Source organism: Pseudomonas sp. TE50-2 (assembly GCF_040813665.1).
Classification (GTDB): domain Bacteria; phylum Pseudomonadota; class Gammaproteobacteria; order Pseudomonadales; family Pseudomonadaceae; genus Aquipseudomonas; species Aquipseudomonas soli.
Window position 1 is genome coordinate 2,667,218 of sequence record NZ_JBFNXN010000001.1, and the last position, 172,783, is coordinate 2,840,000.

Annotated in this window: 131 protein-coding genes, 2 tRNA genes, 3 rRNA genes and 1 pseudogene (2 of these 137 cut by a window edge); 65 read left to right on the plus strand and 72 right to left on the minus strand. The window is 64.3% G+C overall.

Going from position 1 to position 172,783, the window contains the following annotated elements; all coding sequences use genetic code 11:
- From AAHK21_RS12200 to AAHK21_RS12215, 4 genes are all read right to left on the minus strand, one after another.
- A protein-coding gene (locus AAHK21_RS12200) for a TonB-dependent siderophore receptor (RefSeq protein WP_367857361.1) crosses the window boundary here: on the minus strand, nt 1–545 show its beginning. Its footprint begins 1,843 nt before the window's first position; the window shows 545 of its 2,388 coding nt (coding positions 1–545); its start codon is at nt 543–545; its stop codon lies beyond the left edge, outside the window.
- A 123-nt stretch (nt 546–668) separates the two neighbouring features.
- Nucleotides 669–1,652, minus strand: coding sequence for a FecR domain-containing protein (locus tag AAHK21_RS12205; RefSeq protein WP_367857362.1), 984 nt, complete (start codon nt 1,650–1,652; stop codon nt 669–671).
- Nucleotides 1,649–2,182, minus strand: a complete 534-nt coding sequence (locus AAHK21_RS12210; protein ID WP_367857363.1) for an RNA polymerase sigma factor — start codon at nt 2,180–2,182, stop codon at nt 1,649–1,651. Before AAHK21_RS12210 ends, AAHK21_RS12205 begins: the two co-directional genes overlap by 4 nt.
- 99 nt (nt 2,183–2,281) lie before the next feature.
- On the minus strand, nt 2,282–2,797 hold the full coding sequence (locus tag AAHK21_RS12215) for a dihydrofolate reductase (protein WP_367857364.1): 516 nt from the start codon (nt 2,795–2,797) through the stop codon (nt 2,282–2,284).
- A gap of 54 nt (nt 2,798–2,851) precedes the next feature.
- Between AAHK21_RS12215 and AAHK21_RS12220 the strand changes: the two genes are divergently transcribed.
- Complete coding sequence (locus AAHK21_RS12220) at nt 2,852–4,243, plus strand: DUF2868 domain-containing protein (protein ID WP_367857365.1); 1,392 nt, start codon at nt 2,852–2,854, stop codon at nt 4,241–4,243.
- The gene (locus AAHK21_RS12225) at nt 4,236–5,600 is read left to right on the plus strand and encodes a GTPase/DUF3482 domain-containing protein (protein ID WP_367857366.1); all 1,365 of its coding nucleotides are present in this window, start codon (nt 4,236–4,238) and stop codon (nt 5,598–5,600) included. The genes AAHK21_RS12220 and AAHK21_RS12225 overlap by 8 nt, the downstream gene beginning before the upstream one ends.
- Before the next feature lie 60 nt (nt 5,601–5,660).
- On the opposite strand, the gene AAHK21_RS12230 is transcribed toward AAHK21_RS12225, so the two are convergent.
- From AAHK21_RS12230 to tagH, 14 genes are all read right to left on the minus strand, one after another.
- Complete coding sequence (locus tag AAHK21_RS12230; protein WP_367857367.1) at nt 5,661–6,077, minus strand: hypothetical protein; 417 nt, start codon at nt 6,075–6,077, stop codon at nt 5,661–5,663.
- Nucleotides 6,077–6,979, minus strand: a complete 903-nt coding sequence (locus AAHK21_RS12235) for an NAD synthetase (protein WP_046857471.1) — start codon at nt 6,977–6,979, stop codon at nt 6,077–6,079. The genes AAHK21_RS12230 and AAHK21_RS12235 overlap by 1 nt, the downstream gene beginning before the upstream one ends.
- A gap of 95 nt (nt 6,980–7,074) precedes the next feature.
- Complete coding sequence (gene tagQ, locus AAHK21_RS12240) at nt 7,075–8,001, minus strand: type VI secretion system-associated lipoprotein TagQ (RefSeq protein ID WP_367857368.1); 927 nt, start codon at nt 7,999–8,001, stop codon at nt 7,075–7,077.
- Nucleotides 8,002–8,079: 78 nt separating this feature from the next.
- The gene (locus AAHK21_RS12245; RefSeq protein WP_367857369.1) at nt 8,080–9,846 is read right to left on the minus strand and encodes a formylglycine-generating enzyme family protein; all 1,767 of its coding nucleotides are present in this window, start codon (nt 9,844–9,846) and stop codon (nt 8,080–8,082) included.
- Nucleotides 9,839–11,041, minus strand: coding sequence for an FtsX-like permease family protein (locus tag AAHK21_RS12250; RefSeq protein WP_367857370.1), 1,203 nt, complete (start codon nt 11,039–11,041; stop codon nt 9,839–9,841). Before AAHK21_RS12250 ends, AAHK21_RS12245 begins: the two co-directional genes overlap by 8 nt.
- On the minus strand, nt 11,041–11,745 hold the full coding sequence (locus AAHK21_RS12255; protein ID WP_367857371.1) for an ABC transporter ATP-binding protein: 705 nt from the start codon (nt 11,743–11,745) through the stop codon (nt 11,041–11,043). The genes AAHK21_RS12250 and AAHK21_RS12255 overlap by 1 nt, the downstream gene beginning before the upstream one ends.
- Nucleotides 11,745–14,747, minus strand: a complete 3,003-nt coding sequence (locus AAHK21_RS12260; protein WP_367857372.1) for a serine/threonine-protein kinase — start codon at nt 14,745–14,747, stop codon at nt 11,745–11,747. Before AAHK21_RS12260 ends, AAHK21_RS12255 begins: the two co-directional genes overlap by 1 nt.
- Nucleotides 14,748–14,754: 7 nt before the next feature.
- On the minus strand, nt 14,755–15,465 hold the full coding sequence (locus tag AAHK21_RS12265; RefSeq protein ID WP_269147906.1) for a PP2C family serine/threonine-protein phosphatase: 711 nt from the start codon (nt 15,463–15,465) through the stop codon (nt 14,755–14,757).
- 5 nt (nt 15,466–15,470) lie between these two features.
- Nucleotides 15,471–16,127 carry a type VI secretion system-associated protein TagF gene (gene tagF, locus AAHK21_RS12270; protein WP_367857373.1) on the minus strand — a complete coding sequence of 219 codons (657 nt, stop codon included), beginning with the start codon at nt 16,125–16,127 and terminating at the stop codon, nt 15,471–15,473.
- Entirely contained in the window at nt 16,124–19,630 is a 3,507-nt protein-coding gene (tssM, locus tag AAHK21_RS12275) for a type VI secretion system membrane subunit TssM (protein ID WP_367857374.1), read from the minus strand. The genes tagF and tssM overlap by 4 nt, the downstream gene beginning before the upstream one ends.
- On the minus strand, nt 19,627–20,943 hold the full coding sequence (locus AAHK21_RS12280) for a DotU family type VI secretion system protein (protein WP_367857375.1): 1,317 nt from the start codon (nt 20,941–20,943) through the stop codon (nt 19,627–19,629). The genes tssM and AAHK21_RS12280 overlap by 4 nt, the downstream gene beginning before the upstream one ends.
- A gap of 6 nt (nt 20,944–20,949) precedes the next feature.
- Nucleotides 20,950–22,284, minus strand: a complete 1,335-nt coding sequence (gene tssK, locus AAHK21_RS12285; protein WP_367857376.1) for a type VI secretion system baseplate subunit TssK — start codon at nt 22,282–22,284, stop codon at nt 20,950–20,952.
- 15 nt (nt 22,285–22,299) lie between these two features.
- Entirely contained in the window at nt 22,300–22,794 is a 495-nt protein-coding gene (gene tssJ / locus AAHK21_RS12290) for a type VI secretion system lipoprotein TssJ (RefSeq protein WP_094011582.1), read from the minus strand.
- A 49-nt stretch (nt 22,795–22,843) separates the two neighbouring features.
- Nucleotides 22,844–24,208, minus strand: coding sequence for a type VI secretion system-associated FHA domain protein TagH (gene tagH, locus AAHK21_RS12295; protein ID WP_367857377.1), 1,365 nt, complete (start codon nt 24,206–24,208; stop codon nt 22,844–22,846).
- Nucleotides 24,209–24,604: 396 nt separating this feature from the next.
- Between tagH and tssA the strand changes: the two genes are divergently transcribed.
- The 17 genes from tssA to AAHK21_RS12380 all read left to right on the plus strand — a co-directional run bounded on the left by tssA (nt 24,605) and on the right by AAHK21_RS12380 (nt 47,031).
- Nucleotides 24,605–25,642, plus strand: a complete 1,038-nt coding sequence (gene tssA, locus AAHK21_RS12300; RefSeq protein ID WP_217867564.1) for a type VI secretion system protein TssA — start codon at nt 24,605–24,607, stop codon at nt 25,640–25,642.
- A 72-nt stretch (nt 25,643–25,714) separates the two neighbouring features.
- Nucleotides 25,715–26,230 (plus strand): type VI secretion system contractile sheath small subunit, encoded by a 516-nt coding sequence (tssB, locus tag AAHK21_RS12305; protein WP_023632506.1) that lies wholly within the window; start codon nt 25,715–25,717, stop codon nt 26,228–26,230.
- An 11-nt stretch (nt 26,231–26,241) separates the two neighbouring features.
- Entirely contained in the window at nt 26,242–27,735 is a 1,494-nt protein-coding gene (gene tssC / locus AAHK21_RS12310; RefSeq protein WP_046857484.1) for a type VI secretion system contractile sheath large subunit, read from the plus strand.
- Nucleotides 27,736–27,825: 90 nt separating this feature from the next.
- Nucleotides 27,826–28,314: a type VI secretion system tube protein Hcp gene (locus tag AAHK21_RS12315; RefSeq protein ID WP_023632508.1), complete on the plus strand. Its 489-nt coding sequence runs from the start codon at nt 27,826–27,828 to the stop codon at nt 28,312–28,314.
- Nucleotides 28,315–28,389: 75 nt separating this feature from the next.
- Nucleotides 28,390–28,824, plus strand: coding sequence for a type VI secretion system amidase effector protein Tae4 (locus tag AAHK21_RS12320; protein ID WP_367857378.1), 435 nt, complete (start codon nt 28,390–28,392; stop codon nt 28,822–28,824).
- Nucleotides 28,821–29,231: a hypothetical protein gene (locus tag AAHK21_RS12325; protein WP_038707177.1), complete on the plus strand. Its 411-nt coding sequence runs from the start codon at nt 28,821–28,823 to the stop codon at nt 29,229–29,231. The genes AAHK21_RS12320 and AAHK21_RS12325 overlap by 4 nt, the downstream gene beginning before the upstream one ends.
- A complete protein-coding gene (gene tssE / locus AAHK21_RS12330; RefSeq protein WP_038707176.1) occupies nt 29,225–29,740 on the plus strand; it encodes a type VI secretion system baseplate subunit TssE in 516 nt (171 codons plus the stop codon). The genes AAHK21_RS12325 and tssE overlap by 7 nt, the downstream gene beginning before the upstream one ends.
- A complete protein-coding gene (tssF, locus tag AAHK21_RS12335; protein WP_367857379.1) occupies nt 29,737–31,599 on the plus strand; it encodes a type VI secretion system baseplate subunit TssF in 1,863 nt (620 codons plus the stop codon). The genes tssE and tssF overlap by 4 nt, the downstream gene beginning before the upstream one ends.
- A complete protein-coding gene (gene tssG, locus AAHK21_RS12340; protein WP_367858984.1) occupies nt 31,563–32,612 on the plus strand; it encodes a type VI secretion system baseplate subunit TssG in 1,050 nt (349 codons plus the stop codon). Before tssF ends, tssG begins: the two co-directional genes overlap by 37 nt.
- On the plus strand, nt 32,605–35,280 hold the full coding sequence (gene tssH, locus AAHK21_RS12345; protein WP_367857380.1) for a type VI secretion system ATPase TssH: 2,676 nt from the start codon (nt 32,605–32,607) through the stop codon (nt 35,278–35,280). The genes tssG and tssH overlap by 8 nt, the downstream gene beginning before the upstream one ends.
- A gap of 11 nt (nt 35,281–35,291) precedes the next feature.
- Entirely contained in the window at nt 35,292–37,229 is a 1,938-nt protein-coding gene (locus AAHK21_RS12350) for a type VI secretion system Vgr family protein (protein WP_367857381.1), read from the plus strand.
- Between the two features lie 12 nt (nt 37,230–37,241).
- Nucleotides 37,242–37,676, plus strand: coding sequence for a DcrB-related protein (locus tag AAHK21_RS12355; RefSeq protein ID WP_367857382.1), 435 nt, complete (start codon nt 37,242–37,244; stop codon nt 37,674–37,676).
- Nucleotides 37,677–37,685: 9 nt separating this feature from the next.
- Nucleotides 37,686–42,059, plus strand: coding sequence for an RHS repeat-associated core domain-containing protein (locus tag AAHK21_RS12360; RefSeq protein ID WP_367857383.1), 4,374 nt, complete (start codon nt 37,686–37,688; stop codon nt 42,057–42,059).
- Nucleotides 42,059–43,201 carry an ankyrin repeat domain-containing protein gene (locus AAHK21_RS12365; RefSeq protein WP_367857384.1) on the plus strand — a complete coding sequence of 381 codons (1,143 nt, stop codon included), beginning with the start codon at nt 42,059–42,061 and terminating at the stop codon, nt 43,199–43,201. The genes AAHK21_RS12360 and AAHK21_RS12365 overlap by 1 nt, the downstream gene beginning before the upstream one ends.
- A gap of 475 nt (nt 43,202–43,676) precedes the next feature.
- Nucleotides 43,677–44,456 (plus strand): hypothetical protein, encoded by a 780-nt coding sequence (locus AAHK21_RS12370; protein WP_367857385.1) that lies wholly within the window; start codon nt 43,677–43,679, stop codon nt 44,454–44,456.
- A gap of 87 nt (nt 44,457–44,543) precedes the next feature.
- On the plus strand, nt 44,544–45,209 hold the full coding sequence (locus tag AAHK21_RS12375; RefSeq protein WP_367857386.1) for a hypothetical protein: 666 nt from the start codon (nt 44,544–44,546) through the stop codon (nt 45,207–45,209).
- A 154-nt stretch (nt 45,210–45,363) separates the two neighbouring features.
- Nucleotides 45,364–47,031: an FMN-binding glutamate synthase family protein gene (locus tag AAHK21_RS12380; RefSeq protein WP_367857387.1), complete on the plus strand. Its 1,668-nt coding sequence runs from the start codon at nt 45,364–45,366 to the stop codon at nt 47,029–47,031.
- 30 nt (nt 47,032–47,061) lie between these two features.
- Here the strand turns inward: AAHK21_RS12380 and AAHK21_RS12385 are convergent, their stop codons facing one another.
- Entirely contained in the window at nt 47,062–48,381 is a 1,320-nt protein-coding gene (locus AAHK21_RS12385) for an OprD family porin (RefSeq protein WP_367857388.1), read from the minus strand.
- 597 nt (nt 48,382–48,978) lie between these two features.
- On the opposite strand from AAHK21_RS12385, the gene AAHK21_RS12390 reads away from it, so the two are divergent.
- Entirely contained in the window at nt 48,979–51,069 is a 2,091-nt protein-coding gene (locus AAHK21_RS12390; RefSeq protein ID WP_367857389.1) for a TonB-dependent receptor, read from the plus strand.
- A gap of 95 nt (nt 51,070–51,164) precedes the next feature.
- Here AAHK21_RS12390 and AAHK21_RS12395 read toward each other — a convergent pair whose 3' ends face one another.
- From AAHK21_RS12395 to AAHK21_RS12405, 3 genes are all read right to left on the minus strand, one after another.
- Nucleotides 51,165–51,362 carry a hypothetical protein gene (locus AAHK21_RS12395; protein WP_082120494.1) on the minus strand — a complete coding sequence of 66 codons (198 nt, stop codon included), beginning with the start codon at nt 51,360–51,362 and terminating at the stop codon, nt 51,165–51,167.
- Nucleotides 51,363–51,545: 183 nt separating this feature from the next.
- The gene (gene aguA / locus AAHK21_RS12400; protein WP_023630147.1) at nt 51,546–52,652 is read right to left on the minus strand and encodes an agmatine deiminase; all 1,107 of its coding nucleotides are present in this window, start codon (nt 52,650–52,652) and stop codon (nt 51,546–51,548) included.
- Between the two features lie 200 nt (nt 52,653–52,852).
- Nucleotides 52,853–55,753: an aminotransferase gene (locus tag AAHK21_RS12405; RefSeq protein WP_367857390.1), complete on the minus strand. Its 2,901-nt coding sequence runs from the start codon at nt 55,751–55,753 to the stop codon at nt 52,853–52,855.
- 169 nt (nt 55,754–55,922) lie between these two features.
- On the opposite strand from AAHK21_RS12405, the gene rfbB reads away from it, so the two are divergent.
- The 7 genes from rfbB to AAHK21_RS12440 are packed head-to-tail and all read left to right on the plus strand — an operon-like array spanning nt 55,923 to nt 62,982.
- Nucleotides 55,923–57,005, plus strand: a complete 1,083-nt coding sequence (gene rfbB, locus AAHK21_RS12410) for a dTDP-glucose 4,6-dehydratase (RefSeq protein WP_367857391.1) — start codon at nt 55,923–55,925, stop codon at nt 57,003–57,005.
- Nucleotides 57,002–57,877 carry a glucose-1-phosphate thymidylyltransferase RfbA gene (gene rfbA / locus AAHK21_RS12415; RefSeq protein WP_367857392.1) on the plus strand — a complete coding sequence of 292 codons (876 nt, stop codon included), beginning with the start codon at nt 57,002–57,004 and terminating at the stop codon, nt 57,875–57,877. The genes rfbB and rfbA overlap by 4 nt, the downstream gene beginning before the upstream one ends.
- A complete protein-coding gene (gene rfbC / locus AAHK21_RS12420) occupies nt 57,874–58,422 on the plus strand; it encodes a dTDP-4-dehydrorhamnose 3,5-epimerase (protein WP_367857393.1) in 549 nt (182 codons plus the stop codon). The genes rfbA and rfbC overlap by 4 nt, the downstream gene beginning before the upstream one ends.
- Nucleotides 58,419–59,279 (plus strand): dTDP-4-dehydrorhamnose reductase, encoded by an 861-nt coding sequence (rfbD, locus tag AAHK21_RS12425; RefSeq protein ID WP_367857394.1) that lies wholly within the window; start codon nt 58,419–58,421, stop codon nt 59,277–59,279. The genes rfbC and rfbD overlap by 4 nt, the downstream gene beginning before the upstream one ends.
- Nucleotides 59,280–59,318: 39 nt before the next feature.
- Complete coding sequence (locus AAHK21_RS12430) at nt 59,319–61,133, plus strand: ATP-binding protein (protein ID WP_367857395.1); 1,815 nt, start codon at nt 59,319–59,321, stop codon at nt 61,131–61,133.
- On the plus strand, nt 61,130–62,530 hold the full coding sequence (locus AAHK21_RS12435) for a sigma-54-dependent transcriptional regulator (RefSeq protein WP_367857396.1): 1,401 nt from the start codon (nt 61,130–61,132) through the stop codon (nt 62,528–62,530). The genes AAHK21_RS12430 and AAHK21_RS12435 overlap by 4 nt, the downstream gene beginning before the upstream one ends.
- A complete protein-coding gene (locus AAHK21_RS12440) occupies nt 62,527–62,982 on the plus strand; it encodes a YiiD C-terminal domain-containing protein (protein WP_367857397.1) in 456 nt (151 codons plus the stop codon). The genes AAHK21_RS12435 and AAHK21_RS12440 overlap by 4 nt, the downstream gene beginning before the upstream one ends.
- Before the next feature lie 29 nt (nt 62,983–63,011).
- Here the strand turns inward: AAHK21_RS12440 and cysQ are convergent, their stop codons facing one another.
- Complete coding sequence (gene cysQ / locus AAHK21_RS12445; RefSeq protein WP_367857398.1) at nt 63,012–63,845, minus strand: 3'(2'),5'-bisphosphate nucleotidase CysQ; 834 nt, start codon at nt 63,843–63,845, stop codon at nt 63,012–63,014.
- Entirely contained in the window at nt 63,842–64,408 is a 567-nt protein-coding gene (gene nudE, locus AAHK21_RS12450; protein WP_023630347.1) for an ADP compounds hydrolase NudE, read from the minus strand. Before nudE ends, cysQ begins: the two co-directional genes overlap by 4 nt.
- Nucleotides 64,409–64,472: 64 nt before the next feature.
- On the opposite strand from nudE, the gene yrfG reads away from it, so the two are divergent.
- On the plus strand, nt 64,473–65,135 hold the full coding sequence (yrfG, locus tag AAHK21_RS12455; protein WP_367857399.1) for a GMP/IMP nucleotidase: 663 nt from the start codon (nt 64,473–64,475) through the stop codon (nt 65,133–65,135).
- Between the two features lie 108 nt (nt 65,136–65,243).
- Here the strand turns inward: yrfG and lysM are convergent, their stop codons facing one another.
- A complete protein-coding gene (gene lysM / locus AAHK21_RS12460; protein ID WP_277502477.1) occupies nt 65,244–65,684 on the minus strand; it encodes a peptidoglycan-binding protein LysM in 441 nt (146 codons plus the stop codon).
- A 174-nt stretch (nt 65,685–65,858) separates the two neighbouring features.
- Between lysM and fdhD the strand changes: the two genes are divergently transcribed.
- From fdhD to AAHK21_RS12485, 5 genes are all read left to right on the plus strand, one after another.
- A complete protein-coding gene (gene fdhD / locus AAHK21_RS12465) occupies nt 65,859–66,686 on the plus strand; it encodes a formate dehydrogenase accessory sulfurtransferase FdhD (RefSeq protein ID WP_367857400.1) in 828 nt (275 codons plus the stop codon).
- Nucleotides 66,687–66,694: 8 nt separating this feature from the next.
- Nucleotides 66,695–69,040, plus strand: a complete 2,346-nt coding sequence (locus AAHK21_RS12470) for an FdhF/YdeP family oxidoreductase (protein WP_367857401.1) — start codon at nt 66,695–66,697, stop codon at nt 69,038–69,040.
- A gap of 223 nt (nt 69,041–69,263) precedes the next feature.
- Entirely contained in the window at nt 69,264–69,746 is a 483-nt protein-coding gene (locus AAHK21_RS12475) for a glycine zipper domain-containing protein (protein ID WP_046857505.1), read from the plus strand.
- A 209-nt stretch (nt 69,747–69,955) separates the two neighbouring features.
- Complete coding sequence (locus AAHK21_RS12480) at nt 69,956–70,765, plus strand: protein-glutamate O-methyltransferase CheR (RefSeq protein ID WP_367857402.1); 810 nt, start codon at nt 69,956–69,958, stop codon at nt 70,763–70,765.
- A 118-nt stretch (nt 70,766–70,883) separates the two neighbouring features.
- Nucleotides 70,884–71,540, plus strand: a complete 657-nt coding sequence (locus tag AAHK21_RS12485) for a response regulator transcription factor (RefSeq protein WP_046857507.1) — start codon at nt 70,884–70,886, stop codon at nt 71,538–71,540.
- Here AAHK21_RS12485 and AAHK21_RS12490 read toward each other — a convergent pair.
- On the minus strand, nt 71,530–71,964 hold the full coding sequence (locus tag AAHK21_RS12490) for an acyl-CoA thioesterase (RefSeq protein WP_367857403.1): 435 nt from the start codon (nt 71,962–71,964) through the stop codon (nt 71,530–71,532). The two genes, AAHK21_RS12485 and AAHK21_RS12490, sit on opposite strands and share 11 nt — an antisense overlap.
- A gap of 126 nt (nt 71,965–72,090) precedes the next feature.
- Between AAHK21_RS12490 and AAHK21_RS12495 the strand changes: the two genes are divergently transcribed.
- Complete coding sequence (locus AAHK21_RS12495) at nt 72,091–72,534, plus strand: hypothetical protein (protein WP_367857404.1); 444 nt, start codon at nt 72,091–72,093, stop codon at nt 72,532–72,534.
- Nucleotides 72,534–72,806 carry a type II toxin-antitoxin system RelE/ParE family toxin gene (locus AAHK21_RS12500; RefSeq protein WP_367857405.1) on the plus strand — a complete coding sequence of 91 codons (273 nt, stop codon included), beginning with the start codon at nt 72,534–72,536 and terminating at the stop codon, nt 72,804–72,806. The genes AAHK21_RS12495 and AAHK21_RS12500 overlap by 1 nt, the downstream gene beginning before the upstream one ends.
- 58 nt (nt 72,807–72,864) lie before the next feature.
- On the opposite strand, the gene AAHK21_RS12505 is transcribed toward AAHK21_RS12500, so the two are convergent.
- Both AAHK21_RS12505 and hslO read right to left on the minus strand, forming a co-directional pair.
- Entirely contained in the window at nt 72,865–74,406 is a 1,542-nt protein-coding gene (locus AAHK21_RS12505; protein WP_367857406.1) for a phosphoenolpyruvate carboxykinase, read from the minus strand.
- Nucleotides 74,407–74,585: 179 nt separating this feature from the next.
- Entirely contained in the window at nt 74,586–75,488 is a 903-nt protein-coding gene (gene hslO / locus AAHK21_RS12510; protein WP_367857407.1) for an Hsp33 family molecular chaperone HslO, read from the minus strand.
- A 108-nt stretch (nt 75,489–75,596) separates the two neighbouring features.
- Here hslO and AAHK21_RS12515 point away from each other — a divergent pair, with 108 nt between their 5' ends.
- A complete protein-coding gene (locus AAHK21_RS12515) occupies nt 75,597–76,397 on the plus strand; it encodes a phosphatase PAP2 family protein (protein WP_367857408.1) in 801 nt (266 codons plus the stop codon).
- A 29-nt stretch (nt 76,398–76,426) separates the two neighbouring features.
- On the opposite strand, the gene AAHK21_RS12520 is transcribed toward AAHK21_RS12515, so the two are convergent.
- Nucleotides 76,427–76,828, minus strand: a complete 402-nt coding sequence (locus tag AAHK21_RS12520; RefSeq protein ID WP_367857409.1) for an RNA-binding S4 domain-containing protein — start codon at nt 76,826–76,828, stop codon at nt 76,427–76,429.
- Nucleotides 76,829–76,937: 109 nt separating this feature from the next.
- On the opposite strand from AAHK21_RS12520, the gene AAHK21_RS12525 reads away from it, so the two are divergent.
- Together AAHK21_RS12525 and rimK are read left to right on the plus strand one after the other, a co-directional pair.
- A complete protein-coding gene (locus AAHK21_RS12525; protein ID WP_038707162.1) occupies nt 76,938–77,420 on the plus strand; it encodes an ATP-dependent zinc protease in 483 nt (160 codons plus the stop codon).
- A complete protein-coding gene (rimK, locus tag AAHK21_RS12530) occupies nt 77,417–78,322 on the plus strand; it encodes a 30S ribosomal protein S6--L-glutamate ligase (protein ID WP_046857513.1) in 906 nt (301 codons plus the stop codon). The genes AAHK21_RS12525 and rimK overlap by 4 nt, the downstream gene beginning before the upstream one ends.
- A gap of 60 nt (nt 78,323–78,382) precedes the next feature.
- Here rimK and AAHK21_RS12535 read toward each other — a convergent pair whose 3' ends face one another.
- A complete protein-coding gene (locus AAHK21_RS12535) occupies nt 78,383–79,696 on the minus strand; it encodes an ATP-binding protein (RefSeq protein WP_038707161.1) in 1,314 nt (437 codons plus the stop codon).
- A gap of 94 nt (nt 79,697–79,790) precedes the next feature.
- Complete coding sequence (ompR, locus tag AAHK21_RS12540; RefSeq protein WP_046857514.1) at nt 79,791–80,531, minus strand: two-component system response regulator OmpR; 741 nt, start codon at nt 80,529–80,531, stop codon at nt 79,791–79,793.
- Nucleotides 80,532–80,760: 229 nt separating this feature from the next.
- On the opposite strand from ompR, the gene AAHK21_RS12545 reads away from it, so the two are divergent.
- The 4 genes from AAHK21_RS12545 to AAHK21_RS12560 all read left to right on the plus strand — a co-directional run bounded on the left by AAHK21_RS12545 (nt 80,761) and on the right by AAHK21_RS12560 (nt 85,936).
- Nucleotides 80,761–83,085 carry a Tex family protein gene (locus AAHK21_RS12545; RefSeq protein WP_367857410.1) on the plus strand — a complete coding sequence of 775 codons (2,325 nt, stop codon included), beginning with the start codon at nt 80,761–80,763 and terminating at the stop codon, nt 83,083–83,085.
- Nucleotides 83,085–83,468: a PaaI family thioesterase gene (locus AAHK21_RS12550; protein ID WP_367857411.1), complete on the plus strand. Its 384-nt coding sequence runs from the start codon at nt 83,085–83,087 to the stop codon at nt 83,466–83,468. The genes AAHK21_RS12545 and AAHK21_RS12550 overlap by 1 nt, the downstream gene beginning before the upstream one ends.
- Before the next feature lie 249 nt (nt 83,469–83,717).
- Nucleotides 83,718–85,310 (plus strand): glutamate--cysteine ligase, encoded by a 1,593-nt coding sequence (gshA, locus tag AAHK21_RS12555; protein WP_367857412.1) that lies wholly within the window; start codon nt 83,718–83,720, stop codon nt 85,308–85,310.
- On the plus strand, nt 85,310–85,936 hold the full coding sequence (locus tag AAHK21_RS12560; protein WP_198753727.1) for a TetR/AcrR family transcriptional regulator: 627 nt from the start codon (nt 85,310–85,312) through the stop codon (nt 85,934–85,936). The genes gshA and AAHK21_RS12560 overlap by 1 nt, the downstream gene beginning before the upstream one ends.
- Nucleotides 85,937–86,058: 122 nt before the next feature.
- On the opposite strand, the gene AAHK21_RS12565 is transcribed toward AAHK21_RS12560, so the two are convergent.
- From AAHK21_RS12565 to AAHK21_RS12600, 8 genes are all read right to left on the minus strand, one after another.
- Entirely contained in the window at nt 86,059–86,274 is a 216-nt protein-coding gene (locus AAHK21_RS12565; RefSeq protein ID WP_008095172.1) for a molybdopterin-binding protein, read from the minus strand.
- Between the two features lie 30 nt (nt 86,275–86,304).
- Entirely contained in the window at nt 86,305–87,117 is an 813-nt protein-coding gene (gene ssuB, locus AAHK21_RS12570; protein WP_038707158.1) for an aliphatic sulfonates ABC transporter ATP-binding protein, read from the minus strand.
- Nucleotides 87,117–87,914, minus strand: coding sequence for an aliphatic sulfonate ABC transporter permease SsuC (ssuC, locus tag AAHK21_RS12575; RefSeq protein WP_046857519.1), 798 nt, complete (start codon nt 87,912–87,914; stop codon nt 87,117–87,119). The genes ssuB and ssuC overlap by 1 nt, the downstream gene beginning before the upstream one ends.
- Nucleotides 87,915–87,925: 11 nt before the next feature.
- Nucleotides 87,926–89,074 (minus strand): FMNH2-dependent alkanesulfonate monooxygenase, encoded by a 1,149-nt coding sequence (ssuD, locus tag AAHK21_RS12580; protein WP_038707156.1) that lies wholly within the window; start codon nt 89,072–89,074, stop codon nt 87,926–87,928.
- 60 nt (nt 89,075–89,134) lie between these two features.
- Complete coding sequence (locus tag AAHK21_RS12585) at nt 89,135–90,100, minus strand: sulfonate ABC transporter substrate-binding protein (RefSeq protein ID WP_367857413.1); 966 nt, start codon at nt 90,098–90,100, stop codon at nt 89,135–89,137.
- Between the two features lie 95 nt (nt 90,101–90,195).
- Nucleotides 90,196–90,789 (minus strand): NADPH-dependent FMN reductase, encoded by a 594-nt coding sequence (ssuE, locus tag AAHK21_RS12590; RefSeq protein WP_046857521.1) that lies wholly within the window; start codon nt 90,787–90,789, stop codon nt 90,196–90,198.
- A gap of 219 nt (nt 90,790–91,008) precedes the next feature.
- Nucleotides 91,009–91,647: a peroxiredoxin gene (locus AAHK21_RS12595; protein WP_046857522.1), complete on the minus strand. Its 639-nt coding sequence runs from the start codon at nt 91,645–91,647 to the stop codon at nt 91,009–91,011.
- 164 nt (nt 91,648–91,811) lie between these two features.
- On the minus strand, nt 91,812–93,164 hold the full coding sequence (locus AAHK21_RS12600) for an OprD family porin (RefSeq protein ID WP_367857414.1): 1,353 nt from the start codon (nt 93,162–93,164) through the stop codon (nt 91,812–91,814).
- Between the two features lie 501 nt (nt 93,165–93,665).
- Between AAHK21_RS12600 and tauA the strand changes: the two genes are divergently transcribed.
- From tauA to tauD, 4 genes are read left to right on the plus strand one after another with little or no spacing between them, the layout of a single operon-like run.
- Nucleotides 93,666–94,637 carry a taurine ABC transporter substrate-binding protein gene (gene tauA / locus AAHK21_RS12605; RefSeq protein ID WP_046857524.1) on the plus strand — a complete coding sequence of 324 codons (972 nt, stop codon included), beginning with the start codon at nt 93,666–93,668 and terminating at the stop codon, nt 94,635–94,637.
- 13 nt (nt 94,638–94,650) lie between these two features.
- On the plus strand, nt 94,651–95,430 hold the full coding sequence (tauB, locus tag AAHK21_RS12610) for a taurine ABC transporter ATP-binding subunit (RefSeq protein ID WP_046857525.1): 780 nt from the start codon (nt 94,651–94,653) through the stop codon (nt 95,428–95,430).
- The gene (gene tauC, locus AAHK21_RS12615) at nt 95,427–96,266 is read left to right on the plus strand and encodes a taurine ABC transporter permease TauC (protein ID WP_367857415.1); all 840 of its coding nucleotides are present in this window, start codon (nt 95,427–95,429) and stop codon (nt 96,264–96,266) included. Before tauB ends, tauC begins: the two co-directional genes overlap by 4 nt.
- A 48-nt stretch (nt 96,267–96,314) precedes the next feature.
- Nucleotides 96,315–97,148, plus strand: coding sequence for a taurine dioxygenase (gene tauD, locus AAHK21_RS12620; RefSeq protein WP_367857416.1), 834 nt, complete (start codon nt 96,315–96,317; stop codon nt 97,146–97,148).
- Between the two features lie 109 nt (nt 97,149–97,257).
- Here the strand turns inward: tauD and betT are convergent, their stop codons facing one another.
- Nucleotides 97,258–99,219, minus strand: a complete 1,962-nt coding sequence (gene betT, locus AAHK21_RS12625; RefSeq protein ID WP_367858985.1) for a choline transporter BetT — start codon at nt 99,217–99,219, stop codon at nt 97,258–97,260.
- Between the two features lie 256 nt (nt 99,220–99,475).
- Entirely contained in the window at nt 99,476–100,414 is a 939-nt protein-coding gene (epsC, locus tag AAHK21_RS12630) for a serine O-acetyltransferase EpsC (protein ID WP_046857529.1), read from the minus strand.
- Nucleotides 100,415–100,661: 247 nt separating this feature from the next.
- Here epsC and tcyJ point away from each other — a divergent pair, with 247 nt between their 5' ends.
- Genes tcyJ through tcyN form a run of 3 tightly spaced genes read left to right on the plus strand, consistent with a single transcriptional unit; the run spans nt 100,662 to nt 102,896 of the window.
- Nucleotides 100,662–101,468, plus strand: a complete 807-nt coding sequence (gene tcyJ / locus AAHK21_RS12635) for a cystine ABC transporter substrate-binding protein (RefSeq protein WP_023630289.1) — start codon at nt 100,662–100,664, stop codon at nt 101,466–101,468.
- A complete protein-coding gene (gene tcyL, locus AAHK21_RS12640) occupies nt 101,465–102,133 on the plus strand; it encodes a cystine ABC transporter permease (protein WP_046857530.1) in 669 nt (222 codons plus the stop codon). Before tcyJ ends, tcyL begins: the two co-directional genes overlap by 4 nt.
- A gap of 1 nt (nt 102,134) precedes the next feature.
- Nucleotides 102,135–102,896 carry an L-cystine ABC transporter ATP-binding protein TcyN gene (gene tcyN, locus AAHK21_RS12645; RefSeq protein ID WP_046857531.1) on the plus strand — a complete coding sequence of 254 codons (762 nt, stop codon included), beginning with the start codon at nt 102,135–102,137 and terminating at the stop codon, nt 102,894–102,896.
- A gap of 16 nt (nt 102,897–102,912) precedes the next feature.
- Here the strand turns inward: tcyN and AAHK21_RS12650 are convergent, their stop codons facing one another.
- The 5 genes from AAHK21_RS12650 to trxA form a co-directional block, all read right to left on the minus strand.
- Nucleotides 102,913–103,563 carry a gamma-glutamylcyclotransferase gene (locus AAHK21_RS12650; protein ID WP_102683473.1) on the minus strand — a complete coding sequence of 217 codons (651 nt, stop codon included), beginning with the start codon at nt 103,561–103,563 and terminating at the stop codon, nt 102,913–102,915.
- A 336-nt stretch (nt 103,564–103,899) separates the two neighbouring features.
- Nucleotides 103,900–104,868: a CDP-6-deoxy-delta-3,4-glucoseen reductase gene (locus tag AAHK21_RS12655; RefSeq protein ID WP_367857417.1), complete on the minus strand. Its 969-nt coding sequence runs from the start codon at nt 104,866–104,868 to the stop codon at nt 103,900–103,902.
- On the minus strand, nt 104,868–106,334 hold the full coding sequence (ubiD, locus tag AAHK21_RS12660) for a 4-hydroxy-3-polyprenylbenzoate decarboxylase (RefSeq protein ID WP_367857418.1): 1,467 nt from the start codon (nt 106,332–106,334) through the stop codon (nt 104,868–104,870). The genes AAHK21_RS12655 and ubiD overlap by 1 nt, the downstream gene beginning before the upstream one ends.
- Nucleotides 106,335–106,534: 200 nt before the next feature.
- Nucleotides 106,535–107,794, minus strand: a complete 1,260-nt coding sequence (gene rho, locus AAHK21_RS12665; RefSeq protein WP_011536308.1) for a transcription termination factor Rho — start codon at nt 107,792–107,794, stop codon at nt 106,535–106,537.
- Between the two features lie 310 nt (nt 107,795–108,104).
- The gene (gene trxA, locus AAHK21_RS12670) at nt 108,105–108,434 is read right to left on the minus strand and encodes a thioredoxin TrxA (RefSeq protein WP_046857535.1); all 330 of its coding nucleotides are present in this window, start codon (nt 108,432–108,434) and stop codon (nt 108,105–108,107) included.
- A 244-nt stretch (nt 108,435–108,678) separates the two neighbouring features.
- Here trxA and ppx point away from each other — a divergent pair, with 244 nt between their 5' ends.
- Nucleotides 108,679–110,181: an exopolyphosphatase gene (gene ppx, locus AAHK21_RS12675; protein WP_367857419.1), complete on the plus strand. Its 1,503-nt coding sequence runs from the start codon at nt 108,679–108,681 to the stop codon at nt 110,179–110,181.
- Here the strand turns inward: ppx and ppk1 are convergent.
- Together ppk1 and hemB are read right to left on the minus strand one after the other, a co-directional pair.
- Entirely contained in the window at nt 110,168–112,408 is a 2,241-nt protein-coding gene (ppk1, locus tag AAHK21_RS12680) for a polyphosphate kinase 1 (protein WP_367857420.1), read from the minus strand. The two genes, ppx and ppk1, sit on opposite strands and share 14 nt — an antisense overlap.
- Nucleotides 112,409–112,427: 19 nt before the next feature.
- On the minus strand, nt 112,428–113,438 hold the full coding sequence (hemB, locus tag AAHK21_RS12685) for a porphobilinogen synthase (protein ID WP_367857421.1): 1,011 nt from the start codon (nt 113,436–113,438) through the stop codon (nt 112,428–112,430).
- A gap of 208 nt (nt 113,439–113,646) precedes the next feature.
- Between hemB and AAHK21_RS12690 the strand changes: the two genes are divergently transcribed.
- Nucleotides 113,647–114,291, plus strand: coding sequence for a DedA family protein (locus tag AAHK21_RS12690; protein ID WP_081941314.1), 645 nt, complete (start codon nt 113,647–113,649; stop codon nt 114,289–114,291).
- A 501-nt stretch (nt 114,292–114,792) separates the two neighbouring features.
- On the opposite strand, the pseudogene AAHK21_RS12695 reads toward AAHK21_RS12690, so the two are convergent.
- Nucleotides 114,793–115,419 (minus strand): annotated as a pseudogene (locus tag AAHK21_RS12695) (sterol desaturase family protein); the annotation flags it as partial.
- A gap of 113 nt (nt 115,420–115,532) precedes the next feature.
- Here AAHK21_RS12695 and elbB point away from each other — a divergent pair.
- A complete protein-coding gene (gene elbB, locus AAHK21_RS12700) occupies nt 115,533–116,201 on the plus strand; it encodes an isoprenoid biosynthesis glyoxalase ElbB (protein WP_110700134.1) in 669 nt (222 codons plus the stop codon).
- 89 nt (nt 116,202–116,290) lie between these two features.
- Here the strand turns inward: elbB and AAHK21_RS12705 are convergent, their stop codons facing one another.
- Together AAHK21_RS12705 and AAHK21_RS12710 are read right to left on the minus strand one after the other, a co-directional pair.
- Entirely contained in the window at nt 116,291–116,743 is a 453-nt protein-coding gene (locus tag AAHK21_RS12705) for a YaiI/YqxD family protein (protein WP_023630873.1), read from the minus strand.
- 91 nt (nt 116,744–116,834) lie between these two features.
- Nucleotides 116,835–118,778: an FTR1 family protein gene (locus AAHK21_RS12710; protein WP_367857422.1), complete on the minus strand. Its 1,944-nt coding sequence runs from the start codon at nt 118,776–118,778 to the stop codon at nt 116,835–116,837.
- A 289-nt stretch (nt 118,779–119,067) separates the two neighbouring features.
- Between AAHK21_RS12710 and AAHK21_RS12715 the strand changes: the two genes are divergently transcribed.
- From AAHK21_RS12715 to AAHK21_RS12730, 4 genes are read left to right on the plus strand one after another with little or no spacing between them, the layout of a single operon-like run.
- On the plus strand, nt 119,068–120,459 hold the full coding sequence (locus tag AAHK21_RS12715; protein WP_367857423.1) for a COG3014 family protein: 1,392 nt from the start codon (nt 119,068–119,070) through the stop codon (nt 120,457–120,459).
- Between the two features lie 14 nt (nt 120,460–120,473).
- Complete coding sequence (locus tag AAHK21_RS12720; protein WP_367857424.1) at nt 120,474–120,842, plus strand: YcfL family protein; 369 nt, start codon at nt 120,474–120,476, stop codon at nt 120,840–120,842.
- Between the two features lie 21 nt (nt 120,843–120,863).
- Complete coding sequence (lpoB, locus tag AAHK21_RS12725; protein WP_023632455.1) at nt 120,864–121,451, plus strand: penicillin-binding protein activator LpoB; 588 nt, start codon at nt 120,864–120,866, stop codon at nt 121,449–121,451.
- A 3-nt stretch (nt 121,452–121,454) separates the two neighbouring features.
- Nucleotides 121,455–122,198: a hypothetical protein gene (locus AAHK21_RS12730; RefSeq protein WP_046857545.1), complete on the plus strand. Its 744-nt coding sequence runs from the start codon at nt 121,455–121,457 to the stop codon at nt 122,196–122,198.
- A gap of 331 nt (nt 122,199–122,529) precedes the next feature.
- Here the strand turns inward: AAHK21_RS12730 and AAHK21_RS12735 are convergent, their stop codons facing one another.
- From AAHK21_RS12735 to AAHK21_RS12765, 7 genes are all read right to left on the minus strand, one after another.
- Nucleotides 122,530–122,985 (minus strand): transposase, encoded by a 456-nt coding sequence (locus AAHK21_RS12735; RefSeq protein ID WP_367857425.1) that lies wholly within the window; start codon nt 122,983–122,985, stop codon nt 122,530–122,532.
- Nucleotides 122,986–123,181: 196 nt separating this feature from the next.
- Nucleotides 123,182–124,600 carry an efflux transporter outer membrane subunit gene (locus AAHK21_RS12740; protein WP_367857426.1) on the minus strand — a complete coding sequence of 473 codons (1,419 nt, stop codon included), beginning with the start codon at nt 124,598–124,600 and terminating at the stop codon, nt 123,182–123,184.
- Nucleotides 124,597–125,472: an efflux RND transporter periplasmic adaptor subunit gene (locus tag AAHK21_RS12745; protein WP_367857427.1), complete on the minus strand. Its 876-nt coding sequence runs from the start codon at nt 125,470–125,472 to the stop codon at nt 124,597–124,599. The genes AAHK21_RS12740 and AAHK21_RS12745 overlap by 4 nt, the downstream gene beginning before the upstream one ends.
- Nucleotides 125,469–125,681, minus strand: coding sequence for a DUF1656 domain-containing protein (locus tag AAHK21_RS12750; protein ID WP_011531590.1), 213 nt, complete (start codon nt 125,679–125,681; stop codon nt 125,469–125,471). Before AAHK21_RS12750 ends, AAHK21_RS12745 begins: the two co-directional genes overlap by 4 nt.
- Nucleotides 125,678–127,765, minus strand: coding sequence for an FUSC family protein (locus AAHK21_RS12755; RefSeq protein ID WP_367857428.1), 2,088 nt, complete (start codon nt 127,763–127,765; stop codon nt 125,678–125,680). Before AAHK21_RS12755 ends, AAHK21_RS12750 begins: the two co-directional genes overlap by 4 nt.
- Nucleotides 127,762–128,199, minus strand: a complete 438-nt coding sequence (locus tag AAHK21_RS12760) for a MarR family winged helix-turn-helix transcriptional regulator (RefSeq protein ID WP_023630816.1) — start codon at nt 128,197–128,199, stop codon at nt 127,762–127,764. Before AAHK21_RS12760 ends, AAHK21_RS12755 begins: the two co-directional genes overlap by 4 nt.
- Before the next feature lie 127 nt (nt 128,200–128,326).
- Nucleotides 128,327–129,139, minus strand: coding sequence for a tetratricopeptide repeat protein (locus AAHK21_RS12765; RefSeq protein WP_367857429.1), 813 nt, complete (start codon nt 129,137–129,139; stop codon nt 128,327–128,329).
- Between the two features lie 206 nt (nt 129,140–129,345).
- Here AAHK21_RS12765 and AAHK21_RS12770 point away from each other — a divergent pair, with 206 nt between their 5' ends.
- Complete coding sequence (locus AAHK21_RS12770; protein ID WP_367857430.1) at nt 129,346–129,903, plus strand: WYL domain-containing protein; 558 nt, start codon at nt 129,346–129,348, stop codon at nt 129,901–129,903.
- A 30-nt stretch (nt 129,904–129,933) separates the two neighbouring features.
- On the opposite strand, the gene AAHK21_RS12775 is transcribed toward AAHK21_RS12770, so the two are convergent.
- The 7 genes from AAHK21_RS12775 to AAHK21_RS12805 all read right to left on the minus strand — a co-directional run bounded on the left by AAHK21_RS12775 (nt 129,934) and on the right by AAHK21_RS12805 (nt 138,766).
- Nucleotides 129,934–130,797, minus strand: coding sequence for an ABC transporter permease (locus tag AAHK21_RS12775; RefSeq protein ID WP_367857431.1), 864 nt, complete (start codon nt 130,795–130,797; stop codon nt 129,934–129,936).
- Nucleotides 130,798–130,810: 13 nt separating this feature from the next.
- A complete protein-coding gene (locus tag AAHK21_RS12780; protein ID WP_367857432.1) occupies nt 130,811–131,674 on the minus strand; it encodes an ABC transporter ATP-binding protein in 864 nt (287 codons plus the stop codon).
- Between the two features lie 6 nt (nt 131,675–131,680).
- The gene (locus tag AAHK21_RS12785) at nt 131,681–132,700 is read right to left on the minus strand and encodes an ABC transporter substrate-binding protein (RefSeq protein WP_367857433.1); all 1,020 of its coding nucleotides are present in this window, start codon (nt 132,698–132,700) and stop codon (nt 131,681–131,683) included.
- An 18-nt stretch (nt 132,701–132,718) separates the two neighbouring features.
- Nucleotides 132,719–133,618 carry a TauD/TfdA dioxygenase family protein gene (locus AAHK21_RS12790; protein ID WP_367857434.1) on the minus strand — a complete coding sequence of 300 codons (900 nt, stop codon included), beginning with the start codon at nt 133,616–133,618 and terminating at the stop codon, nt 132,719–132,721.
- 243 nt (nt 133,619–133,861) lie between these two features.
- On the minus strand, nt 133,862–135,238 hold the full coding sequence (locus tag AAHK21_RS12795; protein WP_367857435.1) for an HlyD family type I secretion periplasmic adaptor subunit: 1,377 nt from the start codon (nt 135,236–135,238) through the stop codon (nt 133,862–133,864).
- Nucleotides 135,228–137,384 carry a type I secretion system permease/ATPase gene (locus AAHK21_RS12800; RefSeq protein ID WP_046857557.1) on the minus strand — a complete coding sequence of 719 codons (2,157 nt, stop codon included), beginning with the start codon at nt 137,382–137,384 and terminating at the stop codon, nt 135,228–135,230. The genes AAHK21_RS12795 and AAHK21_RS12800 overlap by 11 nt, the downstream gene beginning before the upstream one ends.
- Nucleotides 137,385–137,428: 44 nt before the next feature.
- Complete coding sequence (locus AAHK21_RS12805; RefSeq protein ID WP_038707140.1) at nt 137,429–138,766, minus strand: TolC family outer membrane protein; 1,338 nt, start codon at nt 138,764–138,766, stop codon at nt 137,429–137,431.
- A 348-nt stretch (nt 138,767–139,114) separates the two neighbouring features.
- Between AAHK21_RS12805 and AAHK21_RS12810 the strand changes: the two genes are divergently transcribed.
- Entirely contained in the window at nt 139,115–157,627 is an 18,513-nt protein-coding gene (locus AAHK21_RS12810) for an immunoglobulin-like domain-containing protein (protein WP_367857436.1), read from the plus strand.
- A gap of 160 nt (nt 157,628–157,787) precedes the next feature.
- A complete protein-coding gene (locus AAHK21_RS12815) occupies nt 157,788–158,129 on the plus strand; it encodes a hypothetical protein (protein ID WP_046857559.1) in 342 nt (113 codons plus the stop codon).
- A gap of 54 nt (nt 158,130–158,183) precedes the next feature.
- Here AAHK21_RS12815 and lapD read toward each other — a convergent pair whose 3' ends face one another.
- Both lapD and lapG read right to left on the minus strand, forming a co-directional pair.
- A complete protein-coding gene (gene lapD, locus AAHK21_RS12820; RefSeq protein ID WP_046857560.1) occupies nt 158,184–160,130 on the minus strand; it encodes a cyclic di-GMP receptor LapD in 1,947 nt (648 codons plus the stop codon).
- 10 nt (nt 160,131–160,140) lie between these two features.
- Nucleotides 160,141–160,842, minus strand: a complete 702-nt coding sequence (gene lapG, locus AAHK21_RS12825; protein ID WP_367857437.1) for a cysteine protease LapG — start codon at nt 160,840–160,842, stop codon at nt 160,141–160,143.
- A gap of 270 nt (nt 160,843–161,112) precedes the next feature.
- On the opposite strand from lapG, the gene AAHK21_RS12830 reads away from it, so the two are divergent.
- From AAHK21_RS12830 to AAHK21_RS12855, 6 genes are all read left to right on the plus strand, one after another.
- Nucleotides 161,113–161,805, plus strand: a complete 693-nt coding sequence (locus AAHK21_RS12830) for a GntR family transcriptional regulator (RefSeq protein ID WP_046857561.1) — start codon at nt 161,113–161,115, stop codon at nt 161,803–161,805.
- A gap of 78 nt (nt 161,806–161,883) precedes the next feature.
- Nucleotides 161,884–162,444, plus strand: a complete 561-nt coding sequence (locus AAHK21_RS12835) for a hypothetical protein (protein ID WP_367857438.1) — start codon at nt 161,884–161,886, stop codon at nt 162,442–162,444.
- Nucleotides 162,445–163,041: 597 nt separating this feature from the next.
- Complete coding sequence (locus tag AAHK21_RS12840) at nt 163,042–163,818, plus strand: DUF3050 domain-containing protein (protein ID WP_367857439.1); 777 nt, start codon at nt 163,042–163,044, stop codon at nt 163,816–163,818.
- Entirely contained in the window at nt 163,815–164,744 is a 930-nt protein-coding gene (locus AAHK21_RS12845; RefSeq protein WP_367857440.1) for a diiron oxygenase, read from the plus strand. The genes AAHK21_RS12840 and AAHK21_RS12845 overlap by 4 nt, the downstream gene beginning before the upstream one ends.
- Before the next feature lie 10 nt (nt 164,745–164,754).
- Entirely contained in the window at nt 164,755–168,186 is a 3,432-nt protein-coding gene (locus tag AAHK21_RS12850) for an amino acid adenylation domain-containing protein (protein WP_367857441.1), read from the plus strand.
- 32 nt (nt 168,187–168,218) lie between these two features.
- Nucleotides 168,219–168,686: an SRPBCC family protein gene (locus AAHK21_RS12855; protein WP_367857442.1), complete on the plus strand. Its 468-nt coding sequence runs from the start codon at nt 168,219–168,221 to the stop codon at nt 168,684–168,686.
- Nucleotides 168,687–169,024: 338 nt separating this feature from the next.
- Here the strand turns inward: AAHK21_RS12855 and rrf (AAHK21_RS12860) are convergent.
- The 5 genes from rrf (AAHK21_RS12860) to AAHK21_RS12880 all read right to left on the minus strand — a co-directional run.
- A 5S ribosomal RNA gene (gene rrf / locus AAHK21_RS12860) occupies nt 169,025–169,140 on the minus strand.
- Nucleotides 169,141–169,250: 110 nt separating this feature from the next.
- Nucleotides 169,251–169,366 (minus strand): 5S ribosomal RNA (rrf, locus tag AAHK21_RS12865).
- A 137-nt stretch (nt 169,367–169,503) separates the two neighbouring features.
- Nucleotides 169,504–172,397 (minus strand): 23S ribosomal RNA (locus AAHK21_RS12870).
- Between the two features lie 242 nt (nt 172,398–172,639).
- Nucleotides 172,640–172,715: transfer RNA gene (locus AAHK21_RS12875), tRNA-Ala, on the minus strand.
- Between the two features lie 6 nt (nt 172,716–172,721).
- Nucleotides 172,722–172,783 (minus strand) — tRNA-Ile (locus tag AAHK21_RS12880) (it continues 15 nt past the right edge of the window).

The following is a 172,783-nucleotide window of genomic DNA, read 5'->3' on the forward strand; positions in this document are numbered from 1 at the left end:
TGCCGCATGGCGTCCTGCAGGCTGTTCATGTTCTGGTCGTCCAGGCGCTGGCGGGTCATTACCGACACCGACTGCGGGATGTCCTTGAGCTTCTGCTCACCCTTGCCAAGGGTCAGCGATCCAGTGGTGTAGGAGCCGGTGCCTTCGGTGGTGGTGCCCAACTGGCTGCTATCGATCTTCACCGCGCCCAGTTGCATCGCGTCGTCGTTCCCGGCGCGCTGGCGCTCCAGGGTGACGCTGTCGTTGTCGATGTAGGCGGCATTCAGGCCAGTGCCCTGGAGCAGGCGGGCCAGTGCCTGCTCCTGTGGATAACTGCCACTCAGGCCCGGCGAGCGCAGGCCCTGGGTGAACTCACCGGGTACCAGCACCTGGATCCGGGTAACCGCACTGAAGGCCGCCAGGGCCGAGTCCAGCGACTGCGCCGGGATGTCGAAACGGTAGACCTGCGCCTGCGTGGCGGCCAGGGCCTGCCCGGGCCCGATCAACGCGGCGCTGCCAAGCGCGATGGCCAGGCCGAGCACGGCCCGAGTGGCGGTGGTTTTCATCAATGGGGCTCCCCGAAAGCGTCAAAGTGATCGACTGGCGCGGCACTGTCTGAGAGTGCTTATTATTTGCGCCTACGAGATCAAGGACGTCGGTGCGACGGGAATCCCCGAAAATATTTTCAATCAGCCTTCGCGCAGGATGCGCAGGTACGGTGTGTACTGGTCGGCACGCACGCCCAGGGTATGGGTCAAGGCCTTGAGCACGGCCTCCGGCTTGTCGATGTCGAATACGCCGGAGACCTTGCGCTGGCGCAGGCCGTCGCCCAGCACCAGGGTCTGCCCGGGCCAGTAGCGATTGAGTTCAGTCACCACCTCACCCAGCGGCTGCTGGCTGAATACCAGTTGCCGCTCGCGCCAGGCGAAGGCGCGGGCGGGCTCGAAGCCATGCACGGCACCCGGCCCGCCTGCCGCGTACTCCACGGCTTGCCCGGGTTCGAGGAACAACCCCTGGCCGGCGCCGGCGCGAACTTCGACCTTGCCCTGGGCCAGTTGCACACGGGTCTGTCCGCCCGTCTCGGCCACGCTGAAACGTGTACCGACTACCCGCACCCAGCCCTCACCGGCACGCACCACGAAAGGCCGAGCCACATCGCGGGTTACCTCGAACCAGGCCTCGCCACGCAACAGCCGGACACGCCGCTCGGTGGTCCCCAGTTCGACCTGCACGGCGCTGTCGGTGTTGAGCTGAATGCGCGAGCCATCCTCCAACTGCAGGCTACGCGTCTCACCCGTGGCGGTGGCGTAATCGGCGCGCCAGCGGTCGAGCCAGGGCGTCTGGACGAGCAGCACACCCAACAGCACCGCCGCCGCGGCAGCACTTGCCACCTTGGGCCAGATCCGGCGTCGGGGGGAGTGCCAAGCCGCCTGCTGGTCTTCCCGCAGGCGCCTGGCCGGGCCCTGCAAAGCCCCCAACAGGTCGAGCACTTCCTCCCAGGCCCTGGCATGCGCCGGCCCCTGCGCGCGCCATACGGCGAACGCCTGGCGTTCGTCCAGGGTGACGTCCTCGGCATGCAGACGGTAATACCAGGCTGTGGCTTCGGCGAACAGGCGCTCGCTGTCGGGCAGGTCGCTCATGGGATCGGTCGCACTCTCGGGATGACGGCTCATGGACGTTGCCCTCTCGCGTCACCGGCCAGCCGCGCCTGGATGAAGGCGCGGCAGTCGAGCAAAGCCCGACGCAGCTGGTACTCGACACTGCGGGGCGTGACATTCATGCGCTCGCCGATCTCGCGGTAGGTGCAGCCGTCGACATGATAGAGCAGGAAGATGTGCCGGGTCGCCTCAGGCAGGGCCTGGATCGCCGTCTGCATCAGCGCCTGCTCCTGCTGCGCGGCCAACTGGTCCTCGGCGCCGGGGGCATCGCTGGCCAGTTCGTCACTGGGCTCGCCGCCATCCAGGCGCTCGCGGCGAATGGCCTGGCGCTGGTGATCGCGCACCAGGTTGCTGGCAATCGTGAAGAGGAAGGCTGGCAGGTTGTCGATCTGTTTGTCGGCAGGCAGCCGCGCCAGGCGCAGGAAGGACTCCTGGGTCAGGTCGGCGGCCACTTGGCTATTGCCGGTGCGCCGTGCGACGAACGCCTCCAGGGCCTTCTTGTGCTCGGTGAACAACCGGGCGATCTGCTTGTTCCACGAAGACACGGCACATCCTGGCTCTGGGTCTCAAGAGGAGCGAACGCTAGCAGAAGATGATATTTGTTCGCAATTGCAGTTATCGCGTATCAGCGGCCCCGAACACACTCAGGCCTTGTCCCAGACTTCGAAGTGATAGACCGGTTTGTCCGCTTCGGACTGCGCCTCGCTCGAGGTCAACTGCCACTGCCCGTGGTCGAACTCCGGGAACCAGGCATCGCCCTGCGGCGACAATTCCACCCGGGTCAGGTACATCCGGCTCACCAGCCCTTTTTCCAGCGCCTGCCCATACAGCTGCGCACCGCCGATCAGCATCAATTCCCCGACGCCCTGCTCGCGCGCCCACTGCTCGGCGCGCACCAGCGCCGCCTCTAGCGAGGCGAACACCTCGGCGCCGGCCAGTTGCAGCCCAGGTTGCCGGCTGACGACGATATTCAGCCGTCCCGGCAATGGCCGGCCCAGCGAATCCCAGGTCTTGCGCCCCATGATGATCGGCTTGCCCAGGGTGGTGGCCTTGAAGTACTTGAAGTCCCCCGGCAGGTGCCAGGGCATGGAGTTGTCGATGCCGATCACACGGTTCTCGGCGAGCGCCGCGATCAGGCTGAGGGGGAGTGATGTATTCATGCCGGCGAGGATAGCACCGGGCACGTGGGTTATGCTTGCGGCCAGACCTGTGCAATGGAAGAGCTTGTGACTGCACCCACTCCACTCGACAAGCGCTGGCTCACCGAAGCGGTACGCCTGCGCGAGGAACACGCCGGCCCTCTGGAAGACCAGGAAGCCAACCGCCGCGCCCGCCAGCAGGGCGGCGACCTGGCCACGCGCATCGAGGCCCGCGCCCTGTGGCTGGCCGAGCGCGACGGCATGGACACGGCGCTGCGCCACTGGAAACAGGGCGCACGGCTGGCCCTGCTGAGCTTGATGGTCCTGGCTCTGTTCAGTGGCGCCGGCCTGGGGCTGGCGGCCCTGGGCGACGGCCAGCGGCCGGTGAACGTGTTCTGGGCCCTGGGCAGCCTGCTCGGGCTGAATCTCATGCTGCTGCTTGGCTGGGCCGTGGGTTTCTTCTTCGCCAGTGAGCAAGGCGCGGCGCTGGGCCGCCTGTGGCTGTGGCTAAGCGAGCGTTTTGCCCGTGACGCCAAGGCCGCACAACTGGCCCCCGCGTTGCTGGTGCTGCTGCAGCGCCAGCGCCTGAACCGCTGGCTGCTCGGCCTGTTGGTGCATGGCCTGTGGTCACTGGCGATGCTCGCGGCGCTGGGCATGCTCCTGGCCCTGTTGGCGACGCGACGCTACGGCTTCGTCTGGGAAACCACGCTGCTTGCCGCCGAACCTTTCATCACGCTGACCCAGGCCCTTGGCGCCCTGCCCTCACTGATCGGCTTCGCCGTGCCCGACGAAGCGATGATTCGCGCCAGCGGCGACACCCTGCCGGCACTCGATCTGGCGCGCCAGGCCTGGGCCAGCTGGCTGCTCGGCGTGGTGCTGGTCTATGGCCTGCTGCCCCGCCTGCTGCTGGCCGCGCTGTGCCTGTGGCGCTGGCGCCAGGGCCGCGAGCGCCTGGCGCTGGATCTCAACCTGCCCGGCTACGCGCAGTTGCGCGAAGCCCTGATGCCACGCAGCGAACGCCTCGGCGTGCAGGACCCAGCCCCCGACACCCTGCCCCGCTTCGAGGCCGGCCAGCTGGAGCGCGACAGCGGCGGTGCCCTGCTGGTCGGCCTGGAGCTGGACGACCAGCGCCCCTGGCCACCCGCACTGCCCCGTTCGGTCACCCATGCGGGCGTGCTCGACAGCCGCGAGTCGCGCAACAAGCTGCTTGAGCAACTCAGCCGTTTCCCCCCGGCGCGTCTGGCCGTCGCTTGCGACCCACGCCGCTCGCCCGACCGTGGCAGCCTGGCCTTGCTCGCTGAGCTGGCGCGCAACGCCGGCGCCACGCGTATCTGGCTGCTGCAGGCGCAACCCGGCCAGGCCCTGGACGCGGCACGCCTGGGCGACTGGCACGAGGCTCTCGACCGCCTGGGCCTGCCCCATGCCGACACCTCGCCCCTGACCTGGCTGGAGCATGGCCATGACTGAGCCGCTGAAACTGGCCGTGGTCGGCCACACCAACGTCGGCAAGACCTCGCTGCTGCGCACCCTCACCCGCGACGTCGGCTTCGGCGAGGTCTCGCACCGCCCCAGCACCACCCGCCATGTCGAAGGCGCCCGCCTGTCGGTGGACGGCGAGCCGTTGCTGGAGCTGTACGACACCCCTGGCCTGGAGGACGCCATCGCCCTGCTCGACTACCTGGAGCGCCTCGAACGCCCGGGCGAGCGCCTGGACGGTCCCGCTCGCCTTGAACGTTTCCTCCAGGGCAGCGAGGCGCGCCAGCGCTTCGAGCAGGAAGCCAAGGTGCTACGCCAGCTGCTGGCAAGCCATGCCGGCCTGTATGTGATCGACGCCCGTGAACCGGTGCTGGCCAAGTACCGCGACGAGCTGGAGGTGCTGGCCAGCTGCGGCAAGCCGCTGTTGCCGGTACTCAACTTCGTTGCCAGCAGCCAGCACCGCGAGCCCGAATGGCGCGAGGCCCTGGCGCGCCTGGGCCTGCATGCGCTGGTGCGTTTCGACAGCGTGGCCCCGCCCGAGGATGGCGAGCGCCGCCTCTACGAAAGCCTGGCCCTGCTGCTGGAAGAGGCCCGTCCTGCCCTGCAACGGCTGATCGATGACCAGCAGGCTCAGCGTGAAGCCCGCCGCCACAGCGGCAAGCGTTTGGTCGCCGAATTGCTGCTCGACTGCGCCGCCTGCCGACGCAGCGTAGAGGCCGAGCCCGCCGCCGAGGCGCAGGCCATCGAAACCCTGCGCCAGGCGGTGCGCCAGCGCGAACAACGCTGTGTCGAGGCGCTGCTCAAGCTGTATGCGTTCCGCCGCGAGGACGCCAATGCCGGCGACTTGCCGCTGCTCGATGGGCGCTGGGGCGACGACCTGTTCAATCCGGAGACCCTGAAGCTGCTCGGTGTGCGCCTGGGCAGCGGCGTGGCGGCGGGCGCGGCGGCAGGTGCCGGCGTCGACCTGCTGGTTGGCGGCCTGACCCTGGGCGCCGCCGCGCTCGCCGGGGCCATTGCCGGCGGCGCGCTGCAGACTGCGCGCAACTATGGCTCGCGCCTGATGGGCAAGCTCAAGGGCCAGCGCGAGCTGACGGTGGATGACGCCGTGCTGCGCCTGCTGGCGCTGCGTCAGCAACAGTTGATACTGGCCCTGGAAGCACGCGGGCACGCGGCGCAGGACAGCATCCGCCTGGCGGCGCCGGAGGACAAAGGCTGGCGCGAAGGCAAGCTGCCCGAGGCCTTGCGCAAGGCGCGGGCGCATCCGCAGTGGTCGACGCTCAATCCCGGGGCACGGGTCAGCCAGGCCGAGCGGCAGGAGCAACTGGAAGCCCTGGTGGCGGAACTGTAGCTCCGTGCGCGGCGATGAATACTCCCAAGTAACGCTTCAGAGGGCTTGAGCGTCATTACGCTAACGCCGCACCTTGCGCAGCTCCACCAACCGCCGGCGCATTTCCCGATGCCGCTGGCTGTTGAATACCAGCAGCGCGAGCAATGGCAGCGCCAGCAAAATTGCCAGCAACACAGCATTCACTCCACTACCGAGCAGGCTCAACGCCATCAGCAAGGCCACAGTCGGTACAGAGAGCACAACCCATACTGCCCATGTGAAGCCCCGGACCATCGCGAAATGCCCGGAACACAGCAGCAAGACCAGCACTGCGCTGGACATCATGGTGAACAGGGGGTTATCCGGGTGATTGCGCCAGTGACTGTCGATCCACAGAGTGGCTGACAACGCCGCCGACAGGAGGCAAATGAAGAACCCCAGCAAGAACGTCGGGAAGTAACGGCGCATGAAAGTCTGGAATTGCGCAGGCTTCATCATCACTCGATCTCTTCATATAGCCCTACGGCGATGCTCTGCACCGTGGCACTCCCGGCCAAACCGAAGGTGGCGCCGAGCGAGTCGCGCATCAGGGTCTGCGTGGCGTGGCTGATCTCGGTCGGGGTGTAGCGCTTGGTCATGGTCCCTGCCGCCTGCTGCAACTTGATCTGCCTGGCCGTCAGGCTCGGGTGCTTGATCGACAGCAGCTCGTCGGTCAGCGCCTTGCGCTGCTGGCGGCTGAGGCTCTTGGACAACTCCAGCCAGCTGCGACCCGTGGCGGCCTTGTGTACTTGCAGGTACTTCAAGGTGCTCAGGCCCGACGCGCCGACACCCAGCAACGAGACGCCATCGAGCACCATCGAGGCGGCCTGGTACCACTGGTTCTCATCGAGGGCATCGTTGGCCGCTGGGTTGGTCACTTCACGCACCGTGCGCATTACCCCGATGCCGCACTGGATGCTGCTGGCGGTGGCGGCGGCGCCACCGACATAGGTCAGTACCAGGCTGGTACCGCCTGAAAAGGGCGCGGCAATGGTGCCACTGAACACCACGAACCAGCCGATCACAGCGCCCGCGCAGGAAAGGGTCGTGTTGACCGCCTCCTTGACCACCCGCGACTCGCGCGGATTGTGCTGCAACTGCTGGGTGTACTGGTCAGGTGTCTGGTACTTCTTGATCTCGCGCAGGATCACGCGCTTGGGACGGATGCTGCAGATCGGCTGAAACTCACGCAGGGTGACAATGTTGTATTCGGCGTCGATGTACACCACACCGGCACCGACGATACGCGGGTCGGCGTCGATGGCGGCGAACATCTGCGGCAGGTTGATCCGCGCCTGGATACGCTGACGGGCAAGAAACTGGGAGTTGTTGGCCAGGGAATTGACCAGAAGATCTGTCACGAATAGGTTTCCTTGCACAAAGCCTGGCCAAGTCGCATGACCTGCAGGCGAGGGCTTGCCCCGCGCCTACAGGTCATGCGAGCAGCCTCAACGGATCACACGTTCGGGCACGGCACCGGCGCCCAGTCACCCATGTCCGGGTTGCGGCACATGGCGTTGACCTGGTCGGTACCCGCCTTGGCCACCTGCTGGGCTTCGGCTTTCTTGCCGTTGGCGTTCTGCAGGGTCTTCTCGGTGGCCACCGCTTCCTGTGGCACCTTGGTGTTGGTCTTGGCCGGCTGGACCTTCTTCACATCCTTCTTCTTGCCGGTGGTCGCCACCTTCGGCGGCTCGGCCACGGCGACCACTTCGGTGCGCTGCACGCCCACCTGCTTGAGGTCCTGCTCGTAGGCCTGGGTGTAGTTGTTGAGGTTCTCACCCAGACGCCCGTTCACGGTGGTCAGCAGGTTGTTCGACTCCTGCAGGCCGGCGACGATCTCGGCCAGGCGCTTGCGGCCCTCGGTATCGTTGATGCGGCCAGCCTTGCGGTTCTGGATCAAGCTGGCGAACTCGCGCTGGTAGCAGCTCTGCGACGACTTGGCATAGGCCGTGGTGCGGTCCATGTCGGCCGCGCTCTTGTCGATGTCGGTGGCGTACGAGGCGATGCGCTGCTTGTCGTCGCTGATCTGCTTCTGGCGCTCGGTGTAGTAACCGGCGGCGCCACCGACCAGGGCGCCACCGGCGGCACCGATGGCGGCATTGCGGCCTCGGTTTTCCTTGTCGACCAGGGCGCCAGTGAGGGCGCCGCCGACCGCGCCGAGCAGCGCGCCGGTGGCGACCGAGCGGGTCATGTCACCGTCGGTGGAGCGCAGGTGCTGCACCGGCTCGTAGCAGTTGGGGTAGTACTCGACCTTGGTCGTGGCGCCAACCTTGGACGCCGGCGAGCTGGCGCAACCGCTCAACAGCACGGTGCTGAAACCGGCTGCCAGCAGCAGTGCGGTACGGGCCTGGGATGCGGTGATCAGGGGTTTGCGGGTGAACATGGTCTGGTTTCTCTTCTTGGGTTTCTGGGTGACCGGGGGCTTCGTGCCACCCGGGAGTCCTTTCTGTCGAAGCTGTCCTTAGGGTCGCGGGGCGGCCGATGCCAGCAGCTCCTTGAGGATCGTCGCCGGATCGGCCCGCCGGTTCTGGCGGTACTCCCCGACGTGGCGGACGAACAGGGTGGCGCGGGTGACCAGGCTGTTGCCCAGCACCGGCTTGCGATTGAGCTCTTCCTTGACCCGCTGGAACTGCGCCTGGATCACCGCGTCGGTGTAGCGCGTGCCGCTGGCCAGGTTGTCGATGTAGATCGCCACGGCGCCGTCGAGGGCCGCGCGGCCATTGGCGATGGCGGCGCCGTACATGCGCGCGCTGGTCTGGTCGCCGGAGGCCTCGGCCTTGGCCTGGGTGTTCTGCAGGTTGGTCAGGCGAATGTTGTAGTTATTGACGGTCTCGGCCACCAGGGCGGCGGACTGGATCAGATTGCCGGCCGCTTCCTCGCGCTGGCGGGCGATCAGCGACACGTTGCGCTTGAGCTCTTCGTTGACCAGCCCCAGCTCGGCCTGCTGGCGCGGGTCGGTGGCGGCGGCGATGATGCTGTCCAGGCGCTTGGTCGGGTCCTGGGCGGCGTCGATGTCGTCGGTCAGGCCGGCCAGGCGACCTTCCTTCTGCCACTGCTCGAACAGCTCCTGGTAGCGCGAGCGCGGGGCCGACAAGGCGCCGATGGCCACGCGGAAGCCAGTGGTCTCGTTGCGCTGCTCGGTGCCGTCGACGCCGAACAGCGGGTACTCGCGGCGCATGCCGGTGAACAAGGTGCCCTCGCCTTCGAGGTAGTTGCCGCCCTTGACCACGAAGCCGCCGTAGGCGCCCTGCAGGCGCCCGGCGTTGACCAGCTGGAACGACTCCTGAACCATCTCGGCGGCGTTGCCGATCACATCGAACAAGCCCAGCGGGTTGGGCTGTCTGGTGCCGATCGGCATCAGCCGCGCCGCCTGCCCGGTACCACCGGCGACCTGGTTGAACACTGCGAAGTCGCCCAGCGGCCCTTCGCTGTCGGCGCCTTCGACCTTGCGCGGGAACAACCGCCCTTCCAGCTCCTGGCGGCTGACCGCCGAACCGCCACGGGCGGCGAACTCCCATTCCACCTCGGTGGGCAGGCGCACGAAGCCCACGCCACCATCCTCGGCCTTGCTGCCTCGGCCGCTGACCGGCAGCAGGTCGCGGTGGTGCTTCATCAGCCAGGCGCTGTAGACGGCGGCGAAGCGTTCGGCCTCGAAGCGCGACAGTTTTACCTTGGGCAGGCGCCCCGCCGCATCGTTGTTCGCCTCGCAGGCCGGTGCCGCGTCGCCGCCGGCCAGCGACGGCGCCTGGGCCATCACCTGGGCGTACTGGCGGGCGGTCACTTCGTACTTGCCGATGAAGTACATCATCGGCGTGAGCGGGCTGCCTTTCTCGACCTTCGGCAGGCTTGGCGCAACCGCCTTCTGCCACTGTGGCGCCAGGTCCTGCAGGCTGAACTGGCCATTGATGAAGTCGCGTCGGTAACCAGAGATGAACGACTGCTTGTAGCCGGCCTCGCCTTCGCTGAACGGGTAGCCGAGGTTGACCTCGCGGTCGTCGAGGCTGCCCTGGGCCAGCACATAGACACTGCGCAGCACCAGCTCACCGCCACAAGGCAGCGGCAGGCTGACATCGCCCGGCAACGGCTTGGGGTTGTCGAGCTTGCTTTCAGTCCCCGGCTGCGCCTGGGCAACTGGCTTGGCCTTGTCGTCGCCATCGGCCGGGGAACAGGCGCCCAGGCTCAAAGCGGTCAGGAGCAGGGCGGCAGCCCCGAGGCGGCGATCAGACATCACGTATTCCTTGGCAAGCCTCGATGCGCGCCACCCGCCAGCCGCCCAGGGCGGCGGCGGCGGTGCTGGCCAGCAGCACGGCACACAATGCAACGAGGTAGTGCATGGGCAGCAGGTGGCTGGCGAACTCGCCGGGCACCTGCATGAAAAGTCGGTTCAGGCCATGTTCGGCCAGCAGGTACAACAGCCCCGCCACGGCGGCGGCCAGCAGCCCGCTGTAGAGCGCCTGGAGCACCACGAACAACAGCAGCGCAGCAGTGCCGAAGCCCAGCAGACGCAGCACTGCCAGCTCGCGCTGCTTGCGCTCGACCGCCGCCACTGCGCCTGCGGCGATGGCCGCTACGGCGCCGGCCACGGCCAGGCTGGCGATGATCCAGAACACCAGGTCGAGATTGCGGCTGAGCGATTGCACCTGGGCGATCTGCGCGGCCTGTGTGGAAACCAGCAGCTTGCGTTCGGCGAAGAACTGGCGCAGTGGCTCGACATCGTTCAGTTCGCGGGCATACAGGCGGAAGGCCGGGTACACCCGCGCTGACGCGCTGCCTTGCTCCTCCCCCTGCCAGCCCAGCGCAGCCACGGCGCGGCCATCGCGGTAATCCTCGACGGCTTCGAGCAGTTGCAGCGAGGCAAACAGGCCATCACGCTCGAACGCTGCCAGGGGCAGCACGCTGCTGACCTGCAGACGCGTGCGTCGCCATTGCAGCTGCCCGGCCTGCTGCCGGCTGAAGCTGGCCTGCAGTTCGTCCCCGGCCCTGGCACCGAGTTTTTCCGCAGCGGTAAAGCTCAGCACCACCTGTTGCAGGCCATCCGGGGGAGCGACCTGTGCCAGCAAGGGGTCGCCCTCGGCAGTGGGCAGCATCTCCACTGTCAGGCCACGTCCATGGGCTGGCAGCAACAGCTCGGCGGTGGCAGCGATCTGCCGGGTGCGCGGGATGGCAAAGGCCACTCGCGGGTGCTGGGTCAGTTCCTCGATGAACTCGGCGCGAAAGCGCCCACCGCCCAGCGGAATGATCTCGCGCACACCCGGGTCGCGCTGCAGGCGCTCGGTCAGGCTGCCGACCAGGCCGAACTTCAGCCCGAACAGCACCAGCAGCGGCGCGATCACCGCCACCAGCGCCAGCACGGCGCACGCCGACAACCGCGCATCGTTGCGGTAGTCCTGCCAGGCCAGCCCGGCGATCAGCAGCGGGCGCATCAGGCGGCCCTCTCCAGGCTCGCCGTGACGCCGCCGTCGGCGTCACGCCGGCAGGCCATGCGCAGCACCGTCAGCCCGGCCTGGCGGGCCAGGGCTTCGTCATGGGTGGCGACCACGCAGGTCACCTGGCGCGCCTCGGCCTCGCGCAACAGCAATTGCATCACCCTATCGGCGTTCACCGGGTCCAGGGACGCCGTGGGTTCATCGGCCAGCAACAATGCCGGGCCATGGGCCAGGGCACGGGCACAGCTGACCCGCTGGCGCTGGCCGAGGGACAGGGTCGCAGGCTTCTTGCCCAGCTGGTCGTGCACATCCAGCGCTTCGGCCAGACGCTCGACGCTGCCGTCATCGCCGAGCCCCAGCAACTGGCGTGGCAGGCGGATATTGCCGCGCACATCGAGAAAACCCAGCAACCCACCAGCCTGCAGCACATAGCCCAGGTGACGGCTGCGCCAGCTGGCCAGGCGGTCGAGCTGCCGGGCACGCCACAGCCCGGCGACATCCTCGCCGCCCAGGGCGAAGCCCTGCGCCGCATCCGGCGCCAGCACCAGCGCCAGCAGGTCGAGCAAGGTGCTCTTGCCGCAGCCGCTGGGCCCGACCAGCGCCACCCGCTCGCCCGCCGCCAGGTGCAAGCGGTCGATCTCCAGGCTGTAACGCTGGGCACCCTGCCCGCGTGTCTTGCGCACCCCGTCCAGGCGGATCATCACGGCAACGTCGACAGCGGGACACGGTACAGGGCGTCGCCCGGCTCGGCCTTGCCGAAGCGCACCCAGTTGGCCATGTCGTTGTGGAAGGTTTCGTACAGGCGGATCTTCGAGTCCAGTTCGTCGATGAAGTCTTCCTGCTCGGCCACCGACAGCGACAGCCATAGGTCCTGGGTCATGCTCAGGGACTTGCTGCGGTACGGCAGGCCGTCGAGGTATTCGCCGAGCACGCCGCCCTGGGCCAGGTTGGCGCCCTTGCGCAACGCGCCGGGGTCGCGGCTCATGTAGGCACTGGCGCTGGCGATTTCGTTGAAGAAGTCGCCCGGCGAGCTGCGGGTCTTGCGCGCGGCATCGACGATCAGCTTGAGCGACTGCTGCAGGTCGTTGAGCTGCAGCTTGGTCAGCATCACGCACACCTGCAGGGTCGGCAGCGTCGGGTTGGTCAGGTCGCGGTCGGCGGTCCAGGCGCTGACCAGTTGCGGCGCCTGGCTGGCGCCGTGGCGACCCAGGAAGTCCATGTGCATGGCGTAGCCGATGGCCTGCGACTTGGCCGCCAGGCTCGAGGCCGAGGTCAGCAGCGGTACGGGTTGCGGTTGCTGGTTGCGCACCTGGTGCACCAGCTCGGCGAAGGTCGAGCCGATCTCGCGCACGCGGTCGCCGAAAGCACCGACTTCACCGCCCGGCACGCTGACGTAGAGGTCGCCGATCTGCGGGTTGCTGTCGGCGGTAAGCACGCGGTACTGGGTCTCGGCCGCGCCGTGGTTCTTGACCCCGGCGGGGGTGCGCAGGTGCAGGGCGTAGATCTTGATCTGCTTGCTCAGCGCGGCCTGACGCACTTCGGCTTCGTTCATCTGGGTGCTGCTGAACGGGTCGTTCTTGCGCAGTGCGCCGGCATCGCTGACCAGCAGGATCAGGCGCCCGCCGTAGCCGGACCAGTCCATGCCCTCGACCGCCTGCATCACGCCGGCGAAGGCGTCCTCGTTGAACGAGTGGCTGGAAACACTGGTGGCCTTGACCTGCGAGGCGGCCTTGAGGAAACGCGCCGGATCGCGGCCCTGCTCCAGGCTGACCAGGGTCTTGCTCAGGTATTCCAGGCCCGGGGTGCGCTTGACGCTATTGCGAAAGCCGACCAAGCCAAAGCTGACGCTGTCCAGCTCGCCACGGGCCGCCAGTTGCTGCTGCAGCTCGCTGACCACCTGGCGTACCCGATCGATGTACGGCTGCATGGACACCGAGGTGTCCACCACCAGGACGATGCCGGTACGGAAGCTGTTGTCGCCGACCGCCGCGACGCCGGCCGCCTTGGGCGCGCTGTCGCGGGCGCTGGCACCGGGGTCGATGGAGGCGATGTTGAGCAGTTGCACCGGCTGGCCGCCAGCGTCAAAGCTTTCGCGGTAGTCGAAGATCGGCATCAGGTAGAACTGGTTCTGCGGCACGGCGCTGGCCGCCGGTTCCAGGGCCATGACCTGGGGCACCTGGTCGGGGTTGTTCTGCGCCTTGAGCAGGCTGTCGCGAGCCAGCGGGGTGTCGTCGAGCAGATGCTGCACATCGTCCACCTGGCGCATGAACATCACCGGCGAGCGGCCCGAGCGTTCGGTGAACTTGAGCACCAGGCTCTGTTTCCAGTCGCTGGTCTGCGCCGCCGGCAGCCAACCCTCGCGCTGGCCGTCGCTGGCGGCGCCGACCTGGACCCAGGCCTGGCCGCCGACGTCCTTGCGCTGGTAGACATAGAGCACGGAGAAAGCCGGCAGTGTCTCGCCCGAGGCATCGCCGGGCTGGGCCACCAACTGGGCGTCGGGCTTGGTCAGCACACGCTGGAACAGGGTCTTCTTGCCGGGCATCAGCAGTGGACGACCGTCGTCCGAGGCGGCCACCGGCGTGACTTTGGGTTCGCTGGGGACCACGCTGTCGGCGGGCGCCTGCACCACCGGCGTTTCAGGCGCGGGCGCGTCATTGCCGCCGAGCAACCAGAAGAACGCGCCGCCCAGACCCAGCGCCGCCGCTATCGCCACCGCCAGCACGGCCTTGGCCGGCTTGTTCGAGGCGGGCTTCACAGCAGGCGCGGGCTTGGGTTCGGACCGCCGGGCAGGCTCGCTCACGGGAGCGGCAACGGCCTGCGGAATATCAATGGACACCGGCTGCGGGATGGCCGGTGGCGGGATCGGCAGCGGGCGAACCAATGTGCTGTCGTTGTCCTCGGCCGGCGCCTGGACCGTCAAGCGGTCCAGTGCGGCCAGCAACGCCGCCGCGTCGGCGAAGCGCTCGTTGGGATCCTTGGCCAGCAGACCGCGCAGGATGTCCTGGTAGCGGCCATGTTCGATGGGCAGCTCCGGCAGCGGCTCGGTCAGGTGCGCCAGCGCCGTGGACAACGCATCGGTACCGTTGTACGGCAGCTTGCCGACGAGGATTTCGTACAGCACCACACCCAGTGCATACAGGTCGGCGCGCCCGTCGATGTCCATGCCGCGCGCCTGCTCCGGGCTCATGTAGCTCGGCGTGCCGACGGCGAAGCCGGCCTGGGTGAACTGGGTGCGGTCATCCAGCGACTTGGCGATGCCGAAGTCCGACAGCACCGCAGTGCCGTCGGCGCGGAACAGGATGTTGGCGGGCTTGACGTCGCGGTGCACCAGGCCCTGGGCGTGGGCATAACCCAGCGCCTGGGCGATCTGGCGCACGTAGACGAGGCCCTGCTCGGGCGTCAGCCCTGCGGCGATCCGCTCCTTCAGCGTGCCGCTGGGCAGGTACTCCATGGCCATGTAGTACAGCTCGCCGACATTGCCGATGTCATGGATGGTGGCGATGTTCGGGTGCGCCAGCCGCGCCAGGGTGCGGCCCTCGCGCAGGAAGCGCTCGCAGAAGGTCGGGTCGGCGGCCAGGCTCGCCGCCATGATCTTCAGCGCCACCTTGCGCTCCAGGGAACGCTGGGTGGCGAGGTACACGCTGGCCATGGCGCCCTGGCCAAGCTCGCTGTCGATGTCGAATCCGGGAATCTGCATGTCCATGATGTCTTCAGCTGGCCTTAACGACGACGGCGGTGATGTTGTCGGGGGCGCCGCGGGTCAGCCCCAGGTGTACGAGGCTGCGCACCACCTCATAAGGATCGGCGTGGCCGAGCACCTCGGCGATCTCGTGGTCTTCGGCGGTCTTGTTCAGGCCGTCGCTGCACAGCAGGTAGGTGTCGCCGGGCTGCACCTGCAAGGCGACGGCCTGCAGCTCGAGGTGGTCCTCGACGCCGATGGCGCGGGTGACGATGTTGCCGCGAGGATGCACACGGGCTTCGGCTTCGTTGAGCAGGCCGCTGTCCTGCAGCTCCTGGACGTAGCTGTGGTCGTGGCTCAGGCGCTCGATACGGCCGTCGCGCAGGCGGTACAGGCGGCTGTCGCCGGCCCACAGGCCGATGGCCTGGTCGCCTCGGGCGGCCAGCACCACCACGGTACTGCCCATCATCGCCACGCCACGGCGCGCGGTTTCCTCGCGCACGATGCCGTTGACCCAGGCGAGGCCGTCGCGCACTTCGCCGGCAAAGTCGTCCAGGGAATCGAGCCTCGGCAGGCTGCGCAAGCTATCGACCGCCAGGCTGCTGACATAATCGCCCGCCGCATGGCCGCCCATGCCGTCGGCCACCGCCCACAGGCCTGCCCAGGTCAACTCCAGGCAGGCGTCCTCGTTGATCTTGCGCACCATGCCGACATGGCTGTAGCTGGCCGCTGTGTACTGCATGCCGGTCATCCGATCCGCGCCTCGCTACCCAATAGAAAACCGGCGAAATCCTCGCTGCGCGGCAAGCCCGCGCAGCGCATCAGCCCCGGGGCGATCCGTTCGGAACCCCTGCCCCACCAAAGGCTCATGCCTTCACAGGCGCATTCGGCCAAGGCCAGTGCGCGCCCCTGCGGCGTGGTCGCATCCAACCGCTGCAGCCCGCCCACCGTCGCACGCGGCTCTTGCACAAGCGGCCTCGCGCCGCGAAAAGGCTGCAAGGCAGCCTCGAAATCCTCGAAGGCGGCTCCCGGCTCAAGCGTCGCCAGCAAGGTCTCCTCGACCGCCTCGAACCATTCCTCGGCCCCGGCCACCACAGGCGCCAGCGGCTCCCCCGGCTCCAGCACCTGGGCCACGGTCAGCGGGAAGTACCGCCCCACCCGGTCGATGCTCGGCATCAGCACCCCGACCACCGCCTCGGGCCCGCAAAGCCCCGGCGCCAGGGCAAAACGCCACAAGGGGCTGACCAGATAGGCCTCGAGCCAGCGCTCGCCCAGGGCCTGCTGGCTCGCCTGGATCCCCGCCGCCAGCCACTGGTCCCAGGGCTGGATGAAACCGTGCGGCAGGCCGCGGCTGACAAAGTCGCCGCGGCAGGCCAGCTTTCCGTAGAAACCCACGTCGTTCACAGATGCTCCGGCAGGCTGAAACCGCTGAGCACTCGGCTGCGGAACGGGTTGAAGGCGCTGCTGGCACGCAGCTCGTAGGACACGCTGGCTCCGTCGACGCGCAGGCGCAGGTTGAAGCGTTCCGGCGAGCCACCGGCCACCAGGTCGGACTGGTCAAGCAGGCGGAACCAGGCCCACGGCCCTTCCACGGTCAGCCCCGAACGACCGCTGGCCGAGGGCGGCGAGATCGACAGGCGCACCACGCCGATACTGTTCGGGTTCGGCCACTGCAACGCCACCGGCCGGCTCGGGCCGTGGTCGTAGCTCACCTGCTGGCCGTCGAGGTCGAGCAGGAACTGGGTGATGGTCGCGTCCATCGCCACCGGCTTGAGCTCGAAGCGCACCCCCGGCTGCACGCCGTTGCTGTTGCGGAAGAACGCGTCACGGATGCTCGCCGCGCGCTGGAAGGTGTACAGCACGTTGCTGTTGATCCCCAGCTTCTGCGCCGCGCCCGGCTGCCAGCTCCAGGGGGTGCTGGAGGTGTTGACGTAGGGTTGCAGGTACTTGCGGAAATAGTTGTCCATCACCCCGCCGACGCCGAAGAACAGGCCGAAGTCCTCCAGGGTCGCATCCCGCGAGCTGCCGGCCACCAACGGATAGCGACCGCTGAGGGACTGGCGATAGACGTTCACCACCTCGCTGGTCCAGGCGGCGTTGAGCTGGTTGCGCACTCCGCCCATGACCAGGTTGTGGGTCGAGCCAAGCACCGAGCTCACCAGGTTCTGCACTACCTTCGGCTGACGCGCGGCCCCCAGGGCAACACGCTGCGCGGCGGCCTGGGCCTGGTTCTTGGCCTCGCCCAGCAGCGCGTCGCCGCTGGCGCCGACCATGGCGCTGACCTGAACGTACAGGGCATTGAGGTCGGTAAGCAGGCCGTCGATAGCCGCAGGCTGGCCTTCGCCGGTTTCCACCAGCGCGGCCAGTTCAGCGAAGTGCGCGGTGACCGGGTCCACCTCGCGGGCGGCCGGGTTGTCGCTGGGCAGGGGCGCATCGCCGAGCAGGCCGCCCAGGCGTTGGCGCAACTGATCGACGCCGGCCTGTTCAGCCTTGGCCTGGACCTTGTCGAGGGTGGTCGGCTGCGCCAGGTTGGTCTCCTTGGCGACCGCCTGCAGCAGCTTCTTCATCGGCGAGGTCGGCCCGGACAACACCCGCAGCACATCGGCGGCCTGGCCGACGCTGGTGATCGGCACGAAGTCCAGGTCGGCCAGCAAGGCATCCCAATGGCGGATGTAGTCCTGGTAGTACAGTTGCAGCACATCGTCGGCCAGGCGCTTGGCATCGGCCGACTCGCTGGCCTCGCGACCCAGCACCCAGCGCTCCTCGGCCAGGGTCTCGCTGTGGGCCAGGCTGGCGGCGAGGAAGGCCTTGCGGTAGCCCTCGACGGTGAAGATGCCCGGCAGCGGCTCGCTCAGCGGCTTGCCGTCCTTGAAGCGGAACACCAGCGCGGCGTCACGCCCGGCGGCATCGCTGACGCGGAAGTCGCTGACCCCGGCGGGCAGTTTCTGGCGCTTGACCCGGTCGTAGACCCGTTGGGCCACCGGCAGTTGCTGCAGTTGGCGACGGGTGTCGTCGATCAGGCGCTGGTCCAGGCGGGCGTTCGGCGGACGCTTGTCGAACAGTGCAGCCAGGTGCTGCTCCAGGGCCTGGCGCAGGTCCGGGGCCAGGTCGCGCGGCAGGCTGCGTTCCCAGTCCAGGGTGACCCAGGCCTTGATGAACTCGGCGTCGTAGTGTTCGCCGTCGGCCAGCATCAGGTAGGCCTTGAGCCCCTCGTAGAGGTAGTCGGACGGCCCCCCTGCGTACAACTGCTCCTCGATGCGAGTGACCAGGCGCGGGGCGAAGATGGCGATCAGCAGCTTGCGATAGACGCTGTCCGACTCGCCTTCGAGCATGTCGCCCTGATACAGCCCCAGGCCCTCGGCCCAGCCGGGCGGATCCTCGGCCAGGCGGCGCACGCCATTGAGCAGCGGCAGCACTTCGACCACGTTGCGCTGCGCCGGGCTCAGTTCCTGCACGCTCTTGCCCAGTGGTTTGAGGCGGCTGTCGACCTCGGCGATGTATTGCTGGTTGGCACGGTAGCTCAGGGTCCACAGGGTACCGACTACCAGCACCAGGGCCACGCTCAGGGCCAGGGCGCCACGGGCGATCCACTTGCGCCGCTGCTCGACCTTCGGATTGCTGCCGACCAGGCCGCGCTCGGCGAAGGCCACGGCGCTGAACAGCTTCTCGATGAAGTAGCTACGCCCGGTGCCGTTCTGTCGCGCCAGGTGGGCACGGTCCAGGCCCATGCTCTGGGCCATGCTGCCGATCAGGCGGTCGATGGGACTGCCTTCCTGGGTACCGCTGGTGAAATACACGCCGCGCAGCAGCGCACGCTCTTCGAAGGCGTTGGGCTTGAAGATGCCGTCGAGGAAGGTTTTCAGGTTGCCGCGCAAGGCGGCGAACTGCTGGACGAAACCGTAGACCAGATCGCGCCGCGCCGGATCGCGCTCCTGCTGCAGGCGCTCGACCAGGCGTTGGTTCAGACGCTGCTCCAGCAAGGCGAATTCATTGCCGAACTGCGCCAGCGGCCCGTCGCCCTGCTGGCCATCGTCGAGCGGGAAGGTCACGCCCCACACCTGGGCGCGCTCTTCCTTGCTCAGGGTGTCGAAGAACTCCATGAACCCCGGCACCAGGTCGAGCTTGGTCAGCATCAGGTAGATCGGGAAGCGCACGCCCAGCTGGCTGTACAGCTCCTGGATGCGGGTACGGATCGCCGCCGCGTGGGCGGCGCGCTCGGCGTCGCTGCCCAGCAGCAGGTCGGACAGGCTGATGGCGATGAACGCGCCGTCGATGGGGCGGCGTGAGCGTTGGCTCTTGAGCAGCTCGAGGAAGCCCAGCCAGGCCGCCTTGTCCACCTGGGCATGGCTGTCCTGAGTGGTGTAGCGGCCGGCGGTGTCCAGCAGCACGGCCTGGTCGGTGAACCACCAGTCGCAGTTGCGCGTACCGCCAACACCACGGATGGCGCCCTCGCCCAGCTGCGCCGCCAGCGGGAAGTGCAGGCCGGAATTGACCAGCGCGGTGGTCTTGCCCGAGCCGGGCGGGCCGATGATCACGTACCACGGCAGTTCATACAGGTTGCGTCGCTCGTCGCCGCCCAGGCGTGCCTTCTTCAGCAGCACCAGGGCTTCGTCCATGCGCTGGCGCAGGGTCGCCAGCTCTTCGGCGGTGGCCACGCTGGCGGGGTCCGGCGCGCTCTCCGCGGCCAGGCTCTGCATGACCTTGGCCGCCTGACGGCGGGCCTGGACGATGCGCCACACGCGGTAGGCGATCCACACCGTGAACAACAGGCCGATCAGTACCAGGCGCGGAGCGGCCGGCACCAGCATGTCCAGCAACGGGCCGAGGAACCAGATGATCAAGCTCAGGGCCAGCAGGCCCAGCAGCGGAATCACCCAGCGAATGACAAAACTGAAAAACGCCTTCACTCGACGCCCTCCGCCAGAACGGTGATTTCAACCCGGCGATTCTTCGCCCGGCCTTGCGCGCTGTCGTTCGACGCCAGCGGTTCGGTGTCGCTCAGGCCCTGCGCGGTAAAGCGCTCGGGCTGGCCGGTGCGGGCGGCGAGGAGGTTTTTCACCTCTTCGGCGCGGGCCTGGGACAACGCCCAGTTGGACGGGAAGCGCAGCGTGGCGATGCGCTGGTTGTCGCTGTGGCCGGTGACTTTCACGTTGCCTTTCACTTTCGCCACGGCTTCGGCGATGCGCAGCATCAACGGCTCGAAGTCGCCCTTGATGCTGGCGCTGGCCGAGGCGAACAGTTCGTCGCCACGGATGGTCACCACCGAACGGTCCACCGCGTCCTGCACGGCGACCCGGCCGGCCTTGATGTCTTCGGCAAGGAAACCAGCCAGGCGCGGACGCTCCACCGGCTTGGGCTGCACCACCGGACGATCCATGGCCTGCACCGGGATCTCGCCCAGGGCATGAATGCCGCGGAACACCGGCTCCGCGTCGGCCGCCAGCTTCAGGCGCAGGCCGAACAGCACCAGCAGCAGCAACGCCAGGGCCACCGCCAGGCCGACCCAGGGCGGCACGAACTGCGCCAAGCGATCGCGGGCCACGGTGACACCGCGCCAGTGCGGCGACAGCTCGCGCTCGAACTCGCCACGGGCGCTGCGGATGGTCGCGGCGGTGCGCTCGCGCAGGGCCTCGAGCTGGGCGCGGCCACCGTTCATCACCCGGTAGCGGCCTTCGAAGCCCAGGCTGGTGCACAGGTACAGCAACTCCAGCAGGTGCAGGCGTTCACGCGGACTCTGCAGGCAATGCTCCATCAGCTGGAACACCTTCTCGCCGCCCCAGGCCTCGTTGTGCACGGTGATCAGCAGGCTCTGCTTGCCCCAGTCGCTGGCGCTGCCCCAGGGCGTGCTCAGCACCGCCTCGTCGAGCGCGGTGCACAAGGCATAGCGCGCCAGCAGCACCTCGTTGCGCGGCACCCCGGCGGCCTCGGCACGCTCTTCGAACTGACGCAGGTAGGCCAGCAGTTGCGCACGCAGGCTGGCCGGGGCCGGATGGGCGATGGTGTTGCGCAGGCGCGTGAGCAGCGCCAGCAATGGACCGGCCGCCTGCTCCAGCGGGTTCAGGCCCGCCGCCTGCCCCGGCGCCAGCGGTTCGGCCGGCACGTTCAGGGGTGGCGGCGGCGCAGCTTGCGCAGGCCCCGGCGTGGCCGGTTGCGGGCCACGGCCACCGGGGCGCGGCATGAACTGGGTGCGGTCGTTGGCGAGCGGATCGTCCGATTGCATCGCGGCTTATCCTCGAATGGCCCAGAAGGCCAGGTTCAGACCGGGGAACTCGCCGGCGACGTAGAAGGCAAAACCACCGGAATGCTGCAGCTGCTTCCAGTGTTCGCTGCCCCGGTCGAGCTCGAAGTAGGTGGAACCGGCATGGAACGGAATCTGCCGTGGCGCCACCGGCAGCGGCAGCAGGCCGATGCCCGGCAGTTGCAGGTTGACCAGGTCGCGGATGTGCTCCACCGCGCCGATCTTGCTCTGCTGGCCAAAGCGGCTGCGCAGGGTCTCGCTGGGCACGTCGGCGCGCACCACCAGCACGAAGCTGGCGCTGTCGAGCAGGCTGCGGTCGGCGAGCATGCCGACATGGATACCGTAGGCCTTCTCGACCAGCGGGATGGCCACGGCCTTGCTGTCGATCAGCATCGACAGCGCCTCGCGCAGCGCGGCCATTAACGGGGCGAAGGTCGCCGCCAGGTCGTCGTGCTGGTACACCGGGTAGCTTTCCGGACGGCGGCCATCGCGGGTGAAGGTGGCGAACTCGCCGGCCAGGGCCACCAGCTCGCTGTACAGCCGCTCGGGGTGCAGCGGCGTCAGCTGGTTGAGGTGCTCGACCAGCGGCTGGGCGCGGTTGACCAGTTGCAGCAGCATGAAGTCGGCGATCTCCGAGGCGCCGCCATTGGCCGAGGCGACCACGCGCCCGGCCAGGGCTTCGCCGCGCTGGTGCAGCAGACCCAGCAGCTCGCCACGAAAGCCCGAGAGCTGGTTGCTGGCGGCCACGTCGAGCAGCGGCGGGATGTAGCTGTCATCCAGCACCAGTGCGCGGTCGGCACGCTTCTCGCGGATACGCACCACGCCCAACGCGGCATAGTCGCTCAGGCCATCCTCGGCGCGCAGAAGGCGCAGGGCACGGCTGCCCAGGGCAAGCGGCGCGCGGTTTTCGAACGGGGCATTGTCGTCGCGCACTTCGCTGACACGGCTGACGTAACGCGCACCGTCAGGCACCTCGCCGTCGTCCACGGTATCGCGGGCGCCGGCACGCTTGAGCGGCAGGCCGAGGTAGATCACACCGTTGCGCAGGTCGTCGGGAATCTCCAGCGGCGCGGGCGGCAGGTCGTCACGGGGAATATCGAACGGCGTGCCATCCGGCAGCAGGCCACGGGCGCTGAGGATCGCCAGCTTGCCCTGGGCCAGCAGGCCCTGATCGATCAGCAGTTCGGAAAAGCCCCAGGCGGCGGCGCTGAGCGGCCGGCTGCGGGCATCGACGAAGTTTTCCAGGTAGCGGTCGTGCTGCTGGAAGTGCTGGGTGGTGATGAACATCCCTTCCGACCAGACCACGCGATTGTTCCAGGACATGCTTTCTCCGATTGCCTAGCGGGCAGGCTCAGGTTGTGGGGTGGCCACGGCGCTGCGCACGGCGCGCACATCGAGGCTGATCTGATAGTCACGGGGCGGTACCGGCAGCACGCTGCGCCACTGGGCGCGGTCGACCTCGCGGTAACCGACCACCAGGCCGACCTGGCGCGTGGCCGGGTCGAGCGGGCGCTCCAGGCGCAGCTGCTCGCCGGGCTGGAGCAGGACTTCGTCCTGGTCGATCAGGTCGGCGGCCAGGGTGGCCTGGGCGCGTTCGGCCAGGGCGAAGTAGTCGGCACGGGCGAACGCAGCGCTGTTCTTCAGCTCGTAGATGCGCACCCGTACCGGCGCGGGCATGCCACTGGCACCGGGGTTGAGCCCGGCGGCGGCACTGAAGTACAGGGTGACGCCCGTCGCGGGCGCCGCCTCGGGGGCAGGCTCGCTTGGCGTGTCCTTGCTGCAGGCACTGAGCAGCACCATGGCCAGGGCTGCGATCAGTCTTGTTGCACTCATCCTCGTCCTCATGACGTCTTGTGTTCTTCCTGTATCCCGGGCGTTGGCCTCAGGAACGTTGAATGCGTTGGCTGTGGGCCTCGTAGGCGCGGCTGAACTCGCGGCCGAACAGGTCCTGGAAGTCGTCTTCGGCCTCGCGGGAAATCTGCTTGTAGAGCTCGGTGAACTGCTGCCAGCAGTGGGCCTGGCGTGAACCGCCGAACAGCTTGGCCAGCCCGGCGGCGGGTGCCAGGCGCTCTTCCAGGTGGGCGGGCTCGAAGCGTTTGAGCAGGTGCTTGAGCGCCGCCTCGATGCCCGCCATCACCGCCAGCTGGTGGGCCCGCAGGTCGTCGAAGCTGTCGCGTACCGCCTGGTCGGGAGCCATGAACGCCTGGTTGCCCTCGCGTAGCAGCAACAACAGTGCTTCGTCGGCATTGGGGGCGAACTTCAGCGGGTTGTTCTGTACCGGGGCGATGGTGGTCTGCTGCATGCGGAACTCGCCTTTCAGGCTGCTGCGCGCGCGCAACACATCGATCAGGCCTTCGACCATGAGCCGGTAGCTGCGGCCAATGGCCTCCATCTGCGCGGCGGCATCGACGGCGTCGATGCGCAGGTGCTCGATGCCTGCGCCACGCAGGAAAGCCTGGAGCAGCGCATCGCTGTCAGCAGGCGCGGCAGCCGTCACGACGGGCTGCGGCCGAACAACAGGCTCGCTCGGGGTCAGTGGCTCCGGCAGCGGCGGTGGCGGTGCTGGCGCCAGTACAGGGGCGGGCTGGATAACAGGCGCCGGGGTTTCATCGAACAGGTTCCAGTCATCCGGGATCACGCCCGGCGCGCCGGGCGTGGCTGCCGGTAACGGCGCGGGCGGCGCCACCGGCGTGGGCGGTCGAAAATCATGCTGCTGCGCGGGGACATGATCCGGCTGGCTGACAGGCGGTACGCTGGAGGGGCCGAGAAAATCGAACAAATCCGGCAGGGTGTCGTGGCTCGACGCCCCCTGCAGGAAGGCGGCGGGCGCACCGGCGATGGGCGCACTGGGGGCGGCCCCCTGGCTGGCCATCAAGGCCTCGAAACTGTGAGCCTCGGGCTGCCCGGCAAACGGGATCGACAAGCCGGAATCGATACGTGCCTGGATCTCGTAATCGCCAATTCGAATAACTTCGCCGTCCATCAACGGCTCACTGTTACCGCGACGAAGGCGAATACCGGCATGCACCAATTCCACGCCATTGGTGCTGTTATCGGTCAAATAGTAGCGACCATCCTTGAACTGGATCACACAATGTTTCGAAGAAACAAGGCGTTCCGGATCGGGAAGTACCCAATCATTATCCGCGGCCCGACCGACGCTGATGGCACCGTTTTCCAGCAACTTCTCCGGGCACTGCCCCGGGGTGATCTTGTGATAACTGGTAATGGTCAGGCAAAGTGCCATCATGCCTCCTTGCATATATATGAAACACTCATCTATCCATTTGAGTGGATAAACGAGCCCGACCTCGCATTTCGACCAAGCCCTTTGAAATCAAGGGCCCGATGCCAAAATACGCTTCCCGGAAGGTCGTATTAAACCCTATCGGCAAGGCACTTTGATGGCACCTGACCAATGGACGCCAAGGGTTGCCAACTGGTTCACAGTCACCTTGCGCGGCGCGTAGCTTACCTTGACAGCAATTTGGAAATAAACCATAAATGCGCAACTTAAGAGTGCCAAAGTGATATCACAGTGATATCAACTTCGCATTCTTTGACAAGTTTGTGCGCCAATTCACATTTGTAACTTGGCGCATACGAAGCCCTCGCCAAGGGCCGATATGGAGATCGATTTCTGGTGAACTCACCGCAGCTGCTCGCCGCTGTTTCCGCAGACTTCCCGTGCGGCGACGACCTCGAATACGACGCCGATTTCCTGCAACTGGAACGCGATGCCCAGGGCCGCCCCGAGCGCGTGATGGGCGATGCCGTGCAAGCAGCCGAACCGCCGCAGTGGCGTGCCATCGAACAGTCCTGCACCGACCTGCTGCAACGCAGCAAGGACCTGCGCATCACCCACTTCCTGGTCCAGGCCAACCTGGCCCTGCACGGCCTGCCGGGCCTGGCCGCCAGCCTCGAGCTGATCCGCGACCTGCTCGGCGAATACTGGCTGCACCTGCACCCGCAGCTGGACGCCGCCGACGACAACGACCCTACCGTACGCATCAACGCCCTGGCCGGCCTTACCTGCGACACCAACATCGGCCTGCTGCGCGACGCCGTGCTGGTGCGCTCCCGGGCGTTCGGCCCGGTGACCCTGCGCGCCGCCCTGCATGCAGCCGGTGTGCAGCACTTCGCCAGCGAGCAGCTGAGCGCCGAGGAACTGGCCGCCGCCCTGCGCGATGCCGACCCCGAGCAGCTCGAACAGTGCCGCCAGGCGCTGCAACTGGCCCGTGACGCCCTTGACGTCATCGAGAGCCGGGTCAATGACCAGGTCGGCTCGTCCAGCGGCGTCGATCTGTCCGCCTTGCGCCAGCCGCTGCGTCAGGTCCAGCAGGTGCTGGCCGACTACAGCCCGGAAGGCGCAGCGCCGCCTTCGAGCAGCAGCGAAGAGCAACCCGCCAGCAGCAGCCATGACGACCGGCAACCCGTTGCCAGCGCCGCCGCACCCCGCCCGACGGCGCGGCCCGGCGAAGTGAACAGCCGCGACGACGTGCTGCAGAGCCTCGAACGCCTGCTCCAGTACTACGCCCGCCACGAGCCCTCGAGCCCGTTGCCGGTACTGCTGCGCCGGGCGAAGAACCTGGTCAACGCCGATTTCGCGACCATCGTCCGCGACCTGATCCCCGAGGGTCTGTCGCAATTCGAGAACCTGCGCGGCCCCGAAGGCGACTGACGCCTCGACACCGCATCAACACCGACGCCCGCAACAAGCAACGCCGCCGTACCGGCGACCAGGAGGAACAACGTGGCGAAAGACAGCTCCCAGAAGTTCATCGCGCGCAACCGTGCGCCGCGGGTGCAGATCGAATATGACGTCGAGCTGTACGGCGCCGAGAAGAAGGTCCAGCTGCCCTTTGTCATGGGCGTGCTCTCGGACCTTGCCGGCAAGCCCGCCGAGCCACTGCCGGCGGTGGCCGACCGCAAGTTCCTGGAGATCGACGTCGACAATTTCGACTCGCGCCTCAAGGCCATGAAGCCCCGCGTGGCGTTCAACGTGCCCAACGAGCTGACCGGTGAAGGCAACCTGAGCCTGGACATCACCTTCGAGAGCATGGACGACTTCAGCCCCGCCGCCGTGGCACGCAAGGTCGACGCGCTGAACCAGCTGCTCGAGGCCCGTACCCAGCTGGCCAACCTGCTGACCTACATGGACGGCAAGACCGGTGCCGAGGACATCATCCTCAAGGCCATCAAGGACCCGGCCCTGCTGCAGGCCCTGGCCAGCGCGCCGAAACCCGCCGACACCGAGCCGAAGGCCTGAGGAGACCGACCATGAACGATCCGTTGCGCGACAGCCAGGCCCCGCAGGCGGCCACCCAGGACCCGAGCGAGTTCGCCAGCCTGCTGCTGCAGGAGTTCAAGCCCAAGACCGAGCGGGCCAAGGAAGCCGTCGAGAGCGCCGTGCGCACCCTCGCCGAGCAGGCCCTGGCGCAGACCAGCCTGGTGTCCAACGATGCCATCGGCTCGATCGAGCAGATCATCGCCGCCATCGACGCCAAGCTCACCGCCCAGGTCAACCAGATCATCCACCACGATGACTTCCAGAAACTGGAAAGCGCCTGGCGTGGCCTGCACTACCTGGTCAACAACACCGAGAGCGACGAGCAGCTGAAGATCCGTGTGCTCAATATCTCGAAGAACGACCTGCACAAGACCCTGAAGAAGTTCAAGGGCACCGCCTGGGACCAGAGCCCGGTGTTCAAGAAGCTCTACGAAGAGGAATACGGCCAGTTCGGCGGCGAGCCTTACGGCTGCCTGGTGGGCGACTACTACTTCGACCAGTCGCCGCCCGACGTCGAGCTGCTCGGCGAAGTGTCCAAGGTCTGCGCCTCGATGCACGCGCCGTTCATCTCCGCCGCCTCGCCGACGGTGATGGGCATGGGCTCGTGGCAGGAGCTGAGCAACCCGCGCGACCTGACCAAGATCTTCACCACCCCGGAATACGCCGGCTGGCGCTCGCTGCGCGAATCGGAAGACTCGCGCTACATCGGCCTGACCATGCCGCGCTTCCTGGCGCGCCTGCCCTACGGCGCCAAGACCGACCCGGTGGAGGCCTTCGCCTTCGAGGAAGACACCGACGGCGCCGACAGCAGCAAGTACACCTGGGCCAACGCCGCCTACGCCATGGCGGTAAACATCAACCGCTCGTTCAAGCACTACGGCTGGTGCTCGCGCATCCGTGGCGTGGAGTCGGGCGGCGAAGTCGAAGGTCTGCCGGCGCACACCTTCCCCACCGACGACGGTGGCGTGGACATGAAGTGCCCGACCGAGATCGCCATTTCCGACCGCCGCGAGGCGGAACTGGCCAAGAACGGCTTCATGCCGCTGCTGCACAAGAAGAACACCGACTTCGCCGCCTTCATCGGCGCGCAGTCGCTGCAGAAGCCGGCCGAGTACGACGACCCGGACGCCACCGCCAACGCCAACCTGGCCGCGCGCCTGCCGTACCTGTTCGCCACCTGCCGCTTCGCCCATTACCTGAAGTGCATCGTTCGCGACAAGATCGGCTCGTTCAAGGAAAAGGACGAGATGCAGCGCTGGCTGCAGGACTGGATCCTCAACTACGTCGACGGCGACCCGGCGCACTCCACCGAGACCACCAAGGCCCAGCACCCGCTGGCGGCCGCCGAAGTGGTGGTCGAGGAAGTCGAAGGCAACCCGGGTTACTACAACTCGCGCTTCTACCTGCGTCCGCACTACCAGCTCGAAGGGCTGACCGTGTCGTTGCGCCTGGTGTCGAAGCTGCCTTCGGCCAAAGGGGCCTGATCATCGCGGGGCCAGCCCGCTCCCACGGTGGGGGCTGGCTCCGCGATCAGCCACTACTACCGCTAACCGACGCGAAATCCCGAGGACATCATGGCTGTAGATATTTTCATCAAGATCGGCGACATCAAGGGCGAGTCCCACGACAAGGCCCACAAGGACGAAATCGACGTGCTCAACTGGAGCTGGGGCATGTCCCAGTCCGGCAACATGCACCTGGGCAGCGGCGGCGGTTCGGGCAAGGTCAACATCCAGGACCTGTCGATCACCAAGTACATCGACAAGTCCAGCCCCAACCTGATGGCCCACTGCTCCAGCGGCAAGCACATCGACAAGGTCAAGCTGACCGTGCGCAAGGCTGGCGGTGAAAGCCAGGTCGAGTACCTGATCATCAACCTCGAAGAGGTGATCATCAGCTCGCTGAGCACCGGCGGTTCGGGCAGCGACGACCGCCTGACCGAGAACGTGACCCTGAACTTCGCCAAGGTCACCGTCGACTACCAGCCGCAGAAAGCCGACGGCACCAAGGAAGGCGGCCCGATCAAGTACGGCTGGAACATCCGCTCGAACGTCAAGATCTGATCGACCGCGCCCGTGTCGCGCCTGGGCGCGGCGCGGGCGCACCTCCCCACGCGTCACCCGCTCACGGTGAACATCATGGCCAAGCCTTCTTTCATCAACCTGTGGAATGCCTACCCCAGCGTGTCATCGCCCTGCGACGGCGGGTGGGACAACCAGTGCGCCATCCGCATGAGCATCGCGCTCAATGGCGAGATGAGCCTCAAGGTCAACAAATCGACCTATACCGAACACAAGTGCGCCCATGGCCATGCCCGTGGCGCCGAATCCCTGGCCAACTGGCTGGAAACGCGACTGTTCTACCCGCTGAAGATTGCCGGCACCGCCAAGGCCCGCGACGCGCTCAAGGCCAAGACCGGGATCATCTTCTACAAGGACTGCTTCGCCCGCACCGGGCAAAGCCAGGAGAACCGCACGGGCGATCATATCGACCTGTGGAACCGCGGCCTGACCAAAGGCTTCTCCGACCACAACTACCAGTCGAAGCAAGTCTGGTTCTGGGAGCTCACATGACCCGCGCTGCCCTGGCCGGCGCCCTGCTGCTGGCCCTGAGCGCCTGCGCCGACGCCGAACTGCTGAACCAGGCCAACCTGGGTGGGCAGACCGTGACGCTGAGCGAGAATGCCGGCCAGTGTGTGCTCGATCGCGGCGAACAGCGCCTGGCGCTGGACATGCAATGGCCCTGCGGCCTGAGCCCGGACCGCGCCGGCAAGGCCCGGGTCGAGCAGTTCAATGGCACGCCAATCGTGCTGGTGACCCATGTGCAGCCACACCCGACGCTCAAGGGCGAATGCCTGAAGACCTCGCGCGCCGTGCGCCTGACCCAGGCCGGCCTGGAAGCCTCAACCCCGGCGCCGAGCGCCTCGTGCGACACCGGCTTCGAAGACCAGAAAATGTTCACAGGGATGTTCCAGTGGTAGCCGAAATCGCCACCCGCGACCGCCTGCAGCCTTCGCTGCTGGATCGCCTGACCGACGATGACCCGGGCAACCCACAGGAAGCCCCCGACAAGCGCGTGCTCAGCCTGCAGCAGCTCAAGGCCTCGGTACTGCGCGACCTGGCCTGGCTGCTCAACACCACGTCGCTGCTCGACACCGGCGCCACGCTGAACTCCCCGGCCGGCGCCTCGGTGATCAACTACGGGTTGCCGGCATTGGCCGGCAACAGCGCGTCGAACATCGACCTCAACGCGCTCGAACGCATCATCCACCAGGCCATCGCCACCTACGAGCCGCGCATCCTCGCCCATACCCTGAAGGTACGGGCACAGGCCGCGCCCGGCGAGATGAACGCCAACGCCCTGAGCTTCGAGATCGAAGGCGACCTGTGGGCCCAGCCGGCGGCCCTGCCGCTGCTGCTGCAGACCGACGTCGACCTGGAATCCGGGCACGTGCGTGTGGCCCCCGCCGACCGCCGGAGGCGCGCATGAACCCGCGCCTGCTCGAGCTGTACAACCAGGAACTGCAGCACATCCGCGAGGGTGCCGCCGAGTTCGCCAAGGAATACCCGAAGATCGCCGGGCGGTTGACCCTGTCCGGGATCGAGTGCGCCGACCCTTACGTCGAGCGCCTGCTCGAAGGTTTCGCCTACCTCACCGCGCGGGTGCAACTCAAGCTCGACGCCGAGTACCCGACCTTCACCCACAACCTGCTGGAAATCGCCTACCCGCACTACCTGGCGCCGACGCCGTCGATGACCGTGGTGCAACTGCAGACCGATCCCGACGAAGGCTCGCTGGCCGCCGGATTCCAGCTACCCCGTGACAGCGTCCTGCGCGCCAATCTTGGGCGCAATTCGCAGACGCCCTGCGAATTTCGCAGCACCCAGGACGTCACCCTGTGGCCGTTGCAGGTGGCCCGGGCCGAGTACTTCGGCAACCCTGGGGCTGTGCTCGGGCGCCTGGCCGCCAGCGAACCGAAAGCCCGCGCCGGACTGCGCCTGACCCTGCGCAGCGGCGCCGAGATTCCGTTCTCCAGCCTGCCGCTGACGCACTTGCCGCTGTACCTCAACGGTGCCGACGAAACCCCGTTCCGCCTGTACGAACAACTGCTGGGCAGCGCCTGCGCGGTGTTCGTGCGCCAGCCGGGCGCCGACTGGATCGAACGCATCCCGGTCGAGGACGCCTTGCTGCCCTGTGGCTTCGATGACCGCGAAGCAGCGTTGCCGGTGGTGCCGCAGGCCTTCCAGGGCTATCGCCTGTTGCAGGAGTATTTCGCCCTGCCCCAGCGCTACCTGTTCGTCGACTTCGCCGGGCTGGAGCGCGCGGTCAAGCGCTGCGACGGTCAGGAACTGGAGCTGCTGGTGCTGTTCGACCGCATCGACGCCGCGCTGGAAAGCAGCGTGGGCCCCGCCCAGTTCGTGCCGTTCTGCACCCCGGCGATCAACCTGTTCCCGCGCCGGGTGGATCGCATCCACCTGACCGACCGGGTCCACGAGCACCATGTGATCGCCGACCGTACCCGGCCAACCGATTTCGAGATCCACTCACTGCAGCGGGTCACCGGCCACGGTACCGGGCCGGACCAGGAATTCCTGCCGTTCTACGCGGTGCGCGACCCGTCGCGCTATGGCCGTGACCAGGCGTACTACCTGGTGCGCCGCGAACCGCGGGTGCTCTCCAGCGAGCAGCGGCGCAACGGTACGCGCTCCAGCTACATGGGCAGCGAGACCTTCGTCAGCCTGGTCGATGGCAACCAGGCGCCGTACCGCCATGACCTGCGCCAGCTGGGCATCAGCGCGCTGTGCAGCAACCGCGACCTGCCGCTGTTCATGAATGTCGGCGACGGGCGCAGCGACTTCAGCCTGGCCGACAGCGCACCGGTATCCGCCGTGCGCTGCCTGGCCGGCCCCAGCCGACCGAAGGCCAGCCACGCCCACGACAACCGGGCCTGGCGCCTGATCAGCCAGTTGTCGCTGAACTACCTGTCGCTGGCCGAGCAAGGCCAGGGCGCCGCCGCCCTGCGCGAGCTGCTGCGCCTGTACGGCGACCAGCAGGACAGCGCCCTGCAGCTGCAGATCGACGGCCTGCGCGAAGTCAGCTGCAAACCCTGCACGCGGCGCCTGCCGATGCCCGGGCCGATCGTCTTCGGCCGTGGCCTGGAGATCACCCTGACGTTCGACGAGAACGCCTTCCGCGGCACCGGCGTGTTCCTGCTGGGCGCGGTGTTCGAGCGCTTCCTGACCCGCTATGTGTCGATCAACAGCTTCACCGAAACCGTGCTGCGCACCAGCGAACGAGGCGAGATCATGCGCTGGAAAGCCAAGCCCGGGCGCAGGCCAAACCTGTGAACACGCTACAGGCCATGCAGGCCGAGCCCTGGGAATACGACTTCTTCCAGGCGCTGCGTCGCCTCGAGGCGGAGAACCCCGAGCTGCCCCGCTTCGGCCACTCGCTGCGTCTGGCCGACGAACCGGTGCGCCTGGGCCAGCGCCTGGACTGCGGCTTCGCCCCGGCGACGCTGGCCTCGGTCACGGCCAACGACGACCAGCCAGCGCGCCTGGAGCAGTTCTTCTTCGGCCTCGGCGGCCCCAACGGCCCGCTGCCGCTGCACCTGACCGAGTACATGCGCGAGCGCCAGCGCAACCACGCCGACCCGACCAGCAAGCGCTTCCTCGATGTCTTCCACCATCGCCTGCTGAGCCTGTTCTATCGCGCCTGGGCCGAGGCCCGACCGACCGTCAGCCATGACCGCCCGGGCGACGATTACTGGGCCGCGCGCCTGGCCGCCCTCAGCGGCCGCGGTCAACCGGAGCTGCAAGGCCAGGGGCCGCTGGCCGATACCGCCAAGCTGCACTGGTCCGGCCACCTGGCCGCGCAGACCCGCTACCCGGATGGCCTGTGCAGCATCCTGGCCAGCTACTTCGGCGTGCCGGTAAAGCTCGAGGAATACGTCGGCCAGTGGCTGGAGCTGCCTGAGCGCAGCCAGCTCGGCGTGCGCGCCAACCGCCTGGGTGTCGACCTGTGCCTGGGCCGCTACGTCTGGGACCGCCAGCACAAGTTCCGCCTGTGCCTGGGCCCGCTGACCCTCGACCAGTACCACGCCCTGCTCCCCGGCGGGCAGGCGTTCGTCGAGCTGGCCGCGTGGGTCGCCGAGTACCTGGGCCAGGAACTGGACTGGGACCTCAACCTCATCCTCGCGCAGGGCCAGGTGCCCGCGCTGCAACTCAATGCCGGCCAACGCCTGGGGTTCGATACCTGGCTCGGCCGGCCGTCGCACGATGCCAACGACCTGAAGCTTGCCCGGTACTACGCCGAGCGGCCGGTCAACGCCCCGCCAACAAGGAGTCAGGACCATGGGTGAAATCAGCCGCGCCGCGCTGTTCGGCAAACTCAACAGTGTCGCCTACAAGGCCATCGAGGCCGCCACGGTGTTCTGCAAGCTGCGGGGCAATCCCTATGTCGAATTGGCGCACTGGCTGCACCAGCTGCTGCAGCTGCAGGACAGCGACCTGCACCGCATCATCCGCCAGTTCAACGTCGAGCCGGCGCGCCTGGCCCGCGACCTGACCGACGCCCTGGACCGCCTGCCGCGGGGTTCGACGTCGATCACCGACCTGTCCTCCCAGGTCGAGGAAGCCGTCGAGCGCGGCTGGGTGTACGGCAGCCTGATGTTCGGCGAAAGCCAGGTGCGCACCGGCTACCTGCTGGTCGGCATCCTCAAGACCCCGAGCCTGCGCAACGCCCTGCTGGGGCTGTCCAGCGAGTTCGCCAAGCTGAAGGTCGAGGCCCTGAGCGAGCGCTTCGACGAGTACGTCGGCGACTCGCCGGAAAACAACCTGGCTGCCAGCGACGGCTTCAGCGCCGCCGCCCCGGGCGAAGCCAGCGGCGCAGTGGCGCCGGCGGCGATGGGCAAGCAGGAGGCGCTCAAGCGCTTCACCGTCGACCTCACCGAGCAGGCGCGCAGCGGCAAGCTCGATCCCATCGTCGGCCGTGACGAGGAGATCCGCCAACTGGTGGACATCCTCATGCGCCGCCGCCAGAACAACCCGATCCTCACCGGCGAGGCCGGCGTCGGTAAGACCGCCGTGGTCGAAGGCTTCGCCCTGCGCATCGTCGCCGGCGACGTGCCGCCGGCCTTGAAAGACGTCGAACTGCGCAGCCTGGACGTCGGCCTGCTGCAGGCCGGCGCCAGCATGAAGGGCGAGTTCGAGCAGCGCCTGCGCCAGGTCATCGAAGACGTGCAGGCCTCGCCCAAGCCGATCATCCTGTTCATCGACGAAGCCCACACCCTGGTCGGCGCCGGTGGCGCGGCCGGCACGGGCGATGCCGCCAACCTGCTCAAGCCGGCCCTTGCCCGTGGCAGCCTGCGCACCGTGGCGGCGACTACCTGGGCCGAGTACAAGAAGCATATCGAGAAGGACCCGGCGCTGACCCGGCGCTTCCAGGTAGTCCAGGTGGACGAGCCGAGCGAGGCCAAGGCGCTGCTGATGATGCGCGGCGTGGCCTCGACCATGGAGAAGCACCACCAGGTGCAGATCCTCGACGAAGCGCTGGAAGCCGCCGTGAAGCTGTCGCACCGCTACATTCCGGCACGCCAGCTGCCCGACAAGTCGGTGAGCCTGCTCGACACCGCCTGCGCCCGCGTGGCCATCAGCCTGCACGCGGTGCCGGCCGAGGTGGACGACAGCCGTCGGCGCATCGAGGCGCTGGAAGTCGAGCTGCAGATCATCGCCCGCGAAGCCGCCATCGGTGTGAACACCGGGCAACGTCAGGCCCAGGCCGACAGCCTGCTGGCCGAGGAGCGCGAGCGCCTGGCCGCCCTGGAAAGCCGTTGGGCCGAGGAGAAAGCCCTGGTCGACGAGCTGCTGGCCACCCGCGCGCAACTGCGCGAGCAGGTCGGCGTGGTCGATCAGGAAGTGGACGTGCAGGGCAGCCATGAACTGCGCGAAAAACTCGTCGACCTGCAGCAGCGCCTGAGCCAGCTGCAAGGCGAGAGCCCGCTGATCCTGCCAACCGTGGACTACCAGGCGGTGGCCTCGGTGGTCGCCGACTGGACCGGTATCCCGGTGGGGCGCATGGCGCGCAACGAGATCGAGACCGTGCTCAACCTCGACTCGCACCTGGCCAAGCGCATCATCGGCCAGGATCACGCGCTGAAGATGATCGCCAAGCGCATCCAGACCTCCCGCGCAGGCCTGGACAACCCGAACAAGCCGATCGGCGTATTCATGCTCGCCGGCACCTCCGGCGTGGGCAAGACCGAGACCGCCCTGGCCCTGGCCGAGGCCATGTACGGCGGTGAACAGAACCTGATCACCATCAACATGAGCGAATTCCAGGAAGCCCATACCGTCTCGACCCTCAAGGGCGCTCCACCCGGCTACGTCGGCTACGGCGAAGGCGGCGTGCTGACCGAGGCCGTGCGCCGCCGCCCGTACAGCGTGGTGTTGCTGGACGAGGTGGAAAAAGCCCACCCCGACGTGCACGAGATTTTCTTCCAGGTGTTCGACAAGGGCGTGATGGAAGACGGCGAAGGCCGCCAGATCGACTTCCGCAATACCCTGATCCTGCTCACCACCAACGCCGGCACCGAGCTGATCGCCAACACCTGCAAGGACCCGCAGGCCCTGCCCGACCCCGAGGCCGTGGCCACCTCGCTGCGCAAGCCGCTGCTGGAGATCTTCCCGCCGGCGCTGCTCGGCCGCCTGGTGACCATTCCCTATTACCCGCTCAGCGACACCATGCTCAAGGCCATTACCCGCCTCCAGCTGGAGCGCATTCGCAAGCGTGTGGAAGGTACCCACAAGGTTGGCTTCGCCTACGACGACGAGGTGGTCGAGCTGATTGTCTCGCGCTGCACCGAGACCGAAAGCGGTGGCCGCATGATCGACGCCATCCTCACCAACGGCCTGCTGCCGGACATGAGCCGCGAGTTCCTCACCCGCCTGCTCGAAGGCAAGCCGCTGGCCAGCGTCAGCATCAGCCGTCGCGACAACGACTTGCACTATGACTTCGGCGCCGCCGACTGACAGGACCGACCATGCTGTTCAAGCAGTTCACGCGCCTGGCGCAGATCAACAGCCCCCTGGGGCCGGACAAGCTGATCCTTGCCGAGATGGGCGGCAGCGAGGAGCTTGGCCGCCTGTTCGACTATGAGCTGCAGCTGACCAGCGACGACCCGGCCATCGACCTTAACCAGCTGCTGGGCAAACCGATGAGCCTGAGCGTGCAGCAGAGCGTCGGCACATCGCGGCACTTCCACGGCATCGTCGCCCGCTGCAGCCAGTCGGTGGACCAGGGCCAGTTCGCCAGCTACCGCGTCACCCTGCGCCCGTGGCTGTGGTTGCTGACGCGCACCAGCGACTGCCGGATCTTCCAGCACCTGAGCGCGCCGCAGATCATCAAGCAGGTGTTCCGCGACCTGGGCTTCTCGGATTTCGAGGACCTGCTCAGCCGCAACTACCGCGAGCGCGAGTACTGCGTGCAGTACCGCGAGACCAGCTTCGACTTCGTCAGCCGCCTGATGGAAGAAGAAGGCATCTACTACTTCTTCCGCCACGAGCAGGAGCGCCACGTGCTGGTGCTCGCCGACGCCTATGGCGCACACCAGAAGGCGCCGGGCTACGAGACCGTGCCCTACTACCCGCCGGACGGCCAGCACCGCGAGCGCGACCATATCAACGACTGGCACCTGGCCCAGGAAGTCCAGCCGGGCTCGCTGGAGCTCAACGACTACGACTTCCAGCGCCCCAGCGCGCGCATCGACGTGCGTTCGGCGATGCCCCGGCCGCACCAGGCCGGCGACTACCCGCTGTACGACTACCCCGGTGCCTACGAACAGACCCAGGATGGCGAGCACTACGCCCGCACCCGCCTGGAATCGCTGCAAAGCCTGCACGAACGCGTCGAGCTGCGCGGCAACGCCCGGGGCCTGGGCAGCGGCCATCTGTTCAGCCTGAGCAACTTCAGCCGCCAGGACCAGAACCGCGAGTACCTGATCGTCGCCGCCCGCTACTACGTGCACCAGGAACGCCTGGAAAGCGGTGGCGGCAGCGGCGCGGCGCAGTTCGAGAGCAACCTGAGCTGCATCGATGCGCAGCAGAGCTACCGCCCGGTGAGCAGTTCGCTGCGCCCGATCGTCAAGGGGCCGCAGACCGCCGTGGTGGTCGGCCCGGCTGGCGAGGAGATCTGGACCGACCAATACGGCCGGGTGAAGGTGCACTTCCACTGGGACCGCCACGACCAGTCCAACGAGAACAGCTCGTGCTGGATCCGCGTGTCCCAGGCCACGGCCGGCAAGAACTGGGGTTCGATCCAGGTGCCGCGCATCGGCCAGGAGGTGATCGTCAGCTTCCTCGAAGGCGACCCCGACCGGCCGATCATCACCGGGCGGGTGTACAACGCCGAACAGACCGTGCCCTACGACCTGCCCGGCGGCGCCACCCAAAGCGGCATGAAGAGCCGTTCGAGCAAGGGCGGCAGCCCGGCCAACTTCAATGAAATCCGCATGGAAGACAAGAAGGGCGCCGAGCAGCTGTACATGCATGCCGAACGCAACATGGACACCGTGGTCGAGCAGAGCGAGACGCTGTCGGTGGGCATCAACCGCACCCAGACCGTCGGCATGCTCGAGACCATCACCATCGGCCAGGACCGCATCCGCGCCGTGCGCCGCGACGACATGCTGCTGGTCGGTGCGAGCAAGACCGACAGTGTCAGCACCAGCTACCTGATCGAAGTCGGCGAGAACCTGCGCCTGGTCTGCGGCAAGAGCGTGATCGAGCTCAACGCCAGCGGGCAGATCAACATCAGCTGCGAGCAGTTCAGCTTCCACGCCAACGCCGACGCCGAGATCAACACCGGCGGCACCCTTGACCTGAACGTGGGCAGCGGTGCGCAGACCGACCCGAACAACCAGGGCGTGAAAACGGCCATCGACGGCGCGGTGAAGGCCCTCTTCCCCGGCGCCGGCAAGTAACGAGACCGAACCATGAGCTACCGCGTCAACGAATTCCGCTTCGCCCTGCCCGATGCGCAGGTACGCGACACCAGCATCAACATCCTGCGCTTCGAAGCCCTGGGCACCTCGCTGATCGTCAGCCGCAGCCTGCTCGAAGAGGGCGAGACCCTGCAGAGCAACTTCGACGGCCAGTTGCAGCGCCTGCAGCAACAGGTCAAGGACCTGCAGTTCCAGCCGGCCCGCGCCACCCAGGTGGGCGCGGCGCAGCCGATCGAGGCGATCGAGCTGAGCAGCCAGTTCAGCAAGGGCCAGGAAAAGGTCTACCAGTACCAGCTGGCGCTGGTGCTGCCGGGCACGCGCAAGATGTTCGCCCTGAGCTACGTCAAACCCACCCCCCTGGGCGAGACCGAGGCGAAGCACTGGGCGGCGCTCAAGCAGTCCCTCGACTTCGACAACCTGGGCTGACACCGCACCATGTCCGACGCACTCTGGGCCGCCCGCGAAGGCGATGCGCTGCTGCACACCTCGGTGATGGCCGACATCATCGGCGGCGTGCTGGAAGTGGCCGCCAACGTCGCCATCGGCGCCCTGGCCACCGCCGCGGTGGCTGCGGCATTGGGCATTACCGTGGTCACCGGCGGCCTGGGCTGCTTCGTGCTGGGCGCGGTGGTGGGCTTGGTGGTCGGCGTGGTCATGGCCAAGACCGGCGCCGACACCGGGCTCAGTCGATTATGCGAGGGCATCGGCAACGCCCTGTTCCCGCCGACCGTGCAAGCCACCATCGTCAGTGGCTCGCCCAACACCAAGACCAACGGCAAGCGCGCCGCGCGCGCGGCCGGCGTGGTGACCGCTCCCTCCGCCCCGGCCAGTGGCGGGGGCGGTGGCGCGCAGGCCGAGGAGCAGGAAGAGACCTTCCTCGACATGGCCAAGGGCTTCTTCTCGCAGATGTGGCGGCCGACCGTCGCCAGCCCAGCGGCCAACACCCAGGAAGCCCCTGACGACAAGGTGCTGTGCACCAAGCACCCGCCGATGCCGCCGCAGTACCTGGCCGAGGGCTCGAGCAAGGTATTGATCAACGGCCACCCAGCCTGTCGCAGTGGCGATCGCAGCACCTGCGAGGCGGTGATCGTCGATGGCGGACTGGTGTCGAACAACGTGCGCATCGGCGGCGGGCCGATCGTGGTGCGCGAGATCCGCAGCGGCAAGACGCCGGGGATCGGCCTGGCGATCACGGCGTTGATGATGTTGCGGGGGCGGGGGGGAAAGTTTTATAGCAAGTTTGGGTGCATGTTGATTGGGGGCGTCACCAACTTGGTGACCAGCCAAGTCACCAGTGCCCTCACTTCGGCCATCGCCGGCTCACCCAACCCGGTGCACGCGCCCACTGGCGCGAAGATCCTCAATGGTGAGGCCGAGTTGGATTTCGAGCTGCCGGCACTGATCCCACTGGACTGGCAGCGCTACTACAACAGCCATGGCGAGCGTGAAGCAGGACTGCTCGGCAGCGGCTGGAGCGTACCTTACGAGGTCCATATCGACGTCATACCCCATCCCGATGGCGGTGAAAGCCTGGTCTTCAACGATGAGCAGGCCCGAGCAATCGACATGGGGCATCTCCCGCTGGGTGATGCGCTATATAGCACCGGCGAAGGCCTGAGCGTGCGCCGAGCACTCAACGGTGAGGTACTGATCGAAGATCGTGATGGCCGCTATCGTCTATTTGAGCAGGTGCCCGGCAACCCAGCCAGATTGCGCTTGAGCCAGATCGGCGACCGCAATGACAATCGTGTCTACCTGGACTATGACGACCGCGGGCGCCTGCGCGGCCTGCGGGATACCTTCGGCCTGGTCGAGGTGGAACTGCACTACAGCCCGCAATGGCCTCAACGTGTCAGCCATGTGCAACGCCGCTTCGCCGATACCAGCACCGAACAACTGGTCAGTTACAACTACGACGACAGAGGAAACCTCACCGAGGTGCGAGACGCCCAGGGCCAGGTGAAACGACGCTTCGCCTATGACCTGGGCCAGAGAATGATCGAGCACCAACTGCCAACCGGCCTGCGCTGCCATTACGAGTGGGTGCTGACCGAAGATGGCTGGCGTGTGGCTCGGCACTGGACCGACGAAGGTGACGAGTACCTCTTTGAGTACGATGTGGCCGCCGGTGTGACCCGTATCACCGATGGGCTTCAACGCCAGAGCATCCGCATTTGGAACAACCAATACCAGGTTACCGCCTACACTGATGCCCTTGGCCGGACCTGGCGCTTCGACTGGAACGACGAGCGCCAACTGCTGGCCGCCAGCGACCCGGACGGTGGGCTGTGGGCGTTCGACTACGACACGTCTGGCAACCTCGCACAGACTATCGACCCTCTTGGTCGCAGTGAGTCGACACATTGGATGGAGCACTGGGCACTACCCCGCGCCTGGACCGACGCCGCCGGCAACTGCTGGCAATACGGCTACGATCAGCGTGGTAATTGTGTCCGGGAAACTGATCCGCTAGGCCTGGTAACCCGTTATCGCCATGACGGACACGGCCGCACGGTCGAAATCGTCGACGCCATGGGTAAAGCCAGACAACTGCAATGGAACGACCTGGGCCTGATCAGTGCATTTACCGATTGCTCCGGCTACACCACGCGCCTCGTCTATGACCGCCATGGCTACCTGGCCACGGTGGTCGACGCACAAGGGGAACGCACCGACTATCGCCATGATGCACAGGGACGACTGCTGGAGGTCCGCACGCCAGATGGTCGCAGCGAGCACTACCGGTACGATACCGCCAGCCTGCTGGTGCGACGTGAGGACCCCAGCGGCCATGGCTATGAGTTTCACTACGACGTTTGCGGCCGCCTGCAACGGCAGGTTGATCCCCTGGGGAGGACCGTCGCGTACCGCTACGACACTTATGGTCGTCTGCTCAGACTGGCCAACGAGAACGGCGAAAGCTATCGATTTACCTGGGACTCCGCCGACCGGTTGGTTGAGCAGCGTGATCTAGATGGCAGCGCGCGACGCTACCACTACGACCGCCTCGACTGTCTGCAGCGCCTTGATTACATGCCTGCGCCCCATGGCTTGGGAATGGCACTGGTACCCGGCACGCCGATGGCGCCGATCAGCCACGTCTTCGAGCGCGATGCCGGTGGTCGCCTCCTGGCCAAGGTGACCGACGACGGACGTACCGAGCACCAATACGATGCACTCGACCAACTGCTCATGGTCCGCTTCACCGACAACCAGGGCGATAGCCAACAGCTTGGCTTTGCCTACGATGCCCTGGGTCGACTGATCGAGGAGCACGGTACATCGGGTGTTTTACGCCATCAGTACGATGAACTGGGCAATCGCATCCGCACCCAGTTACCGGACGGCCGCGAGCTGAACCAGCTTTACTACGGCAGTGGCTATCTGCATCAGGTGAATCTCGATGGCAAGGTGATCTGCGACTTCGAGCGTGACCGCCTGCACCGCGAAGTCCTGCGCACCCAGGGCAACCTCGATACCCACAGCGAGTACGACCGATCCGGCCGCTTGCGTTCGCGTCGGAGTCGACCGCGGGGAATGCCCAGGCAGCTGCCAGCCCCCCTGCAGCAGCACTTCGAATACGACCCGACGGACAACCTCACGACTCGCTTACGGCAGAGCCCTGGCGAGCAGCACGCACAGCATCTGCGCCACGATGCCAGTGAACGCATCATCGCCAGCCAGCCAGCCGGTATGCAGCCGGGTGAAACCTTCGCCTATGATGCGGCAGCCAACCTGCTCGATGGCCCACAGGGTGGCTGGGTCCGCCACAATCGCGTGCTGACTTACCAGGACAAGCGTTACCGCTATGACGCTTTTGGCCGGCTCATCGAGAAGCGTAGCGCGCGGCGCGGTGTGCAGCGCTTGCGTTACGATGCCGAGCACCGTCTGATCGAAGTGCGCTCCCAGCACAGCGGACGCGAGCGCGTGGTGCGCATGCAGTACGACCCCCTTGGCAGACGCATCGCCAAGAGCGAATACGATGATACGGGGCAGTGCCTCGGCCTCACCCGGTTCGACTGGGACGGCTACCGCTTGCTCGAAGAGCGTCGCCATGGGCAACGCTGCCTCTACCTGTATGAAGACGACAGCCATGAGCCCCTGGCCCGCGTCGACGGCCTGGGCGAGCACCAGCAGATACATCACTACCACAACGACCTCAATGGCCTGGCGGAGCAACTGAGTGATGAAGCTGGCAACATCGTTTGGCAGGCCCGCTATCAGGTCTGGGGTAATACCGTGCAGGAACTGCGCGAGCCGGCACTCGTCGAGCAACAGAACCTGAGGTTCCAGGGCCAGTACCTTGATAGGGAAACCGGCCTGCACTACAACTTGTTCCGCTTCTACGATCCGGATGTGGGTCGGTTTACCCAGCCGGATCCGATCGGCCTGGCGGGCGGGCTGAACTTGTACCAATACGCCCCGACACCCGCCACCTGGATCGACCCACTAGGGCTGGAAGTCTGCCGGTTGAGTAGCGCAGACAAGAAGAAGATGGGGCGCGCGCCCAAAAACATGAAAAACCCGCACCGGCACCACATCGTTCGGGAAAACGCGCCACGCAACTGGAAACAGCAGAACCGTGACTACATCCTCAATGCGCAGGCGATCATGGCCAAGCACAAAATCGACCTGAACACCGATCTACGCAATTTCACCTGGGCGCGCAATGGCGGCAAAACCCACACTGTCGCGTCGGCCCAGAAAGTCTTCGAGCGTCTGCAGAAAGCCGATGCCAAAGGATTGAAAGCGGTGGAGCGCGAATTAAAACGCATGGGACTGGCCTTCAAACGGGGAACTTTCATCTGATGATCGACTGGCAACAACTCTACGAAAAGCATGAGACCAAGCTCGACCGCCTCTATGACGATGTAGAAGAGGGCAAGCTGGAGCGGCTACGTGCGTTCGCACAGAAATACCCTGAGCTGCTGGTGCTGCCCCGCTATGGCGAGGCCGACGAGGAAGGGCTGCTGCATATGGCCGCCCGGGCCGGACAGACTGCGAACTGTGGCCTGCTCCTGGAGCTGGGCCTGGCGCCTAACCAGCCGTATGTAGACGAGGGCCATGCCAGTGCACTCGAACTGGCAGCCAGTGAAGGGCACCTTGAAACCTGCGTTTGCCTGCTCGATGCCGGTGCCTGGGTCGATGGCCTACCACTCAGCGTCTGCCCACCGCTATACGCAGCGGCCCAATCGGGCCACAACGAGGTCGTCGCACTGCTGCTGAGACGAGGCGCACAGGTCAATCGCCTGCACCGACGCGCCAATGACAGCGCACTGGACGCTGCGCGTGAATGGGGGCATCAGCGCACGGTTGATCTGCTGCTCGAACACGGCGCACGCAGCATCAACGATGTCGAGGGCGCCGATGCCGAAGGCGCCGGACAGGCCATTGTCACCTTCGTGCACAATACTGCTGGGTGGGTCCTGCCCACCGAGTTCTGCCCCCCCAGTGAAGACCCTCGCAGCACGCTGCATGTCAGCCTGATCGATAGCAAGACTGACTACAAGCTGTTGTTCACCAGCGGCCTGTACCAGGTTGCCCCGATGACCGAGTTGTTCCTCTGCCTGCCAGGTGACTGGGCACTGCCCCAGGCCGGATTGCCGGTGCCAGACGCCTGGTGTTTTCCAGTACGAATGCTGGCACGCCTCGCCGCCATAACCTTCGAGCACGGCCCGGTGGTCGAGGGCGCGCTGTTCCAGCGTGACGATCCACAATTTACCGACCTGCACTGGCCTTGCGCGGTGGATGCGCTTTTGGCGGTGGACAAGCCCTGGAACAAGCACGGTGATGGTGAGCGGATTCCCGAAAGTGAGAAGGTCACCCTGATGACCCTGGCACCGGTGAAATTCACCGGCAAAGGTGCTCCGACCGCCAAAGCCCTGGCCGCGCTCATCGAGCGTAAACGCAAGGCGAGCTGGAAGGTCCTGGCGCTGGAGACGCCGACTTGAAGCAGCACTGCTCGCCCACGCTGGCAGCAAGAGCCAGCAGTGGGCACGTAACGTCGCGTGTCTGGAAGTGACCTGATGGAAACCATCGCATTCAATGTCGACATCCACTGGCGAGACGAAGCCGAGGGCGGGAAAGCCCGACTGCCTCTCGACCAGACCTACTATGTCACTACCAGCCCACTGAGCGGACCGGACGGGACACCGGTGACCTGGAGCCTGGTACTTCAGGTCACTTACAACCGCACAGTTAAAGGACATCGAGTAGGCGCAGGCAGTGTCCGGTTCCTTTTACCAAACGCGCCCAAAGATCTACTCCATCCCAGCAGAAGGCTCGAGGTCTTTGAAGGGCGACGCCCTGTTGGATGGCTGGAGATACAAGCGTGCCATGAACAAGGCCATCGCACTGACAGTAATGGCTCTCCAGCAAGCGCCATCGACAAAGACCAAGGCAAGTAGCTGCGGAGGATGAACATGTATGAGCACTGCCGAACTACGCAAGGCCCTGAAGGCCCAGAACCCTCTGGAACCACCCAGCGAGAGATTACTTGCAACAGGCCTGGCGACCGGGCGCTGCCATCAAGGACACGATCAGGTTCTTGACTGTTTGTTCACCGAGCAAGCCAAGGCACGTAAGAGCGAGATCGTTGGCAACTTTCTTGTAGGTGTCGAACGTAATGAAGCGAGTCTGCGCGCGGCAATGTCGGCCTTTGCGTGCGCTACACACCTGCCCAAACATCCCTTCACGGTGCACGATCAACTGACTTGCCAGGTTTGCAGCGCGTTCGAGCAGATCGATGTCAACTTCATGCAACTCAACCGGGTTCGTTTTTTCGTCGGAGCCGTATTAGGTGGCGATATCCTGCACATCGCGTTCATGCTGCAAGAGCACAACGCTGCGGCGAAGCTGCGACCGGAAAATTTCGACTTGATGGTCTCTGTCATTGATCTTATTCGTAATGTTCCGGCCCCGACCAAGCCCAAGGAATTGCTCAAGCTACTGCGCAAACTACCCGGCATCAAGATGAGCGAAGAAGAAGGCCGGGGTTTCCTCGACCTGCTTGGACACTGCGGGATACTGCAGACCCCGGAGCACCCTGGCCTGCTGTACCGCTACACCAACCTCGGCCTGGCGCCACGCAGCGCGCGATCGTCGGACTGGAGCTACCCGATGGACTTCTGGCGCGGTGAGCATGGCCTCAACCAGGACGCCCTGCACTATTGGTTCAGCGACTATCCCGAGTTGCTCAAGGCGTAGGCCATTGGCAGGCAGATCACAGCAACAGCCACGACCATTGCGGCACTGCACAATCAGACTCGCCAAAAGCAAAGGATGCTATCGACCATGACCTCGCAAAAAGTCGTGCTTTCCGGCCAGGATCACGGTCTGGGCCAGATCGGCGGCGGTGCCCGCCTCAAGGATGCTTCGCTGTGGCCAAGAAGCCCGGACACCGGTGAGCCGATGACCCCGTTGCTGACATTGAGCGAACGCTTCCTGCCCGTCACCTTCATTCCACCCGGCATGGCAATCACGGTGTTCATCACCACGCGTCAGCATGACGGTGCCTTCAGTCGATCCACCCAGCGCCATTACACCGTCAACCAGCAGAGTGAGCTCGACGAAAAACGTGCCAATGGTTTTGCCCGGGTCATCCTGCATGAGCTGGCCGCCCAGTCGATCGCGCCGCCAACCGCAGCCCTCCTGCTGGAACGTGCCTACATCCAGTTCGAACCGTTCAGCGATGAAGAGGAAGAGCAGGAACTGGAGGACGAGGACAGCGGCATCGACCTGAGCAAGCCCGTCGGGCGGCCTTGCTGGCTACAGGATCCGATCTACGAACCCCAGCGCTTCCTGTTCCTGATGCAACTGCTCGACAGTGATGTGGCCGCCGCCAGCCCGCAGCACGTGGGATTGTTCTCGGACGGTATCGGCTACCTGTATGTCGACAGGCAGGCACGGCGCGGCAAGCAAGGCGATGAAGCCGGCTTCTTCTTCATCCAGTTCACCTGATTGAAGACCGGCGCCTTGGCTCCGGTCAAACCTGACCGTGTGTACTCCTCCAAGGCAATTCCGCGTCGAGTAACAGTCTTTTACCGAAACCCCAGGTTTTCCCCCTGCAGCCTTTGCCTATCCTAGGCCGGGTCATCCCGCCTGCGATGGACTTATGAAAGACTCGCTCCCCAGCCGCTATGCCTGCCTGTTCCTGTGCCTGGTCTTCACGATCGCCAGCGTCCCGTTCCTGCTTGCGCACACCTGGCTCTGGCCCTTCACCGTCATCAGCGCCCTGCTCAGCCTGATCGGCCTCAACGACCTGCGCCAACGCCACCACGCCGTGCGCCGCAACTATCCGATCCTGGGCAACATCCGCTACCTGATCGAGACCATCCGCCCGGAGATCCGCCAGTACCTGATCGAGGGCGACGACGACAAGCTGCCGTTCTCCCGCGCCCAGCGTTCACTGGTCTACGCCCGGGCCAAGAACGAAAGCGCCGAGAAAGCCTTCGGCACCCTGAACGATGCCTACAAGCCGGGCTTCGAGTTCATCAGCCATTCGATGCTGCCGGTGCCGATGGCCGACCCGGCCTCGTTCCGCATCCGCATCGGCGGCCCGCAGTGCCGCCAGCCGTACTCGGCGTCGATCTTCAATATCTCGGCCATGAGCTTCGGCGCCCTCAGCGCCAACGCCATCGCCGCGCTGAACAAGGGCGCGCGCCTGGGCCGCTTCGCCCATGACACCGGCGAAGGCAGCATCAGCCCCTACCACCGCGAACACGGCGGCGACCTGATCTGGGAAATCGGCAGCGGTTATTTCGGCTGCCGTACCGAGGACGGCAACTTCGACCCCGAACGCTTCGCCGAGCAGGCCCGTTCGGCCCAGGTGAAGATGATCGAGATCAAGCTCAGCCAGGGCGCCAAGCCGGGCCATGGCGGGATTTTGCCGGGGCACAAGGTCAGCGCCGAGATCGCCGCCACCCGGGGCGTGCGCGAAGGCGAGGACTGCATCTCGCCGGCCGCCCACAGTGCCTTCAGCACACCGCGGGAGCTGCTGCAGTTCGTCGCCCGTCTGCGCGAGCTATCCGGCGGCAAGCCGGTAGGCTTCAAGTTCTGCCTGGGCCATCCGTGGGAGTTCATGGGCATCGCCAAGGCCATGCTGGCCACCGGCATCACCCCGGACTTCATCGTCGTCGACGGCAAGGAAGGCGGCACCGGCGCGGCGCCCCGGGAGTTCTCCGACAACATGGGCGTGCCGCTGCGCGAGGGCCTGATGTTCGTGCACAACACCCTGGTGGGGCTGAACCTGCGCGAGCGCATCCGCATCGGCGCGGCGGGCAAGCTGGTCAGCGCCTTCGACATAGCCTGCGTGCTGGCCATCGGCGCGGACTGGGTAAACTCGGCACGGGGCTTCATGTTCGCCATCGGCTGCATCCAGTCGCAAAGCTGCCACACCAACAAGTGCCCGACCGGAGTGGCGACCCAGGATGCGTTGCGCCAGCGCGCGCTGGTGGTGCCGGAGAAGGCCGAGCGGGTCGCCAGCTTCCACCGCAATACCTTGCATGCCCTGGCCGAGATGCTTGCCGCCGCCGGTCTGGACCATCCTTCTGAACTCAAGCCCAAGCACCTGGCGCGGCGTATCAGCGCCAGCGAGATCGGCCTGTTCTCGCAGCTGCACACCTTCCTCAAGCCGGGCGAGCTGCTCAGCGGTGCGATCGACAGCGAGTTCTATGCACGGATGTGGCGGATGGCGCGCAGTGACAGCTTTGCGCCGGAGACGGGGGAGATCGACCTGGCGGCGTCGGTTAACGTGCGCCGGAAAGAAACAGCCCCGGCATAGGCCGGGGCTGTGGGTGACGCAGGATCAGGATCAGAAGATGCTGATCGGGTACTCGACGAATACGCGGACTTCGTTGCCGTCGTCGTTGTACTCGCTCTGTCGGGTAGCAGTGTTGGTGCGCACGAACGAGCTACGCAGTTTGACGGACAGGTCCTTGGCCGGGCCTTCCTGAACCACGTAACGGATCTGGTTGAAGATCTCGCGCTCTTTACCTTCACCGTAGCCATCCGGTTTGCCGGCGGTACGGGTATTGATGTTGTCACCCACTACATAGGCAAACTTGTAGGTCAGGCCCGGCACGCCGAAGGCGCCGAAGTCCAGGCCGTAGCCCAGCTGCCAGGAACGCTCGTCTTCTGCGTTGAAGTCGGACCAGTAGGAGTTGGCCAGGTAGATGGTCGAGCCACCGTCACCCACGCCACCTTCGTTCTGGTACCAGCCGTAGTTGTAGCCGGTGCTGCCGGTGCTGCGCTGGTGCGCCAGGGTGAACGAGTGCGGGCCGTAGGCGTAGGTGGCGGCCAGGCTCCAGATGGTGTTGGAGTCGCCGTTGAGCTTGGCGGCACGCACGTACTTGTTGTCGATGTCCGACTTGTAGCCGTTGAAGTCCAGGGTCAGGGACTGGTCGCTGGCAATCGGGAAGACGTAGTTCAAGCCCAGGTAGTGCTTCTTCATCACGTCTTCGTTGTCGGCGGTGTACAGCGACGCGGTGAAGTTGTCGGTGAACTTGTAGCTGCCGCCGAGCACGTTGATCGACTTCAGGCCGCCACCATCACGACGCTCGGCGCTCTTGCGCGCTTCCTGGGTGAAGCGGCCGGCGTTGATTTCCAGGCCCTTGATCTCCTTGGAGGTGATCATGGTGCCGGTGAAGCTTTCTGGCAGCAGGCGACCGTCGTCGTACTGCAGAACTGGCAAGGCCGGCATCTGGTCACCGTACTTGAGCACAGTGTTGGAGACACGGAACTTCACCGCTGCGCCACCACGGGCCAGGTTGTGCGAAGCGTTGGTTTTTTCGTCAGGACGGGAGGGGTCCGAGCGCTTGAAGAAGTCAACACCGCCACCCTGGTTGCGGCCTTTGCCACCATCCAGGCGCAAGGCGTACAGGCCAAACGCGTCGACACCTACACCCACGGTGCCTTGGGTGAAGCCGGAAGAGAAGTTGGCGATGACGCCCTGGCCCCACTGGGACTGGTCATTGGTGCCGTGCTTCTTGTCACGGTTGATGAAGGCGTTGCGCAGAAGGACATTGGCGTGGCTGTCCTCGATGAAGCCCTTGCTCTCGGCCTGGTCATTGGCCTGTGCCTGGGTCGCGGCGATCATCGCCAGGGCGACCAGGCTGATCCTGGTTTTCAACATGTTATTTTCCTTATTTCGTATTCAAAAACGCTCTGCATCAGAACGCCAGGAACCAACGCCCCTTCGTAGGTTCGACGCTATGCGGATCCAAGCCGAAGGCCCGCCAATGGTCTGCAACGGGCCTTGCAGCCGCATGGCCAGAGAATGGCCAGCAGGCGTAGAGCCCGAATCCTAGCCCTGCCTGCTTATACATGTCAAAAAAACGTGAAATGCAGGTTGATATAACCAAAAACAAGGTCAGCGCTGGTGCATTTCCATGCATATCTGCCGTGGGTCAGCGCAAATTTGTCTCTTTTGTGGAAAGCGGTCGAAATCCATAAAACCGTCATACGGCCATGCTTCCGAAAGCCTGTTTGAAGTGCCCTGCTCTTCCCACTGCCCTGTCACGCAGAGAGCAATGTTGCAAGCACCGCCGCTTCTACAAGCCATTTCGAAGCGCATCCCCGTGAATGCCCGGATAACTTCAAATCAATCCAAACGAATAGCAACATTTTGAAACATATGTAAAGACAACCCTTTACAAATGTCGATGCAACAGTAAATAGCAAGCATTACCATTCGCGCCCAATTTCTCACTCCCTCCCTTGGACGCCTTCGATGCCTGCCCCCTGCCGCCTTTCACCCTTGACCCTGGGCCTGTCGCTGCTGTTCAGCGCCGGCCTGGCCAGCGCCGCCACCACGACCCTGCCGGAAACCTCGGTGACCGCCGACAGCACCCGCGAAGAGGACAACCCACGAGTCAAGGACGTGACCACCGCGACCCGCACCTCGACCCCGGCGCGCTACGTGCCACAGGCCATCGATTCGGTGAAGACCCGCAACGTGCTGGACTACGGCAGCAGCAACCTGGGCAAGGCACTGGAAGGCATCCCCAACGTCAGCAGCGGCGCCGACACCCGCTTCGACAGCCTGCGTATCCGCGGCTTCGACGCCAGCAACGACTTCTACCTGGACGGAGTCCGCGACGACAGCCAGTACACCCGTGATCTGCACAACATCGAGCGGGTCGAGGTGCTCAAGGGCCCGGCGGCAGTGCTTTATGGCCGTGGCAGCCAGGGCGGCATCGTCAACCGGGTGAGCAAGGCGCCGGAGCACGGCCGCCGCTCGACCATCGAGGCACAAGGTGGCAGCCAGGACCTGCGTAGCCTGTACGCCGACCTCAGCGCCGACCCCAGCGACACCCTCAGCCTGCGCCTGAACCTGGGCAACGAGGACAAGAACAGCTTCCGCGACGGCATCGATGGCAACCACCGCCAACTGTTCGCCCCATCCATGAGCTGGCAGATCACCCCCGAGCTGAACTGGCTGGTGCAGTACGAGTACAGCCGCTACGACCGCACGCCCGACCGTGGCATCCCCGGCAACCCGCTCACCGGGCGACCGGCCGATGTCAGCCGCAAGACCACCTATGGCGACACCCAGCGCGACTACATCAACGACCGCGCCGAGTCGCTGCGCTCACGCCTGAACTACGAGCTGAATGACCAGTGGCAACTGCGCCACACCTTCAGCCTGTTCACCCTGGAGAGCGACTTCGACAACACCTACCTGACCGCCTACCGCCCCGCTACCGGACTGGTGGACCGCCAGCGCTGGCAGCAGGACCTGAGCACCCGCAATCTCTACAACACCGTCGAACTCGAAGGTCATGTAGAAACCTTCGGTCTGGAGCACACGCTGCTGGTGGGTCTGGAAATGGGCGAACAGCGTCGCAACTCGCTGCTGAGCCAAGGCGTAGGCGTGCCCTCGGTACCACTGCAAGGGGCCACGGTCAGCCAGCAGCACAACGGCACGATGCGGGTGTCCAGCAACAACCACACCGACGTCGAGAGCCGAGGGATCTACCTGCAGGACCAGATCCGCCTCAACGACCAGTGGCAGCTGCTGGCCGGCGTGCGCTTCGACCAGTTCGAGGTGGACACCACCAACAAACTGCGCAACATCTCGGAAAAGCAGAAGGACAACAGTTTCAGTCCGCGTATCGGCGTGGTGTACACCCCCTGGCAGGACCACTCCTTCTATGCCTCCTGGAGCAAGACCTACTCTCCGGTCGGTGGCGGCCTGATCGGCATCACCCCCGGCGCGGCCGGCAACGCCAACCAGACCGACCCGGAACAGACCCGGCAGAAGGAGATCGGGGTCAAAAGCGAATGGTTCGACGAACGCCTGAGCACCACCCTGGCGATCTACGAACTGGAACTGTACAACCGCCGTACCCGCGACCCGATCAACCCGGAACTGATCCAGCTCAGCGGCCTGCAGCGTTCACGCGGCATCGAGCTGACCGCCACCGGCAACGTGGTGGGCAACTGGTACGTGCGCGGCGGCATCGGCCTGCAGGACGCGACCATCGTCAAGGACAACAACGGCCAGCAAGGCAACCGCATCAACGACGTGGCCAAGCGTAACGCCAGCCTGTTCGTGACCTGGAAGCCGGAGCTGGGCTGGTACGCCGAAACCGGCCTGACCCTGGTCGGCGATCGCTATGCCGACAACCAGAACACCGTGATCCTGCCGGGCTACGGCCGTTGGGACGCGCTGGCGGGCTATCGCACCCACGACTGGGATGTACGCGCGGCGTTGAGCAACATCACCGACAAGACCTACTACAGCTCGGCCACCAGCGCGGCGCAGATCCAGGTGGGCGATCCGCGCAGCCTGGTGGTTACCGGGACCTACAGCTTCTGAGTTGTGACAGGCGCAAGCGTCAAGGACGGGTCGCCCAAACGAAAACGCCACCGCAATTGCGGTGGCGTTTTTTTCTGCGGCGGGATCCTTCCCGGTCAATGCCAGACAGCCAGCAGAGCTTCGAGCTCTTCCTCGCTGATCAGGCCTTGGGGGTATCGCCCATCCAGCAGGCGTCGTGGGTCGGTCGTCCTGACCCGATCGTCTCCATGACGTTTCAACCACTGAGCCAGGATTCTGAGCGATTGGTGACTGGCCGCCGTTGAGGGCAAAGCCGACTCACTTGCTGCGTTCATTTCCTCACGTACTCCCTGGGCCGAGTGAGCGGCTAAGTTACTTCAGGCACGTTACAGAACGGCGTAGGCCGATTCCCCTGAAGTACGAGGAAAAATCAATACAATTGCTGTGCCATTTCAAGTGTCCGACTATCGCCAACAAAAAAAGCCCGTCTTGCGACGGGCTTTTCCCTCAGTGGCCGATCAGCGTTTGACCGGTGCCGGCTGCTGCTGGGTCAGACAGTGAATGTTGCCACCGCCAAGCAGCAGTTCACGCCCCGGGATCATCACCACTTCGTGGTCCGGGAAGACCTTGGCCAGGATCGCTCTGGCTTGCGCATCAGCCGGGTCGTCGAAGCTCGGGGCGATGATGCCGCCGTTGACGATCAGGAAGTTCACATAGGAACCGGCCAGGCGTACCGAAGGGTCGCGCTCCTGGCTGCCCGCCACGTGATCGACGCCGTCACATTCTGCCTGGGTGGCGTACAGCGGCCCCGGGATCGGCATCTTGTGCACCACGAACTCGCGCCCTTTGGCGTCGCGGGTGTTTTTCAGCACCTCGTAGGCGGCGTGGCAGCGCGCATAGTTGGGGTCATTGGAATCATCGGTCCAGGCCAGTAACACTTCGCCTGGGCTGACGTAACAGCAGAAGTTGTCGACGTGGCCATCGGTCTCGTCGTTGTACAGGCCGTCCGGCAGCCAGACGATAGTCTCGACCGCCAGGTGCTCGCGCAGGATCTCCTCGATCTGTTCGCGGTCCAGGTGCGGGTTGCGGTTGCGGTTGAGCAGGCATTCTTCGGTGGTGATCAGGGTGCCTTCGCCATCGACGTGGATCGAACCGCCTTCGAGCACGAAGCCTTCGGTGTGGTAACGCTGCACACGCTCCATCTCCATGACCTTGGCGGCCAGCTCCTCGTCACGGTTCCAGGGCGCGTACAGGCCGCCGTCGAAACCGCCCCAGGCGTTGAAGCCCCAGTCCACGCCGCGTACCTCGCCGTGGTCGTTGATGACGAAGGTCGGGCCGGTGTCGCGCACCCAGGCGTCGTCATTGCTGATCTCGACCACGCGGATGTTGGGCAGGTCGAGCTGGCGACGGGCGTTCTCGTACTGGCCGGCGGACACCGCCACGGTGACCGGCTCGAAGCGGGCGATGGCCTTGGCCAGGGTCACGTGCGCGGCCTGCGCCGGCTTGCCGCCCAAGCGCCAGTTGTCCGGGCGCTCCGGCCAGACCATCCATACCTGGGTCTGCGGGGCCCACTCGGCGGGCATGTGGAAACCGTCGGCGCGGGGGGTCGAGTTGAGGGTCTTCATGGGTAACCTCTGCGAAGGCCCGGGGCCAGTGGCGCCAGGTCAGTGATCGAAAAAGATGCCCGCCAGTATAGGCAGCGTAATGATCAGCCGATATTACAACCGATAAATATCGACTTTAAATAGATAATCACAAAATATTTAGGCATAAAAAAGCCTGGCGAACCGATAACAATCGACTTGCCAGGCCTGCATGCCTTGAATCAGAGCCCTTCGCCGAGGACCCGCTCCACGCTGTCGACGAAGTAGTCCACGCTGACCCGCGTGGTGCACATCGGTGGCTTGATCTTGAGGATGTTCAGGTAGTCGCCGGTCGGTTGCATGAAGATCCCCAGGTCACGCAGGCGATCGCACAGGAGCATGGTCTCCTCGGTCGCCGGTTCCAGCGTCTGGCGATCGCGCACCAGCTCCAGCCCCAGGTAGAACCCGGAACCATGGGCGGCGCCAGCAAGTGGATATTTATCGACCAATGCCTGCAGGCGAGCCTTGAAGTAACGGCCCACGTCTCGGGCGTTGTCCCACAACCCTTCATCACGCATTACGTCCAGCACCGCCATGCCGATGCGGCAACTGACCGGGCTGCCACCGGCCGACGAGAAGAAGTAGCCCTCGGCCTCCAGCGCCTCGGCGATCTCGCGCCGGGTGATCACCGCACCCAGCGGCTGGCCGTTGCCCATGCCCTTGGCCATGGTGATGATGTCCGGCACCACGCCCTGCTCTTCGAAGCCCCAGAAGTACTCGCCCAGGCGCCCGTAGCCGACCTGCACCTCGTCGGCGATGCACACCCCACCGCGCTGGCGTACCTTGGCGTAGGCCTCGCGCAGGTAGCCTGGCGGCAACGAGATGCCCCCGGCGTTTCCATAAACCGGTTCGCAGATCATCCCGGCCAGCTGGCGACCACGGGCGTCGAGGTCGGCCAGCTTGGCATCGACATCGCGTAGGTAGTCGGCGGCGCTGTCGGCGCCCCGGTAGCGCCCGCGGAAGGTATTCGGCGCCTCCAGCGGATGCACCCAGTCCGGCCGGGTCTCCAGGGCTTGGGGGTTGTCGGCGATGGAGGTGGAGATCGCGTCAGTGGCCACCGACCAGCCGTGGTAGGCCTCCAGCACGCTGAGCAGATCGCGCCCGCCGCTGTAGGCCCAGGCCAGACGGATCGCCAGGTCATTGGCCTCGGTGCCGCTGTTGACCAGGAAGACCCGGTCGAAGCCTTCCGGGGCCACTTCCAGCAGGCGTTCGGAGAATTCGGCGATGGCTGCGTAGTGAAAGCGCGAATTGGTGTTGACCAACGACCACTGGCGCGCCGACTCGGCGGCCATGCGCGGATGACCATGGCCAAGCACCGCGACGTTGTTGAGCATGTCCAGGTACGAGCGGCCCTGCATGTCGATCAGGTAGTTGCGCCAACCGCGCTCGATGTGCGGAGGCTGGGCGTAGTAATGCTTCTGCGAGCGCGCGAAGCTGGCATCGCGACGGGCCAGCAGGGCTTGCGCGTCAGCCAGCGGCTCGGCATCGCAGTCGAAGCCGAGCAGGGTGCGCGGTGACGGGCACAGGGCCAGCCAGGCGGCAGCGTGGGAGGGCGTGGCAAAGAAGGGTGGACGGATATCGGTATCCACGCACAGTTGCACGCGGAGGAAACCACAGGTCGTGCCGATGACCTGGCCCTTGAGCAGCGCCTGGCCATCGGTCGGCGCCTCTTCCAGGCCTTCGAGCCACAGGTTCCAGTGCGCGGTGCGCAGGCAGCCATGGCCATCGCCGATGCATTGCCATACCCCAGCATCGGGCGCCTGCAACGCGGTGCCGGGCGACAGGTTCAGCTCCACGCCCAGGGCGCAGGTAGCCGGTTCTTCAGGCCGGTCGATGTGGGTTTGCGACAGGCGGTACTGCCCATGCAGGCTGCACGCCGGCCCCGGCTGGGCAGCAAGCAGGCGCTGGTCAAAACCGGGTTGCTCCCAGTTGCCCGCCTCGCAGTAGGGGCTGAGCACGCCCAGGTCGACCCGGGTCACAGCCTCGCTGTTCAACGCCGGCAGCAACACGGCGCAATCGCCAAGATCGATACTGGCTGGCTTGCGCCCAGCCGCCAGGAGGATCGCGGCCTCCATCAACGCCGCGGGCACGGCGCAGGCGGTATCGAAGATCTCCCATTCGTGGGCGATGTTGTCGCGGGTGTACTGGTTGTCCGGATCGATGGCCAGTTGCTGTTCGCTGCTGAGCACCAGCACAGCCGCGCGGTTCAGCACCAGCGGCCAGAGGGCGCGCAACTCCGCGTCCCGCAGGGGATTCACGGCATGATAGGCGCTGACCGCCGGCAGGATCCGCAGCGGGTCACCCTCGGCGTGATGCAGCAAGGCCGCGCAGGTCACCGACAGATCGGCGATGCGCCAGGTACGCACCAGGTCACCAAAGTCGATAACGCCTTGCACCTGCCACTGCCGCTCGGCGTCGCGGGCCCAGACCACGTTGTCGTCGGTGATGTCCAGGTGCACGGCCTGGGTCGGTAGCAGGTCAATTAACGGTTGCAGACGTGCGGATGCCGCCTGGGCGACCTGCTCCACCTGCGCCCGGCGCTGGGCATCCTGCAACACGGGCGACAAATGCTGGATCAGTACCTGGGCATGGCGTGGATCCCACTGCAAGGTGCGCTCGAGGCCTGGATGGTCGAAGTCGGCCAGCGCCTTATCGACACGGGCGCAAAGCGTGCCGAGCTCAGCCATCACCCGCGCTGGCAGATGGCCCAGGCGGGTCAGTGGCTGCCCGTCGATGTAATCGAGCAGGCGGGCCCGAAGCGGCTGGCCATCGACCTCGAGGTCCAGCAATAGCTCGCCGGTACTGGCTGTGCGCACTACCGGCACTGGTACGTCTTGCCCATGCAGGAATGCCAGCGCCGCATGCTGGGCCTGCAGTTCGACTTGCGCATAGCTGCCATGGCAGACCTTGAGCACGAAGCGGCCCTGGTTGCTGTCCACGCGAAAGTTGAGGTCCTGCTGGCTGCCCAGCACCTGCAACGTGCCCTGCAAGTCGTAGTGCGACCTCAGCAGGGCATGGGCCTGGGCCTCGCCAAGTGAGGGACTGGGCTGGCTCGAACGCTGGATCAGGGTGCTCAGGGGCATGAACGGGGAACCTCGTTTTTTTGTCGCTTATATCGCCACCACCGAGGGTGATAAGCAAGTGGCAGCCTTGCACAGACGACAGGCCGTCGTGCATTCACGACTTGCCACGAGCGGCCCCAGCCAACAAGCTAGGCATCTGGCAATACACTTTCCGCACAGGCACCCGCACATGCGCATTCTCGTCACCGGCGGCGCCGGCTTCATCGGCTCGGCCCTGGTCCGCTATCTGATCGAACACACCGATCATGAAGTGCTCAATCTCGACAAGTTGACCTACGCGGGCAACCTGCAGTCGCTGCAGCGGATTGCCGACCACCCCCGCTATGAGTTTGTCCAGGCCGATATCGCCGAACAGGTCAGTGTCAGCGCCATGCTTGCCAGGTTCCAGCCACACGCCATCATGCACCTGGCCGCGGAGTCGCACGTCGACCGCTCCATCGATGGCCCGGCGGACTTCATCCAGACCAACATCGTCGGCACCTACAGCCTGCTGGAGGCCGCTCGCGGATACTGGAGCACGCTGGACGAAAGCGCCCGCGAAGCGTTCCGTTTCCACCATGTTTCCACCGACGAAGTGTTCGGAGACCTGCAAGGCACCAACGACCTGTTCGATGAAAACACGCCGTACGCGCCCAGCTCCCCCTACTCGGCCAGCAAGGCGGCAGCTGATCACCTGGTCCGCGCCTGGCACCGTACCTACGGGCTGCCGACAGTGATCAGCAACTGTTCCAACAACTACGGTCCGTACCACTTCCCCGAAAAGCTGATCCCGTTGACCATCCTCAACGCCCTGGCCGGCAAGCCGCTTGCGGTGTACGGCGATGGCCAGCAAGTCCGCGACTGGCTGTACGTCGAGGATCACGTCCGAGCCCTGCTCCGGATCGTAACCGCTGGAGAGGTCGGCCAGACCTACACCATCGGCGGCCACAACGAGCAGAAGAACATCGACGTGGTGCAGGCCGTGTGTTCGCTGCTCGAAGAGCTGGCCCCTGCGCATCCCGCCGGGGTGACCCGCTACGCCGACCTGATCACCCACGTCAAGGACCGCCCGGGGCATGACCTGCGCTACGCTATCGATGCCGGCCGAATCGAGCGTGAGCTCGGTTGGGTACCGCAGGAAACTTTCGCCTCGGGCCTGCGCAAGACTGTGCAATGGTACCTGGACAATCTCGAGTGGTGCCGCCAGGTCCAGGACGGCAGCTATCAAGGCGAGCGCCTGGGCAATTCGGACTTCAAGGACCTGATCGCATGACCAAAGGCATCGTCCTGGCCGGCGGCACGGGCACCCGCCTGCACCCCATCACCCTCGGCGTCTCCAAGCAACTGCTGCCGATCTACGACAAACCGATGATCTACTACCCGATCTCGGTGCTGATGCTCGCCGGAATCCGCGACATCCTGCTGATCTCCACGCCACAGGATCTGCCGCAGTACCGCCAGTTGTTCGGTGACGGCAGCCCGTTCGGCATTCACATAAGCTATGCTGAACAACCGTCCCCCGACGGGCTGGCACAGGCATTCCTGATCGGCGAATCGTTCATCGGTGACGATGCCGTGTGCCTGATCCTTGGCGACAACATCTTCCACGGCCAGGGCTTCAGCGAACAGCTGCAACGTGCGGTGCGGCAGCCCTCGGGCGCCACTGTGTTCGGCTACTGGGTCAAGGACCCGGAGCGCTTCGGCGTGATCGAGTTCGACGCCGATGGCCGGGCGTTGTCGATCGAGGAAAAACCCAGGCAGCCCAAGTCCAGCTATGCCGTGACCGGCCTGTACTTCTACGACAACGATGTGGTGAACATCGCCAAGAGTATCCGCCCGTCAGCACGCGGGGAACTGGAGATCACCGACATCAACAACGCCTACCTGGCACGCGGCGACCTGCGCGTAGAACGCTTCGGCCGTGGCTTCGCCTGGCTCGACACCGGCACCCACGACAGCCTGCTGGAAGCCTCGCAGTACGTGCAGACCCTCGAGCATCGCCAGGGGCTGAAGGTGGCCTGCCTGGAAGAGATCGCCTTCCAGAACGGTTGGATCAGCCGTGAGCAACTGCTGGCCAAGGCCTGCGAACTGCAAAAGACCGGCTACGGCCAATACCTGAGCCAGCTGGCCGAAGAACAGCCATGAATGTCATCGCCAGCGCACTCCCCGGCGTCCTGATCATCGAGCCCAAGGTGTTCGGTGACAGCCGCGGGTTCTTCTACGAAAGCTACAACGCCCGCGACTTCGCCCTGCGCACCGGCATCGACACGCCCTTCGTCCAGGACAACCACTCTCGCTCCCGACACGGCGTGCTGCGTGGGCTGCACTACCAGTTGCAGAATGCCCAGGGCAAGCTGGTCCGCGTGCTGCAAGGCGATATCCTCGACGTGGCGGTGGACATCCGTCGCAGCTCGCCAACCCTGGGTCAGTGGGTGGCGGTGCGGCTTTCCGCCGACAACCATCGCCAGCTGTGGCTGCCACCGGGTTTCGCCCATGGTTTCCGGGTGTTGAGCGAGTCGGCCGAAGTGCTCTACAAGACCACCGACTACTACAACCCCGACGCCGAGCACGGCATCCGCTGGGACGACCCGCAGTTGGCCATCGACTGGCAGCTGGACGGCCTGCCACCGTTGCTGTCGGCCAAGGACCAGGCCGCCACCTCATTTGCTGATGCACAGCTGTTCCCATGAAGATCCTCGTCTGCGGCCGCCACGGCCAGGTTGCACTGGCACTCCAGGAAGCATTGCGCGGCCTGGGCGATGTGCAGCGGCTCGGTCATGACGGGTTCGACATGGCCCGACCAGGGCAACTGCGCGCCGTGCTGCGCCAGATGGCGCCCGACCTGATCATCAACGCCGCCGCCTACACGGCAGTCGACCAGGCCGAAAGCGAAACGCAGCTGGCCCACGCCATCAACGCCGAAGCGCCCCGGGTACTGGCCGAAGAAGCCGCACGGCTCGGCGCACCGCTGATCCACTACTCCACCGACTATGTCTTCGACGGCAGCAAGCCAGCTCCCTACAACGAGGATGACGCCCCCAATCCACTGGGCGTCTATGGCCGAAGCAAGCTGGCGGGCGAACAGGCCATCATCGCTGTCGCCGGAGAACATCTGATCCTGCGCACCAGCTGGGTCTATTCGCTGCATGGGCGCAATTTCCTGCTGACCATGCAGCGCCTGCTTCAGGAACGCGCTCAACTGAAAGTGGTGGACGACCAGATCGGCGCCCCGACCTGGGCAGCCACAATTGCAGCCAGTACGCGCGCACTGATCGAGCGCTGGCAGAACGGCCAGGCCGGCGCCTGGGGCACCTACCACCTGACCGCCCAGGGTGAAACCTCCTGGTTCGGCTTCGCCCAGGCCATCGGCGAACAGCTCGAGGCCCGTGGCCTGCCCTGCGCCGAATTGCTGCCGATCCCTTCCAGCGAGTACCCGACACCGGCAAAGCGACCGCTCAACTCACGCCTGGACTGTTCGCGTCTGGCCCGCGAATGGCAGGTCAGCCAGCCGCACTGGCACGATGCACTCATCGACTGCCTCAAGTAGCGCATAATTGCGCCAGATCCTACTGGCGCCCTTATCGCAATGATCCCAAGACCCACGCCTCCCCGCCGCCCCCGCTGGCGCAGCCTGGCCCTGCTGGCGCTGTGCCTGGCCCCGCTGCTGTGGCCGCTGCACCACCTGGCCGAGCGCTACTACCAGGATGAGCTGGCCTCGCAGAATCGCCAGACCCTCGACCTCTACGTCGCCAACCTGCTGGGCACCCTGCACCGCTACGAAACCCTGCCGCAGATCCTCGGCGACCTGCCGGCGCTGCGCGGCGTACTGGCCGACCCGTTTCGCCTCGAGGCGGTGACCAACGCCAACCGGTTGCTCAAGGGCATCACCCAGCAGACCGGTGCCGAGGTGATGTACCTGATGGATGTCAGCGGCAACACCCTGGCCGCGTCCAACTGGGACAAGCAGGACAGCTTCGTCGGCCGCAACTTCTCGTTCCGCCCGTACTTCATCGAGGCGATGGAGGGGCGGCTGGGACGGTTCTTCGGCCAGGGCACCACTTCGGCCAAGCGCGGCTACTTCTTCGCCGCCGCCGTGCACGACCGCGACAAGGTGATCGGCGTGCTGGTGGTCAAGGTCGACCTCGACCACACCGAAACCCTGTGGGGCCGTACGCCGGAACAACTGCTGCTGACCGACCAGAACGGCGTGGTGGTGCTCACCTCGCGCCCGGACTGGCGGTTCCGCGCCACCCGCGAATTGACCGCGGCCGAGCGCCAGGCCATCGTCGCCATCCAGCCCTACCCGACCCAGGCCCCGCAGCCGTTGAGCCTCAACCGCGACGCCTGGCTGGTCCAGACCCGCGACATCAAGGAAACCGGCTGGCAAGTGAACATCCTCGCCCCGCGCCTGCTGGTCGATCGCTCGGTGCAGACGGTCATGGCCATCGGCGGTGGCGCGCTGCTGGTGACCATGCTCCTGGCCGGCCTGGTGATGCAGCGCCGCCGCCACTACATCGACCGCATCGACTTCGAGGCCCTTGCCCGGCAAGAGCTGGAAAAGCGCGTGATCGAACGCACCGCCGACCTGGAAGGCCTCAATACCCGGCTCAAGAGCGCGGTGCTGGAGCGCGAAAGCGCCCAGCAGGAGCTGGTGCGCGCCCAGGACGAACTGGTCCAGGCCGGTAAGCTCTCTGTGCTGGGCACCATGTCGGCGAGCATCAGCCATGAACTCAATCAGCCGCTGGCGGCGATTCGCAGTTATGCCGAGAACGCCGAGATTCTCCTCGACCATCAGCGCACCGAGGACGTGCGCGGCAATCTCAAGCTGATTGGCGAACTGACCGGACGCATGGCCTCGATCATCGCCCACCTGCGCGCCTTCGCCCGTCGCGACCAGCACGCCCCGGAGAGCGTTGCCCTGCAACCGGCCCTGGATGATGCCCTGGCGCTGCTGGCCAAGCGTCGCCGGGCAATGGCCGTCGAGCTGGTGCGCGACCTGCCCGAGGCCACGCTGTGGGTACAGGCCGGCGAGACCCGCCTGCGCCAGGTGCTGGGCAACCTGCTGGCCAACGCCCTCGATGCCCTGACCGAAAAAGCCAACCCGCGCAGGCTGTGGCTGAGTGCCGAGCACCAGGACGGCTGCGTCTACCTGTACATCCGCGACAATGGCCCAGGCTTCAGCCGCCAGGCCCTGGAGCACGCCAAGGAGCCGTTCTTCACCACCAAGACGCGCACCCAGGGCCTCGGCTTGGGGCTGGCTATCTGCGAAAGCCTGATGCACGCGCTCGGCGGCGAGTTGCTGCTGGGCAACCACCCGGAAGGCGGCGCCCTGCTGACCCTGAAACTGCGCGTGGCCAAGCCCGGCGCCAATCTGCAATCTTCGGAGGACACCTCGGCATGAGTACCGAGACACCGATCGACAGCCACGCCCAGGTGCTCCTGGTCGACGACGACCCGCATCTGCGCCAGGCCCTGAGCCAGACCCTGGACCTGGCCGGGCTCAAGGTGGTGGCCCTGGCCGACGCCCAGGGCCTGGCCGAACGCCTGGAGGAGGACTGGCCGGGCGTGGTGGTCAGCGATATCCGCATGCCCGGCATCGATGGCCTGCAACTGCTGGAGCAACTGCACGCCCGCGACAGCGAACTACCGGTGCTGCTGATCACCGGCCACGGCGATGTGCCGCTGGCAGTGCAGGCAATGCGCGCCGGGGCCTACGATTTCCTCGAAAAGCCTTTCGCCAGTGATTCCCTGCTCGACAGCGTGCGCCGCGCCCTGGCCCTGCGCCGCCTGGTGCTGGACAACCGTAGCCTGCGCCTGGCCCTGAGCGACCGCCAGCACCTGGCCACGCGCCTGGTCGGCCAGTCGCCCGGCATGCAACGCCTGCGCGAACAGATCGGCGCCCTGGCCGGCACCCGCGCCGACGTGCTGATTCTTGGTGAGACCGGCGCCGGCAAGGAGGTGGTGGCGCGAGCCCTGCACGACCTGTCGAGCCGCCGCGACGGCCCGTTCGTGGCGATCAATGCCGGCGCCCTGGCCGAGTCAGTGGTCGAGAGCGAGTTGTTCGGCCATGAGCCGGGCGCTTTTACCGGCGCGCAGAAGCGCCGCATCGGCAAGTTCGAGTTCGCCAATGGCGGCACGCTGTTCCTCGACGAAATCGAGAGCATGAGCCTGGATGTGCAGGTCAAGCTGCTGCGCCTGCTGCAGGAGCGGGTGGTCGAGCGCCTGGGCGGTAACCAGCTGATCCCGCTGGATATCCGTATCATCGCCGCCACCAAGGAAGACCTGCGCCAGGCCGCCGACCAAGGGCGTTTCCGTGCCGACCTGTACTACCGGCTGAATGTCGCGCCGCTGCGTATCCCCGCGCTGCGCGAGCGCGGCGACGACATCCTGGTGCTGTTCCAGCACTTCGCCGATGCCGCCAGCGAACGCCATGGCCTGCCGCCCCACAACCTGCAACCGGCGCAGCGGGCCCTGCTGCTGCGCCATGACTGGCCGGGCAATGTCCGCGAGCTGCAGAATGCCGCCGAACGCTTTGCCCTTGGCCTGGAGCTGGCCCTTGATGGCCAGGCGCCTGCGGCGGCCAACGATATCCATGTTGCGGTGTCGACCGGCAACCTCAGCGAGCAGGTCGAGCAGTTCGAGCGCTCGCTGATCGCCGCCGAACTGATGCAGCCGCACAGCTCCATGCGCAGCCTCGCCGAGGCCCTGGGTATCCCACGCAAGACCCTGCACGACAAGCTGCGCAAGCACAGCCTGAGCTTTGGCGGGCACGACGACCAGGAGGACAACCGTCAATGAGCAACGACAGCCAGTACCTGCAGTCCGTACTGCACAGCGATATTCCGCTGACCCGCGAGATGGGCATGGAAGTCATCGATTGGCAGGCGCACACCTTGCGCCTGAGGCTGCCATTGGCGCCCAACGTCAACCACAAGAGCACCATGTTCGGCGGCAGCCTGTACTGCGGCGCGGTGCTGGTGGGCTGGGGCTGGCTGCACCTGCGCCTGCGCGAGCTGGGGATCGATGACGGGCATATCGTCATCCAGGAGGGGCAGATCAGCTACCCGCTGCCAGTCACCGGGGCTGCCGTGGCACGTTGCCCGGCGCCGGACGAGAAGACCTGGGAGCGATTCCTGACGATGTACCAGCGTCGTGGGCGGGCACGACTGACGCTGGAGACGGTGGTGAGCAACGAGGGTAGTGACGAGCCTGCGGTGACGTTCAGCGGGCAGTACGTGCTGCATCGCTGAAAGCTGGGGGCGCTTCGCGCCCCGACAATTCAAGCCTCGATCGCACGCGCCAGCTCGACGAACGCCTGTCGCCATTCGGCAGCGCGGGGCAATGCCAGGAAGAACGGATTGAGCAGCGACTCACGCGGTGGGTAGCGGAACGGCAACCCGTCCAGCCCGATCACCTCGCCCCCGGCACCTTCCAGTACGCCCTGTGCAGCCGCAGTATCCCACTGCGAGGTCGGTGCCAGCCGTGGATAACAGTCGGCACTGCCTTCGGCGAGCAGGCAGAACTTCAAGGAGCTGCCGATGTTGGCCAGTTCCAGCTCCCCCACTGCACGCCCAAGCCCCGCCAGCAGCGCTTCCTGCTCCGGGCTCGAATGCCGACGGCTGGCGACGACGGTAAACCGCTCCTGTGCCGGTGGGGCATTACGCACCTGGATCGGTTGAGCCTCTTCGTCACGCTCGGTCTTCCAGGCACCGAACTCGCGCCCACCGAAGTAACAGCGGCCATTAGTCGGCATCGCCACCACACCGAACACCGCCTCGCCGTTTTCGATCAGCGCGATGTTGACGGTGAACTCCTCGCTACCGGCGATGAACTCCTTGGTGCCATCCAAAGGATCGACCAGCCACCAACGCTGCCAGCCTGCGCGGGTTGCCAGCGGGATGTCGCAGTCCTCTTCGGAGAGCACCGGAATCTGCGGCGCCAACGCCTGCAAGCCATCGACGATAACCCGATGGGCCGCCAGGTCGGCAGCGGTCACAGGTGAATCGTCAGCCTTGTTGCTTACCGCCACGTCAGCGCGCCAGAACGGCAGGATCGCCTCGCCAGCCAACAGGGCGAGCTTGACCACGTCCTGCATCAGTTGCCGATCATTCATACGCTGAGCACCCCACGCTGGATCAGCAGGTCACGGGCCAGGTACAGCGCCGCCAGTGCCCGGCCTTCGCTGAACTGCGGGTGCATGGCCAGGGCCGAGAGCTCGCGCAGGTTGACCTTGTCGACCCGCATCGGCTCGGGCTCGTCGCCCTCCAGACGCTCTTCGTACAGGTCGGTGGCCAGGACCACCTGGATCTTCTGGCTCATATACCCGGGCGACAGAGACAGCTCGGTCAGGTGCTCCAGCTGACGCGCACCAAAACCGGCCTCTTCCTTGAGCTCCCGGTCGGCGGCGGCGAGCACGTCCTCGCCCGGCTCGATCAGGCCTTTGGGCAACGACAGCTCATACTCGTCGGTACCGCCGCAGTATTCCTCGACCAGCACCGCATGCTCGGCATCGAGCATGGCCACGATCATCACTGCGCCATAGCCGTTGCCACGGCCGACCAGTCGCTCATAGGTGCGCTCGGTGCCGTTGGAGAAGCGCAACTGCACGGCTTCGACGCGGAACAGGCGGCTGCTGGCGACGATCTCGCGGCTGAGGACGGTGGGTTTCTGGCGCATGGGGCGGCTCCTTGGCGTGAACGGGTTACTATACCGTGGCTTGCCGACTGATCGAGAATTTCCCATGCCCGTTCTTCCCTGGTCCGCCATCGATACCGTCCTGCTGGATATGGACGGTACCCTGCTCGATCTCCATTACGACAACCGCTTCTGGCTGGATCACCTGCCCCAGCGCTACGCCGAGCTGCATGGCGTGAGCCGAGCCATGGCCGAGCTCGAGCTGCGCCCGCTGTTCGAACAGCATGCCGGCACGCTCAACTGGTACTGCCTGGACTTCTGGAGCCGTGAACTGCGCCTGCCGATCCGCGAGCTCAAGCTGGAGATCGCCGACCTGATCGCCTTGAAGCCGGATGCCGATACCTTTCTCGCCGCCATTCGCAAGGCCGGCAAGCGGGTGGTGATGATCACCAACGCCCACCGCGATTCGCTGTCGTTGAAGCTGGAGCGGGTGGAACTGGCGCCGTACTTCGAGCGGCTGATCAGCTCGCACGACTATGGCTATCCGAAGGAGAGCCCGCAGTTCTGGGATGCGTTGCAGGCGGACATCGGCTTCGAGCCGGCGCGCAGCCTGTTCATAGATGACACCCTGGCGATTCTGCGCAGTGCCCGGCAATTTGGCGTGGGGCACCTGCTGGCTGTGCGCCAGCCGGATAGTCGGGCCGAGCCACGCGATACCCAGGAGTTCGCGGCAGTAGAGGATTACCGGGTACTGCTGGAAGGGTTGTAACTGCGCATTCGCCCCGTAGGAGCGGCTTCAGCCGCGATCACCCGCGACGCGGGTGCCAGGCACCGCGATGCCCGCATCGCGGCTAAAGCCGCTCCTACAAGCGCCCCCTCAGTCAGGAATACGCAGCACCTGCCCCGGATAGATCTTGTTGGGGTCCGTCAGCATCGGCTTGTTCGCCTCGAAGATCTTGTTGTACTTGTTGGCATCGCCGTAGACCCGTTTGGAGATGGCACTCAAGGTGTCACCCTTCTCGACCTCGACGAACCGGGCCGCTTTAGCAATTGGCCCGGTAACGGTGATCTGGTCATCCACCGAGGCCACGCCAGCGATGTTGCCAGCCGCCAGGATGATCTTCTCCTTCTCTTCCTGGCTGGCAACCTCGCCCTCAAGGATGATCTTATCCACCTCTACAGTGGCTTTGATGGAGGGATTGTCCAAACCAAACTTGCTCACATATTCTTTGAGTTGCGTCTGGGCTTCGGCATTACCCGGCGTCAGCAGGTCGATCAACTTCTCGCCGGCTTCCTTCACGAAACTGAACAGGCTCATGTGGCGCTCCTTTGATGTGAATCCATGGAAGCAGGAGTCTAGGCCAGGATCGGCCAACCCGCCCCGGTGCGACCAATCGACGCGCTCTATCATGGGATAGACGCTAGCGATTAGACGCCATCTGCACAGGGGCCTAGGCTTGTGGGGTCAAACTGCCAGCCGGTATTCGAGCCGATGAACAGCAAGCCACCGGTCTGCGCGGCGTCAACGCCTCTCGCCCTGCCCGCCGCCAGCAACACCTACGACTATGTCCAGCTCTCCGATGCCGCCCGCGACAATACCCCGCTGGCCGAGGAAGTGGCGTTGGCGATCGTCTACAACGGCCTGAACCAGGCGGTGATGCTGGTCAGCCCGACCGACCTGGAAGACTTCGCCGTCGGTTTCAGCGTCGGCAGCGGCATCGTTGCCGGCACCGAGGAAATCTACGACGTGAAGCTCTCCGGCAGCGGTTCGGCGCTCTACGCCGACCTGGAAATCTCCAGCCGCGCCTTCTGGAACCTGAAGAACCAGCGCCGCCAACTGGCCGGCACCAGTGGTTGCGGCCTGTGCGGCGTCGAGGCATTGGAGCAGGCGCTGCCCGAGCTGAACGTGCTGCCTGGCGCGCTGCTGCCGCCTGCCCACTGGCTGAAGGACCTGCGCCAGCGCATCGACGCCTTCCAGCCACTGGGCCAGCACTGCGGCGCGGTGCACGCGGCACTGTTCATGGACCGCGACGGCCAGCTGCTGCTAGGTCGCGAGGACATTGGCCGGCACAACGCCCTGGACAAGCTGATCGGCGCCCTGCTGCGCCAGCGTATCGAGACCCAAGGGGGGCTGGCCATCGTCACCAGCCGCTGCAGCCTGGAACTGATCCAGAAAGTCCTGCGCGCCGGCATCCAGACCCTGGTGAGCCTTTCCGCGCCCACCGGCCTGGCCCTGCAATGGGCCCGCAAGCACAACCTCAACCTCATTCATCTGCCCAAACACAGCGCACCGCGGGTGTTCAGCCCAGCGGCGGAGTAGCAACAGCCGTGACCTCCTACGAAAAACTGCCAGACAACGCCCCCGCCTCCACCCCTCGCTACAAACCTTATCCCGGCCCCGCCGGAGGCTGGGGTGCGCTGCGCAGCGTGGCCAAGGCCTGGGTGGGCAGCGACAACGCCCTGAAGAACATCCGCGCCCTGCTCAAGACCAACCAGAACGGCGGCTTCGACTGCCCCGGCTGCGCCTGGGGCGACTCGCCCGAAAGCGGCATGGTCAAGTTCTGCGAGAACGGCGCCAAGGCGGTCAACTGGGAAGCCACCAAGCGCCGGGTGGACGCCGCGTTCTTCGCCCGCTACAGCGTGAGCGCGCTGCTGGGGCAGAGCGACTACTGGCTCGAGTATCAGGGCCGACTGACCGAGCCGATGGTCTATGACCCGATCACCGACCGCTACCGGCCAATCGACTGGGACGCCGCCTTCGCCCTGATCGCCCGGCACCTGAACAACCTGGCAAGCCCCGACCAGGCCGAATTTTATACCTCCGGCCGGGCCAGCAACGAGGCGGCTTATCTCTATCAGCTGTTCGTGCGCGCCTACGGCACCAACAATTTCCCCGACTGCTCGAACATGTGCCACGAAGCCAGCGGCGTGGCCTTGGGCCAGAGCGTCGGCGTGGGCAAGGGCACGGTCACCTACGACGACTTCGAGCACGCCGACACGATCTTCGTCTGGGGCCAGAACCCCGGCACCAACCACCCACGCATGCTCGACCCGCTGCGTGACGCGGTGAAACGCGGCGCCCAGGTGGTGTGCGTCAACCCGCTCAAGGAGCGTGGCCTGGAGCGCTTCCAGCACCCGCAGAATCCGTTGGAGATGTTGACCAACAGCGACCGCCCGACCAACACCGCATTCTTCCGCCCGGCGCTGGGCGGCGACATGGCGCTGCTGCGCGGCATGGCCAAGTTCCTGCTGCAATGGGAGCGTGAGGCCCAGGCCAGCGGCGCGCCAGCGATCTTCGATCATGCCTTCATCGCCGAACACGGCCATGGCGTGGACGACTACCTGGCGGTGGTCGACGCCACCCCATGGGAACAGATCCAGGCCCAGTCCGGGCTGACCCTGGCCGATATCGAGCTGTCGGCACGCATGTACTGCAAAGGCAAACGCGTGATCATGTGCTGGGCCATGGGCATCACCCAGCACCGCCATTCGGTGCCGACCATCCAGGAAATCGTCAACCTGATGCTGCTGCGCGGCAACCTCGGGGTACCGGGCGCCGGCCTGTGCCCGGTGCGTGGCCACAGCAATGTGCAGGGCGACCGCACCATGGGCATCAACGAACGCCCACCGGTGTTCCTGCTCGATGCCATCGAAAAACGCTTCGGCTTCCCGGTGCCACGCCACAACGGTCACAACACCGTCGAGGCCATCCACGCCATGCTGGAAGGCCGGGCCAAGGTGTTCATCGGTTTGGGCGGCAACTTCGCCCAGGCCACGCCGGACACCGAGCGCACTGCCCAGGCGCTGCGCAACTGCGAGTTGACCGTGCATATCAGCACCAAGCTCAACCGCAGTCACCTGATTCACGGCAAACAGGCGTTGATCCTGCCGTGCCTGGGCCGCACCGATATCGACCTGCAGGGCGAAGGCCCGCAGGCTGTGACGGTGGAGGATTCCTTCAGCATGGTCCACGCCTCCAACGGCCAGCTCAAGCCACTGTCCAGGCAGATGCGCTCGGAGCCCGCCGTGGTTGCCGGCATCGCCGCCGCCACCCTGGGCAAGCAGCCAGTGGACTGGCACTGGCTGGTGGCCGACTACGACCGCATCCGCGACCTGATCGCCGACACCATCCCGGGCTTCGCCGACTTCAACGAGCGTCTGCGCCTGCCCGGCGGCTTCTACCTCGGCAACAGCGCCGGTAGCCGCCAGTGGAAGACCGCCAGCGGCCGCGCCAACTTCAAGGCCAATCTCCTGCCGGACAGCCTGCTCGATGAGCGCGTGCGCGCCAGCGGCCAGCTCCCGGACCTGATCATGCAGTCGATGCGCTCGCACGATCAGTACAACACCACCATCTATGGCATGGACGACCGCTACCGCGGTGTGCGCGGCCAGCGCGACGTATTGTTCGCCAACGAGGCCGACATCGTCCGCCTGGGCTTCCAGCCGGGGCAGAAGGTCGACATCGTATCGCTGTGGGGCGATGAGCATGTGCGCCGAGTGCATGGCTTCACCCTGCTGGCGTTCGACATCCCCGCCGGCCAGGCGGCGGCCTACTACCCAGAGGTGAATCCGCTGGTGCCGCTGGAAAGCATCGGTGACGGCAGCCACACGCCGACGTCGAAGTTCATCGCCATCAAGCTGGAGCGCGCGCGGGACGACGGGCGCATCATCTGATTCGCGCCCGGCACAGCTGAACGCCGCCCACAAAAAAGCCCTGTTCCGCAACGGTTCAGGGCTTTGTCATAAGTACCTCAGACAAGCAAAAATCGAGAAAGTTTCATACATAATTCAATAACTTAGAGAATTGTGTACAACTCGTGCTACTCGTCGGATTTCAATTGCCAGCCGCTTCGCCGAGCCTCAAATTCCGCTTCGTCATCCCTCTGAGGCTCTCTTGATGAAGAAGTACTCCTCGATTCTGTTGTTGTCTTTCGGTCTGCTCAGCGGCGTTGCCATGGCAGGCGGCACCACCGAGGCCGGTATTGGCGGCGCGTTGGGTGGGGTACTGGGCTCCGTGGTGGGCAACTCCATCGGTGGCAGCACCGGCGGCGCCATCGGTGCCGGTCTGGGCGGCGCGGCCGGCGGTGCCCTGGGTGCCGACAAGCGCCAGCGCGGCGAAGCGGCCATCGGTGGCGCACTGGGCGCGGCCGGCGGCAACGTGGTTGGTCGCTCGGTGGGCGGTACCACCGGTAGCTACATCGGTGCGGCGGCCGGCGGTGGCGCTGGTGGCGCACTGGGTAACTACATGGGCAACAAGGCCGACGAAGACGAGCGTCATGAGTCGCGCCGCTACCGTCGTGACTACGATGATCGCCGTCATTACGACCGCGGCCATCACTACGGCCACCGCAAGCACAAGCGCCACTGGCGCCATGACTGATCGCCAGGCTTACGCCTGACGCCTAAGGCCCTGCCCTCATCGGCAGGGCCTTTTCGTTTGCAGGCACGCCAAGGGATTAAGGGCCACCCCGATATGGAGGCCACTAGCCACTAGCTATCATCGCTGTTTCGACCACGTACAGGACGCAGGGAATGCGCGCGACCTTCACCGATCTCATCTGTCTGCCCCGGGCCAGGAGAGGCTGAAGGATGCCCAGCCGCCGCCCGCCACTGCTCAGCGAAGCCGGCTTTGCTTCGATACGCCAGCGCGTGATGCAGGCTACCGGCCTGCAACTGGCCGATGATCGCCGGGCCGTGGTCGCGGCACGTCTGCACAAGCGCCTGAAGGCTCTGGGCCTGACTGACTACGAGCATTACCTCGGCTTGCTCGAAAGCCCGAAGGGCACCGACGAGCACGAGCATCTGCTGCGCCTGCTGGTCGCCCGCGACAGTTACTTCTTTCGTGAACATCGCCATTTCGAATGCCTGGCCGGCTGGCTGGCCGACCTCGACCACCCCGCACGCCTGTGGAGCGCAGCCTGTGCCACCGGCGAAGAGGCCTGGAGCCTGGCCATGGTCGCCGCCGAAAAAGCCCGTCACCCAGGTTGGCAGGTACTGGCCAGCGACTTCGACCCGCAGCTGCTGGAAAACGCAGGTGCTGGCATCTATGACATCGCCCAGGCTCGCTACTTCCCCGAGGGCTGGCTGGCCCGCCACTGCCTGTGCGGTGTCGGCGAAATGGCCGGGCGACTACGCATCGCGCCCGCTCTGCGCGAACAGGTACGCTTCGAGGCCATCAACCTGATCCGGCCCCTGCCTGCCCACCTCGGCAGCTTCGACGTCATCTTGCTGCGCAACCTGCTGTCGAGCCTGGCGCCACGCTACAAGAGCGAGGTGCTCCAGCAGTTGCTGGCGCACCTGCGCCCCGGTGGCCTGCTGATCATCGGCCATAGCGAAAGCGTCCACGCGCTGGGCCTGCCCCTGCGCCCGCTACTGCCGTCGGTGTTCGAACGCCTATGATAAGAGGCACTGCCGCGCCAATCGGCAGACAAGGACTGATCGCGCAGTTGCGCGGCAGTGCGCTTTCGGATCGAGCAGGCCTGCCGCCCCCCTTCCCTTGCGAAACAGGCCCTAATCCATGCCTTGCCGAATCCTGCTTGCCGATCATTCGCCCCTCTTCCGCGCCGGCTTGCGTGCCTTGCTGGAGCAGAAGAAAGATTTCGTCGTGGTGGGCGACACCGGTGATGCCATGAGTGCCGTGAGCCTGGCCGAAAAGCTCAAGCCGGACATCGTGGTGCTCGACATGAGCGGTGAACTTGACAGCCAGCAGGCCCTGCAGGAACTGTTCATCCGCGCCCCCGCCAGCCGGGTACTGATGTTCTCGCCGCGCTCGGAGCTCGAACATGTGATGAGCTGCCTGCAGCTCGGCGCCCATGGTTTCCTGCTCAAGAACGCCACGGTAACCGAGCTGGAGCAGGCCCTGCAGACCCTGCGCGGCGGTGGCCAGTACCTGTCTTCGGCGGTGCTGCCGATGGTCATCGGCCAGGCCCTCAAGCACAGCCGCAAGCGCGTTGCCAATCAGGTCCAGCCGCCGCCCCTGACCACCCGCCAGCTGGAAATCCTGCGCCTGATCGCCCGGGGCGAGACCACCCGCTCCATCGCCGACGGCCTGGGGTTGAGCATCAAGACCGTCGAGGCGCACCGCTCGCAGATCATGCACCGTCTGCAGATCCACGACGTGCCAGGCCTGGTGCTGTTCGCCGTGCGCGAAGGGATCATTCGCCTCAACGATTGAGCGACAACCCGGCGAGGATCAGTTGCAGCGTTTCCGGCAGTGCCGCCGGGCGGCCCGAGGCACGCTCGATGAACACCTGCACCACGCTGCCCGCCGCACAGGCGTCGGTCTCGCCCGGGCGGAACAGCGCCAGGCGGAACTCAACGGTGCTGCCCGCCAGACGGGTCACCCCCAGGCCCACCTCAAGCACGTCGGGAAACCCAGGCAAGGCGAAGAAGTCTGCCGCCGAACTCACGACGAAACCGGCCAGCTCACCGTCGCGCAGGTCCAGCTCGGCTTGTTCGACCAGGAAGGCCTGGATCGCGGTTTCGAAGCAGGCATGCACGGTTGAGCCGGCGAGGTGGCCGTTGTGGTCGTTGTCCTGGGGACGGGTGAGGATGGGGTGGAAATGGGAGAAGGCGGAGCGTTGGGGGGATTCTGTCATGAGAACAACCTTATTTCCTTTGCATATCAGCGAAGCTTCCCACATAGGCTGGGGAACGCCTATAGTCGCAATCAACAATAGATTGCATAAGATAGTACGCGTCCCATGAAACCGAGACATACCCCCGTGCCGACTCTGCAACTGGATCATGCCAACCTCAGCCGCCTGGCTGAAAGCCGTCGAATCAACGCCACCCACATCGTTGGGCAACCCGGAGGCTGGGCTGTTCAGGTGGATGTCGACGATCAGGAGCATGTACTCACCGCACAGCGTAGCGGCAACGTGCGGCTGTTCAAGAAGCTAGAGACGCTGGTCAGCTACCTGCATGACCTGGGTATCGACCATTTCGAAGTCGATAGCTCGATATGGGATGCGCGACAGGCCGCCACCTATCAGCGGCCGGATCGCGCCCAGGCACTCAAAAGGGCCCATCAGGCGGCGGCCTACGACGCCTGGTTCAGTGAACAGGTCGAAGCAAGCCGTCGCGATTCATCACCCGCGCTGAATGACGAAGAGGTCGAGAAGTTCTTTGCCGCCCGCCGAGCCGAGCTGAGAGCCAAAAACCGCTGATGCGCCTTGTCTGGTCGGCAATGGCTCGCAATGACCGTCTGCGCATCATGACTCTCGTTGCACAAGACAATCCGGCAGCGGCCGAGGCACTGGATGAAGCCTTCAGGGAAAAGGCCAGACGCGCCGCTCGCAATCCACGCCTGTACAAGCCCGGCAGATGCGTTGATACACACGAAATTGTGGTAACGCCCAATTACGTGATGATCTACCAGGTACAGGATGACGAAGTCGACATCCTCCGAATCCTGCATGCACGGCAACAGTGGCCATGATTTCAACCACGAAAAAGCCGCCCCGAGGGGCGGCTTCCTTATCCGAACCGGCAGCAGCTTACAGCTGCGGACCAGCGGCCTTGATGGCGTCGGAAACGTCGAACTTCTTGAAGTTCTCGGTGAACAGCGTGGCCAGGCCCTTGGCAGCTTCGTCGTAGGCAGCCTTGTCAGCCCAGGTGTTGCGCGGGTTGAGCAGCTCGGTCTCGACGCCCGGAACGACCTTCGGCACGTCCAGGTTGATGATGTCCAGGTGCTCGGTTTCTGCACCGACCAGCGCGCCGCTCTGGATGGCAGCGATCACGCCACGGGTGGTGGGGATGCTGAAACGCTTGCCAACGCCGTAGCCACCACCGGTCCAGCCAGTGTTGACCAGGTAGACCTTGGAGCCGAACGCCTTGATGCGCTTGATCAGCAGCTCGGCGTAGACGCCGGCTGGGCGCGGGAAGAACGGTGCGCCGAAGCAGGTGGAGAAGGTCGACTTGATGCCGCTGCCCGAACCCATTTCGGTGGAACCGACCAGCGCGGTGTAGCCGGACAGGAAGTGGTAGGCCGCCTGCTCGTTGTTCAGGATCGACACTGGCGGCAGCACGCCGGTCAGGTCACAGGTCAGGAAGATGACCGCGTTCGGCTCGCCGCCCAGGTTCTTCTCGGAGACCTTGGCTACGTGGGTCAGCGGGTAGGCTGCACGGCTGTTCTGGGTCAGGCTCACGTCGGCGTAGTCGGCGTGCTTGGCATCGTCGATGACGACGTTTTCCAGCACTGCGCCGTGCTTGATGGCTTTCCAGATGACCGGCTCGTTCTTCTCGGACAGGTCGATGCACTTGGCATAGCAACCGCCTTCGATGTTGAAGACAACGCCTTCGCCCCAACCGTGCTCGTCGTCACCGATCAGGTAACGGCTTTCGTCGGCCGACAGGGTGGTCTTGCCGGTGCCGGACAGGCCGAAGAACAGGGTGACGTCACCCGCTTCGCCGATGTTGGCGGCGCAGTGCATCGGCAGCACGTCGGCGGCCGGCAGCAGGAAGTTCTGCACCGAGAACATGGCTTTCTTCATTTCACCGGCGTAACGCATGCCGGCGATCAGCACTTTCTTCTGGGCGAAGTTGATGATCACGCAGCCGTCGGAGTTGGTGCCGTCACGCTCTGGCACGCACTCGAAGTTGGCGACGTTGAGCACCTGCCACTCATCGCGGCCAGCCGGGTTGTACTGGGCCGGGTTGATGAACAGGCAACGGCCGAACAGGTTCTGCCAGGCAGTCTGGGTGGTCATCTTGACCGGCAGGTAGTGCTCGGCGGCAGCGCCTACGTGAACGTAGGAAACGAAGTGATCCTGGGCGTTGTTGAACGCCTCGACGCGGTCCCACAGGGCATCGAACTTGTCGGCCGGGAACTTGCGGTTGATCGGGCCCCAGCCAATCTGGTCCTGGGTGGAAGGTTCTTCGACGATGAAACGGTCAGCCGGCGAACGGCCGGTGCGGTGACCGGTTTCCACCACCAGCGCGCCGGTATCGGCCAGCACGCCTTCACCGCGGGACAGCGCTTCTTTTACCAGCTCATCGACGCTCAGGTCGGTGTACACGGTGTTGTTGGCTTGCGTCATGAGATACCCCATCCGGCCCGAGGCCGAGTGCTCCAAACGTTTTGTAGTTGTCTCGAAAAAACTACTACAGCGAAAAAAGTGGCCGGATTATGCCAGAAAAGCCCAAAAAAAGTAGGCCCCTCCTGTCAGAACTGCGCTTTTGCGCAATTCGACAGGAGTATTTCCTGTAGTGAACCGTTTCAGTGCTGAGTTTCTGATGGCGCCTCGGTGCCACCGCCAGCAAACAATTGCGCAACATCGCTCGCGTCGAACACATAACGCTCGTTGCAGAACTGGCAATCGATCTCGACCTGGCCGCCACATTCGGCCACCAGCGCATTGGCATCCTGCTCGCCGAGGCTGACCAGGGCGTTGCCGGAGCGCTCGCGCGAGCAGCTGCAGCGGAAGCGTAGCGGCTGGATATCGAACAGGCGAACCGCGTCTTCGTGGTACAGGCGGTGCAGCACGGTTTCGTTGTCCAGGCCGAGCAGTTCCTCGATCTTCACGGTGTTGGCCAGAGCCTTGACGTGGGCCCAGCTTTCCTCGCGCTCCTCGCTGTCCTTGTGGATCTCGGCCGGCAGCTGCTGCACCAGCAGGCCACGGGCGCGGGCGCCATCGGCGGCCAGGGAAATGCAGGTGTTCACCTGCTGCGACATGACGAAGTAGTTGGTGAAGCACTCCGACAGGTCCTTGCCGTCCAGTTCGACGGTGCCCTGGTAACGCTGGCCGTTGACCGGAATGATGGTCAGCACCAAGTGACCGCCCGGCATCAGGTCGGCAAGGCTGGCATCCGCCTGGATCTGCTCGGCCTCGTAGCGCGCCAGGCCACGGATGTCGTGCTCGCTGGTGTACTCGATGGCCAGCAGCGGAACCGGGCCCTGGGACTGCGCCTGGAGCACCAGCAACCCGTCGAACTTCAGGGTGCCGACCAGCAGCGCGGCGGCGGCCATCAGTTCACCGAGCAGATGCTTTACCGGCTGCGGGTAGTCGTGCTTGGCCAGCACCTCGGCGTAGCTGCGTTCCAGCGCGACCATCTCGCCGCGCACGTCGCGGTCGTCGAACAGGAAGCGTTGGGTGAAATCGGTATCTGGCAAGTCGCTCATGGTTGTCTGGCTTTCTAAAAATGATTACAAAATAATTACAGGAGACCGAAAGGTCCATCGCAGAGCGCTTACGAGGCGCTCACTTCCTGCTGGATATCGAGGTATTTTATGGACAATCGACCACTGTTCCAAGCAAGGTGGTCCTGGGGACCTTTGGCAGCCTGCACCCTGCTGCCCATCGCACTACTGTGTTTCTGGTTGTGGCCCGTTGGCCAGATCCTTTGCCTGACATTCGACGAGTGGCTGTTCCATAGCCTGAATGCGCCGCTGGCCGACAACACCACCTGGCGCTACATCTGGACCGTCGGCAGCCTGCGCCCGTTCGACGTTATCGTCGGCCTGATCCTTCTGGCAGTGCTTATCCGTGGTGACTGGGTGTTCAAGGCAGCCCAGGTCCGCCAGGCCTTTTTCGGCTTTCTGGTCACGCTACTCCTCTTAGTGGTGATTCGCGCGCTGTTTTCCAAGTGGGTGGATGCAGCCGGGTGGCAACACAAGAGCCCGTCGATGATGTTCGACGACGTGGTGCACCTCAGTGACTACTACCCGAACCTGGAGGCGGCCTGGGAACTCAAGGACCGCTCGAGCAAGAGTTTCCCCGGGGATCACGCCTCGGTGTTGCTGGTCTGGGCACTGTTCATGAGCCTGTTCAGCCGCCGCCCCCTGCAATACCTGCTGGTGTGGGGGCTGGCCCTGCTGTTCATGCTGCCGCGCCTGGTCGCCGGTGCCCACTGGGGGCAGGATGACTACATCGGTGGTTTGCTGATGGCGATGCTGGCGTTGGGCTGGAGCTGCTACACGCCGCTGGCGGCCAAAGGCAGCGCAGCGTTGCTGCGCTGGACTGCACCGCTGTTCGACCTGCTGGGCAGGTTGCCATTGATCGGGCGGATGAGTGTGATTCGCGCCGCCTGATCGCTCACGGGGCCGCTACGCGGCCCTCGTCACTCGAAACTGCCGTGCAACTGGTGAATCTGCCGCCGCTGCTTCTTGGTCGGCCGCCCGTCGGTGGTCACGCCCATCGTCCCCGCCTTGCGCATTTCAGCGGCCTGCTCGCGGCGCTTCACACTCTCGGCGGTTTCCTCGTACAACGTCTGTGCTTCGGGCGCGCCACGGCGCACCACCGACAACGCCCTGACCACCACGGTGCGCTCGTCGAACCCGGTGCGCAGCACGAACTCATCGCCCACCCGTGGCTCCTTGCCCGGCTTGCAGCGCTCGCCCCGGCAGTGCACCTTGCCGCTTTCAATGGCCGCCTTGGCCAATGCGCGGGTCTTGTAGAAGCGCGCTGCCCACAGCCACTTGTCCAGGCGTACCTTGTCGTCGTCTTCAGGCTTTTGTGCCATGGTTTTTCCTCGAATTCTGTCTTTCACGGAACTGTACTACCGTGACTGACAGATGCAAAAAGTCCGTGCCGTCATTACAGTTCACCTCCTTATCCGCAGGGCACGCTTAGTGAAGACATTTGACCACCTGACTGTGATCGGCCTGCGCGAGTGGGTCGCCCTGCCCGGCCTCGGCGTCGCCGGCCTGCGCGCCAAGATCGACACCGGCGCCAGCACCTCCAGCCTGCACGCCACGGAGGTCGAGCCGTTCGAACGCGATGGCCAGCAATGGGTACGCTTTACCGCCCACCTGGGCTCGGTGGTGCAACTGCGCCACCGGCGCTGCGAAGCGCCCATGGTGACCATGAAGACGATCAAGAGCTCCAACGGCCATGCCCAGACCCGCTATGTGATCCGCACGCCCCTGGCGCTCGGTGACCGGGTCTGGGAGGTCGAATTCACCCTGGCCTGCCGCAAGAGCATGCGCTATCGGCTGCTGCTCGGCTCGAAGGCGCTCATCCATGGCCAACTGGTGGTCAACCCCGGCCTCAAGTACGTTCAGGACAAACCGGCCTTCGCGGCCACCCTTTCCCCTGTCACAGGTGCTGCATGAAGATCGCTGTGCTGTCGCGCAATCCGCGTCTGTATTCCACCCGCCGCCTGGTCGAGGCCGGTACCCAGCGGGGCCACGAAGTGGTGGTGATCGACACGCTTCGGGCCTACATGAACATTGCCAGCCACAAGCCGCAGATCCACTACCGCGGCAAACCCCTGGAAGGCTTCGACGCGGTCATACCGCGCATCGGCGCCTCGGTCACCTTCTATGGCTGCGCGGTGCTGCGCCAGTTCGAGATGATGGGCGTCTACCCGCTCAACGAATCGGTGGCCATCGCCCGCTCGCGGGACAAGCTGCGCTCGCTGCAACTGCTGTCGCGGCGCGGTATCGGCCTGCCGGTCACCGGCTTCGCCCACTCGCCGGACGACATCCCCGACCTGATCCAGATGGTCAACGGCGCGCCACTGGTGATCAAGGTACTGGAAGGTACCCAGGGCATCGGCGTGGTGCTGTGCGAGACCACCAAGGCCGCCGAGTCGGTGATCGAGGCGTTCATGGGCCTGAAGCAGAACATCATGGTCCAGGAGTACATCAAGGAGGCCGGTGGCGCCGATATCCGCTGCTTCGTGGTCGGCGACAAGGTGATCGCCTCGATGAAGCGCCAGGCCAAGCCGGGCGAGTTCCGCTCCAACCTGCATCGCGGAGGCGTGGCCAGCCTGATCAAGATCACCCCCGAAGAGCGCATGACCGCGATTCGCGCGGCCAAGGTGATGGGACTGAGCGTGGCGGGTGTGGATATCCTGCGCTCGAACCATGGGCCACTGGTGATGGAGGTGAACTCGTCGCCGGGCCTGGAGGGGATCGAGGTGACTACCGGCAAGGACGTCGCCGGGATGATCATCGAGCACCTGGAAAAGAACAGCGGGCCCAATCAGACCCGGACCAAGGGCAAGGGTTAAACACATCGCGGGGCAAGTCGCAGCGGCGGTGCGCCGGTGCGACTTGCCCCGCGATTGATTTCACACAGCGTTACGCGGCAGCAACAACCCCAACGGCAACCGCACCCGCGCCTCGATCCCGCCACCGGAGCGGTTGCGCAATTCGACATTGCCGCCATGCTGCGCGGCGATACGCTTGACGATCGCCAGCCCCAGCCCGGTGCCCTTGCCGCCCCGCGCCCGGTCGCCACGGATGAACGGGTTGAAGATGGTCTCCAGCTCCGACTCGTCGATCCCCGCCCCGCGATCCAGCACGCTGAGCACCACATAAGGCGCGCTCTGGTCACCCGACACATAGGCCGCCACCTCGACCCCCTTGCCAGCGTGATGCAGGGCGTTGCCGATCAGATTACCGAGCATGCGCTTGAGCGAGACCCGACGCAGCGGGAACGGCGGAATCGGCTCGAGACACAGGCGCACCTGCTCCTCATGCTGGTTGTAAGGGGCCACCACTTCGTAGATCAGATCGTTCAGGTCGACCTCTTCCACCGGCTCGTCACGCCCGTCACGAATGAACGCCAGGAACTGGTCGAGGATCGCGTCCATGTCCTCGATATCGCGGACCATGTCCTCACTGAGGTCGCTTTCGTTGCCCATCAGCGACAACGACAGACGCAGCCGGGTCAGCGGCGTGCGCAAGTCGTGGGAAACGCCCGCCAGCATCAGCTCGCGTTCGCGCCCGGCCTGCTCGACATCTTCGGCCATCTGGTTGAACGCCCGGTACACTTCGGTCATTTCGCTGGGGGTATCGCTGATCGGCAAGCGCACACTGCGCCCCTGACCCAACTGGCGGGCAGCGAACACCAGGCGCTTGAGCGGCTGGTTGAGCTGGCGCACGAAGATCCAGGCCGACGCCGTGGACAGCAAGCCGATGGCCAGGAACCAGCCAAGCACGTTCCAGATCTTCTGCCCGCGCAGTGGGTGCGGATACAGCGGCACCTTGAGCCAGCCCGGGCCCAGGCTCGGGGCGTTCACCCATAACGCGGGCGGCGCGTGGATACGCAACCGCACTTCGGTGTCCTCGCCCAGCTCGGCCTGCATCTGGCGCTGGTAGATCTCGCTGTAGGGCCAGTGTTGCTCGCCCTCCGGCACGCCGGCGCCGGTCACACGGATCAAGCCGGCGGCCTCGGCAATCTGGTCGCGGTTCTCTTCATCCGCTGCCCAATAGGCACGCAGCGTCAGGGCCACGCCGTGGCTGTACTGGCGGTCGACCAGCACGTCCTCGTTCATCAGCAGGTACACGAGCGTCAGTGCCTTGGAGAACAGCACGACGATCAGCACCAGCCAGAGGGTGCGAGCGAAGAAGCTTTGCGGGAACCAGAGAGGCGTTTTCATCGATCTACTACTTTGCTGAAAAGGCCGGTCGCCGTAGACGAAAACAGGGCGACCCGCATGGGTCGCCCTGCTGCACCCTGACGAGCCGGCAGGCTCATTTGCCGGCGTTTCCGTCCGGCACGAAGACGTAGCCCACACCCCATACGGTCTGGATGTAACGCGGCTTGGAAGGATCGGGCTCAATCATCCGGCGCAGGCGCGAGATCTGCACGTCGATGGAGCGCTCAAGGGCATCCCACTCACGGCCACGGGCCAGGTTCATCAGCTTGTCGCGGGTCAGCGGCTCGCGAGCGTGCATCACCAGGGCCTTGAGCACGGCGAATTCGCCGGTGGTGAGCATGTGCGTTTCTTCACCGCGCTTGAGCTCGCGGGTGGCCAGCGACAGTTCGTAGTCGCCGAAGGTGACGGTCTCTTCCTCGCTGCCCGGCGCGCCTGGCACTGCCGGGGCCTGGCGGCGCAGCACGGCCTTGACCCGGGCCACCAGCTCGTCTGGGTTGAACGGCTTGGCCAGGTAATCGTCGGCGCCAAGCTCCAGCCCCTTGATACGGCTGAGCTCATCGCCCTTGGCGGTGAGCATGATGATCGGGATCTGGTTGTTCGAGGCGCGCAGGCGCTTGCACGCCGACAGGCCGTCCTCGCCCGGCAGCATCAGGTCGAGCACCACCAGATTGAACACTTCACGGGCCAGCAGGCGATCCATCTGTTCGACGTTGGGCACGGTGCGCACACGGAAGCCCTTGCTGGTGAAGAAACGGTCCAGCAGGCTGCTCAGGCCCGGGTCGTCGTCGACGATGAGAATCTTGTCGCCTTCTACGGCGTTTGCGGTGCTGGTCATGAATTACTCCTCTGATATCGCCGCGCATTATGGCGTAGCCATTGCCGCGCGTGCCGTGTGCATTGTTAGCAGATTTTTCCCGCCGTGCCACTGCCGCCCCATCGACGACTGGCGCCGCGCCATCACCGCAAGCTCGGCCCGATGGGTATAATGCGCGGCTTTCACCCAGTGTCGCCGGGGCTGAACGCCCACCCGCGGCCTTGCATTCACTATTTGTCAGGTGGTTTTCATGGACAGCATCAACAGCCGTATCGCCGAGGAACTGGGCGTGCGCCCACAGCAGGTCGAAGCGGCCGTGGGCCTGTTGGACGAAGGATCGACCGTGCCCTTCATCGCCCGTTACCGCAAGGAAGTGACCGGCAGCCTGGATGACACCCAACTGCGCCACCTGGAAGAGCGCCTGCGCTACCTGCGCGAGCTCGACGAGCGCCGCGCCAGCATCCTGGCCAGCATCGAGGAGCAGGGCAAGCTGACTCCGGAGCTGGCCCGCGAGATCAAGCTGGCCGATACCAAGACCCGCCTCGAAGACCTCTACCTGCCGTACAAGCAGAAGCGCCGCACCAAGGGCCAGATCGCCCTGGAAGCCGGCCTGGGCGAGCTGGCCGACGGCCTGTTCGACGACCCGCAACTGAACCCGGAAGCCGAAGCCGCGCGCTTCGTCGACGCGGACAAGGGCGTGGCCGACGTCAAGGCTGCCCTGGAAGGCGCCAAGTACATCCTCATGGAGCGCTTCGCCGAAGACGCCGGCCTGCTGGACAAGCTGCGCAACTTCCTCAAGCAGGAAGCAGTACTCACTGCCCGCGTAGTCGCCGGCAAGGAAGACGAAGGCGCCAAGTTCCGCGATTACTTCGCCCACGACGAACTGCTGCGCAACGCGCCGTCGCACCGTGCCCTGGCGATCTTCCGCGGGCGCAACGAAGGCGTGCTGAGCGCCTCGCTGAAGGTCGGCGAAGAACTGCCGGGCACCCTGCACCCGTGCGAGGTGATGATCGGCAACCATGTCGGCATCGAGAACCGCAACCGCCCCGCCGACAAGTGGCTGGGCGAGGTGGTGCGCTGGACCTGGAAGGTCAAGCTCTACACCCACCTGGAAACCGACCTGTTCGGCGAGCTGCGCGACAACGCCGAAGGCGAGGCGATCAACGTCTTCGCCCACAACCTGCACGACTTGCTGCTGGCCGCCCCGGCCGGCCCGCGCGCCACCCTGGGCTTCGACCCGGGCCTGCGTACCGGCTGCAAGATCGCCGTGGTCGATGCCACCGGCAAGCTGCTGGACTACACCACGGTCTACCCGCACGCGCCGAAGAATGACTGGGACCGCACCATTTCCGTGATGGCCGCGCTGTGCGCCAAACACTCGGTGGAGCTGATCGCCATCGGCAACGGTACTGCCAGCCGCGAGAGCGACAAGCTGGTGGCGGAGCTGGTGAAGAAGTACCCGGCACTGAAGATCACCAAGATCATGGTTTCCGAGGCTGGCGCTTCGGTGTACTCGGCCTCTGAACTGGCCGCCCGCGAGTTCCCCGACCTGGACGTGTCGATCCGCGGCGCGGTGTCCATTGCCCGCCGTCTGCAGGACCCGCTCGCCGAGCTGGTGAAGATCGACCCGAAATCCATCGGCGTCGGCCAGTACCAGCACGACGTGTCGCAGGTGAAACTGGCCCGTGGCCTGGACGCCGTGGTCGAGGACTGCGTGAACGCCGTGGGCGTGGACGTCAACACCGCCTCGGTGGCGCTGCTGACACGCATTTCCGGCCTCAATGCCACCCTGGCGCAGAACATCGTCGCCCACCGCGACGCCAACGGCCCGTTCGCCACCCGCGCCGCGCTGAAAAAGGTCAGCCGCCTGGGCGAGAAAACCTTCGAGCAGGCCGCCGGCTTCCTGCGCGTGATGAACGGCGACAACCCGCTGGACGCCTCGGCGGTGCACCCGGAAGCCTACCCACTGGTGCAGCGCATCGCCGCCGACACCGACCGTGACATCCGCTCGCTGATCGGCGACAGCGGCTTCCTCAAGCGCCTGGACCCGAAGAAATTCACCGACGAGTCCTTCGGCCTGCCGACCGTCACCGACATCCTCCAGGAACTCGACAAGCCAGGTCGCGACCCGCGTCCGGAGTTCAAGACCGCCACCTTCCAGGACGGCGTCGAGGACCTCAAGGACCTGGAACCCGGCATGATCCTCGAAGGCGTGGTGACCAACGTCACCAACTTCGGTGCTTTCGTCGACATCGGCGTGCACCAGGATGGTCTGGTGCACATCTCGGCGCTGTCGGAGAAGTTCGTCAAGGACCCGCGTGAAGCGGTCAAGGCCGGCGACGTGGTCAAGGTCAAGGTCATGGAAGTGGACATCCCGCGCAAGCGCGTCGGCCTGTCCATGCGCATGAGCGACACCCCGGGCGAGAAGGTCGAGGGCAACCGCGGCGGCAACCGCGGCAATGGCGGCAACCGCCAGCAGCAGGCGCCGCGCCAGCGCGAGGCCACCGCCGCCGCGCCGGCCAACAACGCCATGGCAGCGCTGTTCGCCAACGCCAAGCAACTGAAGAAGAAGTGATGGAAGTACCGAAGGAGTACGTCGAAAGCGCCTTCAGCCAGCTCCTCGGCTGCCGCCTGCAACGCCTGGAAACGGGTGTTGCAGAAGTGGCCCTGGCGCTCGAGCCGCACCTGCGCAACCGTGGCCAGAAGCTGCACGGCGGGGCGATCTTCAGCCTGGTCGATATCAGCATGGGCCTGGCCTGCTCGGCCAGCCATGGTTTCGACCAGCAGAGCGTGACCATCGAGTGCAAGATCAACTACATGCGCCCCGTCAGCGAGGGCGAGGTCGTATGCACCGCCCGGGTGCTGCATGCGGGACGGCGGACCCTCGTGGTCGACGCCGACGTGCTCCAGGACGACAAGCTGGTGGCCAAGGCGCAGGGAACCTTCGCGGTTCTCTAGCTGATGTAGCTAAATCTGCGGTATTTTCGAGCTACTCGGGGCCGCTTCGCGCGCCATCGCCGGCAAGCCGGCTCCCACAGGGGTATGCATGCTCTGTGGGAGCCGGCTTGCCGGCGATGGGGCGCGAAGCGGCCCTGAAATCGACGCTAAGCCTAGCCGGAACCGCATAAACCAGGCGACAACGCCAGTTCCTTTCCCAACTACCCTTGTAGACCGTCATCTCTACCCCCATATTGGGGCGACTGACGCGTGAAGGAATCCATCTTGAGCGACCTCCTCAACCGCCGCCTGAGCCTGCTCGGCGACAATATCGACCTGCTCAAGCAGTGCCTGCACGGCATTGAGCGCGAATGCCTGCGCGTGACCAAAGAAGGTCGCCTGGCCCAGACCCCACACCCCGAAGCACTGGGTTCGGCGCTGACCAACGAGCAGATCACCACCGACTATTCCGAGTCGCTGCTGGAGTTCATCACCCCAGCCCTGGCGGACCCTGCCAAGGTGCTCGAAAGCCTCGAACAGACCCACCGCTTCGTCTACAGCAAACTGGGCGACGAACTGCTGTGGAGCCCGTCGATGCCCTGCGCGTTGCCGGCCGAAGAGGACATCCCGATCGCCGAGTACGGCAGCTCGAACATCGGCAAGCTCAAGCACGTGTACCGCAAGGGCCTGGCCCTACGTTACGGCCGCACCATGCAGTGCATCGCCGGCATCCATTACAACTTCTCGCTGCCCGAGGCGCTGTGGCCGCTGTTGCGCGATGCCGAAGGCGGCGAGCAGGACGACCGCGACTACCAGTCCTCGGCCTATATCGCGCTGATCCGCAACTTCCGCCGCTACAGCTGGCTGCTGATGTACCTGTTCGGCGCGTCCCCGGCCCTGGACAAGGGCTTCCTGCGCGGCCGCCCGCACCAGCTCGAAGAACTCGACGCCGAAACACTGTACCTGCCCTACGCCACCAGCCTGCGCATGAGCGACCTGGGCTACCAGAGCAACGCCCAGGCGGGCCTGACGCCCTGCTACAACAACCTGGCCAGCTACACCGACAGCCTGCGCAAGGCCGTCGGCACGCCCTACCCGCCCTATGTCGAGGTCGGCACGCACGTCGATGGCGAGTGGGTGCAGTTGAACACCAACATCCTGCAGATCGAGAACGAGTACTACTCGAACATCCGCCCCAAGCGCGTCACCTACACCGGCGAGCGGCCGATCCAGGCCCTGACCTCGCGCGGCGTGCAGTACGTGGAAGTGCGCTGCCTGGACATCAACCCGTTCCTGCCAGTGGGCATCGACCTGACCGAGGCGCGTTTCCTCGACGCCTTCCTGCTGTTCTGCGCCCTCGAAGAGAGCCCGCAACTGGACAACGGCGAGTGCGGCCAGTGCACCGACAACTTCCTCACCGTGGTCAAGGAAGGTCGGCGCCCGGGCCTGGAGCTGCGCCGTGACGGCCAACCGGTCGCATTGAAGGAGTGGGCAAGCGAACTGATCGAGCGGATCGGCCAGCTGGCCGGGCTGCTCGACCGTGCCCAGGGTGGCAATGACCACGCCAAGGCCCTGGAAGCACAGCAGGCCAAGGTCGAAGACCCCGAGCTGACGCCATCGGCCCAGGTGCTGGCGCGCATGACCGAACATGACGAGACCTTCGTCCAGTTCTCCCTGCGCCAAAGCCGCCTGCACGCCGAGAGCTTCCGCGAGCAGCCACTGAGCAGCGCGCAGCAACAGGCCTTCGAAACCCTGGCTCGCGAGTCGATCGCCAAGCAGTCCGAGCTGGAACAGGAAGAGGTCGGTGACTTCGACCTGTTCGTCGGTGCCTACCAGGCCAGCATCCTGGCAATCAGCAACTGATGAACCGCACCGCCACCCCGCGCAAGCCACGCGCCAGCAGCCAGGCCAGGATCGAAGCGATCCTCGCCGCGGCGCGCGAGCTGCTGGCAGGGCAAGGGGTGGCGGGGTTGTCGATCTACAGCGTGGCGGAACGGGCGCAGATTCCGCCATCGTCGGTGTATCACTTCTTCGCCAGCGTGCCGGCCTTGCTGGAGGCGCTGACCGCCGACGTGCACCGGGCATTTCGCGAAGCCTTGAGCGCACCGATCGACAGCGCGGCGTTCAGCACCTGGCATGGCCTGTCGCGGCTGATCGAGCAGCGCATGCTCGACATCTACAACGAAGACGCCGCGGCGCGGCAGCTGATCCTCGCCCAGCATGGTTTGAGCGAAGTGGTCCAGGCTGATCGCCAGCATGATCTGGAATTGGGCGAGTTGATGCACCAACTGTTCGACCGGCATTTTCAGTTGCCAGCGATGCCGAGGGATGTGCACGTGTTCGCCCTGGCGATGGAACTGAGCGACCGGGTGTATGCCCGCTCGATGCAGCTGCATGAGGCGATCACGCCACGCATGGCGGAGGAAGGGATGCGCGTGTTCGAGGCGTATCTCGGGCTGTATCTGCCGCCTTATCTGGCCAAACGCTGACCCTGAGCCCTGCAAATATCCTGTAGGAGCGGCTTTAGCCGCGATGCCGCCAACGCGATGTCTGGCACCCGCTCCGCAGGTGATCGCGGCTAAAGTCGCCCCTAAAGGTACCGTGCAAGACTTCAGAGCTTGGCGATGGACACCTCGGTCGATTTCACGAAGGCGATCACCTCGCTGCCCACCTGCAACTCGAGCTCCTTCACGGAACGGGTGGTAATCACCGAGGTAACGATGCCAGAGGCGGTCTGCACGTCGATTTCAGACAGTACCGGGCCTTCGAGGATTTCCTTCACGGTGCCTTTGAACTGGTTGCGAACGTTGATGGCTTTGATGGTCATGGCGTCATTCCTTTTTGCGGTTTCGGGGATTCAATGAGCCCAACGCAACTGCGTGGGCAACGGGGCGACAGGTTCCGGATCGGGCGGCGTTCCCGGGACGGAGAGAACACGGTTGAGCACTTCGCTTTCCAGCGCCGCCAGGCGGTGCGAACCCCGCACTCGAGGTCGCGGCAGGTCGATGACCAGGTCCAGGCCGACGGCGCCGTCTTCGATCAGGATCACCCGGTCGGCCACGGCGACGGCTTCGCTGACGTCGTGGGTGACCAGCAGCACGGTAAAACCGTGCTGGCGCCACAGGCGCTCGATCAGTTGCTGCATCTCGATACGGGTCAGGGCGTCCAGCGCGCCCAAGGGCTCATCCAGCAGCAGCAGGCGCGGCTGATGAATGAGCGCCCGGGCAAGGGCCACCCGCTGTTTCTGGCCACCGGACAAGGCCGCCGGCCACTCATTGGCGCGATCGACCAGGCCGACCGCCTCCAGGGCTTCCAGGGCGCGTGGCCGCCAGTTGCCGGACAACCCCAGGCCGACGTTGTCGATCACCTTCTTCCAGGGCAGCAGGCGCGCGTCCTGGAACATCAGCCGGGTATCCTCGCGGGCCTCGGCAAGCGCTGCGGCGCCCGCCAGCAATTGGCCGCCGCTGGGCTGGTCGAGCCCGGCCAGCAGGCGCAACAAGGTGCTTTTACCGCAACCACTGCGACCAACGATGGCGACGAACTGGCCAGCCGGAATGTGCAGATCGATCCCGCGCAGTACTTCGCGCTGGCCGAACGTACGACGCAGGTCCCGGGCCGCCAGGGGGATGCCACGCAGCAGGCGTGGCGGTTGTGCCTTGAGCACCGTCATCACGCGCCCTCCTTCTTCGCCACCTGGTAGGCCGGGTGCCAACGCAACCACACACGCTCCAGGCCACGGGCGGCCAGGTCGGCCAGCTTGCCGAGCACCGCGTACAGGACGATCGCCAGCACCACCACGTCGGTCTGCAGGAACTCGCGGGCGTTCATTGCCAAATAACCGATGCCGGCATTGGCCGAGATGGTCTCGGCGACGATCAGCGTCAGCCACATGAAACCCAGGGCGAAGCGCACGCCGACCAGGATCGAGGGCAGCGCACCCGGCAGGATCACCTGGCGGAACAGCGCGAAGCCCGACAGCCCGTAGCTGCGCGCCATCTCCACCAGCGCCGGATCGACGTTGCGGATCCCGTGATAGGTGTTCAGGTAGATGGGGAACAGCGTCCCCAGGGCTACCAGGAAAATCTTTGCCGACTCGTCGATGCCGAACCACAGGATCACCAGCGGGATCAGCGCCAGGTGCGGCACGTTGCGGATCATCTGCACCGAACTGTCGAGCAGGCGCTCGCCCCAGTTCGACAGGCCGGTGATGAAGCCGAGCAACAGGCCGAGACTGCCGCCGATCACGAAGCCCAGGCCGGCACGCCAGCCGCTGATGGCCAGGTGGGTCCAGATCTGGCCACTGCGCACCAGCTCGACGCCGGCACTGACCACCGCGCTCGGCGCCGGCAGGATGCGGGTCGACAGCCAGCCTGCGCTGACCGCCAACTGCCATACCGCCAGCAGCAGGATCGGCAGGGCCCAGGGCGCCAGGCGCTTGGACCAGGTGGTGGTGGATGCACGACTCATGGCCCCGGCCCTCAGCTCTGCGACACGGATTTGGGCAGGATGTCGTTGGCGACCATTTCACCGAACGGGCTCACGTAGCCGCCGGTTTTCGGCTGCTCCGGGCGCTGCACGTCCAGATGCGGGAACAGCAGCTCGGCGACGCGGTACGACTCTTCGAGGTGTGGATAGCCCGAGAAGATGAAGGTATCGATGCCAAGATCGGCGTATTCCTTGACCCGCGCCGCGACGGTCGGGCCATCGCCCACCAACGCGGTGCCGGCGCCACCACGCACCAGGCCGACGCCGGCCCACAGGTTCGGTGCCACTTCGAGCTTGTCGCGCTTGCCACCGTGCAGCGCGGCCATGCGCTGCTGACCGACCGAGTCGAAGCGCGCCAGCGACGCCTGGGCGCGGGCGATGGTGTCGTCGTCCAGGTGCGAGATCAGCCTGTCGGCGGCAGCCCAGGCCTCCTCGTTGGTTTCCCGCACAATCACGTGCAAGCGAATGCCGAAGCGCACCTCACGGCCCTGGGCGGCCGCTTTCTCACGTACCGCAGCAATCTTCTCGGCCACCGCGGCCGGCGGCTCGCCCCAGGTCAGGTACAGCTCGACCTGTTCGGCGGCCAGGTCCTGGGCAGCGTCGGACGACCCACCGAAGTACAGCGGCGGGCGCGGCTGCTGGATCGGCGGGTAGAGCAGCTTGGCGCCTTTGACCTGGATGTGCTTGCCGTCGTAGTCGACCGTTTCGCCTTCGAGCACCTTGCGCCAGATACGGGTGAACTCCACCGACGCCTCATAGCGTTCCTGGTGGTTCAGGTGCAGGCCATCACCGGCCAGTTCGTCCGGATCGCCACCGGTCACCAGGTTGAACAATGCACGGCCGTTGGACAGACGATCCAGGGTCGCGGCCTGACGGGCGGCGACGGTCGGCGAGATGATCCCCGGGCGCAGGGCCACCAGGAACTTCAGGCGCTCGGTCACCGGAATCAGCGACGCCGCCACCAGCCAGGAGTCCTCGCAGGAACGTCCAGTGGGGATCAGCACGCCGCCGAAGCCCAGGCGGTCGGCGGCCTGGGCGATCTGGCTCAGGTAGCCGTGATCGACGGCGCGGGCGCCTTCGCTGGTGCCCAGGTACTTGCCGTCACCATGGGTAGGGAGGAACCAGAAAATGTTAAGGCTCATTGGAGTTGTCTCCTCAAGGGTGGCTCATGCCGGGGCGACGCCCCGGCGCAGGCGAAACGTTCAAGGCGCACTGGCGACCTTGGCCGGGGGTGTCCAGATCACGTCCTTGATGCTCAAGGGCTTGGGAATCAGCTTCAGGGCCTGGAAGGTGTCGGCAATCTTCTGCTGCGCGGCGATCACTGCCGGGGTCAGCGGCGCGGCTCCGTAGCCTTGGCGCTTGACCGAAGTCAGGGTGATGTCGGCGGGCAGGCCAAGCAGCGGCGCAACCTGGTCGGTGACCTGCTGCGGATTGGCCTGGGACCATTCGCCCACGGCGCGCACTTCTTCAACCAGGGTGTTGATCACCGCCGGGTGCTGGGTCGCATAGCTGCGGGTGGCGAGGTAGAACTGGTGATTGTCGACCAGATCCTTGCCGTCACGCAGGGTGCGTGCCTGCAGCTGTTGCTCGGCGGCGGCCTGGTACGGGTCCCAGATCACCCAGGCATCGACACTGCCGCGCTCGAAGGCGGCACGGGCATCGGCCGGGGGCAGGTAGACGGGCTGGATATCGGTGTACTTGAGACCGGCGTCTTCCAGGGCACGCACCAGCAGGTAATGCACGTTGGAACCCTTGTTGAGGGCGACTTTCTTGCCCTTGAGCTCCTTCACCGACTGGATCGTCGACCCCTTCGGCACCAGGATCGCCTCGCTGTGCGGAGCTGGTGGCTCATAGGCGACGTAGAGCAGATCGGCGCCCGCGGCCTGGGCAAATACCGGCGGCGTTTCGCCGGTCACGCCAAAGTCAATGGAGCCGACGTTGAGACCTTCGAGCAGCTGTGGACCGCCGGGGAACTCGGTCCATTGCACGTCGATGCCCTGTTCCTTCAGGCGCTTTTCCAGCGAGCCCTTGGCCTTGAGCAGCACCAGGGTGCCGTATTTCTGGTAACCGATACGCAGGCTCTCGGCCTGGGCTTGGCTGATGGCGCCGAAGGACACAGCCGCCGCGAACAGGGCGACCAGACCACGACGCAAGAAGACTGTGCGCATGGCGCTCTCCTGTGCGAGTTGGGTTCGGGTAGCACCTGCTTGCCTCGTTGGCGGGCGAGTAAGGTGGGGACAGCGATGGAGCGGTCAAGCCTGGTTCAGATACTCCAGCGGGCACTGATCAGGCGTTCGTTGAGCACGCCGGGGGCGACAGGTTGGGGCCGGCGCGCCATGGCGCTGTGGAATGTTTCCAGCGAATCCTGCAGACGCTGCTCCAGGGCAGCGGCCAGTTGCGCGGGTCGGGTGCCCTCACCGTAGGCAATCTGGCTGTCGTCGGCGAAGATCCCTTGCAGGGTCTCCTGCGCCTTGAGGGCCGACAGCACGGGTTTGAGCGCGTAGTCCACGGCCAACATGTGGGCGATGCTGCCACCGGTTGCGATCGGCAACACCACCTTGTGTTCCAGGGCCCGCTCGGGCAGCAGGTCGAGCAAGGTCTTCAAGGCCCCGGCGAAGGACGCCTTGTACACCGGGGTGGCCACCACCAGGCCGTCGGCCTGGGCTACAAGTTCGTTGAAGTGGCGCACCTGCGGGCTGTCGAAACGGGCATGCAGCAGATCTTCGGCGGGAAACTCACGCACCTGGAAGGTCACCACTTCGACGCCACGCTCTTGCAGCCAGTCGCGCGAGCGTTCTAGCAGCACGCCGGAGCGTGAACGAAGACTGGGGCTACCACCGACAGAGACAACCAGCATTGAAAGCGCTTCCTTCGATTCGATTGCAGGGCCGCGAGGGGTTGTCCCCGCTGGATGTAACGACATTAACAGCTCGTCACATATACCTATAAATCATATTTTTTCATTTGTTTATTCCATTTATGAATTTCTGATTTGTTGTAGCCACGCAATAAAAAAGGGCCGTCGAAACGGCCCGAAGATCCCTGCTTGGCTAAGAGCAATGCAACGAGGAATGCTTCAACGATTGGGTTGCGGGGTCAGCCGCAGATAGGGTTTCACCGCCCGATACCCTTTCGGGAAACGACGTTTGATTTCATCTTCGTCCTTGAGCGAAGGCACGATCACTACCTCATCGCCGTCCTGCCAGTTGCCCGGCGTGGCGACCTTGTAGTTGTCGGTCAGCTGCAGCGAGTCGATCACCCGCAGGATCTCGTTGAAGTTGCGCCCGGTACTGGCCGGATAGGTAATGGTCAGGCGCACCTTCTTGTTCGGGTCGATGACGAACAGCGAACGCACGGTCAGGGTGTCGCTGGCATTGGGGTGGATCAGGTCGTACAGGTCGGAGACCTTGCGATCGGCATCGGCGATGATCGGAAAGTTGACCACGGTGTTCTGGGTCTCGTTGATGTCGTCGATCCACTTGTGGTGCGAGTCCACCGGGTCCACCGACAGGGCGATGGCCTTGACCCCGCGCTTGGCGAAATCATCCTTGAGCTTGGCGGTCAGGCCCAGCTCGGTGGTGCACACCGGGGTGAAGTCGGCCGGGTGGGAGAACAGCACGCCCCAGCTGTCGCCCAGCCATTCGTGGAAACGGATCTTGCCGGCGCTGGAATCCTGTTCGAAATCGGGGGCGATATCGCCGAGTTTGAGGCTCATGGAAGCGGCTCCTGTGCTGTGTCTGGCCTTGTGGGTTCAATGTGCCTGCTTCCGAATAAAAATAAAAAGAATAAATATCGATTTATTTATAACCAGATTGCATACGGATTCGCAGACACAAAAAAGCCTCGCGCTAGGCGAGGCTTTCTTTGTACAGCTACGACTTACATGAAGGCGTAAGTGTAGTTGACGATGAAGCGAGTCTGGTCCTGGTCGGCTGCGGAGCCCGAACCGGTACCACGGTAGACACCCTGGCGCAGGCTGAAGCCCAGGCCCTTGAGGGTGCCTTCCTGCAGAACGTAGTCGACGCGAGCGTCACGTTCCCACTCGCTGAAGGTACCGTGGCCATTGGTGGCACGGCCATCTTCACCACGCAGGTAAGCAACCGATGCTTTCAGGCCCGGCACGCCCAGACGTGCGAAGTCGTAGGAGTACTGACCGAAGGTGGTGTTTTCACCGGCCTTGGCGAACTGGTTGATCATGCTGTCGGTGAACAGATAGAAGCTCGCGCCGCCATTACCTTCCAACGGAGAGGTGGAGCCGTCCTTGCGCACGTTGCCCTGGTTCAGCCAAACAAAGCCGCCATCATCGCTGATCTGCTGATGCCCCAGCATCAGCGCGTGGCCACCCAAGGTGTAGGTGAACATGGCCGACCAAGTCTTGTTGTCGACTTCGCCGGTGTGCTTGGCGTAGCCGCCGTTGTTGCCGAAGTTGTAGCCGTTACCGCTGCCGTTCTTGCCGTCGCTGCTGCTGTCAAAGTAGCGCAGATCGGTTTTGAACGACTGATCGTCGGCGATCTTGAAGACGTGAGTAGCGCCCAGGAAGTGCTGTTTGTAGAAGTCTTCCAGGTTCGAGTAGTAGTACTGCAGGGTCAGGTCTGGAGTGAGTTTGTAGTCCAGGCCACCGAAGCGGAACTTGTTGCTGTCGCGGTACGCACCCTGCACGGAGAGCCCGGTGCGATTGCTCGAGGCACGGCCCATCGCATGGGTCAGTTGACCGGCATTGATGGTCAGGTTGTCGATTTCCTTGGAGGTGACGGTGGCACCCTCGAAGGTTTGCGGCAGCAGACGACCATCGTTGGAAACGAGGATTGGCAGGTTCGGAGCGAGAGCACTACCGAAATGGGCTTCAGTCTTCGAGAAACGAGCCTTGGCGTTGGCACCGAAGCGGGCCCACTGGGCCACGGAGGAGCCGTTGCTGTCGCTCGGCATGAAGGTGCTGCCATCCTGGTGGTAGCCCTTGCCACCATCCAGGTGGATGCCCCACAGAGCCTGGGCATCGACACCAAAGCCAACGGTGCCTTCGGTGAAGCCGGAGATGTAGTCAAGCTTGAAACCTTGACCGGACTCACGCACGTCAGGACGTGGCTTGCTACCAGGCGCTTCACGGTTATCGTTGTTGAAGTACATGGTGCGCGAGCTCAGGGACAGCTTGCTGTCCTCGATGAAACCTGCAGCGCCTGCTTGTTGGGCGAGAACCCCCAGTGCCACGGCCAGGGCCAGGCTGGACTTGTACATGTTTTGCTCCTCTACGTTCTAATTTTTGTGCGTCTCAAGCGGCGGAATCTGCTGCCCCACTCACCCGGATTGGCGATTTAGCCCTAAAGCGTGACCGCCAAGTCAATCGCTAACGATCGATTCGCGACTTTGGTCTAATCCGTCGATCTGCGCTACAGGATAATGACAATCCTATAAATCCAAAATGACCGTTTTATGAATCTGTAAGATTTTTACGGAATAACATCGGAACCATTCCTACAAATCGTTGTATCGACGCCGTCAATCATACCTTTAGGTTATGTGCAAACGTTTGCAGGGGTGGCGACCGACGGCCTCCCGTCGGAACCGATCAAGCCTAGCTGGCTTGGCAGATTCCGCCACCGGTACCGCCGCCCCACACGGGCGGGGGTCAGAGCGATTGGCTTTTAAGCTAATTCTAAAAAGTTATTTATTTCATATTTCTTAGATCATCTAGTCTTCTCGCCATCTACCCCCGAATGCCTGACGAGAGGTTCAACCATGATCCCGCATGCTCCGCTGCGCCTGTTCGCCGCCCTGACCCTCGCCAGTGCCAGCTGGCTGGCCCAGGCCGCCGACCTGACCGTTGCCTACCAGACCACCGTCGACCCGGCCAAGGTGGCCCAGGTCGATGGCACCTATGAAAAGGACAGCAAGGCCAGCATCGACTGGCGCAAGTTCGACAACGGCGCCGATGTGATCACCGCCGTCGCTTCGGGCGACGTGCAGATCGGCTACCTCGGCTCCAGCCCGCTGGCCGCCGCCGCCACCCGCAAATTGCCTGTGGAAACCTTTCTGATCGCCACCCAGATCGGCGCCGGTGAAGCCCTGGTCGCCCGCGACAGCATCAAGACCCCGCAGGATCTGGTCGGCAAGAAGGTCGCCGTGCCGTTCGTTTCCACCGGCCACTACAGCCTGTTGGCCGCATTGAAGAGCTGGAACATCGACCCGTCGAAAGTGCAGATCCTCAACCTCGCGCCACCGGCGATCATCGCCGCCTGGAAACGCGGCGACATCGACGCCACCTACGTCTGGGACCCGGCCCTGGGCGTGGCCAAGGAAAACGGCAAGGTACTGATCACCTCCGGCGAGCTGGCCGAGAAAGGCGCGCCGACCTTCGACGCCTGGATCGTGCGCAAGGACTTCGCCGCCAAGCACCCGGAGATCGTCAAGTCGTTCGCCAAGGTCACCCTCGACGCCTATGCCGATTACCGCAAGGACCCGCAAGCCTGGCTGGCCAACAAGGACAACGTCGCCAAGCTGGTCAAGCTGTCTGGCGCCAAACCCGCCGATATTCCGGTGCTGCTGCAGGGCAACGTCTACCCACTGGCCGCCGACCAGGCCAGCGCACTCGGCGCACCGACCACCCAGGCGCTGACCGACACCGCCACCTTCCTCAAGCAACAGGGCAAGGTCGATGCCGTGCTGCCGGACTACGCGCCCTACGTCAGCGCCCAGTACCTGCCCAACTGATCCGGAGCCCGTCATGGCCTTGCTCGAGCTGGAGCGCATCAGCGCACAGTACCCCGGCGCCACCACCCCGGTGCTGGCAGACATCAACCTGAGCCTGGGTCCGCGCCAGCTGCTGGTGGCCCTCGGGCCTTCCGGCAGCGGCAAGACCTCGCTGCTCAACCTGATCGCCGGCTTCGTCGCCCCCAGCGGCGGGCGCATCACCCTCGATGGCGCACCGGTGCAAGGCCCAGGCGCCGAGCGCGGCGTGGTGTTCCAGGACGACGCCCTGCTGCCCTGGCAGGATGTGCTCGGCAACGTCGCCTTTGGCCTGGAACTGGCCGGCGTGCCGCGTGCGCAGCGTGAAGCCAAGGCGCGCGAGATGCTGGCGCTGGTAGACCTGGCCGGCTTCGGCGAGCGGCGTGTGTGGCAATTGTCCGGCGGGCAGAAGCAGCGCGTGGGCCTTGCCCGGGCGCTGGCCGCCGATCCGCGAGTGCTGTTGATGGACGAACCGTTCGGCGCCCTCGATGCCTTTACCCGTGAACAGATGCAGGAGCTGTTGCTGCAGGTCTGGCAGCGCACCGCCAAGCCAGTGTTCCTGATCACCCACGACATCGAGGAAGCGGTATTCCTCGCCACCGAGCTGGTGCTCCTGGCGCCCAATCCGGGACGGGTGGTCGAGCGCCTGCAACTGGACTTCGGTCAGCGCTACGCCGCTGGCGAGTCGGCCCGGGCGATCAAGTCCGATCCACGCTTCATCGAGACCCGCGAGCACGTGCTGGCGCGGGTGTTCTCGCAACGTCAGGAGTCCGCATGAGCAGTATCGAATTGCCAGCCGCCGCCAAGCAGGCAGCCCGGACGCCACCTGTCGTGAAAACCCGCAAGCCCTTGCCGACCCGCTGGATCAGCGCCCTCACCCTGGCCTCGCTGCTGTTGGTGTGGTGGCTGGTTACCGCCGCCGGCTGGATCGAGCCGCTGTTCCTGCCCTCGCCCGCGGATATCCTGGCCAAGGGCTGGACGCTGCTCACCCAGGGCTACATGGACGCCAGCCTGTGGCAGCACCTGGGCGCGAGCCTGGGGCGCATCGGCCTGGCGCTGCTGGCCGCCACCCTGACCGCCATCCCGGTGGGCATCGCCATCGGCTACAACCGCGTGGCCCGCGGCATCCTCGATCCGCTGATCGAGTTCTACCGACCGATTCCGCCGCTGGCCTACCTGCCGCTGATCGTCATCTGGTGCGGCATAGGCGAGCTGTCGAAAGTGCTTTTGATCTACCTGGCGATCTTCGCCCCGATTGCCATCGCTACCGCTACCGGCGTGCGCACCGTCGACCCCGCCAAGCTGCGTGCCGCGCAGTCGCTGGGCGCCAGCAAAATCCAGCTGATCCGCCATGTGATCCTGCCCAGTGCACTGCCCGACATCCTCACCGGCATCCGCATCGGCCTCGGCGTGGGCTGGTCGACGCTGGTGGCCGCCGAGCTGATCGCCGCCACCAGTGGCCTGGGCTTCATGGTGCAGTCGGCAGCGCAGTTCCTGGTCACCGATGTGGTGGTCCTGGGGATCCTGCTGATCGCCCTGATCGCCTTCGCCCTGGAGATGGGCCTGCGCGCCCTGCAGCGCAAGCTGGTGCCCTGGCACGGCCAGAGCCATTGACCACCGAATGACCACGCCGGCAACCCGGCACCTGCAACGAGAAACCACATGAGCCTGACCGTTACCCCCTTGAGCCCGGCACTGGGCGCGCAGATCAGCGGCGTGGACATCAGCCGCGACATCACTGCCGAACAGCGTGATGCCATCGAGCAGGCGCTGCTCGAACACCAGGTGCTGTTCTTCCGCGACCAACCGATCACCCCCGAGCAGCAGGCGCGCTTCGCCGCCCGCTTCGGCGACCTGCATATCCACCCGATCTATCCCAATGTGCCGGAGACACCGCAGGTACTGATCCTCGACACCGCAGTCACCGATGTGCGCGACAACGCCATGTGGCACACCGACGTGACCTTCCTGCCCACCCCGGCGCTGGGCGCGGTGCTCAGCGCCAAGCAGTTGCCGGCCTATGGCGGCGACACTCTGTGGGCCAGCGGCATCGCCGCGTTCGAGGCGCTGTCGGCGCCGCTGCGCACGATGCTCGACGGCCTGACCGCCACCCATGATTTCACCAAGTCGTTCCCGCTGGAGCGTTTCGGCACCACGCCCGAGGACCTGGCACGCTGGGAAGCCACCCGGCGCAACAACCCGCCGCTGTCGCACCCGGTGGTACGTACCCACCCGGTCAGCGGGCGCAAGGCATTGTTCGTCAATGAAGGTTTCACCACGCGGATCAACGAATTGAATGAGCAGGAGAGCGAGGCGCTGCTCAAGCTGCTGTTCGCCCATGCGACGCGGCCGGAGTTCAGCATTCGCTGGCGTTGGCAGGAAAATGACGTGGCGTTCTGGGACAACCGCGTGACGCAGCACTTTGCGGTGGATGATTACCGGCCCAGCCGGCGGGTAATGCATCGGGCGACCATCCTGGGGGATGCGCCGTTCTGAAAGATCGGGGGGAGGCCTTTGGCTTCCTTTCGCTGGCGAGCCAGCTCCCACAGGTTTTGCAACAACCCTGTGGGAGCCAGCGAAAGGGCCGCATAGCGTCCCCAGCGATCTACCTGACCAGGTGCAGGTACTGCATGTGCCGCTCGTACTGGTCGAGGATGTCGTTGATGATCTGTTCCTTGCTGTAGCCCACCAGGTCGTAGTTCTGGCTGCCCTCGGACAGGTGCACCTCCGCACGGTAGTAGCGGCGGTTCTTCAAGTCCTGGGTGCCCAGCCCGCCCAGGGCGAACGATGGCGTGAAGTAACCGCGCATCTGCACCTGGTAGATGAACGGCTGTTCCTCGCCATGACCGATCTTCAGGCTGACGTTGTCGTGGCTCGGGTCGTCCTGGGTGATCAGCACCAGGCCCTTCTGCTCGAACACCTCGCGCACTTCGGCAATGGCCGGGCGCACCACGTCGTCCATGAAGCGATACACCTCGTCCCGAGACGGGAAGTGCACCGCCTGGCTCAGACGCTGGCGCCAGCCGCCGCGCCCGCGCCGGGATTGGGCGAAGGGCGCCAGCGAATGCATCTGCGCGATCTGCCGCTGGCTTTCCAGATAGAAGGCCTTGTGCAGCCCCCACATCATGCACAGCAGGATCAGCGAGAACGGCAGCGAGGTCAGCACCACCGCCGACTTCAGCGAGTCGATGCTGCCGGCGAACAGCAGGCTGCTGGTAATCAGCGCAGTCATTGCGCCCCAGAAGATCCGCAGCCAGTTCGGGCCGTCCTCGTCGGCGCCGCCGCCCTTGGCCGACAGCGTCGACAGCACCACGGTGCCGGAGTCGGCCGAGGTGACGAAGAACACAAAGCTGATGAACACCGTCACGGCGATCACCGTCTTGCTCCACGGGTAGGTTTCCAGCAGCAGGTACAGGCTCATCGACGGGTTGTCGAGGGCTGACTGGCCGAGCGCGGTCATGCCGTGGTTGATCACCTGGTCGAGGGCGCTGTTGCCGAAGATCGACATCCACGCCAGGGTGAAGCCCAGCGGGATCAGCAGCACGCCGAAGACGAACTCGCGAATGGTCCGGCCCCGCGAGATACGGGCGATGAACAACCCCACGAACGGCGCCCAGGCAATCCACCAGGCCCAGTAGAACACCGTCCAACCGCCCAGCCAGTCGCGCTGCTCGCCGTAGGCGTACACATCGAAGCTCTTACGCGGCAGGGCGCCAAGGTAGTCACCGAGGTTCTGGATCAGGGTGTTGAACAGGTGCTGGGTGGGCCCGGCGAACAGCACGAACAGCAGCAACGCGCAGGCCAGGAACAGGTTGATGTCGCTCATCACCCGCACGCCCTTCTCCACCCCGGCGACCGCCACGGCCACGGCCGCGCCCATCATCAGGGTGATGAGGATCACCTGCACCCATTGGCTGTGGCTGATGCCGAACAGGTAGTCCAGGCCTGCGTTCAGGTGCAGCACGCCAAAGCCCATGTCGGCGCCCAGGCCGAAGACCGTGGCGATGATGCCGAAGCCATCCACCGCGTAGCCGATCGGCCCGTTGATGCGCTTGCCGATCAGCGGGTACAGCGCTGAACGCAGGGCCAGCGGCAGGTTGTGCCGATAAGCGAAGTAAGCCAGCGCCATGCCGACGAAGGCGAACACACCCCAGCCGTGCAGGCCCCAGTGCAGGAACAGGATCTGCATCGCCTGGCGCCCGGCCTCGGCCGTGCCCGCCTCGCCTTGGGGCGGCTGGAGCATGTGGGTCAGCGGTTCGGAGACGCAGAAGAAGAACAGCGTGATGCTGATGCCGGCGGCGAACAGCATGCCGGCCCAGGACAGGTAGCTGAACTCGGGTTCGTCATGGTCGGCGCCGAGCTTGATCTTGCCGTAGCCCGACAAGGCAGTGACCACCACGAACACCAGGTACAGGGTCATGGCCAGCATGTAGTACCAGCCGACCGTGTTGGCCGCCCAGTACTGCGCGGCCAGCAACCACTCGCCGGCAGCCTGGGGCTGGGCGATGACGATCAGGCCGAAAATGAGGATGAAGCTTGCCGCGAAATAGAACACGGGGGGGTTCATGCGGATCTTGCCGTTGGCAAGGTCGGGGGTCGGTGCACTCATCGAACGGGCACCTCGGCACGGGACGTGAGGTTCGGATTGAACGGGTTCAGCAAAGGCGATTCCTCCTTTTGAACACCGGCAATGGACCAGCGTTTTTCGTTGAACAAGCGTTCAAGTTAAACATGGATTGGATTTCAATGCGACCCGATGCCGCTCCAGGGCGTGATCGAGGTGGGGGCGGGAAGTCCCGCCGCCACGCCTCATAAGCCTTGAGCTAGAGGGCTTTCTTGCCCTCGCAATCGAGCTGCAGGTTCGCCTGGGTAATGTTGCTGTCAGCCGGCACGCTGCGGGTCAGCCAGACGTTGCCGCCAATGGTCGAACCCTTGCCGATGGTGATCCGCCCGAGGATGGTCGCGCCAGCGTAGATCACCACGTCGTCCTCGACGATCGGGTGCCGCGCCAGGCCCTTGTGCAAGGTGCCGGACTCGTCGCTGGGGAAGCGCTTGGCGCCCAGGGTCACCGCCTGGTAGATGCGCACCCGCTCGCCGATGATCGCGGTCTCGCCGATCACCACGCCGGTGCCATGGTCGATGAAGAAGCTCGGGCCGATCTGCGCACCGGGGTGGATGTCGATGCCGGTGGCCGAGTGCGCCAGCTCCGAACTGATCCGCGCCAGCAGCGGCAGGCCGGCTCGATAGAGGTGGTGGGCCAGCCGGTGGTGGATGATCGCCAGGATGCCCGGGTAGCACAGCAGCACCTCGTCGACGCTGCGCGCCGCCGGGTCGCCGTGGAAGGCGGCGAGTACGTCGGTGTCCAGCAGCACGCGCAGCGCCGGCAGGGCCGCCGCAAAATCCTGGATCAGGCGCAGGGCGTGGGTATCGACATCGACCACATCGGTCTTGCCATGGCGCGCCGCGTAGCGCAGTTCCAGACGGGCCTGGGCCAGCAGCGCGGTGAGGGCGGCGTCGAGGGTGTGGCCCACATAAAAGTCCTCGCTTTCCTCGCGCAGGTCCACCGGCCCAAGGCGCATGGGGAACAGCGCGCCGCACAACTGCTCGAGGATCTGCCGCAGCGCCTCGCGCGACGGCAGTTCGCGCCCGCCCTGCTCGCCGCTGCTGCGGCCATTGCTGCTGCGCCACTGCTCGCGGGCGTTGCGCAGGCCACTGACGATACCCTGCAACTGCCAGTGCCCGGTTGATGGTTGTTCGCTCACGGTGTTTCTCCTGCCAGGCGGCTTTCTCGATATGCGTACGCTCCTCACAAGGAGGTGTAAAACACGATACGTCAAATCTGCCTCTTGGAAAAAACAACGCTTTATTCCATCCTGAGCTAAGTCGGGTATAAGCCGCTGCAATTTGCAGTTTGGGAATAACAACCTGATTTTTTATTATTTCCCGGCCTATGAAGCCCACCTCTATAGTCGCCACCTCACTACTTCCACAACAAGCGCGGGGCATGCCATGACCAAATTCGCCAAACCCCTTCTCAACGCCAGCCTGGCGCTCCTGCTCGGCGCCGGCCTGCTCGGCCAGGCCTTTGCCGGCGAGCAGTTGAAGACCATCCAGGAAAAGGGCGTGATCAACGTCGGCCTGGAGGGCACTTACCCACCGTTCAGCTTCCAGGACGAAAACGGCAAGCTGACCGGCTTCGAGGTCGAGCTGTCCGAGTTGCTGGCCAAGGAGCTGGGGGTCAAGGCCAAGGTCCAGCCGACCAAGTGGGACGGCATCCTCGCCGCACTGGAATCCAAGCGTCTCGACGTGGTGATCAACCAGGTGACCATCTCCGAGGAACGCAAGAAGAAGTACGATTTCTCCGAGCCCTACACCGTTTCCGGCATTCAGGCCCTGGTACTCAAGGGCAGTGACAACGAGAAAAACATCAAGACTGCTGCCGATCTCGGTGGCAAGAAGGTCGGTGTCGGCCTGGGCACCAACTATGAGCAATGGGTGAAGCAGGATGTGCCGACAGCCGATGTGCGCACTTACGAAGATGACCCGACCAAGTTCGCCGACCTGCGCAACGGTCGTATCGACGCCATCCTGATCGATCGCCTGGCTGCACTCGAGTACGTCCAGAAAACCGCCAAGGACAAGAAACCGACCGCACTCGCTGGCGAGAAATTCTCCAAGCTGGAATCGGGCGTGGCCTTGCGCAAAGGCGAACCTGAACTGCTCGATGCGCTGAACAAGGCCATCGACAAGCTCAAGGCCGACGGCTCGCTGGCCAAGCTGTCCGAGAAATACTTCGGTGCCGATGTCACCAAATGATCGCTGAAAGCCTGCAACTCGTTGTCGATTCCGCGCCCTTCCTGTTGAAGGGCGCGGGTTATACCGTGCTGCTCAGCGTCGGCGGCATGTTCTTTGGCCTGGTGCTGGGCTTTGCCCTGGCGCTGATGCGGCTGTCGAAGATCCTGCCGCTGGACTGGCTGGCGCGCATCTATGTGTCGTTCTTCCGCGGCACGCCGCTGCTGGTGCAGCTGTTCGTGATCTACTTCGGCCTGCCGCAGATCGGCATCGAGCTCGATCCGATCCCGGCCTCGCTGATTGGTCTGTCACTGAACATGGCGGCGTATATCTGCGAGATTCTCCGCGCGGCAATCTCCTCGATCGACCGTGGCCAGTGGGAAGCAGCCGCCAGCATCGGCATGACCCGCACCCAGGCCATGCGCCGGGCGATCCTGCCGCAAGCCCTGCGCACTGCCCTGCCACCGCTGGGCAACAGCTTCATCTCGCTGGTCAAGGACACCGCCCTGGCGGCGACCATCCAGGTGCCCGAGCTGTTCCGCCAGGCGCAGCTGATCACCGCACGGACCTTCGAGGTCTTCACCATGTACCTGGCTGTCGCGGTGGTCTACTGGATCCTCTGCAGCATCCTGGCGCACTTCCAGAACCGCATGGAAGCGCGGGTCAACCAGCACGACCAGGAGCATTGAGATGATCGTAGTAGAAGGCCTGACCAAGCAGTTCAAGGGCCAGACCGTGCTCAACGGCATCGACCTGAGCGTGCAACCCGGCGAAGTGGTGGCCATCATCGGTCCCAGCGGCTCGGGCAAAACCACCTTCCTGCGCTGCCTGAACCTGCTGGAAACCCCAGATGCCGGGCGCATCCAGATCGGCGATATCAGCATCGATGCCAATCGCCCGCTGGGCGGCCAGCAGAGTGCGATCCGCCGCCTGCGCCAACAGGCCGGGTTCGTGTTCCAGAACTTCAACCTGTTCCCTCACCGCACCGCTCTGGAGAACGTCATCGAAGGGCCGGTGATCGTCAAGAAGACGCCCCGCGACAAGGCCATCGAGCTGGCCAGGCGCCTGTTGGCCAAGGTTGGCCTGGCAGGCAAGGAAGACGCCTACCCCAGGCGCCTGTCCGGCGGCCAGCAACAACGGGTGGCCATCGCCCGCGCCCTGGCCATGGAGCCGGAAGTGATCCTGTTCGACGAGCCCACTTCGGCGCTCGACCCCGAACTGGTCGGCGAAGTGCTGGAAACCATCCGCGGCCTGGCCGAGGAGAAGCGCACCATGATCATCGTCACCCACGAGATGAGCTTCGCCCGCGATGTCGCCAACCGGGTGATCTTCTTCGACAAGGGCGTGATCGTCGAGCAGGGCGAGGCCAAGGCGCTGTTCGCCAACCCGAAGGAAGAGCGCACGCGTCAGTTCCTGCGCAAGTTCCTCGGCACCGCCGCCGGCCAGGAGTGAACCCGATGCGCGGGGCTCACACCTCGCGCAGGTTGTGGCAACGCCTGAAGCGCGCTTCCAGGTTGCGATCGGGCATCTGGTGGCTGCGCAGGGCGTTGAGGGTCTGCTCTACGTAATCGCGCGTGGTGCCGTAGCGCCCCTTGGCGCTGGCGAGGATCTGGCTGAGCAGCGTGTCCGGCAGGTTGCCTGCGTAGCACGGCAGGTGCCGCTCGAGCACGAAGCCCAGCGCCTGCACCTTGCTGCCATCGTCCAGGCGGCAGCTCAACCAATGCGGACGATAGGCCGGGAACGGCATCTCACGCTGCCACAGGGCCATCAGCGAGTCGTGCAGGTTGGTTTCGTCCAGACGGAAGGCGAAGCCGCTGCAGGAGCCGCCACGGTCCAGGCCGAACACCAGACCCGGGCACTCCGGGGTGCCACGGTGCTCGTGGGACCACAGGTAGAGGCCGCGGTGATAACCATGCACCCGCGCCCGCTGGCGCTCGACCGAGTTGCATTCGGGGCGCCAGATCAGCGAACCATAGGCAAACAGCCAGACCGGGCCGCCTTCGTGCTGGGACATGGTTTCCTGCATCGAACGCTGCAGTTGTTCACGGGTCAACTGCTGCCCGAAGTCGAGTGACGGCGGATAGGCTATTTGCCAGGATGAACTTTCAAGCGTCGACATGAGCTGCCGCCATTAATTCCTGAGAACTACCAAAGTGCAGGTAATGCCGTGCCTGTTCGGAGGCTATCGCGGGGCAAGCCCGCTTCCACCAAGGCCTACCAGGATCGCGTGAGAACGGGCTTGCCCGGCGATTTACCTGGCACCTAACGTAAGGCAGAACGCACTTTGCACTCAACCCCGAAAACAGGATTTCATTAAAGCATCCGCTGAACGGGAACTAATAGTCCGAGTATAGCGAAACTTATTACCCGCACCGGTAACAATCTCCGCCATATAATTAACAGGAAAACACTTGGTTATTAAACCCGGCACGCCCTTGCGGCATGCCGGGTTACTTCACCCGCGTGGCGCATAGGCAAACACGTCAGCCCGCATGCGGTGGGCATCCATGCCGGCCTCGACCAATGCATCGAGGGTGGCGTAGACCATGTTCGGCGAGCCACTGGCATAGACATGCACCTGGTTGAGGTCGCCGATGTCCTCGCATACCGCTTCGTGGAGCAGGCCACAGCGCCCCTCCCAACCGCACAGATCGCTGACCACCTTGTGCAGGAACAGGTTCGGCAGGCGCTCCCATTCGGCCCAGTGTTCGATCTGGTAGAAGTCTTCAGGCCGGCGTACACCCCAGTACAAGTGCACCGGGTGCTTGAAGCCCTGCGCCCGGCAGTGCTCGATCAGGCTGTGCATCTGCCCCATGCCGGTACCGGCAGCGATCAATACCAGCGGGCCGTCGGGCAATTCCGCCAGGTGAGCATCACCAAATGGCAGTTCGATGCGGGCCAGACCATTGCGCTGCAACTGCTCGATCAACTGCACGGCACTGCTTTCGCGGGCCAGCACGTGTAGCTCCAGCTCTCGCCCACCGTGGGGCGCCGAAGCGAGCGAAAAAGCTGCCTTGTCCATGCCCTCGCGCTCGATCATCAGGTATTGCCCGGCGTGGTAGCGGGGCGGCTTGCCGGCCGGCGCGCGCAGGCGCACGCGCCAGACATCGCCACCGATCTCGACGCACTCGCTCACGGTACAGGCCAGCTTGCGCAGCGGCAGCTCGCCCAGGGCCAGCACACCATCCCACAACAACACACAGTCCTCCAGCGGCTCGGCGATGCAGGTGAACAGCTCACCGTGATCGCGCACCTGGCCTTCCTGGCGAACACTGCCTTCCACCAGCAGCGCGGCACACACATGGCAGTTGCCGTTGCGGCAGCTGTTCGGGCAGTCATAGCCCAGTCGCCGTGCCGCATCCAGAATCCTTTCACCCGGTTCGACCGCCAGTACCGCCCCGGAAGGCTGCAAGGTTACCTGCATCAATCTATTCCCAACTGGTCCCACAACTCATCGATACGGCGGGTGACGGCCTCGTCCTTGACGATGACCCGGCCCCATTCGCGTGTAGTCTCGCCCGGCCATTTGTGCGTGGCGTCCAGGCCCATCTTCGACCCCAGCCCCGATACCGGCGACGCGAAGTCGAGGTAGTCGATGGGGGTATTGTCGATCATCACCGTATCACGCTTGGGGTCCATGCGCGTGGTGATGGCCCAGATCACATCGTTCCAGTCGCGGGCGTTGATATCGTCGTCGGTGACGATAACGAACTTGGTGTACATGAACTGTCGCAGGAACGACCACACACCCAGCATGACGCGCTTGGCATGGCCCGGGTACTGCTTCTTCATGGTCACCACCGCCATGCGGTACGAGCAGCCTTCCGGCGGCAGGTAGAAGTCGGTGATCTCGGGGAACTGCTTCTGCAGGATCGGCACGAACACTTCGTTCAGCGCCACGCCGAGAATCGCCGGCTCATCCGGCGGCCTGCCGGTGTAGGTGCTGTGGTAGATCGGCTTTTGCCGATGGGTGATGCGCTCGACGGTGAACACCGGGAAGCTGTCCACTTCGTTGTAGTAGCCGGTGTGGTCGCCGTACGGGCCTTCCGGGGCCATCTCGCCGGGGTGGATCACGCCTTCGAGGATGATCTCGGCGGTGGCCGGTACCTGCAGGTCGTTGCCACGGCACTTGACCAGTTCGGTGCGGTTGCCACGCAACAGGCCAGCGAAGGCGTACTCGGAAAGCGTGTCCGGGACCGGGGTCACGGCACCGAGGATGGTCGCCGGGTCAGCGCCCAACGCCACGGCTACCGGGAACGGCTGGCCAGGATGCTTCTCGCACCATTCGCGGTAGTCCAGCGCCCCGCCGCGGTGGCTCAGCCAGCGCATGATCACCTTGTTGCGGCCAATCACCTGCTGGCGATAGATGCCCAGGTTCTGGCGGTCCTTGTTCGGCCCGCGGGTCACGGTCAGGCCCCAGGTGATCAGCGGCGCAACATCGCCAGGCCAGCAGTGCTGGATAGGCAGCTGGCCGAGGTCAACGTCATCGCCTTCGACCACGATTTCCTGGCATACCGCGTCCTTGACCACCTTCGGCGCTATGGACACGACCTTCTTGAAGATCGGCAGCTTCGACCAGGCGTCCTTCAGGCCCTTCGGCGGCTCCGGCTCCTTGAGAAACGCCAGCAGCTTGCCGATTTCGCGCAGTTCTTCGGTCGACTCGGCGCCCATGCCCATGGCCACGCGCTCGGGGGTGCCGAACAGGTTGCCCAGCACCGGCATGTCGAACCCAGTGGGCTTTTCGAAGAGCAAGGCCGGGCCCTTGGCGCGCAGCGTGCGGTCGCAGACTTCGGTCATTTCCAGAACTGGGGAGATGGGAACCTGGATGCGCTTGAGTTCACCGCGCTGTTCCAGGCCACGAATGAAGTCGCGCAGATCGCGATACTGCATGCAAGGGCCTCGTGTTGGGCGTATCGGTCGGGGTGCAGAGTGTAGCGCCGTTGGCGGGGTAAAGGCCAAGAATGACTTGGGGCCGCTTCGCGCCCCATCGCCGGCAAGCCGGCTCCCACAAGGTCAGTGTGAGCCCTGTGGGAGCCGGCTTGCCGGCGATGGGCTGCAAAGCAGCCCCAATCAGTTCCAGTCTGAAACGCTTACTTGCGCTTCATCGACAGGAAGAACTCATCATTGGTCTTGGTCTGCTTGAGCTTGTCGACCAGGAACTCGATGGCGGCGATTTCGTCCATCGGGTGCAGCAGCTTGCGCAGGATCCACATGCGCTGCAGTTCGTCGTCGGCGGTCAGCAGCTCTTCACGACGGGTACCGGACTTGTTGATGTTGATGGCCGGGAACACACGCTTCTCGGCGATGCGGCGGTCCAGGGGCAGCTCCATGTTGCCGGTACCCTTGAACTCTTCGTAGATCACTTCGTCCATCTTCGAGCCAGTCTCGACCAGCGCGGTGGCGATGATGGTCAGCGAACCGCCTTCCTCGATGTTACGGGCGGCACCGAAGAAGCGCTTCGGCTTCTCCAGGGCGTGGGCATCGACACCACCGGTCAGCACCTTGCCGGAGCTCGGGATCACGGTGTTGTAGGCACGCGCCAGACGGGTGATGGAGTCGAGCAGGATGACCACGTCTTTCTTGTGCTCGACCAGGCGCTTGGCCTTCTCGATGACCATTTCGGCAACCTGCACGTGGCGGGTCGGCGGCTCGTCGAAGGTCGAGGCGACCACTTCGCCGCGCACGGTGCGCTGCATCTCGGTCACTTCTTCCGGGCGCTCGTCGATCAGCAGGACGATCAGGTGGCACTCGGGGTTGTTGCGGGTAATGTTGGCCGCGATGTTCTGCAGCATGATGGTCTTACCGGCTTTCGGCGGTGCGACGATCAGGCCACGCTGGCCTTTGCCGATCGGGGCGCACAGGTCGATGACGCGACCGGTGAGGTCTTCGGTGGAGCCGTTACCGGCTTCCATCTTCAGGCGCTTGTTCGGGAACAGCGGCGTCAGGTTTTCGAACAGGATCTTGTTCTTCGCGTTTTCCGGACGGTCGAAGTTGATGGTATCGACCTTCAGCAGCGCGAAGTAACGCTCGCCTTCCTTCGGTGGGCGGATCTTGCCGACGATGGTGTCGCCGGTGCGCAGGTTGAAGCGACGGATCTGGCTGGGCGAAACGTAGATGTCGTCAGGGCCGGCCAGGTAAGAGGCATCCGCCGAACGCAGGAAACCGAAACCATCCTGGAGAATCTCCAGCACGCCGTCACCCGAGATCTCTTCGCCGCTTTTCGCATGCTTTTTCAGCAGGGCGAAAATCACGTCCTGTTTGCGCGAACGGGCCATGTTTTCGATGCCCATCTGTTCGGCCATTTCCAAAAGATCGGTAATCGGCTTTTGCTTGAGTTCTGTCAGGTTCATAAGGGGAGTGACGTAATCATGTAAGGAAGGGAAAAATTAAGCAGTTGGCTTAATGAGGCCGCGCCGCTAGATGGCGACAGGATCGCGTACTGATTCGAATTAGGGATGCTTCGGCGACGGCGTGCAGAGGGCACTGGAGAAGCAGTGCGAGGCCGAATGTAACACTTGCTTTTTTCGACGTCTAGTGGTTTTGGCCAGTGTTTTACGGGGCTATCCGACTGGATGGCCGCAAGGCCGGGGCTCGCGAGCCATCGGGGAAACTACCTACAACAGATAAAGAAAAGCCCCGCATTTGCGGGGCTTCTTCACATCACAGGCTGGCGTCGAGGAACGCTTTGAGCTGCGACTTGGACAACGCGCCGACCTTGGTGGCCTCGACGTTGCCGTTCTTGAACAGCATCAGCGTCGGGATGCCACGCACGCCGTGCTTGGCCGGGGTTTCCTGGTTTTCGTCGATGTTCAGCTTGGCGATGGTCACCTTGCCTTGATATTCCGAAGCGATGTCGTCCAGTACCGGCGCGATCATCTTGCATGGGCCGCACCATTCAGCCCAGTAGTCGACCAGCACCGCGCCTTCAGCCTTGAGTACGTCGGCTTCGAAGCTGGCGTCGGTGACATGTTTGATAAGATCGCTGCTCATGGATATCTCCAGGTCGTAAGCACAAAAAAACGTTGCCCATCATAGCCGCACCCAGGCGCGACAGGAAGCCACAGACGATTGAGTGTAACTATAGTTGTGCAAGACGCCACGAATCGAAACTGTCATATCACGGTCATAACATTGCTATGACATTGCCATGCATCAAGCCTTGCAGTGCCGCTCGTTGGCGTAGGACCACGATCGTGGCACGATTGCCGGGTTAACGACCGAGAACCTCCAGACCATGCCGCATACCACCGCGAAGAACCTGTCTCTGATCGCCGCCATCGACCTGGGCTCCAACAGCTTCCACATGGTCGTCGCCAAGGCCCATCACACGGAAATCCGCATCCTCGAAAGGCTTGGAGAAAAGGTTCAGCTCGCCGCCGGCATCGACGATGAGCGCAGGCTCAGCGAAGAAGCCATGCAACGCGGCCTGGAATGCCTCAAGCGCTTCGCCCAGCTGATCAACGGCATGCCCCAGGGCGCGGTGCGCATCGTCGGCACCAACGCCTTGCGCGAAGCACGCAACCGCAACGAATTCATCCTGCGCGCCGAGGCCATCCTCGGCCACCCGGTCGAGGTCATTTCCGGCCGTGAAGAGGCGCGCCTGATCTACCTGGGCGTGTCCCACACCCTGGCCGACACCCCGGGCAAGCGCCTGGTCGCCGACATCGGCGGCGGCAGCACCGAGTTCATCATCGGCCAGCGCTTCGAGCCGCTGCTGCGCGAAAGCCTGCAAATGGGCTGCGTCAGCTTCACCCAGCGTTATTTCCGCGACGGCAAGATCACCCCGGCGCGCTACGCACAGGCCTACACCGCCGCGCGCCTGGAGCTGATGAGCATCGAGAACGCCCTGCACCGCCTGACCTGGGACGAGGCCATCGGCTCGTCCGGGACCATCCGCGCCATCGGCGCCGCCATCAAGTCCGGCGGACTGGGCAATGGCGAGGTCAACGCCGAGGGCTTGGCCTGGGTCAAGCGCAAGCTGTTCAAGCTGGGCGAGACCGACAAGATCGACTTCGAAGGGGTCAAGCCCGATCGCCGAACTATTTTCCCGGCGGGCCTGGCCATCCTCGAGGCGATCTTCGATGCGCTGGAGCTGCAGCGCATGGAACACTGCGACGGTGCCCTGCGCGAAGGCGTGTTGTTCGACCTGCTGGGCCGCCACCATCACGAAGATGTGCGCGAGCGCACCCTGAACTCGCTGATGGAGCGTTACCACGTCGACCAGGGCCAGGCCGCACGGGTCGAGCGCAAGGCGCTGCACGCCTTCGACCAAGTGGCCAAGACATGGGAGCTCGAGGACGGCAACTGGCGCGATCTTCTGGGTTGGGCGGCGAAAGTGCACGAAGTTGGCCTGGATATCGCCCATTACCACTACCACAAGCACGGCGCCTACCTGATCGAGCACTCCGACCTGTCCGGCTTCTCCCGCGAGGACCAGCAGATGATGGCCCTGCTGGTGCGCGGCCATCGCCGCAACATTCCCAAGGACAAGTTCGCCGAGTTCGGCGACGAAGGCATCAAGCTGATCCGCCTGTGCGTGCTGTTGCGCTTCGCTATCCTCTTCCACCATATCCGTGGCAACCAGCAGATGCCGAAAGTGGTACTGCAGGCCGGCGACGACAGCCTCGAAGTGGTCTTCCCTGGAAACTGGCTGGAAGAAAACCAGCTGACCCAGGCCGACTTCGCCAACGAGGCGGAGTGGCTGGCCCGGGTCGGCTTCGTCCTCAGCGTACGTTGAGGACCGGGTTGCTCAGGCGCTCCAGCAGGGTCGCCTGGGCACTGCGCGGGTTCTGGTTGCCGGTCGGGGTGCTGCGCACGTAGCGCCCGTCCGGTTGCAGGGTCCAGGCCTGGGTGTTGTCGGTCAGGTATCCCTCCAACTCCTTCTTGACCCGCAGCAACAGCTTCTTGCCTTCCACCGGGAAGCAGGTCTCGACACGCTTGTCGAGGTTACGCTCCATCCAGTCGGCACTGGACAGGTAGATCTGCTCCTCGCCGCCATTGAGGAAGTAGAACACCCGGGTGTGCTCGAGGAAGCGGCCGATGATCGAGCGCACATGGATGTTGTGCGAAACGCCCGGGATGCCCGGCCGCAGACAGCACATGCCACGCACCACCAGGTCGATGCGCACGCCCGACTGGCTGGCCTTGTACAGCGCCTTGATGATCTTGGCGTCGGTCAGCGAGTTGAACTTGGCGATGATGTGCGCAGGCTTGCCCTCCAGGGCGAACTGGGTCTCCCGGGCGATCATGTCGAGCATGCCCTTTTTCAGGGTGAAGGGCGCGTGCAGCAGCTTCTTCATGCGCAGGGTCTTGCCCATGCCGATCAGCTGGCTGAACAGTTTGCCGACGTCCTCGGTGAGGGCGTCGTCGGAGGTCAGCAAGCTGTAGTCGGTGTACAGGCGGGCGTTACCGGCGTGGTAGTTGCCGGTGCCCAGGTGCGCGTAACGGACGATTTCACCCTGCTCGCGGCGCAGGATCAGCATCATCTTGGCGTGGGTCTTGAAGCCCACCACCCCGTAGATCACCACCGCGCCGGCGGCCTGCAGTCGGCTGGCCATCTGCAGGTTGGACTCTTCGTCGAAGCGTGCGCGCAATTCGATCACCGCGGTGACCTCCTTGCCGTTACGCGCCGCGTCCACCAGGGCGTCGACGATCTCCGAGTTGGCACCCGAGCGATAGAGCGTCTGGCGCACGGCAAGCACGTGCGGGTCCTTGGCGGCCTGCCGCAGCAGGTCGATCACCGGGGTGAACGATTCGAATGGGTGCATCAGCAGGATGTCCTGCTTGCCGATCACGCTGAAGATGTTGTCGGCGTTCACCAGCAGCTTGGGGATTGCCGGGGTGAACGGCGTGTACTGCAGCTCCGGGTGGCTATCGAGCCCGGTGATGCTGAACAGACGGGTCAGGTTGACCGGGCCGTTGACCTGGTACAGCTCGCTCTCGCTCAGGCTGAACTGCTTGAGCAGATAGTCGGAGAGGTGTTTCGGGCAGGTATCGGCTACCTCGAGGCGCACGGCATCGCCGTAGCGACGCGAGAACAACTCGCCGCGCAGGGCACGGGCCAGGTCGTCGACCTCTTCCGAGTCCAGCGCCAGGTCGGCGTTACGAGTCAGGCGGAACTGATAGCAGCCCTTGACCTTCATGCCCTGGAACAGGTCATCGGCATGGGCATGGATCATCGACGACAGGAACACATAGTTGTCGCCAGGCCCGCCGACGTCTTCCGGCACCCGGATTACCCGCGGCAGCAGGCGCGGCGCCGGGATGATCGCCAGGCCCGAATCGCGGCCGAAGGCGTCGACACCCTCGAGCTCGACGATGAAGTTCAGGCTCTTGTTCACCAGCAACGGGAACGGGTGGGTCGGGTCGAGGCCGATCGGGGTGATGATTGGCGCGATCTCGTCGCGGAAGAAGCGCCGTACCCAGGTCTTGAGCTTGGGCGTCCAGTAACGGCGACGGATGAAGCGAATGGCATGTTTTTCCAGCTCTGGCAGCAGCACGTCGTTGAGGATCGCGTACTGCCGATCCACTTCGAGGTGCACCAGTTCGCTGATCCGCGCCAGCGCCTGGTGCGGCTGCAGGCCGTCGGCGCCGGCCTGTTCGCGGGCGAAGTTGATCTGCTTCTTCAGGCCCGCCACACGGATTTCGAAGAACTCGTCCAGGTTGCTGGAGAAGATCAACAGGAACTTCAGGCGCTCGAGCAGCGGGTACGACTCGTCCAGCGCCTGCTCCAGCACGCGGATATTGAACTGCAGCTGCGAAAGCTCGCGATGAATGTACAGGCTGCTGTCGTCCAGGCTCGGCACGGCGATCGCCGGGGCCGGCACAGGCGCTGGGGCCGGGGCGGCTTCAGCGACAGGTTCCGGCTGCGCTACCTCTGGCAGGTCGGGCGGGGTCTGCACCATCTCTTCGGGCACGGCCTGGGCATCCTTGATCGCGACAGGGTTGAGCACTTCGTTATTCATCTGACGTTCCTGGAGAGCGTTACTGCCCTCTCATCATTTGAGCGGCACGCACGGCGAAATAGGTCAGGATGCCATCGGCGCCTGCCCGTTTGAATGCGGTGAGGGATTCGAGGATCACGGCTTCGCTGAGCCAGCCGTTCTGGATCGCGGCCATGTGCATGGCGTACTCGCCGCTGACCTGATAGACGAAGGTCGGCACCTTGAACTCGGTTTTCACCCGGTGAACGATGTCCAGGTACGGCATGCCCGGCTTGACCATGACCATGTCGGCGCCTTCGGCAAGGTCGGTGGCCACTTCGTGCAGGGCTTCGTCGCTGTTGGCCGGGTCCATCTGGTAGGAGGCCTTGTTGGCCTTGCCGAGGTTCAGCGCCGAGCCGACCGCATCACGGAACGGGCCGTAGTAGGCACTGGCGTACTTGGCCGAGTAGGCCATGATGCGCACGTTGACGTGGCCGGCCACTTCCAGGGCTTCACGGATCGCGCCGAGACGGCCGTCCATCATGTCCGATGGCGCGACCACCTGGGCGCCAGCCTCGGCATGGGACAGCGCCTGGCGCACCAGGGCGTCGACGGTGATGTCGTTCTGCACATAGCCTTCCTCGTCGAGGATGCCGTCCTGACCGTGGGTGGTGAACGGGTCAAGGGCCACGTCGGTGATCACCCCCAGTTCCGGGAAGCGGGCACGCAGGGCGCGGGTGGCGCGCTGGGCGATGCCATCCGGGTTCCAGGCTTCGGCGCCGTCGAGGGATTTCTTTTCGGTCGGGGTCACCGGGAACAGCGCCAGCGCCGGAATGCCCAGCTCTACCCAACTCTGCGCGGCTTCCAGCAGCAGGTCGATCGACAGACGCTCGACGCCCGGCATGGACGGCACTTCTTCGCGGCGGCCCTCGCCGTCCAGTACGAATACCGGAAGAATCAGGTCATCGACAGTCAGGGTGTTTTCGCGAACCAGGCGACGGGAGAATTCGTCCCGACGGTTGCGACGCAGACGGGTGGCAGGAAACAGACGATTGGCGGGGGTAAAGCTCACGGCAGACTCCTGAGCCCGCGCAGGCGGGCGAGCGCGACAGTTATAAGCGGCCATTATGACGCCTGTGTGACACCCGAGGGCAACCCTGCGACTTGTGGCCGCAGTCATTGTCCTTGTAGGAATTGTTCACGTCGAGACACATTTGGACACTTTCCCGATCGCGCCCGAAGGGGTAGGCTGCGCGTTCATTTCGCCAGCACGCCAGAAAATGCTTCAACAATTCCTGAACGATTTCGGCTACTTTGCCCTTTTTCTCGGCACGTTCTTCGAAGGCGAGACCATCCTCGTGCTCGCAGGGTTTCTTGCGTTTCGCGAATACATGGATATCAAGCTGGTGGTCCTGGTGGCCTTCTGTGGCAGTTATGCCGGTGACCAGTTGTGGTATTTCATGGGTCGCCGACACGGGCGCAAGATCCTCGCCCGCAAGCCTCGCTGGCAAGCCATGGGCGACCGTGCGCTGGAGCATATCCGCCGCCATCCGGACATCTGGGTGCTGAGCTTCCGCTTCGTCTACGGCCTGCGCACGGTGATGCCGGTGGCCATCGGCCTGTCCGGCTACCCGCCACGCCGCTACCTGCTGCTCAACGGCATCGGCGCCGCAGTCTGGGCCCTGGCCCTGGGCCTGGCCGCCTATCACTTCGGCGCTATCCTCGAAGGCATGCTGGGCAGCATCAAGAAGTACGAGCTATGGGTGCTCGGCGGCCTGCTGGTGCTGGGCCTCGCGCTCTGGCTGCGCCGGCGCTTTCGCAACAGCCGCGCCGAGCGTCGCGCGGCGGCAGAGGGCCAGGCCGCCGAGGCTGAGCAGGCTGTAACCCAGGAGCAGCAGCCAGAACAGGGGCGTGACCAGCACTAAGCCCAGCGCGCCGGCCAGGTACAGCGCTGGCGCATTCGACAGCAGGCGCGCCAGCTCCAGGCGCGCTGCCCAGGGTCGGTCCTCGAGCGCCACGCCCAGCACGAACAGCCCGAACGCCATAACCGTCCAGCCCAATGCCAGGGCCGTGGGCGTCACCTGTTCCGCCACGTCCATCAGATAACTGCCCAACGCCACGTAGACCGCGAACTGCGCCGTGACGTACAGCTGCTGTGCGCCGCCCAGCGGGATCGCGAACTTGCGAAACGCGGCGAGGTCCTGCTTGGCCTGTGGATAAGCGGCGGTCACGTCCGCCGGCCGCCAGCCAGTGGGCATGAACCAGATACGCAGCTTGTCCCACCAACGGGCCGTTCGCCGGGCGTCGTCCCACAGCTGGGCGTAGAACTGCACGTTCGCCCACAGCGGGTTCCAGCTCGCCAAAGGCGTGGTCACGCCGAAGATCACCGGCTCGCGCTCGTCCTCTTCCTGGAAGGTGCCGAACAGCCGGTCCCAGATTATGAACACGCCGCCGTAGTTGCGATCCAAGTACAGAGGATTCTGCGCATGGTGGACGCGATGGTTGGACGGCGTGATGAAAATCCACTCGAGCCAGCCCAGCTTGGGCACATGGCGAGTGTGCACCCAGAACTGGTAGAGCAGGTTCAGCGAGGCCACGGTGATGAACACCAGGGGCGGCACGCCCAGCAACGCCAGCGGCAGGTAGAAGATCCAGGAAAACAGAAAACCGCTGCTGGTCTGGCGCAAGGCGGTGGTGAGGTTGTACTCCTCGCTCTGGTGATGCACCGAGTGCGCGGCCCACAACACGTTGCGCTCGTGGCCCAGGCGGTGCAGCCAGTAATAGCAGAGGTCGTAGAGCACGAAGGCGACCATCCACACCCACCAGGCATCCGCCGGCAGCCGCAGCCAGGCCAAGTGCTCCCAGGCCACGGCATAGGTGACCAGCCCCACCCCTTTGGTCAGCAGCCCGGTGCTGGTGGACAGCGCACCGGTGCTCAGACTGTTGATCGAGTCGGCAAGCTGGTAGTTGCGGCGCCCGCGCACGCGGTCGGCGATAAGCTCCACCGCGATCAGCACGAAGAAGAACGGCACGGCCAGCAGAATCAGGTCCATGAACGGCCACCTCCAAGGTTGTCCACGAAGATTAGGCCTGCACTGGGGCAAATCCCATGGCTACATCTGCCAAACTAGAGGACATTTAGCGCCTCGACACTGGAGTATTGAGCATGACAAAAAAAGTTGCGGTGATTCTGTCCGGTTGCGGCGTGTACGACGGCGCCGAAATCCATGAGAGCGTGATCACCCTGCTGCGCCTGGACCAGCGCGGCGCCCAGGTGCAGTGCTTCGCGCCGAACATCGCGCAGATGCATGTGATCGACCACCTGACCGGGGAAGAGATGCCCGAATCGCGCAATGTGCTGGTGGAGTCGGCGCGCATCGCCCGTGGCGAGGTGAAGGACATTCGCGAAGCCAAGGTCGAGGACTTCGACGCCCTGATCGTGCCGGGAGGCTTCGGCGCGGCGAAGAATCTGTCGAACTTTGCCGTCGAAGGCGCCAACTGCACCGTGCAACCAGACGTGCTGGCGCTGGCCGAGGCGTTTGCCGATGCCTGCAAGCCGGTCGGGCTGATCTGCATCTCGCCGGCCCTGGCGGCGAAGATCTATGGGCCGGGCGTGGTCTGCACCATCGGCACTGACGCCGGTACCAGCGCGGCGGTGGTGAAGATGGGCGGCACCCATGAAGAGTGCGATGTGCATGACATCGTCGAAGATACCCAGCGCAAGCTGGTGACTACCCCGGCGTACATGCTGGCTAAGTCGATCAGCGAGGCGGCGGGTGGCATCTACAAGTTGGTGGATCGGGTGCTGGAGCTGACCCACGAGGGTGACAAGTAAGGCCTCGAAGGCCTGCTACGCAGGCCATCGCCGGCAAGCCGGCTCCCACAGGATCACCTACACATGCGGGAACCGGCAGCCCCACGTACTTAACGCTTGGAAAGCCGTCCCAGAATCCGGTCCAGGGCATTGGCGAACGCCTGCTTCTCGCGTTCGCCATAAGGTGCCTGCCCGCCGCCCACCTGCCCCTGCTCGCGCAGTTCGGTGAACAGGTTGCGCACCGCCAGGCGCTCGCCCATGTTGCGCTCGTCGAACTCGCGGCCGCGCGGGTCCAGCGCGGCCACGCCTTTCTTGATCAGGCGGTCGGCCAGCGGCACGTCGCTGCAGATCACCAGCTCGCCGGGCTCGGCGTTGTCCACCAGGTAGTCGTCGGCCGCGTCCATGCCGCTGGGCACCACGATAAGCCGCACGCAGGCGAAGGCCGGCTTGATCTGCGGCTGGCCGGCCACCATCACCACCTCCAGCTTGCGCTTGAGGGCGAACTTGACGATCAGGTCCTTGGCCGCCTTGGGGCAGGCGTCGGCATCGATCCATACACGCATGAGATTAATCCTGTGCTCCGGGCGGACATTATGCCAGCCCCAGCCTCATCGCGGGGCGGGCCAGTGGCCCCCCCCTTCCCCCTGCACAGACTCAGCTCGCCGCCGCCCGGTGCTTCTCGGCCAAGCGGCTGCGCCCATAGAGGAACACGATAGCCAGCAACGCTACCGCCTGCGCGCTCAGTGAGTAGAGATCGGCGTGGATCCCCAGCCAGTCGAACTCGAAGAACGCCACCGGCCGCGTACCCAGCACGCCGGCCTCCTGCAGCGCCTTGACGCCGTGCCCGGCGAACACCACCGACAACGCACAGAGCAAAGCCGCGTTGATGCTGAAGAACAGCGACAGCGGCAGCTTGGCCGAGCCGCGCAGGATCACCCAGGCCAGGCCCACCAGCAGCACCAGCGCCGTGGCACCGCCTGCAAGAACCGCCTGGTGGCCAGCCGGCCCGGCCTGCAGCCACAGGGTCTCGTAGAACAGGATCACCTCGAACAGCTCGCGGTACACCGAGAAGAACGCCAGCACGGCAAAGCCGAAGCGCCCGCCGCCACCGACCAGGCTGCTCTTGATGTAGTCCTGCCAGGCGGCGGCGTGGCGGCGGTCGTGCATCCACACGCCGAGCCACAGCACCATCACCGCGGCGAACAAGGCCGTGCAGCCTTCGAGCAGCTCACGCTGCGCGCCACCGACGTCGATCACGTAGGCCGCCAGGGCCCAGGTGGCGAAGCCGGCGACCAAGGCCAAGGCCCAGCCAACGTTGACGCTGCGCACAGCCGACTGCTGGCCGGTGTTGCGCAGGAAAGCGAGGATCGCCGCCAGCACCAGGATCGCCTCCAGGCCCTCGCGCAGCAGGATCAGCAGGCCGGAGATGTAGCTCAACGACCAGCTCAGGCCATCGCTGCCCAGCAGCTTCGAGGCCTGTTCGAGCTTGACCTTGGCTTCGGCCAGGCGCTGTTCGGCTTGGGCCACCGGCAGGCCGTCCTGCAGCGACTGACGGTAGGCCATCAGCGACTTCTCGGTGTCCTTGCGGGCCTGGGTGTCAATGTTGTCGAGCGAGCTTTCCACCAGCTCGAAGCCTTCCAGGTAAGCCGCCACCGACAAGTCGTAGGCCTGGTCGTGGTCGCCGGCGCGGTAAGCCGCCAGGCTCTTGTCCAGGGTGCTGGAGGTGTACTCGAGCAACTGCGCCGGGCCACGCTTGACCTGCGGCGGTTGCGCCCGCTGGGCGCGGAACGCGGCCACAGCGTTTGCGCCTTCACTGGCGGCAACCTCGGCCGGGGTCTGCCGGGCCAGGTCGGCGAGGTTCCAGGTCTTGTCGCTCTTTGCCGCCTGCGGATCGGCGGTGAAGCTGGCGATATAGGCCGCCACGTCCCAGCGCTGGCGCTCGTCGAGCTGGTCGGCGAACGAGGGCATCTCGGTGCCCTCGATGCCCAGTCCGAGGGTGTTGTACAGGTCGAACAGGCTGAGCTGGTCGAGGCGCGCGGCATCGCGCAGGTTGGCTGGCGCAGGCTCCAGGCCGACACCGGCCGGGCCATCGCCCAGCCCGGTATCACCGTGGCAGATCGAGCAATTCTGGGCATACAGCGATGCGCCGCGGGCCGGGTCCGGGGTGATCACCGGTGCTTGGCTGACCTCGTAGGCCACGGCCAGGCGTGCACCCAGCTGGCGGGCCTGGCGAGCAACGCCGGCGCCATCCTGTCGCTGGTCGATGGCCTGGCGCAGGCTCTGGACACCCTGCTCCAGCGCGCCGCGCTCGGCATGCTCGGGCAGCCCCTTGACCAACTCGGCCAGCACCCCGCTGAACTCCTGTTGCTCGCGGTATTCCCCGTCGTCCACCACCTTGCCGTCACGCACGGTTGGTGGGTAGTCGGCACCGATGTAATCCAGCAGATGCAACGCCTTGGTCGCCTCGGCAGGTGCTTCGGCCAGCGTCGGGGTGCTGCACAGCGCCAGCATCGGGCCAAGCAACAGGGCAGGCAGCCAGGCAAGCAGACGGGAACGGGAAATCATGGCCAATCTCGACGGAAATACGAAAGAGAACATTGTTCACTTCCACTCTCCCCCGCTCAAGGCTCACCGGCAGATTTCATGAAAAATCTTGCGACAAATTGACCGATCGACAGCCTGGACAGCGCTTTTCCGCCTGATGGCACGCCTGCAGAAAATGCGAAGCAATTCGCCATCACGTAGCTACTACTTTGGGTATAATCCCGCGCCGCCGTAATAGCCATTAGCAATCAAGGCGCCTCCATCGAGAGGTTCTGGCGATAAAACAGAGGGATCTGCCGCCCCCGCCCACGCGGCCAACCGTTTCAGGGAAAGAAGAAGTCCGATGGTATCCCGCGCCCTCACCCTGGCGACCCTGGTCGCCGCCGTGCAGCTTACCGGCTGCTCGGTGTTCCGCAGCTACGACAGCGAACTGCAGGAGACCAACAAGCAGTTGGCCGCCGGCAATGTCGACGCCGCCCTCGCCCTGCTGGAAAACAACAACAAGGGCGACAAGAAAGACCTGCTCTACTACTTCGAAAAAGGCGAGCTGCTGCGCTCCAAGGGCGACCTCAAGGGCAGCCAGGACGCCTGGCGCTCGGCCGACAGCGTGGTGTTCCAGTGGGAAGAGTCGGTCAAGCTCGACACCGACAAGTACCTGAGCCAGTTCGGCAGCTACCTGGTCAACGACAAGGTGCGCCGCTACGAAGGCTACGACTACGAAAAAGTCATGCTGACCACGCAGATGGCCTTGAACCTGCTGGCGCAGAACGACTTCGACGGCGCCCGCACCGAGATCAAGAAGACCCACGAGCGCGAAGCGATCATCGCCGAGCTGCGCGACAAGGAATACCTCAAGCGCGAGGAAGAGGCCGAGAAGGAAGGCATCAAGACCGAATACAAGGACCTGCAGGGTTACCCGGTCGCCAGCCTCGACGCCCCTGAGGTGGTCGGCCTGAAGAACAGCTACCAGAGCGCCTTCAGCCATTACCTGTCCGGCTATGTCTACGAGGCCCTCGGCGAGAAGGGCCTGGCCGCGCCGGGCTACCGCAAGGCCGCCGAGCTGCGCCCGAATACCCCGCTGCTGGACCAGGCGCTGCTGGAGCTGGACAAGAACAGCGCCAAGGCCGGTGAAAGCGACGTGCTGATCGTGGTACAGACCGGCCTGGCCCCGGCACGCGATTCGATCCGCATCCCGCTGCCACTGCCGATCCAGGACAACCTGGTGATCACTCCGCTGTCGTTCCCGATCATCAGGGAAGACACTTCGACCGCGCACCTGAGCGAGATCCAGCTCAACGACAAGGCCCTGGCCCTGACCGCGCTCAACAGCACCACCGCCATGTCACGCCGCGCCCTGCGCGACGACATGCCGGGCATCATCCTGCGCACCAGCGTGCGCGCCATCAGCCGCGGCGTGGCGCAGAAGAACCTGAACCAGACCAACCCGATGGCCGGGCTGGTGGTGGGCATTGCCTCCACCGTGCTGGAAGGTGCCGATACCCGCACCTGGCGCACCCTGCCAAACGAAACCCAGGTGGCCCGCGTACGCCTCAAGCAGGGTGAACACCACCTGAGCCTGCCGTCGAGCCTCGGCGGTACCCAGGTCACGGTGAAAGTCGATCGCCCCTACCAGGTGGTCAGCCTGCGCGTGGTCGGCAACCGCGTGTTCGCTGGCGGCCCGTCCGTCGAAGTCGCCCCGCAGGCCGCAGCCACCGCTGTCGCCAGCCTCAAGTAACCCAAGGATCGAACATGCGCAAAACATGCCTCGCCCTGGCCGCCGTCGCCCTCCTGGCCGGCTGCGCCACCCCGCCCCCTGCCCCGGGCAGCGCCGCCAGCAAGGTGGTGACCATGGGCCAGCTGGATGACATCGAAGTCGGCCAGATGCGCGTCGCCCGCGAGAACGGCTACCTCACCGTCAATGTGGCGCTGACCAACACCAGCCGCAGCAACCAGACCCTGTTCTACCGCTTCGCCTGGCTGGGCAGCGACGGTTTCCCGGTGGCCGATGAAGAGAGCTGGAAGGCCCTGCCGCTGTACGGCAAGCAGGCCAAGTTCCTGCCCGCCATCGCACCGACCCCCGCAGCCCGTGACTACCGCCTCGAAGTCCACACCCGGTAACCCCTTTCAGGAGCACATTCGATGTTTGCACGCCTTTCCCTCGCCGCCCTCGCCATCGCCCTGGTCAGCGGCTGCAGCACCCCTTCGCCGGTTCTCGGCGGCAAGAACATCAGCTACGGCGACAGCAAGGCCGTCGAACTGGTGACCAACGAGTTCGGTTCCACCGACCTGCAGATGATCGCCGAGAGCATGACCCGCTCGCTGGCCCAGTCCGGCGTGCTGCACGGCCGCCCGGTGGTGCAGGTGTACGACGTGAAGAACAAGACCAGCGAGTACATCGATACCCGCGAGATCACCACCTCGATCAAGACCCAGCTGATGAAGTCCGGCGCCGCCCGCTTCGCCAGCGACAACACCGACATGCAGAGCCAGGTCGACCAGCTCAAGCTGCAGAACCAGAGCGGCCTGTACAAGAAGAAGACCGTGGCCAAGACCGGCAACATGATCGCCGCCAAATACCGCCTGGAAGGCTCGATCAGCTCGATCGTCAAGCGCAGCAGCGACTACAAGGACGTGTTCTACAAGTTCAGCCTGCAGCTGATCGACGTGGAAAGCGGCCTGGCCGAGTGGATGGACGAAAAAGAAATCCGCAAGACCACGGAGCGCTGATCGATGCGTGCATGGATGGCAATAATCGGCCTGGCCTGCGCCTTCGGCGCGCAGGCGGCCCCCAAGGTGGCGGTGACCGACCTGGCCTACCAGGCGCAGGTGGAGGAATACATCCACACCATCAACGCCCAGAGCAGCGGCCAGGCCGGCATGTACCACGCCAGCGGCCAGTCGAGCTACAGCGAGTACGAGAGCCTCAACAGCTACATCGAGCAGACCGAACTGCGCAAGTTCGGTGGCGACATCAAGGGTGAGATCCTCAAGACCGGCATGTTCCAGCTGGTCCAGGGCCGCCCCTACACCGCCGACTCGAAGGAAGACGTGTACGACGTGATCCGCCGCATCAAGAACGGCGCGTTCAAGGGTGCCGACTACGTGCTGTTCGGCACCCTGTCGGACATCGACTTCCAGCAGGACATCAACTCGCTGGACCACACCGACAGCTACTCGGCGGTGCTGGGCCTGACCGTGGTCGCCGACTTCAGCCTGATCAACACCCGCACCTACGAGATCACCTCGGCGTTCACCGCCATGGGCGAAGGGCAGGACACCAAGCTGGTGAAAAGCCAGGACCGCCGCGTGACGTTGAACCGTCCGCGGGTGGTGCGCGATGTATCGAAGGCGCTGGGCGAGGATGTGGCGCAGCAGTTGGCCGAGCAGTTGGGCGGCTCGGTGCCTGGGCAGGCGAAGCAGCCGCGTGGGCGGGACAACCTGCCGCCGGATGAGCCGGCGCGGGTGCTGAACTAAGCCACACGCAATCCCTGTAGGAGCGGCCTTACCGAGGCGTCGGACCGGCCGGAAAGGGCCGCGAAGCGGCCCCTGGAATTTAGCTGTGATGCACAAATCGTTGGGGCTGCTCTGCAGCCCTTTCGCCGGCAAGCCGGCTCCCACAGGGATCGGAGCAGCTCTGAAAGGGCCGCGAAGCAGCCCCTGGGATTTAGCCGTGATGCACAAATCGCTGGGGCTGCTCCGCAGCCCGTTCGCTGGCAAGCCGGCTCCCACAGGGATCGGAGCAGCTTTTGTGGGAGCCGGCTTGCCGGCGATGAGGCCAGCACAGGCAACCATGACAGCTGCCCATTCAGAGCCAGATGGCATCCCAATGCGGATAGTCGCCGATCCTCTCAACCAAGCCTGCCCGTTTGGGATTCATGACAACGTAGCGCGCAACAGCGCGCACATCTTCCTCACGCCGCAATGCCCGATCATGAAAGCCTTGCTGCCACAGGCGACCGGTGCGCCTCTGATATCCATTGATCATCCGCGTACTGCGCGACTTGACCCTGCGCATCAGCGTTTTCAGATCCACGTCCCCAAGCTCCACAAGCCAGTGAAAATGATCTGGCATCACAACCCAGGCCAGCGAACGGGCGATGCCTTCTTGCTCCACAGTGCGCAACTGCGCAATCAGTAACCGAGCCGATCGCAGATCGACCAGATACGGCACGCGGTTCAAGGTCTTGCTGGTGAGCAGATAAAGCCTGCCTGGTTCGGAGAACCTGCCACGCCTGAGTTGATCGGAATGAGGACTATCCATATGCCTGCTCCTGTTGATGACAGGTCAGGCTAGTTCCCTCAGCGGGCGAGGCGTAAATGGAGTGACACGTGATGTTTCTGTGTTGCCTCCATCGCCGGCAAGCCGGCTCCCACAGGGATCTGTGCAGCCTTTGTGGGAGCCGGCTTGTCGTGGCGACGAACCGCGACGAAAGGGCCGCACAGCGGCCCCAGGGATTTCAGGGCCTGGCGCTATTCTTCCAGCCGCCACCCAATGCCAGGAACACCCCGATCTGCCCCATCGCCACCTGGCTGTTGGCTGCCGCCAGCTGTGCCCGTACGTCGGTGTAGGTCCGCGTCGCCTGCAGGTCCGCCAGGAACGACTCACGCCCTACCTGATAGCGCATGTGGGTCTGGTCCGCCGACTCCTTGGCGGAGCGCTCCGCCTCGGCCAACGCATCACGCCGGTCGAGCAATGCGCTGTATTGCGCCAGGCGGGTCTGGGTTTCGCGAATGGCATTCAGTACTACCCCATCGAAATGCGCCAGCGCCGCCTGGGTCGAGGCCTCGGCCATGCGGATGCGCGCGCGGGTGCCGTTGGTGGGAATGGTCCAACTGACCTGCGGACCGAAGCCCCAGCGGTTGGTGGCCGGCTCACCGAGGTTGTCGAGGATGCCGATGGTGCCCACCTGGGCGCCGATGCTGATATCCGGGTACAGCGCGCCGGTTGCCACACCGATGGTGGCAGTGGCTGCGGCCAACTGGCGCTCGGCCTGGCGCACATCCGGGCGGCGCTTGAGCAGAGCCGCACCATCGCCGACCGGGACCAGTTGCGACAGCTGAGGCAGCTCGGCGCAATCGGCGGTGCCGGCAGGCAACTGCTCGACAGGCTTGGCCAGCAACGCGGCCAGCGTGTAGAGGCCCGCCTCGCGCTCGGCCTTGAAGCGCGGCAGCTCGGCGCGCAAGGACTTGAACTGGGTCTGCGACCGGGTGACCTGGCTCTCGTCGCCACGCCCGGCGTCGCGCAAACGCTGGGTCAGTTGCACGCTCTGCTGTTGCAGGCCAAGCGACTCGCGGGCGATGTGGTACTCCTCGTTGGCCGAGCACACCTGGGTGTAGGCCTTGACCACATCGGCCACCAGGGTGATGCGCGCGGTGTCGGCGGCGGCCTGCACGGCATCGGCATTGGCCTTGGCAGCCTCGGTGCCGCGCTTGAAGGTGCCCCACAGGTCGAACTGGTAGCTGGCGCTGATGATCGCCTCGCCAATGTTGGCCACCGGCACTTTCTCCGGCAGCAGGAACGCTTCGCCGGACTCCTGCAGGCGCTGGGCACCCAGCTTGACGCCACCATTGAAGCCACCCTGCGACTCGGCCACCTCCACCTGGGCGCGGGCCTTGGCGATGTTGGCGGCAGCCACGCGCAGCTCGGTGTTGGCGCCGAGCGCATCGCGCACCAGCTGGTTGAGCCGCTGATCCTGATACAGCTGCCACCAGTCCTCGGGCACCGGCGCCGAGACCACGCTGTCGGCGTCCTGGCGCAGCGGGCCGTTGAGGTCGCCGCGCTGCACGGCGGCCTCCTTGGGCAGCTCGTAGTCCGGGCCGACCATCATGCAGGCGCCTAGGGACAGGCACAGCCCCACCAGGATCAGCTGTTTCATGGGCGTTGGTCCTCGACGATCGACACCGTGGCGGTGCGCCCGGCGATCATGCGAAAGTCCGCCGGCACTTCGTCGAAGGTGATGCGTACCGGGATCCGCTGGGCCAGGCGCACCCAACTGAACGCCGGGTTGACGTTGGGCAGCAGGTTGGCGCCGCTGCTGCGGTCGCGGTCCTCGATACCGGCGGAGAGGCTCTGCACTCGGCCGCGCAGGCGGGTAGGGTCGCCCATCACGCGGATATCCACGGCGTCGCCGATATGGATCCCACCCAGCTTGGTTTCCTCGAAGTAGCCATCGACGTGGTACGAGGTGCTGTCGACCACCGACAACACCGGGCGCCCGGCGCTGACGAACTCATGAGCGCGCGGGGCGCGGTCGTTGAGGTAGCCATCCACCGGGCTGCGCACCACCGAGCGGTCGAGGTTGAGCTGGGCGACATCCACCTGCACCTGGGCCTCACTCACCGCCGAGCGGGCGCGGGCCTCGCGGGACTGGCTCTCTTCCAACTGCTCGGCCGCCACCAGGTTGCCCAGCTTGCGGTTGCGCTGGGCCTCGCGGGAGGCCTGGGCCAGGGTTTCCTGGCGTTCGGCCAGGGTTGCCTTGGCCTGGCGCAGGGCCAGGGTGAAACGGTCCTGGTCGATGGTGAACAGCACGTCACCGCGTTTGATGGTCTGGTTGTCGCGCACCTCGACCTGCTGGATCAGCCCGGAGACATCCGGGGCGATCTGGATCACGTCAGCGCGGATATGACCGTCGCGGGTCCAGGGGGCGAACATGTAGTACACCACCATCTGCCACACGAGCACGGCGGCGAAGGTCACTACCAGCAAGGTCAGGACCACGCGGCCCAAGGTCAGCAAAGGTTTTTTCATGGCAGCATCAGGCTTCGGCAAAAGTGGTCCACCGCGCCAAGCAGCACGGCATACAGGGCAACGTTGAACAGCGCCCGGTGCCAGACCAGGCGGTAGAAATGCAGGCGCACCAGCACTGCGTGCACGCCCAGGTACAACAGGTAGGTGCCAAACATCATCACCAGCAGCGTGGGCAGGAACACCCCGCTGATATCCAGCTCACCGATCACAGGGGTGCTCCGTCGAGGCCCGGGGGCAGTTGCGTTTGTTCGGCGGGCTCGAGCATCACCTCGACACCTGGCAGCAGCGCCAGGCGCAAACCGGCCAGGGCGTGCAGCAGGTGGGTGCGGGCATCGCCGCGCTCGTAAAGCTCATCGAGGTTCAGCGCAAGGCGCGCGCGCTCCATGTTGCGCAGCAGTGCCGCCGGGGCATGCAGGCGCTCGCCGGCGCGAAGGCAGGCGGCGTAGTGCGCGCCGACTTCCTCGATCACCGTCTGCAAGCGCTCGCGAGCCTGGGCACCGGCGCGCGGCATGTACGCCAGCAGGTCGAGCAGGTTCAGGCCCACGCGCAGGTCGCGCAGGGCCACGCCGCTGTCCTGGCCGGTCTGCGACAGGCGAGGCAGGTGCTGCATCAGGCGGTCGAGCATCTGCACGCCGACCTGGCGGTGCTCGGCCAGGGTGGCCGGCGCGGTCATCTCGACGATGTCGCGCCAGGCGAAGCGGGTCATGCGCTTGGCCGCGAGCTCCACGCCGAACGGGCGTACCACCAGGGTCCAGATGAAGGCGAACAGCAGCCCCACGGGGCCGGCCAGGTTGGAATTGAGGAAAGTGAAGAAGTCGGCGTCGTAGGTGCCCTGGATGCTGATGAAGGTCGAGGTGTTGACGATGGTCAGCAAGGTGCCGAGATAGAAGCGCGGCTGCACGGTCAGGGTGCCGACGCAGATGAACGGCACGGCGAAGGCCAGCACCAGCATGGCGAAGTCGTGCAGGTTGGGCAGCACCAGGAACAGGTACAGGCTGGAGAAGATCACCGACATCAGCGTCCAGAAGAAGAACCGGTAGATCTGCGGCGCCGGGTCGTCCATGGCGGCGAAGAAACTGCACGACACGGCGGCGAGGATCACCGCGCTGGCGCCGTCGTTCCAGCCCAGGCCGATCCACAGGCCGCAGGCGACGACGATGGCAGTGACCGTGGAAAACACCGAGTAGAGCATCAGCCCGCGGTCGAAGAAGGGTGTCAGCCGGCCCAGGCGCCAGTGACGATAGACCGCGCGCCAGGGCGTGGCGTCGTCCCTGCGCAGGGCGTGCTGCAGGCTGCAGCAGTCCTGCCACAGGTCGGCCCATTCGGTCAGGCGATAGAGGGCGTTGGACAGCAGCAACTCGGCGCGCTGGTCGAGGGCGGCGGCGCCCGGCTGCAAGCGGTCGATCTGCTCGTGCAGGGCGGTCCAGCGTGCCACCGAGGCGCTGTCGGCGGTACCTTCGAGCCATTCACGGGCGCTGTCCAGCACCGGTTGCAGCAAGGCGAACTGCGCCGGGGCACGACCCTCTAGGGCGATCAGGGCATCGTCGAGCGCGTCGATCACCGGCAGCAGATGGATCATCCGCCCGCGCAATTCGCGGGCGTTCTTCAAGGTATGCGGGCCAGCGCCTTCATGGCCGAGCTGGCCGATCATCAGCTCCAGCGAGTTGAAGGTGGCGACCATCGCGCCACGCATGCCGCCGACCTTGTCGGCGCCGGCTTCGCGGGCCAGGTAGGTGTCGCAGTAGCGGATCGCCTCGCCGAACCAGCTGCCGGTGGCGCCGACCACCACGGGCGCCAGCCGGCGCGGCCAGAACACCGCGCCAACCACCGCCGCACAGACGATCCCCAGGCAGATTTCCTGGGCCCGGGACGAGGCCACGTCGAACACTGCCAGCGGGTTGTCGACCACCGCCAAGGCGATCATCGGCAGGGTGTAGCCGGCCAGCATCAGCACGTAGTTGTTGGCCGTGCGCAGGTTCAGCGAGAGGAACAGCAACGTGCCGGTCCACAGGGCGATGGCGATGCTCAGCAGCAGCGGCGATTGCACCAGCGGCGGCACCAGCAATATCGCCCCGCCAGCGCCCAGCAGGGTGCCCAGGGCGCGGTACAGCGCCTTGGAGGTGGTCGGGCCGAGGAATGGACTGGAGACGATATAGACCGTGGCCATGGCCCAGTACGGGCGTGGCAGCTGCATCAGCAGGGCGATATACAGGGCAATCATCGACGCGGCGAAGGTGCGCACGCCGTAGAACCAGTCGCGGGCCGGCGGGACCGAGCTGAAGAAGCCACTCATGGCTGCAGGCCTGCCTGTTCGAAGGCGTGGATGACCCGCAAGGTGGCCTCCAGGTCGGCCTGGTCGATGCCTCCAAGCACCTCACGACGCAGGCGTACCAGCTCGCCTTCGATGGACTCGGCCAGGGCGCGGCCCTCGACGGTCAGGCTCAGCGCCTTGGCACGCCGGTCCAGCGGGTCCTCGCTGCGGCATACCAGGCCAGCCTTGCACAGTTGGTCGAGCAGGCGCACCAGCGACGGGCTTTCCAACCCGGCCGCCTGGGCCACTGCCACCTGGTGCACGCCATCGCCCAGGCGCACGATCATCAGCAAGGGGACGGCGCAGGCTTCGGAAATGCCGTAGCCGGTCAGGGCGCCCTGGCACAGGCGGCGCCAGTGCCGGGCAGCCACAACCATGCCGCTGCTGATTTTCAGGTGCAGTGCGTCGAGGGACATGTGAGAACCGAGGATATTCATAGTTTGCTAACTATCAATATACGCCCTGCCCTCCCCCTGTCGTCAACCGCAGGTGACGGAGGGAAAAGATGAAAGGTTGTTCATGATCCCGGCAGGCGCGCTGCGCTCAAGGCTGGATCTGGTCTTCCAGCTTCATGGTCAGTGCCAGCGTGCTGCCCAGCTGAATTGCCTGGTCGCGCCAGTCCAGGTAGCGCGCCGCGTCGCGGCTGCTGAAATGCACAGCAAGCTCCTCGGCGGCCTGCATCACCCCGGTTGCCGCCGCCAACTCCAGCCAGTACAGACCGGCCTTGATATCGGCCTCGACGTACAGGCCGTGCAGCAATCGGTACCCCACCTCGAAGCGGCAGCGCTTCTCGCCACGCTCGGCGCCACGCAGAAACCATTGGTAAGCCTCGAGCGGATCGACCTGCCATACCTGGTCACCCTCGCACACCTCTTCCTCATACAGATCGCCCAGCGCCGCGGCGGCATGCACCATGCCCCGCTCGAAAGCATGGCGGTAGTATTCGGCCGCATTGACGTACGAAACATCGACGCCCTTGCCGAAGTAGTGCTGCTGGCCGAGGTTGAACCAGGCGGCAGCGTTGCCCTGCAACGCCGCCATGCGCAACAGGTGCCCCGCCAGCACCGTGTCGCCGCGCCAGTATTTGCCATTGAGCCAGATCCAGCCCAGGTCGTTGAGCGCCGCGACATTGCCCAGCAGGGCCTGGCGGCAGAGGTCGTGGTAGACCGCCTGCAGGTCGACTGCCTCGTCCAGGCGGTCGATCAGGCCAAAGCGCTCGCCGCTCAGGGCCTGTTGGGCAGGCATGCCGACCCCGGCGAACAGCCGGTGGCGCTGTCCGGGGCGGGCCGGCGCCGGGACGATCCGCTCGGGTAGAAGCCGGGCAAGCAGCGAATGGATATTGCTGGCGGCAGACATGTTCATCCTCATTGAACGACCCACAGCTCCAACCTCCACTGTGGTGAGGCGTGATTCTGCGCGATGCCACGACAAAACCTGTCGCGAACGAATTGATCCCAGGCAACCAATTGCATCTTCCTTGATCTGAGCAGGCTGTGGCCAATTGCCATGCCCTGCCCGTGCCGCCATCCTATGCCGGCAAGCCTAGACAAGGACGTTTCCTTTTGCCGTTCGCCACCACCCGCGCCACCCTCAGCCGCCAATGGGCATTGCTGCGCCAGTTGCCCAGCCGCTCCCCCGGGATCACCAGTGCCGAACTGGTGTGGCGCCTGCGTGACGTGGGCTTCAACGTCAGCAAGCGCACGGTCGAGCGCGACCTCAATGAGCTGTCGCTGATCTTTCCACTGGAGCGCAACGACAAGAGCATCCCGTTCGGCTGGCACTGGTCGGCCAACGCCGGTGGCGAGTTGCGCGGAAACTTCGACCTGCAGGGGTATCTGCGCGGCGATACGTTGCAGCCTGGCCAAGGGGAAGGCATCGAACTGCAGGCATGGATCAGCGACTTGCTGGCCCGCCGTCTGCGCGAAACGCCGCTGACCGCGGACATGCAGTTGACCGCGCTGGATCAGGGGCACCGATTGCGGGCAACCGTGGCGGATGGCTGGCCCTTGCGCTGGTGGTTGCTGAGCCATGGGGATGGGCTGGTGGTGGAAGCGCCGCAGGCATTGCGCGAGGAGATTGCGCGGACATTGGCCAGCGCAGCGGCGCAATACCTGGAATAACTGGCTTGCCCCGCGATCGGGCGCGGATATCTAGCGCTGCATCCCCCAGCGCCGCACGGTCAGCCGTTCGAGGGTGTTGAACACCAGCCCCTCCACCAACAGGCCGATCAGGATCACCACTGCCAGCCCGGCGAACACCTTGTCGGTATACAGCTCGTTGCGGTTCTGGAAGATGTACCAGCCAAGCCCGCCCTTGCCGCTGCTGGCGCCGAACACCAGCTCGGCGGCGATCAATGTGCGCCAGGCGAAGGCCCAGCCGATCTTCAACCCCGACAGGATCGACGGCAGCGCCGCCGGCACCAGGATGTGCAGCACCAGGCGCAGGCCTCGCAGCCCATAGTTGCGCCCGGCCATGCGCAGGGTCTCCGACACGCCGAGAAAGCCTGCGTAGGTGTTCAGCGCCAAGGCCCACAGCACCGAATGCACAAGCACGAAGATCAGGCTGTTGTCGCCCAGGCCGAACCAGAGCAAGGCCAGCGGCAGCAGGGCTATGGCCGGCAGCGGGTTGAACATCGAGGTCAGCGTGCCCAGCAGGTCGCGCCCCAGCTGCGTCGAGACAGCCAGGCTGGTCAGGCCGAATGCCAGGACGATGCCCAGCACATAGCCCTTGAGCAGCACCACCAGCGAAACGCCGACCTTGGCCGGCAGCTCGCCGCTGAGCAGCCCGTCCCACAATGCGCTGGAGGTCTGCAGGAAGCCCGGCAGCAGCAGGTCGTTACCGGTATAGCGAGCCACCGCCTCCCAGGCCACCGCGAGCAGCACCAGGATCACGGCCTTGCGCAGCCAGCCCTGTTGCCACAAGCGTTGCACCAGCGGCAACTCGCGCTCCAGCGGCACACCCGGCAGGGGTTGCAGCTGCACTTCGTATTCCTGGCGTACAGGTGTCGTGGTCATGTCCTGGCTCCTGTCAGTAGGCAATACGGATATCGTTGAAGCCCAGATCACCCGTGCTTTCCGGGGCGTCGGCCTGGTCGAACAGCAACCGGTGGATGCGCCGGGCGCTGGCCTGGAAGTCGCTGGCGCCAAGGCTGCCCAGATCGTACTGATGGCTGTGCACCTCGGCCCGCACCCGCCCGGGATGCGGCGACAGCAGCAGGATGCGGTTGCCCACCACCAGCGCCTCCTCGATGGAGTGGGTGACGAACAACAGGGTGAAGCGCACCTCTTCCCACAACAGCAGCAGCTCTTCCTGCATCTTGCGCCGGGTGAGCGCATCGAGCGCGGCGAACGGCTCGTCCATCAGCAGGATCTTCGGTTGCGTGGCCAGTGCCCGGGCGATCGCAACACGGGCTTTCATGCCGCCGGACAAGGTATGTGGGTATGCGTCGGCGAAGGCGGCCAGGCCGACCTTCTCCAGGTAATGCAGCGCCCGCTCTTCAGCCTCGACGCGCTTGAGCTGGCCGGACACCAGCAACGGGAACATCACGTTCTGCTTCACCGTCTTCCACGGCGGCAGCTGGTCGAATTCCTGGAACACCACGATCCGGTCAGGCCCGGGGCCGCGCACCGGCTGGCCCTGCAGCAGGATCCGCCCTTCCCGGGGTTCGATGAAGCCAGCCACGGCCTTGAGCAAGGTGGACTTGCCGCAGCCGGACGGGCCGAGCAGAACGAAGCGGTCGGCGCGATCCACCTCGAAGCTGACCTGGTGGGTGGCCCGCACCACGCGCTGGGCGGTGCGGTACTCGAGGCTCAGGTTGTCCACCGTCAGCAGCGGTGGCGTGGCGACACGGCTCAGGGTGCTGGCCGTGTGGCCTGGCAATGGGGCGGTCATCGGCGCTCAGCTCCCCTGCAACGGGCGTTCATCCTGGAAGAAGTAGTCCTTCCACGATTCGGGCTTGTGCTTGATCGCGCCGACCCGGTAGAGGAACTCGGCCAGCTTGTAGGTGTTCTTCGGCGTGACAGTGAATTCGTACTGCGGATTGTCGATCAGCTTGATCAGCGCCTCGCGGTCGATCTTGGCCTTGGTCACGCGGATGTAGGTATCGGCCGCGGCGGCCTTGTCTTTCTGGGCGAAGTCGGCGGCTTCGGCGAGGGCATCAACGAAGGCCTTGTAGGTCTTGGGATTGTCCTTGCGGAATTTCTCGGTGGCGAACAGCAGGGTCGGTGAGTTGGGGCCGAGCAAGTCGTAGCTGTTGAGCACCACGTGCACGTTCTTGTTGGCCAGTACCTGGTCCTGGAACGGCGGGTTGGAGAAGTGCCCGTTAAGCTCGGTGCCGCCGGCCAGCAAGGCCGCAGTGGCGTCCGGGTGCGGCACGGCCAGGGTGTATTTGTCGAGGCGGTTGTATTCCTTGTCGCCCCACTGCCGTGCGGCGGCGTACTGCAGGAAGCGCGACTGCACCGAAACACTCACCGCCGGGACGGCGATACGGTCCTTGTCGGAGATATCGGCGATGGTCTTCACATTGGGGTTGCTGCTGACCAGGTAGTACGGGAAGTTGCCCAGTGAGGCCACAGCCTTGACGTTCTGGCGGCCCTTGGTGCGATCCCACACGGTGAGCAGCGGCCCGACGCCGGCACCGGCGATGTCCACCGAACCGGACAGCAACGCGTCGTTGATCGCCGCGCCGCCGGACAACTGGGCCCAGTCGACCTTGATCTCGAGGCCCTGCTCCTTGCCGTGCTTCTCGATCAGTTGCTGGTCACGGACCACGTTGAGCAGCAGATAGACGATGCCGAACTGCTCGGCGATGCGGATCTGCCCTTCGGCGTGGGCCACGGTGGGCGCCGCCAGACTGCCTAAGCCCAAGCTAATGCCCAGGCCGATACTTGCCGCCAGGCGGCTGATGGATTTGCGCATGGTGTATTTCCTCAGTCGTCAGAACGGGGCATCGCCCTGGATAGTGGTGCGGTACAGCTTGCGGCGCAGGTGCGCGGGGCAACCGGCGGCCAGGTGGATCAGCGAGCGGTTGTCCCAGAACACCAGGTCATGGGGCTGCCATTGATGGCGGTAGATGTTCTGCTCCAGCACGCTCAAGGCGTACAGCTGTTGCAGCACGTCGCGGCTTTCGTCATCCGGCAGGCCGACGATGCGGGTGGTGAAGCCTTCGCTGACGAACAGCGCCTTGCGGCCGTTTTCCGGATGAGTACGCACCACCGGGTGGATGACCTCCTGGACCTGGGCCAGTTGCTCGGCGCTCAGCGTCGGGCGCCAGTTGCCTTCGAACTTGGTCTCGGCGTAGCGGGCGGTATAGGAATGGGCGGCACTGCGGCCCTCGACGATCCGGCGCAGGGCCTCGGGCACCGCGTCCCAGGCCTTGTGCATGTCGGCGAACAAGGTGTCGCCGCCTTCGCTGGGCAGCTCCTGGGCATGCAGCATCGAGCCCAGGCTCGGCAGCTCCTTGTACGACAGGTCCGAGTGCCAGAACTTGCCGGCGTCGCCCAGGCCGACGTTACGGCCGTCCTCGACGATGTTGGACACGATCAGTATCTCGGGATGGCCGGCGAGCAGGAACTGCTTGAGCACATGGATCTGCAGCTCGCCGAACCGGCGGCTGAAGGCGATCTGCTGTTCGGGGGTGATGCGCTGGTCGCGAAACACCAGGACATGATGGTCCACGTGGGCGCGGTGAATGCGGGTGAAATCCTCGGCATTGACCGGACGGGTCAGGTCGAGGCCGATGATCTCGGCACCGACGGCGCCGGGGAACGGGCGGATGTCGAAGGTTTGCGGTTGGGCGCTGTCGATGGTCGACAAGGCGTTCGAGGCGGCTGGCATTGTTCACTCCCACGCAGTGCGCGACTTCAGGGCGCGCAACGATCGGAAACGCACGGGGATTGCCCGTGTGGGTTCGAGTCGTGCGGCGCGCCGATTGGTCAGCGGGTACGCAGTGGGGTGACTATAAAGTCATAAGAACAGTATTTTAAATACCTTTATCGCATATTCATATGAATATGCTCCGCCCTGTGCAAGCAGCAAAAGGCAAAGCGTGGGAGCGGGCTTCCCCGCTCCCACGAGCGATCAACGCTCGCGCAAGGCTTCCGAACGGGCCTTGATGATCGGCTTGAGCAGGTAGCTCATGATGGTCTTCTTGCCGGTCATGATATCCACCGTGGCCACCATCCCCGGGATGATCAGCAGCGGCTTCTCGTCGCTGCCCAGATGGCTTTTATCAGTACGCAGTTTGATCAGGTAATAGGTGGTCTTCTTGTCTTCGTCGGTGATGGTGTCGGCACCGATCTGCTCGAGCTTGGCCTTCATCCCGCCATAGATGGTGTAGTCATAGGCGGTGAACTTGACCATGGCTTCCTGGCCCGGGTGCAGGAAGGCGATGTCCTTGGGCAGGATCTTCGCCTCGACCACCAGGGTGTCGTCCAGCGGCACGATCTCGATGATGTCGCTGCCCGGCTGGATCACGCCGCCGATGGTGTTGACCAGCAGCTGCTTGACGATACCGCGCACCGGCGAGATGACCATGGTGCGGTGCACGCGGTCGTCCAGCGCCTTGCTGGTGGCAGTGGCCTTGTTCAGCTCGGTGCGGGCCTCGTTGAGCTGGGTCAGCGCCTCGCTGCGGAACTTGCCGCGGGTCTCCTCGATCTTGCTCTCGACCTCCTTGATCGCCGCCTCGGCCCGCGGAATGGCCAGGGTGGTGGAGTCCATCTGGCCACGGTTCTCGACCTCGGCGCGGCGCAAGCGCAGCACCTCGACCTGGGAGATCGCGCCCTGGGCTACCAGTGGCTCGGACATCGAGATTTCCTGGCGCAACAGCTGCAGGCTGTTGGCGTACTGGGCGCGCTTGGAGTTGAACTCGCGCAGCTCCTGTTGCTTCTGCACCAGTTGCTGTTGCAGGCCGCCAATTTCGTCCTGCAACTGCTGACGCCGGCTCAGGTACAGCGACTGTTCGTTGGCCGCCTGGCTTGGCGCGGCCTTGCGCAGCTCCTCGTCGATCTGCAACGGCTTGTCCTCGACCTCGGCGTTCAGACGCTGCACCCGCAGGGCCATGGCCAGGCGCGAGGCCTCGGTCTCGTCGACGTTGGAGGCGAAGCGGGTCTCATCCAAGCGTAGCAGTGGCTGGCCGACTTCGACGATCTCCCCCTCCTTGGCGAAGATCTCGGCGACGATGCCGCCCTCGAGGTTCTGGATCTTCTGCACCTTGGACGACGGGATGGCCTTGCCCTCGCCGCGCGTCACCTCGTCGATGGGCGCGACGCTGGCCCAGATAATGAGGAACAGGAAGAACGCGATCACGCCCCAGATGGTCAGGCGCACCACTCGCGGCGCGTCCTCGATCAGCGCCTTGTTGACCTCGGGCAGCGGCTGCCCGGCCAGCGACTCGGAGCCCTTGAAGTAGCGGCGCAGGTTGTCCTTGAAACGCCCGATATCCAGCTTATGCAACACTGATCTGCCCCTTCTTCAGCGCATCCATGACGGCGGCTTTCGGGCCATCCGCGACGATCTGTCCACGATCGATGACGATCAACCGGTCCACCAGCGACAGCAGCGACGCCCGGTGGGTGACCAGCAGCACGGTCTTGTTTTCGATGACTGCGGCCAGGCGCTGCTTGAGGCGCTCCTCGCCAGTGTTGTCCATGGCGCTGGTGGGCTCGTCGAGCAGCAGGATCTGCGGGTTGAGCAGCAGCGCCCGACCCAGGGCGACGTTCTGCCGCTGGCCACCGGAGAGATTCTGCCCACGCTCGCCGACCTGCAGCTCATAGCCGTCGGGGTGCAGGCGGGCGAACTCGTGCACGCCCGCCAACTCGGCGGCTTGCAGGATCAGCTCGTCCTCGATGTAGCGTGCGCCACTGACCAGGTTGTCGCGCAGGGTACCGGCCAGCAGCTGGATATCCTGGGGCACGTAGCCGATGTTGTGGCGCAGTTCGCTGACGTCGATCTGGCGGATGTCCACGCCATCGACCAACAGCGAGCCGTTGTCCGGCTCGTACAGGCCGACGATCAGCTTGGCCAGCGAGCTCTTGCCCGAGCCGCTGCGGCCGATGATGCCGACCTTCTCGCCTGGGCGGATGTTCAGATTGATGCCCTTGAGCGCCTGGTTCTGCTGGTTCGGGTAGGTGAACTCGACGCCGCGGAACTCGATGGCGCCCTGCAGCACCTGGCGGCTCAGCGGGCGCTCTTCGAAGTTGCGCTCCTGGGGCAGTTCCATCATCTGGTCGGTGGCGACCATGGTCACCTTGGCTTGCTGGTAGCGGGCCAGCAGGCCGTTCAGCGAGCCCAGCGGGCCAAGGGCGCGACCGCTGAGCATGTAGCAGGCCACCAGGCCGCCCATGCTGAGGTTGCCGTCGATGATCAGGTACACGCCCACGCAGATCATCGCCACACCGGCCAATTGCTGGATCAGCAAGGTGATGTTCATGGCCAGGCCCGAAAGCACCTTGACCCGCAACTCGAGGCGGCTGAGGGTGCCGAGGGTCTGCTCCCACATGTACTGGCGCTCGCTCTCGGCGTTGTTGACCTTGATCCCGTCCAAGCCGGCCAGGGTCTCGATCAGGCTCGACTGGCGCTCTGAGGCCAGCGCCATGGTGCGCTCCATGGTCGCCATCAGCGGCTTCTGCAAGGCGTAGCCGATGCCCAGGGCCAAGGGGAAGGCCAGGACCGGGATCCACACCAGGTGCCCGCCGATGATGGCGATGACCATCAGGATCAGCAGGGTGAACGGCAGGTCGATCAGGCTGGTCAGCGTCAGCGAGGCGAGGAAGTCGCGCAGGCCCTGGAACTCGTGAATGTTCTGGGCGAAGCTGCCGACCCGTGCCGGGCGATACTTCATGGCCATGCCGACGATGCGCTCGAACAGCGTCGCCGAGATGATCAGGTCGGTCTTCTTGCCGGCCAGGTCCAGGCAGAGGCTGCGCAGCCCCTTCAGAATCAGGTCGAAGACATAGGCCCCGGCGATACCCACCGCCAGTACCCACAGGGTCGAGGTGGCCTGGTTGGGCACCACCCGGTCGTACACGTTCATCACGAACAGCGGCGCGGCCAGGGCGATCAGGTTGATCACCAGGCTTGCGGCGATGGCATCGATGTACAGCCATTTGCTGCGCAGCAGCGTATCGCGGAACCAGGAACGCGCGCGTGGGATCAGGTTGCCGTGGTTGACGTCGAACTTGTGCTGCGGCTGGGCGAAGAACACCTTGCCGCTGTAGTCGCCCAGCAACGCCTCACGGGTGACATGCACTTCGCCGCCATCGCTCTCGCTGAGCAGCAGCCGCGCGGTGTCTTCATTTTCCCAGCCCAGCAGCACCGCGCAGCGGCCTTCCTTGAGCAGCAGCATCGCCGGCATGGCGATGCTGGGTATCTGCTCCAGCTTGCGCTGCAACAGGCGCCCCTGCAGCCCGGCCCGGGCGGCCGCACGCGGCAGCAGCTCGGCGGTCAGGCGTTGCGAGGGCAAGGGCAGCCCGGTGGTCAGCATGGCCCGGCTGGCGGGTTTCTGATGCAGGACACACAGGGTCAACAGACTGTCCAGCAGCGGGTCGTCATGCTGACTGCGTGGATCGTGGCTGAGTTGGACTCGACTGACTTCGGATTCCACGCGGCGCTCTCTTCATCCTTGCGGGGGTGGGTTCAAGGCGCCTTTCAGTTCATGCCTGGCAGGTTCACCTTGGGTTTCAGGTCGTTCTGCACAACGGTGGCCATCGGGGCTACGACACCCTGGCTCTTGAGCAGCTGACCAATGGTCGCCTTGATTCGGTACTGAGTAAACATTTGTATGTTCTTCACCTCTACCAGACGACGCTGGGCGGTGAAGGTTTCATTCTCGCTGTCGAGCAGGTCGAGCAGGGTTCGCTCGCCCAGGCCGAACTGCTGTTGGTAGGCGCTGCGCACCCGGTTGCTGTGATCGACGTACTGCTGGGCGATCGGCACCTGGGCGTTGGCGTTTTCCAGAGCATTCCATGCCAAGCCTAACTCCTCATTGAGCTGGCGCAAGGCGTTGTTGCGAATGTCCAGGGCCTGGTTGGCCAGGTACGACTTCGATTCCAGGTCGGCCTTGTTGCTGCCGCCGGCGTACAGGTTGAAGTTCATGCGCAGCATGGCCTGCCACTCGTTGTTGTGGCCGACCGCGCCGTCGAGGTTGTTGTCGGCCGTTCGTCCGAGTTCGGCATCGAAACGTGGATAGAACGTAGACTTTGCCGCTTCGTATTGCTTCTCGGCAGCCGCGATGTCCGACTCGGCCGAACGCAGGATCGGGCTTTCTTCGACCAACTGGTGGCGAGCTTCGTCGAGGGTGGCCGGCAGCAGGTCGACAAATGGCGCGGGCGTGCTTAACTCGTCGGGCATTTGCCCGACGACGCTCAGGTAGTTGGTGTTGGCATCGGCCAGGTTGGTCTGCTCGGTGATCAGGTTGTTGCGGGCCTGGGCCTGGCGCGCTTCGGCCTGGTCGAGGTCGGCCATGCGGCCTACGCCACGACTGGTGCGCAACTTGATCTGGTCGAGGATACGATCGTGGTTGCGCAGGTTTTCTTCGGCCAGGCGCACCATCTCACGGCGCGACAGCACGTCCAGGTAGACCTGGGCGACGGTCAGCGCGGTGCGCTCGGAGGTCCCCAGCAGGGAGTAGGCACGTGCGTTGACGGTGGCTTGTTGACGCCCGACCTCGCTGGAGGTGGCAAAACCGTCAAAGACCATTTGCCGCAGGCGGATCGCCGATTCGCCACGGTTGAGCGTCTCCCAGCGGTTGCGGGTGCTTGGGCTGTCGGTGCCCTCGCGGCCATAACCGGCCGTCACATCGACCCGCGGCAAATAGCCGCCCTGGGCTGCACGCAGTTGATAGTCCGCGGCCGTGCGCGCGTTCACGCCGGCCTGGATTTCCGGGTGTACCTCGAGGGCCTTCTGCATGGCTTCGGGCAAGGTTTGTGCTTGAACAAAAGAGGCGGCGAGAGCGAAAGGAAGAGCGGTGAACAGTGACGCACGCATTTTTACTGGTTCCCGAGAGAGCTGTTGTCCCAAATCACAGCCGAAGCCGTGCCTGCCTTGGAAAATGGCGAACCCTGATCTGTATGTAGGAAGCTTCCGAATAGGCAGTGCGATTAATACAAAAGAAAGGGGTTGGCTGGCCAAATATCAATGTGACATTACCTTGGCGATTGTTTAGGATGGCAGCCAGAAGGTCAATAGTTTGGCATAAACTTAATAGCCAGAAATTATAGACGTAAAATTGACGCAATTGTGCGTCAAAAACATTATTGAAACATTCCATCAGTCGCCGCCTTCGAATGCCGGCCGGGCATGGAAGCCAACTGAACGGGTAGTCCGGAGAGTCCAATGAGCACTGTTGTTGCCATCGTCAAAAGCATTGTTGGCCAAGTCATCGCAGTTTCCCCAGAAGGCATCCGGCGTGTACTGATCGAAGGCGATCGCCTGCTTGCCGGTGAACAGGTAGACACCGGCACTGGCGGCGCGGTCACTCTGGAGCTGGCCGACGGCCGTCTGCTCGACCTCGGTCGCGACACCCAGTGGAGTGCCGACGCCCCCGACAGCAGCATTGACCTGAACCAGGCCACCGCCCAGGCGGCGCCCTCGGTCGAAGAGCTGCAACAAGCCATCGCCGCCGGCGTCGACCCGACCACCGAACTTGAAGCCACCGCAGCCGGCCCGGCCGCGGCGGGCGGCGGCTCGGTAGGCGGCGGGCATAGCTTCGTCCTGCTCCAGGAAACCGCTGGAGTGGTCGACCCGACCATCGGCTTCCCCACCGGCCCGATAGGCTTCGGCAACGGCCTGGCGGTCGAGGAGCTGGGCGGACTGGACGGCAACGCTGCCAGCACCAACACGGCCAACGTCCCGCTCACCACCGGTCTGACCCTGAGCGCCACCCCCACGATCACCGAGGCGGGTGGCGTCATCGTCTATACCGCCACCGTCGGCCAGCCTCCGCTGACCAACCTGACCGTGACCCTGTCCAACGGCGCCGTCATCGTGATCCCGGCCGGCCAGACCACCGGTACCGTCAACGTCAATATCCCGGCCAACGACACGCCCTACATTGATGGCGGCCAGATTTCCGCGACCATCACCGGCACCAGCGGCGGCAATGGCCTGATCGTCACGCCGAGCACCACCCCGGCGGAGACCCAGGTCACCGACACCATCGACACCACCACTGCCACGCTGACCGCCAATCCAAGCGTGACCGAAGGTGGCGTAATCACCTACACCGTGACCCTGACCAACCCGGCCCAGACCCCGGTCACCGTCACCCTGTCCAATGGCCAGACCGTCACCATCGAGGCCGGCAAGTCGTCAGGCAGCGTTGATTTCCAGACCCCGGCCAATGACGTCTATAACAATGGCAGCACTGTAAGCACCACGATCACGGGGGCAACGGGCGGCAACTTCGAGAATCTTGTGCCGAACCCGGCACCAGCGGAAACGAAGATCAACGACTCCGTCGACACTACCACCGCCACCCTGACCGCGACCCCAAGCGTGACCGAAGGTGGCGTGATCACCTACACCGTGACCCTGACCAACCCGGCGCAGACTCCGGTCACCGTCACCCTGTCCAATGGCCAGACCGTCACCATCGAGGCTGGCAAGTCGTCCGGCAGCGTCGATTTCCAGACCCCGGCCAACGACGTCTATAACAATGGCAGCACTGTTACCACCACGATTACGGGGGCAACAGGCGGCAACTTCGAGAATCTGGTGCCGAACCCGACGCCAGCGGAAACGGTCATCAATGACTCGGTCGATACCACCACCGCGACTCTGAGCGCCACGCCAAGCGTGACCGAAGGTGGGGCAATCACCTATACCGTGACCCTGTCCAACCCGGCGCAGACTCCAGTCACCGTCACCCTGTCCAATGGCCAGACCGTCACCATCGAGGCTGGTAAGTCGTCCGGCAGCGTCGATTTCCAGACCCCGGCCAACGACGTCTACAACAACGGCAGCACTGTCAGTACCACGATCACGGGTGCAACGGGCGGCAACTTCGAGAAACTGGAGCCGAACCCGGCACCAGCGGAAACTAAGATCAACGACTCGATCGACACTACCACCGCCACCCTGACCGCGACCCCAAGCGTCACCGAAGGCGGCGTGATCACCTACACCGTGACCCTGACCAACCCGGCCCAGACCCCGGTCACCGTCACTCTGTCCAATGGCCAGACCATCACCGTCAAGGCCGGCGAAAGCACCGGCAGCGTCGACTTCCAGACCCCGGCCAACGATGTGTTCGTCAACGGCAGCACAGTCAGCACCAGCATCACCGGCGCCACCGGCGGCAATTTCGAAAAACTGGTGCCCGACACCACGCCAACCCAGACCGTGATCAGCGACAGCATCGACACGGTGACCGTCAGCATTGCCAGCAATGGCAACGTGACCGAGGCCGAACAGCCGACCTTTACTGTTTCAGTCAGCCAGAAGCTCGACCACGACCTGACCGTGACCCTGTCCAATGGCGCCACTGTGGTTATCAGCGCCGGCCAGACCCAGGCCACCTACAGCCTGCCGGCCCAGGGCGACGACGTATTCAAGGACGCCGGCTCCGTGACCCTCGGCGTGACCGATGCCAGCGTGGCGGGCAAGACCTTCGAGAACCTGCAGTTGGGTGGTGATGCCACCGTGCAGATCACCGACACCGTCAGTGAAGTGGTCGCAACCCTCACTGCCGACAAAACCACTGTGTCCGAAGGTGGCCAGATCACCTACACCGTGACCCTGACCAATGCCCAGGGTCTGCCGGTCAGCGGCCATAATGGCCTGACCTTCACCCTGACCGATGGCACCAAAGTCACCATCCCGGCAGGCAGTGCCAGCGGCACCTTCACCATCACCGCTGCGGACGACGTGTTCGTCGGTGGCCAGCCGAACATCGTCAACAAGATCGAATCGGTCACCGGTGGCGACAACTTCGAGAAGCTGACCCTTGGCGACAACTCGGTCACCACCACCGTGACTGACGAGCCAGGTACCGGCACTCCAGGCACCGACAACCAGGGCGACAAGGTCACCGTCACCATCGTCGGCAAAGGCGATGTCACCGAAGACCAGCAACCCGCCTTCACCGTCAAGGTCAGCCAGAAGCTCGACCATGACCTGACCGTAACCCTGAGCAACGGCGATAAAGTCGTGATCCCAGCGGGTCAAACCCAGGTTGAGTACAAGGCTACCGCCCAAGGCGATGACGTCTTCAAGGATGGCGATACCCTGACTGTCGGCATCACCGATGCTGCCGTTGACGGCAAGTCCTTCGAGAATCTGGAACTGGGCGGCAACGCCTCGGTACAGATCACCGACACCATCAGTGAAGTCGTCGCGACCCTGACCGCCGACAAGACCACCGTCACCGAAGGTGGCCAGGTCACCTACACCGTGACCCTGACCAACGCCCAGGGTCTGCCGGTCAACGGCCACAACGGCCTGACCTTCACCCTGACCGACGGTACCAAGGTCACCATTCCGGCCGGCAGCGCCAGCGGCACCTTCACCATCACCGCTGCGGACGACGTGTTCGTCGGTGGCCAGCCGAGCATCGTCAACAAGATCGAATCGGTTGCCGGTGGCGACAACTTCGAGAAGCTGACCCTCGGCGACAACTCGGTCACCACCACCGTGACTGACGAGCCAGGTACCGGCACTCCAGGCACCGACAACCAGGGCGACAAGGTCACCGTCACCATCGTCGGCAAAGGCGATGTCACCGAAGACCAGCAACCCGCCTTCACCGTCAAGGTCAGCCAGAAGCTTGACCACGACCTGACCGTGACCCTGTCGAACGGCGACAAAGTCGTCATTCCAGCCGGTCAGACCGAAGCCGAGTACAAAGCCAAGGCTCAGGGCGACGACGTATTCAAAGACGGCGATACCCTGACCGTCGGCATCACCGATGCTGCCGTTGACGGCAAGTCCTTCGAGAACCTGGAACTGGGCGGAAACGCCTCGGTGCAGATCACCGACACCATCAGTGAAGTCGTCGCGACCCTGACTGCGGACAAGACCACAGTTAACGAAGGCGGCCAGATCACCTACACCGTGACCCTGACCAATGCCCAAGGTCTGCCTGTCAGCGGCCACAACGGCCTGACCTTCACCCTGACCGATGGCACCAAAGTCACCGTTCCTGCGGGTAGTGCCAGCGGCACCTTCACCATCACCGCACCGGACGACGTGTTCGTCGGCGGCCAGCCTTCGATCGTCAACAAGATTGAATCCGTTGCCGGGGGCGACAACTTCGAGAAACTGACCCTCGACGACAACACCGTCACCACGACCGTGACCGACGAGCCAGGCACCGGCACTCCAGGTACCGACAACCAAGGCGACAAGGTCACCGTCACCATCGTCGGCAAGGGCGATGTCACCGAAGACCAGCAGCCGGCCTTCACCGTCAAGGTCAGCCAGAAGCTCGACCACGACCTGACCGTAACCCTGTCGAACGGCGACAAAGTCGTCATTCCAGCCGGTCAGACCGAAGCCGAGTACAAAGCCAAAGCCCAGGGCGACGACGTCTTCAAAGACGGCGATACCCTGACTGTCGGCATCACCGATGCTGCCGTCGATGGCAAGGCCTTCGAGAACCTGGAGCTGGGTGGCAACGCATCGGTGCAGATCACCGACACCGTCAGCGAAGTGGTCGCGACCCTCACCGCTGACAAGACCACCGTGTCCGAGGGCGGCCAGATCACTTACACCGTGACCCTGACCAATGCCCAGGGCCTGTCGGTCACTGGCCATAACGGCCTGACCTTCACCCTGACCGATGGCACTAAGGTCACCATCCCGGCCGGCAGCGCCAGCGGTACCTTCACTATCACCGCACCGGATGACGTGTTCGTCGGTGGCCAACCGAGCATCGTCAACAAGATCGAATCGGTTGCCGGTGGCGACAACTTCGAGAAGCTGACCCTCGGCGACAACTCGGTCACCACCACCGTGACTGACGAGCCAGGTACCGGCACTCCAGGCACCGACAACCAGGGCGACAAGGTCACCGTCACCATCGTCGGCAAGGGCGATGTAACCGAAGACCAGCAGCCAGCCTTCACCGTCAAGGTCAGCCAGAAACTGGACCACGACCTGACCGTAACCCTGTCGAACGGCGACAAAGTCGTCATTCCAGCCGGTCAGACCGAAGCCGAGTACAAAGCCAAAGCCCAGGGCGACGACGTCTTCAAAGACGGCGACACCCTGACTGTCGGCATCACCGATGCTGCAGTCGATGGCAAGGCCTTCGAAAATCTGGAACTGGGTGGCAACGCCTCGGTTCAGATCACCGACACCATCAGCGAAGTGGTCGCAACCCTGACCGCAGACAAGACCACCGTCACCGAAGGTGGCCAGATCACCTACACCGTGACCCTGACCAATGCCCAGGGCCTGTCGGTCACCGGCCATAACGGCCTGACCTTCACCCTGACCGATGGCACCAAGGTCACCATTCCTGCGGGTAGTGCCAGCGGCACCTTCACCATCACCGCACCGGACGATGTGTTTGTCGGCGGTCAGCCTTCGATCGTCAACAAGCTCGAAAACGTCAGCGGCGCGGATAACTTCGAGAAGCTCACGCTCGGCAAGGACACCCTCACCACGACCGTGACCGATGAGCCGGGCACTGGCACTCCAGGCACCGACAACCAGGGCGACAAAGTCACCGTCACCATCGTCGGCAAAGGCGATGTCACCGAAGACCAGCAACCGGCCTTCACCGTCAAGGTCAGCCAGAAGCTCGACCATGACCTGACCGTGACCCTGTCGAACGGCGACAAAGTCGTCATTCCAGCCGGTCAGACCGAAGCCGAGTACAAGGCCAAGGCCCAGGGCGACGACGTATTCAAGGATGGCGATACCTTGACTGTCGGCATCACCGATGCTGCCGTCGATGGCAAGGCCTTCGAGAACCTGGAGCTGGGTGGCAACGCATCGGTGCAGATCACCGACACCGTCAGTGAAGTCGTCGCGACCCTGACCGCCGACAAGACCACCGTCACCGAAGGTGGCCAAATCACCTACACCGTGACGCTGACCAATGCCCAAGGTCTGCCGGTCAGCGGCCACAATGGCCTGACCTTCACCCTGACCGATGGCACCAAGGTCACCATTCCGGCCGGAAACGCCAGCGGCACCTTCACCATTACCGCACCGGATGACGTGTTCGTCGGTGGTCAACCGACCATCACCAACAAGCTGGAAGGCGTCACCGGCGCCGACAACTTCGAAAAACTGACCCTGGGTCAGGACGAAGTGAAGACCTCCGTCACTGACGAGCCGGGTACTGGCACTCCAGGCACCGACAACCAAGGCGACAAGGTCACCGTCACCATCGTCGGCAAGGGCGATGTCACCGAAGACCAGCAGCCGGCCTTCACCGTCAAGGTCAGCCAGAAGCTCGACCATGACCTGACCGTGACCCTGTCGAACGGCGACAAAGTCGTCATTCCAGCCGGTCAGACCGAAGCCGAGTACAAGGCCAAGGCCCAGGGCGACGACGTATTCAAGGATGGCGATACCTTGACTGTCGGCATCACCGATGCTGCCGTCGATGGCAAGGCCTTCGAGAACCTGGAGCTGGGTGGCAACGCATCGGTGCAGATCACCGACACCGTCAGTGAAGTCGTCGCGACCCTGACCGCCGACAAGACCACCGTCACCGAAGGTGGCCAAATCACCTACACCGTGACGCTGACCAATGCCCAAGGTCTGCCGGTCAGCGGCCACAATGGCCTGACCTTCACCCTGACCGATGGCACCAAGGTCACCATTCCGGCCGGAAACGCCAGCGGCACCTTCACCATTACCGCACCGGATGACGTGTTCGTCGGTGGTCAACCGACCATCACCAACAAGCTGGAAGGCGTCACCGGCGCCGACAACTTCGAAAAACTGACCCTGGGTCAGGACGAAGTGAAGACCTCCGTCACTGACGAGCCGGGTACTGGCACTCCAGGCACCGACAACCAAGGCGACAAGGTCACCGTCACCATCGTCGGCAAGGGCGATGTCACCGAAGACCAGCAGCCGGCCTTCACCGTCAAGGTCAGCCAGAAGCTCGACCATGACCTGACCGTAACCCTGTCCAATGGCGACAAGGTGGTGATCCCTACTGGCCAGACCGAAGCCGAATACAAGGCCAAGGCTCAAGGTGATGACGTCTTCAAAGACGGCGATACCCTGACCGTCGGCATCACCGATGCTGCCGTTGACGGCAAGTCCTTCGAGAATCTGGAACTGGGCGGCAACGCCTCGGTGCAGATCACCGACACCATCAGTGAAGTCGTCGCGACCCTGACCGCCGACAAGACCACCGTCACCGAAGGCGGCCAGATCACCTACACCGTGACCCTGACCAATGCACAGGGTCTGCCTGTCAGCGGCCACAACGGCCTGACCTTCACCTTGACCGATGGCACCAAGGTCACCATTCCGGCCGGAAACGCCAGCGGCACCTTCACCATTACCGCACCGGATGACGTGTTCGTCGGCGGCCAGCCTTCGATCGTCAACAAGATTGAATCCGTTGCCGGGGGCGACAACTTCGAGAAACTGACCCTCGGCGACAACTCGGTCACCACCACCGTGACTGACGAGCCAGGTACTGGCACTCCAGGCACCGATAACCAAGGCGACAAGGTCACCGTCACCATCGTCGGCAAAGGCGATGTCACCGAAGACCAGCAACCAGCCTTCACCGTCAAAGTCAGCCAGAAGCTCGACCACGACCTGACCGTGACCCTGTCGAATGGCGACAAAGTCGTCATTCCGGCTGGCCAGACCGAAGCCGAGTACAAAGCCAAAGCCCAGGGCGACGACGTCTTCAAAGACGGCGATACCCTGACCGTCGGCATCACCGATGCTGCCGTTGACGGCAAGGCCTTCGAGAACCTGGAGCTGGGTGGCAACGCCTCGGTTCAGATCACCGACACCATCAGTGAAGTGGTCGCGACCCTGACCGCCGACAAGACCACCGTCACCGAAGGCGGCCAGATCACCTACACCGTGACCCTGACCAATGCCCAGGGCCTGTCGGTCACCGGCCATAACGGCCTGACCTTCACCCTGACCGATGGCACCAAAGTTACCGTTCCGGCCGGCAGCGCCAGCGGTACCTTCACCATCACCGCCCCGAGCGACGTATTCGTCGGCGGCCAGCCCTCGATCGTGAACAAGCTCGAAGGTGTCAGCGGCGCGGACAACTTCGAGAAGCTGACGCTCGGCAAGGAGACACTCACCACTACCGTCACTGATGATCCGGATACCGGCAACAAGGTATCTGTCACCATCGTCAGCAACGGCGATGTCACCGAAGACCTGCAGCCGTCCTTTACCGTCAAGGTCAACCAGAAGCTGGACCAGGATCTCACCGTCACCCTGAGCAATGGTGCCAAGGTGGTGATTCCGGCTGGCCAGACCCAGGTCGAGTACAAGGCGGATGCCCAGGGCGATGACGTCTTCAAGGATGGCAGTTCGCTGACCGTCGGCATCACTGATGCAGTCGTTGATGGCAAGACCTTCGAGAACCTGCAGCTGGGTGGCGATGCCACCGTGCAGATCACCGACACCGTCAGCGAAGTCGTCGCGACCCTGACCGCCGATAAGACCACTGTGTCGGAAGGTGGCCAGATCACCTACACCGTGACCCTGACCAACGCCCAGGGTCTGCCGGTCAACGGCCACAATGGCCTGACCTTCACCCTGACCGATGGCACCAAGGTCACCGTCCCGGCCGGCAGCGCCAGCGGTACCTTCACCATCACCGCACCGGATGACGTATTCGTCGGTGGCCAGCCGAACATCGTCAACAAGATCGAATCGGTTGCCGGTGGCGACAACTTCGAGAAGCTGACCCTCGGCGACAACTCGGTCACCACCACCGTGACTGACGAGCCGGGCACTGGCACTCCGGGCACCGACAACCAGGGCGACAAGGTCACCGTCACCATCGTCGGCAAGGGCGATGTCACCGAAGACCAGCAGCCAGCCTTCACCGTCAAGGTCAGCCAGAAGCTCGACCACGACCTGACCGTGACCCTGTCGAACGGCGACAAAGTCGTCATTCCAGCCGGTCAGACCGAAGCCGAGTACAAAGCCAAAGCCCAGGGCGACGACGTCTTCAAAGACGGCGACACCCTGACTGTCGGCATCACCGATGCTGCTGTCGACGGCAAGTCCTTCGAGAATCTGGAACTGGGCGGCAACGCCTCGGTGCAGATCACCGACACCGTCAGTGAAGTGGTCGCGACCCTGACCGCCGACAAGACCACTGTGTCGGAAGGTGGCCAGATCACTTACACCGTCACTCTGACCAATGCCCAGGGTCTGCCGGTTAATGGCCACAACGGCCTGACCTTCACCCTGACCGATGGCACCAAGGTCACCATCCCGGCCGGCAGCGCCAGCGGTACCTTCACCATTACCGCACCGGACGACGTGTTTGTCGGCGGTCAGCCTTCGATCGTCAACAAGCTCGAAAGCGTCAGCGGCGCGGATAACTTCGAGAAGCTCACGCTCGGCAAGGACACCCTCACCACGACCGTGACCGATGAGCCAGGTACTGGCACTCCGGGCACTGGCAACGAAGGCGACAAGGTCTCCGTGACCATCGTTGGCAACGGCGCGGTCACCGAAGACCAGCAACCAAGCTTCACCGTCAAGGTCAGCCAGAAACTCGGTCAGGACCTGACCGTAACCCTGAGCAACGGCGATAAAGTCGTGATCCCTGCGGGTCAAACCCAGGTTGAGTACAAGGCTACCGCCCAAGGCGATGACGTCTTCAAGGATGGCGACACCCTCACCGTCGGCATTTCCGATGCGTCGGTCACCGGCAAGACCTTCGAGAACCTTGAGCTCGGTGGTAACGCCAGCGTTGAGATCAACGACACCGTCAGCGAAGTGGTCGCAACCCTGACCGCCGACAAGACTACCGTCAGCGAAGGCGGCCCAATCACCTACACCGTCACCCTGACCAACGCCCAGGGCCTGTCGGTCACCGGCCACAACGGCCTGACCTTCACCCTGACCGACGGCACCAAGGTCACCGTGCCAGCGGGCAGCGCCACCGGCACCATCACCATCAATGCGCCGGACGACGTATTCGTCGGCGGTCAGCCGACCATCACCAACAAACTGGAAGGCGTGACCGGTGCCGACAACTTCGAAAAACTGACCCTGGGTCAGGACGAAGTGAAAACCTCCGTCACCGACGAGCCAGGCACCGGCACTCCGGGCACCGGCAACGAAGGTGACAAAGTCACCGTCACCATCGTCGGCAACGGCGCAGTCACCGAAGACCAGCAGCCGTCGTTCACCGTCAAGGTCAGCCAGAAACTCGGTCAGGACCTGACCGTAACCCTGAGCAACGGCGATAAAGTCGTGATCCCGGCGGGACAGACTCAGGTTGAGTACAAGGCTACCGCCCAAGGCGATGACGTCTTCAAGGATGGCGACACCCTGACCGTAGGGATTTCCGACGCCTCGGTCACCGGCAAGACCTTCGAGAACCTCGAGCTCGGCGGCAACGCCAGCGTTCAGATCAACGACACCGTCAGCGAAGTCGTAGCGACCCTGTCTGCCGACAAAACCACCGTCAGTGAAGGCGGCCAGATCACCTACACCATCACCCTGACCAACGCCCAGGGCCTGTCGGTCACCGGCCACAACGGCCTGACCTTCACCCTGACCGACGGCACCAAGGTCACCATCCCGGCTGGCAGCGCCAGCGGCACCTTCACCATCACCGCTGCGGACGACGTGTTCGTCGGTGGCCAGCCGAGCATCGTCAACAAGATCGAAAGCGTCAGCGGCGCGGATAACTTCGAGAAGCTGACCCTCGGCGACAACTCGGTCACCACCACCGTGACCGACGAGCCAGGCACCGGCACTCCAGGTACCGATAACCAAGGCGATAAGGTCACCGTCACCATCGTCGGCAAAGGCGATGTCACCGAAGACCAGCAGCCTGCCTTCACCGTCAAGGTCAGCCAGAAGCTCGACCACGACCTGACCGTAACCCTGTCGAACGGCGACAAAGTCGTCATTCCAGCCGGTCAGACCGAAGCCGAGTACAAAGCCAAGGCTCAGGGCGATGACGTCTTCAAGGACGGCGATACCCTGACCGTCGGCATCACCGATGCCGCCGTCGATGGCAAGGCCTTCGAGAACCTGGAGCTGGGTGGCAACGCCTCGGTACAGATCACCGACACCATCAGCGAAGTGGTCGCGACCCTGACTGCGGACAAGACCACCGTGTCCGAGGGCGGCCAGATCACCTACACCGTGACCCTGACCAATGCCCAGGGCCTGTCGGTCACTGGCCATAACGGCCTGACCTTCACCCTGACCGATGGCACCAAAGTCACCATTCCTGCGGGCAGTGCCAGCGGCACCTTCACCATCACCGCTCCGGACGACGTGTTCGTCGGCGGCCAGCCTGCGATCATCAACAAGATCGAAGGCGTCAGCGGCGCAGACAACTTCGAGAAGCTTACCCTCGGCGACAACACCGTCACCACGACCGTGACCGACGAGCCAGGCACCGGCACTCCAGGTACCGACAACCAAGGCGACAAGGTCACCGTCACCATCGTCGGCAACGGCAATGTCACCGAAGACCAGCAGCCTTCGTTCACCGTCAAGGTCAGCCAGAAGCTGGCGCAGGACCTGACCGTGACCCTGAGTAACGGCGACAAGGTGGTGATCCCGGCCGGTCAGACCCAGACCGAGTACAAGGCTGCCGCCCAGGGCGACGATGTGTTCAAGGACGGCAGTTCGCTGACCGTCGGCATCACCGATGCCGCAGTCACCGGCAAGACCTTCGAAAACCTGGAGCTCGGTGGCAACGCCACTGTGCAGATCACCGATACCATCAGTGAAGTCGTCGCGACCCTCACCGCCGACAAGACCACTGTGTCCGAAGGTGGCCAGATCACCTACACCGTGACCCTGACCAACGCCCAGGGCCTGTCGGTCACTGGCCACAACGGCCTGACCTTCACCCTGTCCGACGGTACCAAGGTCACCATCCCGGCCGGCAACGCTACCGGCACTGCCACCATCAATGCTCCGGACGATGTGTTCGTCGGCGGCCAGGCGACCATCAGCAACAAATTGGTGACCGTCAGCGGTGCCGACAACTTCGAGAAACTGACCCTCGGCCAAGGTGAGGTGCAGACCTCCGTGACCGACGAGCCGGGCACTGGAACCCCGGGCACCGACAACCAGGGCGACAAGGTGTCCGTCACCATCGTCGGCAATGGCAATGTCACCGAGGACCAGCAGCCCTCGTTCACCGTCAAGGTCAGCCAGAAGCTTGGATACGACCTGACTGTCACCCTGTCCAACGGCGACAAGGTGGTGATCCCGGCCGGTCAGACCCAGACCGAGTACAAGGCTGCCGCACAGGGCGACGACGTGTTCAAGGACGGCAGTTCGCTGACCGTCGGCATCACCGATGCCACGGTTCCGGGCCATACCTTCGAGAACCTGGAGCTGGGTGGCAATGCCACCGTGCAGATCACCGACACCATCAGTGAAGTCGTGGCCACCTTGTCCGCTGACAAGACCACCGTGTCCGAAGGTGGCCAGGTCACCTACACCGTCACCCTGACCAACGCCCAGGGCCTGTCGGTCACTGGCCACAACGGCCTGACCTTCACCCTGACCGATGGCACCAAGGTCACCATCCCGGCCGGCAGCGCCACTGGCACCGCCACCATCAATGCCCCGGACGATGTGTTCGTCGGTGGTCAGCCGACCATCAGCAACAAGATCACCGGCGTCACCGGCGCGGACAACTTCGAGAAGCTGACCCTGGGTCAGAACGAAGTGAAGACCTCCGTCACCGACGAACCAGGCTCGGGCACTCCCGGCACCGGCAACCAGGGTGACAAGGTCTCCGTCACCATCGTCAGTAACGGCAACGTCACCGAAGACCAGCAGCCGTCGTTCACCGTCAAGGTCAGCCAGAAACTGGCGCAGGACCTGACCGTGACCCTGAGCAACGGCGCCAAGGTGGTGATCCCGGCCGGCCAGACCCAGGTCGAGTACAAGGCTGCTGCGCAGGGTGACGACGTGTTCAAGGACGGCAGCTCGCTGACCGTCGGCGTCACCGATGCCGTAGTCACCGGCAAGACCTTCGAGAACCTCGAACTGGGTGGCAACGCCACCGTCCAGATCACCGACACCATCAGTGAAGTGGTCGCCACCCTGTCTGCCGACAAGACCACCGTCACCGAGGGCGGCCAGGTCACCTACACCGTGACCCTGACCAATGCCCAGGGCCTGTCGGTCACCGGCCACAACGGCCTGACCTTCACCCTGTCCGATGGCACCAAAGTCACCATTCCTGCGGGCAGTGCCAGCGGCACCGCCACCATCAACGCGCCGGACGACGTATTCATCGGTGGCCAGGCCACCATCAGCAACAAGATCACCGGTGTCACCGGTGCCGACAACTTCGAGAAACTGACCCTGGGTCAGAACGAAGTGAAGACCTCCGTCACCGACGAGCCGGGCTCGGGCACTCCAGGCACCGGTAACCAGGGCGACAAGGTCTCGGTCACCATCGTCGGCAACGGCGATGTCAACGAAGCCCAGCAGCCATCGTTCACCGTCAAGGTCAGCCAGAAGCTCGACCAGGACCTGACCGTCACCCTGAGCAATGGCGCCAAGGTGGTGATCCCGGCTGGCCAGACCCAGGTCGAGTACAAGGCGCCGATCCAGGGCGACGACGTGTTCAAGGACGGCGGCCCGCTCACCGTTGGCATCAGCGATGCCAGCGTGGTCGGCAAGACGTTCGAGAACCTCGAGCTGGGCGGCAACGCCACCGTGCAGATCACCGACACCATCAGTGAAGTCGTGGCTACCTTGTCCGCCGACAAGACCACCGTGTCCGAAGGCGGCCAGGTCACCTACACCGTGACCCTGACCAACGCCCAGGGTCTGTCGGTCACCGGCCACAACGGCCTGACCTTCACCCTCACCGATGGCACCAAGGTCACCATCCCGGCCGGCAGCGCCACTGGCACCGCCACCATCAATGCACCGGACGACGTGTTCGTCGGTGGTCAGCCGACCATCAGCAACAAGATCACCGGCGTCACCGGCGCGGACAACTTCGAGAAGCTGACCCTGGGTCAGAACGAAGTGAAGACCACCGTAACCGACGAGCCGGGCTCGGGTACTCCGGGCACCGGTAACCAGGGCGACAAGGTTTCGGTCACCATCGTCAGCAATGGCAACGTCACCGAAGACCAGCAGCCGTCGTTCACCGTCAAGGTCAGCCAGAAGCTCGACCAGGACCTGACCGTCACCTTGTCCAACGGTACCAAGGTGGTGATCCCGGCCGGCCAGACCCAGGTCGAGTACAAGGCTGCCGCACAGGGCGACGACGTGTTCAAGGACGGCAGCTCGCTGACCGTCGGCATCACCGATGCCGCAGTCACCGGCAAGACCTTCGAGAACCTGGAGCTGGGTGGCAATGCCACCGTGCAGATCACCGACACCATCAGTGAAGTGGTCGCCACGCTGTCCGCCGACAAGACCACCGTGTCCGAAGGCGGCCAGGTCACCTACACCGTGACCCTGACCAATGCCCAGGGCCTGTCGGTCACCGGCCACAATGGCCTGACCTTCACCCTGACCGATGGCACCAAGGTCACCATTCCGGCCGGCAGCGCCACTGGCACCGCCACCATCAATGCACCGGACGATGTGTTCGTAGGTGGTCAGCCGACCATCAGCAACAAGATCACCGGCGTCACCGGCGCGGATAACTTCGAGAAGCTGACCCTGGGTCAGAACGAAGTGAAGACCTCCGTCACCGACGAGCCTGGCTCGGGCACTCCGGGCACCGGCAACCAGGGCGACAAGGTTTCGGTCACCATCGTCAGCAACGGCAACGTCACCGAAGACCAGCAGCCGTCGTTCACCGTCAAGGTCAGCCAAAAACTGGCGCAGGACCTGACCGTGACCCTGTCCAACGGTACCAAGGTGGTGATCCCGGCCGGCCAGACCCAGGTCGAGTACAAGGCTGCCGCACAGGGTGACGACGTGTTCAAGGACGGCAGCTCGCTGACCGTCGGCATCACCGATGCCGCGGTCACCGGCAAGACCTTCGAGAACCTGGAGCTGGGCGGCAACGCCACCGTGCAGATCACCGACACCATCAGTGAAGTGGTCGCTACCCTGTCTGCCGACAAGACCACCGTCAGCGAAGGCGGCCAGGTCACCTACACCGTGACCCTGACCAATGCCCAAGGCCTGTCGGTAGTCGGCCACAACGGCCTGACCTTCACCCTCACCGACGGCACCAAGGTCACCATTCCGGCCGGCAGCGCCAGCGGCACCTTCACCATTACCGCCAAGGACGACCCGTACCTCGGTGGCCAGCCGAACATCGTCAACAAGATCGAGTCGGTCGCCGGTGGCGACAACTTCGAGAAGCTGACCCTGGGCAGCAACACCGTCACCACCAGCGTCACCGACGAGCCGAGCGGCCAGGGCGACCTGACCACCGTCGGCATCAGCGGCGACACCTCGGTGACCGAAGGCGACACCGCCCACTACAACCTGACCCTGAGCAACCCGTCGAAGTCCGAGGTGACCATCACCCTGACCTACAGCGGCACCGCCACCGACGGCCAGGACTTCACCGGTGTGGTCACCGTGAAGATCCCGGCCGGCAGCAGCGGCACCAGCTTCGACATCAAGACCATCGACGACAAGCTGGTCGAGGGTTCGGAGAACTTCACGGTCAAGATCAGCGGCGCCACGGGCGGCGGCTTCGAGAACCTGCAGGTCGACTCGGGCAAGTCCAGCGTCACCACCACCATCATCGACAACGACCATGCGCCGGTGTCGACCGGCGGCGCGGTGACTGGCAACGAAGACACCGACTACGTGTTCAAGTGGGGTGACTTCAACGTCAGCGACGCCGATGGCAACACCGGCCTGTCGGTGACCATCAGCAAGCTGCCGGACCTGGGCAGCCTGAAGTTCTTCAACGGCACCTCGTGGGTGGATGTCTCGCTCAACCAGAACATCAGCCAGGCCGACATCGCCGCCGGCAAGCTCAAGTTCGTGCCGCTGGCCAACCAGTCGGGCGTCGACGGCTATGGCGGCAGCGGCGTGGGCAACAAGCAAGCCGACTACGCGCAGATCAAGTACAAGCCCAACGACGGCACCAACGCCGGCGGCGAAGTGACCATGAAGGTCGATATCGCCCCGGTGGCCGACAAGCCGGACCTGAACATCGGCAACAACAACGTCAACTCGATCGGCCTGCTCAAGGAAACCTGGAACAGCCTCACGGGCCTGGGTAGCAACGGCAACGGCATCACCGGCGATGCGCTGAAGAATGTCTTTGCCAACTCCGGCAATGCCAGCAAGAGCGAGACCGTCACCGGGGTCGACACGGTTGCCAGCGTGACCGCAGGCAGCGGCTCGAAGACCTCCGGCCTGATCTACCTGGAAGCCGGCAAGACCTATGCGTTCAGCGGCACCGCCGACGACAGTCTGCAGATCGTCGTGGGCGGCAAGAACGTCGCCAGCGGCACCTGGGGCTCGGGCAGCGGCGCCATCTCCGGCAGCTTCACCCCGACTACCAGCGGCTACTACACCCTGGAGATCTACAACGCCAACCAGGCCGGCCCCGGCAGCCTGGACGTCAACATCAAGGTGGGCAACGGCGCGGTCACCGACCTCAACAGCTCGAACATCCCGATGTACCCGAGCGTCAAGGACCTGACCAACGCCGGCGTGACCGTCGGCGACCTGCACGGCAGCAACAACCAGGGCTACTACGACGGCTACAAGCTCAACGAAGGCAGCGAGAACGGCGCGCCGGTCAAGCTGGTGGGCATCAGCACCAACCTCACCGATACCGACGGCTCCGAGTCCCTGAGCGTCAAGCTCAGCGGCATCCCGGCAGGCTCGGTGCTGGCCGATAATGCCGGCCATACCTTCACCGTCGGCAAGGACGCGGTGGACGTCACCGGCTGGAACCTGGGCAGCCTGACCATCAAGCCGCCGGCCTACTACCAGGGCCAGTTCGACGTGAAGGTCAGCTCAACCTCCACCGAGAGCGTCGGCGGCAGCACCGCGACCAGCGAAGGCACCATCAAGGTCACCGTCTACCCACAGTCCTACACCACCAGCAACCTGTCCTCGGACAGCGACAACATCACCGGCACCGACGGCAACGATGTGGTGGTTGCCGACGTCACCGGCCTGCACGTGGTGCCGGGCCAGGACTACAACCTCGCCTTCATCGTCGACACCTCGGGCAGCATGGGTTCGTCCGGCGTGGATGCGGCGAAGAAATCCCTGGAATCGGTGTTCAAGACCCTGGCCGCCAGCGTCAAGGGCGACCAGTCGGGTACCGTGAACATCCTCCTGGTGGACTTCGCCACCCAGGTCAAGAGCAGCGTTTCGGTGACCCTGAACGATGCCGGCCTGCAACAGTTGCTCAACGCCCTGAACAACCTGCGGGCAGACGGCGGCACCAACTACGAGGACGCCTTCAAGACCACCGCCAACTGGTTCCAGAACCTCAAGGATGGTGGCAATACCGGCAGCAACCAGACGTTCTTCATCACCGATGGCAAGCCGACCTATTACCAGACCAACGAGAACTCCAACCCGACCCTGGGCACCTCGGGCATCACCCTGGACACCTTCCTGGCTTCGATCAACTACAAGCCGGGCATGGCGTACAACGGCTACATCGACAGCAGCAACACCAACTACGTCAGCATCGACAACGCCGGTAACCTGCAGGTGCAGTACTACCGCAACGGTTGGAAATACGGCGTATCGGGCGAGCTGCACGCGGAAGGTAACGGCACCTACGAGCTGTCTTCGCGTGGTGGCCTGGGCTACGACACCAACAGCACCACCACGAGCAACTCGCAGGACAGCTTCAAGTTGCTCTCGGGCCTGTCCGAGGTCGAGGCCATCGGCCTCAACAATGGCGTCAACACCAACGACCTGAAACCGTACGACACCGACGGCAAGCCGCAGACCAACATCGACCCGAGCAAGCTCGCCGAGGCCATCCTCGGCCATACCGAAGTCACCCAGCCGGGCAACGACACGGTCAATGGCGGCGACGGCAACGACATCATCTTCGGCGACCTGATGGTCTTCGACGGTGTTGCCGGTACCGGTGTCGAGGCGATCCGCGGCTATGTCGCCGACAAGCTGGGCGTAGATGCGGGCAGCGTGGACGCACGGGCGATGCACAAGTACATCACCGAGCACTACACCGAGTTCGACGTCTCACGCAGCAACGACGGCGCCGACACCCTGCTGGGCGGCAACGGCAACGACATCATCTTCGGCCAGGGTGGCAACGACTACATCGACGGCGGCAAGGGCAACGACATCCTGCTCGGCGGCACCGGCAACGACACCCTGCTCGGCGGTGAAGGCAACGACATCCTGTTTGGCGGTGCCGGCAATGACATCCTCAACGGCGGCAAGGGCGATGACATCATGACCGGTGGCAGCGGTGCCGACACCTTCGTGTGGAAGGCCGGCGACCTGGGCAACGACGTGATCAAGGACTTCAAGGCAAGCGAAGGCGACCGCCTCGACCTGAGAGACCTGCTCCAGGGCGAGAAGGCCAGCACCATCGACAACTTCCTGAAGATCACCACGGTCAATGGCGAGTCGACCCTGCAAGTCAGCACCGAAGGCAAGCTCAACGCCGCCGGCGGCTTGGCCAACGCCGATGTGAGCATCAAGCTCGAAGGGGTCAACTGGTCCAACACCACGATCAACTCGTTGATCAGTGGTGGCGACCCGACCATCAAGATCGACAACTCCAACAGCTGATCCCCACCCCCGCGGCAGCCGGCAACGGCCGCCGCGTCGGGGGCGGGCTTTCCCCGCCAACGCTTCACGCGCATACTCGTGCACCGGGCCTACACGCCCGGTGAACTTTGCCTATGCTGCTGACTACCAACAAGGAATCATCGTGACGAGGGACGCCGCCATGTTCTACGTGCAACGCGACGCTGACGGCCGTTTGCTGCGAGTGGAAGCCGCCGGGTTTGATGGATTTACGGACATGGTCCCCGCCGACAGTGCCGAGATCCAGGAATGGTTCGCCGACGATGTCGTTGAGAACAGCCTCAAGCAGCTCAAGCAGAGCGATCTGGACATGATCCGGGTGCTGGAGGACCTGATCGAGGTGCTGACTGCCAAAGGCGTGTTCAGCATCACCGACCTGCCGCCCGGCGCCCAGGCCAAGTTGCTCAACCGCTCCACCGCGCGCAAGGCGCTGGGTAGCCTGAACAATCTGATCGAGGAAGATGAGGAAGGCGGGCTGATCTGATCATGCTGGCGGCGCATCGCGGTGCGAATTGCCCCGCGATAACGCCGAGCCTGCTCAACGCCAGGGTGCCGGGCCACCCACCAGTTGCCCCTGGATGCCCTGCACGCCCATCTCCCGCAGCACCTTCAACTCCCCTTCGGTCTCCACCCGCTCGGCGATCAGCGGCAGGTCGATGCTGTGCGCAGCCCGCTGGATGGCCTCGATGAACAGGCGCTTGTGCCGTTCCTGGTCGATGTTGCGGATGTAGCCACCGTCGATCTTCAGGTAGGCCAGCCCCAGGTGGGCCAGGTTGCCGATCATGCTGAAGCGCCCGCCGAAGCGTTGCAGCGCCAGGCTAAAGCCCAAAGCGCGCAGGCGCCGGGTGAGCTGCTCCAGCACCGTCTGCTCGGGCAGTTGCTCCTCGCCGATCTCGAAGGTCAGCCGCTGCCCCAGCGCGCCGTGCTGCCCCAGCAGGTCATAGACCCGCTGCAGCGCCTTGGGGTCGGCCAGGGTCGCGGCCGACAGGTTCAGCGCCAGCGCTTCACCATGCCCTTGCAGATGCTTGAGCACCTTCTCCAGCACCAGCAGGTCCAGCCGCGCCATCCAGCCGAAGCGCTCCAGCCAAGGCAGGAAGCGGCCGGCCGCCAGGGCTTCGCCCTCGTCGTCGTGCAGGCGCGAGATGACCTTGTAATGCAGCACCCGCTCTGGCGCCTTGGCGTCCACGACCGGTTGGAAGAACAGCTCGAACTGCCCTTTGCCCAGCGCCTGGTCCAGGCGCGTGTGCCAGGCGTGGTGGCTGTCGGCGGCCTGGCCCGCGGCGCCCTGCTCCAGGCATACCCAGCCCGGCGTGGGCTGGCTCTCGGCGCGGGCCAGGGCCTCGTCGGCGAGCTTGAGCAACGCTTGCGGCGCATCGCCGGGGCTGTAGGGGGCAAGGCCGATGCAGGCCACCGGGTCGACATCGCTGGCACCGGTCTCGTGCAGGCTCTGCAAGGTGGCTTCCAGGGCCTGGGCCAGCTGGATCGCCTCGTCATGGACCATGCCCGGCGCCAATACCGCGAACTCGCCGCCACGGCTGCGGGTGATCAGGTCGTTGGTCTCCGGATAGTTCGCACAGGTGCGGCGCAGCTGCTCACCCACTGCCTGCAGCAACTGGTCGGTACGCTGGCCACCCAGGCGGGCATTGAGCCCGGCCAGGTCCTGAACCCGCAGCAACAGCAGGTAGCCGGTACGGGCCTCCTCCAGGTTGCTGACCCGGGCATTGAGCTGCATTTCGAAGTAACGCCGGTTGGCAAGGCCGGTGAGGCTGTCCTGGTAGGACTCCGCACGCAGCTTTTCGCTGCGCTCGGCCTGCTCGGTGAACAGTGCCTTGAGCTTCTCGACCATCTGGTTCATCGCCTGCACCACACGGCGCAGCTCGGGGGTGCGTGGCAGCTCGGGCAGGCTGAGGAACTCACGACGGGCAATGGCGTGGGACTGCGCCACCATGTAGTCGAGCGGGCGCAACTGGCGACGCAGCAGCAAGGCCCCGAGCACCGCGCTCACCGCGCCGCACAGCAGCAGCCAGCCAAGGCTGCCCAGGGCGCTCTGCCAGAGTTTGCCCAGGGCGAACATCGGGTGGCTGATCACCTCGACCCGCGCCGCCTGCTGCCAGCCACGGCTGACGAGGGCATCGCCACCGGCCGGCTCCAGGCCGATGAGCTGGATGAACCAGCCCGGCACGCCGCCGGCGTCGGGCTCTGCGTGGCGCTCGACCAGCACGGCGTTGGAGTCCAGGTCGATGACCTTGATACTCGAGTAGTAGCCGCTGTCGAAAATCGAGCTGACCATCAGCTCGACCATCGCCGGGTCGTCGATGTTCGGCGTCAGCGACAACGCCAGGGCCGTTGCGGCGTCCTGGGCATGGGAACGCAGCTGGTTGACGTACTGGCTGCGCGAGCTCTCCAGGCTGACCATGAAGCTGCCACTGAAGGCGATCACCAGGAACAGGCAAATGGCTAGCAGCAATTGTTTGAACAGTGACATCTGTGCTCCTTCAGTAAACCGGTTCGGCCGGGAACCCTTCGGCCTGCATTTTCTTCAGCAGATCCTGCCAACGCGACAGGCGCTTGGTGTCGCCGACCTTCTTGTTGCCGCCCGCGCCGGTCAACCACAGGCCTTCACCGTTGAAGGCATACACCGGCAGCAGGTCGGTACGCTGGCTGGCCGGCTTGATCGCGTCCATCAGGCTGTCCAGCACCAGCGGCTGGGCCTGTGGGCTTGAATAATAGGTCAGGACCATGTGCGCACGGTTCTGGCGCAAGGCCTTGACGTAGGTGATGCGCAGCTTTTCGGCGGGGATGCCCATACGCCGCAGGCTGAAGTACTTGGCGATGGCATAGTCCTCACAGTCGCCCGCACCCTTTATCAGCGATTGTACCGGCGTGGCCCAGTAGTCGACCTCGTGCCACAGGTCGATGTCCTCGACATAGCGCAGCTGCTTGTTGAAGAACAGGTTGACCACCTGCAGCTGCTCCAGTTCGCTGCCCTGCTTCTGTGTCGCCATCAGGTTCTGCCAGGCATCGATACGCCCCTGCCCCGCGCCCATCGGGCCATACAGCGCCTGGGCACGACGGCTGATCTGCGAGAAGTCCCAATCAGCCTGGATGACGCCCAGCCACAGGCAACCGAGCAGCGCGGCAAGGCCGAGCCGGCGTGCGGTCGCATTGACAGGCCAAGGTATCGCCACTGCGCACACCCGTTCAGATCAGTCGAAAGCAGCGATGGTGCGGGCTGGAGGCGCAAAAGACAATGGCACCGTGCGATCATGCTGCCAACTGTCGGCAAACCCGCTTCGTACAAGGGCTGGCGACCTTGGCTGTCTTCCCAATGCCGGCAACTTGCTTCACGATAGCCGCGTTTTGACTCTGCGCCACGGCGCATCGCTTGATCAATCCGTTTGACAAGCGCCCCCTTCCCTCACTAGGGTTATTGGATCCAATTTTCATGTTGCCGAGGCGAACCCCGCGTGGCTGAGAAACCCAAACTCCTGAGCACCGTCCTGGGCAGCGAACAAGTACCACCGCACCTGGCCCGGGGTGTTATCGAAGAGCGCCTGCGCAGTGCCATCCTCGATGGCCGCCTGCCCCCGGGCACCGCCGTGCGCCAGCAAGAGCTGGCGACCCTGTTCGGTGTCAGTCGCATGCCCGTGCGCGAGGCACTGCGCCAACTCGAAGCCCAGTCCCTGCTGCAGGTGGTGATGCACAAAGGCGCCGTGGTAGCGCCATTGATCGGTGAGGATGCCGTCGACACGTACGCCCTGCGCGTGCTGCTCGAGACCGAGGCGTTGCGCCAGTCGATCCCCTTGCTCGATGCCGACGACATCGCCCAGGCCAGGGCCTACATCCGCCAACTGGAGACCGAGACCCGTCATGCCGAAATCGGCCGTCTCAATCGCCTGTTCCACATGGCTCTCTACAGCAAGGCGCAGAACCAGAAGCTGCTGCGCATGATCGAGATCGAGCTCAACGAAGAGGAACGCTTCCTGCGCTTCCATCTGTCCTCGATGGGCCTGGGCAAACTCACCCAGGATGACCACATTGCCCTTGTCGATGCCGCCAACGACAGACTGGTGGAAGAGGCCGTGAAGCTCCTGGAAGAGCACCTCAACCACGCCGCGCGCACCATCAGGAAATACCTCGACAGGCAATCGGCCAACTGATCCTGCCCAACCGCGCAGCCGCCCCTGGCGACCACCCTGCTGCGCCGACACGATCCGCCACAAGGAACGGCAGTGCACGTGCAGACTCGACAGGACACCACGCCCGACCAGCCGCCCAGGATTCGCCTGATCTGCCTGGCAAGCACACGGCAGCAACTTGCCCAGTACCGCACCTGGGCAAGGACCCTGAGCGACCCCATCGAGCTGGTCGCGGTCGATGTCCCCTCCATTGCCGACCTCGAACAATCCTTGCCCATTTCCGGGCGCCTGACCCAGGCCCTGGTCGAGCAGCTCCAGCCCTACCTCATGCAGCCGCATGCGGTGTTTGCCCAAGGCCTGGGCGCGCACATCGCCTTGGCCCTGATACAGCAGGTGCAAGGTGCTTGCCCGGGCCTGACCCGGCACTTGTTTGTTGCAAGCTGTGACAGCCCACAATTCAGCACCTCCTACCTGCCCCTGCATATCCCCATGACCGTGCTCTATCCGCCGGGCTCGCTGGCAGCGATGCTCGGCTGGCACAGCTTGGTACGCCGGGAGCTGGAGCTCATTGAGCTACCGGTGCAAGCGGTCGATACTTCGCTGCTGAACCAGCGCCTGGTGCGCATCTTCAACGCCCACCTCGGGTTGCTAAGCTTCTAATTCTCCCCTTGCCATCCGTGCGCTGATCAAGGCTTTTCCGCTGCCTGGTCAGTGCCTGGCCATGGCAGTGCCAGCATTTTGAGCACACTCTACCCCCCGCAGCGGCCGCTGATCATCAGACGTGGACCTGGCCGTTTGCCTCCTCATTCACCTGCAGAAGGAACCTGGCACCGGGGCAAGGACCGCAAGCGATCAGCCGCCCCTCAATAGTCACTCTCTCCATCTCAATTCATTCGTGCTCCGAGTGAGGCATTCACTCTGTGTCATTTTCTGATCGTTATTTATCGGAAGGAGTACGTATTGCCAAAATAAAACTTACTCAATGTTTTATTCAGGCACTTACATTTCAAGAAAAGTCCGAACATAAAATAATCAAAAAAACAATTGCGACAAACTTCTAAGTTGTTCTAACTTTTATATCGCCAGCCAAGGGCAGCCAGGCGTCACCGTGGACGCCTTGCAAAACAAGCCCTGCTGGCCTCTGCCTGTTGTTCGAATTCGAGTTTTCACTCGAGGCCTTCATTCGCCCGGCATTTAGTTGCCTTGCAACTTCCAGAGCATAACGCCCCTGTATATCACCTCTAAACGGATCTCATCATGAGCACATTGAAGCGCACACTTTCCGACAAGAAACATGAACTTTCCCTGCATCCGCTATTTTCCGAAATCGACTCTCTGGAGACGCTGCGTGGATTCATGGAAACCCACGTGTTCGCCGTCTGGGACTTCATGTCGCTGACCAAGCGCCTGCAGCAGGAACTGACTTGCGTCAGCCTGCCCTGGCTGCCACCAAGGGACCCGGCCGCGGCGCGCCTGATCAACGAGATCGTCCTGGGCGAGGAATCGGACGATCGCCTCGATCATGGTCACTACAGCCACTTCGAGCTGTACCTCGATGCCATGCGCGAAGTCGGTGCCAGCACCCAGGCCATCGAGCGCTTCGTCAGCCTGCAGCAACAAGGCGTCGCGGCATTCGACGCGCTGCAACGCTGTGGCGCCAGTGAAGCCGCGCAGCGATTCGTTCGCGACACCCTCGAAGTGGCCATCGAGGCACCGGCCCACCAGGTTGCCGCCGCCTTCCTGCACGGGCGGGAAAGCGTCATTCCAGCAATGTTCCAGCAGATTCTCGACGAGTGGGGCATCGGCACCGAGCAGGCACCGACCTTCCGCTACTACCTGCAACGTCACATCGAGGTCGACTCCGAGGACCACGGCCCCGCCGCCGAGCAATTGCTGGCACGCCTGGTCGATCACGACCCACTGCGCCAGGAAGACGTCTACGTGGCCGCCATCGCCGCGGTGGACAGCCGCATGGCCCTGTGGGACCGCCTGCGTACGTCGCTGAAAACGGCTGTTGCCGAGGTCACCCCATGAATGCCCTCGAGTATCGCTCCTTTGCCGAGGCCTGGGAGGCCAGGGCAACCATTCGCACCCGGCCGCGGCGCCTGGTAGAGGATGACCAGCGCCTGATCTACCCCCTGAGCCGCCAGCCCCTGGTGCTCGGCGCGACGTTCCAGCGCGAGTGCCCGCAGTTGCGCGACTTCGTGCTGGTACAGAGCCTCTACAAGTTCATCAATGACGTGGTGATCTTCGAGACCGAGATCGTCGACCGCACCGCCCGGCGCATCGCCAAGGACCGCTTTGCCGTGCGTTTCCCGTTCGCCTGCCGCTACGACGCGATGACCGTGGTGGTGGACGAGGACTATCACGCCCTGGTGGCGATGGACTTCCTGCAGCAGACCATCGCCCTGACCGGGATCGAGCCGATCGCCCTGCCCCAGGAAATCGAACTCAGCCGCGCCATTCCAGCCGTGCTGGAACAGGTGCCCGAGGCCCTGCGTGACGCCCTGGAGCTGATCTGCGTGGGCATCGCCGAGAACACCCTGACCGACGATGTCGCGGCCTTTGCCCGCGACGATTCGGTCAAGCCCTCGGTGAAGGGCCTGATGGCCGATCACCTGCTGGATGAAGGTCGTCACTCGAGCTTCTGGGCGCGCCTGACGCGCATCTACTGGCATACCGCGCCTGAGGCGGATCGCCAGATGATCGCCAAGGTACTGCCGCTGTTCCTGCGCCAGTACCTGACCAACGACATCCAGCAGGCTTTCGACTGTGCCCTGATCGACGCCTTGCCGGTGAGCGATACGGTACGCCGGGCGCTGCGCGAGGAAGCGCTGGGCCTGGCCTACCCGATCAACCGCCAGCACCCGCTGCTGGGCAACATCCTGCGTTTCTTCCGCAGCAGCTCGATGCTCGAGTCGCCCTGCGTACAGGACGCCCTGCGCGACTATCTGCCCTGAGGACCTAGACATGAGACGCCTCGACATACTCCTGGTGGGCACCAGCCCGCCCCTGGAGGAGTTCGCCCGCCTGCTCGCCGAGCACGGACATGGCTCGGCCAGGGCCGACAGCGCCCAGGCCCTGCCCCGGCAGCTGTCGGCCCATCCCGACCTGGTGGTGGAGGATGGCAGCCTGGCACTGAGCAGCAGTGACTGGCAGCCCCTGGGCGGCACGCCGCTGCTCAGGCTACGCCTGGGTGCGAGCTACGCCGACACCCTGCCGCAACTGGAGGCCCTGTGCTGGTGCGGCAGTGCCAGCGCCCAGCGGCTGATCCATCGGGTGCCGATACACACGCCGCGCTCCGGCAATGGCCAACAGCTGCGTGAGGACACCTTGCAAGCCCTGTGCGAGCAACTGGCGCTGCAGGTCACCCGCTTCGCCCGCAACCCGTTGCATCTGCAGGAAACGCCTGCGGTAAGCCCAGGAGAACATGAGCGTGAGCACGGCCTGGACTGGCTGGACACTTTGGCCTACCGCCACCCGTTCAACCGCACACTGCGCGCCGATTTGCTGGAGAAGGCCGAAACAGGCCTGATCGGCGGCCTGGACCACAGCCTGCGTGTGCACGCCGGGTCTCCTGCCGTGAACCACAACGGCCAGCGTTGCTCTTATGAGCAACTGCACGCCCGCGCCGCCGTCATCCAGCAGGCCCTGTTGCCGCTGTTGCCCAAAGCCGGGGAACAGCCGCCTGTGGTCGCCGTGTGCATGGGCAAGTCACCCGAGCTCTACGCCAGCCTGCTGGCGGTGCTGGGCTGCGCCGCCATCTACCTGCCACTGGATCCGGCCACACCGGCCGAGCGCCGCCAGCTGATCCTCGACGACGCTGGCGCCTGCGTCATGCTGCACGACGGCCAGACGCCTGTGGATATCCCTGATGTGGATGTGCGCAACCTTGCTTTGGCGCAGGACTTGCCGCTGCCCAGCCTGGCGTTGCGCCAGGCTGCCGCCGAGCAGGCCTGCGTGGCGATCTACACCTCCGGCACCACCGGCCAACCGAAAGGCGTGTTGCTCAGCCAGGGCAACCTGGCGCACTTCATGGCCTGGTATCGCGAGCATGTGGACCTGGACCGGCACAGCCGGGTCCTGCAGTTCTCCACCATCGGCTTCGATGCCTCGCTGCTGGATATCCTGCCGACGTTCGCCTGTGGCGCGGAACTGGTCCTGCCCAGTGAGGACCAGCGTCGCGATCCGCAGCTGCTGGTGCAACTTATCCACAGAGAGGAGGTGAGCCACGCGTTCCTGCCACCGGCGCTGCTGAGCATCCTGCCCCGGGATCTCCATCTGGGCCTGCGCCATCTGGTCACCGGCGGCGACGTCTGCGAACCAGAGGTCATCGCCCGATTGGCCGGGCAATGCCGGATGCACAATATCTATGGGCCGACCGAAACCACCGTGCTGGCCACGACCCGGGTGTTCGGTACGGACGACGACAACCGCAACCTGGGGCTGCCGATCGCCAACACCCAGGTGTTGATCCTCGACCAGCACCTGCAGCCGGTTTGTGAGCAGACCCCCGGCGAGCTGTACATCGTCGGGCCAGGCGTCGGCCTGGGCTACCTGAACAACCCCGAACTGAGCGCCGAACGCTTCGTCGAGCTGAGCTTGCCCGCGGGCCGCAAACTGCGCGCCTACCGCACGGGGGACATCGGCAAATGGACCGAACAAGGTATCGAGCTGTGCGGCCGGCGAGACAACCAGGTGAAGATCCGTGGCTTCCGGGTCGAACCCGAAGAAATCGAACACTGCCTGCGCGATAGCCAGCTGTTCGCCCAGGTGGCGGTGGTGATCGACGCCCAGCGGCGGGTCCTGGCCTTCCTTGCCCACCCGCAACGAGCCGATGCCGAAATCTTGCTGCGCGGGCATGCCGAGCGACACCTGCCCGACTACATGCGCCCGATGTTCTATCAGGTCCTGCAGCAGATGCCCTATACCGCCAACGGCAAGGTGGATCGCCGGGCGTTGTCGTTGCGTCCACTGGCCTTGCCAACCAGCCAGCGCATCGAGCCACGGACAACCACCGAGGAGCGCCTGCGCTGCCTGTGGAGTGCACTGCTGGAGCTCCCACAAAGCGAGATTTCCGTCGACGACAGCTTCTTCAACCTCGGCGGTCACTCCATCCTGCTGTCGCGCCTGCTACTGGAGGTCAGGGAACACTTCGGCCAGGGGGTGGCCATCAACCGCTTCATCGAACAGCCGACCCTGCAACGCCTGGGCGCGCTGCTCGATGGCGATCACGAGGCGCTGCAAACCTCCCTGGTACGCCTGGAGCAGGACGCCAATCGCGAACTGGACCTGCAGGTGCAACCGATGGAGCGCCTGGGCGATGTGCACAAGGTGATCGTCACCGGGGCCAACAGCTTCCTTGGCGTGCATCTGGTCGAGGCCCTGCTGGAGTGGGGCGCAAGTGAAGTCGCTTGCCTGGTACGCAGCGCCGCAGGGCTATCCGCCGATGAGCGTTTCTCCCAGGCCCTGCGGGACAACCACGTCACCCTGGACCGCAGCCGCGTGCGGGTATTCGAAGCGGACCTGCGCAAACCACTGCTGGGTCTGGCCCAGGCCGACTACGACTACCTGGACAGCAACTATGGCGCGTTGCTGCACAACGCCGCGCAGGTCAACCATGTGCTCGACTACGAAGTACTGGCAGCCGACAACATCGAGCCCTTGTTCGAGTGCCTGCGGCTATGCGAAGGCCGGCGCAAAAAGATCTTCAACTTCATCTCGACCCTGTCCGCTTGCAGCGCGGTGGACATTGACGGTCGTGTGCTGGAGAGCGATCCGGCCAGTACCCCGCCGATCTACATCCGCAACGGCTACAACCTGAGCAAATGGGTCGGCGAGCGCATCCTCAGCCGTGCCCGTGAGCAGGGCGTGTGGGTCAACCTGTTCCGCCCCGGCAACATTACCTTCGATAGCCGCACCGGGGCCTGCCAGCCGCAGCGCAACCGGCTGATGCTGATGCTCAAGGGCTCGCTGCAGTTGGGCCAGGTGCCGGAGCTCGAGATCGACTTCGACCTCATGCCGGTGGACTTCTTGTCCCGCTTCATCGCCTTCCACAGCAGCCGTCACCAGGCCGGCCAGTGCGTGTTCAACCTGCACAACCCCGAACCCCTGCGCTGGCGTGACTACCTGGCTTCATTCCATGCCCAGGGCCATGCCTTCGAACTGGTCAGCATCGAGCAATGGCAGCGCCAGTTGGCCAGGGTCGATAGCGACAACGCGCTGTACGACGTCCTGGGCTTCTACCTGGACGGTTTCGAGGAAGACATCGGTGACATCTCTGGCATCGCCCACGACAACGCCCGTGCCGGCGTGCAGCGCATGGGCGCCCGTTACCCGAGCAAGGACTCGGCACTGCTCAGCCGCGGCTGCCGCTACCTGGCCGACATCGGCTTTATCTGATCCCTTACATACACAACAGGAGCAATACCCCTATGCAAGCACTCAAACCCGATACCCTGATCCGCAACCCGCAAGGCTGTCTGGTGGTTTCCAGCGTGGAGATCGCCGCGCCGGCAGCCAACGTGTGGAACATCGTCGGCAACTTCGCTGGCTTCCCGGTGTTCATTCCTGCCCTGGCGCATATCGAGATGACCGGCAGCGGTGTGCGCTCGGTGCGCAAGAAGCTGTTCAAGGATGGCAACGTGGTGATCGAGCAGTTGAACAGCCGTGACGATCAAGCCATGAACATGACCTGGAGCCTGATCTACACCAGCCTGAACATCGGCAATCTGTGGGCGGCCATGCAAGTGCAGGCGATCGACGCCAGCCGCAGCCGTGCGACCTGGACCATCCAGGCCGAGCCTTGGGAAGGTGGCCCGGAGGCTCTGCCGAGCTTCCAGGCGTTCCTGCAGGGCTTTGCCGATGAAGCGATGGGCAATGTGCGTAATCTGCTGAGCTGATAGCACGGGCAGGGGCGTATGCCCCAATAGCAAAAAGGCCGCTCCCAACCGGGAGCGGCCTTTTTTTGTCTTGAACATCAGGGGTCGCTGTTGCACAGCAAAAAGATATCTCTGTAGGAGCGGCTTTAGCCGCGATGCAAGCAACTCGGTGTCTGGCACCCGCTTCGCGGGTGATCGCGGCTGAAACCGCTCCTACAGGGGACGTGCTGTGCTTGTGAATACTGTTCCCTTCGTGCCAGCGCAGGGAGCTGGACGAGCTCATACGGGAACTTCACGCATTGATACCCGGAAAAGACAAAGCCCCTGATCGCATCGCGATCAGGGGCTTTGGAATTGAATCTTGACGATGACCTACTCTCACATGGGGAAACCCCACACTACCATCGGCGATGCATCGTTTCACTGCTGAGTTCGGGATGGGATCAGGTGGTTCCAATGCTCTATGGTCGTCAAGAAATTCTGTGTGCTGGTCCGTCCTGAAGGACGTACCTGCGAATCTCTGTAGTCTCTACTTAAAGACAAAACCCCTACCTGCTCGCGCAGATAGGGGTTTTGCGAAATGAATCTTGACGATGACCTACTCTCACATGGGGAAACCCCACACTACCATCGGCGATGCATCGTTTCACTGCTGAGTTCGGGATGGGATCAGGTGGTTCCAATGCTCTATGGTCGTCAAGAAATTCGGTTGCCAGTACGTCCTTGCAGACATGCCAGCCAATTCGGATATGCGATATTTGTGGTTCGTCGCGAACTTTCGGTTCGTTTCGTCTTCACCACCGCAATTTGGCCTCAGCGCAAATTGCTTGGGTGTTATATGGTCAAGCCTCACGGGCAATTAGTATTGGTTAGCTCAACGCCTCACAGCGCTTACACACCCAACCTATCAACGTCGTAGTCTTCGACGGCCCTTCAGGGAGCTCAAGGCTCCAGTGAGATCTCATCTTGAGGCAAGTTTCCCGCTTAGATGCTTTCAGCGGTTATCTCTTCCGAACATAGCTACCCGGCAATGCCACTGGCGTGACAACCGGAACACCAGAGGTTCGTCCACTCCGGTCCTCTCGTACTAGGAGCAGCCCCTCTCAAATCTCAAACGTCCACGGCAGATAGGGACCGAACTGTCTCACGACGTTCTAAACCCAGCTCGCGTACCACTTTAAATGGCGAACAGCCATACCCTTGGGACCGGCTTCAGCCCCAGGATGTGATGAGCCGACATCGAGGTGCCAAACACCGCCGTCGATATGAACTCTTGGGCGGTATCAGCCTGTTATCCCCGGAGTACCTTTTATCCGTTGAGCGATGGCCCTTCCATACAGAACCACCGGATCACTAAGACCTACTTTCGTACCTGCTCGACGTGTGTGTCTCGCAGTCAAGCGCGCTTTTGCCTTTATACTCTACGACCGATTTCCGACCGGTCTGAGCGCACCTTCGTACTCCTCCGTTACTCTTTGGGAGGAGACCGCCCCAGTCAAACTACCCACCATACACTGTCCTCGATCCGGATAACGGACCTGAGTTAGAACCTCAAGGTTGCCAGGGTGGTATTTCAAGGATGGCTCCATGAGAACTGGCGTCCCCACTTCAAAGCCTCCCACCTATCCTACACAAGCAAGCTCAAAGTCCAGTGCAAAGCTATAGTAAAGGTTCACGGGGTCTTTCCGTCTAGCCGCGGATACACTGCATCTTCACAGCGATTTCAATTTCACTGAGTCTCGGGTGGAGACAGCGCCGCCATCGTTACGCCATTCGTGCAGGTCGGAACTTACCCGACAAGGAATTTCGCTACCTTAGGACCGTTATAGTTACGGCCGCCGTTTACCGGGGCTTCGATCAAGAGCTTCGCTTGCGCTAACCCCATCAATTAACCTTCCGGCACCGGGCAGGCGTCACACCCTATACGTCCACTTTCGTGTTTGCAGAGTGCTGTGTTTTTAATAAACAGTCGCAGCGGCCTGGTATCTTCGACCGGCGTGGGCTTACGCAGCAAGTGCTTCACCCTCACCGGCGCACCTTCTCCCGAAGTTACGGTGCCATTTTGCCTAGTTCCTTCACCCGAGTTCTCTCAAGCGCCTTGGTATTCTCTACCTAACCACCTGTGTCGGTTTGGGGTACGGTTCCCAGTTATCTGAAGCTTAGGAGCTTTTCTTGGAAGCATGGCATCAACCACTTCGCGCTCTAGTGAGCACTCGTCATCAGCTCTCGGCCTTAAGATCCCGGATTTGCCTAAGATCTCAGCCTACCACCTTAAACTTGGACAACCAACGCCAAGCTGGCCTAGCCTTCTCCGTCCCTCCATCGCAATAACTGGAAGTACAGGAATATTAACCTGTTTTCCATCGACTACGCTTTTCAGCCTCGCCTTAGGGACCGACTAACCCTGCGTCGATTAACGTTGCGCAGGAAACCTTGGTCTTTCGGCGTGCGAGTTTTTCACTCGCATTGTCGTTACTCATGTCAGCATTCGCACTTCTGATACCTCCAGCAAGCTTCTCAACTCACCTTCACAGGCTTACAGAACGCTCCTCTACCGCATCATCATAAGATGATACCCGTAGCTTCGGTGCATGGTTTGAGCCCCGTTACATCTTCCGCGCAGGCCGACTCGACTAGTGAGCTATTACGCTTTCTTTAAAGGGTGGCTGCTTCTAAGCCAACCTCCTAGCTGTCTAAGCCTTCCCACATCGTTTCCCACTTAACCATGACTTTGGGACCTTAGCTGACGGTCTGGGTTGTTTCCCTTTTCACGACGGACGTTAGCACCCGCCGTGTGTCTCCCATGCTCGGCACTTGTAGGTATTCGGAGTTTGCATCGGTTTGGTAAGTCGGGATGACCCCCTAGCCGAAACAGTGCTCTACCCCCTACAGTGATACATGAGGCGCTACCTAAATAGCTTTCGAGGAGAACCAGCTATCTCCGAGCTTGATTAGCCTTTCACTCCGATCCACAGGTCATCCGCTAACTTTTCAACGGTAGTCGGTTCGGTCCTCCAGTCAGTGTTACCTAACCTTCAACCTGCCCATGGATAGATCGCCCGGTTTCGGGTCTATACCCAGCGACTAAAGCGCCCTATTAAGACTCGCTTTCGCTACGCCTCCCCTATTCGGTTAAGCTCGCCACTGAATATAAGTCGCTGACCCATTATACAAAAGGTACGCAGTCACCTAACAAAGTAGGCTCCCACTGCTTGTACGCATACGGTTTCAGGTTCTATTTCACTCCCCTCTCCGGGGTTCTTTTCGCCTTTCCCTCACGGTACTGGTTCACTATCGGTCAGTCAGTAGTATTTAGCCTTGGAGGATGGTCCCCCCATGTTCAGACAAAGTTTCTCGTGCTCCGTCCTACTCGATTTCACTGGCAAGAGATTTTCGTGTACGGGGCTATCACCCACTATGGCCGCACTTTCCAGAGCGTTCCACTAATCTCAAACCAGCTTAAGGGCTGGTCCCCGTTCGCTCGCCACTACTAAGGGAATCTCGGTTGATTTCTTTTCCTCAGGGTACTTAGATGTTTCAGTTCCCCTGGTTCGCCTCTTGCACCTATGTATTCAGTACAAGATAACCAGCTTGTGCTGGCTGGGTTCCCCCATTCAGAGATCTCTGGATCACAGTCTGTTTGCCGACTCCCCAAAGCTTATCGCAGGCTACCACGTCTTTCATCGCCTCTGACTGCCAAGGCATCCACCGTATGCGCTTCTTCACTTGACCATATAACCCCAAGCAATCTGGTTATACTGTGAAGACGACATTCGCCGAAAATTCGCACGTCGCTCTTTCGAGCAGAACTCACAAATTTTACCTTAGCCTGAATAACCAGCAGTGAAACTGGTATTCAGTCTATTTCTATCACATATCCGAATTTTTAAAGAACGATCTGACAAAAGTCAGAAATCAACATTCATCAACGAATGCTCATTTCTAAGTTCTGATCAAGTAGACACAACAGAAAGTGGTGGAGCCAAGCGGGATCGAACCGCTGACCTCCTGCGTGCAAGGCAGGCGCTCTCCCAGCTGAGCTATGGCCCCGCATATTGGTAGGTCTGGGCAGATTTGAACTGCCGACCTCACCCTTATCAGGGGTGCGCTCTAACCAA

What these genes read in the sequence shown, in the direction of transcription:
- AAHK21_RS12775 (WP_367857431.1), bottom strand. Translation starts at nt 130,797, where the DNA reads ATGACCACGACACCTGTACGCCAGGAATACGAAGTGCAGCTGCAACCC.
- rimK (WP_046857513.1), top strand. Translation starts at nt 77,417, where the DNA reads ATGAAGATCGCTGTGCTGTCGCGCAATCCGCGTCTGTATTCCACCCGC.
- AAHK21_RS12720 (WP_367857424.1), top strand. Translation starts at nt 120,474, where the DNA reads ATGCGCAAAACATGCCTCGCCCTGGCCGCCGTCGCCCTCCTGGCCGGC.
- ompR (WP_046857514.1), bottom strand. Translation starts at nt 80,531, where the DNA reads ATGACCAGCACCGCAAACGCCGTAGAAGGCGACAAGATTCTCATCGTC.
- AAHK21_RS12500 (WP_367857405.1), top strand. Translation starts at nt 72,534, where the DNA reads ATGCGCCTTGTCTGGTCGGCAATGGCTCGCAATGACCGTCTGCGCATC.
- ppx (WP_367857419.1), top strand. Translation starts at nt 108,679, where the DNA reads ATGCCGCATACCACCGCGAAGAACCTGTCTCTGATCGCCGCCATCGAC.
- tssJ (WP_094011582.1), bottom strand. Translation starts at nt 22,794, where the DNA reads ATGAGTGCAACAAGACTGATCGCAGCCCTGGCCATGGTGCTGCTCAGT.
- AAHK21_RS12855 (WP_367857442.1), top strand. Translation starts at nt 168,219, where the DNA reads ATGCAAGCACTCAAACCCGATACCCTGATCCGCAACCCGCAAGGCTGT.
- AAHK21_RS12765 (WP_367857429.1), bottom strand. Translation starts at nt 129,139, where the DNA reads ATGTCTGCCGCCAGCAATATCCATTCGCTGCTTGCCCGGCTTCTACCC.
- tcyJ (WP_023630289.1), top strand. Translation starts at nt 100,662, where the DNA reads ATGACCAAATTCGCCAAACCCCTTCTCAACGCCAGCCTGGCGCTCCTG.
- trxA (WP_046857535.1), bottom strand. Translation starts at nt 108,434, where the DNA reads ATGAGCAGCGATCTTATCAAACATGTCACCGACGCCAGCTTCGAAGCC.
- yrfG (WP_367857399.1), top strand. Translation starts at nt 64,473, where the DNA reads ATGCCCGTTCTTCCCTGGTCCGCCATCGATACCGTCCTGCTGGATATG.
- AAHK21_RS12520 (WP_367857409.1), bottom strand. Translation starts at nt 76,828, where the DNA reads ATGGCACAAAAGCCTGAAGACGACGACAAGGTACGCCTGGACAAGTGG.
- AAHK21_RS12505 (WP_367857406.1), bottom strand. Translation starts at nt 74,406, where the DNA reads ATGACGCAAGCCAACAACACCGTGTACACCGACCTGAGCGTCGATGAG.
- AAHK21_RS12780 (WP_367857432.1), bottom strand. Translation starts at nt 131,674, where the DNA reads ATGACCGCCCCATTGCCAGGCCACACGGCCAGCACCCTGAGCCGTGTC.
- AAHK21_RS12705 (WP_023630873.1), bottom strand. Translation starts at nt 116,743, where the DNA reads ATGCGTGTATGGATCGATGCCGACGCCTGCCCCAAGGCGGCCAAGGAC.
- AAHK21_RS12710 (WP_367857422.1), bottom strand. Translation starts at nt 118,778, where the DNA reads ATGTTCTCTTTCGTATTTCCGTCGAGATTGGCCATGATTTCCCGTTCC.
- tssC (WP_046857484.1), top strand. Translation starts at nt 26,242, where the DNA reads ATGAACGATCCGTTGCGCGACAGCCAGGCCCCGCAGGCGGCCACCCAG.
- AAHK21_RS12255 (WP_367857371.1), bottom strand. Translation starts at nt 11,745, where the DNA reads ATGATCCGCCTGGACGGGGTGCGCAAGACACGCGGGCAGGGTGCCCAG.
- AAHK21_RS12550 (WP_367857411.1), top strand. Translation starts at nt 83,085, where the DNA reads ATGGAAGTACCGAAGGAGTACGTCGAAAGCGCCTTCAGCCAGCTCCTC.
- AAHK21_RS12850 (WP_367857441.1), top strand. Translation starts at nt 164,755, where the DNA reads ATGAGACGCCTCGACATACTCCTGGTGGGCACCAGCCCGCCCCTGGAG.
- AAHK21_RS12225 (WP_367857366.1), top strand. Translation starts at nt 4,236, where the DNA reads ATGACTGAGCCGCTGAAACTGGCCGTGGTCGGCCACACCAACGTCGGC.
- AAHK21_RS12245 (WP_367857369.1), bottom strand. Translation starts at nt 9,846, where the DNA reads ATGTCTGATCGCCGCCTCGGGGCTGCCGCCCTGCTCCTGACCGCTTTG.
- elbB (WP_110700134.1), top strand. Translation starts at nt 115,533, where the DNA reads ATGACAAAAAAAGTTGCGGTGATTCTGTCCGGTTGCGGCGTGTACGAC.
- tssH (WP_367857380.1), top strand. Translation starts at nt 32,605, where the DNA reads ATGGGTGAAATCAGCCGCGCCGCGCTGTTCGGCAAACTCAACAGTGTC.
- AAHK21_RS12735 (WP_367857425.1), bottom strand. Translation starts at nt 122,985, where the DNA reads ATGGATAGTCCTCATTCCGATCAACTCAGGCGTGGCAGGTTCTCCGAA.
- AAHK21_RS12440 (WP_367857397.1), top strand. Translation starts at nt 62,527, where the DNA reads ATGAGCAACGACAGCCAGTACCTGCAGTCCGTACTGCACAGCGATATT.
- nudE (WP_023630347.1), bottom strand. Translation starts at nt 64,408, where the DNA reads ATGCGCCAGAAACCCACCGTCCTCAGCCGCGAGATCGTCGCCAGCAGC.
- lapD (WP_046857560.1), bottom strand. Translation starts at nt 160,130, where the DNA reads ATGTCACTGTTCAAACAATTGCTGCTAGCCATTTGCCTGTTCCTGGTG.
- tagQ (WP_367857368.1), bottom strand. Translation starts at nt 8,001, where the DNA reads ATGTTCACCCGCAAACCCCTGATCACCGCATCCCAGGCCCGTACCGCA.
- AAHK21_RS12560 (WP_198753727.1), top strand. Translation starts at nt 85,310, where the DNA reads ATGAACCGCACCGCCACCCCGCGCAAGCCACGCGCCAGCAGCCAGGCC.
- AAHK21_RS12395 (WP_082120494.1), bottom strand. Translation starts at nt 51,362, where the DNA reads ATGAACGCAGCAAGTGAGTCGGCTTTGCCCTCAACGGCGGCCAGTCAC.
- AAHK21_RS12215 (WP_367857364.1), bottom strand. Translation starts at nt 2,797, where the DNA reads ATGAATACATCACTCCCCCTCAGCCTGATCGCGGCGCTCGCCGAGAAC.
- AAHK21_RS12375 (WP_367857386.1), top strand. Translation starts at nt 44,544, where the DNA reads ATGACCTCGCAAAAAGTCGTGCTTTCCGGCCAGGATCACGGTCTGGGC.
- AAHK21_RS12370 (WP_367857385.1), top strand. Translation starts at nt 43,677, where the DNA reads ATGAGCACTGCCGAACTACGCAAGGCCCTGAAGGCCCAGAACCCTCTG.
- AAHK21_RS12805 (WP_038707140.1), bottom strand. Translation starts at nt 138,766, where the DNA reads ATGCGTGCGTCACTGTTCACCGCTCTTCCTTTCGCTCTCGCCGCCTCT.
- AAHK21_RS12840 (WP_367857439.1), top strand. Translation starts at nt 163,042, where the DNA reads ATGAGCACATTGAAGCGCACACTTTCCGACAAGAAACATGAACTTTCC.
- AAHK21_RS12585 (WP_367857413.1), bottom strand. Translation starts at nt 90,100, where the DNA reads ATGCGCACAGTCTTCTTGCGTCGTGGTCTGGTCGCCCTGTTCGCGGCG.
- aguA (WP_023630147.1), bottom strand. Translation starts at nt 52,652, where the DNA reads ATGAAGACCCTCAACTCGACCCCCCGCGCCGACGGTTTCCACATGCCC.
- AAHK21_RS12655 (WP_367857417.1), bottom strand. Translation starts at nt 104,868, where the DNA reads ATGCAGGTAACCTTGCAGCCTTCCGGGGCGGTACTGGCGGTCGAACCG.
- AAHK21_RS12315 (WP_023632508.1), top strand. Translation starts at nt 27,826, where the DNA reads ATGGCTGTAGATATTTTCATCAAGATCGGCGACATCAAGGGCGAGTCC.
- ppk1 (WP_367857420.1), bottom strand. Translation starts at nt 112,408, where the DNA reads ATGAATAACGAAGTGCTCAACCCTGTCGCGATCAAGGATGCCCAGGCC.
- AAHK21_RS12385 (WP_367857388.1), bottom strand. Translation starts at nt 48,381, where the DNA reads ATGTTGAAAACCAGGATCAGCCTGGTCGCCCTGGCGATGATCGCCGCG.
- AAHK21_RS12320 (WP_367857378.1), top strand. Translation starts at nt 28,390, where the DNA reads ATGGCCAAGCCTTCTTTCATCAACCTGTGGAATGCCTACCCCAGCGTG.
- rfbC (WP_367857393.1), top strand. Translation starts at nt 57,874, where the DNA reads ATGAATGTCATCGCCAGCGCACTCCCCGGCGTCCTGATCATCGAGCCC.
- tagH (WP_367857377.1), bottom strand. Translation starts at nt 24,208, where the DNA reads ATGGCACTTTGCCTGACCATTACCAGTTATCACAAGATCACCCCGGGG.
- tauA (WP_046857524.1), top strand. Translation starts at nt 93,666, where the DNA reads ATGATCCCGCATGCTCCGCTGCGCCTGTTCGCCGCCCTGACCCTCGCC.
- AAHK21_RS12740 (WP_367857426.1), bottom strand. Translation starts at nt 124,600, where the DNA reads ATGAAACAGCTGATCCTGGTGGGGCTGTGCCTGTCCCTAGGCGCCTGC.
- tauC (WP_367857415.1), top strand. Translation starts at nt 95,427, where the DNA reads ATGAGCAGTATCGAATTGCCAGCCGCCGCCAAGCAGGCAGCCCGGACG.
- AAHK21_RS12405 (WP_367857390.1), bottom strand. Translation starts at nt 55,753, where the DNA reads ATGCCCCTGAGCACCCTGATCCAGCGTTCGAGCCAGCCCAGTCCCTCA.
- AAHK21_RS12435 (WP_367857396.1), top strand. Translation starts at nt 61,130, where the DNA reads ATGAGTACCGAGACACCGATCGACAGCCACGCCCAGGTGCTCCTGGTC.
- AAHK21_RS12430 (WP_367857395.1), top strand. Translation starts at nt 59,319, where the DNA reads ATGATCCCAAGACCCACGCCTCCCCGCCGCCCCCGCTGGCGCAGCCTG.
- fdhD (WP_367857400.1), top strand. Translation starts at nt 65,859, where the DNA reads ATGAACAGCAAGCCACCGGTCTGCGCGGCGTCAACGCCTCTCGCCCTG.
- rho (WP_011536308.1), bottom strand. Translation starts at nt 107,794, where the DNA reads ATGAACCTGACAGAACTCAAGCAAAAGCCGATTACCGATCTTTTGGAA.
- ssuB (WP_038707158.1), bottom strand. Translation starts at nt 87,117, where the DNA reads ATGACGGTGCTCAAGGCACAACCGCCACGCCTGCTGCGTGGCATCCCC.
- AAHK21_RS12475 (WP_046857505.1), top strand. Translation starts at nt 69,264, where the DNA reads ATGAAGAAGTACTCCTCGATTCTGTTGTTGTCTTTCGGTCTGCTCAGC.
- AAHK21_RS12230 (WP_367857367.1), bottom strand. Translation starts at nt 6,077, where the DNA reads ATGATGAAGCCTGCGCAATTCCAGACTTTCATGCGCCGTTACTTCCCG.
- AAHK21_RS12265 (WP_269147906.1), bottom strand. Translation starts at nt 15,465, where the DNA reads ATGCAGTACACAGCGGCCAGCTACAGCCATGTCGGCATGGTGCGCAAG.
- lysM (WP_277502477.1), bottom strand. Translation starts at nt 65,684, where the DNA reads ATGAGCCTGTTCAGTTTCGTGAAGGAAGCCGGCGAGAAGTTGATCGAC.
- AAHK21_RS12595 (WP_046857522.1), bottom strand. Translation starts at nt 91,647, where the DNA reads ATGAGCCTCAAACTCGGCGATATCGCCCCCGATTTCGAACAGGATTCC.
- AAHK21_RS12480 (WP_367857402.1), top strand. Translation starts at nt 69,956, where the DNA reads ATGCCCAGCCGCCGCCCGCCACTGCTCAGCGAAGCCGGCTTTGCTTCG.
- ubiD (WP_367857418.1), bottom strand. Translation starts at nt 106,334, where the DNA reads ATGCAGTATCGCGATCTGCGCGACTTCATTCGTGGCCTGGAACAGCGC.
- AAHK21_RS12545 (WP_367857410.1), top strand. Translation starts at nt 80,761, where the DNA reads ATGGACAGCATCAACAGCCGTATCGCCGAGGAACTGGGCGTGCGCCCA.
- tauD (WP_367857416.1), top strand. Translation starts at nt 96,315, where the DNA reads ATGAGCCTGACCGTTACCCCCTTGAGCCCGGCACTGGGCGCGCAGATC.
- AAHK21_RS12360 (WP_367857383.1), top strand. Translation starts at nt 37,686, where the DNA reads ATGTCCGACGCACTCTGGGCCGCCCGCGAAGGCGATGCGCTGCTGCAC.
- tauB (WP_046857525.1), top strand. Translation starts at nt 94,651, where the DNA reads ATGGCCTTGCTCGAGCTGGAGCGCATCAGCGCACAGTACCCCGGCGCC.
- AAHK21_RS12755 (WP_367857428.1), bottom strand. Translation starts at nt 127,765, where the DNA reads ATGAGTGGCTTCTTCAGCTCGGTCCCGCCGGCCCGCGACTGGTTCTAC.
- AAHK21_RS12365 (WP_367857384.1), top strand. Translation starts at nt 42,059, where the DNA reads ATGATCGACTGGCAACAACTCTACGAAAAGCATGAGACCAAGCTCGAC.
- rfbB (WP_367857391.1), top strand. Translation starts at nt 55,923, where the DNA reads ATGCGCATTCTCGTCACCGGCGGCGCCGGCTTCATCGGCTCGGCCCTG.
- ssuD (WP_038707156.1), bottom strand. Translation starts at nt 89,074, where the DNA reads ATGAGCCTTAACATTTTCTGGTTCCTCCCTACCCATGGTGACGGCAAG.
- AAHK21_RS12515 (WP_367857408.1), top strand. Translation starts at nt 75,597, where the DNA reads ATGGACAATCGACCACTGTTCCAAGCAAGGTGGTCCTGGGGACCTTTG.
- AAHK21_RS12390 (WP_367857389.1), top strand. Translation starts at nt 48,979, where the DNA reads ATGCCTGCCCCCTGCCGCCTTTCACCCTTGACCCTGGGCCTGTCGCTG.
- AAHK21_RS12745 (WP_367857427.1), bottom strand. Translation starts at nt 125,472, where the DNA reads ATGAAAAAACCTTTGCTGACCTTGGGCCGCGTGGTCCTGACCTTGCTG.
- tssF (WP_367857379.1), top strand. Translation starts at nt 29,737, where the DNA reads ATGAACCCGCGCCTGCTCGAGCTGTACAACCAGGAACTGCAGCACATC.
- AAHK21_RS12380 (WP_367857387.1), top strand. Translation starts at nt 45,364, where the DNA reads ATGAAAGACTCGCTCCCCAGCCGCTATGCCTGCCTGTTCCTGTGCCTG.
- AAHK21_RS12785 (WP_367857433.1), bottom strand. Translation starts at nt 132,700, where the DNA reads ATGCGCAAATCCATCAGCCGCCTGGCGGCAAGTATCGGCCTGGGCATT.
- AAHK21_RS12355 (WP_367857382.1), top strand. Translation starts at nt 37,242, where the DNA reads ATGAGCTACCGCGTCAACGAATTCCGCTTCGCCCTGCCCGATGCGCAG.
- AAHK21_RS12325 (WP_038707177.1), top strand. Translation starts at nt 28,821, where the DNA reads ATGACCCGCGCTGCCCTGGCCGGCGCCCTGCTGCTGGCCCTGAGCGCC.
- AAHK21_RS12250 (WP_367857370.1), bottom strand. Translation starts at nt 11,041, where the DNA reads ATGCGCCCGCTGCTGATCGCCGGGCTGGCCTGGCAGGACTACCGCAAC.
- AAHK21_RS12815 (WP_046857559.1), top strand. Translation starts at nt 157,788, where the DNA reads ATGTTCTACGTGCAACGCGACGCTGACGGCCGTTTGCTGCGAGTGGAA.
- ssuC (WP_046857519.1), bottom strand. Translation starts at nt 87,914, where the DNA reads ATGAGTCGTGCATCCACCACCACCTGGTCCAAGCGCCTGGCGCCCTGG.
- AAHK21_RS12715 (WP_367857423.1), top strand. Translation starts at nt 119,068, where the DNA reads ATGGTATCCCGCGCCCTCACCCTGGCGACCCTGGTCGCCGCCGTGCAG.
- cysQ (WP_367857398.1), bottom strand. Translation starts at nt 63,845, where the DNA reads ATGAATGATCGGCAACTGATGCAGGACGTGGTCAAGCTCGCCCTGTTG.
- AAHK21_RS12790 (WP_367857434.1), bottom strand. Translation starts at nt 133,618, where the DNA reads ATGCCAGCCGCCTCGAACGCCTTGTCGACCATCGACAGCGCCCAACCG.
- AAHK21_RS12600 (WP_367857414.1), bottom strand. Translation starts at nt 93,164, where the DNA reads ATGTACAAGTCCAGCCTGGCCCTGGCCGTGGCACTGGGGGTTCTCGCC.
- AAHK21_RS12730 (WP_046857545.1), top strand. Translation starts at nt 121,455, where the DNA reads ATGCGTGCATGGATGGCAATAATCGGCCTGGCCTGCGCCTTCGGCGCG.
- AAHK21_RS12205 (WP_367857362.1), bottom strand. Translation starts at nt 1,652, where the DNA reads ATGAGCCGTCATCCCGAGAGTGCGACCGATCCCATGAGCGACCTGCCC.
- rfbA (WP_367857392.1), top strand. Translation starts at nt 57,002, where the DNA reads ATGACCAAAGGCATCGTCCTGGCCGGCGGCACGGGCACCCGCCTGCAC.
- ssuE (WP_046857521.1), bottom strand. Translation starts at nt 90,789, where the DNA reads ATGCTGGTTGTCTCTGTCGGTGGTAGCCCCAGTCTTCGTTCACGCTCC.
- AAHK21_RS12220 (WP_367857365.1), top strand. Translation starts at nt 2,852, where the DNA reads ATGGAAGAGCTTGTGACTGCACCCACTCCACTCGACAAGCGCTGGCTC.
- AAHK21_RS12535 (WP_038707161.1), bottom strand. Translation starts at nt 79,696, where the DNA reads ATGAAAACGCCTCTCTGGTTCCCGCAAAGCTTCTTCGCTCGCACCCTC.
- tcyN (WP_046857531.1), top strand. Translation starts at nt 102,135, where the DNA reads ATGATCGTAGTAGAAGGCCTGACCAAGCAGTTCAAGGGCCAGACCGTG.
- lpoB (WP_023632455.1), top strand. Translation starts at nt 120,864, where the DNA reads ATGTTTGCACGCCTTTCCCTCGCCGCCCTCGCCATCGCCCTGGTCAGC.
- AAHK21_RS12280 (WP_367857375.1), bottom strand. Translation starts at nt 20,943, where the DNA reads ATGCAATCGGACGATCCGCTCGCCAACGACCGCACCCAGTTCATGCCG.
- AAHK21_RS12845 (WP_367857440.1), top strand. Translation starts at nt 163,815, where the DNA reads ATGAATGCCCTCGAGTATCGCTCCTTTGCCGAGGCCTGGGAGGCCAGG.
- AAHK21_RS12690 (WP_081941314.1), top strand. Translation starts at nt 113,647, where the DNA reads ATGCTTCAACAATTCCTGAACGATTTCGGCTACTTTGCCCTTTTTCTC.
- AAHK21_RS12810 (WP_367857436.1), top strand. Translation starts at nt 139,115, where the DNA reads ATGAGCACTGTTGTTGCCATCGTCAAAAGCATTGTTGGCCAAGTCATC.
- AAHK21_RS12650 (WP_102683473.1), bottom strand. Translation starts at nt 103,563, where the DNA reads ATGTCGACGCTTGAAAGTTCATCCTGGCAAATAGCCTATCCGCCGTCA.
- AAHK21_RS12350 (WP_367857381.1), top strand. Translation starts at nt 35,292, where the DNA reads ATGCTGTTCAAGCAGTTCACGCGCCTGGCGCAGATCAACAGCCCCCTG.
- hslO (WP_367857407.1), bottom strand. Translation starts at nt 75,488, where the DNA reads ATGAGCGACTTGCCAGATACCGATTTCACCCAACGCTTCCTGTTCGAC.
- AAHK21_RS12485 (WP_046857507.1), top strand. Translation starts at nt 70,884, where the DNA reads ATGCCTTGCCGAATCCTGCTTGCCGATCATTCGCCCCTCTTCCGCGCC.
- betT (WP_367858985.1), bottom strand. Translation starts at nt 99,219, where the DNA reads ATGAACCCCCCCGTGTTCTATTTCGCGGCAAGCTTCATCCTCATTTTC.
- tssK (WP_367857376.1), bottom strand. Translation starts at nt 22,284, where the DNA reads ATGTCCTGGAACAATCGCGTGGTCTGGTCGGAAGGGATGTTCATCACC.
- rfbD (WP_367857394.1), top strand. Translation starts at nt 58,419, where the DNA reads ATGAAGATCCTCGTCTGCGGCCGCCACGGCCAGGTTGCACTGGCACTC.
- AAHK21_RS12490 (WP_367857403.1), bottom strand. Translation starts at nt 71,964, where the DNA reads ATGACAGAATCCCCCCAACGCTCCGCCTTCTCCCATTTCCACCCCATC.
- AAHK21_RS12565 (WP_008095172.1), bottom strand. Translation starts at nt 86,274, where the DNA reads ATGACCATCAAAGCCATCAACGTTCGCAACCAGTTCAAAGGCACCGTG.
- AAHK21_RS12760 (WP_023630816.1), bottom strand. Translation starts at nt 128,199, where the DNA reads ATGTCCCTCGACGCACTGCACCTGAAAATCAGCAGCGGCATGGTTGTG.
- tcyL (WP_046857530.1), top strand. Translation starts at nt 101,465, where the DNA reads ATGATCGCTGAAAGCCTGCAACTCGTTGTCGATTCCGCGCCCTTCCTG.
- AAHK21_RS12260 (WP_367857372.1), bottom strand. Translation starts at nt 14,747, where the DNA reads ATGGACATGCAGATTCCCGGATTCGACATCGACAGCGAGCTTGGCCAG.